Genomic DNA, 225830 nt, shown 5'->3' with positions numbered 1-225830 from the left:
CGCCGCCCGCCTATGTCGACGCCAGCCGCATCGGACTTAACCGCACACTGATCCCGATGCGGCCCTTGTTCGAGATCCGTGATGAAAACGCCGAGCTGCGCAAGAGGGCAGGGCGCGTGCGTGCGATGAAAGCGAACGCTGCCGTCATCACGTCCGGCATTATCACCTTCGGGCGCGATGCTGCGGGTATGTTCGAAAGCTTGGATACGCATCAGCAAGACGCAGCGTTTGAGGCTTTGACCGGCGAAATCGCGGATCGCCTGAACACGCAGGTCGAGTCCCTTGTGGTGCATCTCGACGAAAGTACGATCCATGCCCATTTCGCCCTGCGGGCGTACACCAACACCGGCGAGGCGGTGAGCGCTGCCACGCAGGCCGGGACCACCGCACACCTGCAAGACATTGCGGCAGAGGTGATGCAGCAGTTCCACCCCGGCATTGAGCGGGGTCATCGCAAGCGCGCACGCTTGGCGGCAGGGGCGAGCTACGCCGAGACCCTACATCGCAGCGTCCGCGAGCTGCATCAGGATCTGCCGGATGAACTGGATGCGCTGCATTGCCAACGCGAGGGCTTGGCCGATGACGTTCAATCCATACGAGCGGAATTGGAAGCGCGCCAATCAGAGCTGGATGCGCTGGAGCAATCCGCCGCGAAAACGCGCAGACACTTGGCGAAACTGGCCGCCAAGGCGGAGCTATCGGAAAAGGAGGCAAAACGGCGGCGCACCTACGCCGTGCGATTGGAGAAAAAAGAAAATGATATTGCTGCCACAAAGGCGGCTTTGGTCGTGCGAACACGCAAGCTACAGGCTGCGCAAGCAGCCGTTGTAGAACGCGGCGAGGCGGTGAAGGAGGCGGAAGCAACGCTGGCACGGAACGAAGCGGCTGTGGCCGAAGCTCAATCGGCGTCAGAGGTCGAAACCGAGCGTTTGATGGCCCTGTCGGGCACGATAAATCAACAGAAGAAGGAAGTGGCAGCGGCAGAGGTGAAGCTGGCGGAACGAGCACGGGAGGTAGAGAGCAGAGAACGGGAAGCCGACACTAGCCTTGCCGTCATCGAGCATGTCGTGGAGGAGCTGGCCGAGGAAACCCTTAAGGTGCAGGAGAACGGAAAGATCGCTTTGAAGGACGCTCAGCCATTGCGCGACGCCCCAAAGCCTCTGCTGAACCGCCTCATGCCTGCAATTTTCAAGATCGTCCGCAAACGGCATGAGGTTGAAGTGAAAGCGCGGTTCGTCGATGATATGATGCGACGTGTCCGCAAGTTCCTTGGCCGTGAAGATTTGCCGCCGGAGGTGGCAGTAGAGGCCGATGATTTGTCCAGAAATTGGACGCCGTGAACGCTTCAAATATGGCGTAATGCGGCCCTGCGGTCTGAAAGTTTGGAGACTGAACCCTGAAATTTTGGTTCGGCGCTTCTAAGTGGCGGCCCGTCAGGCCGGCCATTCGCTACGGTAACAAAACTCGGACTTGGTCGAAGTTACGGGTCGCAAAAAACCAAGGTTCATTACCCAAATGCTGCCTGGGCCTTGCCCGATAGAAAACTCCTTTGAGCGTCTGCGCAATAGCCTTTCAAAGTTTACGTGGTGGCTTTGTTGCGAATGGGGGGGGCAATTCAGCGAGATACAGTTGATCGCCCAGCATACAAGCGCAGAATCCTCTCATCGCGCAAGCGCGTGGGTAGGCAGGTAGGTGTATTGACATTGAAGTCAAATAGATTTATTCACAAATGAATTAATTCATATCAGGATAAGTCCATGCATGGAAGAAAAAGTGAGCGGGGTACGTTAAAACGTAAGCTCATATCTGGGCAGAACATTCACATGCCGGCCCCTCGTCGCATCGGGAAGACGTGGACAATCAACCGGCTCGCAGAAGACATGCGGAAAGAGGACTGGTTGATAGTTGAGGTGGATGTCCAGGGCATGTCAGCTCCGGAAAAGTTCGCGCGCCGCTTGTGCCAAAGAATTCAAGGTCAGTTATCCAAGGCCTCAGGCCTACATGCGGCCTTAAAGAGCCGGCTAGATGCATTGATCGAAGGAAATTGGGGCGACAACCCGATCAACGCGATCGGTAAGGTCGATCCTGTGGCCTTCTTGGACTTGCTATTGGATGCGCTGGAGAAGGACGGCAGGCAATCGGCGATTTTCGTGGACGAGATCGCATATTTCGTTCTCGGCTTCGCAGAGCGAAACAATGACGACGCCAAGGACTTTTTCTACGAGCTAAGGAACCTGCAGGCCAACTACTCGAAGGTTAGATGGCTTTTCACCGGTTCGATCGGCCTGAATGTGGTTGCTGAGCGGTTCGGCCTTGGCGGCGCCTTCGTCGATCTGGACACCTTCATTCTCGAGCCATTCAACGAAATTGAGGCCCGCTCCTTTCTACGCGACCCGGCCACGCAGAATGCGTTCAACCATCCGTTCGTCTCGAGCGACGAAGACCTCGACGTATTGTTTGAAGAACTTGGCTGGCTTGCGCCTTATTATCTTAAGCTGGTCGGGAACGAGGTCCGCCCCTCGGGCGCCGCCCGTGACGGTACGCTCACCGCGACGCGAGACGACCTGCAGGCGGCCATGCAGAAACTGCTCGAGCCAACTCGAAAATCCGAGTTTGCCGTGTGGCGAGAGCATATCGACAAGAACCTGCCAAAGACCGACAGGATCTTGGCCCGGAAGGTGCTGGGCCACTTGTCCGCCAGCACCGACGGAGAGGTGGCAAGTACGCTGCAATCCGCCATGGTGCCGGAAACGCAGAGGGCCGTTCGGGACATTTTGGACATCCTGCAAAGTGACGGGTTAGTGCAGTGCGCCGAAGACCGTTACCGGTTTAGATCCGGCCTGATCCGCCGCTACTGGCAGCAGTACGAGGCGGACAGACAATGATACCGCAGCCAACTCTCTATAACCAGACCATACTGGATGATGAAGAGTTCGTCGCGAATTTCGTGGCGCGCCGCGACACGCTCGAGACGATGTGCCGCCGCTTAAAATCGGTCGGGCGAGAGGATGATGGACAACACCAGATCCTAATTGGTACGCGGGGGATGGGTAAGACGTCCCTGCTGCGCCGCCTAGCGATCGAAATTAAGCGCGATCCGAATTTGTCGGATCGTTTTGTCCCGCTAATGTTCCGCGAAGAGCAGTACAACGTGCTGCGGCTGCGGGATTTCTGGCGCAATTGCGGGGAATCCTTGGCCGAATGGGCAGAAAGCCAAGGGCGCGACGACTTGACAGGGCATCTTGACGACGTGGTCTTTTCAAGCAGTTGGGATAGCAACGACGGCGCAGCAGAGCAGTTCGAGATGGAAATGCAGGCGCTTGGCAAACGGGCCGTTCTGTTGATTGACAATTTGGACCTGATCTTAGATGCTCTCAAAGAGGAAGATCGCTGGACCCTGCGCGCCAGCTTGCAGGCACGGGGCGGGCCAATCCTCGTAGGCGCCGCAACCCAGTCACTGAAGGAAGGCGCGGACCGAGACGCAGCCTTCTACGAATTTTTCCAACCCTGTTACCTCGAACCCCTAGAATTGCAGGAAACCGAGACTTGCATGCGAGGTCTCGCAAACCAGCGCGGCGAGGTAGGGCGCCGTGTCCTCCGTGTGATGCGCACCGATCCCGCACGTCTCCGCGTCCTTCACCGATTGACCGGTGGCAACCCTCGGGTACTAGCGCTGACATATCGCCTTCTCGAGACCGATGACTCTCACAGTGCGATGGCCGATCTCGAACGGTTGCTGGATGAAGTAACGCCCTATTACAAAGCCCGCGTCGAGGAATATCAGACCGCCTTGCAACGGGCAATTATTGACGCAATCGCGCTTCACTGGGACCCGATCACCACCGGACATCTGTCCGACATAACCGGCGTCCCGACCACAACGCTGTCGTCGCAGCTGACCCGGCTGCGCAAAGATGGCCTGATCGAAAGGGTCGAAACCTCAGGGTCCTACGCCGGCCACCAAATTGTCGAACGTTTCCTTAATATCTGGTACCTAATGCGGCACGGCACGCGGCGCACCCGGCAGCGGATGCGCTGGCTCGTCGCGTTTCTGTCGAGTTTCTACTGCAAGGACGAGTTGAAGGAAATCGGCCGTACTGCACGCGCAACGGGCCGTTTCGATCTCTGGACTCGCGACTACGTGCATGCGTTTGAACAGGCGACGCAGATCGCACCAGAGGGCGTGCATCTGGGCCGGAAGTTGGAGAGTCCCAGCCAAGACAAGTCGATTACAGCAGACTATCCGGCTTTGCCCGAAGCCAAAGTGGCGAAGGAAATGGTCAATAAGGCGATCACGCTGGGTCAGGCCGGCGATCCCGCGGCAGAGGTCGAGACGTACGACGCGCTCATCGCCCGCTTCGGTGGCAGCGATGCCCTCCCTGTGCAGGAGCAGGTCGCGCGGGCCATGGTCGATAAGGCGATCACGCTGGGGGAGGCCGGCGATCCCGAGGCAGAGATCGAGAGCTACGACGCGTTCATCGCCCGCTTCGGCGACAGCGACGCCCTGCCATTGCAGGAGCAGGTTGCGCGGGCCATGGTCAATCAGGGGGTCGGCCTGAGCCAGGCCGGCGATCGCGCGGCTGCACTCGAGACCTACGACGCGCTCATCGCCCGCTTCGGTGACAGCGATGCCCTGCCATTGCAGGAGCAGGTCGCGCGGACCATGGTCAATAAGGGGGTCAACCTGGGCGAGGCGGGCAATCACACGGCAGAGATCGAGAGCTACGACACGCTCATCGCCCGCTTTGGCGACAGCGACGCCCTGCCATTGCAGGAGCAGGTCGCGCGGGCCATGGTTAACAAGGGGGTCGGCCTGATCCAGGCCGGCGATCGCGCGGTGGCGCTCGAGACCTACGACGCGCTCATCGCCCGCTTCGGTGGCAGCGATGCCCTCCCTCTGCAGGAGCCGGTCGCGCATGCCATGGTCTATAAGGCGATTACGCTGGGGGAGGCAGGCAATCACGCGGTGGCGCTCGAGACCTACGACGCGCTCATCGCCCGCTTCGGTGACAGCGATGCTCTCCTTCTGCAGGAGCAGGTCGCGCGGGCCATGGTCAATAAGGCGATTACGCTGGGGGAGGCCGGCAATCACGCGGCAGAGATCGAGACCTACGACGCGCTCATCGCCCGCTTCGGTGACAGCGATGCCCTCCTTCTGCAGGAGCCGGTCGCGCTGGCCATGGTCAACAAGGGAGTCGGCCTGAGCCAGGCCGGCGATCGCGCGGTGGCGCTCGAGACCTGCGACGCGCTCATCGCCCGCTTCGGTGACAGCGACGCTCTCCAGCTGCAGGAGCAGGTCGCGCGGGCCATGGTCAATAAGGCGATCACGCTGAGCGAGGTCGGCGATTCTGCTGCCGCGCTCGAGACATATGAAGCGCTCCTCGCCCGCTTCGGTGACAACGACGCCCTCCCGTTGCAGCAGCAGGTCGCTTGTGCAAAGGTCTTTCTGGCCAATCACCTGATCGACACCGGCGCGGAGACGGGCCGCGCTGAAGCCCTATTGAAAAGCGTGCCGGAAGGCCAGAAAGCCTTGGCTTCTGGGAACTTATTCTGGCTGTATGTTACGTCGAGAGCGTTTTCCAAGGCGCGAGAGACGTTGCGCCACCTCGAAGACATACCTCCCGAGGGGCGCGCGTTGATGTATGCAGCGCTTGCCATTCAGGCCGAGAATTTCGGAGATGCCACGGATCATCTGGAAAATGCTCTACAAGGAGGCTTAGTGCAGGAGAATTGGAATTTCACCGATGACCTAGAGCGTTTGCTCCGCCTCGCCATCGCGACTGGAGCCGGCGAGCGTATGGTCGACTGGTTCGATGAGACTCGTCTGGCTGATCGTTATGCCCCGATCCATGCCGCTCTGAAGGCTGCGGTACATGGCGAGGCGCGCTTGCTCGACGTGAATCCCGAAATCCGTCACGCTGCAGGCCTCATCCTGCAACGCTTGCTCCCTGCCTCAAGGCCTCCGAAAGGAAAGTGACAATACTTGGATTTTTGAACACTGCTTGCATGAACACCAAGCACAGCGAGTGCGGGATTTCGCCTCATTGTCGCGCGCTCAGATTTGGGGGGTATTCCGCGGAATGCGCGCTCCCTTCCCAATGCCAAGGTGAGGTGGCTGATGCAGCGAATTAGGGATCCCGCCCAATCGGTAAGGCCTCCATTGATACCTTGCAGCGGATGTCCTCGCGTCACAGCACCCTCGGTAGCGTTTCGATAGCCGCTTGCATCTCCGCAATAGGTGTTTGCTTGCGGTAGGTGCGTTCGTGGACGTCGCGGCCTTCGTGGCCGATGATGTCGCGGACGATCTTGTCGTCGATGCCGTTGTGGTCGAGGGCATTTTGTACGTAGTGGCGATAGCTGTGGAAGCTCAGTCCGCCTCCACTTTCGCCCAGTTGTTTGTTAATGACCCCGCGCATGGTTCGGCCGAGTTTGCGACCCCAGATGCCGGTGCCGGGTTCTTCCTGTTCAGGGAAAAGCGCTTTGTTGCCGCGCTTCTTTATATCTTCGACGTGAGTGAGGAAGCCCAGTTCGATCAGGTGGCTGTGGATCGGGATCACGCGCTTTGAGGCCAGATTTTTGATGCGGCGCAGGTTGTTGTTGGCGATGGACAGGCATGGCACGCCGTCGACCTCCACCACATCCGTGACCATCAAACCGGCGATCTCCGCACGCCGCGCGCCGGTGTAGGCGGCGATCAGCGGTGCCCAATAGCTGCCGTTGCGGCGCACGGACGGGCGGCTCCACGTTTTGTGTTCGGAGATTTTTTGCAGATCGGCGTGGGTCAGGGCCTCGCGACGATCACGGTCCCGTACAGTGTCCTTGCGGCGCAGCTTTGCGGGGTTCAGCTTGTCATCGACCGGAATGCCTTCGTCGGATGCCCACGACACGATCTGCGCGAGATGTTCGAGATGGCGGTTAATGGTGCCAACGCTCAGGCCGGCCTTTTCAGGGGGCAGGGCGGCTGCGCGGGCCATGATCTCGTCACGGGTAGCGATGGCATCACGCGGGCTTTTGCCCCAGCTTTTCGGGAGTTTGTGGAGGTCCGAGCGGAAGGCCGAGGCATGGCTCTGCCGGATCTTGCGGACATCCGAAACGCCGGTCAGCGTGGTAAACAGCGCGACAAAACTAACGTATTGGCGCAGGGTCTTCTCCTCGACACCTTCGCCGCGCTTCAGTGCGTTCATGCGCTCTACCACGGCTGTTAGAGCCGGGTCAGGGAAGGCGTCTTCCTCGGGCTCCGGTTTCGGTTCGGGTTTAGCAGCGGGCAGGGTGGGCGCAGAATTGCCATTGGCATGCGGGCCGTCGTCAGGGGGGATGAAGTTGTAAGAGCCGGTGTTCGCCATGGCCCAAGCATCCGCCTTGGCCTGAATGTAGAGATTCATCATGGCGAAAATCTCACGTGTGGTTTCCGGATCGTGGTCGGTGTCCTCCCTGAACTGGCGCTCGATCGTCAGCCTGTGACCCTCGTTATCGAGAGCGCGCAGTTGCAGTTCAATACAGTTCTGGAGACGCTGGGGCATGTCCGGCGAAATGTTAGCGTGGACGCCATGCCGAGCGATATGCGCCCAGGCCGCCTGAAAGATGGCGTTGGCGACCAAATCATCTTCGGGATCTCGAGAAGAGGTGATGCGCAGGTTCTCGAGGTGGGCCAACTTGTGCTGCTCGCGCTCGATGATTGCCGACATCCACCGGCGTGCGGTTTCTTCGGGGATGATGTTGTGGACGGCGTGGCTCATAATGGTGTCGCTCTCGGAACTTAGCTTTCGTCCGAGTATAGCCGCGATTTTCGGATCTGTCGTGCGAAGCGAAAGCTTTAGATCAAAGAAACCAACACCTTGGCGCCGCATCCTGCGCCGCCAGTGGTACTGTTGCCCGCGTTTGAAGATATGAGCCTGCTTCTGCATCGTCAGCCGTCCTCTTGGACGCGAGCTAACACAGCTGGCTAGGTTCCGTATGGAACACCCGTATGCCACAGACTGAGGCGCCAAATTGGCTTTCTCAGTGAATTCAAAGGCTTGCGGTGAATATGGCTCCGGCGGTAGGGATCGAACCTACGACCAATTGATTAACAGTCAACTGCTCTACCGCTGAGCTACGCCGGAACGGTGCGCGGTGTATAGCCACAGCTGTCAGGGGCGTCTAGAGGGAAATCCACGAAAATCTGCAAAAATCACGCTACCGTAGAAAAGCGCGCGTCGGGGGAAATCGGACCATCCGGACGGGCAAGGCCGCGCTCCGTCAGGTCGATCAAATGAGCCAGCACATTGCGGGTTGCGGCCGGGATCAGGGCGGCGGGGGTTTGGGTGTAAACCGCTTTGGCGATTTCCTCGGCCGTGGCCGGTGCTTTGGCGAGACACTGCAAAACCGACGCCTCACGACCCATGCGGTGGTCAAGAAGTTCTTGGAGACGTGCGTCTGGATCGCTGATCGGGGCGCCATGACCGGGGAGAAACTGGCTCCAGCGATTTGACTGGAGCTGGCGCAGACTGTCCATAAAGGCGGTGAGATCACCATCCGGCGGGGACACGAGCGAGGTGGCCCATCCCATGACCAGATCTCCGCTGAGCAGAACGTCCCCGAGCGAGAATGCCAGATGATTGGCCATGTGGCCGGGCGTGTAATGGGCGGTGATGCGCAGACCGCCAAGGTCGATTTGCTCTGCATGTGTCAGGCAGATGTCGGGGGTGAACGCTGCATCCACCCCTTCGCCGCCGCCCAGTCTGTCCATCGCCGCCAGAGTTTGCATCAGGGGGCTGCGCCCCGCCAGAGCGTCGCCATAGGCATAGATGGGCGCGCCCGTGCGGGCGGATAACCTTGGGGCGAGGGCGGAGTGATCCACATGGGCGTGGGTTACAAGTATGTGCGTGATCCGGCCACCGTTTGAAATCGCGGCCTCGATGGCGTCCAGATGGGACGCCATATCGGGGCCGGGGTCCACAACCGCGATCTGATCGGTGCCCAGCAGATAGGTATTGGTGCCGCGGAACGTCATGGGCGAGGGGTTTGGCGCCACGATGCGGCGCACGGCCGGTGCCACCTCGACCACCGCGCCGTGTTGCGGCTGGAACTCCGGCTGCGGGTCTTGCATGATGATGTCCTTGGATGGCTAAGCGTGGGCAGTATGGTCAAAATCGACATGTCTTTTCAATGGCTCAAACGGTATATGCCGCGCAGCCTGTATGGCCGGGCGGCGCTGATCCTTGTGCTGCCGGTGATCACCTTGCAGCTTGTCGTGTCTGTGGTTTTTATCCAGCGCCATTTCGAAGGGGTGACAGAACAGCTGTCGACAGAGACCGCGCGGGCTATCAATTATGTCCTCGAAGACATGCCGGACCGGACAGCCGAACGCCAGCTTGGCATCGTACCGGAACGGGTGGCGCGCGCGCCAGCGGAGGACAGTCGCCGGTGGTATGACTTTACCGGACTGGTGGTCGTCCGAGAGCTTTATGACCGCGTGCCGGGGCTGGCGGCCATCGGCCTGCCAGACGATCGAAAGGTCATTCTACACGTAGAGCGCGATGACGGGTTCTACAGGGTCGAGGTTGACCGGCGGCGGCTGTCCCCGACAAATGCGCATCAACTCTTTGTAAACATGCTGTTCTTTGGCATGCTGATGACCCTGATTGCGTTTTTGTACCTGCGCAACCAGCTGCGTCCGATCACGCGATTGGCCGCTGCGGCAGAGGCATTTGGCAGGGGGCGCACGGAACGCTACGTGCCATCGGGCGCGACCGAAGTCCGGGCAGCGGGGCATGCGTTTCTGGACATGCGCAACCGGATCGAACGGCATATCGAACAGCGGACCATGATGTTGTCCGGCGTCAGCCACGATCTGCGCACGCCGATCACCCGTATGCGATTGGGGCTATCTCTGCTCGACGATGCCGAGCGTGAACCGCTGGAGCAGGATGTCGAAGAGATGCAGCGGCTGATCGATGCTTTTCTTGAATTTGCGCGTGGGGATGCGCAGACTGCCGCGACCGAGCCGACCGATATCATGGGTCTGATCCGCACCATCGTAGAGGACGCAGAGCGTGCTGGCCAAAAGGTCGAGATTGCAGAATTATCGGGAGAGGGCGAAGTGCCGCTGCGGCCACGCGCGTTGCGGCGCGCGGTAGAAAACCTGATCGGCAATGCCACGCGCTACGGCACCCATTGTCGTGTTTCGGTCGCTTTGACGGCGAAATCCCTGCGCATCCGGATCGAGGATGACGGCCCCGGCATCCCGGCCAAAGACCGCGAAAATGCGCTGAAACCTTTTGTCCGTCTTGATCCTGCGCGCAATCAGGATCGGGGGTCTGGCGTTGGCTTGGGGCTTGCAATCGCGGCTGATATCGCACGCGCGCATGGCGGGATTTTGCGACTGGGCGAAAGCACCGATATGGGTGGGTTGCGGGCAGATATCGTGATTGCGCTTTAAGGATAAATTTAAAGGCATGCCTCTTTTCAGTCATAGGTGTATCAAAATCGCGCCGTGATTGTTGTGGAAACAACCATTAGTGAACGCAACAAGACTGGATTCGTGAATGGCCCTTACTTCTTTTGTGACCGCAGCTTTACTGGGTGGGGCGTCGTTGACAGCCACTGATGGCGCGCCGACCCTGTTTGATCTACCGAGCGTGCCCGGCATGGTTCAGGCGCAAGCTGTGACAAATCAAGCGGAATTCATGACCACGCCAGAGGGATGCACCTATCGCCGCACACAGGCGCCCGGCTATCCGCCGCGTTGGATTTTGATCGTGAACCCGCATCACATCGGCAAGGCACCTGCAACGATGAAATGTCCGGGCATGCTGTAAGCTGCTCATTTCGAACGCTGTGACAGGCCCGCGTTTTACAACGTGGGCCTTTGCATATCGGTCTATCCGAACAAAGCCGCGTCCAGATCATCCAATTCGGTGGCGAATTCCGACGCGGCATGAGCGACAGACTGGCCGCTTTGCGCGATTTCACCCGTCTCAATGCGGCGCGCCACTGTGGCCATCTTGTCCAAGCCCAACATCAGGGCCGCCCCTTTCAGCGAATGTGCCTGTTCGCTGACTTCATCGACGTTGCCGATGTCGTCAGCATGGCGCAGCGCGTCCAGACGTTCGCGCGCATCGCTGACAAATTTGGCCACCAGCTCGATCAGCACGTCATGGGTGAACACATCGGTCAGATGTGCGGCCGTGTCCTGCGAGATGCGCGACAAAAAGGCGTCTGCGGCATTCTGGTGGTTTGCCGCCTCAAGCACCGCGTCCGGTTTCGGGTCATCGGAGACGGGCGCGCGCGCGCCCGTGGGGCGGTTGACCAAAATCTGTTCCAGCGACTCCTTGAGCGTATCGAAGGGGATGGGTTTGGACAGGATTTTGTCCATACCGACAGCGCGGGCGTCTTCCTCGATCGCGTCCATGACATGCGCGGTCAGCGCCACGATCGGCGGTAGGGTGTCTGCCTGCCATTTGTCGCGAATGCGGCGGGTGGCCTCGAGCCCGTCCATCTCTGGCATGGCCACGTCCATCAGCAGTAGATCGTATTTTCCGGGGGCAAATTTCTCGAGCGCGATGCGCCCGTTTTCGGCCAGATCCGCCTGCATCCCCATGCGGTCACAATAGGTGAGCAGCAGCTTTTGGTTGATGATGTTGTCCTCGGCAATCAGAACCCGCCGCCCCGAGAGTTCCACCGCATTTGACGCGCGTGCCACCCGTTCTTCGGCGGTGGCGTGCAGATCAACGGGCCGAATGGGCAGGTCGAACCAGAAAGTCGACCCTTCGCCCGCGGTGCTTTCGACGCCGATTGTGCCGCCAATGCGGTCGATGATGCGTTTGCAAATGGCCAGACCGAGCCCCGTACCCTGCGCCGCAGCGGTCAAAGGATTGGCAATCTGGGTGAAATCCTTGAACAAATCGCCCAGCTTTTCCGGAGCGATGCCCAGCCCGAAATCCTCGACCTCGCACCGCAGGTGCATCTGCCCCGTCTCGTCACGTGCAGTAACGCGGATCACAATCGGCCCATCGGTCGAATAGCGCAGCGCATTGTTCACAAGGTTGGAAATCACCTGACGGATGCGGGTTGCGTCGCCCAGAAACAGCTGCGGGACCTTGTCGTTGAACCGGGTGATGATGCGACGGTTGGCGCTGTGCTCCTGCGATCCGGCAAGGATACGAATGCTTTCAAGCAGCGCGCGGATGTCGACGTTTTCCTCCTCAAAGACAAAAACGCCGGCCTCCATCTTCGAGAAGTCCAGCACATCGTTCACAATCCGGCTAAGCCCGGTGCCTGCGGATTTCGCGTAATTCAGCAGTTCAAGCTTTTCTGCGTCCGTCTCGTCCATCGAGAGCAGATCGATCATGCCCAGAAGGCCGCCCAACGGGGTGCGGATCTCGTGGCTCATGGTGGCTATAAAGCGGCTGCGCGCGGTCGATGCCGCCTCGGCCCGGTCGAGCGCGTGGCGCAGATCGGTGGTGCGGTCGAGGACAGCCTTTTCCAGCCGTGCCGAATGTTCGGCCAACTGCTGGTTGGCGAGGTATAGGTCGCGGCTCTTTTCCTCGAGCAGTCGCTCGGCCTCGGCGCGGGCCTGTCGCTCACGTTCGTACCGGCGGCGCGATACGGGGCTGTCCTGCGGTGCATCCTCGGTCATCAGTTCAGGCGGCCAGTTTGATTGTGAACCTCGTGGCCCCGCTGCCATCATCGGCAGGGGTGCGGGTAATCTCGCCTGTTTGTCCAAAATGCGCAAGCGAGGCCTCGACGATACCATGGCAGAAGGCGTCCAGCGGGCGGGGCGAGCTGTAGATCAGGTCCAGTTGTCCGTCTTGCGGACGCTCGGTGTCAAAGCGGGGCAATTCTGCATCCGGGTACAGTTTTTTCACCTCAACGTGGATTTCGCCATCCACAGATTCCAGCAGGCCAAAAGTATCGGTCTTTTCGGCAAAAAACTCCGGAAAATTAGCGACGAAATAATCCAGCATCCAATGGCCGAATTTGCGCTGAAGCACTTCGGGGCTTAGTCCCGAATGCGCGCTGAAGGCCATCACGATTTTGATCAATTCAGAGCAGGGATAGTTGCCGACGGTTGTATAGGCACCGCCGTTTTCCAAATCGGCACTTTCAAGAACCATATCAACAGTGTCCTCGCCAAAGGCATCTTCGGCCATTTTGACCAGTTCTGTGAAAATCGTGCCCTTCATGTGCGTATCTCGCTTCTCGTTTACTCGTGATCCCGCACAGGCTGTGTAGCGGGTGAACCCTAACATTCGCCAAATCATGCCACCCCAGGGCGCGGCACATAACTGCGGCAGGTGTGTGAATTGAAGGGCATCGGGATGGCGCTATTAACCTTTTAGATAGGAGGTCAGCGCCGAAGGCTTTGCACAATAAAAGCGGGCCCCGACAGGACGACGGGACCCGCTGTCATACCCTGCATCGCCAGACTGGTACGTTGGGGATACTGGTTAACTCGTCTGAACAAAGACGCTGCGATGCAGCGTAGATTACACAGGGATATGAGTGCCGTAGCGTGAGTGGTACTTGGTAAACCCGCGCCGATGGTCAAAAACACAACCGGCGGCGCGGTACAGGACATTTTAACTTGTTACTTACGAGCGGCGCGTCGGGGGGCGGCGCGTCCTCTCGTAAGTAATGTATGACATTCCCGAGGCTGCGGCGGCAGACTGGCAACGGGATGAAAAATGACCCGTTTGGATAGGTGGGGCGGGCGAACGCGTCGGCGCTCGCTTCGGTCGGATTAGTCGATTTTAGGGGCAGGCGCCTCTACCCAAGCGGTGCGGGCCTTGTCCATCGCTTCGACAACTCCGTTAAGATCACGGTCCTCGGCCAGAAGCTCCACCTCGATGAGGGTGGCGCGCAGTCGTTTTTGCCCGAACGCCGCAGCGCTACCTGCCAGCCGGTGTGCCTCTTCCGCGATCTCGTCGAAACGATCGGGCTGCTTTGCCAGACCGTCAAAGAAGGCTGACACCTCAGCAGTGTAGCGGTCCATCAGCGCCTGTACTTGCGGCGGCACATCCGAGGCGGGCGGCCCCGATGGGGCAGGGGTGACGGCAACGGGTTGGCCGGAAGGCGCCGCTGCAGCATTCTTATCTTCACGTCCAAAGCGCCCAATGACGCGGGCCAACCCTTTGGGATCCATCGGTTTGGGCAGCAGGCTGGACATGCCTGCGGCAAGGAAACGATCACGCGCCTCGGGCAGCACGTTGGCAGAGACCGCGACAATGGGCACTGCTTTGTTGGGGCCGTTGCCGCCACGAATCTTATGCGTGGCGGTCAATCCGTCCATCACGGGCATGCGAATATCCATCAAGATCAGGTCGAATTGCTGCGTCTCAGCCAGATCGACAGCCTCTTGACCATTGCAGGCCTCGGTCACGTGGTGGCCCAGATGTTGCAGCATGTTCCGCGCCAGATCCCTGTTGATCTGATTGTCTTCGACCAACAGAATGTTTTGCGGCGGCATGTCTTTTGGCGGCTCTTCGGCGGCTGTGACCTCCGCCGCGGGCGGTTCTGCGAGCTCCACAGGCAGGCTGATCCAGAAGGTGCTGCCCATGCCCAGTTCGCTTTCCAATCCCATCTGACCGCCCAATGCCTCGACAAAGCGGCGCGCGATACCAAGGCCAAGCCCGGTTCCGCCCACGCTTTGCTGGATGGTGCCGCCGTGGCTGATGGTGTGGAAATCCTCGAAAACACGCGCTTGCTGATCCTCCGGGATGCCGACGCCCGTGTCGGCCACGCGGATGTCCAACACGGTTTGACCGGCTTCGTCCCAATGTTCGATCTCGATGGTGATCTCACCGTCGCGGGTGAATTTAATGGCGTTGCCGACGAGGTTCAAAAGCACCTGTTTCAGGCGGGATTCATCGAGGCTGACCCACTCAAGCGCTGGCCCCGCCCAGGTCCAGCTAAGCCAGTTGCCGTGGTTCTGGGCGGCGGTCGATTGACCATCTACAATTTCCTGTAGCAAGGCGCCGATATTGACCACATCCTGCTGCGTGCTGGTTTGCCCGGATTCAAAACGCGCCACGTCGAGGACAGAGTCCACATGATGCATCAGCAAGTCGCCCGAGATGTCCATGTCGCGCACATTCAGCTTTTGGGCGTCGGTGAGTTCTGTCTGTTTGAGCAAGGCCAGATTGCCCAACAGGCCATTCAGAGGCGTGCGGATTTCATGTGTCATCATGGCAAGGAATTCGGCCTTGGCCTTTTCACCTGCCAAGGCGCGGTCGCGTGCGTCGAGAAGTTCGTTCTCGGCCTTCACACGATGGGAAATGTCCCGCATGAAACCGATGATGACATCCTCGCCGCCCGCGCGTGCGGTTTGCAGCGCGACCTCGATCGGGAAAATGTCGCCGTTGCGCCGCTTGGCTTCCAGCCGCACACGGCCTTTGCCGATGATCTTGTGATCGGTGGTTTCGCTCATCCGGCGCATGCCATCATCATGGGCCGCGCGCAGGTGTTCGGGGATCATCACGTCGCTGATCAGGCGCTTGTAAACCTCTTCATAGCGGTACTGGAACATGCGTTCGGCGGCCGTGTTAAAGGTCAGAATGCGCCCTTCGGTATCCGACACGATTACCCCGTCGAGCGAAGTGTCCAGAATGGTGTTCAAACGCGCGTAGGCGTCGGCCAGTTCGGCGCCGCGCCGTTCGATCTGACGGCCATCCATGCGCGACCGCGCCACAGCGGCCAGCAACGCCAAGAGCATCGCAATGGTCAGACCGGCGAGCTTGAGCAACGTCGCCGCGACGTTTTCGCGGCTGGCGTCAGATTGCTGCGAGAAATACGCAAGGCTGGTGGTCGCCGCGTCGCGCAGTTCCAACCGCATCAATGCGGCCTGCGCCTGCAGGTCAGGCAAGGCGGCGGCCAATTCCTCCCGCGGGCCGTCGATGGTGGGGATCATATCATCAAGCTGCTGGCGGATTTGCTCGATCGGTTCACCGTAGGCGGGAATGCGGCGCAGATCCGCATAAAGCGATCCGGTCCCCAGTGTTGTCATCCGGCTGTAGAAGATGTCGAATTCCATCACCACATCGGACAATGGCGCGCCATTTTGCCCGGCGATAATCGCATTCGAGAATTCGAGAAATTCAACCTCTGCTTGGCTGAGAACCCAATGGGTGTTGTCTGAGCTGGCGTGGTTGAGACGGCGGAATTCGCGTACCACGTCTCCGACAAGCAAAATGGCAGCAATCAAAGCGACTGCTGCCAAAGCGGATAGTACGAACTGAATAGGCGCGATGCGCCATCGAGTTTTGGGTGTCCGGATCATTCCTTCACAGTAATACGGTCTAGCTGCCAAATGCTACGGGAATAAATCACCTCGGTGCGATAATCCGGTGTGGAAGCATAAGGATAGATCACCCACAGTGGTCCCTTGTCGCGGCGCGACATGACCTTGCCATCCGCCTCATAGGCGATGATGGGGCCACCTTCGACGGCATCGCTGGTGGGGATTTCGACGCTGTAGTCATTGATGGCGGTCGCATCGAGGTTTTCACCCTCGGCACCAAGGAGATTCAACAGACGGTCCAACCGAACGCCGGTGTAGGTCACGGTATCCGGCGTCCAGATGGTGTCGGTCTCAATCTCGTCGCCGCCGATATGACGCAACATTTCCAGATCAAAGGCAAAGCTGCCGTCGTCCATATTGCTTTCGGCGATCATGCCCGACACCGTCAGGATAACGGGGCCCTCAAGCGGAGGCATGTCGTCGAGGGTTTGGGCGCTGGCGCCGGTCGAGAGTAGCGTCATGGCAACCGCAATGGCGGCGCGCGACAATTTGGAATGAGCGATCTGCATGCGGTATGTCCTTCTTGTTGTGGCCATTGTTGCAGATCCGTTCCTGTTCGACAGGCGGGTTTTGGGATTGAACACATATCCAATCGAGTAGATTGTGCCGAAATCAGACACTCAAAAGGTTAATATATCGCTGAGTGTCTGATTTTTGTCATCTTACTTGCCGGTCTCCGACTGGAACAACAAAACCACACAGGACTGTCCGATGGAATCGTCTGTGCGGTCCAATCGATAGGCCGTCACCTCGAGGCGCTCTCCTTCGTATTCACCGGTCACGCTTTGCGGTTGCGGGGTTTGCAGGGTCTGATCCACGAGCTCGCCAAGGTCGACAAAGGGCAAGCGTGGCCCGACGACCTTCAAGCTGCGGCCAATGTCGTGAAGCTCCAACTGGAACGCCTCGCCGATCCGGGTGGAGAAACGGGTGATCCGCTTGTCCTGATCGAGGAAGATCACGCCAAGTTCCAGCACATTGAGCAAGAAATCGGTCTCTGAATGTATAGAGGACAGCAAACGGATCTTGTGTTCATGTTCAGCGGACAGCGAAACAAGTTCTTCGTTTACCGCATGGAGTTCCTCATTCGATGCCTGAAGTTCCTCGTTCGAGGCCTGCAATTCTTCGTTCGATGCCTGAAGTTCCTCGTTTGAGGCCTGAAGTTCCTCCCCCGCGGCCTCGAGACGTTCGGTGACGTGTTGCAGCGTTTCTTCGGTCAGCTTCAGATCACGTTCCAGATCATAGATCCGCCGCGTCAGGGCATCTGCATCGTCGGGACTGAGGCTGGATGCGTCGGGGGCGCTATCGGCTTTGCTTTCCTCACGCTCGCTGTCATCCAGTCGGACTTTCAACAGCATAAGCCGAGGTTTGGAGGTCTGGTCGAGCACCTCCAACGTCACCGTGCAGTGCTGGTATCGCCCGTTGCCCAGATCAACATCCACGGTGCGCGACAGGCTGTCCAACTCGCCCGAACGCAGTTTTTCGATGCCCACGTTGATGACAAAATGCAGATCGGGATGGACGACACCTTCGACCGTCCAGTCCGCCATGTTGTTCATCGTATCAACAAGGATAGAGGCGGTCCCAAACCAGCTAAGCACGTCACCATCCGATGTGATCAGGATCGATGACGGCGCGTAGTGTTTCAGCAGCACATCATAGGAGCGGATCAGCGTTTCGCGTGTCCGCTGTGTGGCGAAGTCATTGACGGCAGGGCTGTGCCGGTTGCCGGGCAGGGTGTTTACCACATCCTGGAACGGGCGTTGGACGCGCCGCGCCACAGTGGGTGCGAGGATCTTGGAATTCAGGCCGCGATCTTCGGTGTTCTTGCGGAACAGACGCCACCGCCCGTCGAGGACGACAAAGTCATCCCCCAAACGGCCAAGGCTTTCAGACGGCCCGAGAAACAGGATGCCGTTGCGGCGCAAGCCGAACAAAAACATCGAAAGAACACGGGCTTGGGCCTCGTCCTTGAGATAGATCAGCATGTTGCGACACGACACGAGGTCAAGGTCAAGAAACGGCGGATCGCTCAGGGCGTTATGCACCGAAAAGATGATGCGCTGACGCAGGTCGTGGGTGACAGTAAAGCCGTTCGGCCCCTCCTGAAAATACCGTTTACGCTTGGCCGGGGGCACCTTTTGCATGGCCTCGGCGGAAAATACCCCGGCAGAGGCCACGTCGAGCGAGTGGCGGTGAACATCCGTGGCTAGAATGCGGAAATCCGGCGGGTGACCCGCCTGCGACATGGCCTCGCTGATCTCCATGGCGATGGTGTAGGCTTCCTCGCCAGAGGCACAGCCCGGCACCCAGATGCGCAAGGGCCGCTCACCGGTGTAGCTTTCGGCAAGCGGGTTGATCGCGCGCGCACGCAGGGCGGCAATCGCCTCCGGGTCGCGGTAGAAATAGGTCACCCCGATCAGCAGATCACGGTAAAGCTCATCCACGGCGTCGGTGTTGTTCTGGATCAGCGCCGCGTAATCCGCCAGCGTCTCCAGCCCGCGCAGATGCTGGCGTCGTGCGATCCGGCGTTCGACATTGTCGGATTTATAGGGCGAGAAATCGATCTGATGCTGATTTTCCAAAACCTGCAGGATCTGTCGCTTTTCGTCGCCGGCCATGTCGCTGTTGTGCACCACGGCACTGCGACCGTGCATCAGGTAATTCTCGATCGCGGCCATCATCTGTCCTGCGGGCAGGATCGCGTCGGCGGCGCCGGTGGTGATCAAGGTGCTCGGCATCGAGGGGAAGGCTGCCTCGGACGGGGTTTGCGCCAGAACCAGACCACCGGCTGCATGAATGCGCTGCGCCCCGATTGTGCCGTCGCTGCCGGACCCCGACAGGATAACCGCGCCGGTGCGCCCCATGGGACGACTGGTTAATGACGAGAAAAATCCGTCAATCGGGAGATGTGGCAGCCCGTCTTCGGTGTTGTAGGCACGGGTCCGGAACGTATCCCCGACCAGCTCCACCGCCGTATTGGGACGGTTGAGGAAGATAGTGTTCGGCTCCAGCGCGACACCATCGTCGATATGACGGATTTTCAGCCGCGTTTTCCGCCCCAGAATTTCGTCCATCATGGATCGGTAGTCGGGCGAAAGGTGCTGGATTACGACGTAACACCAGCCGTTTGCCTCATCAGCGGAGGAGAAGAACGCCTCCAAGGGATCAAGCCCGCCCGCTGATGCCCCGACCGCGATCAGGGGGATTGCCGCGCCCGCCATTTGACCTTCGGTTTCGGTCTGGTCTTTTTGGCCCGTCATTGCTTGTCCTTTGCCACTTGTCTTGGCAACGGTTCTACATCAAGTTGTATATATCACAATATAAAAGGGGTTAATTGTGGCGCGGATCCTTCTGGCCGACGACGACAAGGACTATGGGCGGGCATTCTCTGTCAGCGTGGCCTCTTTGGGCCATGACGTGACTGTGGCGACAAACGGCGCCGATGCGATCGAGAAGGTGGAACAGGCCGTCGATCCCTTTGACATCCTTTTTGTCGACGTGATGATGCCAGCCGGTGGGGCGGCGACGGTGTTGCACAGCCAACCCGTGGTCGCGTCAAAATCCAAAGTGGTGATTATCACAGGCCGGGCCGAACTTTATGATTCCCCCTTGTTCCAGACCGGATTTTCCCGTGCGGATGCGCGTGTCCGCAAAAGCATATCGCTTGGGGAGCTGGAGCAATTGATTTCAGACCTCTTGAGGTGATTGCCTTGCGCGCACATGAGGCTCGGCCCTTGGCGGCGGACCCGCGCGCAGTGGCCTCGATACTAAGCTCGATTGCGATCACATTGGCACTGGCGGTGCTGGTGGGCGGTTGGGGCTTGGGCTTTGACGGGTTGCGGCGTATCGTCGACGGCTGGCCCGCGATGGTGCCGTCAACCGCAGGCAAGATCATCGTTCTGGGCGGGGCGCAGCTGGTCTTTCTTTCCGAGCGTAGCCCATTCTGGCTGAGGCGCGCGGCATTTGTCGCTTTGCTGGCGGCTATCGGATTGGCGTTGGTCCAAGCGATTGATGTGACGTGGCTCGGACCGGCGATCGATCCAAGCGAAGACCGCCGATCCCTTGCCAGCGTCATGGCCACCTTCGTCGTGGGGGGCGGCACGCTTGCCATGCGCGGCCGAGGGGACAAAGCTGCGCTGTGGCAGGCGGTGTTAGCCCTGATTGGCGCGGGCTGTTCCGCCTTGGCGGTTTTCGGTTTTTTGTTCGATGCCGCAGCACTTTACGGCTTTCCGTTTCTATCCGGTTTGGCCTTGCACTCGGCCTTGGCCTTCCTTGCATTGTCTTTGGCGTTATTCTTCGCGCGCGATCCCTTCGGGTTTGTCGCTTTGCTACTGTCCGGGGGCGGCGTTGGACGCGTGGCGCGCGGGCTCATTCCTGCGGCTGTGATCGCCCCGGCTGTGCTGGTCTGGCTGACGGGGCGAATGGTCGATCTGCAAGTGGTGCCGACGGGCGTCGCACGGGCGGTGTTCACGCTGCTTGTCGTTATTTTTGCCTGTCTGAGCGTGTTTATCTCTGTGCGCAGCGCAAAGCGCGAGAGGGATGTGCAAATCTCGGTCGCCAATCAGTTGCAGTCCATTCTGGACGGTCTGGACGTGGCCGCGTTCATTATCGACGAACGGAAGATCGTGCGTAGCGGCAACCGCAAGGCCAATGAACTGAGCGACGGCGCCCCGGATCGTTGGCTGCGTGACACGGCATTCTTTGATGTGGTGTCGCGGCGTTTGCTTGTTGGACCGGATCACCCGATAAGAGCAATCCGTCGCGAAGGGCGCCCGACCTTGCATGTGGGGTGGATGGATCCGTCTGGATTTGAACAGGCGCTCCGTTTGTCGTCCTACCCGATGCAAAATCCGCGCGGGACCTTGATCACCGTTACCGATGAGACACCGATGATGCAGCTGCGCACGCGGCTTGCCCAGATCGACCGGATTGAATCCGTGCGCCAGATTGCCGGTGGTGTGGCCCATGAGATGGGCAACTTCCTGGGCGCAATCCGGCTGTCAACCGACGTGGCCGCGCGTGCAGAGGTCTCCGATGCGGTGCGCGACGAGCTGGACGCCATTGCGCGGGCCTGTGCCAGAGGCACTGAATTGACCACAAAGATGCTGGACCTGACCCGTGAAGTGCATGGCGAACCCGTGCTGATAAACGCGGCGCAAACATTGCAGGATGTGGCAGGGCTGGCGCGGACCGCTTTGCCGCCGGGCATTAACGTGATTGTCGACGCGCAACCGCCTGAAGTGGCCTTGTGGGTGGATGCCGGCGGGCTGGAGGCCGCGGTGTTGAACCTTGTGCTCAACGCGGGGCAGGCGTTTGCGTCCGCCGATATTGCGGACGGGACCATAACGTTGTCCCTGCGCGCAGATGCCGGCGAAGTGGTGATCTCGGTCGAAGATGACGGGCCGGGCATGGACGCAATGGTTATGAACAAAGCCCGGATGCCGTTCTTTACCACGCGCGGGGCGTCCGGTGGCACGGGCCTTGGACTTGCGATGGTGGATACTTTTGCGACCCGTTCGGGGGCGCAGTTCAAGCTGAGTTCCGAACCCGGGCAGGGCGCACAGGCAAAGCTGGTTTTCCCAACGGCGCAACCGGCCGCGATAGAGCAGGTTGACCTGTCGAATTGTCGTGTCATTTTGGCGGAAACCGATCCGGTAGAGCAAATGCAGCTTGCAGAGAAGCTGACGCTTTGCGACGCGGATCTGGTGGTGGTCGATGATGTTGCTGCATTGCAAACCGCGTTAAGGGCACAGACTGCGGATCTGATTTTGATCTGTGATGATCTGGCCGAGGCAGCAGCAACCGCCGGGCTTGAACTGGCGCACTCCGGGCAAACCGCCCCGATCATCCAGATGGTGGACCAAGTGGTGCGCCGGTCGGGCCATCGCGCAGACATGCCGGGCTTGGCGGTCAATAAACCGGTCACCATGGACGCGTTGCTGCGCGCGCTATCCATTTTGATGCCACGGGATGGCTGCTAGGGATCAGCTTGAGAGCGCGGCCCATTGTTTTGGGGACAGGCGCGCGGCTTGGGCGCCGGGAAGGGGGCGGCTGTAGTAGTACCCTTGGCCAAAAGTGCAGCCGATATCGCGCAAAAATACATGTGCGTCAGCGCAATCCACCCCTTCGGCCACGATATCAAAGCCCAGATCGCGGCTCATCCGAACCAACCCTTCGACGATCTTGGCCCGGCGGGACGTTGGGTCAAGGCTCATGACAAACGATCTGTCAATCTTCAGGATGTCCACGGGCCAATCGATCAGATGTGACATGGCACCATATCCGGTGCCAAAATCATCCAGCGCGACACGCCCGCCTCTTGACCGGATTTCTGTCAACGTCCTGAAACTTTGATCATTGGCAGAGGACAGCATGACGCTTTCGGTGACCTCCAGCGTGATGGACGACCAGTCGAGGCCAACTTCGGCCATGATGATTTCCAGATCGAACACGAACTCGTGGTTCAGCACTTCGAACGGGGTCAGATTGATCGCGATGCTTTGCGGTGTTTTCCGCGTCTTTCGTCCAAGCCATGACAGCGCCTCTGCACTGATCTGTTCGGTCAGGCGAGGCGCCAATGTCGGATCGGCGAAGATGCCATTAAACTTCTGCGGCGGGAGAACCCCACGGTCAGGGTCCTCCCAACGGGCCAAGGCCTCGAACCCGTGGATTTCACCATCGGACAGACGGACGATGGGTTGGTAGTAGGGGGTGATCTCACGCTTTTCCAATGCGCGCATAAATCTGTTTTGCAACAGGCGGAACGAATGGCTGTCGTGATCGCGTGCCAGAAAAACTGTTGGTGCGCTGGAGTTGGAGGTTTTGCCACTATAGAGCGCCGCGTCCGCCATATCGAACAGGCGGTCGAATTGTTTGGACTGCAGCGGCCCCAAAGCCGCGCCAAGGCTTACATGTCCAAGGTTCATCCGCCCCATCCGTGCACTGGTCCGCTGCACATCAATCACAAAGCGGGCCATTTCCATGTCGGCCATCTCGCGCAGCTGTGTTTCGTTTAACCGGTTTTTCGGCCCGAGCGGCAATAGAACGGCGAACTCATCCCCGCCAAGACGGCCGCGTGCGGTGGCGCGCCCAAAACTGCGTTTGATCGTGGCAGCGATTTGTTTGAGGTAACGGTCTCCGAAGGAATGGCCGTATAGGTCGTTAATGGCTTTGAACTGGTCGATGTCGATCAGGATCAGGGCGAAATCCTCCGCATCCGCATCGATCATCGCCTCGACCTTTTGTCGAAAGGTGGTGCGATTGTCCAAGCGGGTCAATTGATCCAGCTCGGACATGCGGCGAAACCGATCCGCGCGGCGCGTCTCGGATATCACATCCATCTCTGCACGCATTGTCGCCGCCACAAGGTTCAAATGCTCTGCCAAGAGCTGGGCCAGATTTGCCGCGATTTCTTCCGATTTTGTTGCATCGAAGGACTTCGCAAAGGCCATGATGATCGTGCCGCAACGGTCGCCTGCGTCGTTAAGCACATCTTGTTCAACCATCGTGTATTGGTGCAGCTGAAAACACACCACATCTTGACCCGTGGGATGGGGGGCAGGGGTGCGCGCCATGTTCTGGACCTGTGTCATCACTTTACGCAGGTGGGCGTCTGCGGGATCGGTGAAAAACACGTGTTCAATCCGGCCCATGGCATCGTCAAGACCGACCGTTACCGCCAGCGCGCCTGCGTGGCCCGCCATTTGGCACAAGATGTCAATTTGATCGACGACGGTTTGTTCGTGCTTGCCTGTGGGGTGGAGGATTTCCCTCGCCTCGTTTTTGTCCATTACGTGCATTCCTGTCTCACACGGCGTCCAAAGCCGTCAATTCGCGCAGAAATCGGCCTGCATTTTTACCTTTGTGTGGGACAGAAATTAATAATCTACTTACGGAGGTTTCCTGCGCCGACGGCAATTGCCATTTTGGCAGGGCTCTTGGGCAGATCGGACCGGGCGTATGGTCGCCCGATCCGTGAGGATTGCTTCAGTCAGCCAAAGACCCAGATGCCAAGCGCCAGCACCAAGATTGCCACCGCAATCATTCCAATAATGCGCGTGGCAGACAGGCCGGAATAGCGCTCCGCAGGCGTGGGTTTTTCCATGTGCTCGGAGTTGGCGACGGGATCGATCTGCGCGACCTCGGCCGCGCCCAGCCGCGCGCCGCCCGCTTCTGCATCGGTGCCCAAAGGGGCTGCGGCAGGATCGGAGAAGGCTACCTTCTCGCCGGTCGCGCCACTGTCGATGCTATGGCGTAGGCGGGTGGGCGCGGCCTCAGGTGCACGATTTTCGGGAGTTTTAGCCTCATCCGTCATCATGTGCACCTTGATCAGCGGCGGTTTTGTCAGCTTTGACCGCACCACGCGCGCCCATCGGCATGGGTGTTCCTGTGGTCGTGTCTACGCGGGTCTGCGCCTCGGCTTCGGCGTTGATCTCTGCGCCTGTCAAAACCAGTAGCGCCGAAATCCAAAGCCACATCAGCAAGATAACCACGCCTGCAATGGCGCCAAAGGTCTCTTGGTAGCTGGCAAAGTTTTTGACGTAGACGGAGAACGCGGCAGAGGCGCCAACCCATAGCAATGTGGCCACAATGGCGCCGGGCGTCAGCCAGCGCCACTGGGCCGGTTGGCGTGCGGGCGCGAAGCGATACAGAACCCCAAGCCCGAACATGGTTAACACCAGCAACGCCGCCCAACGCGCAACCGCGATCAATGCCTCAATCGTAACGCCGAGGGTCAGGATCTGCAGGATCGATGGCAAAACAACCGTCGCGGCCAGACCTGCGATCATGCCACAGACCAAGAACACGGTCAGACCGATCTTTAACGCGTAGCTGTGCAGAAAGCCTCGGTCATCTTCCTCATCGTAGGCGACGTTGATCCCTTCGATCAGACTGCCCACACCAGAGGATGCCGAGTAGATCGCCAATGCAATGCTGATCAGCAGAGCTAACCCCAACCCGCCTTCGCTGCTGCCGGTCACGGATTCCGCCTGTGTGATGATGATGTCGGCAGCGGCTTCGGGGACAAACTGGGTCAGCGTGGACATTTGCGCGGACATTTCGGCGGGATCAAACAGCAGGCCAGCGATGGCCATCAAAGCGGTGATCCCGGGGAAAATCGCAAGCAAGCCATAGAACGCGACGCCCGCGGCAATCAGTGTCAGGTGATCCTTGGACACCTCGGTCTTGACCCGCTTAAGGATGGCAAACCACCCGCGCCATGGAATATGGCGCGGGCGTTCGGCCTGATGGCCTATTTGGTCAGCGGCGCTCACGAGGGCTGCCCCAGCTTTTGCTTTTCGGCTTCATCGCGGCTGGCTGCGGCCACGCGCGAAATACCGTCTTTCACCTCGTTCGCGGCGTGTTCCACCGCAGAGGTTTCGCCGGGCGCGGACCCATCGATTTTGGCGCGTTCTTCCTCCAGCACCTCTTGGGCTGTGGCAGCGGCACGGTCGGCGACTTTGACGGCCTTTTGACGCTCGATCTCGAACATGTCGCGGGCCTGATCGTAGTAGCGGTCAGATTGGCGGCCGATCAGATCGTCTTCCTGTTTGGTACGCGGCAGGGCGCTTGCCAGAATGGCACCGGCGGCCAGAGCCAGACCACCCACGACCAAGGGGTTCTCGGTGTAGAACTCTTCGGCGCGGTCGCGGCCGTCCCGTGCGGTCCGCGCGGTGGCACGGCGGGCTTTGACTGCGGCCCAGCGGGCGGCAACGACGCGTTCGCGCGCTTCCTCGGTCAGGCTTTCCGTGCCTCGGGACAGGCGGCGGCGGATGCGGCGGGCCTTAGCCGCTGCGCTGTCGCGGGTGCTGCGCAGGCTATCTGCTGCGGAGTTCGCCGCATTCGTGGCCCCATCGCGTGCAGCGTTTGCATGGCGCTGCGCGGCGGTTCGGGCGTTTTCCGCCCCGGTCGCGATGCCATCGCGGGTCGAGCGGACACCATCGTGCAGGGACGCGGACGCGTTGCTGACAGTCTCACCGGCGCGTTGGCGCGCCTGCATCAGGCGCTCACGAACTGCGGGCGATGCGTCCTCGTCCGAGTCCGCATCGTCGATCTCGATATCGACCCAATACATGTCGTCATCGGCGTAGATCCAATCGTCGCCGTAGGCGCCATCGGTTAACACGCCGTCGCCTGCATGATCGGCCAGCGAGCCGTAAGGGTCCGTCGCAACCGGCGCACGATCAGAGGGCAGCGGGGCAGGGCGCCGGTGGCGGAACAGCGGATCGGCGCTTTCGCGGCTGGGCGTCACGGATTGCACGGCGCGTTTGTCCTCGTCCCAGGACCGCCCGCTCATCAGCCATGCAAGACCCACGCCAGTGACGGCCAGCGCCACAGGGTTGCGTTTGACGGACTGGGTAATAGCCTCACCAATGTCAGAGCCATGATCGCCCAGACCACGGGTCAACTCGCGGAAAATACGCTCCGGCGAGATGCGGTCCTGCAGCTCGTCCACAGTGCGGTTCAGCTTTGCGCGGTCGCGCTCAATGTCGCGTTCGATTTGATCGGGGGTGCGGCTGTCAGACATGGTCTTTGCCTCCTGTGAGGGTGCGCGTGTCGCGCTTGATGTTCTCGGCCGTGCGGGTCGGCGCAAGGCTGGACAGTTTCAGATCACTAGTGCCTTTGGACACAAGGATCGCCGCAATCACGCCCAAAACGACGCCGAGGATCAGCGCGGCCCAGCCAGCGTCAAGGCCGGCTTCTGTCAGACCGGATACGACGGCTGCGGACAGCACGTTGAGGGCCGTCAAAGCAATGACGACGGCCGCGACCAACATGCCCAAGGCGGCTGCAGCGCGACGCAGGTTCTGGTCCACTTCGGCGCGGGCGAGGTCGACTTCGCCACGCACAAGGGTTGAGATCTGTTTGATCGCGTCGGAAAACAGCGATCCGGTGCTTTCGGTGCGGGTCTGGTCGGTCATTTGATCGCTCCCGATGTGGCAACCGCAGGGGTGGCGGGGGTCAGGGTCCGGCCTTCGTCCACAGCGGGTGTGGCCGTCCCTGCCGGTGTGGCGGGTGCCACGGGATTGGGACGGAGGATCTCGGCTTCCATTTCGTCATCCTCTGCCGGGCTGCCGAATGTCTCGGCCAAGTCGACGGAGCGGTGCCGGTTGCGCTCGGATGCGCGCAGCATCCGCGTCCCGGCAAAGCCCAGCAGGGCCGCGCCACCGAGGAACGCCAGCGGGTTGCGGCGTGCAAAGGATGTCAGGTCGTTGGCCATCTCGCCAAAGTCCTTGTCGCGGATGGTATCTGATACATCCGCCAGCGCGTCGGCCATCTGGCCAAAGGTACGTTCTTGCGGCGAGCCGTCACGCAGCTCCCCTGCAGCGCGGCGCAAAGCGGATTCCATATTGGAAATTTCGTCTGCTGCGCCTGATTTTGCGGCATCGCCGTGGCGTCGAGCCTCGGCGGCCGCGCGGTTTTTGAGTTGCTCAGCGCTTTCGCGCGCTTCATCGGCTAGGTTTTGGGCGGCATCGGATGCGGTTTCACGGCTGTCACGTGACCCGTCCGCGCGTGTGTGTACGTCGGTCATCTGCTCTTCCTAAGATTGTGTGAGTGGCCGTTAGGCGACGAAGTTCAGCAGGGCTACAACGATCACGAAGAGCCCGACCAGATATATGATACTGTGCATTTCAACCTCCTCCGCGGGGGCTTGTCTCTTCCCGCAGTGCGTGTACCGAAATGACGCGTGAGCCGGACAGAAGTTCCCGTGGGGCTGGTGAAATTTGAATGTTGACGGTTTCCGTTTGAGGGCTAAAGCCTGTCCGCCGGCAGGTCGATGTCACCCTGTGAACGTTGTGTGAATTGTCTGCGGGCGGCGTTGACAGGGTTGGGAGGGGCGTGCTGTAGTTTCGGCATTTAATGACCCGTTACTAAATTTAGGATCGCATTTTGTCGTCCTTTCAGCATTCTCAAAGCCGCGCATTGCGGACTGATTTTCAGCACGTGTTCATCCCCTTGACGCCGGATGTGACGCAGGGCTTTCGGTGGACGGCTTTCGATGGCTACACATTTGCCGAAGCCTACCGCACGGCCCCTGTTGTCGCGGCGGAGATCCACCAGATCGGGGCCTGTGGGCCGATCGTGTTCGAGGCGACCGATACGGTCCCACAGCCTGCGGTTTTGTTGACCTTGGGGGCCGCGTCGCTGATCCGCGCGGGGCAATGGACCGGAACATACGTTCCATGCAGCCTGCGGATGCATCCCTTCGGGGCCACGTCGAATTCTGAAGCGGTTCTGTATGATCCCGACAGCCTATGTTTGTCCAACCCCGACGGTATGCGGGCGGTGGATCAAACCGGGGCAGTGACGGAAGATTTCCGGCGTATCAAATCCTTTGTCGGGGCCTTCCACCGCTTCGCGCGTCATACTGAGCGGGCCTGCCGCATGCTGGCCAAAGCTGAGCTGTTTATACCCGCCCGCGACCTGTCAGCTTTGGATCATGAGGCCTGCGAGGGGCTGTTTGTGATTGATCGGGCGCGGCTGGCCAAACTGCCGCAGACGTGGCTGGCGCCGCTTCACAGCACCGGCGCGCTCGAGATTGCCTATGCGCATCTGACGTCGCTTGGGACCTTGGCGAACCTGCGCCGTACGTTTGTGCGCCGCGATGGCCAAGCGGAGGCCGACAAGGGGCAAGGCGCCGCTGCGGATAATTTCCTGTCCGCCATGGGTGCGGCCTACGGCTCGGAAGCAGAAACTGATTTGTTATTGGATCTGTCATGAGGCGGCTCGGGGTGCTCTTGCCGTTGGGCCTTTTGATCGCGGGATGCGAGACGATACCGGTTCCGGTCGGGGCACCCGCGCCGCGACCGGCCGTGGCAGAGCCTGTTGTGGCAACCTCGACGCCCCGACCCGTGCCAAAAACCGCAGGGTCGCTTGCAGGAACCGCATTTGGTGCCTCCGTCCGAAACGCGGTTCTGGCCCATCCCCGGCTGGGACAGGCGGCCGCGCAAGTCGGGTCGGCTTTGGCAGATTTGGAGGCTGCAAAGGGCGCGTTCCGGCCCGCTTTGTCCACGGGGATTGATTTCAGGTCCGAAGTGTCTGGCCGGGACGGGGACCGCCGCGATGCGGTTGACCCCTATGTGCGTGTCAGCCAGCTGATCTACGACGGCGGGGTGTCGCGGCATCAAAAAGCCGCAGCCACTGCAGATGTGGCACGGGCCGAAGATGACCGTATTGCCACGGCCGCCAGCGTGGCTATGGCCGCTGTGGAGGCACAGGTGAACCTCGCCTCCGCCTATCAGGAACTCGCGTTGCGGCGTGAAAACTTGACCACGCACAAATCATTCCTGTCGCAGATGCAAGAGCGTCGGGACGTGGGGGCCGGATCTGAATCCGACTACATGACCGCGCGGTCTCGGTTCGCCGACGCGCAGACAGCCCTTGTGGATGCCGAGGCCGAAGTGGAACGCAACCGGGCGCTTTATGCCGAGGCTTTTGGCATCGCAGCCAGTGGTTCCACGGTCTTTCCTCCGCAGGCACCCGATCTGTTAACCAACCAGTCGCAGGCACTGTCACAAAGCCCACGGTTGCGTACCTTGGACGCGCAGATTGCCGCGTCACAGGCACGGCTTGCCGTCGCACGGGCAGGGCGCATTCCCCGGATCGAGGCAGGGGGCACCGCCTTGCCCGGTGATGATGGCGGCGCTGATGTCGTGTTTGATCTGTCGGTCGAATACCAGTTCGACACCCGCCGCCAAAGCGCCGCAGGCATCCAGCGCGCTGAGGCCGACGTGAACGGGTTGATGGCTGAAAAGGACTTGCTGTTGCGTGATATCACCCGCGCGTTGGAATTCCTCGCCTCGGACCGGATTGCCGGGCAAAAACGGCTCTCCGTCGCGCAAACCGCCGTGTCGGCCAACCGCCTGAATGTGGCAGCCGCGCGGGATGAATTCCTGATCGGACGTTCGACATTGCTCGACGTGCTCGACAAGCAGCGCGATTACATCAACGCGCAGCAACGTGTCATCGCAGCGCGGGCCGATCAAATTCTGGTTGGCTATCAGGCGCTTGCCCTGACCGGGGATATCGTCCCCGTCTTTGGCATCGCCACTGGCGAAGGAGACAGGCTATGAAAACTGCCCCTTTTGGCCCCAAGATTTCCGCTGTTCCTCCAGCAGACGACACGGACACACAACGCGGGCTGACCGCAATGGAACGCTGTGTCTTGCATACCTGTAGCGAGCTGGATCAGCCGATCACCCATGCCACGCTTTATGCGTCTGTGTCCGACGAAAGCGGCAACCTTTCCGTGCCTGATGTCCTGCATCTGGCAGAGGGCGCAGGGTTGGTGGCCGCTTTCGGAAAACGCAAACTGGCCAAGTTTGACAATGCGCTGACGCCGGCGATTTTGATGCTTGAGGAGGGGCGTGCGGTGGTCTTGCACGAGATCTCCGCCGAGAGTTGTGTGATCTACGACCCTGAAGTCAGCGACGAACACGCAGACGCACAACTGACCACGCTGCCACGCAACAAGCTTCAGGACGCATATGCTGGCTATGCGATCCTGATGCGTCGGCAATTCAGCGAGGACATCGGCCAGCGAAATGCACAGCGCGGTCACTGGTTCTGGGCGCCATTGCTGGCGAACCGCTGGTCCTATGCGCAGGTCGTTTTGGCCGCCGCACTGACCAGCATATTGGGTCTGGCCACGTCGATCTTTACCATGGTGGTCTATGACCGGATTTTGCCTAACGAGGCGACGGAGTCCTTGATCGCGCTGACGCTCGGTATGGCGGTTGCCTTGATTTTCGATTTCGGGCTGAAAACGCTCCGCGCGAGTTTCATTGATCGCAGCGGGGAACGTGCGGATCTGCTGATGGGACGCCGCATATTCGATCAATTGCTGGATTTGCAGATGGCCGAACGGAAAGGGACAACCGGCGCAATGGCCAATACCCTGCGCGAATTTGAAACACTGCGAGAGTTTTTCAATTCCGCGTCAATCGTCGCAACTGTGGATCTTCCTTTTATCGTTCTCTTTATTTTTGTGATTCACCTGATTGGTGGGCCATTGGCGCTTATTCCCATAATTGCCGTGCCAGTGGTTTTGGTCGTGGGAATGGCTGTTCAGCCATTCCTTGCCAAATTGGCGCAGTCGAGCGCGGGGGATGGGCAGTCCAAACAATCCGTATTGACCGAAACATTGATGGGGCTAGAGACAATCAAAGCTTCTGGCGCTGCGCGATATATGCGCGCAAGGTGGGAGGATGCCATTTCCCGGCAATCGCGCCACGGTGGGCAAAGCCGCGCGATCACGCAATTCGCGATGAATGCCACGGCATTCACGCAGCAATTGGCCCAGGTTATGATTGTCTTTTACGGTGTATTCCTGATCTCCGAGGGAGTGACCTCGATGGGGGCGCTAATTGCCAGTGTCATTTTGACGGGCCGCTGTTTAGGACCGCTGGCTCAATTGGCCCAAACACTAACGCGCATCAATCAGGCGCGGACGTCTTATCGCAACTTGGACGCGATGATGAAGGCCGGAAACGAGCGTGCATCAGATCGCAAATTTGTCTCGCGCCCCACGCTTCAGGGGCGGATCACCTTTGATGATGTGCGGTTCACCTATCCCGACCAACTTGTCGAAACATTGAAAGGTGTGAGCTTTACCATCCAACCCGGTGAAAAGGTTGCCATTCTCGGGCGCATCGGGTCCGGAAAAAGCACGGTCGGCCGCATGCTTTTGGGATTGTACCAACCGTCTCATGGCGCTGTCCGGGTCGATGACGTGGACATCCGGCAGATCGATCCCGGGGATTTGCGGCGCAATATCGGGTCCGTTCTGCAAGATGTCTGGCTGTTCACCGGCTCGCTGCGCGACAACATCGCCATCGGCGGTGTGCGCCCAACGGACGCGGCGATCCTGCGGGCCGCCCGCATTGCGGGGGTCGAGGAATTCGCATCCCGCCATCCCGAAGGCTACGATATGGTGCTGGGCGAAAAGGGCGAAGGCTTGTCTGGCGGGCAACGTCAGGCGATCACATTGGCGCGTGCCTTGGTCGGTGCCCCGCCGGTTTTGTTGTTCGACGAGCCGACGAGCGCGATGGATGTGCAAAAAGAGGCCGAGGTCATTCGCAACCTCCGCGACACGCAGGCCGATCAGACCATGATCGTGATAACGCACCGGACGTCTTTGCTGGATCTTGTGGACCGTGTGATCGTCATCGCGGATGGCAAGGTGCAGGCGGATGGACCGAAATCGATCCTCAAGCGCGGAGCAGCAGCAGGGCCCGATAACGTACAGCCGGTTTCGGTTGCAGGAGCGCGGAAATGAGCCAGGATTTCGACCAGTTCATAAAGCAAAGCAGGGCTTCAAGCCCGCTCCGTAATTCACTGCTTTTGTTTGGGATAATCGCGTTTATGGGTGCGGCGTCCGTATGGGCCGCAATGACCGAGATCGATGATGTGACGCGGGCCGACGGGCGCGTCGTGCCGTCAGGTGATGTACAGTTGATCGAGGCCTCGGAAAACGGTGTTCTCGAACGGCTTTATGTCAGCGAGGGGCAAATCGTCGAGGCAGGTGATCCGCTGATGGAATTGGATGGGGTGCAGCTGACCTCGCAATTCGATCAGGAACAGCAGCGGGCCTATGGGTTGATGGCGCGCATTCAACGGCTGGAGGCAGAAATCAACGGGGCTGAGCTGGTCTTTGACGAGGACTTGGTCGTGCGTGCGCCGGAAGTCGTGAAGTCAGAGGCCTCCCTTTTCACGGGTCGACTGGACGCCTTAGCAACGGAGATCAAGATACTGGAAAACCAGCGTTTGCAGCGCGAGCAGGAGCATCAGGAAGAGCTTACCAGTTTGCATACCGCCGTGACCACGCTGGAAATTCTGGATGAAGAACGCGCACTGATGGAGCCTCTGGTGACGCGGGGGATCGAGCCGCAGACCACCTTGCTGACTCTTAGGCGCAACCAGGCGGATTGGCTTGGGCGCAAGTATCGGTCCGAGGCGGTGATCGCCCGGCATGATTCAGTCATAGCCGAGATTGATGCGCGCATCGCGGCGGAACGCAGGCGCTACCGGTCGCAGGCTTTGACCGAGCTTGCGATTTCCACGGCTGAACTGGAGGCGTTGAAGCCAGCCCTTCCGGCCCTCCAGCAGCGTGCGCAACGGGCGCTGATCCGGGCCCCTGTGCGCGGCGTCGTGAATCGCATTCACAGGACAACCTTGGGCAGTATGGCGCAGTCCGGTGAGGAGTTGATCGAGATCGTGCCTTTGGACGATTCTTTGTTGGTCGAGGCTTATATTCAGCCCCAGAACATTGCATTTCTTTATCCCGGACAGCCAGTCAAGGTTAAGCTGACCGCTTATGATTTCGCGCGCTACGGCAGCTTGGATGGTGAATTGGTCCGCATTGGGGCAAACACCGTTCAGCGTAACGAACGTAGTGACGAGGAAGTCTTTATCGCCGAGATTCGCACGAGGGGCACAATTACAGATGCCAATGGCGAGGATGTCCAGATTATGCCCGGAATGGTGGCGCAAGTTGATATTCTAGCAGACCGAAAAACGGTTTTGGATTACATAACAAGGCCTTTAGTGAAGGTCAAAAACGAAGCATTCCGTGAATAAATTAATGAATACGTAACGAACTAAAGTTTTTTCTTGTCTTGGTTCGGATTGGCTTGCTAGGCCTGAGATATTCAAATTCATAGCCAGTATTCCGGCTAGTGCACGTCGTCGCCTCGAAAGTGACGTATTTTAATGACCGAAGGGTTGAAAAGATGAATTTCATGCCGCACAGCGCATCTATAAATGTCTCCCGTGAAAAGCAGCGTCTTCAGCGTATTTTCAGACTGATACATGAAACATCGGCGCGCAGGATTATGACCGCTGCGGGTGGTTTGATCCTTTTGCCCGCATTGGCACAGGCCCAAGATGGGGGAGAGCTTCCCGCGCCGCAGATTGCAGCAACTGAAGTCCAAGAGAACGGTACTGTAAAAGTGACCCTTGAAAACGGGCAAACTTTTGTTGTCGCCGCGGCTGAAGCGACCATTGGGGAAGACGGAGTTATCGTCTTGTCCGATGCTGCACTTCAGGAAATAGCAGCAGCCTCGGCAGCTATGTCGGGCGACGCTTTTGCGGCAGCGGGCATCGGGGAAATGGGCGCCGCTGCAGGTGCCGGTTTGCTGGCGCTCGCGGCCCTTGCAGGTGGCGGCGGCAGCGGCGGCGGTGGAGGTACCAGCAGTGGAGGTACCAGCAGTGGAGGGGGCAGCAGCGGTGGAGGCTCTTCGTCTTCGGCTATGGTCACCCGCACCCTCAAGGTGATCGACGCACCTCTGGAAAACGCCTTGGTCTTTTATGACAGCGACCGCGACGGGCAAGCTAATCAATCAGAGTATCTGGGCCTGACCGGCGCGAATGGCGAACTGGACATCGAATATACGCCTGTGACCGGCGGTTCCTTTATCATGGTGCCGGCCCCGATCGCGCAATCGGTGGCGGATGGTTACGGCTGGTCGGATGCGTTTACCGAACAGTTCGATGGGGTGGTCACGCGCGACACCGTCACGGACAATATTTTTGATCAGGTGCTGAGCGCGTCTGACAGCGGGGCAGACGGCAAAGATGTCGTTGTGTCGCCCGTCAGCAACCTGCTGGCCGCCGGTGTGTCCGAAGAGGTAATGCGTGAATTCCTTGGCCTGCCCGAGGACATCGATCTGGAAAGTTTCGACTTTAGCGCCTCGCTTGCCTCTGACGATCCAGCCATTCAACAGGCCGCACAGATCATGTCGACGGCTGCTGTGGCGCTGAACAGTGTGATCAAGGCAGCCGTTACGGCGGCTTCGGCTTCAGGTACGCTGACGCCGGAGCAGTTGCAGCAGGTGGCCGTGAAAGCGGCGCAGGATACCGCGACGGTCATTGCCTCTCTCCCGGCAGGCACCTCTGCCGCGGATGCCGCGCTGATCGCCACATCGGTGGCGACAGCCGGCGCGCTCAACCCCGACGTGGATACCGGCGCAATGGTGGAGCAGATTGCGGACTTTATTGAGGCTGCTGATGATGCGGGGGCTGCGGAAGCCGCTGTAGCGAATGCGCTCGACGATCTAAGGGCCTCCGGTGCCCTGAGCAGCGAACAATCCAATGTAATCATCGCCACCGCGGACGCTGTTGGTCAGTCGACGCAGCAAGTGGCTGAAATCTTCGCGGACCTCGACATTGAAGAGGGACAAAGCATTCGTGACGCTTTGGACGCCGCCGGTCTGGACGAGGCCACCGACAATGGTCTGGCGGCCGTGCAGGACGCGGTCAACGAACAGCTTCTGGGCATTCGTTTGGCGGAGGACAGCAACAGCGCGGTCGAAGGCCAGTCGGCCTTTATCGAAGGCAATGTGCTGGCGAATGATTTCTACACGGACGGGACAGACCTGCCCGGCGAGACCGTCTTGTTGTCGGTCAATGGCTCGGCCGTGCCGACGCCCGAATTTGACACCGAGGTGAGCAAGGATTTCTCGCTCTCGACCAGTTCCTCCTACCGCTATTCCTGGTACCGCGACGAAAGCGGCGCATGGCGCTACACCCGCGTTGGTGCGCAGACGGAAAGCGCCGAGAACCTGATGCAGGCGATCAATTTCAACGGTGAGATGCCCTCGGGCTACGCCAGCGATGATTTCTATCAGGACCTGTACGATTACTATTCCGATATTTACCAGCGGTACTACGGAAACCGGTTCACCGACGAAGAGATCGACTACTACGCTGATCGGTCGGCGACATATGTGGCCCGCTACTACGAGGGGCGCGACTACGATCCGGTTGACGGCTCGATGGTGCATCAGACCGTCACCGTGGACGCGGGCACCGTCCTGACGTTCGACTATAATTTTGCCAGCTACGATTATCTGCCCTACGGCGATTATGCCTTTTTGGCTGTGCAGCAGGTGGATGAGTTCGGGAATCCGATTGGCGCGGGAGAAATCCTGACCGGTCTGGACAACAACGGCCTGCCCGCTTTGGGGGATATCGAGGGCAAGGACGGCCTGTTCCAGGGGATTTGCGTCTGGCGGAACGTCGACGGCAGCTTTAGCTACGAGTTCACCGAAGCTGGCACCTACAACATCGGCATCGGGACGGTCGATGTCGGTCGCAACGGGGCCAAGGCGCAGCTTGAGGTGTCCGATTTCGCGATGCTGAACGGTGGCACGGATGTCACCCCCGACGGGTTCGAAGAGGACTTCGAAGCAGTGGGCAACGTCACCGCCGACGCCTTTGCCCAGACCAGCGAAACCGCCTTGTTCATCCAAGGCTACTACGGCACGCTTATCATCTCGGGCGAGGGCGATTACGTCTATCAGGTTGGCGGCATCAACGCCGAGCCGATCCCGGATGGCGAAATGGTCACCGACGATTTCACATACTCGGTGCAGTTGCCTGACGGCAGCGTGGCCTCGCAGAACCTGTCGATTGAAATCACAGGGACCGAATTTGGCGACATCAACCAGTCCTCGGTCACAATTTTTGCCGAGGATGTGCTGATCGAGGATGAGGGCGCGCTGGAGGTGTCCGGCTATGTCGAGGGTGTTCCAGAGGCCGCCGAGGTGGTCGTCATCGTGACGGGTGCAGGTGCCTCACCCGTCACCGAAACCTTTGCTGTCACAGACGGCGAGTTTTCAGGCACCTTAAATGTCGATGGGTTTGACGATGGCGATTTGAACGTCGAGGTTCGCGTAGACGGTGGTTTGGCCACCACAGGCGAAATCACCGTTGCCAAAGATACGGTCGTGAACTCCGGCCCGGTGACAGTGGAGATCATCGAGGAGGTTGACGGCATCGCCACGTTCTCTGTCGACGGCTTGTCGGGGGATGAGACTTTGCGCATCGCCTTTAACGATGAGATCGAGACGGTCTTTGTTGGGGTCGTGCAGGATGGTGACAACTTCACCGCTGATCTGAGCGGCTTGGACTCAGGCGGCGTGACCACCACGCTGTATATCACCGATGACAATGGCAACGTGGCTGTGGTCGACGGTCCAAGCATCTTCCGCCCGGAGCTTTCGCTGGAAATTCCGGTGATTAACTCGGAGAATGTGGACGATGTGACCCTGTCTGGATCCATTGACGTTCCTTACGACAACTGGCCGGTCACGGTTCGGGTTGAGGACATTGAGGGGACGGTTCTGGAATTCACACAAACCGTCGACTTCGGCAGCGAGTTCCTGTTCGAAGGTCTTGATTTCAGTGTCTTTGCCGATGGTCAGTTGACTGCGACGACCTCAGTCATTCTAGGCGGGGTCGAATATTCGCTGGAAACACAGTCTTATCTTGGCGTCGCCTTTGACCCGCCTGTGGTCACTGTGCTCAACGGCGAAGATGCGCCCGCTTTCGACATCGACGGCGGCGAGCTGACCCTGAGCATCACGGAGCTTGAGCCCGGGGCAACCGGGACGGTGACGCTCACCGATGGCGACGGCAATAGTGTCGAGGTTCCGGTGGACGCTGCGGGCAACGTTTTCGCCGATATCAGCGGTTTCACACCGGGGGATGAGCTAAGCATCAGCTTTGAATTCACCGATGCGGATGGGAACACCGTTGCGGGCACGGCTGACGGCGTGACGGTGCCGGTGGCGGTCAACCTTGGGACCAATACTTTCTACGGTGATCTTCAGGATGCGATCGACGCGGCAGAGCCAGAGGCGCAACTTGAGCTTGCCAAGGGGCCTATCGACGGTGATGTTCTCATCGACAAACCGCTGACCCTGCTGGGCTATCAGGCGGGCACCCCTGTGGGCGGCATTGGCTCGGGCCGTGGCGCCGACATCGGGGCGGAGTCGCTGGATGAAAGCGTCTGGGCCACGGAGGAGACCGTGCTGAACGGCACAGTCACTATCGCGGCCGAGCAAGTCACCATCGACGGTATGGTCTTTGGCAGCGACACTGCGCCGCTGGTCTGGGACGAAAGCCTGATTGATGAGACCACCCCCGGTGCTCTGGATGAATTCGTGCTGCAGAACTCGATCCTTGTGGGCTATGACGCCAGCGGTGCGCTCACCTTCAACGCAGGCAGTGGCAGTCCCAAAGGCACCTACAATGGGGAGCCAGTGGCGGATGGTTGGAACATTTCCGGCAATATCATCGGGGGCCTTTATCCCGATGGCAGTTTCAACGGTGCTCTGAACCTCAGCGGTCTGCAAGGCGCGACAATCGCGGAGAACATCCTGTGGCGGCCGACCGGGGCCCATATGTACGTCAGTTCGCTGCGCGAAACCGACATCAGCGACAACTACTTCTATCACGGTCTACACGCCGGTGGTGCGGACTTTGACGGAATGGCGGAGTTCTTTGCCGATGGAGATGGCTACGGGTATGGGGGCTCCGGCTACGGCTATGGCGGCGAGGGCGCAGATGGCGATACCGTTTACTTTGGCCGCAATTACTGGCTGGAACTAAAGGGCGATAACGAAAACGTGGCGATCACCGGCAACGACGGGGATTTTAACTCCGGCGGTATTCAGCTGTTCGGCGAGACAGAGGGCTACGTCTTCAACAACATCACGATTTCCGGCAACACCTTCGAGGATTTCGTCAACGCCGATCCGTCAGGCATTCTTGGCGAAGGGCGCGCGCAGTCCGGCTTCCAAGGCGCGATCCTTGTATCGGTCGAGGAAGGGTCAAGCGCGGACGGCATCACGATCGCGGACAACCTGATCGAAATCGCCTATGACCAGATCTTCTCGGAGCGTGACAACCCTGTGGGCATTGCGGTGCAGGGCAATGTCGGCAACGTTGATATCGAGGACAACGATATCTCTTGGGTGACCAGCTCTTCGGCGGAAATCCTGGCGATGCTCGACGATCTCGACGCGCCTGGCTCGACCTATGACGGCCCGGTCGGAGGGATTATCCTTGCGAGCGGATTGTCCGGTCAGGTGAATGTCACCGGTAATGATATTACCGAGACGCTGGATGCCGGAACCACAGCCTTCGGCCTGTATGTCCTGCATTCCGAAGAGGGCGGTTATTTCGGCGTGTTCGAGGCCGGTCTCAATGAGGCTGGGAACTCCTATGATATCACAGGCAACAACGTGGCCGAGGTGTTCCTCGACGGGTTCGGCACGGAATTCGATTGGTATGCCACCAACTTCGAGTCCGAACTGATTTACTTCTCCCCAGGGGACGAGCAACTGTTCTACGTGGTGCCCGGTACCAATTTGGCGGATACGATCAACACTGTCCCGTCCCAGACAACGCTGATCCTGCCGCTGAGTGAAGACGATGACATCACCTTGCCTGACGATGCGGAAACCATCGTGCTGGTTGACGCGGTGCCGGACATCAATGGCAGCGATATCGTGCGCAACTTCACTCCCGGTGACTCCGAAGTGATCGACGATGCGGACGAGATTGTCATCGTGGGTCTGGACACCTCTGATCTGCGCGGGAATGGGGAGGTGCTGCAGTTCGTCACCAGCGGCGATACAGTGAACGACGACGCTGGCATGCTGATCTTCACCAATGAAACCACGGACGTCGAAGCCGCAATCGAGGGGCTGGTCGGCCTCAATGATGGCGATGCATTCTATGTGGTGGTTGATCAGGGCGCCGATGCGGACCCGACCATGCACCATGTGGAGATGAACGGGACAGACGCCGAGGTCTCGGCGGCGATGATCGAGCTTGCAGGCATCAGTCTGGGCGATCTTGAGGCGGATAACTTCGCGCCGTTCTCGCCCGAAGTTTGATCACCTGCCTGATCTTTGGGGGCGCAGGGCTTTCCTTGCGCCCCACATTGCGGAGAATTTAATGTCAAAACCGAAGCCATATTTGGCTGCGTCTGGCGCTTTGGCTATGGCCAGTGCGCTTGCCGCGCCAGTTCAGGCGCAAGACGCCATTACTGCCGATGAGTACCTGAATTATTTGCATTCGCTTAAATCTGTCGTTGCGCCCAAAGAGAGCCGCAGTGCCGCGACCGTGGGCATACCCAGCGGATTTACCATTCCGGCGAATGTTGGTTTTGCCGCTGTTGCTTTTAGCGACAAACGCGAACGGGGAGACAAAAATGACACAGATGCCTCTGCCGCTTTGGGCTTCGGCTTTGGCGATGCGGTGTCGGGTGTTGGTGTCGACCTGATCATCGGCCTCAGCAGCGTGGGCAAGGGGCAGGGCGGCGGGTTCGACGCCGCGGATTTTGGCGACTCCGGCTCGCTCAACGTCAAAGTATCGCGTCAGTTTGCCTCGCCGATCCAATCGGGGCAAGTGGCCAGCCTGTCGTTAGGGGTGGGCCGTGCCGTCACGTGGGGCGACGCCGAGGACACCGATCCCAGCTATATTCTCGCCATGTCGAGCGGCTTTACCTATGGCACCAAACCCGGTGCGCTGCCGGGCATGGTGACGATTGGATATGGCACCGACATCGGCACGTTCGAGGATATGGATGGCCTGATTTTCGGCCTTGGTGTGGGGCTCACGGATTGGCTGTCGACGGGCGTGTCGTGGTACGGGGACGAGGCGATTGCCGGGCTGACCACCAAAACCCGATTGACCCGCAATCTCGATATGCAGATGGGGCTAAGCTACAGCGATGTGGCGCATCAAAACAGTGATGGTCGCTGGGTGCTGAGCTTTGCCCTGATTGACAAGAAACTGTTCTAAGGAGCGTGCTATGAAATCCTGTCTGGCTTTCGTTGTCATTGTGTCTGCCTCGGCTGCGGCGGCAGGGCAAATTTCCGTGGTGAACCCGCCGAACATTGTGACACCCGCGCCTGTCATTCCGGTGGCGCCACCTGTGCCGACAGTATCGACACCCTCGGTATCGGCTCCGTCAGTTTCTACACCTACGGTTTCCGCGCCATCCGTCGTCACGCCGACCGTATCAACGGATGTTGTGCTGCCTGGTTTTGGCAACTTTGCCCCAGATGCAGGCACCGGGGGCGGCTTATCAGGCGCGCGTCGTGGCACGTTGCCCACCGCAGTGATGAGCTTTCCGGTTGAACGCATGACCATTCCGCAAATGCAGCAGGCGCTGATCTCGATTTCTCAGTTGCTGGCGTCGGGGCGTTTGCGCCCCGCGCAGGCCGCGGTGCTGCAACAGCAAGCGGATCGCATGGTGCAAGCGCTGAACGCGGGCGGCTGAGGCTTTCGCTTTTTCGGGCAGGTTGCCGGGTGGTCCTGTGTTATACCGGATGTGATTGATTGCGCGCCGCGTCATAAAGCTGCTCTTTGAAGGCATCGACCGCCGGAGCAGGGGATTTGCCGTCGCGCCACGCAATATGCAACGCGCGCCTCACCACCGGGGCCACCAGCGGGCGCACGGTTAAGGCGGGGTCGTTTTCTTCCGGCCACGCGAGGGCAGGGAGCGGGGCCAGCCCGATGCCTTCGCGCACCATGGACAACAGCGTAGCGGGGCTTTCGGCCTCATAAGCGGTGCGGTCAGCGAAAATGCCTGCGGGCAGCCCGTGTTCCATTTCCAGACGAATGCCGGTGCGCGCGGCCATCATTACGACGCCGGCCTGACCGGCCTCGCGCCAGGTGACGCGGTCCCGCGCGGCCAGTCTGTGATCGCGGCGCATGACCAAGGCGAAGCTGTCAGACATCAAAGGCTTTGATACCAGATCCGACAGATCCGGCGGCTCATTGGCAATGGCAAGATCGACCTCCCCCTTGCGCACCAGATCCATGCACCGGCCGCGAGGTTCTTCGTGGACACGAATGCTGATTTTTGGATGTCTGGCACGAAACCGGCTGATGACCTTTGGGATCAAACGGATCGCAACAGATGGCAGGCAGGCAATCCTGACCTGACCACGTTCGATCGTCTGCCACGCGCGCATGTCTGCGATCTGGCGGTCGAACTCCGCCAAAATCCGTCGCGCACCGGGCAGGAACTCCTCTCCCAGAGTGCTCAGGACAACCCGACGGGTTGTGCGATCGATTAGCCGAACGCCTAAATTTGTCTCAAGCTGCTGAATGAGTAGGCTGACCGTCGATTGCGCCATGCCGCAGGCCCGCGCCGCATGAGAGAAGTTCAGCGTGTCCGCCACCGCGACAAACACCTGTAAATGTTTGATATCCACATCATTGATCGTCATAGTCGATATATATATCGAATTGCATCGAATTGACAATCAAACCCTTGAGCGGGTCGATGGCCCCATAAGCGCACCCGGCCGACTAAACGGCAGCGCAAGTTCAGGGGGCTAACACATGCTCAACAGACGTTCTTTTATCGCATCCGGTCTTGCCGCAGGGACGGTGTTTGGCGCGACGCGACCGGGCTTTGCCGCCGGTGAGGTCATCGTGTCCGAGGCCATTCGCACCGCGATGTACGCGCCGCTTTATGTGGCCGCAAATCTGGGCCTGTTCCAGAAACACGGGCTTTCTGCGTCGATCCAGACAGCCGGGGGCATCGCCTTGCCGGTTCCGATGTTGCTGTCAGGGCGCAGCCTTGTGGGGGTGACCAGCCCGGGCATGTCGGTCAACGCTGTGCGCGAAGGCGCATCGCTCAAGAATATCGCAAAGATCGTCGGCGGCGTGTCCATGTGGGCGATTGCAAAGCCGGGGTCCGGTATTTCCAGTATCGCTGACCTGCAAGGCAAAACCATTGCCACGCTGAAATTCCCGTCCTCCACCATTCAGGTGCCGACATTTGCCATCAAACAAGCGTTGGGCATGACACCGGAAGAGGCAGGCATTACCTTTCTTGAATTGCCACCGGGGGCGCAGGCCACCGCCGTCAAGGACGGTCGCGCGGATGTGGCGACGGCTTTTGAATGGGACGTGTCCGTCGGCGCGCGCGATTTCGGGCTGGAGCCCGTGTTGTCGCTGGCGGATGTGATCGGGCCGACCTCTTTCACCACCGCGATGACGACAGAGGACGCCATCGAAAGCCACCCCGAAGAGCTGCAGGCCTTTTGCAACGCCATTGCCGAAGCCATGACCGCCATGCACGCCGATCATACGCTGTTGGCCGCGACAGGGGCGGCGTTCTTTCCGCAGGTCGACCAGGACATCATTGAAAGCGCGGCTGCGAATTTCTTTGCCTCCGGCGTTGCAATCCCGACCACGCCCGTAATCACGCAAGAGGAATTCGACAGTGCTATGGCGCTTGAACTCGGCGGCGGGTCGATTTCTGAGGCTCTGCCGTTCGACACAATGGTGGACAATCGCTTCGCCGATGTGGCCGCCAAAACCTATGGGGTCTGATATGAAAGACGCGCAATCAAAACAGGTGGTGGGGGATCAATCGGCCCCCATCCTCAACGCACGGCCCGAAATGCTGGGGCTCGACCCGCAAAAGACAGCCATTGTCGTCGTGGATATGCAAAACGGATATGCCAGCAAGGGCGGGTATGTGGATCTGCGCGGCTTTGATGTGTCAGGCACGCGGTCGGTTATTCAGAATATCGCCGATACTGTCGATCTGGCCCATGATCTGGGCATGCCGGTGGTGTTTCTACAGAACGGATGGGATCCGGAGCTTAAAGAGGCCGGTGGGCCAAGGTCGCCCAATTGGTACAAATCCAACGCGTTGAAACTGATGCGGGAGAAGCCGGAACTAAAGGGGACGCTGCTGGCCAAGGGCGGCTGGGACTATGCGCTCGTTGATGAGCTGACGCCGGGCCCTGACGATATCGTTCTGCCCAAAACGCGGTACTCCGGCTTTTGGAACACGCAACTGAATGCCATTTTGCGCGCACGCGGCATCGAAAACGTCGTTTTCTGTGGGATCGCCACGAATGTCTGCGTCGAAACCAGCATCCGCGACGCGTTCCACAACGAGTTCTTTGCGGTGCTGTTGGAGGACGCCTGTCACCAGCTGGGTGACGACATGATCCGCGCCGCAAGCATCTACAATATCGAAACATTCTTTGGCTGGGTCGCGCGCTGCAGCGATTTCGCCGACTACGCCGCCATGTGCAAAAAGGAAGCCTCCGCATGAATGACCGTGTTCTGATCCCCGCTGGTACTGCCGCACCCTTGGGTCCGTTTTCGCCCGGAATGGTCGCTGACAACGTAGTCTACACCGCCGGTATCCTGCCCTTTGATGACAACAATGACGTGGTGCACCCCGGTGACGCGGCGGCCCAGACCCGCCATGTGTTCGAGACCATCCGCGCCATTCTGGCAGAGGCGGGCGCAGGGTTCGAGGACGTGGTGTTCAACCATGTTTTCGTGGCTGACTTTGCCGATTACGCCGCAATCAATGCGGTATATGCCGAGTATTTTCCGGGCACAAAGCCCGCGCGCTATTGCGTGCAGGTCGGTTTGGTAAAGCCCGAGGCAAAGGTCGAGATCGCGACCATCGCACATAAGCGGGCAGCGACATGAGCCTTGTAGAACCGGCACAGGCGCAACCGGCGGCGCGGGGCCGCCGCGCCACGCGCGTGCAATCCACCGGCCCCAAATGGCAGGACGCGACGCCATCAACGCGACAAGTGCTGTTCTGGCAGGTCGGTCTTTTGTTCGGCCTGCTGGCGCTCTGGGAACTCGCGGTCTCCCTCGGCTGGATCGAGGTCTACATCTACGGACGCCCCAGCGGCATCTTTGCGAAGGCCGTGGATTTGATCGGCTCTGGCGCGCTGCTTCGCGACAGTGCGCTGACCGCGTTCGAGGCGGTCAGCGGTTTTATCATCGGCACCGTTTCCGGATCTGTTCTGGGGCTGGCGCTTTGGCTGACGCCGATGGGCGCTGCGGTGATGAAACCCTATATGATCGCACTGAACGGCCTGCCAAAGATCGCCTTGGCGCCGCTGGTCATCATTTGGTTCGGCATCGGTCTGGGGTCGAAAATCGCTTTGGCCACTTTGATCACCTTTATTGTGGCGATGATTGCGGCGCAGCAGGGCACCCGCGAGGTCGATCAGGATCTGGTCAAACTGATGCGCTCGCTTGGCGCATCCCGGTTCAAAACCTGGCGGACGGTCATCGTTCCGGGCTCCCTGCCGTGGATCGTGTCTGCGTTCCGCCTGAACGTTGGGTTTGCGCTGATCGGGGCGGTCGTCGGCGAATACATCGCCTCCAACAGCGGGCTTGGCTATATGATTTCCTACGCCGGAACGCTGTATGACCTGAACGCTGTCTGGCTTGGCATCGCTGCGCTGATGGTGGTCGCACTGCTGATGTATGCGGCCATCGATTGGTGCGAAAATCGCCTGATCAAACGCTAGGAGGCGCGGCTATGCCATTCGCATACAACGAAAATGTCGCGCTCTACTACCAAGAGCAGGGGGAGGGCGAGCCACTTGTCCTGTCCAGCGGATTGGGCGGCGTGCGCAGCTATTGGGCGCCGCAAATACAGGAACTGAGCCGCCGCTTTCGCGTCATCACCTACGATCACGCGGGCAGCGGACAAAGCACGCGCTCTGTCGGTCCGCGGTCCATTGATGCCTTTGCCAAAGACATCGAGGCGGTCATCACAGCCTCGGGCGCGCAAAGCGCCCACATCATGGGACATGCCGTGGGAGGCATGATGGGGCTGCAGCTTGCAATGACCGTCCCGGATCGGGTGCGCAGCCTGATTGTGGTAAACGGTTGGGGCGCGCCTGATCCGCATATCCGCCGGTGTTTTTCTGTCCGACGCAATCTGTTGGTTCACAGTGGGCGCGCGGCCTATGTCGAGGCGCAGCCGTTGTTCCTGTATCCGGCGCCGTGGATTTCAGCCAGCGATGCCCAACTGCGCGCGGCTGCCCGACATGCGCCGGAGCATATGCCGGATACCGAGGACCTTCTGGACCGCATCGATCGCTTTGAGGCGTTTGATCCAGCGGATCAGGCGCTGGCGAACGTGAGCTGTCCCGTGATGTGCCTGTCGACGCGTGATGACATGCTTGTCCCGTGGCAGGCGGGCGAGGCGCTGTCCAATCGTTTGCCAAAGGCTTCGTTTGTTCTTTTGCCGCATGGGGGACATGCCTCCAGCCAGACGGACGCGCCCGCTTTTGCCGAGGCTGTCCGGTCTTTTTATCACACGCAGGCGACCTGCGAACAGGAGTATTCGCTATGACTGCAATCTTGACGGCGGAACATGTCGGCATGGTCTTCGACACGCCCGATGGCGGAACGGTCGAGGCGATCCGCGATGTGTCGTTCGAGCTTTACCCGGGCGAGATCGTGGCCCTGATCGGTCCGTCCGGCTGCGGCAAGACGACATTGTTCAACATCATCAGCGGCCTGCTGACCCCAAGCCGGGGCAGCTTCACCGTGAATGGCGCGGATCATGGGCCGTCGGTTGGCTATATGTTGCAGAAGGATCTGCTGCTGCCGTGGCGCAGCGTGATCGACAACGTGGTGCTTGGGCTGGAGGTCCGCGGCATAGCGCCATCTCAATCCTATCCCATCGCCAAACGTCTGATCGCCGCTTATGGGCTGGCCGGGTTTGAAGACTCGAAACCGGCAACCCTGTCCGGCGGTATGCGCCAACGGGTTGCGATCATGCGGACCTTGGCCTTTGATCCGGCTGTTGTCCTGCTGGACGAGCCGTTCTCGGCGTTGGATTTTCAGACGCGTACGCTGTTGCAGACGGACGTGGCAAAGATTATCGCTGAAAGTCAGAAAAGCGCCGTGCTGATCACGCATGATATCGGCGAGGCGATTACCATGGCGGATCGGGTAATTGTCCTGTCGCAACGGCCATCGACAGTGCTGCGTGAACTGGTCGTCGATATCCCACGCGATGCCCGTGATGCGGTCGCCCTGCGGTCTGACAAGCGTTTCAACGAGCTGTTTATCGAGATTTGGAACGACGTTCAGCACAAAGTCGCGGCCTGAACCAAAACAGCGGCCCTCGCGCAGAGGGCCGCTGTTCTTTTGTAGACTGGTCGCCTGGACATAGGCGAATGCCGATCAGCCGGCGCGACGCTCGTCAAAGCTCAGCGCAATAAACTCGGGCATGTGATCACCCATACCAAGCACGCTCGGGCCACTGCGACGATCGCTGGACCGGCTGCTTTCGCTGCGCTTGGTCTCCGGTTTGCTGGTGCTTTTGCCGCTGGTCGACTTGGTCGAAGATGTCTTTTGTTCGCTGGATGTCTTCGTGCTGGAGCTCGAAGAGCTGCGGCTGCTGCTGGAAGACGTCCGGCTGCGGCTGCGTGTGGATTTGGCGGGCTTGTCCTCGTCCGTTGCGGCAACGGGTTTTGCGGATTTCACCGGATTCTCCAGACGGGGGATTTCCTTCTGGATCAGCTTTTCCACACCGTCGAAGTTCTTATCATCGCGGGGCACGACAATGGTAAATGCCTTACCCGACCGGCCGGCGCGGCCCGTGCGGCCAATGCGATGAACGTAATCCTCGGCATGTCCCGGCACGTCAAAGTTGAACACGTGGCTCACGGCGGGGATGTCCAGACCTCGCGCAGCCACGTCCGAGGCGACGAGGATCTTGATCTTGCTGTCCCGGAACCCTTCCAAGGTGCGGGTCCGGTGCGACTGGTCGAGGTCGCCGTGAATGGGCTCGGCGTTGTAGCCGTATTTCTTCAGCGATTTGGCCACGATATCCACATCGACCTTACGGTTGCAGAAGATAATGGCACGGTCGCATGTGTCGCCTTCAGCATCGATCAGAGCGCGCAGCACGTTGCGCTTTTCAGTGCCTTCACGATCTTTGCGCGACGGGGTGAAAACCACCGCAGCCTGCGCGATATTCTCGGATGCGGTTGCTTGACGTGCAACTTCCACGCGCGCGGGCGCGGACAGGAACGTATTGGTGATCCGTTCGATTTCCGGCGCCATCGTGGCCGAGAAAAACAGCGTTTGACGAGTGAATGGCGTCAACGAAAAGATGCGTTCGATATCGGGAATAAATCCCATGTCGAGCATCCGGTCCGCCTCATCAACGACCATAATTTCGATGCCGGTCAGCAGCAGCTTTCCACGTTCGAAATGGTCCAGAAGACGACCTGGTGTCGCGATCAGGACATCCACGCCTTTGTCGATCAGCATGTCCTGTTCTTTGAACGACACCCCCCCGATCAGTAGCGCCTTCGTCAGCTTCACATATTTGGAATAGGCGTCGAAGTTTTCGGCCACTTGTGCGGCCAATTCGCGTGTGGGGCACAGTACGAGCGAGCGCGGCATGCGCGCACGTGCGCGGCCGCGGGCCAGCTTTGTGATCATCGGCAGGGTGAAAGACGCGGTTTTGCCTGTGCCTGTCTGCGCGATCCCAAGAACGTCTTTGCCTTCCAAAGCCGAAGGAATCGCGCCCGCCTGAATTGGGGTCGGCGACTCGTATCCCGCCTCTTCGACGGCTTTCAGAACTTTAGGGCTCAGGTTCAGATCAGAGAATTTTGTCATGTATGTCCGTATGGTTGCGGACACTGTGCATGGCCCGCGCGTATGTCAGGGAACGGCCCAATCGGCCCGACCTCATGTCGTAAACATCCCCTGCGCGCTCCATAGTCAAAAACGCATGAAAGGTCAATAATGCTGGCAGTTTAGGGCCGGAGGCGGCGCAATTGGCCGGGCTTTGGTCAATCTGGGAAGTGTTTGCGCCGGATGGTATCGAGGTCCATGTTATAGCAACGCAAAAGGCCGTGACGCTCCAAGCGCGCGCAAAGTTGGTCATTTGCGGTGCAGACTTCGTCATAAAAGGAACGAAGCGTGTCTTCGCCACCGTCTTGTTCTAGCATTTTGAATAGATCGTGATGGGAAAGCGCATTTTTGCGCGCGACCTGAGGAGATAGCTCCTCCCGATACGAGCCTTTTGTCAGTCTGTAGCGATAAGATTTGATGAAATGCTCCCAAGTGCCCGCATGGAAGTGCGCGAGCTCGATATCCGCCAATTCTATCTGGCCGGGGTTTTGGTCTCCGTCCACGATAATATTGTGTATCTTTATCTGCAGGTCTTCTACACCCGTTCGAAAGAACAGTTTGCCGGCCACATGGCTGAGGAACCCGCCTGAAAGGTGTTCGCCGTACGTTGGAAAGCAATCTTGAGCGGCTGATTGACGTGCTTTTCGGTCCAGGTGAAACGCCTTGAATGTTTTCGTGACGGATTGCGCAGGATGGTACAGGGCTTCGATAGGGCGAACACGTGAACAAAGTGATGTATTCGACAATTTATCTAATGCGTTCTCGATTGATTGCGCGGGTATCAAAAACTCATCGACGTCGATGTGGCACAGCCAGTCGACTTCAGGGCTGCGTTGATAGCAATCACTCGCATTTACGCATTGGCGGACCTGATGCTTGTTTGGCCTGCGCTTTTTTCGGCTCCAGTAGTCGGCGTCCGTTCTGGTGACACGTACCTTAGGGTGCGATTTTAGTATCTGATAGGTATTATCGTCCGGGGCGTCCAAATATAAGTAAATACGGTGTGCACCTTTCTCCAGATGCCACGCTGCGAATGTTTGGATCTCGTCCAAAGGCGCTTTGACGGTTGTGACCGTGCCCCATTTCGTCATTTCAATGCACCGAAAGTGCTTTTGACTTTTCTGTCCAGTTCCAGATCATGTTCAACAAGCATGTTGAACTGGGAGAGCTTTTGCCGAAGCTCCGGAGTGTCTGCACAAACCTCATCGAAAAACGCTCTGAGCGCTGTGTCATCCTCTTCGGCCAAAAGAAAATCAAATAGTCCCGCTTGTCCAAGCTCCGGTCTTTTGCTGCCACGATTGCGATAGGAGCCATGGGTTCTGCGGAACTCCAGATGCTGACAGAAATGGTCCCATGACGGCGTGTGGAAATGCCCCAACAGCATATCATGTATAGGATATCTGTTTGTAGGCACTTCACCTTCATACTTCAAAGTATGAATTCCCAAGCGCGTATTTGGTGTTCCGGTACGGGCAAATGGCTTCCCCGCTGTGTGGGAAAGAAACCCGCCGTAAAGGTGAAGCCCAAAGGTCGGATATATATCCTGTAACTCAGATTTCTTCACACCTGCATAGCGATGTGTAAGCTTGAAGCGCGTTGGGTGAGACGTATTCGATGCCAAAGCTTCAGCCGGAGACACGCGCCCGAATACAGCGCTTTGTGGCATGTCGAACAGGATCTCAGACACCGGCTTGTCAGGTATCAGGAACTCATCAATATCTATATGGCCAAGCCAGTCGAGATCGTCCCGTGATTCTTTCAGGCATCGTGTCGCATTGAATGCCTGCCTCAATTGATGCGCATTTGGCCGGTCTTTGCCAGCGCCGCGCCAATACACGGCGTCGCAAGTTATAAACCGCAGCCGCGGGTGGGAAAGGCGTTGAGCAACTTCTGGCGCCGGCGCGTCGAGATAGATCGTCAGGCTATTGGCGCCCAATTCCAAATGATGTGCCGCAAATTTCGCAATGGTTTCCACCGGAGCATTCGTTGTCGTGACCAAGCCCCAGCGTAGAGTGTTTGGCGCAGTCGGTTGCGTGGCTATGTTCACGGGTGCCGCTCTGGCACTTTCTACCTCTTTGTCCACGTCGTCAATTTTTGCGCGTTTCGCGGCTTTTTCTGCACGCATCTGCGCAAGGCGGGCGAATAATGCACGTTTATCGGACCATAATTCGGTCAGTAGGTGATGAGCGAGTGGCGCAATGACTGCGTCGGTCGCGGCTTCCTGCCAAAGGCGCGCAAAAGTGTTGACGTCCAACCCGCCACCGACAAGCGAATATGGGTTCATATCCAACGGCAGGTCCGCCTTCTGCCGTGTATCCACGGAATAGGCTTCAGTAGACGGATAGCCAGAGTATAGGCGTTCCGTTTCATACAGTTTCATAGCGCCGAATAGGGTCGAAAGCGCAAGTCCGGTACTTCTTTGCGTTGGGTTCAGGCCATGGTCACCAAATGTTGTGATCGCCGACACCAGCCACCGTGCATCAAGCTGTTCGAGCAAGTGGTCAGCATGCTCATCCCAAATCCGATGAAAGAGATAGGCGGCTTGCTCGGGTACGTGCCTCTTTCTGAGGTGTGCAATGAGCAAGCCGTGCAGGCTGCAGAGTTCGCTTTTTCCGGCAAGTTCCTGACGGATCGCATGCGCTTTGCGGTGATAATTGGACCGAAACGGGGGGGAATATGTCGGATCCAGGTCTGGGTCGGCCACATTCTGCACAGTTAGCGGTGCTAGCGGAGCATTGGCCTCTGGAAGCCCCTCACCGGGAGCTGTCGTGAAAGCATCGCGGCGTGCTTCGTATTGAGCAAGAAGTTCAGCGATTTTCGGGGGCGGTGTTTTCATGGAGTTCAGTTTGCCGATGCCAGCCAAAGTGACAAGACCAGTCGTTGCGATGCCATGGCATATCCTAGGTCTGTGGCATGCAAACATGTGACTGCAGGGCCGAGATATCTGGTCAATTTTTAGAAAACAGCGTAATCGGGCGGCGACGAAGACTGGAGACCCCCATGGCACTGACATCATTTTCGCTCAATGCGCGCGACGGTCGGGCGCGGACCGGCGTGATTTCCACGCCGCGCGGCGAGATCCGGACGCCCGCCTTTATGCCTGTGGGGACCGCTGCGACGGTGAAGGGCATGCTCCCAGAGAACGTGCGTGCGACCGGCGCGGACATCCTCTTAGGCAATACATATCACTTGATGCTGCGGCCGGGGGCAGAGAGGATCGCCAAGCTTGGTGGGTTGCACAAATTTATGAACTGGGATCGCCCGATCTTAACGGATTCCGGTGGCTTTCAGGTCATGAGTCTGTCGGACCTTCGTAAGCTTACTGAAAAAGGGGTTACCTTCCGCAGTCACGTCGACGGCAGCAAACATGAATTGACGCCGGAACGGTCAATGGAGATCCAAAAGCACCTAGGTTCCGACATCGTGATGGCCTTCGATGAATGTCCGGCTTTGCCTGCAGATCGCGCGCGGCTCGAAAGTTCGATGCAGATGTCTATGCGGTGGGCGGCGCGCTCACGCGAGGCGTTTGGCGACCGTCCGGGGCACATGCTGTTTGGGATTCAGCAAGGCGGGCTTGAGGAAGATTTGCGTGCTGAATCTGCCAAGGCGCTGATAAATATCGGCTTTGACGGTTACGCGGTGGGAGGTCTGGCCGTCGGGGAAGGGCAAGAAGCGATGTTCGCATGCCTCGATTTCGCACCGGAACAGCTGCCAGTGGACAAGCCGCGTTACCTGATGGGCGTCGGCAAACCGGCGGACATCGTTGGTGCGGTGGCGCGGGGCATCGACATGATGGATTGTGTTCTGCCGTCGCGCTCTGGGCGAACTGGACAGGCCTGGACACGCCGTGGTCAGGTGAACCTCAGAAACGCACGCCATGCGGATGATCCAAGACCGTTGGACGAGAATTGTAGCTGCCCGTGCTGTCGGGGTTACTCTCGTGCGTACTTGCACCACGTGGTTCGGGCAAAGGAAATGATCGCCGGCACGCTTCTGACATGGCACAATCTGCATTATTATCAGGAGTTGATGTCTGGTATGCGTGAGGCAATCGCCGAACAGAGGTTCGCCGCGTTCCAAAAGTCATTCGAGTTGGAATTTGCGTCTGGAGATATAGAGCCGCTTTAGTCGGGCAGTGCGTTTACTCGAGCACGCCGATTTTAGCCAGAATACCCGCAGTCTGTGCACAGTGGGTAGGGTGTATATGCACCGAAGGGCGCGGAACGGTTTGCGTTAGGGATTGTTGATGTCAGGCTTCGCTCGACGAAGCCGATGTCACGATACCTGAAAGGCAACCTTAACATGCCCGAACTGTTTGATCCGATCACCGTGGGCGCCATCTCCCTGCGAAACCGCGTGGTTATGGCGCCACTCACCAGAAACCGCGCAAAGCAATATGACGCGCCGATGGACATGCACATCGACTATTATCGTCAACGCGCGGGGGCGGGCCTCATCATCACGGAGGCCACCCAGATCTCGCCGGAGGGTAAAGGATACGCGTGGACGCCCGGAATCCATTCCGCTGTGCAGATTGACCAGTGGCGGAAGGTGACGGAGGCGGTCCATCAGGTGGGTGGCAAAATAGTCCTGCAATTATGGCATGTTGGTCGCGTGTCTCATCGCTCTCTCCAGCCAAACGAGCAGGCACCGGTTGCCCCGTCCGCGATTGCCGCCGAAGGGGTAAAAACCTTCGATGGCACGCAAATGGTCGATGTGTCGACGCCGCGCGCCTTGGACAAAGACGAGATTCCAAGGATTGTCGAAGATTTTCGCCAAGCCACAAAGAATGCGCGTGCTGCTGGTTTTGACGGGGTCGAAATCCACGCAGCAAACGGCTACCTTATTGACCAATTCCTAAAGGACGGCACGAACAAACGCACCGATGACTATGGCGGCAGTTTCGAATGCCGTGGGCGGTTCCTTAATGAAATTGTCGATGCGGTAACAAGGGCTTGGCAAGCGGATCGTGTCGGCGTGCGCATTTCTCCGTTTTCGGGCGCAAATGGCGCGGAGGACAGCGATCCTGCGGAACTTGCTGAATATGTGGTGCGCAGTCTGAGCGGACGCGGGTTGGCCTATCTTCACATCGTCGAAGGACAGACCGGAGGCCCGCGTGATCTGCCCGAAAACGTCGATCTTCGTGCACTAAAAGCCCTGTTTGATGGGGCATGGATGGGCAACAACAATTATGACCGCGAGTTGGCGATGGCTCGGGTCGCGGAGGGAGATGTGGATCTGGTGGCTTTCGGGCGTCCCTACATCGCCAATCCGGATCTGGCTGAGCGTTTGAAGCGTGATAAGCCATTGGCAGATGGGGATCCGGATACGTACTATGGCGGCGGACGCGCCGGGTATACCGATTATCCGGCGTTCGACGCGTAACCTTAGTTAAAAAACCTATGCCATCGCGGAGTGTTAACCACGGCACCCGCGACGGCGCCGCAGCCGGTGCGCTGGCCGCGACCTAGGCGCTGCAACGGGTTCAACGGCGCTTGCGCCCGCGGTCCGGTGAGGTCATTCTAAATCGAAACGATATTGGAGGGGATAACCTCAAGACTTGCTTGAAATATGAGCGAGCTTCCCCAAATATAGTCATCCCTCCGGGGACGACCCAAGCTGCCGCAAAGCGGGGCAGGGCCGTCCTGCCAAGAACAGGAAACGCGAGCATGAAACAGCCTCTTAACCCGTCTTACCCAGTGCTGCCGCTGCGCGATATTGTGGTCTTTCCGCATATGATCGTGCCGCTCTTTGTGGGCCGTGAAAAATCGGTTCGCGCTCTGGAAGAGGTGATGAACGACGACAAGCAGATATTGCTGGCCAGTCAGATCGACCCGTCTGTGGATGACCCCGATCAAGAGGGGATCTACCGCGCAGGTGTGCTGGCTAACGTGTTGCAATTGCTGAAACTTCCCGATGGTACGGTCAAGGTTCTGGTCGAAGGCCAGAGCCGCGTGCGCATCACGAACTACATCGAGAACGAGAAATTTTTCGAAGCAAGCGCGGAATACCTGACCGAGATGGAAGGCGATCCTGCCACGGTCGAAGCGTTAACCCATACGGTTGCCGAGGAATTCGAGCGCTACACCAAGGTTAAAAAGAACATCCCCGAAGAGGCCATGGCCGCCGTCTCCGAGGCGACGGAACCCGCGCAGCTCGCAGATCTTGTTGCGGGCCACTTGGGCGTCGAAGTCGAACAAAAGCAGGAACTTCTGGAAACGCTGTCTGTGGCGGAGCGGTTGGAGAAGGTCTATGGCCTGATGCAGGGCGAAATGTCCGTGTTGCAGGTCGAGAAAAAGATCAAAACCCGTGTTAAATCCCAGATGGAGAAGACGCAGCGTGAATATTATCTGAATGAGCAGATGAAGGCCATTCAGAAGGAGCTTGGCGACGGCGAAGAGGGCGAAGGCGAGATCGCCGAGCTCGAAGAGCGGATTAACAACACCAAGCTGTCGAAAGAGGCGCGCGAAAAGGCGGATGCCGAGCTTAAGAAGCTCAAGAACATGTCGCCGATGTCAGCGGAAGCCACCGTGGTGCGCAACTACCTCGACTGGATGCTGTCGATTCCGTGGGGTACAAAATCGCGCGTTAAGAAAGACCTTAACCGCGCGCAGGATATCCTCGACGCGGACCACTACTCCTTGGATAAGGTTAAGGAGCGCATTGTCGAATACCTTGCGGTTCAGGCGCGCAGCCAGAAATTGAAAGGGCCGATCCTCTGCCTTGTCGGACCTCCCGGGGTTGGTAAGACGTCGCTGGGCAAATCAATCGCCAAATCGACTGGTCGTGAATTCATTCGCATCAGCCTTGGCGGGGTGCGCGATGAATCCGAGATCCGCGGCCACCGCCGGACTTACATCGGCTCCATGCCTGGCAAAATCATTCAGGCGCTGAAGAAGGCGAAAACCACAAACCCGCTGATCTTGTTGGATGAAATCGACAAGATGGGGCAGGATTTCCGTGGTGATCCCGCTTCTGCAATGTTGGAGGTGCTTGATCCGGAACAAAACGGGACGTTCGTCGACCACTACCTTGAGGTGGAGTACGATTTGTCGAACGTCATGTTTGTGACGACGTCGAACAGCTACAACATGCCGGGTCCGCTTCTGGACCGGATGGAGATCATTTCCCTGTCCGGCTACACCGAAGATGAGAAGCTCGAGATCGCCAAGCGGCACCTCTTGGATAAAGTGGTAAAGAACCACGGCCTTAAGAAAGGTGAATTCGAAGTTTCGGACGAAGCGCTGACGGATGTGGTGCGTTATTACACCCGCGAGGCCGGTGTGCGGAATCTTGAACGCGAGATCGCCAAGATTGCCCGTAAGGCAGTCACGAAAATTGTTAAGAAAGAGACCAACGAAGTTTCTGTGAATTCCGACAATTTGAATGACTTCTTGGGCGTGCGAAAGCACCGCTATGGATTGGCCGAAGACGAACACCAGATCGGCGTGGTCACCGGGCTTGCCTGGACCTCCGTCGGTGGGGACCTGCTGCATATCGAGGCGTTGAAACTGCCGGGGAAAGGTCGGATGAAAACGACCGGTAAACTTGGCGATGTGATGAAGGAATCGATTGATGCGGCGTCGTCCTACGTACGCTCGATCTCGCCCGAAATCGGTGTGAAACCGCCAAAATTCGATAAGCTCGATATCCACGTTCACGTGCCGGATGGTGCGACACCCAAGGATGGTCCCTCGGCCGGTCTTGCCATGGTAACCTCGATTGTATCGGTGTTGACGCAAATCCCGGTGCGTAAGGATGTAGCAATGACGGGCGAAGTTTCCTTACGCGGGAACGCCATGCCGATTGGTGGTTTGAAGGAAAAACTGCTGGCCGCATTGCGCGGTGGGATCAAAACCGTTTTCATTCCCGAAGAAAACGAGAAAGATTTGGCGGATATTCCGGACAACGTCAAAGAGGGGCTGCAGATCATTCCCGTGAAGCATGTCTCTGAAGTTCTGGCGCAGGCGTTGGTGTCCAAGCCGGAGCCGATCGAATGGGACGAGGCGGCGGAAGAGGCTGCGGCCGCGGCTGCGGCGAAATCCTCCGAAGAGGCGCGGGCGGGATCTGTTGCGCATTAAGCGCGCACTTACTCCACAGTTTGCATAAATATAAATTACCCCCGGTGGCATCAGCTGCCGGGGGTTTTGCATGTGGCAGCCTAATCATGTGATCATGCTGCCAATAATCTAAGTGCGCTGACCTGTTCCCCATTGCTTCCGCTAATTTAGGTAAGCTCTGTTCAGGTTTTGGTCTTCCTTTGACCGGTTAGCCTATTCAGCTGCCGTCATGCCAGCGAGGCTTGTGTGTGGGTGGTGATTGTTGAAGTCATTGCGCCAAGCCGAGATGAGTGCTCTGGCATGGTCGTCCATTGAAGGCGCCATTGGTTCGAGCCCAATGGACGACGGTTGGCGAACAGGTGCTCGTTAAGGCACTCGTCGCGCTGGCGGCCATTGAAGCTCTCGACGAAGCCGTGTCTCGCATGGGCTTTCCTGGCGCGATGTAATGCCACTCGACCTTGCGGTCCTTCTGCCATTTCAGAATGGCGTTCGAGGTCAGTTCTGTGCCGTTGTCGCTGACCCCCAAGCAAGGGTAGCCGCGCATCTCAGCAATGCGATCCAGTTCCCGTACAACCCGATCTCCCGATAGTGACGTATCGACCACCGCAGCTAAGCACTCGCGGCTGAGGTCATCGATCACGTTGAGAATGCGGAACCTGCGGCCACATGACAGACTGTCGGACACAAAGTCGAGCGACCACCGTTGGTTTGGCCCCTGCGGGATCGCCCCTATCGGCAGATTGCTTTGCAATCGCCTGCCGGGCAATGATCGGTGCTCGAGTGCCCACTGCACGCTTGCGACCATTCCGTTAAAGTTACGTTAACCTTTCTTCGGGTAGATCCGATACAGCGCTCCGCCCCACAAACGATCCCCCGGATCGTCTGCTTTACGGGCTTCGATCCAGTTAACCTTCCAGCCTTCGCGTTTGAGCAGGATGTGCAGCCGTCGATAGCCAAACCGCCTTCGTTTAGATGACAGCTCTTTCAACCGATCCCTCAGCTCGGTATCCGCTGGCCGCTTTGACACACGTCGGTAGACGCGCGGATCGATCCCGGCCAAAACACAGGCCCACTTCTGATTATATCGCTTCTCTTTCATGGCCCAGCCTGATGCTCATTCATTATCTCGATAATCTGTTCGTCGCTGAAACGGCTTCTCTTGATCGTCTGTCACCTTGTTGGAGAACAGGCTAACTCAAAACACCGGACTGTTCAGGGGAGCAGGTCGGTGCCTTAATCGAACACCGCCAGACGTGCACTTGTCGTCTGTGATGTTATGACGTTACGTTTCGGTGGGGCGATGTACGGAAATGCGTGCTTGCAATTAGAATGACTTACTTCAAAGACTGGCTTCAAGGGTAAGGCTATGAAAAGTATCGGATTTTTGCCGATATTGGCGAGTGGCGCATTTCCTGCTTTGGCGCAGGAGCCTCGTCAGCTAGATGCCCGCGTGCACGGTGAACCTGTGATACAAATCGCTGTCGAGAATGATCAGGTGGAGATTTTGATCATGGCGCCGGGAATGGACGTTGTGGGTTTCAAACATCCGCTGGAGCAACAGGAGGATCGGCAGGCGGTTGCCGCTGCTTTGAGAATGCTTGAAACGTCCGAAACTGTTTTCAAAATGCCCGAAGCCGCTGGCTGTAGCGTTCAATCTGCCGAAGCGGAGCTGCATTTGGGCGGGGCTACGCCAGACCATGAAGCTCACGACCACGATGACCACGGACATGAAGATCACGATGACCACGGCCATGGTGGGCATGACGAACATGAAGCCGGGCATAATGGCTTTCATGCGGATTATCCCCGGATTTTTCGGTGGCCAAGGGAGAGCGTGTTTTGTTGCTTGGCGCAAGCGGGTCGGGCAAATCTTCACTGCTTTCAATCATCTGCGGTATTGCGCATCCGCAAAGCGGACAGGTTTGCATCAACGGCTCGGATATATCTCGATTGCGCCCGTCGCAGCGGGACCGCTTCAGAGCCGAGCAAATCGGCGTTATTTTCCAGCAATTCAACCTCCTGCCCGACGCGAGCGTCGCTGACAACATCCTGTTGCCGCTGCGTTTCGCGCCGCAACGGCGCAAGCGTGCGGGTGGGCGTACCGCGGCAGATAGCTTGTGCAGGGCACTGCATCTGCCTGACAACATAAGCCAAGTGACCGCAAGCCGGTAGAGCGTCGGGCAACAGCAGCGGGTTGCTGTAGCGCGGGCCTTGATCGGCAGCCCACCCTTGATTGTGGCGGATGAACCGAGGTCTGCGTTGGGTGCGCCGGGCAGAAAGGGTTTGTTGACACACTTTTAGAGCAAGCCCGCATGTCTGAAGCAACCGTCCTGATGGTCAGCCATGACGTACGGCTCTCAGTTCGGTCCGACCGTTTCGTTCGGTTGGCAGAGATTGTCACTACCTCGCGGGGGGCCGCATGGTTGTGCGATCGGCTTTTCAGTCACTTATGGCCCGGGCACTAACCGTCGGAATGCCCGTTCTGGCCATTGCCTTGTCTGTCGGCCTTTTTCTGGGCGTCGAAAAACCGGGGACAGCCACCGGCAATTTCGCGTCATGGGAACGACGCAGGCATTCTTTGATCATTACCGGTGTCGGGGTGGGCGCGCGTTGGAAGTGGCGCATGGGACCGGGCTGGATGATTTATATGATGCGGTGATCGGGGCCCTGGTGGCGCATGCGTTGGGCTATGACGGGGACGCCCCAATCGTGGTGTCGCGTCATTCGCGGATCATGATGAACAACCCTTTCGTGTGGCTGGGATCTTGAGACGCACGGGAACGCCGGTGGATCGGACGGTTATCGTCTCTTTACAGGCCATGGAGGTGATTCACGTTGACTGGCAAAGCGGGGCCAAAGGGCCGAACACCACGCCGGTCAAGGTGATCCGCCAGATGGATTTACAGCCCCAAGCGATCACGGCCGCCTTGGTCGGGGTTGAATCGCGCTTGCAGATCTTTGGCCTGCAACGCGCGATAAACGACTGCTCAGAGGAGCTGTTGTTGGCCATTCTGCCCAGAGTGGCTTTGGCCCAGCTCTGGCAGATCGTCGGTGTGGCAGAAACCGCTTTGGTCGGTGTGTCGTTTATGGTCGTTGTGACCGCCCTGATGGGGATGTTGGCGATGATCTTTGCGTCTTTGAATGAACGCCGGCGTGAGATGGCCATTGGGCGCGCCATGGGGGCCAGCCCGATCACCATTCTTGGCCTACTGGCGTGCGAGGCGGTTTTGGTGGCCGCGATTGGGGCTGTGGTGGGAGTGGTCCTGTTGTACGGCGCGCTCGCACTGGCACGTCCCGCAATCGATGCGCACTTCGGGATTTGGTTGCCAATCAACCCGCCCGCAGGGCCCGAGGCGCTGGCTCTCGCAGGTGTGATCCTTGCCGCTGCCATTGCAAGCCTGCTGCCTGCCTTAGGTGGGCGCCTGCATCCACGTGCCGCCCCCGCCTGCCAACCAGCTTGTTCTGGTCACGACTGACGCGCCTTACGAAAACGATGGCCTGTTCGAGGCGGTCACCGTCGAAGGTCTGTTCAGCACTGCTTCGTTGGCCACAGAGTTGGCGGATGTCGGCTATGCTATGCCATGGCGGCCAATCGCATCACGCGCTTTCGTCCATAAAGGGCGGGGACAATAGAACAGGGCCGCGATGGCATCGCGGCCCTGACGTCATAGAATTGCGGCTCGGATCATCATCGCCACCAGGCTCAGGGCCAGAACGCTCAGCAGCCAAATGGCGATGAACCAGCCCCAGCGTTTTGCGGTCTCGCGTAGAGGCATCAGTGATACCCCTCGGCCGGGTCCATTTTGCCGCGAAACACCCAGTAGGCGTAGGCGGTATATGCCAGAATGATTGGCAGCAGGATCGCCGCGCCCACAAGGGTGAACAAAAGGCTGCTGTCAGGGGCTGCGGCTTCTTGAATGGTCAGGGCGGGCGGCACCATCATCGGATAAAAGCTGATGCCGATGCCCACAAAGCTGACCACAAAGAAACCCAGCGCCGACAGGAACGGCTTCAGGTCGGAATGGTCGCGCAATCCGGTGAAGAAACTCCACGCCAGCGCCAGCATCATGACCGGCACAAGCATCGACCACAGGCTGCCGGGCAGGCTGAACCAACGCTCGAAATAGACCGCGTCCTGAAACGGCGTAAGCAGGCTGACCACGCCAATCAGCGCAAGGGTGGCAACGCCCAATCCCCACGCATAGCGGCGCATCTGGATCTGGATGTCCGCCTCTGTCTTCATCACGATCCATGTGGCCCCAAGCAGGGCATAGCCCAACACGACAGCCACACCGGTCAGCAGGGAAAACGGGGTCAGCCAATCGAACCAGCCGCCTGCGTAGGCGCGGCCTTCGACCTCGATCCCTTGGACCAAGGCACCCAAAGCGATGCCTTGGCACAGGGCTGCGACCAGCGATCCGCCAAAAAATGCCGCATTCCATCCCGTTTTGTTCCCTGTCCGCCATCGGTATTCAAAGGACACGCCACGAAACACCAGTGCCAACAGCATCAGGATGATCGGCATATACAGCGCCGGCATCACGATCGCATAGGCCAGCGGGAACACCGCAAACAGCCCGCCGCCGCCCAGTACCAACCATGTCTCGTTGCCGTCCCAGACCGGCGCGACGGAGTTCATCATCAAATCGCGGTCGTCTTCGGTCTTGGCAAAGGGGAACAGGATACCGATGCCCAGATCGAACCCGTCCAGAACGACATAGACCAGCACCGCAAAGGCGATCAGTCCGGCCCAGATGAATGCAAGATCGAATTCCATATCGTGGTTTCCTTAGTCTTGGCCCGGTGCTTCGGGGTGTTCTTGATGGACAGGCGTGATCCCTGCGGTACGGATGGGGCCGTCGCGCAGACCCAGTTTCGGGCTGGCGGGCGGCTTGCTCATCATCCGCAGGATGTAGATCGTACCGGCGCCAAAGACGGCAAAGTAGACCACAATGAAGGCAATCAGCGAAGCCGCAACTGCAGGCGCGTCCACAGGCGCAAGGCTGTCCGATGTCCGAAGGAGGCCGTACACGGTGAAGGGCTGACGCCCGACCTCGGTGGTGATCCAGCCGGCCAGAACCGCCACAAATCCCATGGGCCCCATCAAAAGGCTGGCGCGGTGCAGCCATGGTTGGTCATACAGGGTGCCACGGTAGCGCGCGAACAGGCTCCAGATCCCCAGACCCAACATCGCAAAGCCCAAGGCGACCATCACACGAAAGCTGAAGAACACGATGGCCACCGGGGGTTCATCCTCGTCGGGAATGGTGTCCAGCCCGTCCAGCGGTGCGTTCAGATCGTGTTTCAGGATCAGGGAGCTGAGCTTGGGTACCTCGATGGCATAATCGACGCGCTTTTCCTCTTGGTTGGGGATGCCGAACAGGATCAGCGGTGCGCCTTCGGGGTGACTGTCAAAATGGCCCTCCATCGCCATGACCTTGGCGGGCTGGTGTTCCAGCGTGTTGATCCCGTGCATGTCACCCGCAAAAATCTGCAAAGGCGTGACAAGCGCGAGCATCCACATGGCCATGGAAAACATGGTGCGTGCCTCGCGGTCGGCGCGGTCGCGCAGCAGGTGCCATGCGCCCACGGCGCCCACGACCAGAGCCGTCGTCAGGAAGGCGGCAAGCACCATATGCACCAGACGGTAGGGGAAGGACGGGTTGAACACGATGGCCCACCAGTCTTCTGGCACAAACTGACCGTTTTCGGCGATGGAAAACCCTGCGGGCGTTTGCATCCAGCTGTTCACGCTCAAGATCCACGTGGCCGACATCAAGGTGCCAAAGGCCACCATAGCGGTCGCAAACATATGAAGCCTGTCTCCCACACGGCTGCGTCCGAACAACATGATCCCCAAGAAACCTGCCTCAAGGAAGAAGGCTGACAGCACCTCATAGGCCATCAAGGGGCCGACCACGGGACCGGCCTTGTCCGAGAACACGGACCAATTGGTGCCGAATTGATAGGACATGACAATGCCCGACACGACGCCCATGCCAAAGGCCACGGCGAAGATCTTTTTCCAGTAATTGAAGAGCTTCAGATAACTTTCATCGCGCGTTCTGAGGTAAAGACCGTTCAGGACCGCCAGATAACTGGCCAATCCGATAGAAAACGCCGGAAAGATGATATGAAACGACACGGTAAAGGCAAATTGCACCCGCGCCAGTGTTTCTGCGGAAAAGCTTTCTAACACCATATGCTCACCCCGTGACCTGTTTGCGTCGCGTTAACACATAGGCGGTTGCGGCCTGCCTTCCATATCAAACGGGTGGCCTGCGCGGCTTTGTCTCGGACCGCGCGCGCTGCGCGTCTTTCCGCAGCCCAGTGTCGCCCGCAACGGTTGGGGGCTTGGCCCGACGACGACGGGCCGCTAGAACGGTGCTCCCGCAGTTCAGGAGAGCCACATTGGACCAGACAGCAGAGCGTATCGCCCGCACCATTGCCACAGAAATCGCGGCCAGTTCCAAGCAGGTCGTATCGGCAATCGAGCTGCTCGACGGCGGCGCGACTGTGCCCTTCATCGCGCGCTACCGCAAAGAGGTGACCGGCGGGTTGGACGACACGCAATTGCGGACCTTGGGGGATCGCCTGACCTACCTGCGCGAGATGGAGGCCCGCCGCGCCACCATTCTCGACACAATCAAAGGGCAGGGCAAACTGAGCGACGATCTGGCCCGACAGATCATGCAGGCCGACACCAAGGCTGCGCTCGAGGACATCTACCTGCCGTATAAGCCGAAACGCCGCACCAAGGCGATGATCGCGCGTGAAAACGGCTTGGCCCCGTTGCTTGACCAGATCCTTGCGCAGCGCGGCAAAGAACCGGCGGCGCTGGCTGAGGCGTTCATTGGCGAGGCGGTGCCCACCCCCCGTGATGCGCTAAACGGCGCGCGTGATATTCTGGCAGAAGGTCTGACAGAGAATGCGCAGCTGTTGGGGGCTTTGCGGGATTTCATGATGCGCGAGGCGCGGATCTCCGCCAAAGTCGTTGAGGGCAAAGAGCAGGCCGGGGCGAAATTTTCGGACTATTTCGACCATAGCGAGGCCTGGGCCACCATTCCGTCCCACCGTGCGCTGGCCATTCTGCGTGCCGCCAAGGAAGAGATAGTGACCATTGAAATCGCGCCGGACCCTGACACGGGCCAACAGCGCGCTGTCGATATGGTCGCCGCCGCAATCGGTGTGCCGGGCCAAGGACCGGGAGACACCTGGCTGCGCGAGGCCGCGGCCTGGACATGGCGGGTGAAACTGTCGCTTTCGATGTATGTGGATCTTCTGTCAGAGCTGCGCCGCCGCGCCCATGAGGAGGCGATTAACGTCTTTGCCCGTAACCTGAAGGATCTATTGCTGGCCGCTCCCGCAGGGAACAAGGCCACCCTCGGATTGGACCCGGGCATTCGCACAGGGGTCAAGGCGGCCGTGGTCGATGCGACCGGCAAGCTGCTGGAAACCGCGACCTTGTATCCGTTCCAGCCCAAAATGGACCTGCGCGGGGCGCAAGCCAAAATCGTCGAGATGGTCGCCCGCCATAAGGTGCAGCTGATCGCCATCGGCAACGGAACCGCCTCGCGAGAAACCGAGCGGATGGTGGCCGACACGCTGAAACTGTTGCAAGGCGACAAGCCCACAAAGGTCGTGGTGTCAGAGGCAGGGGCGTCGGTCTATTCCGCGTCCGAGCTGGCCGCGCGAGAGTTTCCTGATCTCGATGTGTCCTTGCGTGGGGCGGTGTCGATTGCGCGGCGTCTGCAGGACCCGCTGGCCGAACTGGTTAAAATCACCCCCGAATCCATCGGCGTCGGCCAATATCAGCATGATGTGGACCAACGTCGTCTGGCGCAGGCCTTGGCCGGTGTGGTCGAGGATGCGGTGAACGCCGTGGGCGTTGATCTGAACATGGCCTCTGCGCCTTTGCTGGCCCATGTGGCGGGCCTGTCAGAACGGTTGGCCGAAGCGGTGGTCGCCTACCGTGACACCTATGGGGCCTTTGCCACCCGCAAGGCGCTGCTCAAGGTGCCGGGCCTTGGCCCCAAGGCCTATGAGCAATGCGCGGGCTTCCTGCGGATCCGCGACGGCAAGGAGCCGCTCGATGCCTCTTCCGTGCACCCCGAAGCCTATGATGTGGCGCGCCGTATCGTGCAGGCCTGCGGGCGCGACATCCGCGACATCATGGGCCAGCCGGAGGCGCTTAAAGGCGTGCGGGCAGAGCAATTCGTCGATGACAGTTTTGGCCTGCCCACCGTGCGCGATATTTTGGGCGAGCTTGAGAAGCCGGGCCGTGACCCGCGCCCCTCGTTCAAAACAGCAAGCTTTGCGGACGGGGTCGAGGATATCAAGGATCTCAAACCCGGTATGGTACTGGAAGGGACCGTGACAAATGTCGCGGCCTTCGGGGCCTTTGTCGACATTGGCGTGCATCAGGACGGTCTGGTCCACGTCAGCCAGTTGGCGGACCGCTTTGTTAAGGATCCTCATGAGGTGGTTAAGGCGGGCGATGTCGTTAAGGTCACGGTGACAGAGGTGGATGTGCCCCGCAAACGGATCGGTCTGACCATGCGCAAGGATGGCGGTGCCTCGGCCAAGGCCGAGCGGGGCGCGCGGGATACCGGTCCACGTGGCAAGCCCGAGCGGCGCGGTCCCGCGCCGAAAGCTCCGCGTGGCGGCGGCAACAAACCGGCGCAAGGGGGCACCGGCGCGTTGGGCGATGCGTTGATGGCCGCAATGAAAAAACGCTGACATCTACGACTTTGGTCGAATCAATGGGGCGCGTTCCGGTGGGGGCGCGCCCTTTTTTCATGTCTCGCGAACGGCGTCATGCGGGACCCGAGGTATGATGCGCCGCATCGCCGCCATATTGCGGGCAGGTGGGCGTCAGATTGGGGCCGCACCGCATCATACCTTGGTATGACGTGTGTCATCTCCTTGGGGGACAGGGGTTTTTTCAACCCTATGGCCGATAGAGCAGGGGGCGTTTGTCGGGGCATTGTCGATCTTGTTCGCCGGGGGTGAGAGCCCGGCAAGAGAGAGCAAACAGAAACGACCCACCGTGGTCAGCCCACCTTACGAGAGAGACAGACACATGAACTCCATCATCACACATATGAACGCCCTCAAATCCACCACCAAAGGCTTCTGGAAAGACGAAAGCGGCGCGACCGCCATTGAATACGGTCTGTTCGCAGCCCTCGTTGGTGCCGTGATCGTCGGCAGCGTCGCGATCCTTGGTACCGAGACAAACACCGGTTTCACAACGCTGATCGAGGCGATCCAAGGTGAAGAGACTCCGGGCTAATCCAGTCCAGCATAACCCAAACGGGCGCGCCGCAACTTCGGCGCGCCCTCCGTTCTTACCGATTTGCCAGATGGACGCGTTATGTTCCTGAACAAAGTTCCCACAGACACCTCTGTTCCCGTTTTTTGCGCCTATGTGTGCACCGATCAGGGCGCCGCTTTGGCGCGCGATGTATTGGGCGCGCTAGGGGTGGCGGATAGCGCTCTTCGCGGCGGTGGTCTCAGCGGCGCGGCCCGCGTCAGTGGGGACACCCCCGTGGCCATGCGCCTGTTGGCTGAGCTGGGAAATCTGCCACTGGATCAGGCCTGCGAAGCTGTGGCCGACATCCGCGCCAGCGGGGCCGAGGTCATCGTTCTGGGCCAGCTCGACGATCTGCGCACCGCGCGCGCCCTGCGCCGAGCCGGGGCGCTGGATTATTTCGATTACGGTAGTTTGCCCGAGGATATCGCAGACTTATGCCGCTTTACGCCCGATACCGTGCGGGAAACGACCCCCGAACCGGTGGCCTCGGTTTCTGCGCCGGTGACTTCGCCGGTTGTCGGCGTGATCGGCTGTAGCGGTGGTGCGGGGGCGAGCCTTCTGGCGCGCAACTTTGCTTTTGCGGCGAGTAAAACCCACCGCGCGGCCTTGGTGGATGCGGATCTGCGCTTTGGCACACAGGCGCTGGATCTCGATTGCCCCACAACGCCCGGCTTGGCCGAGGCGCTGTCCGCGCCCGAACGCGTAGACCAGACGTTTCTGAAGGCGACGATGCACAGCCTGAACGATGGCCTGTCGCTCTATGCCCATCCGCATGGCGCGACGGAGCCGTCGATTGCCACAATGCCGCGTCTTCTGCCCAAACTGCGCGAGAACTTTGAAGCCGTGGTGGTGGATCTGCCCCGCGAGGCGATCCTTACGCAGCCCGATATTGCCCGCGCGCTGGACGTGGTGATCCTTGTGTTGCCGGCGGGCTATGGCGGGATCAACGTGGCCTCGCGGCTGATCCCGCGCTTGATGCAAGCTGCACCGGATCTGCGTATCCTGCCTGTGCTGTCAGAACTGCGCAAGGATGCAGGGCTGTCGCATAAAGAGATCGCGCAGGCATTGTTGGTTGATATTGCGGGCGTGCTGCCCCGTTGTGATGGCGCGGCTCTTGCTGCGCATCGCGCCGGACGCAGCATTATCGACATGCAGCGGCGCGGCGCGTACGCGCGGTCGGTTCATGCGCTTTGGAAACGCGTGAACGGCCAGGTCGCCCCACGCAACGGCTTGCTGAAGCGGGTGTTCTCATGACGCTTCATGTGGCGCAACCGTCCTTGCAGGCAGCGGTTGGCGACGTTTTACGCGTGGCCCGTCGCCTTGATGGCTCTGGTCTGGACATTCGCGAACAGGCCAACACAGCGATCTCGCTGTGGCTGGACCGGATGGACACGCCTTGGCCGATGGCGTTTCAACGGCAGGTTTTGTCCGAGGTTGTGACCTCTCTGGGTCAGACCAATCGCCCAGAGGAACCCAAGCCTGTCACCGTGACGCCCCCCGCGCCGCAGCCCGTCGCGGCGAAACCAGAACCCGCGCCCGCACCCACCGTTGAGGCCGGAGCGGATCTGATGGGGCTGTCGCGTGATATCATCGCCTCCCTGTCCGAGGATATGGATTTCGCGGAATTGGCTGGCATGCCTCGGGCGCGGCAGGAACGGGCGATCCGAGACGTCATCCACGCCCTAAGCCAGCAGCAAAAGCTGCATATCAACGGCCGTGAGGTCGCAGCCCTCGTTGATACCGTTCTGGCGGATATGATGGGCCTTGGCCCGCTAGAGGCGCTTTTGGCCGATGACACTGTGACCGATATCATGGTGAACGGGGCCAATGATGTCTGGATCGAACGCGGCGGCAAACTGTGCCGCGCGCCCGCGCGGTTTCGGGACAACGCCCATGTTCTGGCCGTGGCCAGCCGGATTGTGGGCGCCGTCGGTCGGCGGATCGACGAAAGCCAACCTCTTGTCGATGCACGCCTGAAAGACGGCAGCCGTGTCAACGTGGCAGTGCCCCCGCTGGCAATCGACGGCCCGTCGATCACCATTCGTAAATTCCCGGCAGAGCCCGTTAAGCTTGATCGTCTGGTCGAGGGCCAAAGCATGAGCGCGCAGATGGCCGCGCTTTTGGGGCTAGCGGCCTATCTGCGGCTCAATATCCTGATTTCCGGCGGCACGGGGTCGGGCAAGACCACCTTGATGAACGCCATGTCCCAGTTCATCCCAGAAGGCGAGCGGATCGTCACTATCGAAGACGCCGCCGAGTTGCGGTTCCAGCAGGGCCATGTGGTGCGGTTCGAGACGCGCCCGCCCAATGTCGAAGGCACCGGCGAAATCACCATGCGCACGCTGGTGAAAAACGCGCTGCGGATGCGGCCTGACCGGATCGTCATCGGCGAAATTCGCGGCGACGAGGTGCTGGATCTCTTGCAGGCGATGAACACCGGCCATGACGGGTCGATGTCGACCCTGCACGCCAACACCCCGCGCGAGGCCTTGGTCCGCGTCGAAAGCATGGCGGCGCTGGCAGGGTTCGACCCCTCCACGGGCATCGTGCGGCGGCAGCTGGCAGAGGCGGTACATCTGGTGGTTCAGGTGCAGCGGATGCGTGATGGCAAGCGGCGTGTAACCTCGATTTCCGAAATTGCGGGGCTTCAGGGGGATGCGGTGACCTTGCAGGAATTGTTCCGCTTCCGCACCGATCCCGACAGCCCCCGGACGGAGGTGCGTGGGCGTTTTGAATGCACCGGCTACCGGCCGAAATTTGCACAGCGTGCGGCGGAATACGGTGTCTCGCATGATCTCGACGCGATCTTGCAGGGCTAGGCCATGTCATTGATCGTGTTGTTTTTTGTGATGGGGTTTTTGGCAACGCTGGCTTTGGCGGTCTGGGCGTTGGTTCTGGCGGACAAGCAACGGCGCGCCCGTCTGGCGCGGATTGCGCGCGCGGTTGGTCGCGATATGTCCGCCGCCGCGCTGGAGGACGCGCCCGAGACAGATCATCCCAAGCGGGACAAGCAACGGCTGCTGGCACGGCTGGAACGTCAGTTCGCGCTGGCGGGGCGAGAGTTCGCACCGCAGCGCGTGATGGGGGGCTTTTCGTTGGCGGTTCTGGCTAGCTACGGTGGCTTTCTACTGCTCGGTGTCAATCCTGTGCTGGGGGCGCTCAGTGCGCTGATCCTGCCTGCGTTTGCGGGATATGTGATGCTTGCCAGGGCGCGGCGTTCCTACCAGACGTTGTTTACCGCCGCGCTGCCCGAAGCTTTGGACATTTTCGCGCGCGGATTGCGGGCGGGGCGTCCCGTCGCCGACAGCCTGTCCATCGTGGTCGACAACAGCGAAGGGGCGGTGCGCCGCGAATTTCTGCGCTGCCGTGACGAGATGCGCCTTGGCACCGGTCTGGCGGAAACCCTTGCGCGGCTGAACACGCGTATGAACACGCCCGAGGTCAGCTTTTTCGCCGTGGCCACCGCGCTTCAGTCCGAGACGGGGGGCAATCTGATCGAAACCATGGACAACCTCGCCGATCAGCTGCGCGATCGCCGCAAGCTGAAACGTAAAGCGCGGGCGCTGACGTCCGAGGCGCGCGCCAGTGCGGTGATCCTTGCGGCGCTGCCCTTCGCGGTGGGCATGATCCTTGTGGCGATCAACGCATCTTATCTTGCGCCGCTCTGGACCGATCCGCGCGGGCAAAAAATGGCGCTGTTTGGGGTGTTCAGCATTTCTGCGGGCATTGCGCTGATGTTGCGAATGGGGAAGCTCGATGTCTGAGGTCATGACAGTAGGCTGGACGCTGGCCCTCGGGATCGGGTTGACCCTGATCTTGTTGTCCGGCGCGTTGTTCGTCGATGCGGAGCGCGCCCGTGGGCGCCGGATGCAGCGTCTGGCGCGCGCCACGGGGCAGGGCGGTGCCATGCTGCCCGCGCAAGCCGAGGATGAAGACACCCCGACACAGCGCGCCTGGGCCCGTGGTTTGCGGATGGCGGGCGAACGCATGGCGGTGATCCTTGGCGGCGAGGCGCGCGAGACCGCCGCAGAGCTGGCCACCGCAGGGTTTCGCGGACGCGATGCCTTGCTTGTTTACGCCTTTGCCAAATCCGTGCTGCCGGTGCTGACCTTGGGGATCGGCGCGCTTTATGTCCATGGCTCAGTGGAGTTCGGCCTGCCGATGCTCTTGCCTGTGGCCGGTGTGATCGGGGCGGCGCTGGCGCTGTCCAAGGGGGTAGACGGCTATGTCGGCCACGTGCGCAAGACGCGGCTGGCCCGCATCCGCCGTGGCTTCCCCGATTTGCTGGAGCTTTTGGTCATCACCTCGGAGGCAGGATTGGGGCCGCAACCGGCCCTGCACCGCGTCGCGCGCGAGATGCGCACCACCCATCGCGAACTGGCCGAAGAGGTTTTGCAAATGGTGTCGGAGATGGCCATGACCAACGACCGTAGGCAGGCCTATGCGCGGCTGACAGCCCGTGTGCCCCTGCCGGAGGTCGGCGTGTTCACGCAGGCGCTGGATCAGTCCGACACCTACGGGACGCCCTTTTCGCGCGCCATGCGCACCCTGATTTCCGAGACACGCAACAGCCGCCTGATCCGGGTCGAAGAACAAGCAGCGCGTCTGCCCGTTCTGATGACCCTGCCGCTGATCATGTGCATCATGCCCGCGGTGTTCATCGTGCTGGTGGGGCCTGCGGGGCTGAGCGTGCTCGACAATATTATGAGCGGAGGCTGACATGGTTCGGTCATGGGTCACACACACGCGCCGGTTCTGGCGTGGAACGGACGGGGCAGTAGCCGTGGAATTCGCGTTGATTGCGCCTTTGCTGATCACGCTGTTGTTCGGCACGATGGTGGCAGGCTACTACATCGGCGTCAGCCATTCGGTGCACCAACTGGCCTCCGGTGCGGCACGGGCCTCTGTCGCGGGGCTCGACAGTACAGAGCGTGAAGCCTTGGCGCAGGCCTATCTGGACGCCGCAAGCAGCCGCTATCCGTTACTGGTGGCCGAGGCTCTGACGCCCGCGATCTCTGTCACCAGTGGCAGCGCGGCCAGCATGACCGTTGATCTGAGCTATGCCATTGAAGGGTCGGTTCTGGAGATCGCAAACGGCTTTCTTAAGCTGGGGATCACCGATATCGAGGGGTCCGCCTATGTCGGGTATTAAGCATGCGCTGCGCCGGTTTGCCGGTGACGAGACCGGCCATGTGGCGGTCATCGTCGGGTTGATGCTGACGGTGCTGATGGGGTTTGTCGCGCTTGGTGTTGATACGGCGATGTTATATCGTACAAAGTCGCGCTTGCAGTCGGTGGCGGACCTGTCTGCCATGACGGCCCTGCGCGACACCGATGCGGCGCAGGACCGCGCCTTGGCTGCAGTGGACGGCAATGGCATGGCGTCGGGGACTTTGGACCTTGTGGAAACCGGGCGCTATCTGCGCAACCCTGCGCTTGCCCCAGAAGACCGGTTTGTCGCGTTAGACGCGGATGCGGCCGGGGTGAACGCGGTGCGGGTTGCACTCGGGAGCACGACACCGCTGCATTTCGCAAAAGTCATAACGGACCGCGACAGCGTGGCGCTGTCTGCGTCAGCGATTGCTGCGCGGTCGGGGGCTGCGAGCTTTGCGCTCGACAGTCATATCCTGCGGCTTGATGCGTTGGTGCTGGAAGATCTGTTAACGACCGGTCTGGGTGTTAACATCGGGCTGTCAGTCGGGGACGAGACGCTGCTGGCCCAGACGGATTTTTCAGCCGCCGCACTGATGGCGGCGCTCTCGGATGTCAGCGGGTTCGACGCCCGCAATCCCGCAGAGATCCTTGACCAAGCGGTGACATTGGCGGAGCTGGGCGCGGCAGTGCAGGGATTGGTGGATGCGGACACCGGCGCGTTGCTGGACCCGTTGCTGGGCTCCACGCGCGAGATCGACGTGGCCGCCGTCGTCGGTGGCATGGACACGTCGCTGGGCCTCTCGGTGACAGAGGCCGCAGCGGACATCGATCTGTCTGCGCTTGATGTGTTGGCTGGCGCTGCGCAAACCGGTCTGGCGGGACAAAGCCTTGGTCTGGATCTGGGCGTCTCGGTGCCGGGAGTTCTGGGCACCACCGTGGCGCTTTCGGCAGGGGAGCCGCCGGTGTCCTCTGGCTGGATCGCCCTTGGGGAAGAGGGTGTGACCCTGCGCCACGCGGCCACGCGTCTGGACGTAGATGTGGATATGGACGCGTCATTGCTGGGCGTTCTGGGGGTTGGCGTCACCGCGCTGAACCTTTCGGTGCCTCTGACGGTCGAACTGGCCGGCGCACAGGCGACGCTGAGCGCGCTGACCTGTGACGCCGACGGGGAAGATACGGTCATGGCGGGCTTCATCACGGGACCCACGCCGCTGCACCCCAACAATGGCACCTCGGTCGCGGCGCTGTATCTGGGTGAGCCGGTGGGACAGGCCGGCGATATAGATCCCGCCGCGCTGGATTACGCCGACCTGCTGGAACTGGAATTGCGGGTGCCGCTGCTGCTGTTGCCGGATCTGGTGGTGCCCTTAACGGTGCAGGCGCGCTCCAGCGTGCAGGTGGGCCAGTCCGAGGTGGAAACCCTGACCTTCACCCAAGGTGACATCGCCAGCGGCGACACGACAAAAACCTTTGGGTCTGAGCAGTTGCTCAGCACAGCGGTGTCATCGCTGCTGGGGGAGAATCTGGAGATACGGGTGAAACCGGGGCAGACGGGTCTGGTGACCGGCACTGTTTCGGCCTTGGTGGCGACGGTGCTGGCGATCCTGCCGGACCGGCTGTTGTCCGGCCTGCTGCTGCCGGTGGACGGTGTGCTGGATGCAGTTCTGGCCGGAACAGGGCTGCACCTCGGGGAGGGGGCGCTGACCCTGACCGGCCATCATTGTGAGCTGGTGCGTCTGGTGCAGTAGGCTGTGGGCGATCAGCCCGACATGGCCAATGTGTTCTGGCTGTCGTCGGTGGGCTTCAACCGTCCCACAAGCGGCAGAATGTTCGACGTGGCACGTTTGGCTTGGCTGTTCTGCGCGTTGCGCGTGGCGGTGACGACCTCGTCGGTGACAAAGGCGATCAACTGATAGCGCGATTCCAGACCGGATTTGGCATAGATGCGGGTGAGCTGTGATTTCACCGTGGCCAGCGCGCAGCCCCGCATGTCTGCGATTTCGTTGTTGGAAAAACCCTTGGCCACAAAAATGGCGACATCCGCTTCGGCACGGCTCAGCCCCCAGTTCTGCGCGTATTCCGCGATCACGCTTTCTTTGGCAATGGGGGTGTCGGTTAGCGCGGTTGCTTTGCGCAGGCGCTTGGCCTTTGCCCCGTGGCGCAAAACGATCTGCCAAACGGCCAGCCCGGCAAGGCCGGTTAGTGCATTAAACGCCAAAAACAGTGCTGTAACGACCGTGGCAGAGGCATCCGGCACGGCGATTGCGACGAACAATGCGGTCTTCAGGGCGGCGATGACTGCAACGGCTGCAGCGGTGATGATCCAGAAACGTGCCACGGGGCGATCCTCGTTAGAAGTTTTGATGCTTCTTAAGAAACAGTTAATTTGTGGCATGAATTGGTAAACAATGGCGCTATTGCGTGCCCAATACAGATATTTGCGCATTGCATATATATTGACAGGTCAACGGACTGCGGGCGGGGCGCTTAACCCAGCATTTTCACGCCGCGATCAAGGCCCGACAGTGTCATAGGCACCATGCGGTCCTCGAATATCTCGCGGATCATGTGGATGCTTTGGGTAAACTGCCAATGCTGTTCGGGCACGGGATTGATCCAGAGGTGATCCGGCCACTGTGCGCGCGCACGTTCCAGCCATAGTTGTCCGGCCTCAGTATTGTAGTGTTCATTCGCGCCGCCGGGATAGGCGATCTCATAGGGGGACATCGATGCATCGCCGACGAATATGCATTTGTAATCAGGCCCGTAGGTGTTCAGCACATCCCATGTCGCGGTCTGTGCATCCCAGCGGCGGGCGTTGTCCTTCCACACGCCTTCATACAGGCAGTTGTGAAAGTAGAAATGTTCGAGATGTTTGAATTCGGCCCGCGCTGCCGAAAACAGCTCTTCGACGACTTTGATATGGGGGTCCATGCTGCCGCCGATGTCAAAGAACAGTAGAACCTTAACCGCATTGTGCCGCTCGGGGCGCGTTTTTACGTCAAGATAGCCGTTGTGCGCGGTGGCGCGGATTGTGCCGTCGAGATCGAGCTCTTCATGCGCACCGTCGCGCGCCCAACGACGCAGGCGTTTTAGCGCGACCTTGATGTTGCGGGTGCTAAGTTCGACACTGTCGTCGAGATTGCGAAATTCGCGTTTGTCCCAGACCTTCACAGCCCGCTGGTGGCGGGATTTGTCCTGACCGATCCGAACACCTTCGGGGTTGTAGCCATAGGCCCCGAAAGGCGAGGTGCCCGCCGTGCCGATCCATTTGTTGCCACCCTGATGACGCCCCTTTTGCTCGGCAAGCCGCTCTTTGAGGGTCTCCATCAGCTTGTCAAAGCCGCCCAAGGCCTCGATCTCGGCCTTTTCCGCATCACTTAGGTGCTTTTCTGCCATCTTGCGCAGCCAGTCGTCGGGCAAGTCGATGGCGTTCATCACGGCATCGGCCGGAATGTCCTCGAGCCCTTTGAAGCTATGGGCAAAGGCGCGATCAAAGCGGTCAAGGTGACGCTCGTCCTTAACCATGGCGCTGCGGGCGAGAAAGTAGAAAGCCTCGATATCATAGGTCGCAAGCCCGGCCTGCATGCCTTCGAGGAAGGTCAGGAACTCCCGAAGGGAGACGGGCACACCGGCGCGGCGCAGCGTATCGAAGAACGGAATGAACATGCGCCAGTGGTAGCGCGAAGGGCAGGGGCGGGGCAATGCCCCGCGCCCGCCATGGGCGTCACGTCATCGCAAAGCGGTGAATGATGATCGTCGCGATCAATCCCACCAATGCAAACGCGATGCAGTAGATTGTGACATACTGCAGAATGTCGAGCACATTGCCCTTGCGGCGGTATGCGGTCAGCCCGCCGATGATGGCGCCTGCCAGCGCCGCAAAAATCACGATCATAGCGCGCCTGATCTCCCTTTGGCCGGGTTAAGCGAACCGACCTCGCGCAGCTTTGCACGCACGGCCCAATCCGCGCCGAACCCGTATCGCGCCCACCCAAGGGAGTCCACCCGAACGCTGCGTGCCTCTGTCGGGCGACCGGCCAGATCAAGCGCCTCGGCCCGTAGCATCATCAAGGTCGCCAGCAGGGCCGCGTTCTCGTGCCGCGCTGCGGTGTCCAGATGGGGCTGCAACAGGTACAACGCATCATCCGCACGCCCCGAACTGATGGCATAGGCCGCAAGTTGCGAGGCAACATAGGCACGGTGCAGGGCCGTGTCCTGACGGGTGCCAAAGTATTGTTGTGACAGAACAAAATGATCTTGAGCGGCAGCGGGGTCGACCGATTGCAGCAACCGGCCCATGGCGTAATGCGAAAACGCGCGGCGGTGATCGGTCCAGCCCATGGCGCTGGCGGTTTTCAGCGCGTTGGTGGCCGCCTGACGGCGTTGCGCAGGGTTGGCACCGGGGCCAAGCGCGGTCTGAATGGCATCAATCCAGACCCTTGGTGTCTTGGCCAGCCGTTGGGGGCGCGACCCTTGGCCACGGGGGTTGATGCGGGCGAAGATCGCCGGAAGACGGTCGGCCACCTGCGTGCGCGTCATGCCGGTGCGGATCGACGGATCGTAGTAGGCCCGCAGGATCATCATGTCATATCCGGTCAGAACCGTATGCACGTTGTCATCGTTAAAGACGCTGTCGGGCAAACGGTACAGATCGTTTAGGGGGCCAAGCGCTTGTGCGAGCTCTTCGTGCAGACAATCGCGCACCTCCTGCGGGGCGGCGTCTGACGGCAGGAAAATCGCCAGCCGTTCGCGCTTTTGCAGCTGCGACCATGCGGTCTGTTTGGTGCGCCGCGCTTTCTTGTATTCCGCAATTGAGGACACATTCGGCACCACGAAACAGGCAGCCGACGGCAAGGCGTCACGAATCTGCGCACGGCTGACAGCCTGAACGGTGATATTGGCATTCGCCGCATTGGTCATGGAGATCTGGATGCCCGCTTCGGTGCGCAGCCGGTGCAGCAGCCGGTTCAGGTCAGGTGCCAGCGAAGCGGGAGGCTGCCCTGTCAGGCGGACGGAGACCGGACCCTCGAAACGGGTGAAGATCGGCAGGGGACGTCCGGATTCCAACTGGAAGGCCAGATCAAGGAAATCCCGCGCCATATCCGTATTCGACGCCACGGGCGCATTGGGACGCGGCGCGGTAAAGCTTTTCATCGGTGGCAGCGAAGACGAGGTCTCTATCGCAGAGGCCGCGCGGGTCGCGGTTTCATTCGAAGGCGCCACCGGCATACAGGCGCCCAGCAACAGATACAGGGGGAGGACGAAACGACGGGCTTTGCTGCGCATCAGGCGGACCTCTGGTACTTGATAAACGGGGTCAACGCGCCAACGCGGTCATACAGACGGCGGGCCACGTCGTTGAACTCCTGAGTGGTCCAGTAGACTTGCGGCGCGCCGTGGTGATCGGCTGCGTCATAGACCGCCTCGATCAGGGCACGCCCCACACCCGTCCCACGCACGGCCGGGTCAGCGTATAGATCCTGCAAGTAGCAGACATCTTCGATTTTCCAGTTGTGGCGGTGGAACATATAGTGGGCAAGGCCAACGACGCGCCCGTCAACCTCGGCCACGAGGGCGCTGAAGTCACGCGGATCATCGCCAAGCAACCGCTCGAACGTAGAGGCATAGACAGCCTCGGAGACGGTGCTTTCGTAGAAGGCCAGATAGGCTTTCCAAAGCTTTCGCCACGACATTTCATCGTCGGCACGCAGGGCGCGCACGACCAGGGTCTTTTTGTGGGACACTTATAAGCCTGCCTGCTCTTGGTTACTCGGATATTCTTTGTATCCGAAGTGATTTTGTCCTCTGTTGGGACAGTATACGGCAAAAGCTGGGTTTGTGCACAGAACCTACAGGAGGGCGCGATAATTTTGCTCCAGAAGTCATTTTTCTGTAATTTACATTACTTAACAATGGGTTAATATGTGCATGCGTGCAACATAGACAGAAGTGGAATCTGGTAGTTGCGCACAATCGCCAGCGGAACTGGGGCGCAATCTTGCATCGCGCAGGTGATATTATATCCGTTTGAATAGGGTGGTGGGGCCGATTTTAGACGGCCCCGACATGAGCTGTTATTTGCAGGGATCATGCCCCCAATTCATAAGTGAATACCGCCAGTCAGAGTTGGCCATATCGTCGTCAGGGCCGCCTTGTGCCAAATGGCGTTTGATATAGCCGGTGACCTTGCCCATCTGTTCCCACTGCGCATCGGACAGATCGCTTTTGTGGGTCTGTTTGATCTTAACGATCTTACGGCCGGATTTATGTCCCGTGGATTCCCCGCCATCGCTGTCGCCGACAGATTGGCTTTCATCGGTGTCTAGCCAGTTCTCCAGCTCCTTGGGGGTCAGGTTCACCAGATCCTGCCATTCATCCCAGATTTGATCGCGGGATTTGCTCATTTTGCTGCTCCTTACGTACAGGGTTTGTGCGTTTCACGATCACAACCAAAGGGCGTGCCAGCCGGTTCCGTTTGGCATCCCCCCGCAAGGAACGCAAAAGCGCGACAGGTGTTGAGCGGCATCAGCGCAAGGAGGCGGGCCGTGTGGGAATGGATGACGAACAACAAAGACGCGATCAACCTTGGCGTGAACGTGGCGATGCTAGTTGTGTGGATCGCCTACCTTCAGGTGTTCTGGATCGGGTTTCGCCGCCAGAACCGCGCCGTGGTGCACATTTCGACAATCCGTGAAAGCGACGGCACCCGCCGGTGTCTGGTCAGCAACATGGGGGCGGATCTTATCTATATTTTAGGGGTGAAAGTCGATGTCTGGTGTGGGGATCGTCGGATGAGCGCGGTGATCCTTGATCGAACCGAAGAAGACGAAGAGGTCCCCGACGGCGATATTCATGCCCGCACACATCAAGGTCCGCTGCGCGGCGGCGAGGTTAAGCAGATCGGACGGCTAACAACCTTGTGTCGACACGCCTTAACGGCAGAGGGCGAGGGTACGTCTCTGGAGAATTGCGAGCGGGTCGAGATCACCGTGGTGGTCGCGGCGCGACAGGCGCATTTGCTAATGGGGGGGCATAAGACCTACGATATCACGCATCCTGAGCAGGGCAGCACGCAATTTGCCCCGGCGCAGGTTCTGACACATCAGTTAACATCGCGCCGGAGACGTAAAGAGTTCACCGAACTCGTGCGCCGGTGATCACCGCTCGCGCCGGGCCATGAAAGCAAGACGTTCAAACAAGTGAACGTCTTGTTCATTCTTAAGCAACGCACCATGTAGCTTTGGCAGCGCATTTGCCCCGTCACGTTTCAGATCCTCGGCGATCAGATCTTCTGCCAAAAGCAGTTTGAGCCAATCCAGAACTTCTGAAGTGGACGGTTTCTTTTTCAGGCCGGGTTGTTCGCGCAGCTCCAGAAACTGGGTCAGGGCCGTGGTCAACAGTTGATCTTTGATGTCGGGAAAATGGACGCGCACGATCTGGCGCAGCGTGTCGGCATCGGGAAATTTAATGTAGTGGAAGAAACAGCGGCGCAGGAACGCGTCGGGCAATTCCTTTTCATTGTTGGACGTAATGATCACAATGGGGCGGGTTTCGGCACGGATGGTTTCACCGGTCTCATAGACATGGAATTCCATCTTATCGAGTTCTTGCAAAAGATCGTTGGGAAACTCGATATCGGCTTTGTCGATCTCATCAATCAGTAAGACTGTTTTCTGACCGGCTTCGAAAGCTTGCCAGAGTTTACCTTTCTTTATGTAATTCTTGACGTCGTGAACCCGTTCATCCCCCAACTGGCTGTCGCGCAAACGGCTGACCGCGTCATATTCGTAAAGACCTTGCTGGGCACGGGTGGTGGATTTTACGTTCCATTCTATCATGGGCACATTAAGTGACGCCGCCACCTGACGCGCCAGTTCTGTCTTGCCGGTGCCGGGCTCTCCTTTGACCAACAAAGGGCGCTGCAAGGTGATTGCTGCGTTAACCGCCATGGTCAGGTCATTGGTCGATACGTAGTTTTCGGTGCCGTCGAAACGCATAGGTGGAACTCCTGCAAGTGATCCTCAAGCCGTAACCGCGCGGCTGAAAGGGTGCAAGATCCGCGTACAGGTGCCGTTGCGACGGATGTGCCTGAAGAGTGTGCTAATGAATTAGGCGGAATTTTAGACATATTTTCCCGTACAGAACAGCATACGGGGACCGGTGGCACTGGCGCAAATCGGCAGTTTGCGCGCAATAAAGGTCCAAAACTGCATGGTTCGCGCGTATCTGGGTGTTTGCTGCACATCGTAGGTATCCTCGGCTATGGCGAAGGATCACAAATCGTTTCACCTTAAGCGGTAACGGCCTGTTTGATGCGCTCTATTGTGTAGTGACAATGCAGTTAGATTTGTTTAAGTCCTGCCCGCAGGGGTGCCAGATATCTAAGGAATTTCAAGATGTCGGATATTGGCGTTGATGAGGGAGCGGACATGAAGGCCGAAACATTTTTACCCGAAGATTATCGTCCCGCCGAGGATGAACCTTTCATGAACGAGCGTCAGACGGAATATTTTCGTCGCAAACTGCTCAATTGGCGGGCTGAGCTGTTGGAAGATAGCCGGGACACCATCGAAACCTTGCAGGAAAGCACGCGAAACATTCCCGATGTGACTGATCGCGCCTCTGAAGAGACCGACCGCGCGTTGGAGCTTCGGACCCGTGACCGTCAGCGCAAACTGGTGTCTAAGATCGATGCAGCGCTTCGCCGTATCGATGAGGGCGAATACGGCTACTGCGATGTCACTGGCGAACCGATTAGCCTGAAGCGCCTGGATGCCCGTCCTATTGCGACCATGAGCTTGGAGGCGCAAGAACGCCACGAGCGCCGGGAAAAAGTGCATCGCGACGACTGATCGTGCAGCAAAGGACCGTTTCAGGTCTTAAGCGAACTTGGATGAGCTAACATAGCGCCGGGCTTTGCCCGGCGTTACGCGTCTGGGGAGGACGCCGGATGGCAAAAGTGATCGTTGTGGGTGCGGGCATCGGGGGGCTCGCAGCCGCACTGTGTCTGCGGATGCGAGGTTTCGATGTCTCGATTATCGAGCAGGCGCCTGAATTGAGGGAAATTGGTGCAGGCCTGCAGATCAGCCCCAACGGCGCGCGGGTACTGGATGCCTTGGGTCTCGGACAGCAACTGCGCGCGGCGAGCGTTTGTGCCCAAGCGGTTCGCCTGCGTGATGGGCTGACAGGCAGCGATGTGGCGACGATACCCGTTGGGGGGGGCGATAACGATGCTTACCGGTTTATTCACCGCGCCGATTTGATCGACCTTCTGGCGCGTCGGGTGACCTCATCTGCGATTAACCTTGTTCTCGGGCAGGCGGTGGTTGGTTTCCAGGACGGGGCGCAACCTTCTGTATCACTGGCCACCGGGGAGCTTTTGCATGGGGATTATATCGTTGCAGCGGATGGGCTTAACTCACGGGCGCGCCCGTATCTGAACGGGACAGAAACTCCCTTTTTTACCGGACAAGTCGCTTGGCGGGCGGTCGTTCCAAACATTATCGGGCATCCGGCCGAGGCGCATGTGCACATGGGCAAGGGGCGCCACTTGGTGACTTACCCTTTGCGTGACGGTAAATTGGTTAACATCGTCGCCGTTGAGGAACGGTCGGAATGGGCTGCGGCCGGTTGGTCTCATACGGACAGTGCGGAAAACCTGCAGCACGCGTTTCGTAGTTTTGCGGAAGACGTCCAGATATTGCTAGGCGCAGTCGAAGTCCCCGGACTATGGGGCCTGTTCCGGCATCCTGTGGCACAGCACTGGCATGGGGAAAAGCTGGCGCTATTGGGGGATGCGGCGCACCCGACCTTGCCGTTTTTGGCGCAGGGCGCGAACATGGCGCTCGAAGACGGCTGGGCGTTGGCGCAGGCGATGGCCGACGACGGACGGTTGGATATTTACCAAGACTGGCGTCGCGATCGCGTGTCACGGGTCGTCGCGGCAGCGAATGGCAACGCATGGAAATACCATCTGCGAAATCCGATTGTGCGGCGGACCGCACATATCGGCTTGCACGCTGTCAGCCGCTTTGCGCCGGAACGCCTCAAGGCGCAGTTCGAGTGGCTTTACGATTATGACGTGACCACACTCGGCAAGCAGAGCTAACAAACTGTTTATCGCACCGGCTTGCGCTGCGCCTTCGTTAAGTTAGGTTACTTCGACCGGGGCGTTGCCTCGTTTGTCCGACGGGAGGGGTGTATGGACAGGTTTGAAGATATTCCTCAACAGGCCTTAGCTTGGCACAATTCCGGCATTGGCGCGGTTCTTGCGACAGTGATCGAGACATGGGGTTCAGCGCCACGCCGGGTTGGCTCGCAATTGGCGATTTCGGGGCGGGGTGAGATTGCAGGCTCTGTTTCCGGCGGCTGCGTGGAAGGCGCGGTAATCGTCGAAGCGCTGGAAGCACTCGAAGATGGCGACTCGCGAGAATTAGAGTTCGGGGTGTCGGACCAAGACGCCTTCGCGGTAGGATTGGCTTGCGGCGGCACGATACGTATTCTCGTGGAACCTGTGGGCGGGGCGCTTCCGGTGGATCTTCTGGACCGTCTCTGCAAGGCCCGCCAAAACCGTACACCGACTGCCTATGTAGCGAATTTGGATAGCGGTGAACGCCGATTGGTCGAAGCCGCGAACGCCGACACGAACCTAGCAGATCGGTTTCGCGCTGACCGGTCCGGTTTTGACGTCGACAGCCGGGTGTTTGTTGGCGTTCACAACCCACCATTGCGCTTGATCGTTGTTGGTGCCGTCCACATCGCGCAGGCTTTGGTGCCAATGGCGCGCATTGCGGGCTACGATCCATTTGTGGTGGACCCGCGCGACACTTTCGCCTCGGCGGAGCGTTTTCCTGACACGCCATTGTTGCACGAATGGCCGGACGAGGCGGTGCAACAGATTGGTTTGGACAGCTGTACCGCACTTGTTTTGCTGACCCATGACCCAAAACTCGATGACCCGGCACTTGAATCTGCGTTGCGGTCGAACGTCTTTTATATCGGTGCCTTAGGCTCCACACGCACGCATGCCAAACGACAGTCGAGGATGGAAGCCGCAGGATTTACGGCTGAGCAGATCGCACGCATTCACGGACCGGTGGGCCTGTCCATTGGCGCGGCTGGGCCTGCTGAAATCGCCATCGCTATCATGGCGGAGATGACGCAGGTTCTGAGGCAGAAAGGATGATCTTTTCGGAGGTCGCTTTGGATGAGGCGGAAGGGTGCATTCTAGCCAATTCCCAGCCGGTTACGACGGGTCGATTGAAGAAGGGTACGCTTTTAGGTTGTAGTGAAATCACACAGCTAAGGGATGCTGGGCTGCAGAGCGTGTTGGCTGCGCGGCTAGAGGTCGGTGATCTGCATGAGGACGCTGCGGCGTTGCAACTCGCGCGCGCTCTGGTTCCCGATGAAGAGCGGTCGGGCTTGCGGATTGGGGATGCAGCGACCGGTCGGGTGAATATATACGCAACCGAGGCGGGTGTTGTCGAAGTGCTCGCAAATCGCATCCACGCGTTGAATGCCGTGCATCCAATGGTCACGGTCGCCACCGTGCCGGAATGGCAACGGGTCAGTTCCCGCAGCTTGGTCGCGACGGTCAAGATTATCTCTTACGCGGTTGCTGACAGCGCATTGGCGGCGGCGTGCCACGCGGGACAGGCAGCTCTGCGGTTGTGTCCGGTTTCAATACGCAATGCCGCGCTGATCCAAACCACGGTCTCGGGCAGCGCCTCCGGCGGCAAAGGGTTCGCTGCTATGGAAGGGCGCTTGGCCCGGTTCAACGTTCCGCTAACCGATGCCGGAACCGTGGACCATAACATTGACGCGTTGTCTGGTGCGATCAGGCAATGCACCGCTGATCTTGTATTGATCCTGACAGGCTCTGCCACGTCTGACATTCTGGATGTCGCGCCTCAGGCATTGCGGAAAGCGGGTGGGGAGGTCACCTATTTCGGTATGCCGGTTGATCCGGGCAACCTTTTGTTTTTCGGGAATATTTCCGGGCGTCCGGTGATTGGCCTTCCCGGCTGTGCCAGATCGCCGGCTATGAATGGTGCGGACTGGGTGCTGGAACGTCTGGTCTGTAATGTCCCGGTGAGCGGCACAGACATCGCGCGCATGGGGGTGGGCGGACTGCTCAAGGAAATCCCCCAACGCGGACGTCTGCGCGAAAGCTAAAGGCCTGACCAAGCATTAAGCATCTTTGTGAAACTCGGTCAGCTCGGGCCGCGTGCCAATGGTGATGTGGTCGATATCCTCCATCGACAACCCGCGAATTAACGACGGGATCATCATTGTAACCAATACAAAGATTGGCAGCCCAACGACAGTGATCACCTGCTGTAGTGCGGACAGGCCGGCTTCGCCAGCCAAGATGATTAACATGGCTGCGACAAGACCTTCTGCGGCGCCCCAAAACACACGCTGATGAACGGGGCCGGGCGTAGGTTTGCCGGTGCACAACATGTCAACGACCAAAGAGGCGGAGTCCGAAGAAGTCGCAAAGAAAATCGCAACGATGATGACTGCGAAACCCTGAACCAGATCCGCGAGCGGGAAGTGTTCGAGAAATGCAAACATGGCAAGCGGAACGCTCTCAGACACGGAGGCGCTGATCTGACCAGCCTCCGAGCCTATCATATTGCGGGCGGCTTGGCCGATGCCATCGAACTGCATTGCCTGCCAGCCAAAGATCGCAAACCAGATCAGGGTAAACAGCGACGGCGCCGCAAGGACGCCGAACACGAACTCACGGATCGTGCGGCCGCGCGAAATCCGCGCCACAAACAGCCCGATGAAGGGCGACCAAGTCACGGTCCACGCCCAGTAAAACACGGTCCATGACCCTTGCCAGCCCCAGGCGTCAGTGTCGGGATTGTTGTTCGCAAGCATGTCATTCCAGAATGCCAGATGCGGTAGATTTTCGAAATACAGACCAAATGTTTCGACGATCCCGCGCAACAGGAACAGGGTGGAGCCGAAAACAAGAACAAAGATCATCAGGGCGACAGCCATGGCAATGTTCAGGTTTGACAGGAATTTTACACCCTTATCCAGCCCCACGACGATCGAAGAGACAGCGACCGCGGTGAGGACAGCAAGGATGATCACCTGAACGGTGGGGCCGTCGCCGGTGCCGAATAATGCATCCAACCCCGCCGCGATCTGGCTGGAGCCGAGACCCAGCGACACCGCGACGCCGAAGAGGGTGCCGAGGATCGACGCGATGTCGATGGCCTTGCCGATGGGCCCGTGAATGCCCTCACGCAGAAGGGGGTAGAAGACCGAACTTACACGGACGGGTAATTCATATCGATTAATGAAGTATGCAAATGCCAGTCCGGGAAGGGTGAAGATGGTCCAAGTGTGAAGGCCAAGATGGTAAATTGCGATAGAGATCGCGTCACGGGCAGCCTCGTGGGAGTAGGGCGTGACGCCGGGGAGCGGAGGATTGCTAAAATGTGAAATGGGTTCTGCCACGCCCCAGAACATCAGAACGGTTCCGATGCCGCCGGCGAACAACATGGTGAACCAGCTTAGGTTGCTATATTCGGGCCGCGATCCTTTGCGTCCCAGTCGGATGTGGCCATGACGCGACGCGGCGACCCAGATCAAAAAGCCGAGCCAGATGTTCACGCCGAGGATAAAGAACCAGCCAAGATTGGTTACGATCCAAGACCGACCTGCCGCAAACGCTGTTCCGATCGGTTCAGGAAATAAAATTAGCGCCAGAACAAATAGCAGGGTGAAGCCGGCAGAGGTGAAAAATATGACTGGGTCGGTTTTCAACCCCAGCCGATCGGCAAGCTGTTGCACGTAAAGTCCCCCGAATTCGGTATGTTTCAAATACAACGCAGGGGTGCACTGGGGTGTTCCTTGCCGAGCCGAAGTTTCCTGAAAATTTATTAGGTTGGCGTGGACTTTCGTTCAGACCCGCCAACGGGGACGTCGCGTGATACTAAATTGCTAGATGCGCAGCACATTCAAGGCAAAAGAAAAGGCCCGCCAAAGTGGCGGGCCGTTCAATTCGTTAATGCGAAGCGGCGATTATTTCACCGGGGCCGGACCGATCATCATAACCATCTGACGGCCTTCCATCTTCGGCATGTTTTCCACTTTGCCGATGTCTTTCACGTCCTCTGCAACGCGTTCAAGCAGCTCACGACCAAGGTTCTGGTGCGCCATTTCGCGTCCACGGAAGCGCAATGTCACTTTGACCTTGTCCCCTTTTTCAAGGAACTTAACCACGTTGCGCATCTTTACATCGTAGTCGTGGTTGTCCGTGCCGGGACGGAACTTGACCTCTTTGACTTCGATGACTTTTTGCTTTTTACGGGCTTCGGATTCACGCTTCTGCTGTTCATACTTGAACTTGCCGAAGTCCATGATCTTGCACACGGGTGGGGTCGCGTTCGGCGAAATCTCGACAAGGTCGAGGCCGGCGCTTTCGGCCAATTCCATGCCACGCTGGGGTGTTACAACGCCCACATTTTCGCCCTCAGCGCCGATCAGGCGGATTTCGGGGGCGCGAATGCGTTCGTTTACACGGGGTCCAGTGTCGCGGGTGGGCGGCGCGTTGTGCGGTCTGCGGGCTATTGGAATGCTCCATCTTGCAGTGAATGTCAGGGCGACAACCTAGACTTGGCCGCGCCTTCTTTCAAGCGGCAATCGCCGTGATACGCAACGAAATAGGCGGTTTTTGCTTGCGCATGCTGCGTCGCGGCGGCACTTGTGTTGCGGGTGCGTGTGTGCCCATCACAATAACGTGTATGTGTTCAACAAAAGATAAACCAAGAGGGGGTATCGCCATGGGTAAGCAAATCGGGGCGGTCATTGCCGCAGCCATTGCCATCGGTGCATATTTTTTTGCCACCAGCGATAAAGGGGAAGAGGCCCGCGAGGCTGTGGCCTCGTCCGTAGACGCTGTGTCCGACAGTGTAAGCGAGGGCACAGCCGCCGTGAAGGAAACCGTCGAAGGCGCGGCTGACGCGGCCGCTGATGCAGCCGAAGCGGTCGGTGAGGCCGCTGCCGAGGCTGTGGAAGCTGCCGAAACCGCAGCAGAAGAAGCTGTGGCTGCTGCCGAGGATGCGGTTGCTGATGCGGTCGAAGCTGCAGAAGGTGTGGCCGGTGTCGCAGCCGAGGCTGCGGGCGCTGCCGCCGAGGAAGCCGCCGCCGCCGCAACACAGGCCGCCGACGCGGCTAAGGATGTCGCAGCAGAAGCCGTCGAAGCCGCGCAATTCGCAGCAGATTCGGCCGTAGAGGCCGGGACAGACACCGCTGCTGCCGCCGCCGAAGCTGCCGCTGATGCCGCAGAAACCGCGACGGATGCTGCGCAAACCGCTGCTGCAGCCGCGTCGGAGGCCGGCTCCGCCGCCGCTGAGGCCGTTGAAAGCGCAACAGAGATGGCCACCGATCTGGCATCTGATGGTGTCGAGGCCGCCGCCGAGGCTGCAGAAGCCGCCGCCGACACGGCGCAGTCTGCCGCAGATACCGCTGCAGAGGCGGCAAGCACTGTAACGGGTGAGGCTGTCGAAGCTGCGGATGCCGCGGCCACCTCGGCCCAGGTTGCCGCTGACACGGCTGCGGATGCCGCTGCCGATGCAACCGCTTCTGCCGCCGAGGCTGCAGAAATGACTGCAACCGAGACAGCTGAGGCTGCAGCCGACACCGCATCGGCCACGGCAGGTGAGGCTGTCGAAGCCGCATCAGAGCTGGCACAGGATGCCGCCGAAACGGCCGAAGTCGCCGCCGACACGGCGCTTGAAACTGCTGACGAAGCTGTCGCCGCAGCAGACGCCGCGAGTGAAGGTGTCGAAGATGCCGCCGTTGATACGGTCTCTGCCGCAGCCGATAGCACCGCTCGGGCTGTCGATGCCGCAGCGGACGCAACAGCCGAAGCAGGCGAAGCCGCAGCCGAGGCCGCAGAAGCCGCGGCCGAAGCGCAAGCCGCTGCAGCCGATGCCGCAGGCACCGTGGCAGGCGAGGTCGCGACCGAAACCGCCGCCGAAGTCAGCCTGACCGATCTTCTGACCGTGGACGGCTTCGACTATGACAAGGCCGTGGAATATGTTGACGGTGCGGATCTGGACCTGAAAACCAAGATCGCGGGCAAGGCGGCTTTGGAAGCGGTCAAGAACAACCCCGACATCAGCCAAGAGGCTTTGGACAAGGTGAAGGACATCCTTGGCCTGAACGCCGAAGCTGCGACGGAATAAAGCATCAAAGGGGCGGCCCGTGGGGTCGCCCTTCGCTAAAGCCTCAGGCCGCAGGGGCAACCTTGCGGCCTTTTCTTTGCCCCGCCGACCAAAAACGCCGCCCCGAAAGGAGCGGCGTTTGACTATTTCGAGATCGAAGAGCCCCTCAGTCGAGGAACGCTTTCTCAACCACGTAATGCTTGGGGTCCGAATTCGCCCCTTCTTCCAGCCCGTACTCCTCGAACATGTCTTTGAGTTCGAGGTTGAATGCCAGATTGCCGCAAATCATCGCGCGGTCTGTTTCGGCGTTCATTCCGTCAACGCCCAGATCGCGGAATGCCTCACCCGAGCGCATCAGGTCCGTGATACGGCCCATTTTGGCGGACTCTTCACGGGTTGTGGTCGGGTAGTATTTGATCTTCTTCCAGAAGCCTTCGCCGATGACCTCGTTCAGCAGCTCATCATCCTTGAGGCCTTCGATCAGCTCACGACCATAGGTGAGCTCGCCTGCTTCGCGGCAGGTGTGCGTGATGATGATCTCGTCGTAATCCTCATAGGTCTGCGGCTCACGCAGCAGCGATGCAAAGGGCGCAAAGCCGGTGCCGGTGGCAAAGAACCAGATGCGTTTGCCGGGCAGCAGCGCGTCATGCACCAACGTGCCCACAGGCTTGGGGCGCATGACGATCTCGTCGCCGACCTTGATGTGCTGAAGCCGCGACGTCAGCGGGCCGTCCTCGACCTTGATCGAGTAGAATTCCATCTCTTCATCCCACGACGGGGAGGCGATGGAATAGGCACGCAGCAACGGCTTTTCGCGACCCGTCTTTTCGTCGGTGGTCATCAGACCGATCATGACGAATTCGCCCGACCGAAAGCGCAGCGACGCGGGGCGGGTGCACCGGAAGGAAAACAGCCGGTCGGTCCAGTGTTTCACCGCGGTTACGGTTTGTGCGTCGGGCACGGCTTTCTTGGCGGGGGCGGGTTTGGTTTCGGTCACGGTTGTCTCGGTCATGTCTCACTCTCGCCGGTGGAGGGTACCGGCACCTCGTCTCTAGCTGGTGTTTGCGGCATAGAAAAGCGCAGCGGTCGGTCGGGCGGATCCGGCGTAGGGCGGTGCTCTGCGCCGCCTTTGGCCGGGCCGGGTGTTAGCCGCGGATGCGCGATTGATAGTCGTGGGCCTGCCAATCGGCCCGAAAGATCCATTGCGCCTCGGGCTGACGGTCGGCCAAGGCCTGATCAATCTCGACCTCGTCAAAGCCGCAGCGGCGCGCCATGGCGTATTGATCCGCCAGCACGTGGCCTTGCGCGCGCAGCCGTCCGGTGAAGCCTTGCAGACGCAGGATTTTCGCCAGACTGAACCCGCGCCCGTCTGCGGATGACGGGAACGCGATGCGGATGTTGGCCGCCATATCAGGGGTCAGGGTCGCGGGATCGGTGTCAGAGGCAAGATCCAGAAATTCGGTGTCGTCTGCGGCGTGAAAGCCGTCGTCTCGGACGATAATGCTCATGTGTCGGTCCTTATTCAGGGCGGGCAGGGTTCAGGGCAGGCGGGTTGAAAACCCGCCCTACGTTGTGTTGCGCACGGGCTTTCCGTCGGGGCCAAAGTGGATGCCGCATTCGACCTTGTCCTGACCGCGCCAGCGGCCGGCCCGAGGGTCTTCGCCGGGGGCGACTTTGGACGTGCAGGGGGCGCAGCCGATCGACGGGTAGCCTTGCGCGACCAGCGGGTGTTTGGGCAGGCGGTTTTCTTCCATATAGGCGCGGACATCGTCCGGTCCCCAATGGGCCAGCGGATTTACCTTGATCCGGCCTGTGGACTCTTCGAGTTCGAAGAAATCCATATTGGCGCGGGTCGCAGACTGATAGCGTTTGCGCCCCGTAATCCACCCGTCAAAGCCGCGCAGCGCATTTTCCAACGGCTGGGTTTTGCGCAGATCGCAGCAGCGGTCCTGATCGGACAGTTTCAGCGCGCCGTAGGGGTCGTGTTTGTCCAAAACGGCCTGATCAGCGCGGATGATGCGTAGATCCTCAAGATGCAGACGCTCTGCAATCTCTTGCTGGTATGTCAGCGTCTCTGCGAACAGCAAACGGGTGTCGATGAACAACACCGGCGTTTTGCGGTCGACCATCGCCACGAGGTGCAGCAGCGCCACGGATTCCGCCCCGAAGGACGAGACCATGGCGATCTTGCCCGCCTCGGGGTCATTGAGCGCCCCCGTCAGCACCGCTGTCGCCGAATGATGGCGATAGCGGGCGTTCAGGGTTGCCACGTGGTCGCGTTTTGCCGCCAAATCAGGGGGCTTGTGCGCGTGTTCAGCAAGGGCTGCCATGGCTCATGCGGCCTTTGTCCGTTTGGAGGATTCGCCGTAAAGCGCGGTTTTGAACGGCTCCATCCCGACGCGGCGGAAGGTTTCGAGGAACGTCTCCTCGGCACCGCTGCGCTGGCCCATGTAGGTTTCCACGATCTTTTCGATGGCGGGAACGATGTCCTCGGCCGAAAAGCCCGGACCGGTGCGTTCGCCCAGCGCAAGCGTTTCGGTGTGATCGCCGCCCAGTGTGATCTGGTAGTTTTCGACGCCAGCGCGGTCCAGCCCGAGGATGCCGATATGGCCCACGTGATGGTGGCCGCAGGCGTTGATGCAGCCAGAGATCTTGATCTTCAGATCGCCGATCTCGTGCTCGAGCTTCAGCTCGTCAAAGCGGGTGGCGATTTCCTGCGCGATCGGGATCGAACGCGCGGTCGCCAAGGCGCAATAGTCCATGCCGGGGCAGGCGATGATGTCCGAGATCAGACCGATGTTCGCCGTGGCCAGACCATGCGCCTGCAGGATTTTGTGCACGGCGGGGAGGTCGGATTTATGCACATGCGGCAGCACGACGTTTTGTTCATGCGAGATGCGCAGCTCGCCGTGGCCGTAGTCACGGGCCAACTGTGCCATGACGCGCATCTGCTCGGCTGTGGCATCGCCGGGGGTTGCGCCATGCGCCTTCAGGCTGATCTGTGCGATGGCGTAGCCCGGGGCCTTGTGCTCGGTCAGGTTGGTATCCACCCAGGCGCGGAACACCGGATCTGCGTCATAAGCCGCATCATATTCGTCGGTCGGCGCATTGCGGAACGCGGGATTGCCGAACTGCGCCGCGATATCGCGGAACAGGTCCATATGCGCGCCGGTAAAGGTCGGGCGGACCAGTTTGTAGCGTTCCTCGACGCGGGCGCGGATGTCATCAATACCGTGTTCGTGCACCGTGATCTTGATGCGCGACTTGTATTTGTTGTCGCGACGCCCGAGCAGGTTCCAGACAGAGACCACGGATTCCAGATAGGCCGGCAGATCTTCGAGCGAGACCCAATCGGCAATCGTTTTGCCGATCATCGGGGTGCGGCCCAGACCGCCCCCTACGACGACCTCGGCGCCAAGAACGCCGTCTTGTTCGTGCAGACGCAAGCCGATGTCATGCGCCTTGATCACGGCGCGGTCGTTTTGCGAGCCTGTCACTGCGATCTTGAACTTGCGCGGCAGGGCTTGGAATTCCGGGTGGTCGGTGGACCACTGGCGGATCATCTCGGCCACGGGACGGGGATCGGCGACCTCGTCCGCGGCGGCACCGGCGAAGTGGTCGGCGGTCACGTTGCGGATGGTGTTGCCCGAGGTCTGGATGGCGTGCATCTCGACCTTGGCCAGATCGTCCAGCATATCGGGAATGTCCGACAGCGTGGGCCAGTTGTACTGGATGTTCTGACGGGTGGTGAAATGGCCATAGCCCTTGTCATAGGTCTCGGCCAGATGGGCAAGCATGTCCATCTGATCGGCCTTCAGCGTGCCGTAAGGAATGGCCACACGCAGCATATAGGCGTGCAGTTGCAGGTAGACGCCGTTCATCAGGCGGAACGGTTTGAACTCGTCCTCGGTGAGCGATCCGTCCACGCGGCGCGCCACCTGCGCGCGGAACTGGCGGTTGCGCTCTGCGACAAAGGCTGCGTCGAAGTCGTTATATGTATACATCTGGCTGGTCTTTCTCTCAGAGGTCGACTTGCTTGCCGTGGGCATAGTTGGACGGGCCGGTGCGACGGAATTCCTCGCGGAAGTGGGTCGGCTGCGGGCCATCGTCCGACGGCGCCATATCGGCGAGATAGGCGCCCACGATTTCGGACTGGCGGGCGGCGGCCTCGACCAGACGGACCTGCGCATGGGCCTCGTCGGTCAGAAGCTCTGCCTTGGACAGGTAGGGGCTCCATTCGTCCTGCGCCGTCAGATAGACGACGTCGCCGGACATCAGGGCATTGGCGGTGATCACTTTGGGCGTGAACTGGCGGGGCATCAGGAGACCTCCTGCTGGCGTTGCGAGAGCGTGGCCTGCGCCACGGGAAGGGCCGCGCGCGGGGCGAGACCGTAAAGGATCAGGGCGGGGCCATCCGGACAACGGTCCAGATCGGCAGATAGCGTGGCAAGCGTGGTTTCAAGGATGTTCTGTTCGGGGCGCGACGCGTTGGAGACGACGCTGACCGCTGTATCGGGTGCTGCCCCGTGCATCAAGAGCCGACCCTGCACAAAGCGCGCGGCCCGTTTGCCCATGTAGATGGCGGCGACCTGACCGGGGGCGGCCAGCGTTTTCCAATCGTGATCGGCGAAGCCTTCGGTGTCATGAGCGGTCAGCAAGCTCACCTGCTGGTTGCGGCCACGTTTGGTCAGGCTTTGACCGATGGCGGCCACGGCGGCAGAGGCTGCGGTGATGCCGGGCACGATCTCGTAAGGGATGTCATGGGCGGCGAGCGTGTCGATTTCCTCGTCAAGGCGGGCAAACAGGGTCGGATCACCGCCCTTGAGCCGCACGATCTGCGCGCCGGTGGCGGCGTGTTCGACCAACAGCGCGTTGATTGTCTCTTGGGGCGTGTGCTTGCCAAAGCCGGTTTTGCCCACGTCGATCATCAGCGCCTCGCGGCGGGCGAGCTCCAGAATGGCGGCAGGGGCCAGACGGTCATACAGGACCACATCCGCCTCGTCCAAGGCGCGACGGGCCTTCAGCGTCAGCAGATCGGGATCACCGGGGCCGGAGCCGACAAAGGAGACAAAGCCGGGTCGCCCCTTGCGCGCCAGATGGTCCTTAAGCAGATCATCCAACGTGTCGCGGACCGCGCCCTCTCCCTGCGGCAGAGCACGGGGCCCCGCGTTGAAATAGTAGTCGCGCCAGAAGTCGCGGCGCGCACGGCCAAAGGGCAGCGCCTCTGCCATCTTGCGGAACCCCTGACCGATGCGGGCAAGGGTGCCGGTGGCCATCGGCAGACGTTCTTCCAGATCGGCCTTGATCGCGCGGGCCAGAACCGGGGCCGCGCCTTCGGTGCCGATGGCGACGGTCACGGGATCGCGGTCAACGATGGCGGGGGTGATGAATTCACTGTCCTCGAGATTGTCCACCACATTCAGCAAAACACCCGCGCCATGGGCCAGCCTGCCGGTGCGCGCATCCATGTGATCGTCCTCATCAGCGGCATAGACCAGTGAGGCGCCGATCAGGTCGCAGGCCTCCAGCGGGCGACGGTGCAGGGAAATGCGTCCCTCATCAGCCCATTGCACCAGCTCGGGCGCGGCCTCGGGGGCAAAGACATGCAGGTTGGCCTCGGTCTTCATCAGCAGGCGCAGTTTTGCCAGCGCCGCGTCGCCGCCGCCGGACAAAACAACCACACGGTCGCTCAGCGCAAGAAAGATCGGAAAGTGGCGCATGTGAAACCCTCTGCTTGTTGCCACTGGATATAGGATATTCTTCCCCTCTCGGGCTATAGGCTGCGCGGAATAAGGAAATTCATTCTTGCTGATCCGTTAATTTGGAGGAATATTCCCCGTTGCGCCTCATAAAGGAACAGTGATGAAAATCGACGCCACGGATCGGAAAATTCTTATGGAATTGCAGCGGGACGCCAGCCAGTCGCTGGATGAGATCGCCAAGGCGGTGGGCTCCTCCAAGACGCCGGTGTGGAACCGGATCCGTAAACTGCGCGAGGCGGGCATCATCGGCCAGCAAACGGTGCTGCTGGATGCCGAGGCGCTGGGGTTCGAGGCCTGTTTCTTTGTGCTGATCCGCACCAGCGAACACGAGGCGGATTGGCAGGCCAAGTTCCTCAAGGCGCTGCGCGACCGCCCCGAGGTGCAAGAGGCGCACAGGCTTGCGGGCGATATCGACTACATCCTGAAGGTGCGTGTCAAAAACGCCCGTGCCTATGACGAATTCTATCAGGCGCTGATTTCAGAGGTGAAGGTGCACAATGTCACCGCGCTGTTGTCGATGGAGGAAATCAAGACCACCGTGGCGCTGCCGCTTTGATCAATATGTGACGGGCAGGGCCTCCAGCCCGTGAAAGTGGTAGAGGTTGGCGTATTGCGGAACACCCCGCAGGGCGAGATCCGGTAGCCGGTCAAACAGGATCGGCAGGGCGATCTGCAATTCCAGCCGCGCCAAGGGGGCACCGACGCAGAAGTGCAGCCCGGCACCAAAGCTGGTGTTCTGCTTGATCGTGCGTGTGCCGTCGAATTGGTTGGGCGCGTGCCAGACATCGGGGTCGCGGTTCGCAGCCCCCAACAGCAAGGCCACCTGATCCCCGCGCTTGAAGCTGTGATTGTATAACGTGACATCTTCGTAGGCGTAGCGCGTGAACATGTGCAAAGGCGGATCGTAGCGCAGGATTTCCTCGACCACCTGCGGGGCGGTGTCATCGGTGATGCGCTGTCCGGTCTCCAGCAGGGTCTTGATCCCGTTGCCCATGGTGTGGACCGTAGCCTCGTGCCCCGCATTCAGCAGCAAGACCACCGTGGCGATAAGCTCTTGGGTCGACAGGCGGTCGCCGGCTTCTTCGGCGGCGATAAGATGCGACAACAGATCATCCGCAGGGGCGCGGCGGCGGTGGTCGATCAGATCGGTGAGAAACGCCGCAAACTCAGCGGCGGCACGGTTGGCGCGGTCCTCGATCTCGCGGTTGCGGCGGGCCTGATACATGGCGACCATGTCGTTCGACCACGCCAGAAGTTGGTCGGCATGGCTGTCAGGCACGCCCAGCAGACGGCAGATCACGATCACCGGCAGCGGCTGACACAGCTGCGGGATCAGATCAGAGCGCCCGTTCGGGAGGGCGTCGATCAGGGCGTGGGTCTGGGCTGTGATCTCCGGCCCCAGTTCCGCCACGCGGCGCGAGGTGAACGCCCGCGTGACCAAGCCGCGCAATCGCGTGTGGCGCGGCGGTTCCAGCTCCAGCATGGAGTGGCCGTCGATGGCGTAGAAGCCCGCCAGATGCGCCGGGGTCGGCTGCGCCAGCTCCGGCGGCACCTCACGACCAAACCGCCGATCCCTGAGCAGGGCGGACACCGCCCGATGCGACACGGCACAAACCCGATCGTAGTCGGACCAATAGGCCAGATCGCCGCCTGCGCGCATGCGGTCATAAAACGGATAGGGGTTCTGGACAAAGACCGGGTCGGTGGGGGATTGGGTGTACGTGATCATCGCGATAGCTGACATGGCCGTGGCGGTGCTGGCAAGAGGCCGATAGGATGCGCGCCATGAAAACGGGTTTGCAAAAACGCTGGGCGGTGCCTGCGTATCTTCTGGCGGTCTTGGCGCTGGCTTGGAGCGTGTGGTCCTATGGCTACGGGCAGGCGGTGGGCCAGTTGGCGGCGCGCGGGCAGGCGGATCTGGCCTTGGCAGCGGACCGTCTGGTCACCGGCTTGCTGAAATACCGCACCGCTGCGGTTTTGCTGGCCGACCATCCCGTGTTGCAGCAACTCCACGAGGCACGCACACGCACATGGCTGCCCGAGGACGGACCGCGCGCCCGTGCCGAAAGCTACCTGCGCACCAGCGCGGACCGCACCGGCGCGGCGCTGGCGCTGTATACCGACCGCGAGGGCCAAACGCTTGCGGTGTCGGGCGAGGGCGCGGTGCCTGCCAATCTGGCAGACCAGCCGTGGTTTCAACGCGCCGCCCGCGGGGCGCTGGGGGCCGATGTGGGCTATGACCCTGACACCGGGGCGCGGCGGTTCTTTTTCGCAACGCCCAGCCTTGGCCCGGACAGTCAGGTTCTTGGCGTGCTGGTCATGGTGGTCGATCTGGAAGACCTCGAAGGCACATGGCGGGGCGCGCGGCCTTCGGTGTTCTTTACCCGCGATGACGGGTCGGTCATTGTCACCAACCGGTCCGAGATGCTGTTGTGGACCTTGGGCGGCGATACTGTGCTGCGGGCGGACGGCTCTGTCGCGCCGCTTCGGATCGGACAGGCGGGCGGCGTCGAGGTCTGGCAACAGGATTGGTCCGATTACGTGCCCGCGCGGGCGGTGCATCTGGTCCAGCCCTTGCCGGTGGTGCGCCTGCAGGCCGAGGCCTTGGTCGACGTGGCCCCCGCGCGCCGGATTGCGGCGTTGCAGGCGGGGTTGGTGGCAGTGCTGTGTCTGGGCTTTGGCGCTGTGATGTGGCTGGCGGGGGCGCGGCGGCGGACCTTGGCGCGGGCCAATGCCTCGCTCGAGGCGCGGGTCCACGCCCGCACAAAGGCGCTGCAAAACGCCAACACGGCCCTGCTGCGCGAGGTGGGGGAACGCCAAGAGGCAGAGGCCGCCTTGCGCCGTGCGCAGGCCGATCTGGTGCAGGCGGGCAAGCTGTCGGCGCTTGGCCAGATGTCCGCAGGCATCAGCCATGAACTCAACCAACCGCTGATGGCCATCCGTCAGTTTGCCGAAAACGGAGAGGCGTTTCTGGACCGCGACCGCCCCGACCGCGCGCGCGAAAACCTGTCCCGCATCACCGCACTGTCGACCCGTGCCGCGCGTATCATCAAGAACCTGCGCGCCTTTGCCCAAGGCGAAAGCGAACCCATGACGCGGGTCGATCTGGCGGCGGTGCTGGATCAGGCCTGCGAGCTGACAGAGGCGCGCTTGGCCGCCGATGGTGTGGTGCTGCGCCGCGACCATCCCACAGGCGTCTATGTCAAAGGGGGCGAGGTCCGGCTGGGGCAGGTGTTCGTGAACCTGATCAACAACGCAGCCGACGCCATGGCGGGACAGCCCGACAAGGTGATCACCCTGCGCGTCACTGAAAGTACGCGGGTCGAGGTGTCGGTGCAGGACACCGGACCGGGCATCGCCGATCCCGAAAAACTGTTCGAGCCGTTCTATTCCACCAAACAGGTGGGCGAGGGGATGGGGCTGGGCCTGTCGATCTCCTACGGGCTGGTGCAAAGCTTTGGCGGCAACATCCGTGGCCGCAACACCGACGGCGGTGCGATTTTCACCGTGGATCTGGACCGCTGGGATACCGCCGCCCCCGATTGATCGCGTGCAAATTGCTGCTCGCGTCGGAAAGCCCTGCGCAGGCGTCGTTTTGTGCCGCACCGTGGTCACGGGTTTCCGATGTGATGCAGTTTGACCGCCAGCGCCGCCTGCGGGCTGTGGAAAACGCGGATGCCTGCAGGATCGGCACATTCCACGGACCTCTCACCGGTGCTAGCGAGACTTTGACGTACAACACAACGCGCAACAGGCGCGGACCACAGCGGAGAACTTGAACTATGTCCCGATATGCCCTGACCGTGGCCTGTCCCAGCACCCGTGGCATCGTCGCCGCCGTTTCGGCCTTTCTGGCAGAGCACGGCTGCAATATCACCGACAGCGCCCAGTATGACGATCAGGGCACGGGCCAGTTTTTCATGCGCGTCAGCTTTGTCGCCGAAACCGGTGCCGCGCTCGCGACGCTGGAGGCGGACATGGCCGAGGTGGGCGCACGGTTCGACATGGATTATGCCTTTCACGACGAAGCGTCTAAGATGAAAGTCGTGATCATGGTGTCGCGCTTTGGGCACTGCCTGAACGATCTGCTCTATCGCGTGCGTATCGGCGCGCTGCCGATCGAGGTGGTGGCCGTGATCTCCAACCACATGGACTATCAAAAGGTGGTGGTGAACGCGGATATTCCCTTTCACTGCATCAAGGTGACCCCTGAAAACAAGCCCGAGGCCGAGGCCGCGATCATGCGGGTGGTCGAAGACGCAGGCGCGGATCTGATTGTGCTGGCGCGCTACATGCAGATCCTGTCCGACGAGATGTGCCAGAAGATGTCGGGGCGCATCATCAACATCCACCACTCGTTCCTGCCGTCTTTCAAGGGGGCGAACCCGTACAAGCAGGCGTTTGAGCGTGGGGTAAAGTTGATCGGGGCGACGTCCCATTACGTGACGGCCGATCTCGACGAGGGGCCGATCATCGAACAGGACATCGTACGCGTGTCCCATGCGCAAAGTGCTGCGGATTACGTGTCCTTGGGCCGTGATGTCGAGGCACAGGTTCTGGCGCGCGCGGTTCACGCCCACGCCCACCGGCGCGTGTTCCTCAACGGGGACAAAACGGTGGTGTTCCCGGCCTCTCCGGGGTCGTACAGCTCTGAACGCATGGGCTGATCGGCCCCGCGCGGTTGAAACCGCCGCCAAACCACGTCACATCTGCCCCTGACACCTGCCGGTGTCAGGGGTTTTCGTCCAAGGGGTGTGACAATGGCCAAACGGGTTTTGTTGGTGGATGATGACGCGGCGGTGCGCGAGGCTTTGTCCCAGACACTGGAATTGCACGATTACACCCCCGAGGCCGTCGGCTCCTTTGTGCAGGCGAAGGATCTGATCTCCTCTGCCTTTGACGGGGTGATCGTGTCCGATATCCGTATGCCCGGGCGCGACGGGTTTCACCTGTTGGACTATACACGGGGCATCGATCCCGACCTGCCGGTGATCTTGCTGACGGGCGAAGGCGATGTGCCCATGGCGGTGCGCGCCATGTCGGACGGCGCTTTCGGATTTCTTGAAAAGCCCTGTTCTCCCCGTGACCTGACGGCGGTTGTCGACCGCGCTCTGTCGATGCGGGCGATGGTTCTGGAAAACCGCCGCATGAAAGAGCAGGCAGAGGCCAGCGACCCCGCCGCGCGGCTGATCTTTGGCCGCTCAGCGCTGGTGGACGCGCTGCGCGCACAGGTCCGCGTCGCGGGACGGGCGGGGACCGAAGCCTTGGTCACAGGCGCGCCGGGCAGCGGCGTGTCCAAGGTGGCCGAAGTGATCCACCTGTCCTCGGTCCAATCGAAAGGGCCGTTTGTGAAACGCGCAGGCGCAGGTCTGGACCGCGCGGGGCTGGATCAGGCGTGGGAGGCCGCACAGGGCGGGGCGCTGTTTCTGGATGAGGTCGGGCAGTTGCCAAATGACACGCAGCTTGCGCTGGCCGATGCCTTGGAGCGTGGCGGCGCGCGTTTGATTGCGGGCAGCACGATGGATTTGACGCAGGCTGTGGCCTCTGGCCGGTTGTCGGCGGATCTGTTCTATCGCCTGCAGGTCTGTCAGGTGCGTATCCCGTCCTTGGCGGAACGGCCCGAGGATATTCCGGTGCTGTTTCGCCATTACGTCGCACAGGCGGCGGAACAGGCGGGGATCACCGCGCCGGACGTCACGCCCGAACATGCGGCGGGGCTGATGGCGCAGAATTGGCCAGGCAACGCGCGGTCGCTGATGTCGGCGGCGATGCGCTTTGTGCTGGGCATGCCCGAAGAGCTGTCGCAGTCCAAGGATCTGGGGCTGGCGGAGCAAATGGCGCAGGTGGAACGGGCGCTGCTGGCGGCGGCGTTGGGACGGCACAACGGGCGCGCCTCCGAGGCGGCCAAGGCGCTAAAGCTGCCGCGCAAGACCATGTATGACAAGCTGGCGAAATACGGGCTGAAGCCGGAAAGTTTCAAACGCGACTGAGCGGGCGATTGTTTAGTCGTGCTCGAAGTGATGCAGCCAACAGGTCTGGATAAACTGCGCCATCCCGTCGGGAATATGTGGCCGTGCCCAGTCGGTGCCGTTGAACGCCTCTAACGCGGCCTGATCCTGCCAAACGGAGATCATGGCATATTCATTTGGTGTGACTGTCGACGGATAGCCAATTGTGACAGAGAGACATCCCGCAGCACGGGCTACGGCGGCGCGGGCTTTGGTGGCAAACAGCGGCTCAAAGGTGCTGCGCAGTTCCGGCGGGATCTGAACTCTGTAAATGCGTGTGATCATCCGCAGGAATGTGCCGTATTTGGCACCCCGACGCCAGAGCGCTGCGCAATTTCCGCAAAGGAAAGCGCGGGCTGTGATTTGAAAATTGCCGTCACGCGCGATTCGGGATGTGATTCTGTGGAAAACGGGTCGAGTTGTGCGAAATATCGCACAACCGACGGGGCGGTCTGTGCGGCTTATCGCACAATGCGGTATAGGGGTTTGTCAGGTTTGCGCGTTTGATCGGGTTAACATTCTGTAAGTATTTGGAAATTTGCAGGCGGGGGATTTTTCTTGCGTGAACCTTGCGCGGCTTCCCGCCTGTGCGTCTTTTACGTCCAGCCGGTGCCTTTGGAGGGGTGCCGGATATGAAACAGACGTATTCCGGGGAGGATACCCATGAAAAAGTTTCTTATGACCGCAGCCGCGGCCGCGATCACCGTGTCTGGCGCAACCGGCGCAATGGCGGCCTGTGACGATGGCGAAATGGTCATCAAGTTCAGCCACGTGACCAATACCGACCGTCACCCTAAAGGCATCGCCGCCACACTGCTGGCAGAGCGCGTGAACGAAGAGATGAACGGCACCGCCTGCATGGAGGTCTTCCCGAACTCCACGCTGTACAACGATGATCAGGTTCTCGAAGCGATGCTGCAGGGCGACGTGCAGATGGCCGCGCCGTCGCTGTCGAAGTTCGAGCAGTTCACCAAAGTGTTCCGCATCTTTGACCTGCCGTTCATGTTCAAGAACATCGATGCAGTGAACGCGTTCCAAGCCTCCGAGACCGGTCAGGCGATGAAGGAATCCATGACCCGTCGCGGTCTGCTGGGCCTGCAGTTCTGGCACAACGGTATGACGCAGATTTCCGCCAACAAGCCGCTGGTGTCGCCCGAGGATGCCGCCGGTCTGAAGTTCCGTGTTCAGCCCTCTGAAGTGCTGAAAGCCAACATCTCGACACTGGGTGCAAGCCCGCAGCCGATGGCGTTCTCGGAAGTGTATGGCGCGCTGCAGACCGGCGTTGTAGACGGGCAGGAAAACACCTGGTCGAACATCTACGGCCAGAAGTTCTTTGAGGTGCAGGACGGCACCACCGAGACCAACCACGGTGTTCTGGACTACCTCGTTGTGACCAACATCGACTGGTGGGAAGGTCTGGACGACGGCGTGCGCGAGCAGCTGGCCACCATCCTGCAGGAAGTCACCGAAGAGCGTAACGCCGCCGTGGGCGAAGTCGACAAGGAAGCGCGTCAGGCGGTTCTGGATGCAGGCGGCGAGATCCGCGAATTGGACGCGGCTCAGCGTCAGGCCTGGGTCGACGCCATGAAGCCGGTCTGGGAACAGTTTGTCGGTGACGTCGGTCAGGAAAACATCGACGCCGCACAGGAAATCAACGCCCAGTTCTGATCTGGACGTAAGATATTGACCGGCGGCGGCAGTTCCGGCTGCCGCCGGTTTTCAATGGGGGCTTTGCCCCCGCCGCGCCCCGGAGGCGCGCCTCCCCCAAGGTATTTGGAGCAAGAAAAAGCAAGGGCGTTCCTATGCGGGGTCCCGGGCTTTTGCGGGGAAGGCGTGATGGCCCGGGGTGCTTTATGCAGGAGGGGGACATGGCGTCTCATACCCAACCCGACTCGATGCTCGGGAAATTGGTGAACGAGCTCGAAGAGACGTTCATCGCAGTCATCCTTGGGGCGATGACCATCATCACCTTTATCAATGTGGTCTTGCGCTACGTGTTCAACACCGGTTTGAGCTGGGGTCTGGAAGCGACATCGTTTCTGTTTGCCTGGCTGGTGCTGTTCGGCGTGAGTTATGCGGTCAAGACCACGGCCAATCTGGGTGTGGATGCGGTGACCAACCTGCTGCAGCCCTCTGTGCGCCGTGTGCTGGCGCTGGTGGCGGGGGCGGTCTGCATTGCCTATGCGGTGCTGCTGATGAAGGGAGCCTGGGATTACTGGGCGAATTTCGCGAACCTGCCGCAGACCACGGGGCGCTGGTTCCCGACCGGTTTCGAGGAGATGTCGCGCACATCCTATCGCAGCTGGTATGAGGTGCTGGACATTCCGATGCCGGAGGTTTTGCGCTTCCTTGAGCCGTTGATGAACGAGGGCGGGACCTACGAGAAAATTCCGCGGTTCATCCCCTATTTCATCTTGCCGTTTGGTGTCGCACTTTTGCTGTTCCGCTTTGTTCAGGCGACGATGCGGGTCTGGCGCGGGTCGGCCAACAGCCTGATCGTTTCCCATGAAGCCGAAGACGCGATCGAAGACGTCGCGCATCTGAACAAGGACTGATCCCATGGACGTGGTACTTCTTTTTGTCATGGTGATCGGCCTGATGCTGGTGGGCGTGCCGATTGCCGTCAGCCTTGGCTTTTCGTCGATCATCTTTCTGCTGGTGTTGTCGGACACGTCGCTGAGCTCTGTTGCGCAGACGTTCTTTCAGGCGATGGCGGGGCATTATACGCTCTTGGCGATCCCGTTCTTTATTCTGGCGTCGTCCTTCATGTCGACGGGGGGCGTGGCGCAGCGGATCATCCGGTTCTCGATCGCTTGCGTCGGACATCTGCCCGGTGGTCTGGCGATTGCGGGTGTCTTTGCCTGCATGTTGTTTGCCGCGCTGTCGGGGTCGTCTCCGGCGACGGTTGTGGCCATCGGGTCCATCGTGATCGCGGGCATGCGTCAGGTTGGCTATTCCAAGGACTTCGCCGCCGGTGTGATCGCCAACGCGGGCACCTTGGGCATCCTGATCCCGCCCTCCATCGTGATGGTGGTCTACGCGTCGGCGACCGATACCTCTGTGGGGCGGATGTTTCTGGCCGGGGTCATTCCCGGGCTGATGGCGGGCACCATGCTGATGACGACGATCTATGTCATTGCGCGCGTGCGCAATCTGCCCAAAGGCGATTGGAAAGGCTGGGGCGAGGTCTGGTCCGCTGGGCGCGAGGCAAGCTGGGGTCTGGGTCTGATCGTGATCATTCTGGGCGGCATTTACGGCGGCATCTTTACACCGACCGAAGCTGCGGCGGTGGCGGCGATTTATGCCTTTGTCATCGCGAACTTCATCTATCGCGACATGGGGCCACTGCGCACCGAAGACGGCCACAACAAGGCGCTGTGGGAAAAGCCCATTGCCTTGGTCACGGCGTTCTTCCACCGCGACACCAAGAACACGCTCTTGGATGCGGGTAAGCTGACCGTCACGCTGATGTTCATCATCGCCAATGCGCTGATCCTGAAGCATGTTTTGACCGACGAGCAGATCCCGCAGCAGATCGCGGGGGCCATGCTGGATGCGGGCTTTGGTCCGGTGATGTTCCTTGTGATCGTCAACGTGATCCTGCTGATCGGTGGCCAGTTCATGGAGCCCTCGGGCCTGCTGGTGATTGTCGCGCCGCTGGTGTTCCCGATTGCCCTGCAGCTTGGGATTGATCCGATCCATCTGGGGATCATCATGGTGGTCAACATGGAAATCGGCATGATCACACCGCCGGTCGGTCTGAACCTGTTCGTCACCTCGGGCGTGGCGGGCATGCCGATGATGCGGGTGGTGAAAGCCGCGCTGCCGTTCCTTGGCGTGCTGTTCATCTTCCTGATCATGGTGACCTATATCCCGCCGATTTCCACTTGGCTGCCTAATGAGGTCATGGGCCCGCAGGTGCGCTGCACTGGCGAGATGCTGCCGTCAGAGCCGCTGGAACGCGCCTTCTGCGAGGCACGCGGGTTTGGCGCCAGCCAGTAACCGCGCCACCAGATCGAGACGCCCCCGAAGAGCTTTCTTCGGGGGCTTTTTTATGGGCGAGGGATCAGCGGCAGACAGAAACCAGATGACCGTTGCGGTAGGTCCGATAGGTGTCGCGGCAGCCATGGCCGTGGTGACGGGCCGGGCGCGCATGACGACGCTGTGGCGCGGGGCGGGCCTGATAGTGGCGCGGGCCAGGCTGGACATAGCGCGGCTGCGCGACTGGCGCGCGGCCCTGTGCCGAATTCTGCAGCGCCAGCGTGCCCAATACACCGAGAACCACACCGCCGACCACATTGCGGTCATCTTGGTTCAGTGCCGCGGCGGGCGTGGCGATGGTGAGGCTTGCGACCGTGGCAGCGGCGACGAGTGCGGTGGTGAGACGTTTGAAAAACATGGGAATACCTTTCCTGAAATGGGCCGGAACGGCCTGCGGGAAAGGTCTGCCAAGGCGCGCTTGGCGTGCAATATCAGGGGCGTGTTATCGGATAACCTGCCGACTTAGGGGTTGCGGCGGACGTGAGTTGCCCGCCGCATGCCATATCAGGATGAGGCGTTCAGCGCATCGATGATTGGAACGAAGTCCGCCGCTTTCAAAGAGGCCCCGCCGACCAGCGCGCCATCGACGTTCGAGGTGGCAAAGATCTCGGCTGCATTGCTGCCTTTGACCGAACCGCCATAGAGCAGCCGGACCGAGCGCCCCACGCCCGCGCCAAAGCGGCGTTCCAGACGGGCGCGGATGAAATCATGGACGTTGCCGATTTCATCCGTGGTGGGCACCTTGCCGGTGCCGATGGCCCAGACGGGTTCATAGGCGACCACAAGGTTGTGTCCCGTGGCGGCGTCGGGGATCGATCCGGCAAGCTGTCCGCCAATGATGTCCAATGTGTTCGACGATTCGTATTGCGCAAGCGTTTCACCCACGCAGACGATGGCCGTGAGCCCGGCCTCCCACGCGCTTTTGCATTTATCGCGCACGGCGGCATCGGTTTCGCCATGATCGGTGCGCCGTTCCGAATGGCCCAGAATCACAAAGCGCGCGCCCGCATCGGCCAGCATCGGAGCAGATACATCGCCGGTGTGTGCGCCGCTTTGCGCGCTGTGGCAATCCTGTCCACCGATCGCAACCTGTCCGTGTCCTGTTGCAGCGGCCAGCAGCGGTGCGGGGGGGCAGATCAGCACCTCTGCCGTGCCTTTGGCAGCAGCGTCGGCCATGGCGTCCAGTTCGGACAGCATGGCGCGTGTGCCATTCATTTTCCAGTTGCCTGCAGCCAGTTTGGTTCGCATCGTTTTGCCCTCATAAGAATTTTGACGCAGTGTCTCTGTCACCGGCCAAAGGTCAACCCCGCTTGCACGCGGGCGGTCGGGCATGGCACATCCCTGATGCCGGACCCCAAAAGAAAGACCGACCCATGATCCCCGACCTTGACGCCGAATTGATCGCGGGCCGTGACCCGCAGACGCTGGCCACTTTGCGCGAAGCGGCCTTTGAGACGGGGTTTTTGCGGGTGACGAACACGGCCATCACACCAGCGCGGATGCGGCTGGTTCTTGCGGCCTACGCTGCGTTTTTCGATTTGCCGGAGGTGGAAAAGCGCGCGGTCGATATGGCCGTGACCGGGGCGAACCGTGGTTGGGGGGCGCCGCATTCGGAACAGGTCGATCCAGAGGCGAACCCCGATTACAAACAGGTCTTTGACAGCGGGTTCGAGGCGCCGCAGACCGGCCTTGCGGTCTATGCGGCCAACCTGTGGCCTGACCGGCCGGAAGGGTTTCGCCAGATTGTCGAGGCCTACTACCGCGATGCCAGCGCCGTTGCCATGTCGCTGCTGAGGGGCATTGCCGAGGGGATCGGGGCCGACAGGTCTTTCTTTGACGATAAATTCGACCGCCCCATGGCCTTGTTGCGTGGCAATGCCTATCCGCCGCGCCCGGATTGGGCGGGGGAAAAGGACTTTGGCATCGCCGCGCACACCGATTACGGCTGTTTGACCCTGCTGGGCACGGACGGTGTGCCGGGGCTGGAGGTGCAGACCCGTGACGGGGCGTGGGTGGCGGTCAACGCACAGCCAGGCACGTTCATTATCAATTTTGGCGAAATGCTGGAGATGTGGACCGAGGGGCAGGTCCGCGCCACGCCGCATCGCGTGCGCGGGACCTCAGAGGCGCGGATTTCCGTGCCGCTGTTCTTTAATCCCAACTATGATGCGAATGTCGCACCCGCCGGATCAGGGCAGGTGATCCGTGCAGGGGACCACCTGCAAAAGCGGTTCAACGAGACCTACAAACATCTGGGTGCGGGCAAGGGCTGACACGCGAAAGGCAAGCCGTCATGGCCTGCCGATGGATCACTTTGCCAGATCGCGTTCGGCGGCCAGCTCGTCGATGTCCTTGAACTTGATCGATTCCCCGCAACCGCAGGAATCGGTCACATTGGGATTGCGGAACTTGAAACCCGATTCCAGCAGCGAGGTCTCGTAGTCGATTTCTGTGCCGAACAGGAACATCTGCGCCATGGGCGCGATCAGCACCCGCGCGCCGTCGCGTTCGACGACCTCGTCATTGCTTTCGGGCGCGTCGACGTAATCCATTGTGTATTCCATGCCCGCACAGCCGCCCTTTTTCAGCCCGATCTTCAGGCCAAAGCGCTGGTCGCGGTCCATCAGCTTGCGGATCTGTTTCACCGCATTGTCGGTGATCGTCACGGGGGATTGGCCGGGAATGGCAAACATGAGGAGCCTCTTATCGCTTCGCCCCTAACCTAAGGGCTGTTGGTCACGATCTCAAGGAGGGGGAGGGTCGCATAGGCGCACAGCAACGCCCATAAAAATGAGGCAAGCGTGCCGACGATGACGTATTCGGCGGTTTTCTGGTCCTCGGAGGCGTCGTTGAAGCGCAGGATCGACTTGGCGGCGATCAGAAAACCGATGGCTGCGGGTTCGCCCACTAGGATCAGAAGAAAGATGAGCGCGCGTTCAAGCTGGCCGATCAGGCGCCCCGCTTCGGGCAGGCCGGTTTGCGGGAAATGCGCTGCAAACCGATTTGTCAGCGCGCCGACCGCATGGCCGCCTGCAAGAACCGCTGCGATGGCGCTTGCTGCCAGCAGATAGATCGCGGGCAGGGGCGCTATTGACGGGAAGAGGGGCTGTGGCAGCTGCGTCTGGGCTGTGGCGGCAATTGCAATCAGCGCGGCAATATGGGCCATCTGGTCGCCAAGGAATGCCGTGAAACCGGCGCTGACATGACGGGGCAGGGCGTATGTCTTGACCGCGTCGATGACGAGATGGGACAAAGCCACAGCCACAGCGATTTGCCAGCCGCCGCCCAGCAGCGCCAAGGTCAGCACGGCGTGAACCAGCACATGCGCCAACAGCACCGCCGGCTTGCGTTTGTGGGTCACCATCGCCTTGGTCTGCAACACAAAATCGCCGATCATATGCGCGGCCAGAAGCGCCGAGAACAGCGCTACCGCATCCGGTGTGATCAAGGGCATGTCGCGGCCTCCCATGCTGTCAGTGCCGCTGTCAGCGCGGGCCAGCGGGCCGCGTTTAATGCTTGATCCACCGCCTGTCGTGACACGCCCAGCGCGTCGGCAATGGCGCTGCGCGGACCTGCATCCGGGTGCAGTGCCTCGGCCACTGTGCGGGCCTGCGCCGGGGTCCAGCCGTCGGCAATGTCAGCGGCGAGGGCAGTCGTGGCATGGGTCGTGCCACCCTCTGCATGGGCCATCAGCGGACCGCGTTCCAGACGGTCCAGAAGGCGGCCAGAGGCGGTGAAACCCGCGCCATGGGCCGCGTTCAGATCCGGCGTGTCGGGCATCGGCTGGTCGTCACGGGCGAGGGCGATCCGTGTCGCGAGATCCCGTCCCGCGCGACGTGTCACGGCGGCAACCATCAAAGCGCAGCGCAGATCCATGACGGGGTCGGGCAGGGCGATTTGCCAGCCATCCCCGCCGCGACGCGCAAACCGGCCGCCAAACAGCTTGGCGACCGATGTGATCTGCGTCATCGTTTCGTCGATCTTGTCCGGAGCCATGGCGGTCGAATCCACGATATCCCCGGTTAAAACGGCATAGGGCATATGCAAGTAATAGTGCTTGCTTTTTTGTGATGCAAGTTATTTTGCTTGCGTCTTTGCGCGGCCACCTTCGGCCACGGTCACAAGCCCTTGCAGTTGGCGTAATATGTGACCGTCGCGGGCCAGTCGGAAAAGATCCCGGTGACGCCGACTTGCTGGGCCAGCACATCGACCACGGTGAAGTAATCCCCGTCGGTGGTGATCGCCTCGTTCACGCTGGAGAAATACCAGCCGCCGCCTTCTGCCAAGGGACCGGAGCGTTCCAAAGACCATGCGATCATGCCCAACCCGGCTTCTTTGGCGTGGCGCGCCAAGGTCGAGGGCACGATCTTCTCATCTTCTACTGTCAGCAACATCCAGATTGGTGGCGCGATGTAGTTCAGCCCCATCTCCTTGAGCTCTGCCATGCTGTGGGGCCAGGTTTCCGGGTCCATAGGGGAATAGCCGTCGATGCGGTATTCATCCATGAGATAGACCGCCTGCGCGCCGTAATCGCCAGCGGTGGAAATCCAGTGTTTCACGATCTCCAGATCAAAGGACTGTGGCCAGACCCGGTTCGGGGCGATGCCTGCTTCGCGATATTCTGCAATAAGCTTATCTGCGTAATCGGTATAGCTGAAGCCTTCGAACGCCATCTCGACAACGGGGGCCTTAAGCTCGGGGGTGAAATCCGCACCGAGGCTGTCGAACAGGGCAATCGATTCAGCATGGGTCAACAGCGTGGCATCCTGCGCAAAGGCTGTGGTGCGCCACGGGGCCACGCCGCCTTGGTAGGCCTCTGCAGTGGTGGCGCTGCGGTCGGCGCTGTCCATCTTGGGCGTCAGTTGGCGGAACTGTTCCAGCGTCAGGTCCGAGGCGCGGCATTCGGCCTGTGCTGGGGTGTCACCGGTCGCAGGCGTAAAAGGCGACACGCAGGTCGACGCCAGATCAGTGGTCAGAATGTTGGTCGTGGTGTGCAGGTCGTCTTGGGCGTGGCGACAGACCAGCTGTTTGTCTTTGGTAAAGGTGACGTCGCATTCCAGAATACCGGCACCCATGGCGGCAGCGGCGCGATTGGCCTCGACCGTGTGTTCGGGGAACATCATCGACGCCCCACGGTGACCGATGGAAAAGGCCGTGCGCTGCGGTGTTTGGTCAAGACATGCCTGCAAGTCTTCCTTCAGCGGGCCGTCCGTCATCTTCGACACCAGATAGGCGGGGCGCACGCCGTAGGTCAGCCCGCCTGTGTCTGCCTGTACCTGCGCCGCACCCAGCAGCAAAGCCGCGCCAGTCATGATCCGTTTCATATCTTATACCTCTGCGGTGATCGGTTAACCGAGAGCTTCACCGCAAAGACGTAACATGGGTAAGACGGACCGGGACACATTCACGCGAGACATAAAAAAACGCGCCCGAAACAGGGCGCGTCGTGATCGCTAAACCGGCGATGTCGTCACATAAAGCCCAGTTCCAGACGGGCCTCGTCCGACATCATGTCCATGCCCCAGGGCGGCTCCCATGTGATGTCCACGTTAACCTGTTTGACACCGGGGATCGGTTCGATCGCTTCCTGCAGCCAGCCGGGCATCTCGCCTGCGACGGGGCAGCCGGGCGCAGTCAGGGTCATGATCAGGCTGACCTCGTTCTGCTCCGTGATGTCGATGGTGTAGACCAGACCCAGATCGTAGATATTCACCGGAATTTCGGGGTCATAAACCGTGCGACAGCCTTCGACCACCGCATCATAAAGCGGGTGATCGGTGCTGGAGGGGGCGATCAGAGGGGCACCTTCGCCATGGGCGGCTGCGTCGGTCATTCAGGTCCTCATCATCTGGTAAGCGCAAATCTGACTGTTGATATAGGGAATGCGCCTGTCGGGGTAAAGGGTGGGTCAGTCGTCAGAGCTTATGCGTTTGCGCACAGGGGCTGGGCGAACCTTGGCCTCGATATGTTCGAACACCTTCTCGGCCACGTTCTTTTTGGTGGCGGTCTCGATTCCCTCGAGCCCGGGAGAAGAGTTGACCTCCAGAACCTTTGGCCCCTGTTCAGAGCGCAGCAGATCCACGCCCGCAATATTGAGGCGAAACGCCTTTGCCGCGCGCAGGGCTGTATCGCGTTCCTCCTTGGAGATACGCACAACAGAAGCATGCCCGCCGCGATGCAGGTTAGAGCGGAAATCGCCCTCGGCGCCGGTGCGCTTCATGGTTGCCACGACTTTGCCGCCGACCACGAGACAGCGAATGTCCTCGCCTGCGGCTTCTTTGACAAAATCCTGCACCAGGAAATTGGCTTTCAGGCCGCGAAAGGCATCAATCACCGACTCGGCGGCCTTCTTTGTCTCCGCCAGTACGACGCCTTTGCCTTGGGTCGATTCGAGCAGTTTGACGATCAGCGGGGCCGTGCCCACCAACCGCATCAGGCTTTGCGTGTCTTTGGGCGAGGCGGCGAAGGCCGTGTTCGGCATGCCGATCTTGTGCCGCGCCATCAACTGATGGGCATAGAGCTTGTCCCGTGATGCGGTGATCCCCTCGGACCCGTTGAGACAGAAGGTGCCGATGGTTTCGAACTGCCGAATGACAGCCGTGCCATAAGAGGTGATCGAGGCCCCGATGCGCGGAATCACCGCGTCGTAGCGGGGCAGGCGTTTGCCATCGTAATGGACCTCGGGGGTCAGCGCGTTGATCTGCATATAGCAGCGTGTGGTATCAATCACCTCGACCGTATGGCCGCGCTGTTCGCCTTCTTCCACCAGACGGCGGGTGGAGTAATTGTCCTCCCGCGACAGAACCGCGATACGCAGCGACCGGTTCGGGGCGGCCTGACGCACCCGCTGGTCTGTATAAACGTCATAGGACAGGCGGGGTTGCTGGAACCGGTCGGTGGCAACGATGGTGATATGATCCTTCAGCGCCTCACGCCCCAGCAACATGCGCGATGCCATGTTCGACCGGTCCGTCAATGTGACCTCGATCCGCCAGCTTTCGTCACCCACACGCAAGGTGGGGGCGATGACATAGCGCATCTCGGATTCGCCGTTCGAGGAGGTCACCTGCCGGCGATCCACGATTCGGGCGGAGCAGGGAATCACAAGATCCTCGCGCCCGGGAACCGGATGCACAGTAAAGCGGACCTTGGGGGCAGAGGCGGGGCCAAAGGTTTCGATATCAAAGGCATGCAGCGCCGATGTCCGCGCGCCGGTGTCCACCTTGGCGCGCAGCGCGGGCAGACCCAGATCGGGCAGGGAGACCCATTCTTCCCAACCGAAACGGATGGTGTCAGTGTTGTCTTCGGGCATATCGGTCATGGGATAACTCGCCTCGGGCGTCGGGCGCGCATCATGGCGCGGCGTAAGTGGTTACGTCCTCCCTATCCGTGATGGCGCGCTTTGTCATTCCCTTCCAGCGAAAGGGAGTGCTCTTCGAGCCATGACTGTACTTCTGCCACGCGCGAGCGGGCGACCGGCACCTGTGTTCCGTCATTTAGCACCAACACATGTTTGCCGCCGGTGCGCTGTAGATCACGCGCCGCGTGGGCCGCGACCCACCACGATCTGTGCGGCTGTATCCCGTCTTTGTTCTCTGTTTGGGCGATGATGTCTGACAGCCGGGCGCGATGTGTCATGGTTTCATCCGATAGCACCACATGTACGTGGTGTTCCTGGGCCTGCATGTGATGCAGTTTTTTTAGCGCGACCGGATTGGCACCGATGAGGATCTGACGTTCGGGAACGACGGCAATCTCTTTGATGTCTTCGGGCTCCGGCGAGTCGTCGGGCTCATCCTCAATGCAATTTGGCATGATGTAGCGCACGTAGATCAGCAGGAATATCTCGCAAACGATGTAGTAAAAGAAATACTGCGGCAGACTGCCAAAGCCGATGGCGCCATCGGTCATGTACCGTACAGCCACCTCGCCCAGCAGGATCGACGGCACCATGCTCAGCAACGTTTTACCGGCATCGGGAAATGCAAAGCGTCCGGTCCGGAGCTGGATAGCGGCCAAGCCTGCCATGACAAAGCCTTGACCAAAGAGAAAAGTCGCCATCGCTAGCGCCCAGATGAAAACCAGCTCTCCGAATGAGATGTTGCCCTGCAGGCCCGGGGCGTCGGTCGCAACCAGCACGAAAAAGATCATCGCGACGTAGATCTGCGTATCGCGATGACACAGCAGGCGCACATACTCATTCAGGCTGACCGAGGACCGCCCGCCGAAACTGTCTACAAAACTGAGCGGGAATGCGAAAATCCGTTGCATTCAAAGCTCCCTGATATTCGTTAACTATTTGTTAACCTTTTAATGTCGCAAAATGTTGCAGTCTGCAAGAAATGCCAGCCGATGTCGTGGTCTCGTCAACTAAAGTATCCAGATTTGGGGGGCGAGGTTAAAAAAATGGGGCGAGGCGAAAAACTGTCCGAAAAGTGCTTGACGGTCTTTGCGGTAATCCATACAAGCCCCCTCACGCCACGACGCAGACGCAACGGTGACACACCAGCGCAAACGCCAAGCGGCGATGGAAACGGCAGAGCGGTTGTAGCTCAGTTGGTTAGAGTACCGGCCTGTCACGCCGGGGGTCGCGGGTTCGAGCCCCGTCAACCGCGCCACTTCCGTTTCTTCGAAAGGCCCCCGCTTCGGCGGGGGCTTTTTCGTCTCTCTCCCTCATGGATGTTGCTTTATGTGCGCCGAGTAGGTGCTTTAACTTTGCCCCGCAGGCATTTGTAATCGCGCAGCAAAATGACTTTACGAAAACTTCAATTTTGGGCTTGCGCCCGTCTGAGCCTATGGGTATTACGCCCCCATAGCGCGGTTGTAGCTCAGTTGGTTAGAGTACCGGCCTGTCACGCCGGGGGTCGCGGGTTCGAGCCCCGTCAACCGCGCCACTTTCACCTCTTCAAGAGAGTGACGATTTGAAATCGGACGCCTGTGGCGGTCCGGTTTTTTCGTTTTGGCGTGGTGGTTTTGAATTCACTTCGACGTCCGCTGGATCTGCAAACGAAAAGGGCGCCCGATGCGGACGCCCTGTTTCACGATCATATCGGTTTGGCGCTCATGCGCCCCAAGTGCGGACGGGGCCGCAATCCATATGAACGAAATTCGAAGAGGAGTAGCGACCCACGCCACCCGCTCGGCAGGCGGAGGCGGCTTTGGCCATTTGGCCCACGGATCGGCTGGACAGGCGCAGGTCCGCAGCTTGGCCACGCAGGTGGCGGGAATTCTTGGCCACACCGGAGGAGCGCGCCCGCAGCATAGCGTTGGTTTTCGGCGAGCGATAACCGGAGATCAACATGTACGGCTCGGAGCAATCCATCAGATTGTGCGCAGCGCACATAAGATCGATGGTGCGCAGATCCATGCTTTTGACGTCATTGGTCCGCCAGTCGCGCATGAAGTAGTTCACTTCCTTCACTGCGTCGGCGAGGTATTCACCCTCGATCCAGTAGATCATGTCGATGCGTTCGCCGGTCCGGCCGGACTGCATCTGAATGCGACGAATGTCGCCCGCGCCGCGCAAAAAGCCGGCTGCGTTGGAGTATGTGGGGGCTGCGACCAGTGCTGTCGCTGCAAATGCTCCGAGTAAACCCCGGCGCGTGATGCCCGTTTTCAGTTCTGCCATAATAAGCGCCTGTCCCGTGGTCGCTGCTACCTGTATGCGCGGATCGTTGCCGCGCTCTGCCATCTATCCCCAGATGTCGGGAACTTTATGGCACGAATCGCGTTATCCTCAAAGGGCGATTTGTCACAAAATTTAGCAATCAAGGGGAACTTGGCGAATTCTCGCGCAAGGTGCTTCAACTGTGACCAGTTTGCGCAGCTGGTGGTTCACTTCATGAACAATCACGCCGAAGTGAACGGAATAGGTGCCTTACGCATCAAATTGAACTATCCCTAGTTTACATGGTTAGGCCATTGTAAGACAACTGAATTTAAGGGTGACGTTAGGATCAGGGGGTGAACCATGGGCCATTACAAGGCTGTGGATTTTATTAAAGTATCGAAGACACGCACAGGTTTGCTGGGCGGCGCATTGATCGGGGCGTTTCTGACGCTTCAGGCAGGTCCGGTCACCGCTGCACCGCTCGATTTCAAAGTGACCGCTTATAAACAAGCCGTGGCCGAGGGGCTCGGTGGCGTCGAAGGTATTGCCAGCTTTTACCGCGCGCGGGATTTCGCCCCCATCTGGACCGGCGATGATGCGGACAGCCAAGCGCGCAGGCTTGCCCTGATCGAAGCTTTCGGGATGGCCGATGTGCATGGCTTGCCCACGCAGCGCTACAACGCGCAGAACCTGATGAACAAGATGGCGGCGGCCCGAACGGATCGGGATCGCGGGCTGCTTGAGGTTGAGCTGAGCGAGACATTTATCAGTTTTGCCAATGATCTGCAGTCGGGCATCATCGACGACCCTGAGCGCGTCGATAACCAGATCAAACGCGAATTGCCGCGCCGCGCGGCCGAGGATCTGCTAACCCGACTGACAAGCGAAGCGCCTGAAACGGTGCTGCGCGGTCTGGTCCCGCAAACGGCGGAGTATTCGCGGCTGATGCGCGCCAAGCTGATGTTGGAGCGTAAGATTCGCCAAGGTGGTTGGGGCCCGCGGGTCAGCGCGTCCAAGCTGGAACCGGGGCAGAGCGGCAATGCTGTGGTGGCTCTGCGCGATCGTCTGGTGTCCATGGGCTATCTGACGCAATCGCTGTCTGGCTCATACGATTCCGCGATGACTGCGGCCGTGCGCCAGTTCCAGGAGGACCACGGGCTGGAGGCGGACGGCGTCGCCGGAAGCTCGACCCTGACAGCGATCAACGTCGCGCCAGAGGAACGTCTGAAATCGATCATCGTCGCTATGGAGCGCGAGCGCTGGATGAACATCGAGGGTGGGCGCGGCAAGCGGCATGTCCTTGTGAACCTGACAGATTTCCACGCCCAGGTTATCGATGATGATAAGGTGACGTTCGAGACGCGCTCGGTCATCGGCCATCAGGATGCGGACCGGCGCACGCCGGAATTCTCCGACAGCATGAGCCATATCGTCATCAACCCGTATTGGTATGTGCCGCGCTCGATCATCGTTGGAGAGTATCTGCCGCTGCTGCGGTCGAACCCCGGCGCTGTGGGCCATATGGACATTATCGATTCCCGTGGCCGCGTGGTCAGCCGAGGCCAGAGCTTTGCCCGCTATTCTGCGCGCAGCTTCCCGTATTCCATGCGTCAACGTCCCGGTCCGCGCAACGCCTTGGGGTCGGTGAAGTTCATGTTCCCCAACAAATACAACATCTACCTGCATGACACCCCCTCGCAGCATTTGTTCGCCCGCGAGGTCCGCGCGTTCAGCCACGGCTGTATCCGTCTCGACGATCCGCATGAGTTCGCCTATGCGCTGCTCGCCTTGCAGGAAAGCGACCCGGAAACCTATTTCCAGAACATTCTGCGGTCGGGTCAAAACACGCGCGTGAACCTTGATGAGGCGGTGCCGGTGCATCTGATCTACCGCACGGCGTTCACTCCGGCCAAAGGCCACGTGAATTACCGCCCCGACATCTACAACCGCGATGCCAAGATCTGGGAGGCGTTGCAGGTCGAAGGTGTCAGCCTGATGACCCAGTGGGATAGCTGAACTTAACAGCACATCTTATATGAAACGCGCGTCCCGATCGGGGCGCGCGTTTTTGAATGCGCGGGCGGGGGCCATGGACATTCTATCCGTTCGCGTCCTAGACCGTCACCCAAGAGCAAGCAGAGGGAACGCATGTCCTATACCGTCGCACAGATTGCCGAAGCCCTTGGTTTGACCGCCGAGGGGGACATATCCCTGACCGTTTCGGGCGTGGCCGAACCGCAATCGGCGGGACCAGATCAGATTGCGCTGGCGATGAAGCCGGAGTTTGCCGCACGGATCGGCGAAGGCCGCGCTCAGGTGGGCATGTTATGGCAGGGTGCTGACTGGCAAGCGATGGGACTACGGGCCGCGCTCAGTGCCGCGCGCCCGCGCTTTGCTCTGGCAGGGGTGGCCGCGATGATGGACGCAGGTCAGGGCTATGGGGCAGGGGTGCACCCCTCGGCGGTCATCGAAGACGGCGCGCAGATCGGCGAGAACGTCAGCATCGGTCCGATGACCGTTGTCATGGCGGGCGCCCGCATTGGCGACGGCAGTGTCATCGGCCCGCAGTGTTTCATCGGATCTGACGTGACATTGGGCGAAGGCGCTTTGTTGCACAGCGGTGTCCGGCTGATGGCGCGGGTCAGGATCGGCGCGCGTTTCATCGCCCATGCGGGCGCTGTGGTGGGGGGCGACGGGTTCTCCTTTGTCACGCCAGAGCCGTCGGGCGTGGAAAAGGCCCGCGCCAGCCTTGGCGAAGAGGGCACCGATGCCGCGCAAAGCTGGAGCCGGATCGCCTCTCTTGGCGCGGTGAACGTCGGGGATGACGTCGAAATCGGCTGCAACACCTGTATCGATCGCGGATCGGTGCGCGACACCCGCGTGGGCAGCGGCGTCAAGATGGATAACCTTGTTCAGATCGGCCACAACGTGATCATCGGGGATGACACGATGGTTTGCGCCGGTGCGGCGATTGCGGGGTCGTCTGTGCTGGGCCGCAATGTCGTGGTCGGGGGCTGTGCGGGCATATCCGACAACCTCAAGATCGGGGACCGTGTGATCCTTGGCGGCGGGACAATGGTTCTGTCCAACGTGCCCGAGGGCCGCGTCATGCTGGGCTATCCCGCGATGAAAATGGACAGCCACGTCGAAAGCTACAAAGGTCTGCGCCGCTTGCCGCGTCTGTTCAGCGACGTGGCGGAGTTGAAAAAGACGGTTTCCAAGCTGGTTGGGAATGACTAAATCTGCGCCAACTGAGGGAGAGTGAGGTCGCAGCCATGAACGTCAAGGACAAGGTGATCGAGATCGTCGCCGAGCAAGCCATGCTTGAGCCATCGGACATCACAATGGACAGCACCCCTGAAAGCGTCGGAATCGACAGTCTGGGCTTGGTCGAGGCGATCTTTGCCATCGAAGAGACCTTTGATATCTCTGTGCCTTTCAACGCGAATGAGCCGGAAGCCTCGGATTTCGACATATCTTCTGTTGCGACCATCGTGGCGGGCATCGAGCAGCTGATTGCCGAGAAAGCCTCGTGAAACGGGTTGTGATCACCGGCGCGGGAACGATCAACGCGCTGGGAATGGACGTGGCCAGCACGCAAGAGGCCATGCGCGAAGGCCGCTGTGGCATCGGCCCGCTGGAATTTCGGGACGTTGACCGGCTGGCGGTCAAAATCGGCGCGCAGGTCAAAGGGTTCGACCCGGAGTCTGTGTTCAATCGCCAGCAACTGTCGCTTTATGACCGCTTTACGCAATTTACCCTGATCGCTGTGCGACAGGCCGTGGCGCAGTCCGGTCTGGAATTTCATGGCGAGATGGCAGATCGCTCCGGTGTGGTTCTGGGCACATCGGGTGGCGGTCTGACGACGCAGGATGAAAATTACCGCGCCGTCTACGAAGAGGGCAAGAACCGCGTGCACCCGTTTGTGGTGCCAAAGCTGATGAACAACGCCGCGACCAGCCATGTGTCGATGGAATTCAACCTGCGCGGCCCTTCCTTTACGGTGGCGACGGCGTGTTCTTCGTCGAACCACGCGATGGGACAGGCCTTTTCGATGATCCGGTCGGGCATGTGTACGGCGATGATCACCGGCGGTTCCGAATCTATGCTGTGCTTTGGCGGGGTAAAGGCCTGGGAAGGTTTGCGGGTGATGTCCAAGGATGCCTGCCGCCCGTTCTCGGCCACCCGCAACGGCATGGTGCAGGGCGAGGGCGCGGGCGCCTTTGTCTTTGAGGAATACGAGCATGCCAAGGCGCGCGGGGCTGAGATCCTCGGCGAGGTCTTGGGGTTTGCGATGACATCGGATGCGGCGGACATTGTGATGCCGTCAAAACAGGGCGCGGCGCGGGCGATTTCCGGTGCGCTGCGCGATGGCGGTATCGACAAGACCCGTGTCGGCTACATCAACGCCCACGGCACCGGCACTGCCGCCAATGACAAAACAGAAAGCGCCGCCGTGGCGGATGTGTTCGGACAGCACGCCAATGATCTGATGATATCCTCGACCAAATCGATGCACGGGCATCTGATCGGGGGCACAGGCGCGGTTGAACTGCTGGCCTGCTTGATGGCGCTCAACGAGGGCGTGATCGCCCCGACCATCGGCTACGAGGAGCCCGATCCGGAATGTGCTCTGGACGTTGTGCCCAACGAGGCGCGCGAGGCAGAGGTTGATGTGGTGCTTTCCAACGCTTTTGCCTTTGGCGGTCTGAACGCGGTTCTGGCGTTGGGGCGGATTTAAATTGATCATTCGGGTCGGCGCTTAGTCCGGCCCGGTCCAGATGTTGCCGTCTGCGCCGTCTCGTCAGAAAGATATCTCTAGGGAACTCCCAGCCAAAGGTTGCGTTGGACAGACAAGGCTAACGCACAGGAGGAAGCCATGGCTTTGAATACCCTAAAAGACGTCTACATCGACCAGCTGCAAGATCTCTACAGCGCGTGTTTGCAGGCAGAGGGCGTGATGGATGCGCTGACAGCTGCCGCAACCGACGCCGAGCTGAAAGATGCGCTGAAATCCGGTAAATCCGGCATCGCAGACGGCAAGGCGCATCTGGAAAAGATTATCCGCGCCCATGACGCCGATCCCGAAGGCGAGCATTGCAAAGGCATGGAAGGTCTGGTTGCCGAAGCACGCGCTCACGGTCTGGAAGAAGAGTTCGGCGACTACGATGCGCGTGATGCCATGATCATCACCCAGTATCAGCGCATGACGCACTACGCGATCGCGGGCTACGGCTGCTGCGCGGCTTTTGCGAATCGTCTGGACCTGACGGAAGAGGCCGCCACTCTGGGCGAAATGCTGGACGCATCCTGGTCCGGCGACCGCCGTTTCTCGGGAATCGCGCAGGGGTCTGTGAACCGCGCTGCCGCTGAATGATCTGCATTTGAATTAAATGCATAGTAAAAGGCCCCCAATCGGGGGCCTTTTTGCGATCAATAACCGCGCCAGATCCAGCCGCCGCCAAAGATACGGCTGGCGCCATCCGAATGGTCGGGATCGTAGAAAACGCAGGCCTGTCCGGGGCTCACACCCTCTTCCGGCGTCAGCAGCTCGACCTCGGCCGTGGTTTCGGACAGCGGGCGCAGAATCGCCTCGCGCGGAGGGCGGGTGGACCGCACCTTGACGGCCAGCGTCCATTCTTTGCGCGACATCAGCGGCTCATCTCCGAGCCAGTTGATCTCACGCACCGGGATGGTCCGTGTGGCCAGCATTTCCTTAGGCCCGACAACCACTTGTTTCTTTTCGACATCCAGTTTGACGACATAAAGCGGCGTGTCCAAACCGCCGATGCCCAAGCCGCGCCGCTGGCCGATCGTGTAGTGGATCACGCCCTTGTGCTCGCCCAGTACACGGCCATCTGCGTGTACGATCTCGCCCGGCTCTGCCGATCCGGGGCGCAGCTTTTCGATCACGGCGGCGTAGTTGCCATCGGGGACAAAGCAGATGTCCTGCGAGTCGGGCTTGTTCGCGACAACCAGACCATATTTGGATGCAAGCTCGCGCGTGGCATCCTTGCTGGGCAAGTGACCAAGGGGAAATCTAAGGAAATCAAGCTGTTCGGGCGTGGTCGAGAACAGGAAATAGCTTTGGTCGCGGTTGGCGTCCGTGGCGCAATGCAACTCGGGGCCGGTGGGCCCATCCTTGCGCTGGATGTAGTGCCCCGTCGCCATGACATCGGCATCCAGATCTTTGGCCGTCTCCAGAAGATCCTTGAATTTCACCCGTTCGTTGCAGCGGATACAGGGCACAGGCGTCGCCCCGCCAAGGTAGCTGTCGGCAAACTCGTCGATCACCGCGTCCTGAAAAATGTTCTCATAATCAAGAACATAATGGGGGAAGCCCATTTCTTCGGCGACCCTGCGGGCGTCGTGAATGTCGATGCCTGCACAGCATGCACCCTTTTTCGCCAATGCGGCACCGTGGTCATAAAGCTGCAGCGTCACACCGATGACATCATAGCCTTCGTCTTTCAGCATCGCCGCCACGACAGAGCTGTCGACGCCGCCGGACATGGCAACGACGACGCGGGTGTCAGATGGCGCTTTGCGCAGGCCCAAGCTGTTGAGGGGCATGTCTTCGGGCATTGATCGATCTCCGTGGAATGCGCGGAATATAGGAAAAATCGAAATACTCTCAAGGGGTGGTTTCAGGCGTCGTTAAGGGCTGGCTGTCTTTATCGTCACGCAGACGATGCCCGGAGATGTGACCGATGTACCTCAAAAAGATTGATGGCCCGCGCGCGGTGAAGCTTCCTGACGGCTCTACGATGACACGCGCGGACTTGCCCCCGCCGGCGACCAGACGATGGGTCGCCTCGCGAAAGGCTGCCGTGGTGAAGGCTGTGCAATATGGGCTAATCAGTCAGGAACAGGCGCGGGAACGCTACGCGTTGAGCGAGGAGGAACTGTTGGAATGGGTCAAGGCGGCGACGGAACACGGCGAAGATGCATTGAAAGTGACCCGTGTTCAGCGGTATCGTCAACCTTAAGTAGCATAGTTGCCTTTGCTCAACTGCGGTAATAGGACGTTAACCTTTTTCAATCACGGTATTGTCAGCTCTTAGACCACCCCCGGAGACCGCAAATGCGTATTTTGCTAGTTGAAGATGACCCTACCACATCCAAAAGCATCGAGCTGATGCTGAGTCATGCGAACCTGAACGTCTATTCGACGGATATGGGGGAGGAAGGTATCGATCTGGCAAAGCTTTACGATTACGATCTGATCCTGCTGGATTTGAACCTGCCCGATATGAACGGGCACGAGGTTCTCCGCCAATTGCGGGTCGCACGGATCGATACGCCGATCCTCATCCTCACCGGCGAGGATGACACCCAGTCGAAAATCAAAGGGTTCGGTTTCGGCGCAGACGATTATATGACCAAGCCCTTCCATCGTGACGAACTGGTGGCCCGCATCCATGCGATCATCCGCCGATCCAAGGGGCATTCCCAATCGGTTATCCGCACGGGCAAGGTCTCCGTTAATCTGGACGCCAAGACCGTTGATGTGGGCGGCAAGTCCGTTCATCTGACGGGCAAGGAATACCAGATGCTCGAGCTGCTCTCTTTGCGGAAGGGAACCACCCTGACCAAAGAGATGTTTCTCAACCACCTCTATGGCGGCATGGATGAACCCGAGCTGAAGATTATCGATGTCTTCATCTGTAAACTTCGCAAAAAGCTGTCCGAAGCCACCGGTGACGATAATTACATCGAAACGGTCTGGGGGCGCGGCTACGTGCTGCGCGACCCTGAACCCACGGAAGATGACAACAAAAAAATGGCTGCGAACGCCTGATCTAATACGGGTCATCCGCTGGACCTTGGCCGTGTGCCGCCCTATCACATCCAAGACGACGGAGCGTCCGAGGGATTGGCATGGAAGACATTGCGGTCGAAGCGTTGACCGAGGATCAAGCGCGCGAGGAGCTTCGCGCGCTGGCCGAAATTTTGGGTCAAGCAAATCAAGCTTACCACCAAGCCGATGCACCTGAACTAAGCGATGCCGACTATGATCGTCTGAAGCAGCGCAATGCCCAGATCGAGGCCCGCTTTCCTGACTTAAAGCGGCAGGACAGCCCAAGCGAGCTTGTCGGCGCGGCCCCGGCCGAAGGTTTTTCAAAAGTGCGCCACGATGTGCGCATGTTGTCGCTGGCAAATGCGTTTGACGACAGTGATATCGCCGATTTCGACGATTCAATCCGCCGCTATCTTGGATTGTCGAGCGAAGATGCCCTGAAGTTCACAGCCGAACCAAAGATTGACGGGCTGTCTCTGAGCATTCGCTATGAAGACGGCATACTTGTTCGGGCAGCAACACGCGGCGACGGGCAGGAGGGAGAGAACGTCACTGCGAATGCGCGCACGATCGGTGATATTCCGCAGAAACTTGAAGGCGCACCTGAGATCCTCGAGGTACGCGGCGAAGTGTACATGGCGCATGCGGACTTCGAAGCCTTGAATGAGCGCCAAGCATCGCGCGGGGGGAAGACCTTCGCAAACCCGCGCAACGCGGCTGCTGGGTCGTTACGGCAGTTGGACAGTCGGATAACGGCTGAACGCCCGCTGCGTTTTTTCGCCTACGCTTGGGGCGCCTTGTCGGAGCCACTGTCCGATACGCAGTCAGGGGCGATCCAGCGGCTGGCGGCTCTTGGGTTTCAAACGAACCCTTTGACGAGGCTGTGCAGCGGTCCCGAAGAGATGCTGTCCCATTACCGGGATATCGAAGCGCAGCGCGCGACTTTGGGCTATGATATCGACGGCGTGGTGTACAAAGTCGATGAGCTTGCTCTGCAAGAACGCCTCGGTTTCCGGTCAACCACGCCGAGATGGGCGATTGCCCATAAATTCCCGGCGGAACTGGCTTGGACCCGTCTTGAAGCCATTGATATTCAAGTCGGCCGTACAGGGGCATTGTCTCCGGTCGCTCGATTGACGCCTGTCACGGTGGGCGGTGTTGTGGTGTCGAACGCGACTTTGCACAACGAAGATTACATCGCGGGCAAAGACAGCGGCGGCGGGATCATTCGCGATGGAAAGGATATTCGCGTTGGCGACTGGGTCCAAGTCTATCGCGCTGGGGACGTTATTCCGAAAATAGCGGATGTGGATCTCGCTAAACGGCCCGAAGATGCGGAAACTTACGTGTTTCCGACCAAATGTCCCGAGTGTGGATCCGACGCGATCCGCGAAGCCGGTGATGCAGTACGCCGTTGCTCCGGCGGATTGATTTGCCCGGCGCAGGCTGTCGAAAAATTGAAGCACTTCGTGGGCCGCTCTGCATTTGATATCGACGGATTGGGGGCAAAGCAGGTTGAACAGTTCTACACCGATGGCTGGATCGCGGAGCCTGCCGATATCTTTTTGCTCAAAGAACGGTACGGGTCCGGCATTCAGCAGTTGAAAAACCGCGAAGGTTGGGGGGAAAAGTCGGCACAGAAGCTCTTTGATGCAATTGACGATCGCCGAACGATCCCCTTGGCGCGTTTGATTTTCGGCCTTGGCATTCGACACGTGGGCGAAAGCGCCTCGGCGCTGTTGGCCCGTCATTATGGGACGTGGGACGCGTTTGACGCGGCGATCAGTGCGGCGCAGCCGTTGACTGGCGATGCTTGGGAGGATCTGCTGTCGGTCGATGGGATCGGCGCGGTCATGGCGGAGTCCCTGGTCTCGGCAATGAACCAGCCGGCAGAGAAAGCCTCGATTGAGCGGTTGGTGTCGCAACTGACCGTTCAGGCGGCTGAGCGTCCGGACACCTCCGGCTCACCTGTGGCTGGTAAAACAGTGGTCTTTACTGGAACTTTGGAACGCATGAGCCGCGCAGAGGCAAAGGCGCGGGCAGAAGCGCTCGGCGCAAAAGTGTCGGGCTCTGTTTCGAAAAAGACCGACATTGTCGTGGCTGGACCGGGCGCGGGGTCCAAGGAGAAGAAGGCGTTAGAGCTTGGCCTAACGGTCCTTAACGAAGATGACTGGCTTGAGTTGATCAACGGATGAGCGGACGTCCAGAGAGTCTTTGGCCGCTGTTTGCGGACGTCAAAGTCCTGGACGGCATAGGGCCCAAAACGGCGCGATCCCTGTCACACGCGGGGATCGAAAGCCCGCGTGATTTACTATACACTCTACCATATAGTGTGACGGATCGGCGTCTTCGAGACACGGTCGCTGGCGCGGATTTTCCCACGATATTAACGGTTTCGGTTGAAATCGGGCGACATATGCCCCCGCGCAGCCGTGGGGGCGCATATCGTATCGAGGTCGACGATAGCGCCATCCGGTTTCAGTTGGTGTTTTTCCGCGGCAATGCCGAGTATCTCAAACGCCTTTTGCCGGTGGGTGAACAACGGATTGTGTCCGGTCGGGTCGAGCTGTTCGACGGCATGCCGCAGATGGTTCACCCCGACCATGTCATCGACAGTGGGGCCGCAAATTCACTGCCTCGATTCGAGCCGATCTATCCGTTGACGGGCGGCGTGACACAGAAGGTGATGACCAAAGCCATTGCCGATGCGCAATCGCGCGTTCCCGAGTTGCCAGAGTGGATTGATCGCGGGCAGAAAGAGGCCGAAAACTGGCCCAATTGGCATGATGCGTTGGTGTCCGTTCACAGCCCCGACAGCTTTGATGCGATAAGTCCCGTCGCACCAGATCGCGCGCGGCTGGCTTATGATGAGCTGATGGCGCATCAGCTCACACTCGGGTTGGCGCGGGCGGCTCGACGCAAACGGGCCGGGATTGTAACCCAAGGGGATGGGCGCCTGCGAAACCGCGTTCTGGCGTCCCTGCCGTACCGCCCGACCAATGCACAAACCCGTGCCATCGAAGAGATCTCCGGCGACCTCGCTTTGCCGGAGAAGATGAACCGTCTGTTGCAGGGGGATGTGGGCGCTGGCAAGACTTTGGTCGCTTTTATGGCACTGCTCACAGCGGTGGAGGCGGGCGGGCAGGGCGTCATGATGGCGCCGACAGAAATTCTGGCTCGTCAGCATTTGGAAGGTCTTCAGTCCCTCGCCGCCAGCGCGGGCGTGGTGCTGGAGCTTTTGACCGGGCGCGACAAAGGGGCGGAACGCCGCGCCAAGCTTGAGGCTCTGGCGCGCGGGGATATTCACATTCTGGTCGGGACGCATGCCGTGTTTCAGGCGGATGTGGTCTTTGACGATTTGCGGTTGGCGATTGTGGATGAGCAGCACCGCTTTGGGGTGCGCCAGCGATTGGAGTTGGGCAAGAAAGGCGCGGGCGCCGATGTTCTGGTCATGACCGCGACACCGATCCCACGCTCTTTGGCATTGGCGCAATACGGCGATATGGACGTGTCGGTGCTGGATGAGAAGCCGCCGGGCCGCAAACCGATCAAAACTGCCCTTTTATCGACCGAAAAGACCCAAGACGTGGTCGATCACCTGAAAAAGGCTGTGGCCGAAGGGCGTCAGGCCTATTGGGTGTGCCCCTTGGTCGAGGAAAGCGAAACCTCTGATCTGATTGCGGCCGAAGCACGGTTTGAGAAGCTGCGCGCAGCGCTTGGCGATCAGGTGGTAGGGCTTGTTCACGGGCAAATGCCCCCATCGGAAAAAGACGCGGCGATGGCCGATTTCGTCGCGGGGAAAACCAGCGTCTTGGTCGCAACCACGGTGATCGAGGTCGGAGTGAACGTGCCCAATGCCACGATCATGGTCATTGAGCGGGCAGAAACCTTTGGTCTGGCCCAGCTCCATCAGTTGCGGGGGCGCGTTGGGCGGGGGGATGCAGCCTCGACCTGTTTGTTGATGTATCAGCCGCCGTTGTCCGAAAACGGCCTGAAACGGTTAACCACGCTGCGAGAGACCGAAGACGGCTTTCGCATTGCAGAGGTCGACCTGGAGATGCGGGGCGCCGGGGATCTGATCGGTGTGGCGCAATCGGGATTACCAAAATTCAGGGTCGCCGATCTGGAACGGCAGGCCGGTCTCATGGCGATTGCTCAGTCGGACGCGCGCCGTCTTCTGGCGGAGGATCCGAAGCTGGAAAGCCCACGCGGGCAGGCGGCGCGCGTGTTGCTGTGGCTTATGCGTCAGGATGAGGCGATCCGATTGATCGGCGTGGGGTAGCGCACTGTTCTTGTTTGTTCTCTTTTTGATCGATGTTCTCATTTAGTTCTTTACAGAGTGGGGTTAATGTGAGAACAAAGAGTTAACAAACGGAACGGAGTGACCCATGCTCGATACTGTCAAAGCAACCTTGAACCGCCAACAAGGCCAATTGTGGCAGGACGCGCTTGGGGCATTGAGCCTCGCAGTTATCCTGTTGGGCGCGCTGCATATTCCCTCTGTTCTGTGAGTTTCGACTTTCTGCCTGCGTGTCAGTAATCCCGCCAGACCGCCTTGTCCCGGCGACTGGTTTGTATCCCCCTCGGTTTCCTGCCTGTGACCGATTGGTTTCTGAACAGCACGCAATTTCCCGCCGCCTCCTGTCCCGGAGTGCGGCGGTTTTTTTTATCGTTTAGGGAGTTTTCAGACGGATTGCGCCGTTTGGGTCTGGTTTATGGCTTCGACAGACGCGTCCAAAGCCAGCATGATAGACGCATGACGGTTTTTATAGGCGCTGGCGGGGCGGAGCACCTCCAGCCCGTCAAACGGTGCAGAGGGGGTGGGACCGTCGTGTTTCAACATCTCATGCAGGGCGTCTCGCGCGGCGAGAATCTGTTCGGGTGTTTGGCCGACGATTGCGCCACCGACGACGGACGCCGCAGCCTGACCTAACGCACAGGCTTTGACGTCCTGTCCGAAGTCCGTGACCACGCCGTCGCGCATGTTCAGATCAACCGTCACAGTAGATCCACACAGCGGCGAACGTTTCTTAACGGTTGCATCCGGCGCGTCGAGCCGGCCTGTGTTGGGAATGTTGGATGCCAACTCCAGTATCCGGCCGGAATATAATTTGATCAGATCGGTTTCTGCCGTCATGCCGTGGGCTTTCGCTTCGGGAAGGTTCCTCTTACATAGGCTTGCAACACTGCCAAGCAAAAGGTTTTTCACCTCATGTCCTTCGATCCCGAAAGTTTGGTCTACGACGACCGCGGCCTGATCCCCTGCATCGCCCAACAGGAAGGCACCGGAGAGGTCCTGATGATGGCGTGGATGAACGCGGAAAGCGTTGCCAAAACGCTTGAGACTCGACGCGTAACCTATTGGTCTCGATCACGGAAGTCGTTCTGGATCAAGGGCGAAACCTCCGGTCACACGCAAGAGCTGGTGGATCTCAGGTTGGACTGCGACCGGGATTGCCTGTTGGCTGTGGTGCGTCAGACGGGCGCAGCCTGCCACACGAACCGCCGGTCGTGCTTTTACACCTCGGTCAGCAGCGGTAACGAAATCGAACTGATGAAGCCAATGGCCGATTAAGCCACGGGAAGCCCGACCATTCGACGAATGTCCGCGGGCGTATGTCCATCGTCACGGTAGGTGGCGATGGCGCGGGCATCGTCGCGTTTCGCCAGTCGTTTACCCATATCATCGCGGATCAGCATATGATGATGATAGCGCGGCGTAGGAAGCCCCAAAAGCTGCTGAAGCAGAACGTGGATGCGTGTGGCCTCGAACAGATCTTGGCCGCGCACGACGTCTGTAACCAGCTGCGCCGCGTCATCCACAACCACCGCAAGGTGGTAAGCCGCGCCCATGTCGCGGCGGGCCAAAACAACGTCTCCGACGTTTTGGATAAGGTGAGATTTCGTGTTGGCAATGATTTGCGGACGAGGGTCCGCATGTATCGCTTCATGAAAGCCCCGTAAATCACTGCTGTTATTTAGAAAAGCGCAGGCTTTTGTCATGTCGAGGCGCAAGGTGACGTCACGCGGTCTAGGCCTGTCGGGCCCCATGAACGCGGGCTTGCAGGTGCCGGGATAGACCAGCCCATCCGGCCCGACAGCCGCCTCTTGCGGTGCGTTTAACGCATCGCGAATGTCCCGTCGGCTGCAGTGACAAGGGTACAGCAAACCCATCTGCCACAGCCGATCCAAAGCGACGTCATAGTCTGCCAGATGCTCGGATTCGCGACGACAGGGCGTTGGCCAGCTCAGCCCAAGCCAGTGGAGATCATCGTAGATCTGGGCCTCCCACGCGGCGCGGCTTCTTGATTGATCAAGATCATCTATCCGCACATGAAAAACGCCCCCGGCTGCCTGCGCCATGTCGAATGCCAACATGGCGGAATAGGCATGGCCCAAGTGGAGAGGGCCGGTTGGGCTGGGGGCAAAACGCGTTATCATACAGGTGGTTGCGTAGTCTTGTTAATCTCGACCATACCGCTGGGCACGCCGATCTGCGTTCGCCTGATAGATCAGGATCCAAGCCAACAAGATAAACATCGGATGGGTCAGCCCGCCGGAAAACAAAATCGCCGGGACCCAGATGATAAACACGGCGATGGAGACAAACACCCGTCCGGTCAGCAAAATGGACAGGGGTGGCAGAAAGAGAGCGAGGACATAGTTCATGCCGGTTCCTTTTGCGCGGCAAGCCAGTCCGTCCAGCATGCCTTTGCCCGATCAGTATAGGCCTTGTAGCGGTCTTTGCGACCCCGACGGCCACCGCGGAGTCCTTCAAGAGGGCGGAACAGGCCGAAATTAACGTTCATGGGCTGGAATGTCTTAGCCTCGGCGCCGCCGGTGATGTGATGGATCAGGGCGCCATGCGCGGTATCCTGGGGCACATCCGCGAGCGGGGCCCGGAGCATTTCATGGGCGGCCATTCGTCCGGCCAGCAGGCCCATGGCCGAGCTTTCCACATACCCTTCGACGCCGGTGACCTGTCCGGCAAACCGAATATGGGGTTTCGATCGCAGACGCATCTGGCTGTCCAACAGCGTCGGGCTGTTGAGGAATGTGTTGCGGTGAATGCCACCCAAACGCGCAAATGAAGCGTCCTCCAGTCCGGGAATCATTTTGAAAACAGATGTTTGTGCGCCGTACTTCATCTTTGTCTGGAAGCCTACGATATTGTACAGCGTGCCAAGCGCGTTGTCGCGGCGCAACTGTACCACGGCGTAGGCCTTTGTTTCGGGGTCGTGCGGATTTGTCAGGCCGACTGGCTTCATCGGCCCGTGCCGCAAAGTTTCACGGCCGCGCTCTGCCATCACTTCGATGGGAAGGCAGCCGTCGAAATATTTCGCCGTCTCACCCTCGTGGAATTCGGTTTTGTCGGCAGCCAGAAGCGCGTCGATGAAGGCCTCGTATTGCGGCTTGGTCATCGGGCAGTTGATATAGGCCTTTTGTTCTTCCTCGGTCTCGCCCTTGTCATATCGCGACTGCTTCCAGGCGACCGACATATCGATGCTGTCCGCGTAAACGATGGGGGCGATAGCATCGAAAAACGCGAGACGGTCCGCGCCGGTTTCGGCTTGGATGGCGCCGCCAAGGCTCTCGGATGTCAGGGGACCTGTGGCGAAGATCCAATGCCCGTCGTCAGGCAGGTCGGTAATCTCTTCGTAAGATACTTTAATGTTCGGGTGGTTAATCAGTTTTGCGGTCACCGCGGCCGAAAACGCATCGCGATCCACGGCCAGCGCCCCTCCGGCGGGAAGGCGGTTGGCGTAAGCCGTGTCCATGATGAGCCCGCCGGCCTGACGCATCTCCCAATGAAGAAGCCCGACGGCGTTCTGTTCGTGATCGTCAGAACGGAAGGAATTGGAGCACACCATCTCGCCCAGATCGCCGGTGCGGTGCGCAAAGGTTTCCACCTTGGGCCGCATTTCGTGCAGAACAACCTGAATGCCAAGGTTTGCGGCCTGCCATGCGGCCTCGGATCCGGCCATTCCGCCGCCAACGATATGAAGTGTCTGTGTCATAGCGCGGATTTAGGCGAAGCGTTGCTGTCTTCCAAGAGGCATTTGTTGATCAGTCTGTGTCCGACCAGTCGGGAGGGCGCTTTTCGAGGAAGGCAGAGACCCCTTCATCTGTGTCCCGCCACAGCATGTTCTCCACCATGACTTTGCCGGTAAAGGCATATGCGTCCTCGGCCGACATGGGCAGTTGTTCATAAAACGCCGATTTTCCGATCTTAACTGCCGCGGACAGCTTTGCGGCGACGGTTTCTGCGAGAGACTGCGTTGCGTTTGCAAGTTCGCTGGCCGGAACGGCGCGGTTGATCAGCCCAAGATCCGCAGCTTCTGCAGCAGTCAGAAAATGCCCTGTGGTCAGCATTTCAAACGCTTTCTTGCACGGAATATTCCGGGTTAACGCCACCATCGGGGTAGAACAGAAAAGTCCAATATTGACGCCGTTTACACCAAAGCGCGTGTTGTCGGCGGCAACGGCCATGTCACAGCTTGCGACCAATTGGCATCCCGCAGCGGTGGCGATTCCGTGGACTTCCGCGATGACAGGTTGTGGAAGCTTTTGCAGGCCGAGCATAACTCGGGAACATCGTGCAAAGAGATCGGCGTAATATGCACGACCTTTGTCCGTTTGGCCTCTGGCGGCCTGCATTTGCTTAAGATCATGCCCTGCACAAAATGCCTTTCCCGCGCCAGATAGGACCACCACCCGAATGGCAGGATCAGCGGCCAATGCGTCAATCTCTGATTGCAGCGCGTCCAGCATCTCATCGGATAGGGCGTTAAGGTTCGCGGGGCTGTTGAGCGTCAGTCGCGCGATGCCTTTTGCATCCTGTCTGATCAAAAGTGCCATCTTGTCCTCACGGTTTGGGCGGGTTTAGCTGTCGTGACAGGAGGAGGAGACCATGCAAATTGTTGTTGGCCAACAGGAAATGGAAAGCTTTTTAGAAGAAGTTTTCCCGCAGGTCAGGGGGATGTTCGCAATTGAACGTATGGCGCCGGGGGAAATCGTGATGCGGTTGCTCAACGATGAGCGTCACTTACGCCCCGGCGGGACGGTCTCCGGGCCCGCGATGTTCAGCCTTGCAGATGTGACCGCCTATGTCGGGGTCATGATGCACATTGGCAAACAGGCCCTGGCCGTCACCTTGCATTGTTCGATCGACTTCATGCGCAAACCTGCCTCAGGCGTGGATATTCTGGCGGAGGGGCGTGTTCTCAAGCTGGGCAAGTCGCTGGCCGTGATCGATGTCATGCTCACCAGTGAAGGCTGCGACGATCCAGTGGCCCATGCGACGTTAACCTATTCCATACCACCTGTCCGGTAATGGGATCAGGTAAAACGCGGGGGGCGTTTTTGCATGTTCGCAAAGACGGCCTCCATCTGGTTCGGCTGCCCGATCACTTCAGCCTGTAAGACGGCCTCCAAACGAAGTGCCTCTGCGCGTTGCGCGGTCCACGCTTCATTCATCAACCGTTTATCACGGCGGATCGCGTCGGGATTTTTCTGCGCGATTTGCAGAGCCAGGGCATGGGCAGCCTCATCAGGCTCTTGCGTGATGCGCGTGACCAATCCCAAGGTCAGTGCCTCGTCGGCCTCGACGATACGACCGGTGAAGATCAACTCTTTGGCCAGATCGGCCCGCATCAATCGGGGCAGGGTGGTCGAAATGCCCATATCCGGGATCAGCCCCCATTTGATTTCCATGACCGACATACGGGTGCAGGCGGAGGCGATGCGAATATCAGCACCCAAAGCGATCTGGAAACCAGCGCCATAGGTCACACCATGCAGGGCCGCGATAACGGGGACATCTATCTCTTGCCAGATCGTGCATGGTTTTTGGAAGAAATTGGACGTTTCGCCCTCAGGCAGGGTCAGAATGCGATCGATCAACGACTTTGGGTCGGGATTGCTTGTGAATAGGGCGGTGTCGATGCCGGAGCAGAAATGATCGCCATTCCCGCGCAAAACCACGGCCCGTACATCCCGATTTTCGGATATCTGCTGGCCTGCTTCTGCGAGCCCTTCGAATACAGATATGTCGACGGCGTTGTTTCGGTGGGGGCGGTTCAGAACAACTTCGGCAATGTGGTCACTGATGGTCAGTTGGACGGTTTGTGTGTCGGTCATGGCGGTCTCCTCTCCCTGATAAGCAAACCACAACAAATCCGGGCAGGCATAGTATGACGTCACGCTATGCGGGAAAATTCAATGACCTGTCCTCGCACCGGTGAAAGAGAGTGCGAAACTGGCTGCTTAAGTGGGGTATTTAAATACCTTAATTGTAAGCAATTGATATTGTTTAATACTTTGCGATATTGGCCTGTTGACTGGGGCGCGATGATGTATATAACCCGCCCATCGAATTTCGAGCCGGGGGAAACCTCGGCTCTTCTCTATCGGACCGGTCGGATTTTTCGGCCACAGATACTGGACTGTAACATGAAAACCTTCTCTGCAACTCCGGCAGACATCGAGAAGAAGTGGATCGTGGTCGACGCCGAGGGCGTCGTGCTGGGTCGTCTCGCCTCGATCATTGCCATGCGTCTGCGCGGCAAGCACAAGCCGTCCTTCACCCCCCACATGGACATGGGCGACAACGTTATCGTTGTTAACGCCGACAAGGTCCAGCTGACGGGCAAGAAGCGCGAAGAAAACTTCTACTGGCACACCGGCCACCCGGGTGGGATCAAATCCCGCACCAAGCAGCAGATCCTTGATGGCGCGCACCCCGAACGGGTCGTGTTCCAAGCGGTCAAGCGTATGCTGCCGGGCAACCGCCTGTCGCGCAAGCAACTGACAAACCTGCGTATTTATGCTTCGGCGGATCACCCGCATGAAGCCCAGAACCCCGAAGTTCTGGACGTGAAATCCAAGAACTCCAAGAACACCCGGGTGTAATCATGGCTGATCAAATCAACTCCCTTGATGACCTCGCAAAGGCCGTGACCGACGATATCGGCGGTGTGCAAGGTGCAGAAGAACTGGCCCCCCGTGAGCCCGTTCGTGACGAGCTGGGCCGCTCCTATGCGACCGGCAAGCGTAAAGACGCTGTCGCACGCGTCTGGATCAAGCCGGGTTCCGGCAAGGTCGTGGTGAACGGCAAGGATCAGGACAAGTATTTCGCGCGTCCCGTTCTGCAGCTCATCCTGCGTCAGCCCTTCCAGGTTGCTGGTGTCGAAGGTGAATTCGACGTTTACGCAACCGTAAAGGGCGGTGGCCTCACCGGTCAGGCCGGCGCGGTCAAGCACGGCATCTCCAAAGCGCTGCAGCTGTACAACCCCGAGCTGCGCGGTGCACTGAAAGCCGCTGGCTTCCTGACGCGCGACTCGCGTGTTGTTGAACGTAAGAAGTTCGGTAAGCGTAAAGCGCGTCGTTCCTTCCAGTTCTCGAAGCGCTAATTCTTGCGAAATCGTTTTATGCGCGCCAACCTTGTTGGCGCGCATTTTCTATAGAAAACGGTGTTCCATTGGCGCCTCGCATTCCCAAAGTCGTGTTTGTTTATGCAAGCGGTAAACTGAATCTCGGAAGCTCCGCGATGCGGACACTTCAAATGAAGCAGATTGGAGATCGCTTTGTGTCGGATCGTATCTCGGCCGACCTATCCGAACTCCCATCACGCAAAGGCGGCATGGCAGCTCAGGAACGATGGGCATTTAACGCGGATTCGGATGCCGTCTACATCCTTTCGAAAAAGGCAGTCCAATCCATTTCGTCACCGGCGCTCGGTATTTTACGATGGAAGTGTCGTGGGGTCTGTTTCGACCATGTGGATGAACCGATCACTACACGTCGTACAAGCGGTGCGGATTTGCATCTGGCGTGTTCATACGGGCAACTCGACGAATTTTCGTCAAACCCGACGATGGCGGATAATAGCCGGTTATTGTTGCATGCTGCCGACGTGCGGATATTCCAAAACACCAGTGCGCAACACGAAGTATTCCGTCCCGTTTACGTCGGCGACGTTCGCAATACTGTTTTGCCGGATCAAAGCATATTCCCGATGGACGTTTTCGAAGCACGGACGACTGAACAGTTTTCTGACGTGCTTGCAGCCCTGCCGACGTATAATTTTCACTACGCGATACGAAAAGATCGTGACTTCGAAGCTGCCTCCAGCAAACCGTTTGTGAAGGGTTTCACCGCTGCAGCGTTGGGGGCAGTTATTCTTACCCAAAAGTCCACCAATGACGCGGCACATTTCCTTGGGGAAGATTACCCCTATTTTTGTTTGGATGATGGAAATCCGACCGAAGTTTGCTTGCGGGCGCGGGACGAATTCATGGGGCCTGTCTGGTCTTTTGCAAAAGACCGTATGAGATCCATGGCAGCTAAAAGCCACCCCGAGGTCATCGCACTTCAGCTCGTAGATATTGTTGCTGAATTACAAGATCGGAGAGTTTGATATGCGTGCCTGTATCATCGTAGAAAACTACCCCTCTCCCGGACAGACATTTGTAAATCGCCATATCGAGCATTTGTTCGGTGGACACACCTCTGTCGTTGCCACCCACAAATGTGAGAACACTACCGGCGAACGCCCTATACTGGGGTTGCAGCAGTTCAGGCAACGGCGATCGGTGGCGAGTAAACTCTATGACCTCAAGCATTATGCACAATACGGGTCGAAAACCATTCCCTACGGTGCTGAAAAGGCAGCGTTGCTGAAATTCTGGAAGGACCACGGCACAGAATTTGTTCTTGCGGAGTTTGGCCCTCAAGGCGTGTCGATTGCGCCTATCGCGGCAGAGGCCGGATTGCCGATGTTCTGTTACTTCCGTGGCTCTGATGCTTCCTCGCGTATTAGGCATGCTCATGTTCAACGCGCGTATCGCAAAATGACACCCCAATTGGATGGCGTTTTTGCAGTTTCTCAATTTCTTTTGGACAACTTAGCCTCTGTTGGCGTTCGACATGAAAACAGTCACGTCATTCCGTCGGGCGTAGATGTCCGTAGGTTTTATCCTGCTGAGAAGACAAGAGGATCGGTTGTATTCATCGGTCGGTTCGTCGAGAAAAAGCACCCACTTCTGACAATAAGAGCTTTCGCAAAAGCTACCCAAAATATTCCCCACGCACATCTTACTATGATTGGGGATGGAGCATTGCTGCCTGCTGCTCAGGACTTTGTTTCGCAGCTTGGAATTCCTAAGAAAGTCCAATTTCTAGGCGCGTTGCCACACGCTCAAGTGCGCTCATATTTGCAAAAGTCAGAAATCTATCTTCAACATTCCGTTACAGCTGCAAACGGAAATACCGAAGGTTTACCTACGGCAATCCAAGAGGCCATGGCATCGGGATGTGTAACGGTATCTACGCGACATGCGGGAATTCCGGAGGCAATCGAAGAGGGTGCGACTGGGTATCTTGTAGACGAGTATGATGAAATGGAGTTTGCTGCGGCTTTGCGTAAAGCTTTGACTTTGCCGCAGGGCGAGATCACTGAAATGGCAAAGCGGGCCCGTTCTGTGGCGGAGGAAAAGTTCGACAATGGGCTTCTTCTAGAGCAGCTGGAAAAAGTAATCACTTCTGCAATCGCAAAGCACTAACACGTTAATCGATCTCTATCAGGCCTAGCCCTCTTAGATATATACCAATTCCGGTCTCTAAAAGGTCTTCGGGCGCGTAGGGGGATTGAGTGCCGGGTGAATTTCGCGCAAACAATTCCACCACACCGTGAGAAAGAGCCCAGATGTGTGCCGAAAACATCGATGCAGGTGGACGCTTTTCCATAGGAATGTGACGCGATAGCCGTTCCGCTGCATTCTCGAGGATGGCGTTGGCGTTTGAAGATGCAAGAGCGAGCTCTGGCGAATAATTGACGGAAATTCCGGACTCAAACATCGCAATGTAGTGGCCCGGAAACTTCTGGGCAAAGTCAAGATATGCACGCCCGCACGCCTCAAAGGCAGCCAAATCAGAAAGGTGGCCATCTTGGGATGCATGTTGCATGACATCAAAGAATATGCCGTATCCTTGCAAGGCAGTCGCAGCGATTAAGTCTTCGCGCCCTGCGAAATGTCGATACACGGCAGCGGGTGTTACACCGGCGTGTTTTGCTGCTTCAGATAAAGAGAAACCAGTCGGTCCCTTAGCTTCAATCAAAACCAATGCAGCCTCGATTAAGGCTTGCCTCAGGTTTCCGTGGTGATAGCCGCGTTTTACCATTTCATCCCGTCTGGCTGAGTACATTTAAGGAGGGCAATGATAGGAGCAGAAATCAAGATATCCAAATATCCGGTCCGCCGGCAATTTTACCATCCGGTTTACTGATAGAGGCGGACTTCTTATCGTCGTAGTCCAGCCGGTTAAGGACATGACGGATCGCTGCCAATCGCGCCCTTTTCTTATCATCTGACCTGACAATGGTCCATGGAGCGGTGGAGGTATGCGTGCGTTTCAAAGTTTCCGCGATCGCTTCAGAGTATTGATCCCACCGCGATAGGCCCTCAACATCAATCTGGCTGAGCTTCCATTGCTTCAGCGGATCCTTTTCCCGTTTTAGAAAACGTTGTAGTTGCTCAGCCCGTCCGACATTAAGCCAAAACTTGAAAAGGTGGATTCCATCTTGGACTAACAAGCTTTCAAAACTTGGAACTTGCGCAAAAAAGTGTTCCCGCTGATCGCCGGTACAGAACCCAAACACGTGTTCTACAACCGCCCGATTATACCAAGAGCGGTCGAAAAAAACGATTTCACCTGCGGCTGGAAGGTGCTCGACGTATCTTTGGAAATACCACTGTGTTGCTTCTCGATCGTTGGGTTTGGGCAAGGCGACGACGCGGGCGCCGCGTGGGTTCAGGTTCATTCTAAAGCGCTTGATCGTACCGCCCTTGCCAGCAGCGTCGCGCCCTTCGAACACTATTGCGATCCGCTGCCCGGTTCGTTTGGCCCAAGCTTGCATTTTTACCAGTTCGACCTGTAGATCTTCTAATTCGTCCTCATAGATTTTGCGAGAAAGCTCGGTTTTGTAAGGATAGCTTTCGTCTAGGATCTCAGACTTTTTTGCCTTATTTAAGGCATTCCTGACGTCTTTCGGCGCATCATTTTCGGCATATTTTGAAATAGCACCATCGAATGGGAGAGCTTCGGGCATGATTTCCGTTCCTTGTTTGCGGTTACTATGACCGCGGCACCAAGGCTTGGCAAACTGGTCATTTACGTTGGTGAACTCGGTCCACCGCTTTAAGAACGGCATCTTCTGAACAATGATGCGGCATATGACCAATACCGTCCAGAAGAGTCACATGCGCATTAGGAAGACGCGCAGCCAATGGGGTCGTGTGTATTTCGGCAGGCACTGTCTGGTCTGCTGTTCCGTGTATGATTTCGATGGGCATGGTGAGCTGGTCGTACAAAGGAACCAAGTGTTGAATTTGGGCGAGCAAACCCGCTCGGTGCATCGCGTTTGCGCGCAGCGCACTGCGACGAATGGTAAGGGCTGCACCGAGGTGGGCGTTGTAGCCCTTGGGCATTGGTTGGGGGGCGAAAACACCGGCAATCGCTTTGTCGATGTATCTGTGAGAGACCCAAGCGCTTTCGAAGGGGATGGCAATATGCGCGAGCAGTGGGTGTGAATTTATTCGGTAAAGCAATGACATCCCACCGTCCCACGGATGTGATGGGCTGGCGGTGAGTACCAGGCCGCCTATGTGATCTGGGTTATGGACGCCCCATGCCAGCGCAACGCTGCCGCCGTAGCTTTGTCCCATCAGGATTGGTTCCACCAAGCCAAGCTTTGCCGAAGCCTTGGCCAGCAGGTGAGCCTGTTCCGTCAGGGTTTCGCCCGCTTTTGAGGTACGCGCGGTGTAACCCATACCCGGGCGGTCAAAAGCGGTCACCCTGTAACGCTCGGCCAACCGATCCATCAGAGAGAATGTCATGTCACGAAGGTTACCAGACATGCCGTGGATTAGGACAACATCCGGACCAGTGCCACGTGTCACATAATGGACGCGGGTTCCATCGACTTCTACGAAGTCACCTTCAGGCGGAAATGCGGCCTTTGCTGCACGTTCGCGGTACGCGGCTTTCAGATGGCTCAAGCCCCAAGCGCCGATGGCGACTATGCCGATAGTGCCCCACATGATGCGCTATAGGACCTCAGGAGCCGATTGCATCGAGATCAAAATGTGTCGTCTGATAGATTTCATTGATCCAATTGCCATACAGCAGATGTGCATGGCTGCGCCAACGGTTCATCGGCGCACGGGTCGGGTCGTCAGAGGGATAATAGTTGGCGGGCACGTTGATCGGCTTGCCCGCTTCCACGTCGCGATCGTATTCCTCTTTCAATGTGCCGCTGTCATATTCGAGATGATTAAAGATATATAGCGCACGATGGGCCGGATCCTCGACCAAAGCAGGCCCGGTTTCATCGCTGTCGATCAAAATCGGCAGGCCTGCCTCGCGGACCTCTTCGCTACGGATCTCGGTCCAGCGCGAAACAGGCATCACCATATCGTCAGAGAACCCGCGCAAATAGGGCGAGCCATTGCTGTGCACCACATGACGCACAGCACCAAAGGCTTTATGATCCAATAGGTGTTTTTTGACGCCGTGGAAGTAATTGATCATCGCCATTCCTCCCCAACATACGCCGAACGTGGAATGCACATGGGTTTGCGTCCACTCAAAGACCCGCGTGAGCTCGTCCCAATAGGTGACCTCGTCAAACGGCAGATGTTCAATAGGGGCGCCGGTAATCACCAGTCCGTCGAACTTTTCGCCGCTCGCCTCGACATCGCTGAACGAGCGATAAAACGCCTCCATATGCTCGGCCGAGGTGTTGCGTGTTTGATGTTCCGACATCCGGATGAGGTGCAAATCGATTTGCAGGGGAGTCGCCCCGATCAAACGCGCAAATTGGTTTTCCGTCTGGATCTTTTTCGGCATCAGGTTCAGCAAGCCGATCCGCAAGGGGCGGATATCCTGCCGGGCGGCTTGCTCTTCGGACATGACCATCACGCCCTCGCGCGTGAGCACGTCAAAGGCGGGGAGATCCGAGGGCAAGCGAATGGGCATATGTCTGTTCCTGTACTACCAACCCGGCGACAAATAAGGCACCGCAGGTCGGGTCACAAGTGTGGTGACCGTCACGTTTCAGGGAACAGGGGCGCGCGGCATCACAGAGACGCCGCAGCGGCTTTATTTCGTCAGGATCAACTTGCCCGCACGTGTGATGCGCAGCGTGTAGATCTGTCCGTTCAGGTCAATTTCGGCCTTCACGCCGTCCGCAATCAGGCTTTTGGCATCGTAGCGCGGAATAGCGTCGGCGCCGATCATTTGGGGGGCGTTGTCGGTCGGGGCGGTCATTGGCATCACTCTACACTCGCGGCAGGAAATACGTGCGTCATGCACGGGTTTTTCCGCGTTTTATATTTGCAGAGTATTTTTGTCAAGTTTACCTGGCCTTAAAATTCAAAGGCCTAGCAGTATCACGCGGGCAACGCCTCGGCGATCACAGCATCAAAGTCATCGGCATCTCCAACCTTGGCCAGATCTTCCGCTTCTATCGTGATTCCCCAATTGTGAGCCATCGCCTCATACAGGGGCTGTCGATGCGCCAGCGCCTGCGCGTAGGTCCAACGGATAAAGGCATCTGGATCCACCTCGGCCTCGGGGCTACCTGTTTGGTCGAGATAGTCTCGCCAAGCACGTGCCAAAAAGTCGGAACGGTAGGCCATAGGTTTCGGGGCGCGGTCGAACCGGCGCACGAGCTCTTCTGTATGGGCGTCAGAGCCGCGAATCCAGACCAGCAGGGAATCCTTTGCCAGCGTGGTCATAATGGGATCATTGCGGTCTTCGGGATCGACCCATTCGCAAATGGACCCACCGGTGTCGCAGACAAAATGCGGATATTGGTAAAGATCCTGTGCGCGGGCGATAAAGTAAGGGGTATCCAACAAGGCTTGCCGTTCGGCGCGTTCGAATTGTGCCTGTCGCCGCTTATATTCCGCCATATCCAATCCGCCCGCGTCAATATTTCCGGGTTTGCCCAGATAGGTCGAGACGGGGCTGAGATTGTCGAAGGTGATATTGGATCCGATATAGATCGAATCCGACATCAACAGCTCACGCAGAAACGGGTTCTTCATTGCCTCGCGCTTAGCATTGTCGGCGATAAACTCGCCCATATAGCGCGTGCCGATCCGGTAATCGATCGAGTAGTGGAACCATTCGCCAGAAGCCCGCAGCGTATTCGACACATGGGTTTTGCCAAGCCCGGACATGGCAAATAGAACAACGCGTTTTGATGGGGCATTGAGCCAATCTTTGGCGGTGGAATAGCGCATGTCCGGTCTCTTTTAAGTCTTGTTGCGCACAGGGTTACGCGGGCGGGCAGGGGGCGTCAAACGGCTTTCACACAGGCATGAAAAAGGGCCGCGCGGTTCAACCGGCGGCCCTGAAACTGCACGTTTGCGCGATATCAGAACTTCATATCGATCTTGAAGCCGACGCCAACCGCGTGGTTGTCGGTGAATTCGGCCACAGCCATATCACCCACCGCAGGCTTTGCATCGCCAAGGATCGAGTAGTTGATCCCACCGGAGATGTTCAGCGGCCCATCTGTCCAGCGACCACCGACCGAGATTCCCTTCAGACCGTTGGTCGGGCCAAGCGGCGACACAAGGTCATCGCCCTCAGGCTCGTAGCTCAGTGTCACGGAGCCTGCCAACTTGTCAGAGAACTGACGCGCCACGCCGAGGGTGTAACGGTTGCTATCATCAATGTTCACCAGATCGCGGCCAAGCCCGGTGGGGACGATGTCCACTGCCGAGAATTCGGTCCAACGCCAAGATGCCGTCAGCAATGTGCCCGGAGCAATGCCCGTTTGCGCTTCGAGGTTGAAGCTCTGGGGTGTCACAAACTCAACAGTCGAGTTCTGCGATCTGCTGAGGGGGGTTCCGGTCAGCAAGCTCTCCGTTGTATCGGCTTTATGCTCAGTCTCGAAATGGTAGGTCCCGGCAATCCGAAGAGCGATGTCAGGGATCTCGTAAGCAGCACCGATCAGATAGTGGGCTTCGGTGCTTTCATCCATGTCAAAGTTGTAGCCACCGGTTGCGGCGAATGCACCCGCGACGCTGGCGACCTGCGCGCCCAAAGCGCCTACGGTCGCTGGGCCGCCGAGTGCAACCACGGAGGCCGAATCCCCCTGAAGTGCGGCTCCAAGCACGCCGGAGTCTACGCCCGCGGCTTCTGCAACACCAGATACGGCCACTGCATCACGGTACGCGGTACCGTTAAGTGCGACCGAAGCGGTGATACGCTGGGCCGACACGCCACCGAACACACTGAAACGATCAGAAACCTTATAACGGGCCACTGCGGTCAGGGCCAAGGAGTCGAGGTCGGCGGAAGTGCCGCCCAGATTAGACGTCAACGGGCTGGTGCCATATTCGACATCCGCGCCATAGGGCTGGTCAATAATTAGCGCGAAGCTCGATTTTTCGTTGATATTGTGCGTGTAGCTAATGCCGACCTGACCGTATGTCTGGCCTACGCTATCGTCATAGGAGCCACCAGAGCCGCCGATGTCCTTACCCGTCACCTGTGGTACGACCACACCGAAGCTCAGCGATGTAGTGCCGCCCGGCGCAAAGACTGCTGCGACGCTTTGACCCGAACGGTCAAGGCCGGCTGCAAATGCAGTGGTGGTGCTCAGAGCCAGCAGAGCTGCCCCGCTTGTCAATGTTTTCATGTGCTTGTCCCTCAACCCCGCCATTGGGGTGTCTCCGCCGTCAGCCTATGCAGTTGCCGGGTTAACGTTCAATTTTGACGGTGCGTCAATTGGTCTTGAATAGGGGCTGCGTTACGTTTTTGTAACAGTTTTAACAGTATCCGAGCGCAAATTCGGGCTGGTCGCGGTCTCTAACCGGATGTTTACGTAATTTGCAGCGAAAATTACGACCGCGCCGATCAGAACGTATGGGTCTAGTGGCTCTTGATACAAGGTGATTCCCACAAGTGCGATAACTGGCAGCCGCGTAAAATCGATGGGCATTACTACGGTCGCAGGCGCCAGACGTAGGGCGCTCGTCAGGCAGAAATGCGCGATAAGGCCAGCGCAGGCGATCACTGTGACCCAAGGCCAGCTTGCCGCCGCCGGCACAGCGATGTTTCCATCAAATCCCGCGCAGACAAGGCCGAATCCGGCCTGCATCACAGTTAACCAGAACAAGATGCAGGTGATGGTCGTGCTGCGTGTCAAAAGGCGGGTGAACACGGCTGACCCTGCAAAGCCGATGGCTGCAATGGCGGCTGCGACCTGCCCAATTTGAAACGTCTCGGGCAAGGGGCGCGTCACGATGAGGATGCCCAAGAACCCGACCACGGCGGCCAGAACGCGATTCTTCGTCAACCGCTCTCCCAGAATGACAAAACCCAGCAGCATCACCCAAAAAGGAGAGGTAAACTCTAGCGCAAACACCTGCGCCAGCGGCAGCACGGTGATTGCGTAGAACCAGAGATTCTGGCCGGTGAAATGGCATAGGTTGCGCACAAGATGCAGCGGCATGTTCTGCGTCGTGATCTGTCCATGGGTGCCTGCCAAGCGCGAGACCATGACAACCAATGCCACCCCGATCAAAGAGCGATAGAGCATGATCTCGAAAGTATCGAGCTCCAGACTGACCTCTCTGCCCGCCACCGCCATCAAAGTGAATGACGCAATAGCCCCGATCATCCAAAGGCAGCCGCGCAGTGTATCGCTCATGTGGTCGTCCTCCCTGCTGCAATATCTGCACAGAGCATCTATCGGATGTCCACAATGGTTCGACGGTGGTCAGATCGCTTTGCGCTGTCGTGCGGTTGGGGGCGCAACCGTTGCGTGACGTGGCGCGGACACCATGGCATCGAGGTCCCACAGATCTTGCACGCTTCGGCGAAGCGGTGGGGGCCGAACAATGGTCTGACGCAGATCTGCCGCGCAGAGGGTCATGGCCAGAGCATTAGGAGCCGCAAAATAAAGCGGTCTCCACGTAGGTGCAAAGCTGCTTTTGAAACGGCTCAGGCCTGCGCTGTTTTCGATCCAGTGCGGCGTATTGGGGTGCGGAACGGCGGCCAAACTGATGTCGCTTATGTCATGGGCCGCGGCGGTTGCGATGACGTGGTGAATCAAGGCATGCATCGTGCCGTGAGGGGCGTCAGGCATGTGGCGGGTGACATCCAGCGACATACTGCCGTCAGACCGCAACCAGCTGGTAAAGGCGATCAACCGGTCACCCTGCCATGCGCCGTAAAGCGGTTTATCACTCAGATATATCGGGCAAAACCGCCCCATGGTCAGCCCACGTTCCGCGCCATGGGCATCCTCCCACCGGCTGTGAATTTCGGTCAGGCGTTCCCAGTCGGGGTCGGTCAACCGTGCGACACGCACGCCGTTTTGTTCGGCCTTGCGAACTTGGCGGCGCAGTTGACGGAATTGCGGCCCGTCCAGGCGATGGGTTGCGGGGTTAATATGCGCCTCCATCGCAAAGGGCAGGACCGTCCAGCCTGCGTCGCGCATGTCCCGCGCATCGCGGGCCTCAATCTTATACAAGCAAGGGATGCGGTTTTCCTCACGGGCGGCACGGCGCAATTCGGGGATCAGTTGCGACAGGCTTCCCTCAAGAGGGCCGAGAAACAATGCAAGACTATGAGGTGTGCGCAGGGCGACTCCCTCCGCCGCGAACCCGCTCAAGGCACTATGGTCGTTCTGGGCAGCAATCCCGAACTCGGGCCGTGGTCCGGTAAGCGTAGCCTCCAATTCGGGCGCAGAGAACGCCGTATGCCTAGGGGCCAGCAGCGCCCACAGAGCGCCAAAAACGCAAGGGACCGCATAGTAGACAAGGCGAAAGGCGATCAAGGCAGCGGCGAGGTCTTCAATAGGCGTTTGCGGCAGCAGCCAGATCAGCGTCATCTCGAACGGTCCGACGCCACCGGGGGTGCCGCCGATCATGCCTGCGCCAAGGGCAAGGGTGAATGCCGCAACCAAAGTCACAAGATCAGGCCCAAAATCGGGCGGCAACAAAAGCTTCAACGCGGTGCCAGCGCAGATGACATCAATGGCCGCAAAAGCCACCAGCGATAGAAATGCGCGTACCGTGGGCAGGCGAACATAGCGTTTGCCCACCCGCACTCGGTGAAACCGGATCAGGGTTAAACAGCCGAGCACCAGCAGACATGGGATGATCAGAAGCGACAGTGCCGGGCGCTCCAGCAGGATCGGGGCGACCGCGCCGACGGCCAAAATGGCCCAAGCGGCGCAGAAAGTGGCCGTAACAAAGGCCGTGACTTGGATAATTTTCGCAGACCCCAAGCCGCCGATCATGCGCCACCGCAGCGCCGCGCCCACGGCCGGACCAAAGCCCGTGGTCTGTGCCACTGTGATGGCCGCCGCGCCTGTGCCGCGTGCAACCGGGGCGGGGACGTTTGTACCGAAATGGCGGTGAGCGATCACGTCGTACTGCGCCACGGCCCAGAAACTGATGCCCACCGCAGCCAATGCCGCCAGCCATGAGGTGACCGGAATGCCAACAAAGGCAGTGGCCGCCGCCGTCCAGTCAATGACCTGTGCCTCGCGCCAGAGCAGCGCCACCAGAAACGTGCCTATCAGCAGTGGCACTACGGGCTTAAGCAGGCGGATCCCGCGTTCTAGAGTGGTTTCACCGGACTGCTCTGCCTTCAGGAGGGTTTTTTGAACCCTACGCGGGCAGTGTTAATGCAATCTTTGACGGTTTTGAAAACTGCGCAGAATTAAAAGCAAAAGCGCGCCGGGTCAGGCGCGCTTTGCAGGATGTCACAGAAAACAGAAGGGGTTAGCTGACTTCCTTCATGATCTGATCCTTCGCCACCGGCACAAGCGAGGCGCGTTTGGCGCGGATCTCGTCCGCCGTTGCCTTGTCGCCCAGATCGCCTGCGACCTTGCGGATCACATCTTCGATGCCGGCTTCTTCGAAATCGGATTTCACAACTTCGATGGCATAGGCATTGGCATCATCGCCGGTCTTGCCCAGCAGCTCTGCCGCCCAAAGGCCCAGCAGCTTGTTGGTGCGCGCTTCGGCTTTGAACTGCATTTCCTGATCATGCGCGTATTTGTTTTCGAACGCATTCTCGCGGTCATCAAAGGTCGTCATCGGTTTGGCTCCCGGATCGAGGTCTTGGTATCGTTGTCAACGGTATGCCGCTCCGCGCGGTCGTGTGCAAGGGTGCGATGGCCCATTCCGGCTGCGCTGATACGATTGCGAAAACCGCGTCGGATTCGCGCGTCGCCCTTAGGCACAGGCTTGCACAGTGCTGTCTTTGGACGTAGAAGGCCAGTAACACCGCGCGTATTTCGCGCGGTTTTTCCCGTTTTTGAAAGGGGCCCCATGGCACGGCGTAAGAAGATTTACGAAGGTAAAGCAAAAATCCTGTATGAAGGCCCGGAACCGGGCACGATTGTCCAGTATTTCAAAGACGATGCCACCGCTTTCAACGCCGAAAAGAAAGACGTGATCGAAGGGAAGGGCGTGCTCAACAATCGCCTGTCCGAATTCTTCATGACCGGTTTGAACGGGGTCGGGGTGCCAACGCACTTCCTTAAGCGGCTGAACATGCGCGAACAACTGGTCCGTGCCTGCGAAATTATCCCGCTCGAGATTATCGTGCGCAACTATGCCGCCGGATCGCTGACCAAACGGTTGGGGATTGAAGAGGGCACAGCCATGCCGCGCCCTATCGTCGAATACTGCTTCAAGGACGACAAACTCGGCGATCCGCTTGTGACCGAGGAGCATATCGCAGCTTTCGGTTGGGCATCGCAGCAGGACATGGACGATATCGTGGCACTGGCCTTGCGGGTAAACGATTACCTGTCTGGCCTGATGTACGGTGTCGGCATCAAGCTGGTCGATTTCAAGATCGAGGTCGGTCGCGTCTACGACGGTGACTTCCAACGCTTGGTTGTGGCCGACGAGATCTCGCCCGACAGCTGCCGCCTGTGGGATCTCGAAACCGGCCAAAAGCTGGACAAAGACGTGTTCCGTCAGGACCTTGGCAACCTTGCCGACGCCTATACCGAGGTTGCGCGCCGCCTTGGCGTCATGCCCAAGAACGCAACGCACAACAGCAAACCCACGCTGATCAACTGATCGTTTCGGACTTTTGAGACTGGGGCCGGGCAGCAATGCGCGGCCCCTTTCACGTGGTACGCCCGGCTTTTCTCTTGCATTCCGTGGCGCAATGCGTTTCCTGCGCGGCAATAACTGATCCCGGAGGTGAACCGATGAAAGTCCGTGTGCATGTAATGCTGAAGAACGGTGTTCTGGACCCGCAAGGCGAGGCCGTGCGGCATGCGCTTGGGGCTTTGGGCTTCGACGGCGTCGGTTCGGTGCGTCAGGGCAAGGTGATCGAACTCGACGTGGCCGAGGGCACGACCGAGGAGACGATTGCGGACATGTGTGAAAAGCTGCTCGCCAACACGGTCATCGAAAGCTACCAGATCGAAATTCTGTGATCTGTTGAGCTACGGCTTGGACGGATTTTTCGTCTAATTCGCCGTATGGCGCCCTACAGAATGCGCCTTCAAAAACGTTCCCTTAATGGTCCGCGTGGCATCAGCCTTCTCAAACTAGGTAGAGAGGGTCGCCATGCGCCGCTTCGGGAACAATTTGAAGTTCACTCTTTCGGCGGGATTCGCCGTCGTTCTGATACTGGTATGCGCGGGCCTGTTTTGGGTGTTCGATACGCAAAGCCGCAAGGCGGCGATCGACAGCGCGCAGGACCGTCAAAGCGCGTCTTTGCGCATTCTGATCGACAAATTCTCGCAGCAATTCCCTGACATTACCTATGAATTGACCGATGATGGCGCGGTGAGCGAGGTGCGCTGGGACGGAATGTCATTGCCTGAGGGACATGAGCTGATCGATGCGGTTGGCCGCATTTCCGGTGAAACGGCGACGTTGTTCCAGTGGGTGCCGGAAGAAGGCGACTTTATCCGGCGGACCACCAATATAATCAAGCCTGATGGTGAGCGTGCGGTGGGCACATGGCTTGGAAAGGCAAACCCCGTTCACGCGATCATGCTGGACCAGCAGACTTTTCGTGGCGAAGCCGTGATCCTGGGCAATCCTTACTACACGATCTACCAGCCTATTCTGGACGCCCAGAACAATGTACTCGGGATCTTCTACGTTGGCGTTGACAAGGGCAGCGTAGAAAGCCAGATCAGCCAACGGGTCCAACTGGCACTCATTGCCTCGACACTTGCTGTCATTGGCGGATTGATTGCGGTCTGGGTCTTGTTGCAGACCTCGCTTCGTCCGATGGCGGCAATCTCGAACCGTCTTCAGAAAATCGCAGAGGGCGCGCTGGACGCGCCGGTACCGCATACCCATCGCAGCGACGCGTTGGGTGTCACTGCCCGGGTTGTAGATGGTTTCAGGCAGACGCTGGCGGAGGCAAAGAGCTCCGAAGAGCAGGCCAAAGCGCAGCGGGCTGTTCAGGATAAGGTGGTAACTGCACTGCGCAAAGGTTTGTCCGCATTGGCTGACCGCGATCTAAGCGCGCGCATGGATGGTACGGATTTCCCGGAGGAATACGAGGTGCTACGTCGCGACTTCGACGCCGGAGTTCAAAGCCTCGCGGATGCACTTCATCAGGCCGGTAATGTGGCGTCTAATGTCCGTATGGCAGCATCCGAAATCGGGTCTACATCGGACGAACTTGCCCGCCGGGTGGAGATGCAGGCCGCAACACTGATGCAATCGGCTGAGGCATTAAATGGGCTGACCAGCACTAGCCGCGATATTAAATCGAACGTCGATCAGGCGGATGCGCTGGCCCGCAAGTCGCGAGAGCTTTCGGACGAAAGCGAGCAGGTGGTGCGCGACGCAATCGGCGCGATCAATCGCATCGAAGAGACGTCGGACAAAATCAATCAGATCATCACGGCAATTGATGATATCGCCTTCCAGACCAACCTTCTTGCGCTGAACGCGGGTGTCGAAGCCGCCCGTGCGGGATCCGCCGGCAAAGGTTTCGCCGTAGTGGCGTCGGAAGTGCGTTCGCTGGCGCAAACGGCGGCCAACTCCGCTCAGGAAATCAAGACGTTGATCACTGCCAGCGGGGAAGAGGTGAGCGAAGGCAGCCGCTTGGTTCAAAAGACCGGCAGTTCCCTGTCCCAAGTGCAAGAGCAGGTCGAAAGCCTTGGCCAATTGATCTCCAACATTGCAGAATCCGTCCGCGTTCAAACCGAAGGCTTGGCCGATATCAACGAAGGCGTCCAGCGGCTTGAGGGCGCGACCCAAGAAAACGCGGCTATTGTCGAAGAGCTGAATGCATCCGGTCAAAGCCTGAATATGGAAGCAGAACGCTTGTCAGACACCATGCGGGTTTTCGAACAAGACAGCGCCGAACCTGTGAAAGGGGGAGCCGTCACCAACTTGACAGACGCCGCCACCACGTGGACAGACGCAGAGCAAAAATCGGCACCGACCGCTGGGGCGAAAAAACCAGAGGCGGAGGTCAAAAAAGCCGTAAACGCGCCAACCCCGATGCCAGAGCCTGCAGCACATGGAGAGCAAACATTGCCTGAAACACAGGCGTCGGACACCGACTGGGGGGAGGAGTTCTGACGGGGACAAGGCGCTTAAGGTAAAAGCGCCCCTGTCTTTTTTAGAAGCCTGTGCTAAAGCAACCTCGCGCGGCGACTCGTCGTGTGATCTGCGAGCGGATGCTTGCTTCAATCAGTGAGGACAGTCGAAATGAAAGCCGCCGTCATTGTATTTCCGGGTTCCAATTGCGACCGTGACATGGCTGTCGCCTTTGAACAAGCGGGCCTGCAGGTCGAGATGGTTTGGCACAAAGATGCTGACCTGCCGGCGGATACCGACATTGTTGGCGTTCCGGGGGGCTTCTCCTTCGGGGATTATTTGCGCTGCGGTGCCATTGCAGCAAATGCCCCGATCGTGAACGCGGTAAAGGCGCATGCGGATCGCGGCGGATACGTTTTGGGCGTCTGCAACGGCTTTCAGGTTCTGACGGAGACAGGCTTGCTTCCCGGGGCATTGCTGCGCAATGCAGGGCTGAAGTACATTTGCCGGACAGTCGGTCTGCGCGTCGAGGGAAGTTCCATCTTTACGGATCCCTATGGCGCGGGCTCCGAGATCAACCTTCCCATCGCCCATCACGACGGGAACTATTTCGCGGATGCTGATACGCTGGACCTGCTTGAAAACGACGGCCGCGTGGCTTTCCGGTATACGGGCAACCCGAACGGATCCGCGCGCGACATCGCGGGTATCCTGTCCGCCAACAAGCGGGTTCTGGGCATGATGCCGCATCCGGAACGGGCGGCAGATCCTGCGCAAGGAAACACCGACGGTGCGCGCCTTTTCGCGCATTTGACGGAGGCCTTGACCACAGCCTGACTTGAGCAGCTGAGCCGCGCGCTTTATCCTGTGCGTTATGGCAATGGCCCAAAACACCTCTGGCTCTCGACGGGCGACACCGATCAGCGGGCGGGCACGCATCGCTTTGATCCTGCTTTTGCTCGGGGCCGTGGGGACGGTTTGGGTCACAAACTGGCTGCTGACGGATCGCTTTACCGAAACCACGCGCAACCGGGCCGAACTGCGCTTGGCGCTATATTCGGGGAACCTGATCTCTGAGCTGCGACGCAATGCAATCGTGCCTGAACTTCTGGCGCGCGACAAAGCCCTGCTAGATGCGCTGAACGCCCAAGACTATGCGCAAAGCTCCCAGCGCCTGATCTCCTTCGTGGATGAGATCGGTGCGGCCAGTTTGATGCTGCTGGATCGCGATGGCCGCTCTGTCGCCGCGACCGACCGCAATCGTCTGGGCGAAAGCCATCGGGCGATGCCGTATTTTGTTGACGCTGTGCGCGCAAACACAACGGTTTTCACGGAAATCGCGCGCGAGGCGGGCGGGTATCGGTTCACCTATTCGCGGCGCATGGAAAGCAACGGCGACACGGTCGGCGTTATCATGGTCGAGGTCGATCTGGCCAAATTCGAGCGCGCCTGGGCCGGGATTTCCGATGCCGTCATGGTGACAAATTCGGACGGGGTCATTGTGCTTGCGACGGAACCGCGTTGGCGCGGCTTGACCCCGGCAGAGGCGCTTGGCCCGCCGGAGGACGGTGCAATCGAACGTCTGATTGCGTCTGCCGCGGATTGGACAGCAACCACCGCAGACGCCTATCTGCGCGGCGAGGCGGTGATGCGCATCGATGGCCGCATTCCGTTTCGCGGCTGGACCCTGTCGACCTTCACGACCTATTCCAGCGTGCGCGAACGGGTGAACGCGGTATTGGCGTTGGAGATCATGGGATTCGCGATTCTGGCGGCGATGGTGTTCTACACACTTTCACGCAAAACGGCGGTGCGGATGGCGCTGTTCCAGCGGGACGCGACAGAGCTTCGGGCGCTCAATGCACGGCTTCAGCGGGAAATCGCCGAGCGCGAGAAGGTGCAAAAGAACCTCGCCGTGGCAGAGCAATCGCTGGCGCAGTCGTCGAAGCTGGCCGCCTTGGGGGAGATGTCCGCCGCCGTGGCCCATGAATTGAACCAGCCCTTGGCGGCGATGAAGACCTATCTGGCGGGGGCGCGTCTGTTATTGAACCGCAATCGCCCCGACGAGGCGCTCAGCGCCTTTCACCGGATCGACGATCTGATTGAGCGTATGGGCGCAATCACGCGGCAGCTTAAAGGCTTTGCCCGCAAGGGGCAGGAAGCCTTTACGCCCTTTGATATGAACGATGCGCTCGCATCGTCGTTGTCCATGATGGAGCCGCAGTTGAAATCGCGTCGGGTGAAGATCACCAAGATCCTGCCGGATGCGCCGGTCCGCGTTATGGGGGACCGGATGCGGATCGAACAGGTGCTGGTGAACCTCTTGCGCAATGCGCTGGACGCCACCAAATCCGTAGATGACCCGCAGGTGGAGATCATCCTTGCGGCTGGCGAAACCGCGACGCTGAGCGTGCGCGACAATGGAGACGGGATCGAAGATCTGGATGCGCTCTTTGAACCCTTTTACACCACCAAGGCTCCGGGCGACGGGGTCGGCCTTGGGTTGGCGATTTCTTCGGGAATCGTCACAGAGCTGGGCGGCCGCCTGACGGCACGCAACGGCGAACGGGGCGGGGCGGTGTTTGAAATGCAATTGCCTGTGTTGAGCACGGCAACGGAAGCAGCGGAGTAAGCACGTTTATGGCGAATGCGATGAAAATTGCCATTGTTGATGATGAACAGGATATGCGGCAGTCGATCAGCCAGTGGCTGGCGCTGTCGGGCTATGACACCGAGACCTTTGCCAGCGCGGAAGAGGCGCTTGGCGCGGTTGGACCGGACTATCCGGGGATTGTGATTTCGGACATCAAGATGCCGGGGATGGATGGGATCCAGCTGTTGAAAAAGCTGATGGGCTCCGATTCCTCACTGCCGGTAATTATGATCACCGGTCATGGTGATGTGCCTATCGCGGTCGAGGCCATGCGCATCGGCGCGTTTGATTTCCTTGAAAAACCGTTCAACCCGGATCGCATGTCGGATCTGGCGAAGAAGGCCACGAACGCACGTCGCCTGACCTTGGACACGCGCCAGTTGCGGCGTGAATTGGCCGAAGGTGGCCAGATCATGAAAAAGCTGATCGGGGCCAGCCCGGCGATGGAGCGTCTTCGAGAGGATATTCTTGATCTCGGCCAAGCGGATGGCCACGTCCTGATCGAAGGGGAAACCGGCACGGGCAAGACGCTGGTGGCGCATGCGTTGCATGCGGTGGGTTCGCGCGCGGGCAAGAAATTCACCCTGATCTCCTGTGGTGCCCATGACGAGGACGCGCTGATGAAGCGCTTGTTCGGGCCGATGCAGCCTGACGACACCCGTCTGCCCGCCTTGGAAGAGGCGCGCGGCGGCACGCTGGTTCTGGAAGATATCGAAGTGCTGTCCGACGCAGCGCAGGCGCGGCTGTTGTCGGTGATCAATGATCAGGGCAATCCCCCCGAGACGCGGATTGTGGCCATTTCCAACCTGCAGGAAGAGGGGCGCACCTGTGAGCAAGCGCTGCGCGCCGATCTGTATTACAGGCTGGCGGCACTGAAGATCACGGTTCCGCCGTTGCGGGCGCGCGGGGAAGACATCCTGACGCTGTTCACGCGGTTGTCGGAAAGCTACGCCGATGAATATGGCTGTGACGCGCCGAAAGTGTCGGCCCAGGAAGCGGCGCAGTTGCTGCAGGCCCCGTGGCCGGGCAACGTGCGTCAGCTGATCAATCTGGCAGAGCGTGCGGTGCTGCAGTCGCGCCGCGGGCAGGGGACCATTGCGTCACTGCTGATGTCGGACCACGATCAGATGCAGCCGGTGATGACCACCGAAGGCAAGCCGCTGAAAGAATACGTCGAAGCCTTTGAGCGCATGCTGATTGATAACACCATGCGGCGTCACAAAGGGTCCATTGCGTCGGTCATGGAAGAGCTGTGCCTGCCGCGCCGGACGCTGAACGAAAAGATGGCGAAATACGGTCTGCAGCGGGCGGACTACTTGTAAGCGGATGGGGGCTTTGCCCCCAAACCCCCAAGGTATTTGAACCAAGAAAAAGCATAGCTGCGGCCCCGCGATATGGGGGCCGTTTTTGTTTACGCTCTGCGGCGGCGGCCCCCGCGGCGGCCGCCGGACGCACCGTCACCGCCTGCGGGTTTGTTGAAGCCGATCCAGGCGGCGCCGCCGTCATCCTGGTTCATCAGGAGGTTCGCGGCGCGGATGGCTTCCATTTCTTTGCCCGGGCGGGATTTGGTGGAGCCCATGCCGAAGAGGCTGACAAAGGTTTCGTCATCCATGCCTTCGGGGAGGATGATGCCTGCGGCCAGAACCTCGGCCTTTTTTTCGGCAATTTTCTTGGCGTTAACCGGAAGGGCAACGGGGTTCATGATGGCGGAGGTCATGCCGGCCCCCATGGCCATGGGCAGGAAGGCGTTGTTGACCCCGTGCCGGTTGGGCAGGCCGAAGGAGATGTTGGACGCGCCGCAGGTGGTGTTGACGCCCAGTTCATCCCGCAGACGGCGGACCAATGTGAACACCTGATGCCCGGCCGTGGCCATGGCACCGATGGGCATGACCAGCGGGTCAACGACGATATCATGGGCGGGAATTCCGAAATCGGCGGCGCGTTCGACGATCTTTTTGGCCACGGCAAAGCGGACATCGGGGTCCTCCGAGATGCCGGTGTCATCGTTGGAGATGGCCACCACGGGCACGTTGTATTTTTTGACCAGCGGCAAAACCAGCTCGAGGCGCTCTTCCTCTCCGGTCACGGAGTTCAGCAGCGGGCGACCTTCGGCGGCGGCCAGACCGTTTTCCAGCGCGCCGGGCACAGAGCTGTCGATGCACAAAGGAATGTCGATGGCATTTTGCACACATTCGACCAGTTGGCGCATGAGTTCCGGTTCGACGAAGTTGTTGTCCGCGTAGCGGGGATCTTCGGCCATTTTGTTGGAAAACACGGCGCCTGAATTGATGTCCAGAACCGTGGCGCCTGCGGCGGCCTGTGCGATGGCGTCGACCTCGACCCGGCTGAAATCACCGCGTTCGAGTTCTTCGTTCAGGATTTTGCGGCCCGTCGGATTGATCCGTTCGCCGATGACGCAGAACGGTTGGTCAAAGCCGATGATGGCGGTTTTTGTTTTGCTTTCGATGACGGTGCGCGTCATGCGTTTGTCTCCCTGAGGTGCGCGCGCACGGACGCGAGCGTTATGTCATTGAAATCGGCGTAGGTGGCTTGGGCGCCGGCAGTGCGCAGGTCTGCATCAGACAGGCTGGACCGGATCCCCACCGTAAATGCGCCAGAGGCCGCCGCCGCGCGCATGCCAGACGGGCTGTCCTCGAATGCGGCGCACATGGCGGGTTTCACGCCGAGTTCTCGCATCGCTTCGAGATAGGGGTCCGGGTGGGGTTTGCCGCGCAGGCACTCCTCGCCCACGATGATCAGGTCGAAGGCATCGCGCAGACCAATGGCGTCGAGCATGGCTTCGGCGTTCAGGCGCGGGGCGTTTGTCACAACCGCCATGTACCAGCCCGCCACCTGCGCCTCGCGGACCAGACGTTCTGCGCCCTGCATAGCCGGATAGGGTCGGGGCAGCCGTTTGCGGAACTCGGCCTCTTTGTCCTCGGAGAGGCGTTGCGGATCACCGGCGTCCGGCATCAGATCGGCAAAGATCTCGGCATTCAGGCGGCCGTGGATCTTTGACAGGTAGACCTCTTCGGTGACCTCGAGGCCCGTGGGGCGCAACATGTCGGCAAACACGTCACGGTGGATGCTGTCGGTGTCCAGCAGCGTGCCGTCGAGATCGAATAGAAGGGCCGGGTGGGTCATCAGGTCTCCGATGCGGGTCTGGCGGCGCTGCCACCATGATCCGAGGCCCACGCCGCATTGGTTTTGATGCCGCCCAGCGGGAAGAAATGCACCTGTTCGATGCCGAAACCGGGATTGGCGGCTTTATGCGCGGCCAGTTCGGTCAGCACCTCGGTGGGTTCATAGGGCAGCAGCAGTTTCGACACATCCATGGCGCGTTTCTGCAGCACCTTCAAGGAGGGACCCACGCCACAGGCGATAGCAAACTTGATCAACGTCTGCAGTTTGGCGGGACCGGCGATGCCGATATGGACGGGCAGGTGGATGCCCTCGGCCTGCAGGCGGTCGACCCAGTCGATGATCGGGCGGGCCTCAAATGCGAATTGGGTGGCCATGGCCATCTTGGCGTCGGTGCGTTCCGAGAAGGATTGCTTCCAGCGAGCGGCCTCCATCACGGCGGTGTCGCTGCCATCAGCATCAATGTCGCGGTTGCCTTCGGGGTGGCCGGCCACATGCAGCCGTGTAAAGCCGGCCTTATCGAAAAGACCGGTTTCCAGAAGCTGCATGGAGCAATGAAAATCGCCCTGAGGCTCTGCCACGCCGCCGGCCAGCAACAGCCCTTGGGTCACGTCGGCTTCGCCTTGGTACATAGCGATCCAGTTTTCCAGTGTCGCCGCATCGCGGATGATCCGCGCGGGGAAATGCGGCATCACATCAAAGCCTTCGCGGTTCAGACGCGCTGCGGTGGTGACCATGTCCTCGATCTGGGTGCCGTCGATATGGGCAATGTAGACGCGGGTGCCTTTGGGCAGATGGTCGCGGAAATCGTCGATCTTGGACGCGGTGCGGGGCATGACCTCGATGGAATAGCCCTGAAGAAAGGCTTCGAGCGCTGCATTGGACGGTTGGGCATCCTCGCGTTTGCGGAAATTGAGCAGTGCCATCAAAGCCTCCCTTAAGGTCATCGTTCGTGTCTAGTCCGCAGTCGCGGCGGACCAGCCGTCGTTGTCGATCAGCTCCTTGATGCGGGCTTGGGTGTATTCCGCATCAAGCTTTGCCGCCGCTTCTTGGGCCGCTTGCATCGGATCGCCGTCCACCGCGCCCGCAGCCACCTTGCGCCATTCGGCGAGATAGTCATCGGTTCCCGCAGCACCGGTTTTCATGGCCGCGCGGTCGATGGCCTGTTCAAACCGTTCCGGCAGTTGAACCTTGGCGCCGCGACGGCCACGGCCCACGATCACCTGAGCGGGAATATCGCGCCAGTAAACGATGGTGAGATCGGTGCTCATGGGTGATTCCTTTGTCCTTGGATAAATTGGTAGCGGGGCACATCGCGCATTCGGGGTCGTTTTTCGACCCCCTTGGCGTCAACTGCGACCTCCACCCCATCCTAAAGGACAGGTCAGTGTGACGCATCTGACAAAATCACGTGGAAAAAGCCCGGATGCTGCCCCGAAACGCGGCCCAATGGGGTCACATTGCGAAGCGACATATTGGTTAACGAAACAGAACAATCCCACCGAGGCCCCTATGACCGTCACCGTACCCCAGCATAAAATCGCCTTTAAGACGTTGCCGGACGCCACGAATGACGCGGTTGCACAGGCGCTGGTTGCACTGGACGAGCCGGTGGTGCACACGGCCCAGCCGCGCCGTTTTCAGCCGGTGTCCTGGGCGCTTCTTGGCGATCACACACGGTTTTGCGTGCTGCGCGATCCGGCCCAGCGGCTGATGGATCTGTATGCGCTGGTGGTGGAGCGGCGCGCAGAGCTGGCGGCCAACTGCAACCTGCCTGACGATGGGCGGTTTCCGGCGAATCCCGATCCCGACTATTTCTTTACCTATCTCGATGCCTATCGCAGCCGCTCGGCTATGGTGAAGCGGGGCGCGATGAGCGCGGCCTTCTTCCTTGGGGAGGATCTGGCGGCGAATTATGACCGCGTGTTCCGTTGCCATGAGTTGCGCCGGATCTCGCGGTTCTTGTCCACGCAGACCGGGCAGGTGGTGCGGCTGAAAGCGCCCAAAGCGCCCGCCTATCGCTTGCAACTGGACGATCTTCTGGACGAGACCATCGATCTGCTGCGTCCCTGGCTGGATCAGGAATATGCATTGGTCGAGGGGTATTTCCGCAATCCGCTGGGCACCAAGGTCTATGCCGTCGGCCAGTGAGCCCCTGCGCGGCGGATAGAATCTAATTGCTCTCGTCATGTGTCTTGCACGCGACGGACGCGAGGCGTATCGTTGGGGGTAAGTTGAAATCGGAAGAGGCGCATCGTCATGGCGCCCAAGCGTCCCAAGGCTGCGGGCGCTTTCCCGAGACCGGTCGAGAGCCCCGCGCCTGTAGACCCTGATCCCAATGCGCTTTACGCCGCGTTGGATCTGGGAACAAACAGTTGCCGCATGTTGATTGCCCAGCCAAAGGGCAGCCAGTTTCATGTGGTCGACAGCTTTTCAAAGTCCGTCCAGTTGGGGCAGGGCCTTGAAATGTCTGGCAGATTAAGCCGTGCCTCGATGGGGCGCACGGTATCGGCCTTGCGCGTCTGCCGCCAAAAGATCGAACGTCATAATGTGCAGCGCATGCGACTGGTCGCGACAGAGGCCTGTCGTCGTGCCAAGAACGCCCGCGACTTTATCCGGCAAGTGCGGCGCGAAACCGGTCTGATGCTGGAGATCATCCAGCCCGAGGAAGAGGCCCGCTTGGCGGTGATTTCCTGCGCGCCGCTTGTGTCGACAAAAACCGAACAATTGCTGGTGGTCGACATCGGCGGCGGGTCGACCGAGCTGGTCTGGATCGACCTGTCCGCGGTCGAGCCGCGCGAACGCCCACGCGCGATCATGCGGCTGCATGCGGGATTTCACCCGCCCGACAGCCCGTTTCCCTCGGCCAAGGTGGTGGACTGGATCTCGGTCCCGCTTGGGGTGGCCACGCTGCGCGACCAGTTTGCCGATGTGCAAGACGATGCGGCGCGCTATGCCTTGATGAGCTGGTTCTTCGAAGAAAACCTCGCCGAATTTGCGCCCTATCAGGATGAACAGGCCCGCGAGGGCTTTCAGATTGTCGGCACGTCGGGAACGGTGACGACGGTGGCGGCATCACATCTGGGGCTGCGCCGCTATGACCGCACCAAGGTGGACGGGCTGCGGATGTCCTCGGATCAGATCGAGGCGGTGATCGCGCGCTATCTGGAGATGGGCCCGGCCGGCCGCAGGCGCGACCCGCGCATAGGGCCTGACCGTCATGCGCTGATTATGAGCGGGTCGGCCATTCTGCAGGCTTTGTTACGCCTGTGGCCGACGGACCGTTTGTCTGTGGCGGATCGGGGGCTGCGCGAGGGCTTGCTTTATGCGCAGATGTCTGCGGATGGTGTTCTGGAAGATGGTCCGCTATAGGACGATGCCGGACGCTTGGGGCGCAGGCTGTGGAATGGGGGCGCTGCCCCCGTCCTGACGGACTCCCCCGAGGTATTTTGAACCAAGGAAAAGAAGGGCGCGGTGCCATGGCAAAGGGGCCTACGAAAAACAGTTCCGGGCGCGGGCAGCGCGATCTGAAGGTTAAGGTGAAGACGGCGCGCGGGCGCAAGCTGTCCTCGACATTGTGGCTGCAGCGGCAGTTGAACGACCCTTATGTGAAGCGCGCACAGGCGGATGGCTATCGCGGTCGGGCGGCGTATAAGATCCTTGAGATTGATGACAAGTACCGGTTTCTGGTGCCCGGCGCGCGGGTTGTCGATCTGGGTTGTGCGCCCGGCGGGTGGTGTCAGGTGGCCAGCAAGCGGATCAACTCATTGGGTGAACGCGCTGGCAAGAAGCAGGGGTATATCCTTGGGGTCGATCTGCAGGAGGTGGAGCCGCTGGCGGGCGTTGAACTGCACCAGCTAGACTTTATGGAAGACGGTGCCAACGACAAGGTGAAGGGCTGGCTCGGCGGGAAGGCCGATGTGGTCATGTCGGACATGGCGGCGGCGTCGTCGGGTCATAAGAAGACCGACCACCTGCGGATTATCGCGCTGTGCGAGGCGGCTGCGGAATTGGCGTTTGATGTGCTTGAAGAGGGCGGCACCTTTGTTGCCAAGGTTCTGGCTGGCGGGGCCGAGGGGACGTTGCAGCAGACGTTGAAGCAGCGTTTCGACAAGGTTGCGAATTTCAAACCGCCCGCGAGCCGTCAGGATTCGTCGGAGAAGTTTGTCGTGGCCACCGGGTTTCGCGGCTAACCCGCGAGGCGGGACCAGAGGCTGCGCCGGGGGCGCGGTACAAATAAAGTGCTCGCCGCGGTCCTTTGCATTTCGCGGATGTCGTCGAGGGAGAGGGCGGAGGGCAGCTCGCTCAGCCGGGTCTGGGCGCTGTCTTCTGTCCGGTCCGGTTCTTGCCGATACAGGGAGAACAGCAGGCTGTGGCTGTTTTGGCGTGAGGACAGGGTGGACACGGGATGCCGCCTTTGTTGTGACTTGGTGTTCGGGTCAGCATCAGAATAGGTGTTTGGCGGCGGGAGTTAATGGTTTGTTAACGCGGATCATGGTTGACCCGCTGTCGTTCATGGTTTGTGTTGCCGGGCGGTGACAGATGAGGCACGGGCATGTGGATAACCTCGGGGATAAGCCTGTGGGCTGCAAAAAGCGCCAAAATCCGGCGCGAATCGGCGGGTGTTTTGGTCTTTGCTTTGGCCGTGTTGAGTGCCTGCACGCCTGAGCCTGTGGCGGTTGTCGACGTCGTGCCTGTGCGAAATCCGACCGCTTTGGTGGCCAGTCAGGCGGACGCGTCGCTTGGGCGGATATCGGGGCGGTGGATTGTGGTCGAAAGCTCGCGCTTTGTCGCTGGTGCGCCTATCGTAATTGGGCAAGGGGCGGTCCAGTTTCCCAAGGGCGCAGCGGTTTCGTTGACCGATATGGGGCGTGGACGGTTCGTGGCAGGGCCTGACGAGGTTTGGGTTCACTGGCTGGACGCCGACGCGCGCACGGCGGCCATTGGGGATCCGCATGGGGGGTGGTTCGCGGTCATCGACCGGACCGGTGCGCCACGCGAAAGGTTGCATGCGGCGCGCGACATTCTGGAATGGTACGGCTATGATTTAGCGCGGCGTCTGTGACGGCGCAGGCCGCGCGTTCGAGAGAGGGGCAAGATGGATAAACGGGCATTTCTGACCGAGCTGTTTGAAACAGCCGTTGCCGCAGCTGATCCCAGAGGCGCGCTGGCGGATGTTTTGCCCGCCCGCCCGACGGGCCGCACGGTTGTGGTTGCTTTGGGTAAGGGGGCCGCGCAATTGGCGGCGGCCTTCGAGGATCTTTGGCAGGCGCCGGTCGAGGGGGTTGTGGTGACCCGTTACGGCTATGCCGCGCCCTGCCGTTATCTGCGCGTTCTGGAGGCGGCGCATCCGGTGCCGGATGCAGCGGGCTTGGCCGCGACCGAGGCCGTGTTCGAGGCGGTGCAGGGGCTAACGGCCGATGATCTGGTTGTGGCTTTGGTCTGTGGCGGCGGGTCGGCTTTGTTGCCCGCGCCGCCCGAAGGGCTCACGCTGGAGGATGAGCAGGCACTGAACCGGGCTTTGCTGGCCTCCGGTGCGCCCATCGGCGTGATGAACGCGATCCGAAAGCACGTGAGCCGGATCAAAGGCGGGCGTCTGGCCGAAGCCTGCGGTCCCGCCAAAGTGGTGACCCTGGTCGTGTCCGATGTGCCGGGGGATGATCCTGCGCAGGTGGCGTCAGGTCCAACCGTGCCGGATGCTGTGCGGCGCGAGGATGCGCTGGCGATGATCCGGGCGCGAGGGATCAGTTTGCCCGACGCGGTGATGGCACATTTGGAACGTGACGCGGCGGCCGCGCCTGATCCGTCCGCCGGGTGCTTTACGGGCAATGAGGTGCGCGTGGTCGCCTCTGCCAGATTGTCGCTGGAAGCCGCGGCGGCACGCAGCGAAGCGCTGGGGGTGCCGGCGGTCATTCTGTCCGATGCGATCGAGGGCGAGGCCACCGTTGTGGGTGGCGTTCATGCGGCCATTGCCCGAGAGGTGGCCCGCCATAATCGGCCGTTCACCGCGCCGGTCGTGATCTTGTCTGGGGGGGAAACCACAGTCACCTTGGGCGACACGCCGGGGCGTGGAGGGCGGAATACTGCATTCCTGTTGGGGCTCGCCCATGAGATCGAAGGCTGCCCGATCACCGTTTTGGCCGCAGATACGGACGGGATCGACGGGACCGAAGACAATGCCGGTGCCTTTGCAGATGGGGACAGTATAGCCAGACTGCGCGCGGAGGGTCATGACCCTGCAGATTTCCTACGCGCGCAAGATCCCTACAGTGCTTTTGACGCAATCGGGGATATCTACACCCCAGGCCCGACCGGAACAAACGTTAATGATTTCCGCGCGATACTGGTCATGCCTTAACCTTTGGCTGAGGTCAGGGCGCTAGTCGTAGTGGTAGCCGAGCTTGGCCTCTAGATCCAAATCGATGTTTTGGCGGAGGAAATCAAGGTCTTCGGCAGGAATGTCGCGCGGTGTGTCTGGCCGTGTCTCGACACTGGCGCGGAATTTGGATCCTAAACGCTTGACCACGGGGCGGTAGTTTTCCTGCGCAGACGGGAGCCCGTATGTATCGTGTAGGCTGCGCAGAAAATCTTGCGGCGCTGCGGTCACAGCCTCCATCCGGCACAGGATCACGGTGCATTTTCGGTTAAGAAACGACAGATGCGCCTGCAGTTTGACTGTGCGCAGCTCAAACAGGTTCTGAAAGACAGCCCCGGTCAGCGGATGACGGTCATGCTGCAGCGGCTGTCCGGTGCCGCCGTGTTCTGCCACCTGCGGGAAGTAGCGTTTGTGATCTGCCACAGTGTCCCACGGGTGGCGAATGAAGGCGCTGTAGTCGAGCGCCTGCATCACAGGGGGCGTATGCCATGGCTTGGCATGCATGGAGCGGGACCAGCTACGGGCATCGCGGACACAGACCACGACCGCCACATCTGCGGGAATCGCCGTCATATGCGGCACCGCATGTTTCCAGCCAAGCGCCTCGATCGGGGTGAGGGCGCTGTTGCGTCCGATCAGCCGTTTGACGAAATTTGTGCCGCTGGAGCGTTCGCCAAACACCTGATAGCGGCGCGGGGGCACCGCAGCCGGTCCGAAATGCCAGCCTGTGTCAACGAAACCGTCGGGGATCATCTGCGCGCCTCATGTCTTTTGGGTCACCATAGGCGGGGCAGTGTCAGAATGCGATTCTCTTTGCACATCGCTTGCGCTAATCTGCGGCGCAAAGGCCACGCCAGTTGGCATGTCGAGGGGACGAGCACCATGCAAACCATTGCCGCCGCACTGACCATGGTGCGCGATGACGCGTTTTTCCTGAAAGCCTGGCTGCGCCATTACGGCGAGATGTTCGGTCGGGAGAACTGCTACATCGTCAATCACGGGCGCGGCGAAGAGGTGGCCCGACTGGCAGAGGGCTGCAATATCATCGGCATCCCCGGCGATCCGCACCCGAATTTCGATATGAAGCGCTGGCGTATGCTGAACAATTTTGTTCAGGGGCTGCGCTGCTATTACAATCATATCGTGGTGGGGGATGTGGATGAACTGGTGGTGGTTGATCCCAGCGACGGCCGCACCCTGTTGGACTATCTGGCCCAGACAAAACCCCGCCGCATCCTGACACCTTTGGGATTGGAGGTGGTGCACCGCATTGATGTGGAACACGACGTGATCACCGATCACATCATCGGGCCGCGCCGTCATGTGCGTCTGGCGCCGCATTACTCCAAGCCCTGCATCGTCAGCCACGGGGCGAAAATCGCGCGTGGGGGGCATTTTACGCAGTACGACCAGCTGCATTCCCCGGACGAGCTGTTTCTGTTTCACCTGAAGTTTTGCGATTTCCGCAACTACTCCGAGGTGATGAATGCCCGCAATGCGGTGACCGACAGCGTCGGCGCAGGCGTGCAGGAGGCCTCTATCGGGCGGCACTGGTTTGCCGAGGCCCGTGGCGAGGATCGCGCCGTCTTTGAGGCGTTTGCCGAGATGGACATGCAGGACGGGTTCGATCTGGGGTGGGTGCGCAAGCGGATGCATCGCAGTTGGGGGCCGCGCGGGGATACGGGGTTCTGGAATTTCAACCGGCCCGAATACAACCAGCAATATGTGCTGCCCGATCGGTTCAACGGTGTGATCTGAAGCGGGTCAGGGTTGCGGCAGATCCAGCGCGCCAAAGGCCTGTGCCGGAATGTCCGTGACCGTGCTATAGGCCTGTTCCAGCGTGGCGCGGCTTTGCGCGTCGAGCTGATCCCATGTTGTCTGCCACAGCTCGGGCGGCAGGTGCCACAGGCCCATTGCCACAGCGACACCCAGAACCACCGCGAGCGATTGCTGGCTGCGGCTGCCGGTCTTTGTCAGGGTGCGCAGGCCGTGGCCAACCACCAGCCCAAGACAGACCCCCGCGCCAACGGCAATCACCAGATCGGTTTGGGTAACAGGCAGCCAATGACCCAAGATGACCCGCAAGCGATCCGGCGCGGCCGCCCAATAAGCCACCAACAGCGTCACGCAGCCCGCAATCATGCCCCAGCGCAGCGGATGTGCAGGGCTGCTGCGATCTGATGACAGACGGCGCATATGCTGCCACTCCAGACGCGCGGCGCGTTTGGCGAAATCTTTTTGGGTGATGTTGCGGACGGGGCGTCTCATGGCTTGCTGGCTAAAGCGAAACTTGGATCATCCCGTGAACAAATGCGGCCAAAGCGCCGCATTCATTGGTTTTATCAGATGTTTCAGGCGAGATGGTTAACCACCCCGCCGGGAAATCTTAACGGATCGCGTCCAGAATGCGTGCCCAGCTGCGGATGCCCTTGTGAAACGATTCGACGTCGTATTTTTCATTCGGGGAATGGATCTGGTCGTCGTCCTTGGCCCAGCCGACCAGCATGGTGTCCATTCCCAGCATGGATTTGAAATAGCCCGCCACGGGGATCGACCCGCCGCAGCCGGTAAAGGCCGCCTCGTGCCCCCATTCCGCGCCCAGCACGCTGCGGGCCTGTTCAAATGCGGGGTGATCCGTGGACATCTGGCTGGCCGGTGAGGCGCCATGGGCGTGGAATTCGGCGCTGACGTCGGCGGGCAATTGCGCCTCGACCCAAGCGCGGAAATTCTCGCGGATCTTGTGGGGGTCTTGCTGGCCCACCAGACGGAAGGACACCTTGGCGCGGGCCTGAGCGGGCAGAACCGTCTTGAACCCGTCACCGGTATAGCCGCCGATCATGCCGTTGATCTCTGCTGTTGGGCGCGACCAGAGCATTTCCAGCGCGGTTCTGTCCTGTTCGCCTGCGGGATGGCACAGCCCGACCTCGCCCAGAAAGGCTTCGTGGTCGAAATTCAGGCCCTCCCACTGTGACTTCATCTCGCGCGACAGTTCGGGGACGCCGTCATAGAAGTCCGGCACCTGAATGTGGCCCTGATCGTCGTGCAGATTGCCCAGAATGCGCGAGAGCACACGGATCGGGTTCTGGCCCGCGCCGCCGAACATGCCGGAATGCAGGTCCTTGTTCGCGCCGGTCAGGACGATCTCCTCGCCGCACAGGCCGCGCAACTGGGTCATGATCGACGGGGTGCGGGATTCGAACAGGCCGGTGTCGCAGATCAGCGCGATATCGGCTTTCAGCTCTTCGGCGTTCTCTTGCAGGAAGGGGATCAGCGAGGGCGATCCGCTTTCTTCCTCGCCCTCGAAGAAGAAGGTGATCTTGCACGGAAAGCTGCCATGTACGTCTTTCCACGCGCGGCAGGCCTCGACAAAGGTCATCAACTGCCCCTTGTCGTCAGAGGCCCCGCGCGCCCGGATCACACGGCCCTTGGCGGTGTCCTCGATGGCGGGGTCAAAGGGATCACGGTCCCACAGCTCCAGCGGATCGACCGGCTGCACATCGTAATGGCCGTAGAACAGAACATGCGGGCCGTCGCCCTCCACATGGCCCACGACCATCGGATGACCGGGGGTGGGGCGCTTTTCGGCCTGAATGCCAAAGGACGCCAGATCGGCCACCAGCCAATCGGCGGCGCGGTCGCAGTCGGCCTTATACGCGGGATCGGTCGAGATCGAGGGAATGCGCAGCAGTTCCATCAGCCGGTCCATGGCCTGCGGCAGATCGGCGTCGATGCGGGAAAGGGTGGCGTCGAGAGACATGTATGCTCCTGTCATGCGTTCGACAGCGAAGCTATCACCTGCGCCCGACGTGTCCAGACCCGTGATGCTTGCACAGGGCGCATGGCGGAATAGCAAAACTCTATGGCTTTGATAGGAATTCCAGTCTGGAATTATTCTAACCGTCTGCTAAATGGATCGCTGAACACAGCAATTCTGCCCCATGGCGCGCATGTCGCCGCAGGGCGGGACCGCAGACCACCCGCACCGTTTCCGATCCGCGACCACGGTGCCCCATAGGAAAAGATGAGTATCGCGCATTTCTTCTAAGCCTTTGATCTAGGTCAAGGCTGCGACGGAACGTCCAAGGCTAGACGGTGGACAGACACTGTGACGGCCATTAGGTATTCACGAACTTAAGTGCGGCACTGGCCGCGTAGGGTGCCGATCCAACGGCGTCCGGGAATTTGTAAGGAGGCGCCGGTGGACTACACCGCGAAACTCGACACCGCCTTGAACCGCCTGCACGAAGAAGGCCGCTATCGCACCTTCATCGACATCGAGCGGAAGAATGGTCAGTTTCCGCACGCGATGTGGAAAAAGGCGGACGGGTCCGAGACGCCGATCACCGTATGGTGTGGGAACGACTACCTTGGCATGGGGCAAAACCCCGTTGTTCTGGACGCGATGCACGAGGCGATTGACGCCACTGGCGCAGGCTCGGGCGGCACGCGTAACATTTCCGGCACCACGGTCTACCACAAGATGCTGGAGGCAGAGCTTGCCGATCTGCACGGCAAAGAGGCGGCGCTGCTGTTCACCTCTGCCTATATCGCCAACGACGCGACGCTCAGCACGCTGCCCAAGCTGTTCCCCGGTCTCATCATCTATTCCGACGAGCTGAACCATGCCTCGATGATCGAAGGCGTGCGGCGCAATGGCGGTGCGAAACGTATCTTCAAGCACAACGATCTGGCCGATCTGCGCGCCAAGCTGGAGGCTGACGATCCCGCCGCGCCCAAGCTGATCGCCTTCGAATCGATTTACTCGATGGACGGCGATTTCGGCCCGATCGAGGCGATCTGCGACCTCGCGGATGAATTTAATGCGCTGACCTACATCGACGAGGTGCACGCGGTCGGCATGTACGGGCCGCGCGGGGCAGGGGTGGCGGAACGCGACCGCCTGATGCACCGGATCGATATCATCAACGGCACGCTGGCCAAGGCCTATGGCGTGATGGGCGGCTATATCGCGGCCTCGGAAAAGATGTGTGATGCGGTGCGCTCTTACGCGCCGGGCTTTATCTTTACCACGTCCCTGCCGCCGGCTGTGGCGGCGGGTGCTGCGGCCTCTGTCGCGCATCTCAAGCGCAACCAGACCCTGCGCGATCAGCATCAGACTCAGGCCAAGATCCTGAAAACACGTCTGAAAGCGATGGGCATGCCGCTGATCGATCATGGCAGCCATATCGTGCCCGTGATCGTTGGCAACCCTGTCCACACCAAGACCCTGTCGGACATGCTGCTCGAAGGCTACGGCATCTATGTCCAGCCCATCAACTTCCCCACAGTGCCCCGTGGCACCGAACGTCTGCGGTTCACACCGTCGCCGGTCCATGGCCCTAAAGAGATGGAGCATCTCATCCGCGCCATGGATGAACTTTGGAGCCATTGCGCGCTGAATCGTGCCGAAATGGCGGGGTAACCTGCGGTACCTCTGTCAAAGCCATTGCTTTGTGGTAACGTTATCCTAATAACCGGGCTGCACGAATCGTGTGGGCCCGGAGGGCAGGCACGTTAAGTTAAGTAAGTCGGGGCAGTCGCGCATGATCGGGCGTAAAACCCAGAACCGGATCGTTGAAGATATTGCTGATCAGCAGGGCTTTGACGGGTTCGATCTGAAGTTGGGAGACGTCATGCGTGGCGAACGGGCCACCTTGGGGAAATCCCTGCTCGACGTCCAACGTGAACTCCGCATCAAGGCGAGCTATATCGCCGCCATCGAAAACTGCGACCCCAATGCCTTTGACACGCCCGGCTTTATCGCGGGGTATGTGCGCTCTTATGCCCGCTATCTTGGCATGGACCCGGACGAGGCCTTTGCCGGCTTCTGTCAGGAAAGCGGCTTTTCCGTCGCGCATGGCATGTCCTCGCAGGCCTCTGTGGTGCGCAAGCCGACCGCCGACGATGTTCTCAAACCCCGTCCGCGTGACACGCTTGCCAATCCGACCTTGCCCTTTGCGCCGGCCTCGGACAGCTTTCTGTCGCAGATCGAACCCCGCGCGGTGGCATCGTCCATGGTGTTGTTGGCGCTGATCGGTGGCATCGGTTACGGCGGCTGGGCTGTCCTGCAAGAGGTGCAGCGCGTTCAGGTCACGCCGGTGGACCAGACGCCCGTGGTGTTGAGCGAGCTTGATCCCCTCGATGCCGCACGTGCGCCCGCGCAACCCGATACCGAGGTGGCGGGCGTCTTTACCCCGCCCACGACGGAGGCCTTTGACCGGCTCTACCGGCCTCAGGCGCTGGACGTGCCTGTGCTGATCGCACGGGACGAACCGATTTCCACGCTCGATCCCGACAGGGGCGGCTTGTATTCCGGTCGCGGCGCGTCGCTTCCGTCGGTGCAGGACAGCGCATTGGCGGCAGCTGCCTTGGCCGATGGTTTGATCAACCGCGCGCAAGGGGCGGATGCCCCTGTCGATGCAATGCCGAAACTGGCGCAATCGGGTGTTTCGGTTCTGGCCGTGCGGCCCGCTTGGGTGCAGGTCAGCGATGCCTCGGGCAAGATCCTGATGTCGCGGGTGATGAACGCGGGCGAGCGTTTTGCCGTTCCCGGCGATGCGCAAGAGCCGCGCATTCAGGTGGGCGAATCCGGTGCGGTGTATTTCAGCGTACAGGGCGAGGTCTACGGCCCCGCCGGTCAACGCGGCGCTGTGACGTCGAACCTGTCCTTGGCGGCCGCGGATCTGACAGACCGCTACGATGTGGCGCAGGTCGCCTCGGATGAGGATCTGGCGACCACATTGGCCGCTTTGACAGGCACCTCTGCCACGCAACTGGCCAGCGTCGCCCCGCAATCCACAGACCCCGCGCCGACAGTCAACGCGCCGCCGCGCGTCACAGCCGATCTGCCGCCGGGGATCACGGTGGTTGCTACGCAGGAAACCTGGGTCGAGGTGACGGCTCCCTCGGGGAAGAAGATCTTTGCCCAGACCCTTCAGCCGGGGCAAAGCTATCAGGTGCCGCAAACCGATCAGCCCGCAACGATCTTTTCCGGCAACGCCGGTGGTGTCTATTTTGCGGTGAACGGCCAGACCTTCGGCCCTTATGGTCAAACCGGCCAGTTCGGGCGCAATCTGGCTCTGTCGGCTGACGCCATCGCGGGGCAGATGCAGGTCGCGGATCTGTCGCAAAACCAGACGCTCGCCCGTGCTGTGGCAGAGCTGTCCATCGCGACGGACACGCCGGAATAACTTCCCGCGACGTCCCTTTCGTCCCGCCAGCCAAAGCCCTATATACGGCGCAGACACTGTTAACAGGAGCGCCCGCATGAGCCTGAACCATGTTCGCCCGTGGCGGAACATCTATCGCCGCAGCTCGCGCAAAATCATGGTGGGATCGGTGCCTGTGGGGGGAGATGCCCCCATTTCGGTCCAGACGATGACCAACACGATCACCACCGATGTGGCCGCCACAATCGCGCAGGTGCAGGCCGCCGCCGAGGCAGGGGCTGACATTGTGCGTGTCTCGGTCCCCGATGAGGATTCGGCCCGCGCGCTCAAGGAAATTGTGCGCGAAAGCCCGGTGCCCATCGTGGCCGACATCCATTTCCACTACAAACGCGGGATCGAAGCGGCGGAGGCCGGTGCGGCCTGTCTGCGCATCAACCCCGGCAACATCGGCAGCCCGGAACGTGTCCGCGAGGTCATCAAGGCCGCCCGCGACCACAATTGTTCGATTCGCATCGGTGTGAACGCGGGTTCGCTGGAAAAGCACCTGCTTGAGAAATACGGCGAACCCTGTCCCGACGCCATGGTCGAAAGCGGCATGGATCATATCAAGATCCTGCAGGACAACGATTTCCACGAATTCAAAATCTCGGTCAAAGCGTCTGACGTGTTCATGGCCGCAGCCGCCTATCAACAACTGGCAGAAGCCACGGATGCGCCGATCCACCTTGGCATCACCGAGGCGGGCGGGCTGGTGTCCGGCACGGTCAAAAGCGCCATCGGTCTGGGCAATCTGTTGTGGATGGGGATTGGTGACACGATCCGCGTCAGCCTGTCTGCCGATCCGGTCGAAGAGGTAAAAATCGGCTACGAGATCCTGAAATCGCTGGGTCTGCGCCATCGCGGGGTGAACATCATTTCGTGCCCTTCCTGCGCGCGGCAGGGCTTTGACGTGATCAAAACGGTCGAGACGTTGGAAAAGCGGCTGGAGCACATCAAGACGCCGATGTCCCTGTCGATCATCGGCTGTGTGGTCAACGGCCCGGGCGAGGCGCTGATGACCGACGTGGGCTTTACCGGCGGTGGCAATGGCGCGGGGATGGTCTATCTGGCGGGCAAGGCCAGCCACAAAATGACCAACGACCAGATGGTCGATCACATCGTCGAAGAGGTGGAAAAACGCGCCTCGCTGATCGACAGTGGCGAGGCGGTGGCCAAGGCCGACGCATAAACCTGTCTGTCTGACGCGCGGGGGGGAAGCCCCTAGCGCGTCAGATACCTGCGCAAAACGATGTCCGGCATATGCCCACGGATCAGCCGGTCGGGCATCACGTATGCGGGCAAGACATCAAATTCCAGCCGGTCAAACACCGCGCGATGCGCCGGGTCATCCATGGGCAGCACGCGCATCTCCACGCCCAACTCCTGACTGAGCGCACGTAGCTCGGACAGCGCCTTGTCGCAGTCGGTACAGTTGTCAGTCACAAAAACCGCGACGGCCGCGTGTTCCGGCCCGAACAAAATCTCGGCCTCGGCCGCAATGCGCGCGCGGTCGTCGAGCTTTTCCGACGCATACAGATCGACCGCAGGCGGCGCGGTCAGGGCGCGCAAGCGTTCCTCGGCAGTGGGGGCGAACTGGGCCAAGGCCGGCGCCGCAGTCAGCAGCGCCGGTAGGATCACGCGGATCACTGTGTGGCACGTCCCTGTGCCACGATCTGCTGCATCGCGGCCAGCGGCGCGTACCCACGCACCATTTCATCGCCAAAGACGAAGGACGGCGTGCCGCTGATCTGCATGGCCTGTGCCAAGGCACGGGTTTCCGCAATCCGGCCAGAGATCTCGTCGCTGTCCATCTCCGCCAGAATGGCGTCACCGTCCAGACCAAGGGTGCCTGCCAGACGTTTCAAAACCGGCTCGCTCGGGGCGCCCTCCAGCGCGATCAGCGCATCATGCACCTGACCATAAGCCTCGTCTCCGGCGACGATCTTGGTGGCGATGGCAAAGCGCGAGGACACCATGGAGGCATCGCCGAGAATCGGGAATTCCTTGACGATCAGGCGGATATTGCCGTCCTGTTCCACCAGCTCCGCCACTTCGGGCGATGCCTTGCGGCAGTAGCCGCAGCGGTAGTCCATGAATTCGACGATCGTAAAGTCGCCGTCAGGATTGCCGCCGACCCATGAATAGCCATCGTCAAGCAATGCCTCGCGGTGGGTGTCCACCAGAGACTGGTCCACGGCCACTTGCTGCTGCGCTTCCATCTCTTCAAGACGGGCGACCGCCTCCATGATGGTCTGGGGGTTTTCCAGAAGATAGCTGCGCACCGCGTCGCCAAAGGCTGCCTGCTGGTCGGGCGTCATCTGGTCAAAGTCAAAGGTATCCTGCGCCGATGCAGAAGACGCGGCCATCAGCGCGGTGGCGGCAACAGCGGCTTTGAGTGTCAGTTTGGGCATGGGGGCTCCGTTCTGGGATAGGTTTCTAATCGTTAACGACGTTTTGCCTGTTTGGCTGCTGATAGCACATCCTGCGCGCGCTGCCACGGGGCGGAGCCGCGCGGCAATTGGCCGACCGCACGGGTGGCGTGGAGTTCCGCATCGCTCATCCGTCCGTTCAAGGCATACCGTTCGGCGGTGGCCAGCGAGGCCATGGCATTGTTGCCCAGCCGCGCATAGGCCACGCCAAGATCGCGCAGCAGGCGGGGGTCGGAAAAATCACGGCCGCGCGCGGCCTCCAGCGCCTGAAGCGCGCCTTTGAAATCGCCCTGCGCCAGACGCGCCCGGCCTAGGCCGCCATGGATCAGTGGCTCGCGCGGGGCCATGTTGGCGGCGGCCTGATAGACCTGCCCGGCGGCGGCGAACTGGCGCGATTCCAGCAGGATCTGGCCTTTGAGCTCGCGCAGGTAGGGGTCTTTGGGACGGGCAGCGATGGCCTGATCGATGGCCTTTAGCGCCTTGGGCAGGTTCGACTGGCGGTGATAGGCCACAGCCTGCCGCATCAGGGCCACGTCCTTGTAAGGCTCTGATCCGATACGGCGCAGGGTCCAAGCGGGCGCGCGTTTAAAGGCGGACAGCTTCCCTTGGGCACGGGCGAACCAGTAATCATGCGTCGGGTTGCGCGGATGGGCGGGCGCACCTGCGACCTGCGCTTGCAACGCCCGCAGACGGTCGCGCGACAGCGGGTGGGTCACCGCGTAGGGGTCCAGCCGGCTTTCGTTGAGGTTCAACTGGCCGGTGAATAGGCTGATGGCGTCCACCGCGCCCTGCGGATCAATCCCTGCGCGGGCCATGTAGCGGACGCCGGAGATGTCGGCGGCGCTTTCCTCGGCGCGGGTGTGGGCGAACAGGCGGCGCTGTGCAGAGGACTGCGAGCCGATGGCAAGCCCGGTGGCAAGGCTCGGGTCCGCACCGGAGGCCCCGGCCGCGGCGGCCAGCAACAGCCCCAACCCGGCCGCAGTGCGGGCCGCGCGGATATTGCCCAGCCGTCGTGTGATATGGCCGTTGGCGATATGCGCCGCCTCATGGGCGATCACCGATTGCAGCGCAGGGGCGTTTTCCAGCTTCAGGATCAATCCCGAATGCAGAAAGATATGCCGCCCGTCCACGACAAAGGCATTGAGCGACGGGTCATCCAGCACCACGATCTTGATCTGCGAGGGGCTCAGCCCTGCGGCGGTCAGGATCGGCGCGGCAAGCTGTCCCAGCGCATATTCCATATCCGCATCGCGCAGAAATGTCGTGGCACGGGCAGGGGCCGCCAGCACGCACAGCGCCATCACAACCGCAAGAAGTCGGGAGAGGATCATTGACGTCACAGGTGTCTCGCTTCTAAGCGTCGGGGATACGACGCGGACAGAGTAGAGAGACAGGCATGAAAAGTTCAAGACGCGGGAACGTCGATCCCTTTATCGTGATGGATGTGATGGAGACCGCCCGCGCCCGCGAAGCCGCCGGTCACCGTGTCGTGCATATGGAAGTGGGCCAGCCGGGCACCGCCGCGCCAGAGGCCGCGCGCCGCGCCGTGCGCGACGCGCTGCAAGGCGATCCGATGGGCTATACCGTGGCCCTTGGCCTGCCCGAGCTGCGGGCGCGGATCGCGCAGCTGTATGGTGAATGGTATAACGTAGACCTTGATCCCGCGCGGGTGGTGGTGACCAACGGATCGTCCGGCGGCTTCGTTCTGGCGTTTTCGGCCTTTTTCGATGCCGGGGACCGTGTGGCGCTTGGGGCGCCCGGCTATCCGTCTTATCGCCAGATCCTGCGGGCGCAGGATTTGCACGCGGTCGAGGTGCAGACCAGCGCGGAAAACCGGTATCAGCCGGTGCCTGCGGATCTGGATGGTGTGGCGTATGACGGCTTGCTTGTGGCCTCTCCGGGCAATCCCACAGGCACCATGCTGGATCGCGGCGCGCTGGGGGCTCTGTATGACGCCGCCGCCGCCAAAGGCGCGAGCTTTCTGTCGGACGAGATCTACCACGGCATCGAATACGATAAAAAGGCGGTCACCGCGCTGGAGATCAGCGATGATGTGGTCGTGATCAATTCCTTCTCCAAGTATTTCTCCATGACCGGCTGGCGCGTGGGTTGGCTGGTCGTGCCGGAGGATCACGTCCGTCAGGTGGAGCGTCTGGCCCAGAATATGTTCATCTGCGCCCCCCATGTCAGCCAGTTGGCGGCATTGGCGGCAATGGACGCGCGCGATGAATGCGAGGCCAATCTGGCCGTCTACCGCCGCAACCGTGATCTGATGATGGCGGGGTTGCCGCTGGCGGGCTTTGACCGCATCGCGCCACCGGACGGGGCGTTCTACGTCTATGCCGATGTCAGCCATCTGACCGACGACAGCGTCGGCTTCGCGCGCGAGATTTTGGAAGAGGCGGGTGTCGCCGTCACACCCGGGCTGGACTTTGATCCGGTGCGGGGGGGCGGGACCTTGCGGTTCTCCTATGCGCGCAGCACCGCCGATATCACCGAGGGGCTTGAACGGCTGGCGCAATTCATGCAGCGGCGGGGACTGGCCAAGGCCTGAATTCACGACTGTCTATCGGCGGGCGGGCTGGTAGACTGGCGAAAACGGTTCGGAATGGTGGGCGATGAGCAGGGTATTTGCATCCTTTTTGATGATCTTTCTGGCGTTGCCGGTGCTGGCACAGCAGTCCTCGGGGCTTGCGCGCTACGAGGGCGGCGGCTTTGTCGATCGCAGGTTTGGCGGCACCGAGCTGCGGCTGGATCTGTCGCAGGGCGTGCCGTGGCGAGTCTTCACCGTGGCAGATCCCTGGCGGGTGGTGGTCGATTTTCGCGAAGTGGACTGGACCGGCGCGGATGCAAGGGCCATGGCCGACAGCGACATGGTCAAGACCGTGCGCATGGGCAGTTTCCGCCCCGGCTGGTCGCGTCTGGTGGCGGAACTCTCGCAGCCGTTGAAGGTGGCCGAGGCCAGTCTTGCCACAGGCTCCGACGGGGCAGGCGCGCAGCTTGTCCTGCGGTTTGCGCAGACCGATGGCGACAGTTTCCGCGCCAGCGCCGGTGTGCCCACCGACCCCGACTGGAAGCGCCCCGAGCCCAAAGCACGCGCCACCGCCCGCAAGCCTGCAGGGGCACCCATGGTCATCGTGCTGGACCCCGGCCATGGCGGTATTGACCCGGGCGCGCAGCGCGGCGGCATCAAGGAAGCCGACTTGATGCTGCAATTCGCCCGCGAGCTGCGCGATATCCTGCTGCGCTCCGGTAATTACGAGGTCGTGCTGACCCGCAATTCCGATAGCTTTATCTCGCTCGAAGGACGGGTGGCCTTGGCACATGAGGTCGGGGCCGATCTGTTCATCTCGCTGCATGCGGACGCGCTGGACGAAGGCGTGGCCCATGGCGCGTCTGTTTACACTCTGGCCGAGGACGCATCAGACGCGGCCTCTGCCGCTTTGGCGGAGCGTCATGACCGTGACGATCTGTTGTCCGGTGTCGATCTCAGCGGCGCGGATGATCGCGTGGCGCAGATCCTTCTGGATATGGCGCGGCTCGACAACACGCCGCGCAGCCAGTCGCTGGCGGGCTATATGGTCGATGGGATTCGCGACAACGTGGGCCATGTCCACAAGGACCCGCAGCGCGAGGCGGCCTTTTCCGTGCTGAAATCGGCAGACATCCCCTCCGTCCTGATCGAGCTGGGGTTCCTGTCGTCGCAGGCGGATTTGCAGAACCTGCGCGATCCTGCGTGGCGCGAGAAAATGGCCGAAGGGATTCGGGACGGGCTGGCGCAATGGCTGGTCGAGGACAAAGCCCTGTCGGGTCTGCGCCGCCAGTAGGATTTTTCCCCGTCAGGGACGTTGCGGAAACCGGCGCTGATCGGCGGGGCTGCGCGCATTGATCCTAAGGATGTGTTTTGACCCAAGGCGATAAAACCGCTAAGCGGACGGGGCAGGCTGTTCCTTCCCCAACACATGAGGGCTGTGCGTGACGCGGTTCATTCTTTCGATATTCGGTGGCATCTTTGCCGTGGCAACGATGGGCACGATGATGATCGCCCTGACCATCGGCGCGGTGTTCTGGATGTATGGCCGCGATTTGCCCAGCCACGAACATCTGGCGCAATACACACCGCCCACAATCAGCCGGATCTATTCGTCCGAGGGGCGCGTGATTGATGAATTCGCGCAGGAACGCCGCCTGTTTACCCCCGCCAACGAGATCCCTGAGCTGGTGAAGAACGCCTTTATCTCGGCGGAGGACAAGAATTTCTACACCCACCAGGGCTATGACCTGCGTGGGATCATGGCGGCGGCGGTGCAGGCCGTGCAGTCGGGCGGGCGCGATGTGCGCGGTGCCTCGACCATCACACAGCAGGTGATGAAGAACTTCTTGCTCTCCGGTGACCGTCGTGCGGAGCGCAAGATCAAGGAAATCATCCTTGCCGCACGGGTGGAGGAAGCGCTGTCCAAGGACAAGATCCTTGAGCTGTACCTCAACGAGATTTTCCTTGGACAGAACAGCTTTGGTGTGACCGCAGCGGCGCAGACCTATTTCAACAAATCCCTGTCAGAGCTTGCCCCGCACGAGGCGGCAATGCTCGCCTCGATGCCCAAGGCGCCGTCGGATTACCATCCGGTCCGCCGCAAGGAGCGCGTGACCGCCCGCCGGAACTTTGTGCTCAAAGAGATGTTCGAGAACGGCTACATCGACCGCGACACCTACGAATCCGAGGTCGCCCTGCCGCTGCGCTCTGTGCAGAACGGCGATTTCGAACCCTACTCGGGCTCGCTGCCGCCGCGTGATTATTTCACCGACGAAATCCGCCGCCAGTTGAGCCGCGATGTGGGGGAGGAACAGTTCTTCTCTGGCGGCTATTCCGTGCGCGCCACGCTGGACCCGGAAATGCAGAACGAAGCCGCCCATGCGCTGCAACGTGCGCTGGAACAATACGACCGTGGCTTGGGCCGCTGGCGTGGCACGGGCAAGACCATCGACACGGCGACCTTGGGCGACGAGACCGCGTGGCGCGACGCGCTGTCAAAGGTCCGCGTGGCCCGCGACGTCGATCTGGTCGCGCCGTGGCACGTGGCCGTGGTGCGCGAAGTGCGCGAGAACTCCCTGCTGATCGGGATCGAGGATATCGCGCTGGACGATCCGCGCGGGATGGAGCTGCCGCGCTCTGACACCAACTGGTTTACCGGCAACCTGTTCGACAATTTCGAGGCAGGTGACGTGATCCACGTGCGCGAAATGGTCGAGGACGGCTCCGGCAACTTCATCCGCTGGTCGCTGCGGCAGGTGCCGCAGGTGCAGGGCGGGTTCATGGCGATGGACGTGAACACGGGCCGCGTGATTGCCATGCAGGGGGGCTTTAGCTACCAGAACTCGGTGTTCAACCGTGCCACGCAGGCGAAACGCCAGCCGGGCTCGTCGTTCAAACCCTTTGTCTACGCGGCGGCGTTGGACAGTGGCTATACCCCCGCCACAATCGTCGTCGACGCCCCGATCGAGATCAACACCCCCCAAGGGGTCTGGCGTCCGAAAAACGCCTCTAACCAGTTTTACGGGCCGACGCCGCTGCGCACGGGTATCGAAAACTCGCGTAACCTGATGACGATCCGATTGGCGCAAGAGGTGGGTATGAACACCGTGGCCGATTATGCGGAACGCTTTGGCGTCTATGACAATATGGGTCGTGTTCTGGCGAACGCGCTTGGCGCGGACGAGACGACCTTGTTCAATATTGTCGCGGCCTACGCGATGTTCGCCAATGGCGGCGAGCGCGTGCAGCCCACGCTGGTTGACCGGGTGCAGGACCGCTACGGCAACACGGTCTACAGCCACGACACGGCGCAGGGCAATGCGCGGGTCTGCGTGGATTGCGCCGATCCCAACCTCCCGCAGGGCCGCAGCCCGCGCATTGTCAACGACCGCGAGCGGGTCATGGACCCTGTCACGGCCTATCAGCTGACGTCGATGATGCGCGGTGTTGTGGAACGCGGCACGGCCTCCAAGACGGTGAAGCTGAACGTGCCCACCGCAGGCAAGACCGGCACCACCAACGATGCAAAGGACGTCTGGTTCGTGGGCTTCACCTCGAACATCGTGGCAGGCTGCTACATCGGCTATGACACGCCGCGCAGCCTTGGGCGCGGGGCGTCGGGCGGTGGTTTCTGCGGCCCCGTCTTCACCCAGTTCATGCGTGAAGCGGTCAAGAAATACGGCGGCGGCGAATTCAAAGTGCCCGAAAGCTGTAATTTCGTGAACATCGACCGGTTCAGCGGTGCGCGTCTGGGAGATGGGGCCTCCGGCCCGAATGTGGTGTCGGAATGTTTCCGCGAGGACGACCTGCTGAACGGGATCTGGGGCATCCAGCTGGACGGTGGCTTTGCGATCTCGGGCAGTTTTGACCTGATCCGGCCCGATGGTGGCGCGGTGGCGAAAGAAGTGACCACCTCCACCGGCAAAAAAGCGGTTGTCGGGCCCAAGGCGGGCTTTGGCACGCTGTCCTCGGGCGGTCTGTACTGAGGCGGGTCCCGGCGCTAAACGGCGTCGGGGGCCTGCGCCAGCAAAAGCTGTAACAGATCCGCCTCTGTATCAAAGGCGAGCGGTCCCTTGCTGCGCAGCGCAATGGAATGGGCGCATTTGACCGCAGCCCAGGCCGCAAGCCGTGGCGCTGGCACCTTGAGCGCTTTGGCATATAGGGTCAGATCATGGCGGATGCGGTCGGGATCGCGCAGCCGGTCCGGGATGCCTTTGGGATTGCGCAGGGCATTTGCCAGCTCGAACGCCGGATCGCCCACCAGCCCCTTGGCGTCAAAGGCGCGCGGCCCGTCTGCGGTGAGGATCACGTTGTCATGGTGCAGATCGCCGTGCAGCGGATGGTGCAGCACCGTGGTGGCCAACAGACGCCGCGCCAGCCCTATGCTGCGCTGCATGTCCTGCGCCAGATCAGCGGGGCAGCTTGGCCCCGTCGTCAGATCCCAAAGTGGCGTCAGCCATTGGTCCAAAGGCGCGAAGGGCGCAACAGGCAGCTTCTGCAGTGTCAGATGCAGCACGCGGGCGGTGCGCGCCAGATGCTCTGCCGCCTCGTCATCGCGGCCCTCGCGCGACATCTGGCCCAAGGTCGGGCCGTCAAGATACTCTATCAACACGGCAGCGTCTGTTCGTGACAGAATACGGGGCAGGGCGGGGCTGGCGGCCGTCTGCATCAGGGTCAGGCCGGTTGCTTCGTTGCCTGCATCGCCACGGCGGTAGATCTTGACCACCGCTCGGCCGCGTCCCCGCCGCACGCGGTAGATATCCGCCACCCCCGTACGGGCCAGCCGCTGCGGGGACATGACGCCAAAGACCGCCAACGCATGTTGCAACCCGTCGCTCACCTGCAATCCCCACCTTGCCCGTGTGTCATACCGCTGGTATCAGGCATGGCCTGAGAACGTAAGGAGTTGGTCATGCGCGCCGAAGCCCAGAACAATGTTGAGAAGATCCAGAAGTCGCTGGAGCTGCTCAAGCAGCGGCTGGGATGGGAGACGGCGCAGCACCGGTTGGAGGAATTCGACGCCCGCATGGAAGACCCCAATCTGTGGGACGATCCGGCGAACGCGCAGAAGCTGACGAAGGATCGTCAGGCCCTGGTGACGGCGATGGACACCTACAGCGCGCTCAAGCAGGAGATGGAAGACAGTGTCGAGCTCATCGAACTAGGCGAGATGGAAGAGGACGAGGAAGTCGTCTCTGACGCCGAAGCGACGCTGAAATCACTGGTCGAGAAAGCCGCCAAGAAAGAGCTGGAGGCCTTGCTGGACGGCGAGACCGACGGCAATGATGCCTTCCTCGAGATCAAATCCGGCGCAGGCGGCACTGAGGCCTGCGATTGGGCCAACATGCTGGCACGGATGTATGTCCGCTGGGCGGAGAAGCGCGGTTTCGAGGTCGAGCTGCAGGAAGAGACCCCCGGCACCGAGGCAGGCATCAAATCCGCCACCTACCAGATCAAGGGCCAGAACGCCTATGGTTGGCTGAAGTCCGAAAGCGGCACGCATCGCCTTGTGCGGATCTCGCCCTTCGGCAAGGGCACGCGCGAGACCTCTTTTGCCGCTGTTGGGGCCTATCCGGTGATCGATGACAATATCGAGATCGAGGTCAACCCGGCGGACATTCGCATCGACACCTACCGGTCGTCAGGTGCGGGTGGTCAGCACGTCAACACCACCGACTCGGCGGTTCGGATCACGCACCATCCCACGGGGATTGTGGTCACCTCCTCCGAGAAGTCCCAGCACCAGAACCGCGATATCGCGATGAAAGCGCTGAAGTCCCGTCTGTATCAGCTGGAGCTGGACCGCCGGAATGCGGAGGTCAACGCACTGCACGAGGCCAAGGGCGACGCAGGCTGGGGCAACCAGATCCGGTCCTACGTTCTGCAGCCCTATCAAATGGTCAAGGATCTGCGCACCAACCATGAAACCGCCGACACATCGGGCGTTCTGGATGGGGATCTTGATCCGTTCATGGAGGCGACGCTGGCCATGCAGGTGTCCGGCAAAAGCCGCGCCGACGCCCGCGCCGAGGATTGATTACGCGCTTGCCTGTGGGCTGACCCCTAGGTGCGCTGTAGTTAAGGGTCGTCCGCAAAGGGCGGCCCTTTTGTCATTCTGGATGGTTCAGGCGAGCGAGGCGTAGAACCCTTGCCAACCGCGTGGTTCGGGATAACGGGCCTGAATGCGGCGACGCAGTTCCGGCGCCTGCGTGCGATACCACTGCGCGAATGTTTCAACCACACGGGCGCCGCGACGAACCTTCCACGTCACGCTGTCGCGTTGGGTCGCGGGGCAGATCAACCACGGCGGCTGCTCTATATCATAGTCCTCTGGGAGGGTCTCGTCGATTTCATCCAATGCGGCGCGAAGACGAGCGAACCCGTCCGGCGTACGCATCAGAGCGGAGACATCTATATGTCGGATATGTCCATCCTCATCCCGGCGGATCGGGGCAGTTTCCATATTCATTACTAGGCTCCTGTACGCATACGTCTATTCAGCAGCATAGGCCGTGAACAATATGTAAACAGATGGAGCTGCGGTTTGGTTCCCTGCTCCTAATTTATTGTAAATGATCACTTTTCGGGCAGTTTGACGCGCCCTGCCTATGACACACGCATTGCGCGAACAGCCGCCTTCTAACCTGTCTTTCAGATGTCCATTTTGTATGCGTTGACGCAACGCTATCCCTTGGGGATAACATTCTTCGATGGATGATCGGACAAGCATAACCGCAGAGACAGCCTTTGGCCCTGCGTCTTTGAGACCCGTTACAATGGCGGATTTCAAATCCGCCCTACGATCCGGTCTGCGTGACATATCGCGCGCGCCCGCTATGGCGCTGCTGCTGGCGTTGCCTTGGGTTCTGGGCGGCTGGTTCATGGCGTGGCTGACCACTGCCACCGGGCAAAGCTACTGGCTGGTGTTTGCCGCGATCGGTTTTCCTTTGCTCGGGCCCTTTGCCGCTGTCGGTTACTACGATATCAGCCGTAGGTTGCAATCGGAATATGCGTTGGACCGGAAAGCCGTGTTTGCGGTGATCCTGCGCCAATCGCGTCGGCAGTTGCCCTCGCTGTGCGCGGTGATCCTTGTCATGTTTTTGTTCTGGTTCTTTCTGTCGCACATGATCTTTGCCCTGTTCATGGGCCTATCGACCATGACCAATGTCAGCAGCAGCTTGCAGGTGTATCTGACCATGAACGGGCTTGCTATGCTGGCGGTGGGCAGCCTGATTGGTGCGGGCTTTGCCTGCGTGCTTTATATGATCTCGGTTCTGGCGCTGCCGATGCTGCTGGACCGTGAGGTGGATTTTGTCACCGCGATGATCGCGTCATTTGGCTTTGTCCAGCGTCAGCCCGTGTTGATGTTGGGCTGGGGGGTCTGTTTGGGAACGGCGACACTGATAGCGCTGCTGCCCATGTTTCTGGGACTGTTGTTTGTGCTGCCCCTGTTCGGCCATGCGTCCTGGCATCTGTATGATCTGCTGGCCCATGACACATCACAGGCCAGCACGGCGGAGGCCGGTGATCAGACGATATCTTCGCCGACCTTCAGCAAGGTGCGGTGATAGGGCATGAGGTCTGATGCCGTGCAGAACCCGGCCGAGCGCGCTGCAGGCAGCACATCCGCCAAGCCCGTGCCGAGGAATTCGTAGATCTGCCGTTCAAACCGCCGGCCTGCCACGTTTTCACGCACCGGGCGCGCCACATACCCGACCCAGTAGTTGTTCTGGAACGTCGGCACGCGGGCGAGATAGTTGAACGTCGTGCTGGCCGCGCCCTTGCGGCTGACCATGACCGCTATGCCGTCTTCCTGTGGGATGGCAGTGCCGCGAAATTCCCGCGTTGCGGGGTCTGTTGGCAGTCCTTGGGCGGCAAGCGCCTCTTTGGCCTCGAAGCCTTTGACAAAGGTGCCGCCGTCGGCGCGGAAGACATAGATGATCCCCTGAACATAAGCGGCATCATCAACAAAGGAGCGGCGGGTGAAGCGGAAGAATCCCGAAGGGAAATCCTCTTCGGCGACGGGCCGCGCGCTGCCTCCAAGGTAATCGGCCACGGCGGCGTTCATCTGCGTCGTGGCGTCGGCATTGATCACCTTGTCCACGGGCTCCAGCAGGATCCGCGCGTCGACGTCGAAATAGGTGCAAATGCGGTGCAGCACATCAGGGCGCGGGAAGCTCTCTCCGGCGAGGTAGCGGTTGTATTGGGTCCGGTTGATGCCCAGCTCGCGGCAGAGCGCCGAAATGGACACGGCCCGTTGCGACAACTGACGCAGGTTGGCCCCAAGCATGCTTCGAAGCTCCGAGGGACTCGGGCGGCGTGGGCGTGTCTGGGGCGGTTCGGCGGTCATAGGCGTTTCCCGTTTTGATGGAAGTTTACCACTGGTCAACGACCTAAGGGAAGATGTGCTGTCCAACTGTGTCACGACCTGTCTCCCTTTCGCGTCAGTACTGATGCTTAACAGGGTCAAACGTTGCAAGTTGCGATACAAAAATCAACCAGCCGACGCCGGAAAAGATATGTTTCGAAGATGTCCTTTGCGTCACTGTTGAATTGAAGCGACGTGAGGTGGACGCAATGCAGCGCGAACAGATGACGGGTGTCGTACTTTGGGCCAACGAGGGACATTCCTCGGCGGTGGTGTGGTGTGACGACCACGGCGACCTTGCCTATTTTTCGAGCGGTGACAGCCTGCACGAGGGCGTCACGCTGGATGCGGGCGATTTGATTGCCTTTGAAGTGGCGCAGGATCGCGACGTGCGCAGGGTGAACAATCCGCGCACCCTGGATCGGGGGCATGCGCCGCAGCTGGCGGCGGATCTCGGACGCAGCCCGGCGCAACGCCGGCGGCCCGGCCCACCGGCAGCACTGGCGGAGGTCATTCCGTTCAGGCAACGCGCTTACGGTTGACGCCGCGACCCGGGCAAGACGAAAGCCTGCCACAGAATGCGGCAGGCTTTTTGGTTTTCGGACGAAACACGACCGGCGTTGATTACCGAACGATGTAGACGATGCGGCGATCCTCGGGGTTCACCACCACCGGAGCATCGTTGACGTAGGCGTAGGAGTAATCGGTGTCAGGCACGGTGTAGATTTCGACGTTCTCCGGAATACCGGCACCCACGACAACTTCACCGTTCAGATACACCGGCTCGACCGGATTCTGCGTGACATAGGTCACGGTCTCGTCCGCGGGGGCAGAGGCACCACCGGCAGCACCAAGGATCGCGCCAGCAGCCACGGCCGCCGGACCGCCGATCAGCAGCGAGGCGGCACCGGCCCCGAGCGCTGCACCTGCGGTGGCGTCGGCTGCGTTGTTATCGACCTCGATGGTTTCGATTTCCATGGTGGAGCGGTTTTCGTAGATCACCGTGGGTTCCGGCATGGAAGTGTTCAGCAAATAGGGGCTGTAGGCCCAGCCCTCGGTGCCGTCAAAGGACACTTTGCACCAGTCAGATGCGGTGCAGCCCTCGACATCGACAACGGCGTCCTGCGGCATGACGGCCACCACGGCAGAGGTGGGGTTGGGGTCCGTGCGCAAGTTCAGCTCGGTTGTGGTCGACGCGGTCACAGCGGCCATCAGCGGTGTGGCAGCAACAGCAGTAAGCGCGGTGGCGAGGGTCAGGTTCTTCAACATCGTCTGTCCTTTCGAGACTGTGAGTGGCGGTCGACACATCGGTCGCCGCTCGTGGCAGTCCAACAAGAACGGATGATAAGTTGTTCCCGAAGCTAGATAAAACCGTCTTTTGGGTTGGCAGATATCTGCCTCTTGCCCTTACGGTATGGGCGGGAATATGCAGGTTCCGCGCCCGAGCCGTCAACTGCGGAAATGTTTCGACAGCTTCAGGCCCTGACCTTGGTAGTTGGATGCGATGTCCTGCCCATAAAGCTGCGCGGGCACCTCGGACATGCGCTCGTAGACCAGTCGCCCGACGGTTTGGCCGTGTTCCAGCACAAAAGGCGCCTCATGACAGCGCACCTCCAACACGCCGCGCGCACCAGAACCACCCGCCGCCGCATGGCCAAACCCGGGATCAAAGAAACCGGCGTAATGCACGCGGAATTCGCCCACCATCGCCAGATAGGGCGCCATCTCGGCCGCATAGCCGGGCGGTATGTGGACCGCCTCTTGGCTCACAAGGATGTAAAACGCGCCGGGGTCAAGGATCAGCCGGCGCTTGTCGCTGCGCAGCTCTTCCCAGAACTCTTGTGGGTCGTATTCGCCGATCCGGTCCAGATCGATCACGCCGGTATGCGGTTTCGCGCGGTAGCCCACCACGCCATCCTGCGTCGGTTGCAGATCGACCGAAAACCCAAGCCCCGCGTCAATGACGGCATCACCGCCGTTAACCAGTTGCACCTCCGCATGCAGCGCGCGCAGGTCCGCGTCGCTCAGCACGGACTGGCCGCGTCGAAAGCGGATCTGGTTCAGGCGCATTCCCGGACGCACCAGAACGGAAAAGCTGCGCGGGCAGATTTCAGCGTAAAGCGGCCCTTTGTACCCTTGGGGAATGCGGTCAAATTCAACGCCACCGTCAGTGATGACCCGCGTCAGCAGATCCAGCCGCCCGGTGGAGCTTTTGGCATTTGCGATGGCGGTGATGTCATCGGGCAGGGCCAGCTCTTCCATCAGCGGGACAAGGTAGACACAGCCCTTTTCCAGAACCGCCCCATGGGACAGATCCACCCGGTGCATTTCAAATTCATCGATACGCGATTGCACACTCCGCGACTGACCCGCCAAAAAGGATGCCCGCACGCGATAGGCCGTGTGCCCCAACCGCAAATCCAGACTGGCCGGTTGCATCTGACCTTCGGCAAAGGCCGTGTCGCTGCGCAATGCACCTTGGGCGATCAAAGTCTCGATTTGCTGGCTGGCCAATACGCCTGTCATGGATGTCCCTCCGTTTGGAAAATCCATAGCAATGACCGCAGGGAAAGGCGAGACACCAGACACACGAAACCCCGGCACAAGGGCCGGGGTTTCGGGGTTGGGATGTGATCCCATGGGGTGTTTTGGTCGGGCTAGCAGGACTCGAACCTGCGACCTTCCGTCCCCCAGACGGACGCGCTACCAGGCTGCGCCATAGCCCGACTTGTCCGGCGCTTTTATCGTATTGGACGGCGCGTGCAACCCCTTTGATGGTGAAAAAATCACCAAGGGCGCAAGTTTTTCCGCCGTCTTTAGGATTGCGGTGGCTGTGCCTGTGCCAATTGCCGCAGCGCGGGCATTTGTGCTTTGATCGCAGAGGCTTGGTCGGCGTTCAGACGGCTGACACGCGCCGCGAGTCCCAATAGACCGGGGGAGACAACGGCAGGGCCTGCGTCCTCTGGCTGGGCGAAATCGGGCAGGCTCAGACCGCTGGCCGCGGCCGCAGGTCCAGCAACGTCGGCTGTTGCTGTCTCTGGCTCCTCTTGCGTCTCTTCAAGCTCTGCCATGTCCTCGGGGGCGTCGGTGTCCTCGGCGGCTGGATCTTCGGCAAATGCCGTATCATCCGCCGGAACCGGTTCTTCGATGGCGTCCGGAATCACTGTCTCTGTCGCCATGTCCGGCACTTCCACCTCTGCCAGATCGTCATCGGCAAAGATATTCTCGCCCGGCTCATCCCCGTCGGGGGTGTCGGACAGATCAAAGGTCAGGGCGTCTGTGTCCGGCGTGTCCGCTGCAGCCGCCGGAGCACCGGTTTCTGGCGCGATTTCGCTGGGGGCTTCCGGTTCCGGAAGGCCATCGTCCGTGGGCAGCGTGGCAATGTCGGGCAGGGGCGCGATCAGCGGTTCTTCGTTTTCCAGAGTGGCGGGTTCGGCAGCGGTGTCAAAGACCGGTGTATCCTCGGCCAATGTGTCCGGCGCATCATCAATCACCGAATCATCTTCGCCCGACAACTCCGTGTCATCAAAGGCGAAAACCGTCTGATCCTCGTCTGCCATTGTCTCGGGGTCCTCGTCGGATGGCGCGTCAGGCGCGGCGCGTTTTTCGGCGTCATCAGGGGCTGTTGCGGGCGCGGACATCTGCGGATCTGACGCGACCGGCGTTGCAGGCTCCCCCATCTCTGTCGCCTCAGGCGTCATTTCCGTGGCGTCCGGTACTGTCGGGGGCACGGGATCTTCGACCGGTGCGTCGGGCGTGACGTCCTGAGGCTCGGGGTCGCGGCGGAAGGCCACGACAGAGCTCTCGGTGCTTTCCTCGGCCTCGATAAAAGGCGCGTCCTCGATCTGATCTTCTGGATCGACAGGCATGGACATGGCACAGACATGGCGCACGCCCTGTTCGCGCAGGATTTTCTGCACGCCTTTGATGGTCATGCCATCATCGTGCAGCAACTTCTTGATTCCGCCCAGCAATTCCATATCGGCAGGTCTATAGTACCGGCGACCGCCGGCCCGTTTCACGGGTTTGACCTGCGTGAATTTGCTTTCCCAGAAACGCAGAACGTGCGCCGGGGTTTCAAGCCATTCCGAGACTTCGGAAATGGTGCGAAACGCGTCGCGCGATTTTGACATACGTCAGGTGCCTCAGGATTTGTTGCCCGCCGCCACACGGTCTTTCATCAGATGAGAGGGGCGAAAGGTCAGCACGCGGCGCGGCTGGATCGGAACCTCTTCGCCGGTTTTCGGATTGCGGCCCACGCGGGCCGCCTTGTCGCGCACCGAGAACGTCCCGAAAGACGAAATCTTGACCTGCTCGCCCTCGACCAGAGCGTCGGACATATGGCCAAGCACCGCCTCTACCAGATCGGCGCTTTCGTTGCGTGACAGACCCACTTCGCGAAAAACAGATTCGCTCAGGTCCATTCGTGTCAGGGTCTTTTCGCCCATAATCAGTCCCTCCCAGCAAGGTTTTTGAAGACTATGCGCGGGGCAAAAGCCAAGTCAATATCAATGGCTTGGCTTTTAAGTGTTTCCTAGCGCTGAATGCCGCAAAGGCGCGCGATTTACCAGCGCAGCAGCACCGACCCCCAGGCCAGACCGCCACCGATCGCCTCTGTGACCACAACATCGCCGGGTTTGATCTGCCCGCGTGCCTTGCCCACCGACAGCGCCAGCGGGATCGAGGCCGCCGATGTGTTGCCGTGATCCTGAACCGTGGTGACCACCCGATCCATCGGCAGGCCCAGCTTCTTGGCGGTGCCGGCGATAATGCGGATATTGGCCTGATGCGGCACGACCCAGTCGATCTGTTCGGCGGTCATCTCTGCCTTGGCAAGCGAGGTATTCGCGGTCGAGGCAAGCTTTTCCACCGCATGGCGAAAGACCTCGCGGCCCTCCATGCGCAAAAAGCCGGTTTGCCCGGTGGAGGTCCCGCCATCCACATACAAGATGTCACGATAGCGCCCGTCGGAATTCAGGTCAGAGGCCAGAATGCCCCGATCTGCATTGGTGCCCGATCCCTCCTGCGCCTCCAGCACAAGCGCACCGGCCCCGTCGCCGAACAGCACGCAGGTGCCCCGGTCGGTCCAGTCCATGATGCGGCTGAAGGTTTCGGCCCCGATGACCAGAACACGCTTTGCCTGACCGGAGACGATCAGCGCATTGGCGTTGGTCAACGCATAGACAAAGCCCGCGCAAACCGCCTGCACGTCAAAGGCAAAGCCTTGCGTCATACCCAGTTTGTCCTGCACCATCGTGGCGGCAGAGGGGAATGTCAGATCCGCGGTTGAGGTCGCCAGAACGATGGCGTCAATGTCATCTGCGACCAGACCCGCATCCGCCAGCGCGGCCTCACAGGCTTTGACGGCCAAGTCTGAGGTCGTCTGCCCAGCGGCGGCGAAATGGCGGCGTTCGATGCCCGACCGGCTGCGAATCCAGTCGTCGGATGTGTCCAGCTTGATGGTCCCGTCGATCACCCCATCAAGGCCATCGGCGAATTCGTGATTCTCCACAATACGGTCGGGGAGATAATGGCCAACTCCGATTACGGTGGCGCGTGTCGTCATGTGTTTAAGTGTCCTTCTGCCCGGCCGCATCCTGCTGTGCCGTAGCGTCAGTTTCAACACCTCAGGTGTCAGTTTTTTCCAAACTTTGTGCCACGCGGGCGGCAAGCCGCTCACCAAAGCCGGACTGCGCCAGCTGGAACGCCAGTTTGACGGCGGCCGAGACGCCGGTGGCATCGGCAGAGCCATGGGATTTAACGACAGTGCCGTTCAACCCGAGGAAAACCCCGCCGTTCACGCGGCGCGGATCGATCCGTTTCTTTAAGCGTGTCAAAGACGTCAGCGCCAAAAGCGAGGCGATCCGTGACAGCGGAGAATAGGCAAAGGCCTCTTTCAGCAGATCGCCGATCAAAGAGGCAGTGCCTTCGCCGGTTTTCAGCGCGACGTTGCCGGTAAAGCCGTCGGTGACGATCACGTCACAGCGGTCGCCCGGAATATCGCCGCCCTCGACGAATCCGACAAAATCGAAATTCGACTGCTCCGCATGGGCTGCGATCAGGTCGTGGGCTTCTTTCAGCTCGGCGCGGCCTTTGTGTTCTTCGGTGCCGACGTTCAGCAGACCGATGCGGGGCCGGTCCAGATCCAGACCGTTGCGCGCGTAGGAGGTGCCCATCAGCGCATATTGCAGCAGATCCTGCGCATCGGCGCGGATGTCTGCGCCCACGTCCAGCATCACGTTGAACCCCTGCGGGTTGCGTGAGGGCCAGAGAATCGCAATGGCGGGGCGGTTCACGCCCGGCAGCTTGCGCAGCCGGATCATCGACAGCGCCATCAGCGCGCCGGTGTTGCCGCAGGAGACGGCCACGGTCGCCTCTTTGTCGCGCACCGAATCCACCGCCGACCACATGGAGGTGTCCTTGCCCGTGCGCAACACCTGCGAGGGCTTGTCCTCCATCGACACGACACCGGTGGCATCGCGCAGGGTGACACGGCCATCCAGCTCGCGGCGTTTTTCCACCAGCGGGCGCAGCTCGGCCTCGGGGCCGTGCAGAATAAAGGCGATGTCGGGATTTTTTTTCGCAGAATCAGCAATGCCGGCAACAACAGTCGCCGGCCCGCGGTCGCCGCCCATGGCGTCGACAGAGATCACGATACGGGAAGCGCCCCCGGCGGTCAGATCCTTCGAAGAGGTCATGCCAAGGGCCCCGCAATCGCGATTATGCTGCGTCGTCTTCCAGATCGATGTCGTCGGCCTGAGCGATAACTTCGCGCTCTGCGTAGTGGCCGCAGGACGGGCAGACGTGGTGCGGGCGCTTCAGCTCGCCGCAGTTGTCGCACTCGTTCGGGTTTGCCGCTGTGAGGGCGTCATGTGCGCGACGGTTGTTGCGGCGCGACTTCGAAACTTTGTTCTGTTGGACAGCCATGTCTCAACCTTTCTCGAATTGCAGGGTCGAAGCCTGCCTGTGTCTCTTTTGGCGTGGCGCGGCGGCGTGGGAAACGTTCCTCTGACCTGTCCGTGCTGCCATGTTCATGAGCGCGCGAAAATACGCATACCGTTGCGAATAGCAAGCGGATTCTCAGCTCGCGTCGCCGCCCTTGTCCATTTTTTCTTTAAGCGCTGCAAGCCCTGCAAACGGCTTTACATCTTCATCGGTCATGGGCGTGACGCCATCGGCTGCAAATTGCGCATCCTCCAGAGCGACGCCGTCCTTGCGCGGGTAGGGCGGCAGGGCCAGCGACAGCTCTTCGATCATCACCGCTTCAAGGTCGATCGTCTCGCCCAGCGGCTCAAGGCTTTCATCCTCGGGCATCTCTGTCTCCGATCCCGCTTCGGGGTCTTCCAGAAAATGCGCAGGCACGAAACGGCGCAAGACATCTGTATCAATGCGCGTGGTCACAGGCTCCAGCGTGACAATACAGGACTGCACCACAGTGGCCCCGAGCTGACCATCCAGCTGCCAACCTTCGCGACCGCGCGGCGTGATCTTGCCGGTGAAGCGCAGCTTGCGGACGCCGGGGATGTCCAGAACCTGCGCAACGGCATCACGCGCGGCGGCGTCGGGCTCGATGGCAAAGGGCGTCTCGCCGCTTTGACGCAGCCCTGCGACACGCAGGCGGTTGGCATTCGGGGCAGGGGTCTGATCGGCAGATGTCATAAGAGGTGAGGTTTCCTGATCTTGCTTGCGTGGATAAACTTCATTAAGCGAAATATGAGCCTGAGCACGCCAAGACAAGAGGGGCCGGAATATGCACGGCAACGCTACACCATTGAAACTATCGCTTGTCGTTGTGGCAATGCTGGGACTGTCCGCCTGCGAGACCCGTTACCGGTCGCACGGATATGTGCCGTCAGATGCGGATTTGCAGCAGATCGTGCCGGGGGTGGACACGCGCGCCACCGTCGAGGACGTGATCGGCGTGCCCAATGCGTCCGGCGTCCTGAATGAGTCCGGCTTTTATTACATCGAATCCGAGGTAAAGCATTTCGCGTGGCAGCGCCCCACGGTTGTGGACCGCGAAATCGTGGCTGTGACCTTTGATCAGGCCGGTGTGGTCGACAATATTGTGACCTACGGTCTGGAGGACGGGCAGGTGGTTCCGCTGACACGGCGGGTGACGCGCACCTCTGACGGCGACATCTCCTTTATTCGCAAACTGTTCGGCAATATCGGCGGCCTGAACGTCGGCCAGCTGTTGGGCGAATGATCCATGGGCGGTGTGGGGTCCAAGCCCCCGACCGCCGACGCAGGCCCGATCCTGCTGAGCCGCGGCGGCTATCGCGCGCGGCTTGCACAGACCGACGATGATATCGCACGGGCTCAAGCGCTGCGGGGGCTGGCATTCGGCAGGCCCGGAGGCGTGGACCGTGACACCCATGACCGCGACTGCCAGCATGTGCTGATCGAACACCGTGATCTTGATGCGCTGCTGTGTTGTTATCGCGCGCGGCTGTCGCGACACGGGGCGGATGTGGGTGCATCTTATGCCGCACAGTTCTATGATCTGGCGCCGCTGGCACAGTTTTCCGCCCCGATGCTGGAGCTTGGCCGATTCTGCCTGCACCCCGACCACCACGCGCCCGACATCCTGCGCATGGCTTGGGGGGCGATGACCCGTCAGGTGGATGCGGCGCAGGTTGGTCTGCTGTTTGGCTGCGCGTCCTTTGCAGGGGCCGATCCCGACCGGCATCGCGGCGCGCTTGGCTATCTCGGCGCGCGGCACATCGGCCCCGACGAGATGCGACCAGCGCAAAAGGCCCCGCATATCTGTGATCTGGGCGCGCTTGCAGGGGGGCGGGACACGCCGCAGGGGCTGCCGCCGCTGTTGCGCACCTATTTGGGCATGGGCGGTTGGGTCAGCGATCACGCGGTCATCGATCACCACATGGACACGCTGCATGTCTTCTGCGCCGTGCCCATTGCGACCATTCCGGCCGCACGCCAGCGGCTGTTACGGGCGCTGGCCGCTGACGATCCTGAGGGCGGACAGCGCAAGGGCGCTTGACTAGTTCCGCGCGGCCACATAGCTCGGCGGCATGGCTGCACCTTTATTACAACTCTCCGATATCTCGCTCACCTTCGGGGGCGATCCTGTGTTTGACGGTCTGTCGATGAACGTCCACCAAGGCGACCGGGTCGCGCTTGTGGGGCGCAACGGATCGGGCAAATCCACCTTGATGAAAGTCATGGCCGGCCTGATCGAGGCCGATCAGGGCGATCGTGTTGTGCCCACTGGCGTCTCTGTGGGCTACATGGAACAGGACCCCGATCTGTCGGGCTTCGAGACACTGGGGGAGTTTGCCTCCAGCGGGCTGGACGCCTCGGAAATGTACCGGGTGGAACGCGCCTCTGAGGGGTTGAAGTTCGACCCCAATCGGCCTGTGTCCACCGCATCGGGCGGCGAGCGCAGGCGTGCGGCACTGGCCAAACTGATGGCCGAAGCGCCCGAGCTGATGCTGCTGGACGAGCCGACCAACCATCTCGACATCGAGGCGATCCAGTGGCTGGAGGACGAGCTGAAATCCACGCGCACCGCCTTTGTGCTGATTTCGCACGACCGCCGTTTCCTTGAGGAGCTGACCCGCGCAACTCTTTGGGTGGATCGTGGACAGGTGCGCAGGCAGGAGCAGGGGTTCAAAGGGTTCGAGGCCTGGCGCGACAAGATCTGGGAAGAAGAGGACACCGCCCGCCACAAGCTTGACCGCAAGATCAAGGCCGAAGCCCGCTGGGCGGTCGAAGGCATCAGCGCGCGGCGCAAGCGCAATCAGGGCCGTGTGCGCCGCCTGCAGGATATGAAAGCCGACCGCGCCGGACAGATCCGCCGTCAGGGAACGGCTGCGATGGATCTGGCCTCGGGGCCGAAGTCAGGCCGCAAGGTGGTCGAGGTCGAAGGCCTGCAGCATGCCTTTGGCGACAAACCCATTGTGCGCAATCTGGACCTCAAGGTGCAGCGCGGCGACCGTGTGGCTTTTGTGGGGCCCAACGGCGTGGGCAAAACCACCCTGATCCGCATTTTGATGGGGGAAATCACGCCCGACGCGGGCACGGTTAAACTGGGCACGAATCTGGTGCCTGCCATCTTTGACCAGACGCGCGCGCAGCTTGATCCGGAAATGACGCTGTGGGACGCGCTGACCACGGACAAGGACATGCGCGTGTCCGGCCAATCCGATCAGGTCATGGTGCGGGGCGAGCCCAAGCACGTGGTGGGCTATCTCAAGGATTTCCTGTTCGACGAACGTCAGGCCCGTGCGCCGGTGCGCGCGCTGTCAGGCGGGGAAAAGGCGCGTCTGCTGCTGGCCCGCATCATGGCCCGCGAATCCAATCTGTTGGTGCTCGACGAACCGACCAACGATCTGGATGTGGAAACTCTGGACCTGTTGCAGGAACTGCTGGACGATTACGACGGCACGGTGCTGCTGATCTCGCACGACCGTGATTTCTTGGACCGTGTGGCCACGACCACCGTCGCCATGGAAGGGCACGGCCAGACGACTGTGTATGCCGGTGGCTGGACCGACTACCAATCGCAAAAGCGCGAAAACAGCGGCGATGCGCAGCCCGCGCAGACGTCGAAGGGCGGGTCCAAGAAAAGCGCCGACAAAGGCGACAAACCCGCCGCCAAGGCCACCGAGACCGGCCTGTCCTTCACCGAAAAGCACCGGCTGGAGGTGCTGCCCGCAGAGATCGACCGCCTGAACGCGGAAATCGCCAAGCTCGAAGAGTTCCTCGCCGCGCCGGATCTGTTCACCAATGAGCCGCTGAAGTTCCAAAAGGCCACCGATGCCTTGGTCGAACGGCACACGGCTTTGTCGGATGCGGAAGAGGAATGGCTGATGCTTCTGGAGAAGGAAGAGGGCTAGCCGCGTTTTGCGGGCGCGCGGTCTTGCGCCCGCAGACCCAACCGGCGCGCGGTGAGCGGCATCTCGACTACGGTGATCAGGATGCGCACCACATGGTGTAGGCTGACCAGCGCGGGGCTGGCGGCCAGCGACAGCGCGACCAGCGACATCTCTGCCACGCCGCCGGGGGCGAAGGCGATAAACAGATGCAGCCAAGCGATGCCGGTCACATGGCTCAGAGCCGCGGCAAACCCCGCCCCGATCAGCAACATGCCCGACACCGACAGCGCGGACAGCCCAACGGAGCGGCGCAGCAGGGCACCCTCCACCCCCTGAAACCGCAGGCCAAGCGAGGTGCCGATAACCACCTGCGCCACGGCGATCAGCCAGACCGGCAAATGCAGGTCCAGAACGCCGGTCACTGTGGCAAAGGCTGCAATCAGCAAAGGGCCGGTTAATTGCGCGGCGGGCAAGCCGATGCGCGTGCCCGCTGACAGGCCCAAGACAGCTGCCGCGGCGATCAACACCAGCGACAATGGCGGAACGGGCGTGTCCTGACCGGGCAGGGCCATGCCCGCCGCGCTGCCCACCGCCTGACCGGTCCAAAGCGACAGCCCAAGCGGCAGCAGGGTGATCACCACCACAATGCGCAAGAATTGCTGTACGGTCAGCCGCTGGATGTCCGCGCCAGCCGCATCCCCCATGGTGATCGATTCCATCAATCCGCCCGGTGTCGCGGCATAAAAGGCCGTCACGCGATCATAGCCCCCGATGCGGCGGAACACGGCCATGTTGAACAAATGCGCCATTGGCACGAAAACGACCAAGGCCCCAAGCGTCAGCGCAAGATCCGGGGCCATGGCCAGCAGATCCGGCGTGACCTGCGTGCCGATCATCACGCCGATCAGAGCCACGAAAAAGATGCGAAAGCGCGTGGGAAATCCGTAGCTTTCGAAATAGCTTGCAGGGGCGAAGCGGGCAAACAGTCCCGTGGCCATCAGCGCGCCCAGCATCCATGGCATGGGCAATCCCGCACGCTGGGCCAACGCGCCGCCTGCGCCCCCAAGGGCCAGCATCAGCGCAGTAAACGAGTGGGACCGGAGGGATGTTGCGTTGACCATAGCTTTGCATACTGCTGCATACGAAAGGCTTCAACAAAAGCTGGCCGCGATCCGTGTGCCGCCCGCGCAACCCCGTTTTTGCGCGGCTTCGGGGGATGCTAATGCGGGCTAAGCCGGTCTTTATCGGGTCGCCGATCTATCGCGGGTCGATCTACGGGCCGACCCATCCGCTGTCGATCCAGCGGGTGCCAGCGGTGATCGACCTCTGTCGAGCCTTGGGTTGGCTGCCGCCAGAGCTGTACCGCACCTCACCGAGGGCGAAACCTACGGCGCTGACCCGTTATCACACACAGGACTATATCGCGGCCTTGCAGCAGGCCGAGGCCACACAAGCCGTCCCGGATCCCACGCGCGCGCGCCACAACCTTGGGACGGCCTCCAACCCTGTATTCCCCGAAGTGTTCCGCCGTCCCGCGACAGCGGCGGGTGGCGGGCTTTTGGCGGCAGAGCTGCTGCGCAATGGCGGCATCGTCTACAACCCCGGTGGGGGCCAGCATCATGCCATGGCCGACCGCGCCGAGGGGTTCTGTTTCATAAATGAACCGGTCCTGACCATCAAACGCCTGTTGGAGACGGGGCTACAGCGGGTGGCCTATGTGGACATAGACGCCCATCACGGCGACGGGGTCGAGGCCGCGTTTGAAGGCAGCGATCAGGTGCGCCTGATCTCGATCCACGAGGCGCGGCGCTGGCCTTTTACCGGATTGCTTGGCGATGACGCAGGCGGGGCCGCGTGGAACCTGCCGGTGGAACGCGGGCTGAACGACACGGAATTTGCCGTGATTCTCGACCGGTTGATCCTGCCCGTGGTCGAGGATTTCCGCCCTGACGCGATCTATCTGCAATGCGGCGCGGATATGCTGGCCGAGGACCCGCTGGCGCGGCTTGCGCTGTCCAACAACAGCCACCGGCGTGCGGTGCGCGCCTTGCGCCAGATGGCCCCGCGTTTGATCGTGTCAGGCGGCGGCGGCTATAACCCGTGGAGCACGGCGCGCTGCTGGTCCGCTGTCTGGGCGGAGATCGCGGGGTTTGACGCGCCCGACCATCTGCCCGCCGGAGCGCGCGAGGTGTTGGCTGGCTTGTCATGGCACCGTAAGGCGCAACCGGCACCGGAGATGTTAACCACGCTTCTGGATGCCCCGCGCGAGGGAGCGATCAGCCCACAGCTGCACGAGGACATCAACCGTCTGCTGGCGCGTATCTGACAGATGTAAGGAAAGGCAGTCTGGAGCGGGTGAAGGGAATCGAACCCTCGTCGTCAGCTTGGGAAGCTGCTGCTCTACCATTGAGCTACACCCGCCGCCTGTTTCCGTCACTTAGGCCAAACGGAAAACGCGGTCAATCGGGGAAATGGACGTGGCCGCCCCCGATTGCGATCACTGGTTGCCGTGACCGGTAAAGCGCGCGGCATCCGCCGCCGCCCGCCGGATCGCGTTCGATTTATGCACGGTTTCCATATATTCCGCCTGCGGGTCGCTGTCATAGACCACACCGCCGCCCGCCTGAATATACAGCTTCTCGTCCTTGACGATGGCCGTGCGCAGGGCGATGCACATGTCCATATCACCGCCCGCGCTGAAATAGCCGACGCCGCCGCCATAGACGCCGCGCTTTTCCGGCTCCAGCTCGTCGATGATTTCCATCGCACGGACTTTGGGCGCACCGGACACTGTGCCTGCGGGCATCCCCGCAAAGAAGGCGGACAGGGCGTCGTGATCATCCGACAGCTCGCCCACCACGTTGGACACGATGTGCATCACGTGGCTGTAGCGTTCGATGATGAATTTCTCGGTCGGGCGCACGGTGCCGATCTTGGACACGCGTCCGGTGTCATTGCGGCCCAGATCCAGCAGCATCAGATGCTCGGCCAGCTCTTTCTCGTCGGCCAGCAGATCGGCCTCCAGCGCCTTGTCCTCTTCGGGGGTGGCGCCGCGTGGACGGGTGCCCGCGATGGGACGGATCGTGACCTCGTTGCCGAAGACCCGCACAAGGATTTCGGGCGAGGCGCCGATCACCTGAAAGCCGCCGAAGTTGAAATAGAACATGAAGGGCGACGGGTTGGTCCGACGCAACGACCGGTACAGCGCAAAGGGCGGCAGCGGGAAATCCTGCGTCCAGCGCTGCGACGGCACCACCTGAAAGATGTCACCCGCCTTGATGTATTCCTTGGCCTTGTTGACCGCGTCTTTGTAGCCGTCGTGGGTGAAGTTGGACACAGGCTCGCCCAGCTCGGCGGCATCGCCGAGATCGCGGCTGGCCTGCGGCATGGTGCGTTCGAGATCACGCACCGCATCCATGACGCGTTCTGCTGCCTGCGCATAGGCCGCCTTGGCCGATTGCCCCTCGCGGACCCAAGCGGGCGACACCACGGTCACCTCTCCCTTGACCCCGTCCAGCACGGCCACCACGGACGGGCGCATCATCACCGCATCGGGCAGACCCAGCGGATCGGGGTTCACGTCCGGCAGGCGTTCCACCAGCCGGATCATGTCATAGCCGAGGTATCCGAACAAACCCGCCGCCGCCTGTGGCAGATCCTGCGGCAGGTCGATTTTCGATTCCGCCAAAAGCCCGCGCAGCGCGGTCAGCGGATCGTCCTGACACGGCTGAAAGGCATCCGGATCAAACCGTGCCTGACGGTTGATCGACGCGCTGTCCCCGTGGCACTTCCAGATCAGGTCGGGCTTCATCCCGATGATGGAAAACCGCCCGCGCACTTCGCCGCCGGTGACCGATTCCAACACAAAGGCATCCTTGGCAGCGCCCGTCAGCTTCAGCATCAGCGACACCGGCGTGTCGAGATCGGCAGCCAAGCGGGTGTAGACAACCTGATTTTCGCCAGCCTCGTAACGGGTGGCAAAGTCATCAAAGGCAGGGGTCAGGGCGGACATTGCGTGATCCGTTCTTATTGGAAGTTGGCGTGGACCGCGTTGATGGCGGTCTGGTCGACGTTGACACCGGCGCGGGACTGGATGTCTTGCGCCAAGGCACGGAACAGATCCTGTGCCACGTCCTGATCGGCCTGCTGGGCGAAAAGCCCGCGCATCTGTTCGGCGGCATCGCCGTCGGTTTCAGCGGGCAGGATGGTGTCGAGCCGCAAAAGGAAGGCCGTGCCATTGCCGCGCAGGACGGTGACCTCGTCGGCCTCCATCTCGAACACGCGCTGCAGCGCACCGGCAGGCACCTGCGCGCCAAAGGCCGTGCGGGTCAGACCCGCCTCGTTGCGCGGCTGCAGGTTCAGCGTCTCGAAGGTCTCGCCATTCTCGAGCTGGGTTTTCAGCGCCTCCGCCTCGGCTGCAAGCGCTTCGGCGCGGGCGTTGGCCTCGAAATCGGTGGCGACACGGTCGCGGACTTCATCAAAGCCATACGGGGCGGCGGGCTGCACCTCGTCGAGGCGCAGGGCAAAGACACCGCCGTCGCCCAGTTCGGTGATCGCGGGGTAATCTTCCTCGGTCACGGTGTCCGCAGCCTCGGCGAAGGCTTCGTAGCCTGCGATGTCCTCGGAGTTGCCGCCGGTCCAGCCGATCTGGCCCAGCTCCATCTCTGTGGTCTCGGCCAGCTCTTCGAGCGTGACACCTGCGGCCAGTTCGCCGTCGTAGTCGTTGGACTGCGTGTCGATCACGCGGCGGGCGCGGTCCAGCGCAAGCGTGTCGCGCAGATCGGGGATCGCGTCCTCAAAGCTGGTTTCCTGCGCCTGCAACACCGCGTTCACACGGTAAAGCGCGGGGCCAAGATCGGACGGGCCGGTGACGGTTTCGCCGGTCTGCGCGGCAAAGACGGTCTCTGCCGCGTCGCCCAGATCGCCACGGGCGACGTCACCCATGTCGGTGTCCGCCAGCTCCAGCCCACGCGAGGTCACGATGTCCTCGAAGCTGGCCTCGCCCGAAGCGATCCGGTCGATGGCATCCTGCGCCGCCTCGGCACTGGGCATCACAAGTCGTTCGACCAGACGGCGCTCGGGCATGTTGAATTCCGCCTCGCGTTCCTCGTAAGCGGCGCGCAATGCGGCCTCGTCCACCTCGACGCTGTCCACGATCATCGCCGGGGTGATCCAAGCGAAAGTGATCTGCTTTGTCTCGGGGCGGGTGTAGCGGTCCAGATTGTCGTCATAGAAGGCGCGCAGATCGTCCTCGGACGGGACGGGCAGGCCGGTGGTCAGACGGTCGGGGGACAGCTCGGCCCAAGTAAAGGCACGGCGCTCTGCGGCATAGGCGATCAGCGTTTCCACATAGGTGTCGGGCAGGCTGACCCCGCCCTGGACGGCGGATTGCAGCAAGGTGGCCGCGCTTTCAGACCGCAGGTCTTCCTCAAACTGCTGCTCTGAAAGCCCTGCGCTGTCCAGCGCCAGACGGTAGGAGTCGCGGCTGAACTGACCGTCGACCCCCTGAAAGCCGGGCACATTGCGCAGCTCTTCGGCAAGGCGTTCGTCGCCCACGGACAGGCCGATGCGGGCGGCCTCATCCTTGAGCGCGGTGGCCAGAACGACCCGCGACAGCACTGCCTCGGGCAGGCCCGCAGCGGAGGCTTGTTGAAAGCTGACCGCTTGGCCGGTCTGCGCCTGCAACGCGTTGATTTCGGTGTTCAGCGTGCGGAAATAATCCTGAACAGGGATATCCGTGTCCCCGACAGAGCCGATGCTGCGCACATGGCCGCCAAAATTGGTCGCGCCAAATCCGCCAAGGCCCAACAGCAACAACCCCAGTAGGATGTAGCCGCCTGTCTTGCCGACACCGCCTGTTTTCTTGCTCATCTTTGCCTCCCGACGCTGGTCCGGCCTTGTCTAGGCTGTGGTCGCGGGGGGTGCAAGTGCTGGCAGGTCCAGCTGTGCAAGACGTGAGACGAAGCTGCGCAGTTGTTCCTCGTTTGCATTGGCAAAGGCCACGCGCAAGCAGCGTTCCCCGCTGGCGTCGCCCGTGGGTGTGAACATGGTCGCGGGCAAGACCAGCACCTGCGCCTGATCCACCAAGAGCGGCGCAAGTTCAGATGCGCCCATGGCAAAGGGATGTTCCACATAGGCGAAATAGGCGCCGCAGCCGCGCAGTCGCCACCCTTCGGCCGCCAAGAGAGCAAAGCCATCCACCAAGGCCGCACGGCGCGACAAGATTTCAGCGCGTTGCCCACGGGTCCAGTCGCGCAGGTTTTCCAGCCCCCAGCAGGCCGCCATCTGCCCGAAGGACGGCGCGCATATCGCCACGGTGTCTTGGAATTTCTCGATATTGTGCAACAGCTTGGGCGCGGTGAAGATGGCGCCCACGCGGTGTCCGGTCAGCCGGTAGGCCTTCGAAAAGGAATAAAGCTGCACCAAAGTGTTCTGCCAGCCGTCACGCTGCAGCAGATCATGCGGCGCGCCCTCGCGGGAATCGAAATCGCGATAGGTTTCATCCACGATCAGCCGCAGGCCGGTCTCTTGGCACAGATCGAACAGAGAGCGCAGCGTCTCCGCCGGGTATTCCACGCCGGTGGGATTGTTGGGTGTTACGATGGCGATGGCCTTGGTGCGGGGCGTGATCAGTTTTCGCGCCTCTTCGGGATCAGGGATCAGATCGTCGCCGCAGGGCAGGGGCACGGCACGCACGCCGGTCATATCCATCCACATCTTGTGGTTGAAGTACCACGGCACCGGCACGATGACCTCATCGCCCTCATGGGTGAGCGCGGCCAGCGTGGCGGCGAAGGCCTGATTGCAGCCTGCGGTGATTCCCACATTCTCCGCGCGGACCGTGGCGCCGTAATGCGCCGACCAATCCTGTGCCAAGGCGTCCCGAAGCTCCGGCAGGCCCAGAACGGGACCGTACAAATGGCTGGCCGGATCGGACAGCATTTCCGCCATGGCGTCGCGCATCTGGGGCGGCGGCGGGTCGGCAGGGGCGGCTTGGGCCAGATTGATCAGCGGACGCTCGGCCGAGAAGGTCTTTCCCTTCAGCCAGCGTTGCGCCTCGGGGATGGGTGGGAAAAAGGTGGCGTCGGTGCGCGTGGTCATATCAGGCCCTCGTCTGTCGGGCGTTCAGGCTATCAGTCGCCCCCGCAGGTGCAAGCGGTGCCGCGCGCAAACACCCACGCGCCCAAGAAAAAACGCGACTCCCGACCGGGAATCGCGCGTTTGAAACCGCAAAGGCGGGCGGTGTCAGTCGTCGGCCCCGTGGTAGGGTTTCACATATTGCAGCGCCATGTCCCACGGAAAGAAAATCCACGTGTCCTGGCTGACCTCGGTGATGTAGCTTTCCACCTGCGGCTTGCCCATTGGTTTGGCGTATACAGTGGCCACATGCGCCTTGGGCATGTGCTTGCGCACCACTTCAAGCGTGCGGCCCGTGTCCACCAGATCATCCACCACAAGCACGCCGGTGCCATCCCCGATCACATCCATGTCGGGGGATTTGATCACCTTGGGTTCGCTTTGCGTCTGGTGGTTGTAGGATTTGACCGAGATCGTATCGACCATGCGGATGTCCAGCTCGCGCGCGACGATCATCGCAGGGGCCATGCCGCCACGGGTGATGGCCACGACCGCGCGCCATTTGCCATCGTCGGGTCCGTGTCCCTGCAAACGCCACGCCAGCGCGCGCGCATCGCGGTGCAGCTGGTCCCAGCTCACATGAAATCCTTTTTCGTGCGGCAGAAGATTATCGGTCATGGGGTCTGGGCCTCTTTGGCAAATAAGCGGATTGCAGCGGGCTATAGCAAACCCGGCCTCAGGGGGGAAGCACCGGCAGGGCAGGGCGTTGGGATAGGTATGAAAAAAGGGACGCAATCGCTTGCGCCCCTCATGTCTCGAACGGTCTGTGTTCAGCCCTTCTGGATGTCGGGGGCGTCCACCGCTTTCATGCCGACCACATGGTAGCCGCTGTCGACGTGGTGGGTCTCGCCCGTCACACCGTTGGACAGATCCGACAGAAGATACAGCGCGGAGCCGCCCACATCGTCGATCGACACGTTGCGGCGCAGCGGCGAGTTGTATTCGTTCCACTTCATGATGTAGCGGAAGTCGCCGATGCCGCTGGCGGCCAGCGTCTTGATCGGACCGGCAGAGATCGCATTGACGCGGATGCCGTCCTTGCCCAGATCCTCGGCCATGTAGCGCACCGATGCCTCCAGCGCAGCCTTGGCCACGCCCATGACGTTGTAATGCGGCATGATGCGTTCGGCCCCGTAGTAAGTCAGCGTCAGGGCGCTGCCGCCGTTCTTCATCATCTTTTCCGCGCGCTGCATCACAGCCGTGAAGGAATAGACAGAGATGTCCATGGTCAGCTGGAAGTTGCCACGGGTGGTGTCCACGTAGCGGCCGCGCAGCTCGTTCTTGTCCGAGAAGCCGATGGCGTGAACCACGAAATCAAGGTTGTCCCAATCCTGCGCGAGGCTGTCGAATAACATATCGATGGAGCCCTCGTCACCCACATCACAGGGCAGAACCAAGCTGGAGCCAAGCTGCTCGGCCAGCGGTACAACGCGTTTTTTCAGCGCCTCGCCCTGATAGGAGAATGCAAGCTCCGCGCCCGCATCGCTCAGCGCCTTTGCGATGCCCCAAGCGATCGACTTGTCGTTGGCCAGTCCCATGATGAGACCACGCTTTCCCGCCATCAACCCGTTTGACATGTCCGACCTTTCCACCAAATCCTTTGTAATCTGTCGTCTAAGGGATCGCTTTGTGGCGAACAAGGGCGCAAACATCGAAACCCTGACTTTGCGTCAGGCGAAAGGCCCGCAGGGGCAAGGACAAAAGGCACAAGACATGAGCGAAAGAGACGGCATCTTTGCAGGCGACGACCCATTCGAGATCGCGCGCCGCTGGCTGGCAGAGGCCGAAAAGACCGAGCCCAACGACCCGAACGCCATCGCCTTGTCCACAGTGGATGCGGAGGGCATGCCCAACGCGCGGATGGTGCTGCTGAAGGGTATCGAAGCGGACGCTTTTGTCTTCTACACCAACTACGGCAGTGTGAAGGCCGCCGAGATCGAACAGTCCGGCAAGGCCGCCTTTGTGATGCATTGGAAATCGCTGCGCCGTCAGATCCGCGTACGTGGGACGGTGACGCGCGAGGAGGGGCCGCAGGCCGATGCCTACTATAAATCGCGCTCGCTCAAAAGCCGTCTGGGGGCCTGGGCCTCGCGTCAAAGCGCGCCTTTGGCGAGTCGTGCAGACTTGATGGCCGAGGTGGCAAAAGTGACAGCTCGACAGGGTCCGAACCCGGATCGCCCACCCTTTTGGGGAGGGTTCCGTATACGTCCGTATGAGATTGAATTCTGGGCTGACGGGCAATTCAGGCTACATGACCGTTTTCGTTGGATAAAAATTGAACCAACTGGAAACTGGGATATAACACGGCTGAACCCCTGATAAGTCACTGTTAACCATAAACCATTTCGCGTTACGTGAAATGTAGCGTTTTGGTTGATTGCGCAAATATTTGCTCACCTGACACAAATTCGGTCAGGTGATTGCTTGCGTCTGCTCCAAAGATTGTTTCAGAACGGTCACGGGGATATGTGAATTTGCGTTGGGATTAGCGTGGAAGAAGAAACGACAGAGGTACGGGTAATCGCCGGTAAGGTGAAATGGTTTGACCCGGTCAAAGGCTTCGGATTTGTCCTCGCTGACGAGGGCGGTCCCGATATTTTGTTGCATGCCAATGTGCTGCGCAACTTTGGTCAAAGCTCCGTGGCAGATGGCTCACGCGTGGAAATCGGTGTGCAACGCACCGATCGCGGCGTGCAAGCCACCGAAGTCATCAAGATTGAGCCACCAGAGAGCAGCGAGGGCGCGCCGCTTGCCGATTTCGAGGATCTTGATCCCGAGGTGATGGCACAGGCGGTTCTGGAACCCGCACGGGTGAAATGGTTCGACAAGGCCAAAGGCTTTGGCTTTGCAAATGTGTTCGGAAAGTCCGATGATGTGTTCATTCATATAGAAGTCCTGCGGCGCTCGGGGCTGGCGGATCTGCAACCGGGCGAGGCGCTCGCGGTGCGGGTTGTCGACGGACGCCGGGGCCGGATGGCAATGGAAGTGAACGCATGGGAAGCTGGTTTGAACCGCTGAACCGATTGAAAGCCAGAATGTGGGGCGCGGCCGGGGCACTGGCCGCGTTTTCTGTGTGTGCCACGCCGGTCTGGGCCGATTGCCGCGAGGATACGGTGTTTCTGCGCGGCGACTTCGGGCAGGCGCGGTTTTCGGTCGATGTGGTGGACACGCCGGATGCGCGCAGCCAGGGGCTGATGTTTGTGGAACAGATGCCCGCCAGCAAAGGCATGCTCTTTGTTTATGAAACAGCGCGGCCCGTGGCCTTCTGGATGAAGAACACATTGATTCCGCTCGATATGATTTTCGCCGATGCGCAGGGCGTGGTGCAGAACGTCCACGCCAATGCGATCCCCGGTGACCTGACCCCGATTCCCGGCGAGGGGGACATCCAGTACGTTCTGGAGATCAACGGCGGCCTTGCCGCGCAGCTTGGGATTGATGCCGGCAGTGAAATGCAGCACCCCGCAATCAAGGACGCGGCCTGGGCCTGCGATTGATCGCAACTTCGGGTGTTTTTTCGCTTTTCATCGCCGGAATAGGTCGGTAAACGACAGCCCAGTCGGGGCGTGGCGCAGCCTGGTAGCGCGTCTGTTTTGGGTACAGAAGGTCGTGAGTTCGAATCTCGCCGCCCCGACCACTTTCTTCCTACAAGTGACGATACGAACCTGATGGCCACTAAATGTAGTGGCTGCCTGTTATAGCAGTCCGCCTATCCATGCAGCCTGTGGACGGTTTCCACCTCCGCCGAGGTGCATTTCCCTTGTCCGTCGCGCGCGGGCCACAGTTTTCGTGTTAATCCCAGTTAACGCAAGGTAAATCCGGCAGCGATTGAATTTCGGGCACGGCAGGTCTCGTCTGTGGATAACTCTGTGCAAAGCCCTGCAAAATCGTGACAAATTTTGACGATGCAGGATTAACAGACTGTGAATGAATCGGGGGCAGACACATCGCGTTGTGGTCCAGCCTCCGGTCAACACAAAATATATGTGCATAAGGTAAAAAATAGGTTTGACCTGAAGCCGGTCTCTTGGCCATTTTGTGCGGGCCGATCAAAGCAACACCACATGTAGTGGGGTCAGGCTAGGAGCAGCAAAACGCAACAATTCGGGCGGAGAGGGACACTCCGGCGAACGCGCCTGTTCGGGCGTGGGTGATGTTTTGCACCCTGATGCAGGGTCGGCATTGGTAAAATTTACTTTGCGATGGGGCAGTCATGAAGATCGAGAGAAAATACACCAAAGCCGGACAGGACGCTTATGCCGGGGTCGAATTTATCACCACGTCATCGGAAATCCGAAACCCTGACGGCACCACGGTCTTCTCTCTCGACAATGTCGAAATCCCCGCAAAATGGAGCCAGGTCGCAAGCGATGTGATCGCGCAGAAATACTTTCGCAAAGCCGGTGTTCCGGTCGAGCTGAAGCGCGTCGCCGAAGACAATGTGCCCGAATTCCTGTGGCGGTCGGTCCCCAAGACCAAAACCACCAAAAAGGTGGGCGAGACCTCGGCGCGTCAGGTGTTCGACCGACTGGCCGGTGCCTGGGCCTATTGGGGCTGGAAGGGCGGCTATTTCTCGACCGAGGAAGACGCGCAGGCCTATTATGATGAGATGCGCTATATGCTGGCGACCCAAGTGGCCGCGCCCAACAGCCCGCAATGGTTCAACACTGGCCTGCATTGGGCCTACGGCATCGATGGTCCCGGTCAGGGGCACCACTATGTCGACCACCAGACCGGCAAGCTGGTGAAATCCACCTCTGCCTATGAACATCCGCAGCCGCATGCCTGCTTTATCCAGTCGGTCAGCGACGATCTGGTCAATGAAGGCGGGATTATGGATCTTTGGGTCCGGGAGGCGCGCCTGTTCAAATACGGCTCCGGCACCGGCACGAACTTTTCCTCGCTGCGCGCCGAGGGGGAATCGCTGTCGGGCGGCGGCAAATCCTCTGGCCTGATGGGTTTTCTCAAGATCGGTGACCGCGCGGCGGGCGCGATCAAATCCGGCGGCACCACGCGCCGTGCGGCCAAGATGGTGATCTGTGATGCGGACCACCCCGACATCGAGGAATTCATCAACTGGAAAGTCAAAGAAGAACAAAAGGTTGCCAGCATCGTTGCGGGCTCCAAGATGCACGAGAAGATGCTGAACGGCATTTTCGATGCGATCCGCAGCTATACCGGTTCGGGCGATGCTTATTCTGCGGCAGACAACAAAACGCTTAAAAAGGCGCTGCGCACAGCCAAGCAGGTGATGATCCCTGAAACCTACATCAAGCGTGTGCTGGATTACGCGCGTCAGGGCTATGCCTCGATCGAATTCCCGACCTACGACACCGACTGGGATTCCGAGGCCTACGCCAGCGTGTCTGGCCAGAACTCCAACAACTCGATCCGCGTGACCGATGCCTTCCTTGAGGCGGTGCGCGAAAACAAACCGTGGGAGCTGATCCGTCGCACCGATGGCAAGGTCGCCAAAACGGTGCAGGCGCGCGAGCTGTGGGAGCAGATCGGTCACGCCGCTTGGGCCTGCGCCGATCCGGGCATCCAGTTCCACGACACAGTGAACGCATGGCACACATGCCCCGAGGACGGTGCCATTCGCGGCTCCAACCCTTGTTCGGAATATATGTTCCTTGACGACACGGCCTGCAACCTTGCGTCGATGAACCTGCTGACCTTCTTGCAGGACGGCAGTTTTGACGCCGAAACCTATATGCATGCGACGCGCCTGTGGACCTTGACCTTGGAAATTGCGGTCCTGATGGCACAGTTCCCGTCCAAGGAAATCGCGCGGCGGTCCTATGACTTCCGCACGCTGGGTCTGGGCTATGCCAACATCGGCGGGCTGCTTATGAACATGGGTCTGGGCTATGACAGCCGCGAGGGGCGCGCCTTGTGTGGTGCGCTGACCGCGATCATGTCCGGTGTGGCCTATGCGACCTCTGCCGAGATCGCAGGCGAGGTGGGGGCCTTTGCCCGCTTTGAGGCGAACCGCTCCCACATGTTGCGCGTCATCCGCAATCACCGCAACGCCGCCCACGGCAAGACCGACGGCTATGAAGAGCTGGCGGTGAAACCTGTGGCGCTCGATCACGCGGGCTGCCCCGATCAGAAGCTGGTCGCGCTGGCACAGGGGGCCTGGGACGAGGCGCTGAAACTCGGCGAACGTCACGGGTATCGCAACGCGCAGGTGTCGGTCATCGCGCCCACAGGCACCATCGGTCTGGTGATGGATTGCGACACGACGGGCATCGAGCCGGACTTTGCGCTGGTGAAGTTCAAAAAGCTCGCCGGTGGCGGTTACTTCAAGATCATCAACCGGTCTGTGCCCGCTGCGCTGGTCAAGCTGGGCTACAGCTCCAGCCAGATCGAGGAGATCATTTCCTACGCGGTCGGCCATCAGACGCTGGGCAATGCGCCGGGGGTCAACCATACCTCTTTGATCGGTCACGGCTTTGGCCCTGCGCAGATCGAAAAGATCGAAGCGGCGCTCGCCACCGCCTTTGACATCCGGTTCGTGTTCAACCAGTGGACGCTGGGCGAGACCTTCTGCACCGAGGTGCTGGGCATCCCGCAGGCCAAGCTGAACGATCCGACCTTCGATCTGCTGCGCCATCTGGGCTACAGCAAAACCGACATCGACGCGGCCAACGACCACGTTTGCGGCACCATGACGCTGGAGGGCGCGCCCTTCCTGAAGGATGAACACCTGTCGGTCTTTGATTGCGCCAACCCCTGCGGCAAGAAGGGCAAGCGCTACCTGTCGGTCGAGGCACACATTCACATGATGGCGGCGGCGCAGTCCTTTATCTCGGGCGCGATTTCCAAGACCATCAACATGGCAAACTCCGCCACCATCGAAGACTGCCAGAACGCCTACGAGCTGTCGTGGTCGCTGGGGATCAAGGCGAACGCGCTGTATCGTGACGGGTCAAAACTGTCGCAGCCGCTGGCCGCGGCACTGGTCGAAGACGACGACGAAGCCGCCGAGATCATGGAATCCGGCGCGCCGCAGGAAAAGGCGCAGGTTCTTGCCGAAAAGATCGTCGAGAAGATCGTGGTCAAGGAGATCGTCAAATCCGAGCGCACCAAGATGCCGGAGCGCCGCAAGGGTTACACCCAAAAGGCCGTGGTCGGCGGGCATAAGGTCTATCTGCGTACGGGTGAATATTCGGACGGCTCTTTGGGCGAGATCTTCATCGATATGCACAAGGAAGGCGCAGGCTTCCGCGCGATGATGAACAACTTTGCCATCGCGGTCTCCGTGGGTCTGCAATACGGTGTGCCGCTCGAAGAGTTCGTCGACGCCTTCACGTTTACCAAGTTTGAACCGGCGGGCATGGTGCAGGGCAACGACAGCATCAAAAACGCGACCTCGATCCTTGACTATATCTTCCGCGAACTGGCGGTCAGCTACCTCGACCGCACCGATCTGGCGCATGTCAAACCGCAAGGGGCGGCCTTCGACGATCTGGGGCGCGGGGCCGAGGAAGGCGTGGCCAACGTACAGGAGTTGTCCGAGACAGCCGCCAACCGGTCCTTGGAAGTGCTCAAGCAGATCTCGTCGACCGGATATCTGCGCAAACGTCTGCCGCAGGAGCTGGTGGTGCTGCAGGGCGGTCACAGCGATCCGGTCTCTGCGCTCAACACGCTGGTGCCGGAAACGGCGGGCACGGGCACAGTGACTGCGGCGACCTCGACCGTGGCGGTGGCGCAGGCGACCCTGTCGATGGACGAACGCACCAAAGCCAAGATGCAAGGCTACGAAGGCGAGGCCTGCGGCGACTGCGGCAACTACACCTTGGTCCGCAATGGCACCTGCATGAAATGCAACACCTGCGGCGGCACCAGCGGCTGTAGCTGATCGGATCGGGGCGGTGTGTTCCGCCGCCCCGCATACGACCCACTGGGGGAGTGTCCCTTGCCCGCGTCCCCGGGCATCGGCGCTTTGGGGTCGGGATGGGACGTCTTTCCATCCGAACACGGGGTCGGTGCGCTGACCCTGAGCGCGGGCAGGGCCGCAGGCAATAAACAAAACGAGCGGTGATATATCAGAGCCCTGTCAGCGAACCTCAGGGGTCCCCATTGCGGGGCCCCTTTTTCATGCGCGTGGGCGCAGCCCTGCCCAAAGCGGGCTTTGACGATGGCGGATCTGCGCGGTGTGTAGCGGTGCGGCCTTGAACCGCCGATCGCATCATCATGAAAAGGCGGGGTTTTGCGCGGATCAGGGCCGGGGGCGGATGGCGCTGGCGCAACGGGATCGGGGGCCCCATGTCTGGTGCACGTCAACAGCACCACTCACGGAGGAAATGACGATGAAGACCATGATCCTGACATCCGCAGCCCTGCTGGGCCTTGGCACCGCAGCTTTTGCCGCAGACGAGTTGCGCTCGGTCTATGATACGGACGAGGACGGCTATGTCACCTTTGCCGAGCTGCAAAACGCCCATCCCGACGTCAGCATGGAGTCCTTCTACGAGGCGGACACAGACGCCGATGGTCTGCTCAACGCCCGCGAGATCGCCGAAGGCAAGACCGAAGGGCTACTGCCGAAAGGCGACGAGAAAGGGTAATGCACCTCGGCATCGGGCGTGGTTTGCGCGCCCGGTGCCGTCTTTAGGATGACCGTCCGATATAGCGGTCCCCGCGGTGGTTCACGGTGATCATCAGATTAAGGATAACCGCGCCCAACAGCGACAGCGCCGCCACATCCCAAGGAAACATCACGAAGGCCAGCACAAAGACAAAGGCGTCAAAAGACAGCTGCGTGTTGCCTGCCGGGATCTTGCGCGTCTCTTGCAGCCACAACGCCACAATGCCGACACCGCCCAATGTCGCGCCGTGCCGGAACAGAACGATCAGCGCGATGCCCGCCAGAACCCCAAACACGATCGCGGCCATCAGCGGGTGCAGCACCGTAATCGTTAGCCCCAATGGCAGGATTTCGGTAAACAGCGACAACAAAGCCACGGCAGCAAAGGTCTTGAGCGTGAATCGCCAGCCCATCTGTCGCCACGCGATAATGTAGAACGGCAGGTTCAGCACAAAAAACACCGCGCCAAAGGACCAGCCGCCCGCGTAGCTTAGCAGCAGTGACAGACCGGCGATCTGTCCGGTGATCAGCCCACCCGCCTTCAGCACCATCACCGCCAAGGCCATGCTCAACGTGCCTACGATCAGACCGACCACATCCTCCCAAAAGGTGTGACGGTCAGGTGGCGGAAGGTGCAAAAGTGTCGGCATGGGCTTTCGATGCCGCATTCCGACATAAAGCGCAAGCATGCAGCGGCCTTTGCTAGCGTGAGTTGCGCGATCTGCGCTAGCGTTGCGCAGCTTGTTGGGGAAGGGACGTGTTCATGGCCGTGGCGGCGTTGACGATGGTGTACCGTGACACTTGGGCCTTGTCGCGGTGGTATGCCCATCACGCGCGCCAGTTCGGAGCGCGCAATCTGTTTGTCGTGGCCCATGGCGAAGACCCCGAGATCGCGCGGATCTGCCCGGAGGCGTCTATCATCACCATTCCGCGTGATGATCTGGCCCATTTCGACCGTCGGCGCGCGCAGATGCTCGACGGGTTTCACGCCGGCTTGTCAAAGGCTTATGATTGGGTCGTGCGCACTGATGCGGATGAATTGATCTGTGTCGACCCCGCGCTGTGGCGCGACGTGCCACAGGCCTTGGCCGCACAAGACGGCCCTGTGGTGACCGCGCTTGGGTTTGATGTGGTGGAACTGCCGGGCGACGCGCCGATGCACGATGCGCCGGTGTTGTCGCAGCGTCGCAATATCGCCTTTTCGGGGCATTACTCCAAGGCGGTCGCGGCAAATCGGGCGGTGGCATTCCATCTGCATGGGGTGCGGGTCGCCCCGCGAAAGCTGGAAAATTACCCCTTTAACATGCCACGCGGACTGTTTCTGGCGCATCTGAAATACGCCAATCGCGCGGTGTTGCAGGCCGGTTCAGCACAGCGCGAGGCCATAGCAAATGGCAGCGCGCCCGGCCTTCCGGGTTCCGGTTGGGCGGATGCCACAGGCGATGCCGCGCGATTCCTCACCGATTTCGAAGCCAAGCCAGAGGTGACTTGGCAAAAGGCAGAGCGCCGCGCCTATGAGGCGCTGTCCCAAAACCCGAGCCGAAATGCCAAGGCATCTGTGGTCAAAACCCACGCGCTTAAAATGAAAATGCGCTGCCTTTTACCGGATCGCTTTGCCGAACAGGGCTAGGCGCGACGGAGTCCGCCGCGCCGCGCCGCAAGACCTTAACCGACCAGCGCCTTGTTCAGGTTTTCGTCAATCTTCTCAAGGAAACCCATGGTCGTCAGCCAACCCTGATCCGGCCCCACCAACAGGGCAAGGTCCTTGGTCATGTAACCGGCTTCGACGGTTTCGATAATCACCCGCTCCAGCGTTTCGGCAAAGGCGCGCAGGGCCACGTTCTCGTCAAGTTTTGCGCGGTGCTTCAACGCGCCGGTCCAAGCGTAGATCGATGCGATCGAGTTGGTCGAGGTCGCTTCGCCCGCCTGATGCTGGCGATAGTGGCGGGTGACGGTGCCATGGGCCGCCTCGGATTCCACAATGCGGCCGTCCGGCGTCATCAGCTGAGAGGCCATCATGCCCAGCGAACCGAACCCTTGCGCCACGGTGTCGGACTGCACGTCGCCATCGTAGTTCTTGCACGCCCAGACGAATTTACCGTTCCACTTCAGGGCACACGCCACCATGTCATCAATCAGCCGGTGTTCGTACCAGATACCTGCGTCTTTAAACCGGTCTGCGAACTCCTCCTCGTAAATCTCTGCAAACAAATCCTTAAATCTGCCGTCGTAGGCTTTAAGAATTGTGTTTTTTGTCGACAGATACACCGGCCAACCCAGGTTCAACCCGTAATTGAACGAGGCGCGGGCAAAGTCGCGGATCGATTCATCTTGGTTGTACATGCCCATGTAAACACCCGCGTCGGGGGCATCATAGACTTCGCGCTCGATCACCTCGCCATTAGCGCCTTCCCATTTCATCGTCAGCTTACCGCCAGAGGGGAAATGGAAATCGGTCGCCTTGTACTGATCGCCAAAGGCATGGCGGCCCACCACGATGGGCGATGTCCAGCCGGGCACCAAACGCGGGACGTTGCGGCAGATGATAGGCTGGCGGAACACCACGCCGCCAAGGATATTGCGGATGGTGCCATTGGGGCTGCGCCACATCTTTTTCAGGCCGAATTCCTCAACGCGTGCCTCATCCGGCGTGATCGTCGCGCATTTGACCGCGACGCCGATTTCCTTTGTCTTTTCAGCGGCATCAATGGTGATCTGGTCGTCGGTGCGATCGCGTTCCTCGATGCCGAGATCATAGTAAAGCAATTCGAGATCCAAGTACGGAAGGATCAGCTTTTCCTTGATAAAGGCCCAAATGATGCGGGTCATTTCGTCGCCGTCCATTTCGACGATGGGATTGTCGACCTTGATCCGGGTCATTGTGCTTTCCTTCCGGTGGGTGAATCACTTGATACGCTTCTATCCCAAGATCCGTTAAACAGAAATGTTGCGGCTATATCTGTATAGGATTTCCTAATGCGGGCCGAAAAACTGCGCGCATTTGTTCGCGCTTTGGTCCTGCGGAATAAAGAATCGGGTAAGGGTTTGGGCGTAATGATCCCGCCCATGAAGATGTTGACCGTTCCCTTTCGTTGTCCGGCTCAAGGTCGGGATGTGGCTTTGCTTATTGTCACGGTAATTCTGACCTTTGGGTTTTCCGTCGCGGTTATGGTCAGCGCCATGCCTGCGCGTGATGAATCACCGGTGCTGCTGTTGGCGAGCCCTTGGGGCACGCCCGCGCTTCAGATCGCTGTGGCGCATGGGGGGCAGTCGCTCGCGCCTTGGGCGTTGCGGGACATGGTTGCACTGGTCCGGTTCGACGGTGCGACACCGGTGGACGCCCTGCGGGACGCTGGGGTCTGGGCGGTTCTGGATGGGCAGGCCGTGGCTGCCTTGTGCGGGGTCGATTAGCATGTACTTCCTTGCCGAACCCGATCATGATCAACGCATTCGCGCCCTGATCCATGGTGTCTCGCTGCTGTTACTGCCCACGGCCCCCTTGGCCAGCCTGATCACCACAGCAGATCCGCGATTGGCTCTGATCGGGGCCGTGGCTTTGGGGCTGCTGACAATTTATTGTCTGCGCAGCCGTCACAGCTTTCTGTCCGAATACATTCTTGCCACAGCGCTGGTTGGGCAGGCGATCTTGCTGGTCGCGGTCTTTGCCGGTCATCCGTGGCAATTGGACATGCATATGGTGTTTTTTGTTCTATTGGCGATAGTGGCACTTTTGGGGCGGACCGGGCCGCTTATTTGGGCCGGAAGCATGATGGTGCTGCACCATGTCGGCCTGACGTTGATGTTTCCGGCGGTGGTTTTTGGTGGTGAGGATCTAGCGATCAACCTGCTGCGCAGTGGTCTACACGCTGGCGTTATTTTGCTGGAAACCACGGTCTTGGTGTGTGCTCTACAAACCCATTCCCAAACGCTGGAGCAAGTCGATCTGGAGGCCCGCCGCGCCGATGACCGTGCCAAACGCGCGGCAGAGGCAGAGGCGGATGCCACAGCTACGCGCGGTCGCACAGCCCTGATCCTGCAAGGTTTCCAAAGAACCTTTGATCAAGTGTCGCGACGGCGTCGGGGTTCTAGACAGGATACAGCGGCGCCCTCCGCACGGGATGACGCCCTTTCCCGTGAATTTGACGAGATGATCGCCAGCCTGCGTGACACGCTTGAGGATACGCGCGGTGTTATCGGCAGTTTTTCGGCCGAGGGGCTCGGATTGCCACAGGCGTTGTCAGAATTGGCACGTCTGACAGACCTGCAGGATAACGTCGTGTCGGAAATGACCGTGGCTGCGCGGGAGATTGCACAGGATTTGGCCATCTGCATGGCCGAGGCTGAGAAATACGCGCCCAGGGAGCGCCGCAAGGTGCCAAGGTGCAACATGCAGGAAAATGCCCGGCAGATTCGCGACATCGCTGAGGTCATTCAGGATATCGCCCTGCTGGCGGATCTTCTGGCGCTGATCACCGAAGCGGAGGCTACGGAAGCACAGAATGCCACGGTGACAGAGGCGGCTGCCGCGGCGCGCACCTTGAGCCGACAAACAGCGGATAGCGCGCTCGATATTCAACATGTGATCGAAGCCGCCAGCCGGTTTGCCATTTCCGCGCCAGAGATGAAGGACAAACTGGATCGGGCGCTGGATGCGATCGGCCAGCAAACCCGCGACGTGCGCAGTTTGACTGTGCCTCTGCGGGACGCATTGGAACAGCGCATGATGCGGGAACAGCAACGCGCGGCCCAAATGCCTGATGTGTTTCTAGAGGGCGAGGCCTTGGACGATTGGTTGCGCAGCGCGTGATCAAACCGATATCGCGCGTTCGCAACCCAGCCGAAGCATGAGCAGCAGCCCGAGGCTCGCGAACACAACGCCACCGATGAGCAGGGGAAACGGCGTGCCATTGAATGCCAGCCCCAGTGGCACTGCCAAAACGACGGCCAGAACAGTGGACACGGCGCTCACCATCGATGCAGCGGTGCCGGCGATATGGCCCATCGGCTCTAGCGCAATGGCATTCAGATTGCCGATTCCCAGACCGGCCTGAAAAAACTGTGCCTGCTGCCACAGCAGCAGCCAAAGCAGCTTGGCCGTGGGCGACTCCACTTGAGCCAGCGCAACGATCACGACCACCGTCGTCGAAATATAGCCGATAAACATGGCCTTCACCAAACGGCGCATCCCCAGTCGCACCACCAGACGAGCATTGAGGTAACTGGACGACGCGGTGATGATAGCCGTCAGTCCGAACCACAAGGGAAAACTCTCACCCCGTCCGAGCCACTGTTCGTAAATGGGCTGGATCGAGGAGATCGTGGCAAACAACCCGCCAAAGCACAGCGATAAAACCGCGATGGACAAGCGGACCTCTCGATGCGCGGCGAGCTCTGCCACCGCATGTTCCAGCGTCGCAAATTGCAGCGGACGGCGCCGCTCGGCGGGCAGCGTTTCCGGCATGCGCAGAATAAACCACCCGCTCGACACCACGCCGAAGACGGTGAAGGCAAGAAAAATCGCATGCCAATCCGCCACGCGCAGGATCTGCGCGCCCATCAGGGGAGCCAAGGCAGGAATTAACGCAAAAACGATCATGATAAACGACATGATCTGCGCCATCGCACGTCCGGCATACAGATCGCGGATCACGGCCATCACCACGACCCTCGGCCCCGACGCGCCCAGACCTTGCACCAGTCTTGTCAGCAGCAGCCACAGCATGCTTTCACTGAAGACCGCCGCCAGCGAGGCCGCGATATACAGCGCGACGCCACCCACAATGACCGGCTTGCGCCCGAATTGATCCGACAGCGGTCCGCTGACAAAGGTGCCAAGCCCCATGCCCAGCACGAAACTGGTGACCACAAGCTGCGCGGCATTGGGGGAGGCTGAGGCCAGATCCTCGGCGATGCGGGGCAGGGCCGGCATCATCGCATCAATGGAAAAGGCCACCAAAGCGGTCAAAATGCCCATCAGCGCGATAAACTCGCGGCGGGGTGGCAAACGGTCAGCGGCGTCAGTCATGGTATCGCTTTCGGATAGTCTGCCACGGACCGGACGGGCGGGCATGTCGCGCGCTTTTTGCGCCGCATGAGCCAGAGGTGCAAGGCGCGCCACCGCACACGCCACGGGTGACTTTGTGCGGCAGCGTCCATCGGGCCAGACGCCAAGCGGCCCGAAGACGGGACTTTGCAACGATCGTCAGGCAGCGGGGTCCGCGCCGGTCCGCAATTCTTGGATCACGCGGGACCACAATTCCGGCGGCTGCGCACCGGGCACCGCATGTTGGCCCGCCACAATGAATGTCGGCACCGACGAAATTCCCATTCCACGGGCCGATGCATCGCGTTCGACAATCTCGCGCCGATCCGCATCGGATTCCATCAGGCGCAGCACCATGCTGGCATCCATGCCCGCGCCGTCGGCGATATCCGCGAGCACCTCGGTATTGCCAATGTCGCGCCCGTCGACAAAATAGGCGCGGAACAGCGCCGAAACCACCGGGGTCTGGCGGCCTTCGACTTCGGCCCAATGGATCAAGCGGTGGGCGTTGACCGTGTTCGGCGTGGTCTTGATCCGGTCAAGGTTCATGGGCAGGCCGGCCTTGTCCGCGTGTTCCTGCACGGGCGCATAGGCCCGAACGGCCCCGGCCTTACCGCCGAATTTGCCTTCAAGGTAGGCGCGGCGGTCCATCCCTTCGGCGGGCATGGCGGGGTTCAGCATGAAGGGCAGCCACCGGATGCGGAAGGGGTGTCCGGGGTTCTGTTCCATCGCGCGGTCAAGATAGGATTTGCCGATATAGCACCACGGGCAGATGGGATCGGAGAAAATGTCAAGTTGGGTCATATCGGTGGTCCTTGGCACAGGTTTGCGCGGCTCTTAGCACTGCTATCGGAAAAACGCGACCTAAAGGATGTGATCACGCAAAGCGGCACGGATCAACTTCCCGTTGGCATTGCGCGGCAGGCTGTCCAGTCGCACCCAGACACGCGGACATTTATAGGCAGCCAGACGGGATCTCGCATGGGTGTCCAGCCTGTCGGTGTCCAGCTCGGCTTCGGCAAGGTAGAAGGCGGCGATCACGCGCACGCCGTCCTTGATCGCGATGTCTGTGACGGCAAGGTCATGGATGCCGGGCGCGTCAGACAGGGCGGCTTCCACCTCCAACGGGGAGACGCGGTAGCCACCAGCGTTCATCATGTCGTCGCTGCGGCCCAGATATCGGATATTGCCCGCCTGATCCATCTCTCCAAGATCGCCGGTCATGTACCGGTTATGGCGGAACTTTTCAGCGGTGGCATCAGGGGCGTTCAGGTATCCCAGCATCAGACCGGGATCGTCGCGATGCACGGCGATCTGGCCGCTTTCGCCAAGCGGGACCGCCATGCCCGCGTCATCGACAATCGCCACCCGTCTTCCCGTCTGCGGACGCCCCAAAGCGCCGGGAGCCGTGGGGCGGTCGGGTGCGCTGGAAATAAAGGTGGAACATTCCGACATGCCATAGGCCTCGAACACCGGGGTGCTTGTGGCCGCCGTCCATTGCCCCCGGATCGCGTCAGAGAGCTTTTCACCTGCTGCCAAGCCGTGCCGCAGTTTGGGCATGGGGGGCAAAGGAAACTTTAACAGTTTTCGGTAAACGCCCGGCGCGGCTGCAAAAAGCGTGACATCGTTGCGCTTCATCAACAGTGGAAGCTGCGCCGGATCGGTGCCATCGGCGGGGATCATCGCCGTGGCTCCGGCGGTCCAGGGATCCATCAATCCGGTCCCGAGGGTGAAGGTCCAGTTAAACGCCCCCGCATGCAGCATGCGGTCGCTGGCGCGCAAATCATACCAATCGCGCATCATCATCTGCCGCGCCCAGATCGCACGATGGGCATGGGCCACGGCGCGCGGATGGCCCGAGGTCCCCGAGGTATAGACCACATAGGCCAGCCGCTCCGGATCGCCCATGTGGTAGTCCACAGGTGGCAGGTCGCGCCAGCCTTGCAGGGTGTCCAGCCCGATGACCGGCACTTCCGTATCCGGACAGGCCACCGCAGGATCATGCAACACGGCAGCGGGGGCCAGATCGTCGAAAATACGCGCCACCTCGGGCACGGTCAGTTGCGCGGAGGTGGGCACCGGCACCACTCCGGCGGCAATCGCCCCCAGATAGGCCACGGGGAAATCCACCGTATTGCCCAGCCGCATCACCACCAGATCACCGGGCACCAGCCCGTGCTGCAGCAGACCCGTCGCCGTGCCGCGCACAGCAGCAATCAGCCGGTCATAGGACCAGCGTTGCGCGCCGGTGGGTTTGACCACCGACAGGGCGATCTTGTCCGGCGTTGCGGCTCCCGCCGCCAACACATGGGCTGCCAGATTGAACGGGGTCGGGCAGGGCGCAAAGCCCCCCTCATCAAAGATCGAGACTGTCATAATGGATGGAGTAAGCCGCAGCCCTGCGGCTTGCAAGCGGCGAGGGCGCGGCCTATAGCACCCTCCATGTCGATCGATCCCAAAGACAACGCCTCTCTCATCCGTATCGCCCGCGAAAGCGGCGAGGACGCGCATGTGGAACCTCTGGATCTGGGGGCGCGTGTGCGCGAGCTGCGCAAGGATCGCGACTGGACGCTTGAACAGGCCGCCAAGAAAGCCGGTCTGGCGCGCTCGACCCTGTCCAAGATCGAAAACGGCCAGATGTCGCCGACCTATGACGCGCTGAAAAAGCTCGCCATCGGGTTGGAGATATCGGTGCCGCAGCTGTTCACCCAGCCGCAGCAGGCGCAGGTTAACGGGCGCATGGCCGTGACCCGCATGGGCGAGGGCAAGCAACAGGCCACCGTGACCTATGAACACGATCTGCTGGCCGAGACGCTGACCCGCAAAAAGATGCTGCCTTATCGGGCCCGCGTGCGCGCCCGCACGATGGAGGAATTCGACGGCTGGGTCCGCCATGATGGCGAGGAATTCCTGTATGTGCTGACCGGCGTGGTGCGGCTGTACACCGAGTTCTACGAACCCATCGAGATGAAGCGTGGCGACAGCGCTTATTACGATGCCACGATGGGCCATAACGTGGTCTCGGTCTCACCCGAGGATGCCAGCATTCTGTGGGTGACCTCACTGGTGTGATCCACGCCCGCTTGACCTTGGCCCGCTTCGGCCAAGGTTGTGTCAGGTTCTGACTGACACGATTGGAAATCCCATGTCCCCCATCCTGACCGCGCTGATTGGCGGCTCTGTCGCCGCACTGGCAACCACCTCCGGTGCGCTGCCCGCCATCATCGGTCGCAGGATGAGCCAAAGCACCTCTGATATGATGTTGGGCTTTGCGGCGGGTGTGATGCTGTCTGCGGCCTATTTCAGCCTGATTCTGCCGGGGATCGACCGGGCCGAAGCGCAGACCGGATCGGTCTGGTGGGCCGCAGCCATTGCGGCGGCGGGGATATCGCTTGGCGCGGGCTTTGTCTGGCTGCTGAATGCGAAAATCCCGCATGAGCATTTCAAATCCGGCCCCGAAGGCGGCGCGGATCAGGCGACTGTGGCGCGGATCTGGCTGTTTGTCATTGCCATCTCGATCCACAACCTGCCCGAAGGGCTGTCCATCGGTGTGGCCTTCGGGGTGGATCGCGCCAATGGCCTGTCTGTTATGACCGGTATCTCCCTGCAGGACATCCCCGAGGGGTTGGCCGTTGCCGTGGCCTTGATGGGTTTGGGCTACTCACGCTGGACGGCCCTAGGGGTGACGGCGCTGACCGGTGCGTTGGAGATCGTGGGTGCGGTATTAGGCGCGGCGGCGGTGTCCGTCTCGGCTACGCTGCTGCCTTGGGGGCTGACATTCGCTGCGGGTGCCATGTTGTTCATCATCAGCCACGAGATCGTTCCCGAAACCCACCGCCACGGTCATCAGGACAAGGCGACGTTTGGCTTTATCCTCGGGCTGGTCGTCATGATGTTTCTCGATGTGACACTGGGCTAGGCCGCAACGTAAAACCCCCGCCGGTTGGGGCGGAGGTTTTATCCATCAACGCAAGGGCCGGTCAGCGCTCCGGCAGCAGACCGCGTGGCGAGAACCGCAAGACCAGCAACAAGATCACCCCCATGGTCAGCAGCCGCATATGCTGCACCGAACCAAGCAAGTGTGCCTTCAGTGCAGAGCCTTCGGGCAGCGCGGCCGTGGCCCAGACCATCAGCACCGGCCCCAGCGTTTCCACCTGAATCCACAAAAACCAGATCAGGATCCCGCCCAGCACCGCACCAAGGTTATTGCCAGAGCCGCCAACAATCACCATCACCCAGATCAGGAAGGTGTAGCGCAGAGGCTGATAGGCCGTCGGCTGCAAAAGCCCGTCCAGCGTGGTCATCATCGCACCCGCAATCCCGCAGATGGCAGACCCCAGAACAAAGACCTGCAAGTGGCGGAAAGTGACATCCTTGCCCATGGCGCGAGCAGACACTTCGTTGTCGCGGATCGCGCGCATCATCCGGCCCCAAGGGCTGTTGAGCGCCATTTGTGCCAGCACCAGCAGGATGATCAGCACGGCTGCAAACAGCCCGACATAGCCGAGCTTCACATAAAGGGTCGAGGCGCTGACCGCATCCAGCCCCCAGTCCGCCGCCTTGGCGACAAAGGCGGGATCATTCTGTAGGTCGATCTCGTAGGGCATTGGGCGGGGCAGGCCATTGACGTTCTTGACGCCACGGGTCAGCCATTCCTCGTTTTTCATCACGGCGATGATGATCTCCGAGATGCCCAGCGTGGCGATGGCCAGATAGTCCGACCGCAGGCCCAGCGCGGTCTTGCCGATCACCCATGCGGCACCGGCGGCCAGCAAGCCACCCACGGGCCAGGCCAGAACCACCGGCAGACCAAGACCGCCAAGGAATCCTGTCGCAGCAGGGTTCACTGCCTCGATGGCGGCCACCGCGTCATCGCGCATCCAGCGATAGATCACGAACCCCACCACCAGAACCGCCAACAGCGCCCAGGCGCGGCGGGTGCGTTGGTAGACTACAACGGCACAGGCCATGACCACCGCGCCAAGGATCAGGGCAAACAGGGCGCGCGGGCCGCCCGCGCTCCATGCTTCGGGAACCGGCGCCACAGAGGTCAGCACAACCGCCACGCCACCCAGTGCGACAAAGCCCATGACGCCCACGTTAAACAGACCGGCGATGCCCCATTGCAGGTTCACCCCCAGCGCCATGATCGCACTGACCAGCCCCATGGCCACCAGTTTGAGCGCGTAATCCCAGCTTTGAAAGACGCCGGTCAGCACAATCAGCACCGCAACCATTCCGAACAGCGCGTAGGTCTTGAATGTCTGGCTCATACGGATTTCCCCTTGAACAGGCCGGTCGGGCGGAACAACAAAACCACCACAAGGATCATGAAGCTGACCGCAAACTTGTATTCCGTGGCCATCAACTGCACGAGGCCTGACGGCGCCAGCGCCTCTGGCAACACATAGCCCAGAACCTTTTTCCACGCGTAGGTGATGCCCACCTCGGAGAACGCGATAACAAAGCCACCGGCAATCGCGCCCAACGGATTGCCCAAGCCCCCCACAATGGCGGCGGCAAAGATCGGCAACAGAAGCTGGAAATAGGTGAACGGCTTGTAGCTTTTGTCGAGGCCATACAGCACACCGGCAATGGTGATCAGACCGGCGACGATGAGCCATGTGACCACCACGACCCGTTCGGGATTGATGCCTGACAGCAGCGCGAGATCCTCGTTGTCGGAATAGGCGCGCATGGATTTGCCGGTGCGCGTCTTGTTGAGAAACCAGAACAAGGCGGCCACCACGATAATGGCGGTGATCACGGTGATCGCCTGTGTGGTCTTGATGCCCAGCCCCTCGGCGAGCCCGGTCGCCCGTTTGAAATCGCCCGCCGAGATGATGAATCGTTGCCCATCGGCAAAGCGGATATCATCGGTGCCAAGGATCAGACGTGTCAGCCCGTTGTAGACAAACATGACCCCGATAGACACCATCACAAAGATGATCGGCTTGGCCTTTTGTCCGCGGTAAAAGCGGTAGACGGCGCGATCGGTGCCCAGAACCAACAGCGCCGTGCCGGCGATCCCGAAGGGAATGGCCAACAAGGCAGTGGGCAACGGCCCCAGACTGATCCCCCAGGACTGGAACAGCCATGTGAACAGGATGGTAAACATGGTGCCAAAGGCCATGGTATCGCCATGGGCAAAATTGGAAAACCGCAGGATGCCATAGATCATGGTCACCCCAAGCGCGCCCAGCGCCAACTGGCTGCCATAGGTCAGCGCCGGCACCAGCACGAAATTCGTCAGCGCGACCAGCGCGTTCACAAAGTCCATTTACGTCTCCTCGCTGCGCGCGGCAGTCTTGTTCCGGATTTTGAGTGTCATGGCAACGGCTCACAAATGCCGGTGTAGGACACCATCGTCGGCCCATCGGCATAATGCACGGTGTAGCGCACAGCCCCCTCGGCGCTCAGCGTCAGCAAATGCATGCCCAGACCCGCGCCGCCAGTCAGCGACAGCCGCCCGTTGGACAAGGTGCCCAGCATGGTCACATCGCCAGCGTCGCCACGCAGCTCAACCAAAGCGGTAAGGTCCACCTCGCTTTCGCCTGTCGCATCCCCCACCAGTATCGCGTGAAACGCTGTCTCCTGACAGCCCTCTGTCTCGTAGCATTCCGCGCCAAAGGCACAGTCCATCAAAATGGGGGCCGCCACCGGCTCCAGTGCAAGGGCCGGAGCCGCCGCAACCACAGCCAGAACCGCCATTGTTTTGACCATCAAACCCATATCAGCCCCCCAGAAAGCTCTTGCGCACTTCGGGGTCCGCCAAAAGCTCGCGCCCCGATCCGGTGTGCGCATTGGCGCCCTGGACCAGAACATACCCTTTGTCAGCGATCTCCAGCGCCTGCCGCGCATTCTGCTCCACCATCAGGATCGAAATCCCTGTGCGGGCCACCTCGATAATCCGGTCAAACAGCTCGTCCATAACGATGGGCGACACGCCTGCAGTGGGCTCATCAAGCATCAGTACACTGGGTTGCGTCATCAGCGCACGGCCCACCGCCACCTGCTGACGTTGCCCACCTGACAATTCGCCCGCAGGCTGGTGGCGCTTCTCCGCCAAAATCGGGAACAGCTCATAGACCTGCGCCATAGTGGCCGCGATGTCATCCTCGCGAATAAAAGCCCCCATCTCGAGGTTCTCTTCCACCGTCATGGAGGTGAAAATATTATTGGTCTGGGGCACAAAGCCCATCCCCGCCTTGACCCGATCCTGCGGCGACAGACCGGTGATATCACGCCCGTCCAGACGGACCGCCCCGGAGCGCACATCCAGCATCCCGAACACGGCCTTCATCGCTGTGGATTTGCCCGCGCCGTTGGGTCCGACGATCACCGCGATCTCGCCGCGATCCACCGCGATGGTGCACCCATGCAGGATATCGGGCCCCTTGCCATAGCCGCCCGTCATCGTATCGCCAATCAGATAGGGCTGCGCGCCCGCGGCCGGTTGTTCTGCAGTGGTGGTCATGCGCAGCCCCCCTGTTTTTTCTTGGTCGAAATACCTCGGGTGAGCCCCGCAGGGGCGAGGGCAGAGCCCTTGGTCCATTCGCCGCTCATCCGACCTGATCCTTGTTTTTCAGACCCGTGCCCAGATAGGCCTCGATGACCTGCTCATTGGCCTTGATCTCGTCGAGCGACCCTTCGGCAAGCTTTTTGCCTTCGGCCATGACAATCACCGGATCACAGATCTTGCCGATGAAATCCATGTCATGCTCGATCACGCAAAAGGTGTAGCCGCGCTCGCGGTTCAGCGCGACGATGGTGTCGGCAATGGTCATCAGCAAGGTTCGGTTCACCCCGGCACCCACCTCGTCGAGAAACACGATCTTGGCGTCGACCATCATGGTGCGGCCAAGCTCCAGCAGCTTCTTCTGGCCGCCGGAAATCGCGCCCGCAGGGTGGTCGGCCAGATGCGAGATCGTCAGGAACTCCAGCACCTCATCGGCCTTGGCGCGCAGGGCGCGTTCCTCGTCGGCGATACGTTTGCGCCCGAACCATGTGTTCCACAGCGTCTCACCAGATTGCGCACCGGGCACCATCATCAGGTTTTCGCGGCAGCTCATGGAGCTGAACTCATGGGCGATCTGGAAGGTCCGCAGCAGCCCCTTGTGGAACAGCTCATGCGGGGGCAGGCCGGTGATGTCCTCGCCATCCATCAACACGCGCCCCGATGTGGGCGGCAGCGCGCCCGCGATCACGTTAAACAGCGTGGTTTTGCCCGCGCCGTTGGGGCCGACAAGGCCGGTGATCGACCCCTTGGCAATCTCCAGCGAGGCACCATCCACCGCCCGAAAGGCGCCGAAATGACGGTGCAGGTTCTCTACCTTGATCAAGGAGCCTCTCCTTTGCGGTCTGCCAATCTATTGGATTAGGGCAGCGCCTTATAGAAAAGCAGCCCGGGGGATCAAGCCCCGGGCTGCGTGATGTCGTCTCTTTCAAGCTTTACTTGAATTCAACGGTTTCTGCTGCACCACCGGTGATGGTGTAGTGACGGTAGGAGCCCGCCGCTTCGCCTTCGCCGATCAGCTCGACACCGGAGGCACCGACGTAGTCGATCTCGCCACCTTCTGCGAGGATTTCCAAGGCTTTGCCAAGCTCGCCGGGCAGGATCGGCTCACCGGGAGCGTTGGCGACGGCCATCAGGTTGGCGGCAACCGCCTCGGACGTTGCTTCACCGCCTGCGGCCATAGCCAGCGCGATCAGCGCCGCCGCGTCATAGGATTCGCGGGTGTAGGAGGACGACGCATCAAAGCCTGCGCCTTCGGTGATCGATGCAAAGGCATCGGCACCTTCGCCTTCAGCCCAGGGAATCGTGCCGTAAGAGCCTTCGAGCGCGTCGGCCAGTTCGGTGAACAGCGTATCGCCGAACATGCCGTCGCCCATGACGTAGGTGTCAAAGGCACCGGTGTCGTAGGACGCCTGGATCATGCCTTTGCCGCCTTGGTCGGTGTAACCCAGAACCACCAGCGCCTCGCCACCGGCCGAGGCCAGCGCGCCGATTTCGGCAGAGTAGTCCGCCTTGCCGTCGTCATGCGGCGAGGACAGGGTTACAGTGCCTTCGAACGCGCTTTCAAACGCATCGGCAAAGCCCTTGCCATAATCGTTGTTGGTGTAGGTTACGGCAACTTCGGTGATGCCTTTTTCGGCCAGGATCTCTGCCAGAACGGCCCCCTGACGGGCGTCAGACGGTGCGGTGCGGAAGAACAGGCCGTTGTCCTCGGCCGTGGACAGCGCGGGCGAGGTGGCGGAGGGCGAGACCATCGGAATGCCGTTGGGCACGGCCACGTTAGACAAAACCGCGCCGGTCACGCCGGAACAGTCTGCGCCCATGATGGCAATCACGCCTTCGGAGGTGATCATGCGTTCTGCCGCAGCCGAGGCCGCCGCCGGATCGACGCAGGTGGAATCCGCGCGCACAGGTGCCAGCGTCACGCCATCAAGGAACGCGCCGGAGTCGTTGATTTCGCTCAGCGCCAGTTCCGCGCTGTCGGCCATCATCGGGGTGATGGATTCGATCGGACCGGTAAAGCCGAGCATCACACCGATTTTTGCCTCGGAGGCGTGGCTTTCGGCGTGGGCTGCGCCCGCAGCCAGAGCTGCCGCAGAGGCCGCGAGAAGAAGGTTTTTCATCTGGTATCTCCCTAGTCGGAACTTTTGTCCTGCGCGGAAGGCTAGTTTCGCTTTTTCCAAAAGGGAAGCCCTGCCGAACGTTCACCGCCCTGTGAAAGCGATGTTATTGGCTTGCTTTGCGGATCGGGCGCTACAGCTTGACCGACAGGAGGTGTGATATGACCCGTTTTCCCTTTGCCGCAGCGCTGGCCTTGATGGCGCAAACCGTGTCGTTGGGCGCGCAGACCGTCCAGACAGAGGCCGGCACCATGCAGATCACTGCCATGGTCGAGGGGTTGGACACCCCGTGGGCCTTTGCGCATCTGCCGGATGGCGGGCTGTTGATCACCGAACGCGAAGGCGGGCTTTTGTCCGTGCGCGATGGGGCGGTGACGCGGGTGGCAGGGCTGCCCGATGATATCGTGGCCGAAGGGCAGGGTGGCCTGCTGGATATCCTGATCCCCGAGGATTTTGCCCGCACGCGCAAGGTCTATCTGACCTATGCCAAACGTCAGGGGCGCGGGGCGGGAACGGCGGTCTTTCGCGCCACGCTGTCACAGGACGGCACAGGCCTGACCAATGGCCAGACGATTTTCAAGATGGCTCCCGGTGATCGCTCCGCGCGCCACTTCGGCTCGCGCATTGTCGAGGGGGCTGACGGTTACCTTTATATCACCATAGGCGAGCGCGGAGACCGCCCCGCGGCGCAGGATCTGGCGCGGCACAACGGGTCCATCATTCGCATTGCCCGTGACGGATCGGTCCCGCCGGACAATCCCTTTGTCGGGCAAAGCGGCGCACAGCCGGAAATCTGGTCTTACGGACACCGCAACCCGCAAGGGGCGGCGGTCGATGCGGATGGCCAGCTCTGGATCAATGAACATGGCGCGCAAGGCGGGGATGAGGTCAACCGGATCGTCAAAGGCGCCAACTACGGCTGGCCGGTGATCTCTTACGGGCGGCATTATTCAGGGGCCAAGATCGGCGAGGGCACAGCCAAGGACGGGATGCAGCAGCCGGAATTCTACTGGGACCCGTCGATCGCGCCGTCGGGCATGGTGTTCTATGACGGGCCAGTGTCGCAATGGCGCGGCGACGCTTTTGTGGGGTCGTTGAAATTCGACTATATCGCGCGGCTGTCCGGCGATCCGCTGCGCGAGGTCGAACAGATCCGCGCCGACCAGACGGGCCGTGTCCGCGATCTGGCCGTGGGGCCAGACGGCGGTTTGTGGTTTTTGTCGATCACGAACGGCACGCTGTACCGGATGTCACCTGCGGACTAGGTCTCGCGCCCCGACGACTGCGCCCCCCGTTCGCGGTAGGGCGTGGTCTCGTAATGCGAGCGGTAGCACTTGGAAAAATGCGACGGCGAGGCAAAGCCGCAGGCCAGCGCCACGTTGATCACGCTCATATCCGTCTGCATCAGCAGGTTGCGCGCCTTTTGCAACCGCAGCTCCATGTAATAACGCTTGGGCGAGCGGTTGAGATAACGCCGGAACAGACGTTCGAGCTGCCTTGTGGACATGCCGACCTCTTGAGCGAGCAGTGCGGGGCTGATCGGCTCTTCGATGTTGGCCTCCATCATCTGGATGACCTGGCTCAGCTTGGGATGGCGCACACCGATGCGGGTGGGCACCGACAGCCGCTGTGTGTCCTGGTCGGTGCGGATCGCGGAATAGATCTGCTGATCAGCCACAGAGGTCGCAAGCTCGTCCCCGTGATCGCGGGCAATCAGTCGTAAAAACAAATCGATAGAGGCCGTTCCTCCGGCAGTGGTCATGCGGTTGCCATCCAGCGTAAACACCGATTTCGTCAACGAAACATCGTCGAAATCCTCGATGAAGCTGTCTTGGTTTTCCCAGTGGATCGTGGCCCGCTTGCCGTCCAGCAGACCGGCGCGCGCCAGAACATAGGCGGCGGTACACAGACCGCCTACAGGAATTCCGCGACGGGCCTCGCGGCGCAGCCAGTTCAGCAGCGGCTTTGTTGTGGCCACTTGAACATTCGCACCGCCGCAGACCACCAGCACGTCGTCGCGGTGCAGCTCAACCAGATCATCATCCAGCTGGAATGCCAGCCCCGACGAACAGCTGACTGTCTCGCCGCCCTCGCCAATGACCTTCCATTCATACAATGTCTTGTTCGACATTCGGTTTGCCAGCCGCAGACAATCCAGCGCGGCGGAAAAGGAAAGCAGCGTAAAGTCTTGCAACAGGACAAAAACAAAGCGCTTGGGTTTGTCGGGGACGGTGTCGATCTCGACAATCTGTCGCTGGTTTGGGGGCAACATGCGGGCCTCACTCATGTCGTCTTTCAGTTCGGTCTTTTCACCGTGGTCGAATAGCTAGGCCGGTCGTGGGTCAAAAGATTTCGACACATGGGCAGACGACATTTGTCACGTCAAGTCATCTTGGACAAAACACGGGTTTTCAGGCTGAGGTGCCTCGCGTATAAGCACTGGGCTGTTAATGATAACGCTAAACCGGAGAAAACAGATGACCGAGTGGCAGAAATCGAACTGGCGCGACCTTCCGCGGGTTCAAATGCCCGAGTATACGGACGAGACCGCACTGCATGCCGTCGAGGCGCAGCTGTCGAAGTATCCGCCGTTGGTCTTTGCCGGTGAAGCACGCAAACTCAAGGAGCAGCTGGCTGCCGCAGGCCGTGGCGAGGCGTTCTTGCTGCAAGGCGGCGACTGCGCCGAAAGCTTTGACCAGTTCAGCGCCGATGCGATCCGCGACACCTTTAAGGTGATGCTGCAGATGGCGATGGTGCTGACCTACGGCGCCAAGGTGCCCGTGGTCAAAGTGGGCCGTATGGCAGGCCAGTTCGCCAAGCCGCGTTCCGCGCCCACCGAAACCGTGAACGGTGTGGAGCTGCCCAGCTACCGTGGTGACATCATCAACGAGCTGGATTTCACCCCCGAGGCCCGCATCCCCGATCCCAAGAAAATGCTGCAGGCTTACACGCAGGCGGCGGCCACGCTGAACCTGCTGCGCGCCTTCTCGACCGGCGGCTACGCAGACGTGCATCAGGTGCACCAGTGGACGCTGGGCTTTACCGAAGGGGAGAAGGCCGCGAAATACCGCGATATGGCGCAGCGCATCACCGATACGCTCGACTTCATCAAGGCGGCAGGCGTGTCCGGCGATCAGGCGCATTCGCTGCAGACGGTGGATTTCTTCACCTCGCATGAATCGCTGCTTCTGGAATACGAAGAGGCGCTGACCCGCATGGATTCGACCTCCGGCAAATGGCTGGCAGGCTCCGGTCATATGGTCTGGATCGGCGACCGCACCCGTCAGCCCGACGGCGCACATGTGGAATTCGCCCGTGGCATCCTGAACCCCGTCGGTTTGAAATGTGGCCCGACCACAACCGCAGAGGACCTCAAGGTGTTGATGTCCAAGCTGAACCCGACCAACGAGGCGGGCAAGCTGACGCTGATCGCGCGGTTCGGTGCCGGCAAGGTGTCCGAACATCTGCCGCGCCTGATCAAGGCGGTTCAGGAAGAGGGTGCGAATGTGACTTGGGTCTGTGACCCGATGCACGGCAACACCATCAAGTCGCCCACCGGCTACAAGACGCGGCCTTTCGACAATGTTCTGCGCGAAGTGCGTGAATTCTTTGGCGTCCACGATGCCGAAGGGTCGATCCCAGGTGGTGTGCATTTCGAGATGACCGGTTTGGACGTGACCGAATGCACCGGCGGCGTGCGCGAAGTCACCGACGAGGATTTGTCGGACCGCTACCACACTGCCTGCGACCCGCGCCTGAACGCGTCGCAGTCGCTGGAACTGGCCTTCCTTGTGGCCGAAGAGCTGTCGACCCGCCGCGAGGCGGCCGCCG

The 225830-nt window shown here is 60.2% G+C and carries 204 protein-coding genes, 6 tRNA genes and 3 pseudogenes (2 of these 213 running past the window's edge); 106 read left to right on the top strand and 107 right to left on the bottom strand.

From position 1 onward, the window contains the following. The 3 genes from ACN5AZ_RS03480 to ACN5AZ_RS03470 all read left to right on the top strand — a co-directional run. Positions 1-1340: the 3' portion of a plasmid recombination protein gene (locus tag ACN5AZ_RS03480; RefSeq protein ID WP_419427445.1), read on the top strand. 160 nt of this gene lie to the left of the window's left edge; 1340 of the gene's 1500 nt are visible here — the last part of the coding sequence; its start codon lies off the left edge, out of view; the stop codon is at positions 1338-1340. Positions 1341-1757: 417 nt separating this feature from the next. Then, the gene (locus ACN5AZ_RS03475) at positions 1758-2885 is read left to right on the top strand and encodes an AAA family ATPase (protein WP_419427444.1); all 1128 of its coding nucleotides are present in this window, start codon (positions 1758-1760) and stop codon (positions 2883-2885) included. Further along, complete coding sequence (locus ACN5AZ_RS03470; RefSeq protein ID WP_419427443.1) at positions 2882-5977, top strand: tetratricopeptide repeat protein; 3096 nt, start codon at positions 2882-2884, stop codon at positions 5975-5977. The genes ACN5AZ_RS03475 and ACN5AZ_RS03470 overlap by 4 nt, the downstream gene beginning before the upstream one ends. Before the next feature lie 211 nt (positions 5978-6188). Here ACN5AZ_RS03470 and ACN5AZ_RS03465 read toward each other — a convergent pair whose 3' ends face one another. The 3 genes from ACN5AZ_RS03465 to ACN5AZ_RS03455 form a co-directional block, all read right to left on the bottom strand. After that, on the bottom strand, positions 6189-7904 hold the full coding sequence (locus ACN5AZ_RS03465) for a tyrosine-type recombinase/integrase (protein WP_419427442.1): 1716 nt from the start codon (positions 7902-7904) through the stop codon (positions 6189-6191). 123 nt (positions 7905-8027) lie between these two features. After that, positions 8028-8102: transfer RNA gene (locus tag ACN5AZ_RS03460), tRNA-Asn, on the bottom strand. A gap of 68 nt (positions 8103-8170) precedes the next feature. Then, positions 8171-9088, bottom strand: coding sequence for an MBL fold metallo-hydrolase (locus tag ACN5AZ_RS03455; protein ID WP_419427441.1), 918 nt, complete (start codon positions 9086-9088; stop codon positions 8171-8173). Positions 9089-9136: 48 nt separating this feature from the next. Between ACN5AZ_RS03455 and ACN5AZ_RS03450 the strand changes: the two genes are divergently transcribed. Further along, positions 9137-10420: an ATP-binding protein gene (locus ACN5AZ_RS03450; RefSeq protein WP_419427440.1), complete on the top strand. Its 1284-nt coding sequence runs from the start codon at positions 9137-9139 to the stop codon at positions 10418-10420. A gap of 106 nt (positions 10421-10526) precedes the next feature. Continuing rightward, positions 10527-10799, top strand: a complete 273-nt coding sequence (locus ACN5AZ_RS03445) for a hypothetical protein (protein ID WP_419427439.1) — start codon at positions 10527-10529, stop codon at positions 10797-10799. Between the two features lie 62 nt (positions 10800-10861). Here ACN5AZ_RS03445 and ACN5AZ_RS03440 read toward each other — a convergent pair whose 3' ends face one another. The 5 genes from ACN5AZ_RS03440 to ACN5AZ_RS03420 all read right to left on the bottom strand — a co-directional run bounded on the left by ACN5AZ_RS03440 (position 10862) and on the right by ACN5AZ_RS03420 (position 19539). Next, positions 10862-12619: an ATP-binding protein gene (locus ACN5AZ_RS03440; RefSeq protein ID WP_419427438.1), complete on the bottom strand. Its 1758-nt coding sequence runs from the start codon at positions 12617-12619 to the stop codon at positions 10862-10864. A 4-nt stretch (positions 12620-12623) separates the two neighbouring features. Then, the gene (locus tag ACN5AZ_RS03435; RefSeq protein ID WP_419427437.1) at positions 12624-13166 is read right to left on the bottom strand and encodes a heme NO-binding domain-containing protein; all 543 of its coding nucleotides are present in this window, start codon (positions 13164-13166) and stop codon (positions 12624-12626) included. 557 nt (positions 13167-13723) lie between these two features. Next, on the bottom strand, positions 13724-16198 hold the full coding sequence (locus ACN5AZ_RS03430; RefSeq protein WP_419427436.1) for an ATP-binding protein: 2475 nt from the start codon (positions 16196-16198) through the stop codon (positions 13724-13726). 56 nt (positions 16199-16254) lie between these two features. Then, positions 16255-16788 (bottom strand): molybdopterin-dependent oxidoreductase, encoded by a 534-nt coding sequence (locus ACN5AZ_RS03425; RefSeq protein ID WP_419427435.1) that lies wholly within the window; start codon positions 16786-16788, stop codon positions 16255-16257. A 153-nt stretch (positions 16789-16941) separates the two neighbouring features. After that, on the bottom strand, positions 16942-19539 hold the full coding sequence (locus ACN5AZ_RS03420) for a CheR family methyltransferase (protein WP_419427434.1): 2598 nt from the start codon (positions 19537-19539) through the stop codon (positions 16942-16944). Positions 19540-19615: 76 nt separating this feature from the next. Here ACN5AZ_RS03420 and ACN5AZ_RS03415 point away from each other — a divergent pair, with 76 nt between their 5' ends. Next, on the top strand, positions 19616-19984 hold the full coding sequence (locus ACN5AZ_RS03415; protein ID WP_419427433.1) for a response regulator: 369 nt from the start codon (positions 19616-19618) through the stop codon (positions 19982-19984). A 5-nt stretch (positions 19985-19989) separates the two neighbouring features. Beyond that, positions 19990-22260 carry a two-component system sensor histidine kinase NtrB gene (locus ACN5AZ_RS03410; RefSeq protein ID WP_419427432.1) on the top strand — a complete coding sequence of 757 codons (2271 nt, stop codon included), beginning with the start codon at positions 19990-19992 and terminating at the stop codon, positions 22258-22260. A gap of 3 nt (positions 22261-22263) precedes the next feature. On the opposite strand, the gene ACN5AZ_RS03405 is transcribed toward ACN5AZ_RS03410, so the two are convergent. From ACN5AZ_RS03405 to ACN5AZ_RS03380, 6 genes are all read right to left on the bottom strand, one after another. After that, positions 22264-23982 (bottom strand): putative bifunctional diguanylate cyclase/phosphodiesterase, encoded by a 1719-nt coding sequence (locus ACN5AZ_RS03405; RefSeq protein ID WP_419427431.1) that lies wholly within the window; start codon positions 23980-23982, stop codon positions 22264-22266. A gap of 287 nt (positions 23983-24269) precedes the next feature. Next, positions 24270-24593 (bottom strand): hypothetical protein, encoded by a 324-nt coding sequence (locus ACN5AZ_RS03400; protein WP_419427430.1) that lies wholly within the window; start codon positions 24591-24593, stop codon positions 24270-24272. Beyond that, positions 24583-25554 (bottom strand): YihY/virulence factor BrkB family protein, encoded by a 972-nt coding sequence (locus ACN5AZ_RS03395; protein WP_419427429.1) that lies wholly within the window; start codon positions 25552-25554, stop codon positions 24583-24585. Before ACN5AZ_RS03395 ends, ACN5AZ_RS03400 begins: the two co-directional genes overlap by 11 nt. Next, a complete protein-coding gene (locus ACN5AZ_RS03390; protein WP_419427428.1) occupies positions 25551-26807 on the bottom strand; it encodes a DUF3618 domain-containing protein in 1257 nt (418 codons plus the stop codon). The genes ACN5AZ_RS03395 and ACN5AZ_RS03390 overlap by 4 nt, the downstream gene beginning before the upstream one ends. After that, positions 26800-27201 (bottom strand): phage holin family protein, encoded by a 402-nt coding sequence (locus ACN5AZ_RS03385; RefSeq protein WP_419427427.1) that lies wholly within the window; start codon positions 27199-27201, stop codon positions 26800-26802. The genes ACN5AZ_RS03390 and ACN5AZ_RS03385 overlap by 8 nt, the downstream gene beginning before the upstream one ends. Further along, positions 27198-27812: a hypothetical protein gene (locus ACN5AZ_RS03380; protein ID WP_419427426.1), complete on the bottom strand. Its 615-nt coding sequence runs from the start codon at positions 27810-27812 to the stop codon at positions 27198-27200. Before ACN5AZ_RS03380 ends, ACN5AZ_RS03385 begins: the two co-directional genes overlap by 4 nt. Before the next feature lie 413 nt (positions 27813-28225). On the opposite strand from ACN5AZ_RS03380, the gene ACN5AZ_RS03375 reads away from it, so the two are divergent. The 7 genes from ACN5AZ_RS03375 (at position 28226) to ACN5AZ_RS03345 (ending at position 41357) form a co-directional block, all read left to right on the top strand. Beyond that, entirely contained in the window at positions 28226-29002 is a 777-nt protein-coding gene (locus ACN5AZ_RS03375; RefSeq protein ID WP_419427425.1) for a SapC family protein, read from the top strand. Continuing rightward, positions 28999-30354: a TolC family protein gene (locus tag ACN5AZ_RS03370; protein ID WP_419427424.1), complete on the top strand. Its 1356-nt coding sequence runs from the start codon at positions 28999-29001 to the stop codon at positions 30352-30354. The genes ACN5AZ_RS03375 and ACN5AZ_RS03370 overlap by 4 nt, the downstream gene beginning before the upstream one ends. Further along, the gene (locus ACN5AZ_RS03365; protein WP_419427423.1) at positions 30351-32558 is read left to right on the top strand and encodes a type I secretion system permease/ATPase; all 2208 of its coding nucleotides are present in this window, start codon (positions 30351-30353) and stop codon (positions 32556-32558) included. The genes ACN5AZ_RS03370 and ACN5AZ_RS03365 overlap by 4 nt, the downstream gene beginning before the upstream one ends. Continuing rightward, complete coding sequence (locus tag ACN5AZ_RS03360) at positions 32555-33859, top strand: HlyD family type I secretion periplasmic adaptor subunit (RefSeq protein ID WP_419427422.1); 1305 nt, start codon at positions 32555-32557, stop codon at positions 33857-33859. The genes ACN5AZ_RS03365 and ACN5AZ_RS03360 overlap by 4 nt, the downstream gene beginning before the upstream one ends. 254 nt (positions 33860-34113) lie before the next feature. Then, complete coding sequence (locus ACN5AZ_RS03355; RefSeq protein WP_419427421.1) at positions 34114-39966, top strand: VCBS domain-containing protein; 5853 nt, start codon at positions 34114-34116, stop codon at positions 39964-39966. 106 nt (positions 39967-40072) lie between these two features. Continuing rightward, positions 40073-40876, top strand: coding sequence for a hypothetical protein (locus ACN5AZ_RS03350; RefSeq protein WP_419427420.1), 804 nt, complete (start codon positions 40073-40075; stop codon positions 40874-40876). Positions 40877-40886: 10 nt separating this feature from the next. After that, entirely contained in the window at positions 40887-41357 is a 471-nt protein-coding gene (locus tag ACN5AZ_RS03345; protein WP_419427419.1) for a hypothetical protein, read from the top strand. A 40-nt stretch (positions 41358-41397) separates the two neighbouring features. On the opposite strand, the gene ACN5AZ_RS03340 is transcribed toward ACN5AZ_RS03345, so the two are convergent. Further along, positions 41398-42312, bottom strand: a complete 915-nt coding sequence (locus ACN5AZ_RS03340; protein WP_419427418.1) for a LysR family transcriptional regulator — start codon at positions 42310-42312, stop codon at positions 41398-41400. 115 nt (positions 42313-42427) lie between these two features. Here ACN5AZ_RS03340 and ACN5AZ_RS03335 point away from each other — a divergent pair, with 115 nt between their 5' ends. The 6 genes from ACN5AZ_RS03335 to ACN5AZ_RS03310 are packed head-to-tail and all read left to right on the top strand — an operon-like array spanning position 42428 to position 46987. Continuing rightward, positions 42428-43426 carry an ABC transporter substrate-binding protein gene (locus ACN5AZ_RS03335; protein WP_419427417.1) on the top strand — a complete coding sequence of 333 codons (999 nt, stop codon included), beginning with the start codon at positions 42428-42430 and terminating at the stop codon, positions 43424-43426. A 1-nt stretch (position 43427) separates the two neighbouring features. Continuing rightward, positions 43428-44162, top strand: a complete 735-nt coding sequence (locus tag ACN5AZ_RS03330) for an isochorismatase family protein (RefSeq protein WP_419427416.1) — start codon at positions 43428-43430, stop codon at positions 44160-44162. Beyond that, positions 44159-44551, top strand: coding sequence for a pyrimidine utilization protein C (rutC, locus tag ACN5AZ_RS03325; protein ID WP_419427415.1), 393 nt, complete (start codon positions 44159-44161; stop codon positions 44549-44551). The genes ACN5AZ_RS03330 and rutC overlap by 4 nt, the downstream gene beginning before the upstream one ends. Further along, positions 44548-45390, top strand: coding sequence for an ABC transporter permease (locus ACN5AZ_RS03320; RefSeq protein ID WP_419427414.1), 843 nt, complete (start codon positions 44548-44550; stop codon positions 45388-45390). The genes rutC and ACN5AZ_RS03320 overlap by 4 nt, the downstream gene beginning before the upstream one ends. A gap of 11 nt (positions 45391-45401) precedes the next feature. Then, a complete protein-coding gene (gene rutD, locus ACN5AZ_RS03315) occupies positions 45402-46223 on the top strand; it encodes a pyrimidine utilization protein D (protein WP_419427413.1) in 822 nt (273 codons plus the stop codon). Continuing rightward, entirely contained in the window at positions 46220-46987 is a 768-nt protein-coding gene (locus ACN5AZ_RS03310) for an ABC transporter ATP-binding protein (RefSeq protein WP_419427412.1), read from the top strand. Before rutD ends, ACN5AZ_RS03310 begins: the two co-directional genes overlap by 4 nt. 75 nt (positions 46988-47062) lie before the next feature. Here the strand turns inward: ACN5AZ_RS03310 and ACN5AZ_RS03305 are convergent, their stop codons facing one another. The 3 genes from ACN5AZ_RS03305 to ACN5AZ_RS03295 all read right to left on the bottom strand — a co-directional run bounded on the left by ACN5AZ_RS03305 (position 47063) and on the right by ACN5AZ_RS03295 (position 51362). Continuing rightward, entirely contained in the window at positions 47063-48508 is a 1446-nt protein-coding gene (locus tag ACN5AZ_RS03305; RefSeq protein ID WP_419427411.1) for a DEAD/DEAH box helicase, read from the bottom strand. 176 nt (positions 48509-48684) lie between these two features. Then, entirely contained in the window at positions 48685-49617 is a 933-nt protein-coding gene (locus ACN5AZ_RS03300) for a glycosyltransferase family 2 protein (protein ID WP_419427410.1), read from the bottom strand. Beyond that, entirely contained in the window at positions 49614-51362 is a 1749-nt protein-coding gene (locus tag ACN5AZ_RS03295) for a glycosyltransferase family 2 protein (RefSeq protein ID WP_419427409.1), read from the bottom strand. Before ACN5AZ_RS03295 ends, ACN5AZ_RS03300 begins: the two co-directional genes overlap by 4 nt. A 164-nt stretch (positions 51363-51526) precedes the next feature. On the opposite strand from ACN5AZ_RS03295, the gene tgt reads away from it, so the two are divergent. The 3 genes from tgt to lon all read left to right on the top strand — a co-directional run bounded on the left by tgt (position 51527) and on the right by lon (position 56607). After that, the gene (gene tgt, locus ACN5AZ_RS03290; RefSeq protein ID WP_419427408.1) at positions 51527-52654 is read left to right on the top strand and encodes a tRNA guanosine(34) transglycosylase Tgt; all 1128 of its coding nucleotides are present in this window, start codon (positions 51527-51529) and stop codon (positions 52652-52654) included. Positions 52655-52828: 174 nt separating this feature from the next. Next, positions 52829-53911 carry an alkene reductase gene (locus ACN5AZ_RS03285; protein WP_419427407.1) on the top strand — a complete coding sequence of 361 codons (1083 nt, stop codon included), beginning with the start codon at positions 52829-52831 and terminating at the stop codon, positions 53909-53911. Positions 53912-54195: 284 nt separating this feature from the next. Further along, positions 54196-56607, top strand: coding sequence for an endopeptidase La (gene lon / locus ACN5AZ_RS03280; RefSeq protein WP_419427406.1), 2412 nt, complete (start codon positions 54196-54198; stop codon positions 56605-56607). Between the two features lie 192 nt (positions 56608-56799). Here the strand turns inward: lon and ACN5AZ_RS03275 are convergent. Beyond that, a pseudogene (locus ACN5AZ_RS03275) lies at positions 56800-57691 on the bottom strand (integrase core domain-containing protein); the annotation flags it as partial. Between the two features lie 261 nt (positions 57692-57952). On the opposite strand from ACN5AZ_RS03275, the pseudogene ACN5AZ_RS03270 reads away from it, so the two are divergent. From ACN5AZ_RS03270 to ACN5AZ_RS03250, 5 genes and pseudogenes are all read left to right on the top strand, one after another. Next, positions 57953-58330 (top strand): annotated as a pseudogene (locus ACN5AZ_RS03270) (ZrgA family zinc uptake protein); the annotation flags it as partial. Between the two features lie 74 nt (positions 58331-58404). Then, positions 58405-58887, top strand: a pseudogene (locus ACN5AZ_RS03265) (ATP-binding cassette domain-containing protein). Positions 58888-59059: 172 nt separating this feature from the next. Then, positions 59060-59245 (top strand): hypothetical protein, encoded by a 186-nt coding sequence (locus ACN5AZ_RS03260; protein WP_419427405.1) that lies wholly within the window; start codon positions 59060-59062, stop codon positions 59243-59245. Positions 59246-59372: 127 nt separating this feature from the next. Beyond that, positions 59373-60062, top strand: coding sequence for an ABC transporter permease (locus ACN5AZ_RS03255; RefSeq protein WP_419427404.1), 690 nt, complete (start codon positions 59373-59375; stop codon positions 60060-60062). Continuing rightward, the gene (locus ACN5AZ_RS03250) at positions 60001-60219 is read left to right on the top strand and encodes a DUF3299 domain-containing protein (protein WP_419427403.1); all 219 of its coding nucleotides are present in this window, start codon (positions 60001-60003) and stop codon (positions 60217-60219) included. Before ACN5AZ_RS03255 ends, ACN5AZ_RS03250 begins: the two co-directional genes overlap by 62 nt. A 32-nt stretch (positions 60220-60251) precedes the next feature. On the opposite strand, the gene ACN5AZ_RS03245 is transcribed toward ACN5AZ_RS03250, so the two are convergent. Genes ACN5AZ_RS03245 through ACN5AZ_RS03235 form a run of 3 tightly spaced genes read right to left on the bottom strand, consistent with a single transcriptional unit; the run spans position 60252 to position 62788 of the window. Continuing rightward, complete coding sequence (locus tag ACN5AZ_RS03245; RefSeq protein ID WP_419427402.1) at positions 60252-60362, bottom strand: DUF2474 family protein; 111 nt, start codon at positions 60360-60362, stop codon at positions 60252-60254. Continuing rightward, the gene (cydB, locus tag ACN5AZ_RS03240) at positions 60362-61363 is read right to left on the bottom strand and encodes a cytochrome d ubiquinol oxidase subunit II (protein ID WP_419427401.1); all 1002 of its coding nucleotides are present in this window, start codon (positions 61361-61363) and stop codon (positions 60362-60364) included. Before cydB ends, ACN5AZ_RS03245 begins: the two co-directional genes overlap by 1 nt. Positions 61364-61375: 12 nt before the next feature. Next, on the bottom strand, positions 61376-62788 hold the full coding sequence (locus ACN5AZ_RS03235) for a cytochrome ubiquinol oxidase subunit I (protein ID WP_419427400.1): 1413 nt from the start codon (positions 62786-62788) through the stop codon (positions 61376-61378). A gap of 209 nt (positions 62789-62997) precedes the next feature. Between ACN5AZ_RS03235 and ACN5AZ_RS03230 the strand changes: the two genes are divergently transcribed. The 8 genes from ACN5AZ_RS03230 to ACN5AZ_RS03195 all read left to right on the top strand — a co-directional run bounded on the left by ACN5AZ_RS03230 (position 62998) and on the right by ACN5AZ_RS03195 (position 72804). After that, positions 62998-65325, top strand: coding sequence for a Tex family protein (locus ACN5AZ_RS03230; protein ID WP_419427399.1), 2328 nt, complete (start codon positions 62998-63000; stop codon positions 65323-65325). A 343-nt stretch (positions 65326-65668) separates the two neighbouring features. Next, positions 65669-65881, top strand: coding sequence for a Flp family type IVb pilin (locus ACN5AZ_RS03225; protein ID WP_419427398.1), 213 nt, complete (start codon positions 65669-65671; stop codon positions 65879-65881). A gap of 81 nt (positions 65882-65962) precedes the next feature. After that, positions 65963-67156, top strand: coding sequence for an AAA family ATPase (locus tag ACN5AZ_RS03220; protein WP_419427397.1), 1194 nt, complete (start codon positions 65963-65965; stop codon positions 67154-67156). Continuing rightward, positions 67153-68721: a CpaF family protein gene (locus ACN5AZ_RS03215; RefSeq protein WP_419427396.1), complete on the top strand. Its 1569-nt coding sequence runs from the start codon at positions 67153-67155 to the stop codon at positions 68719-68721. The genes ACN5AZ_RS03220 and ACN5AZ_RS03215 overlap by 4 nt, the downstream gene beginning before the upstream one ends. Positions 68722-68724: 3 nt before the next feature. Then, positions 68725-69666 carry a type II secretion system F family protein gene (locus ACN5AZ_RS03210; protein WP_419427395.1) on the top strand — a complete coding sequence of 314 codons (942 nt, stop codon included), beginning with the start codon at positions 68725-68727 and terminating at the stop codon, positions 69664-69666. After that, positions 69659-70621, top strand: coding sequence for a type II secretion system F family protein (locus ACN5AZ_RS03205; RefSeq protein ID WP_419427394.1), 963 nt, complete (start codon positions 69659-69661; stop codon positions 70619-70621). Before ACN5AZ_RS03210 ends, ACN5AZ_RS03205 begins: the two co-directional genes overlap by 8 nt. A gap of 1 nt (position 70622) precedes the next feature. Next, on the top strand, positions 70623-71054 hold the full coding sequence (locus ACN5AZ_RS03200) for a TadE/TadG family type IV pilus assembly protein (RefSeq protein ID WP_419427393.1): 432 nt from the start codon (positions 70623-70625) through the stop codon (positions 71052-71054). After that, a complete protein-coding gene (locus tag ACN5AZ_RS03195) occupies positions 71041-72804 on the top strand; it encodes a TadG family pilus assembly protein (protein WP_419427392.1) in 1764 nt (587 codons plus the stop codon). Before ACN5AZ_RS03200 ends, ACN5AZ_RS03195 begins: the two co-directional genes overlap by 14 nt. A gap of 11 nt (positions 72805-72815) precedes the next feature. Here the strand turns inward: ACN5AZ_RS03195 and ACN5AZ_RS03190 are convergent, their stop codons facing one another. From ACN5AZ_RS03190 to ACN5AZ_RS03165, 6 genes are all read right to left on the bottom strand, one after another. Next, entirely contained in the window at positions 72816-73394 is a 579-nt protein-coding gene (locus ACN5AZ_RS03190; RefSeq protein ID WP_419427391.1) for a helix-turn-helix transcriptional regulator, read from the bottom strand. A 149-nt stretch (positions 73395-73543) separates the two neighbouring features. Continuing rightward, positions 73544-74725: a vWA domain-containing protein gene (locus ACN5AZ_RS03185; RefSeq protein ID WP_419427390.1), complete on the bottom strand. Its 1182-nt coding sequence runs from the start codon at positions 74723-74725 to the stop codon at positions 73544-73546. A 58-nt stretch (positions 74726-74783) separates the two neighbouring features. Next, on the bottom strand, positions 74784-74954 hold the full coding sequence (locus tag ACN5AZ_RS03180) for an apolipoprotein acyltransferase (RefSeq protein ID WP_419427389.1): 171 nt from the start codon (positions 74952-74954) through the stop codon (positions 74784-74786). Continuing rightward, a complete protein-coding gene (locus ACN5AZ_RS03175; protein WP_419427388.1) occupies positions 74951-76345 on the bottom strand; it encodes a DUF2927 domain-containing protein in 1395 nt (464 codons plus the stop codon). The genes ACN5AZ_RS03180 and ACN5AZ_RS03175 overlap by 4 nt, the downstream gene beginning before the upstream one ends. Further along, positions 76345-76752, bottom strand: coding sequence for an N-acetyltransferase family protein (locus tag ACN5AZ_RS03170; protein WP_419427468.1), 408 nt, complete (start codon positions 76750-76752; stop codon positions 76345-76347). Before ACN5AZ_RS03170 ends, ACN5AZ_RS03175 begins: the two co-directional genes overlap by 1 nt. A gap of 381 nt (positions 76753-77133) precedes the next feature. Further along, on the bottom strand, positions 77134-77463 hold the full coding sequence (locus tag ACN5AZ_RS03165; RefSeq protein WP_419427387.1) for a DUF3140 domain-containing protein: 330 nt from the start codon (positions 77461-77463) through the stop codon (positions 77134-77136). 141 nt (positions 77464-77604) lie between these two features. Between ACN5AZ_RS03165 and ACN5AZ_RS03160 the strand changes: the two genes are divergently transcribed. Further along, complete coding sequence (locus ACN5AZ_RS03160; protein WP_419427386.1) at positions 77605-78216, top strand: hypothetical protein; 612 nt, start codon at positions 77605-77607, stop codon at positions 78214-78216. Here ACN5AZ_RS03160 and ACN5AZ_RS03155 read toward each other — a convergent pair whose 3' ends face one another. After that, a complete protein-coding gene (locus tag ACN5AZ_RS03155; RefSeq protein WP_419427385.1) occupies positions 78217-79056 on the bottom strand; it encodes an AAA family ATPase in 840 nt (279 codons plus the stop codon). 432 nt (positions 79057-79488) lie between these two features. Here ACN5AZ_RS03155 and dksA point away from each other — a divergent pair, with 432 nt between their 5' ends. The 4 genes from dksA to ACN5AZ_RS03135 all read left to right on the top strand — a co-directional run bounded on the left by dksA (position 79489) and on the right by ACN5AZ_RS03135 (position 83233). Then, on the top strand, positions 79489-79911 hold the full coding sequence (gene dksA, locus ACN5AZ_RS03150) for an RNA polymerase-binding protein DksA (protein ID WP_419427467.1): 423 nt from the start codon (positions 79489-79491) through the stop codon (positions 79909-79911). A gap of 98 nt (positions 79912-80009) precedes the next feature. Beyond that, entirely contained in the window at positions 80010-81167 is a 1158-nt protein-coding gene (locus tag ACN5AZ_RS03145) for an FAD-dependent monooxygenase (protein ID WP_419427384.1), read from the top strand. Positions 81168-81260: 93 nt separating this feature from the next. After that, a complete protein-coding gene (locus ACN5AZ_RS03140) occupies positions 81261-82244 on the top strand; it encodes an XdhC family protein (protein WP_419427383.1) in 984 nt (327 codons plus the stop codon). Then, a complete protein-coding gene (locus ACN5AZ_RS03135; RefSeq protein WP_419427382.1) occupies positions 82241-83233 on the top strand; it encodes a molybdopterin-binding protein in 993 nt (330 codons plus the stop codon). Before ACN5AZ_RS03140 ends, ACN5AZ_RS03135 begins: the two co-directional genes overlap by 4 nt. Positions 83234-83248: 15 nt before the next feature. On the opposite strand, the gene ACN5AZ_RS03130 is transcribed toward ACN5AZ_RS03135, so the two are convergent. Continuing rightward, on the bottom strand, positions 83249-84871 hold the full coding sequence (locus ACN5AZ_RS03130) for a BCCT family transporter (RefSeq protein WP_419427466.1): 1623 nt from the start codon (positions 84869-84871) through the stop codon (positions 83249-83251). A gap of 231 nt (positions 84872-85102) precedes the next feature. Continuing rightward, on the bottom strand, positions 85103-85651 hold the full coding sequence (infC, locus tag ACN5AZ_RS03125) for a translation initiation factor IF-3 (RefSeq protein ID WP_419427465.1): 549 nt from the start codon (positions 85649-85651) through the stop codon (positions 85103-85105). 212 nt (positions 85652-85863) lie between these two features. Here infC and ACN5AZ_RS03120 point away from each other — a divergent pair, with 212 nt between their 5' ends. After that, entirely contained in the window at positions 85864-87270 is a 1407-nt protein-coding gene (locus tag ACN5AZ_RS03120) for a hypothetical protein (RefSeq protein WP_419427381.1), read from the top strand. A 145-nt stretch (positions 87271-87415) separates the two neighbouring features. Here the strand turns inward: ACN5AZ_RS03120 and ACN5AZ_RS03115 are convergent, their stop codons facing one another. From ACN5AZ_RS03115 to cysG, 6 genes are all read right to left on the bottom strand, one after another. Then, a complete protein-coding gene (locus tag ACN5AZ_RS03115) occupies positions 87416-88261 on the bottom strand; it encodes a ferredoxin--NADP reductase (RefSeq protein ID WP_419427380.1) in 846 nt (281 codons plus the stop codon). Positions 88262-88394: 133 nt separating this feature from the next. Further along, a complete protein-coding gene (locus ACN5AZ_RS03110; protein ID WP_419427379.1) occupies positions 88395-88757 on the bottom strand; it encodes a DUF934 domain-containing protein in 363 nt (120 codons plus the stop codon). A 57-nt stretch (positions 88758-88814) separates the two neighbouring features. Continuing rightward, positions 88815-89579: a phosphoadenylyl-sulfate reductase gene (locus ACN5AZ_RS03105; RefSeq protein ID WP_419427378.1), complete on the bottom strand. Its 765-nt coding sequence runs from the start codon at positions 89577-89579 to the stop codon at positions 88815-88817. Positions 89580-89582: 3 nt separating this feature from the next. Beyond that, positions 89583-91253: a nitrite/sulfite reductase gene (locus ACN5AZ_RS03100; protein WP_419427377.1), complete on the bottom strand. Its 1671-nt coding sequence runs from the start codon at positions 91251-91253 to the stop codon at positions 89583-89585. Between the two features lie 16 nt (positions 91254-91269). After that, on the bottom strand, positions 91270-91569 hold the full coding sequence (locus ACN5AZ_RS03095; RefSeq protein ID WP_419427376.1) for a DUF2849 domain-containing protein: 300 nt from the start codon (positions 91567-91569) through the stop codon (positions 91270-91272). Then, positions 91569-92969: a siroheme synthase CysG gene (gene cysG, locus ACN5AZ_RS03090; protein ID WP_419427375.1), complete on the bottom strand. Its 1401-nt coding sequence runs from the start codon at positions 92967-92969 to the stop codon at positions 91569-91571. The genes ACN5AZ_RS03095 and cysG overlap by 1 nt, the downstream gene beginning before the upstream one ends. Positions 92970-93111: 142 nt before the next feature. Between cysG and ACN5AZ_RS03085 the strand changes: the two genes are divergently transcribed. Further along, the gene (locus tag ACN5AZ_RS03085) at positions 93112-93567 is read left to right on the top strand and encodes an Lrp/AsnC family transcriptional regulator (RefSeq protein ID WP_419427374.1); all 456 of its coding nucleotides are present in this window, start codon (positions 93112-93114) and stop codon (positions 93565-93567) included. On the opposite strand, the gene ACN5AZ_RS03080 is transcribed toward ACN5AZ_RS03085, so the two are convergent. Beyond that, positions 93568-94740 (bottom strand): cytochrome P450, encoded by a 1173-nt coding sequence (locus ACN5AZ_RS03080; RefSeq protein ID WP_419427373.1) that lies wholly within the window; start codon positions 94738-94740, stop codon positions 93568-93570. Positions 94741-94796: 56 nt separating this feature from the next. Between ACN5AZ_RS03080 and ACN5AZ_RS03075 the strand changes: the two genes are divergently transcribed. The 3 genes from ACN5AZ_RS03075 (at position 94797) to ACN5AZ_RS03065 (ending at position 99001) form a co-directional block, all read left to right on the top strand. Continuing rightward, positions 94797-96557, top strand: a complete 1761-nt coding sequence (locus tag ACN5AZ_RS03075; RefSeq protein WP_419427372.1) for a sensor histidine kinase — start codon at positions 94797-94799, stop codon at positions 96555-96557. Positions 96558-96793: 236 nt separating this feature from the next. Continuing rightward, complete coding sequence (purU, locus tag ACN5AZ_RS03070; protein ID WP_419427371.1) at positions 96794-97678, top strand: formyltetrahydrofolate deformylase; 885 nt, start codon at positions 96794-96796, stop codon at positions 97676-97678. A gap of 93 nt (positions 97679-97771) precedes the next feature. Next, positions 97772-99001: a sigma-54-dependent transcriptional regulator gene (locus tag ACN5AZ_RS03065; RefSeq protein ID WP_419427370.1), complete on the top strand. Its 1230-nt coding sequence runs from the start codon at positions 97772-97774 to the stop codon at positions 98999-99001. A 12-nt stretch (positions 99002-99013) separates the two neighbouring features. Here the strand turns inward: ACN5AZ_RS03065 and ACN5AZ_RS03060 are convergent, their stop codons facing one another. Next, positions 99014-99304, bottom strand: a complete 291-nt coding sequence (locus tag ACN5AZ_RS03060) for an antibiotic biosynthesis monooxygenase family protein (protein ID WP_419427369.1) — start codon at positions 99302-99304, stop codon at positions 99014-99016. A 378-nt stretch (positions 99305-99682) separates the two neighbouring features. Between ACN5AZ_RS03060 and ACN5AZ_RS03055 the strand changes: the two genes are divergently transcribed. The 3 genes from ACN5AZ_RS03055 (at position 99683) to ACN5AZ_RS03045 (ending at position 103021) form a co-directional block, all read left to right on the top strand. Beyond that, positions 99683-100687, top strand: a complete 1005-nt coding sequence (locus ACN5AZ_RS03055) for a DctP family TRAP transporter solute-binding subunit (RefSeq protein ID WP_419427368.1) — start codon at positions 99683-99685, stop codon at positions 100685-100687. A 200-nt stretch (positions 100688-100887) separates the two neighbouring features. Then, entirely contained in the window at positions 100888-101574 is a 687-nt protein-coding gene (locus ACN5AZ_RS03050; protein WP_419427367.1) for a TRAP transporter small permease, read from the top strand. A gap of 4 nt (positions 101575-101578) precedes the next feature. Continuing rightward, entirely contained in the window at positions 101579-103021 is a 1443-nt protein-coding gene (locus ACN5AZ_RS03045) for a TRAP transporter large permease (protein WP_419427366.1), read from the top strand. Between the two features lie 64 nt (positions 103022-103085). Here the strand turns inward: ACN5AZ_RS03045 and ACN5AZ_RS03040 are convergent, their stop codons facing one another. Beyond that, positions 103086-103418: a hypothetical protein gene (locus tag ACN5AZ_RS03040; protein ID WP_419427365.1), complete on the bottom strand. Its 333-nt coding sequence runs from the start codon at positions 103416-103418 to the stop codon at positions 103086-103088. 146 nt (positions 103419-103564) lie between these two features. Next, positions 103565-104308, bottom strand: coding sequence for a triose-phosphate isomerase (tpiA, locus tag ACN5AZ_RS03035; RefSeq protein ID WP_419427364.1), 744 nt, complete (start codon positions 104306-104308; stop codon positions 103565-103567). A gap of 125 nt (positions 104309-104433) precedes the next feature. Between tpiA and ACN5AZ_RS03030 the strand changes: the two genes are divergently transcribed. Next, the gene (locus ACN5AZ_RS03030) at positions 104434-105333 is read left to right on the top strand and encodes an isopenicillin N synthase family dioxygenase (RefSeq protein WP_419427363.1); all 900 of its coding nucleotides are present in this window, start codon (positions 104434-104436) and stop codon (positions 105331-105333) included. Positions 105334-105369: 36 nt separating this feature from the next. Here the strand turns inward: ACN5AZ_RS03030 and ACN5AZ_RS03025 are convergent, their stop codons facing one another. From ACN5AZ_RS03025 to ACN5AZ_RS02995, 7 genes are all read right to left on the bottom strand, one after another. Next, positions 105370-105753, bottom strand: a complete 384-nt coding sequence (locus ACN5AZ_RS03025) for a HesB/IscA family protein (RefSeq protein WP_419427362.1) — start codon at positions 105751-105753, stop codon at positions 105370-105372. Between the two features lie 29 nt (positions 105754-105782). Continuing rightward, on the bottom strand, positions 105783-106514 hold the full coding sequence (locus ACN5AZ_RS03020) for a DUF3307 domain-containing protein (RefSeq protein WP_419427361.1): 732 nt from the start codon (positions 106512-106514) through the stop codon (positions 105783-105785). Beyond that, positions 106505-107101: a MarR family transcriptional regulator gene (locus ACN5AZ_RS03015; protein ID WP_419427360.1), complete on the bottom strand. Its 597-nt coding sequence runs from the start codon at positions 107099-107101 to the stop codon at positions 106505-106507. The genes ACN5AZ_RS03020 and ACN5AZ_RS03015 overlap by 10 nt, the downstream gene beginning before the upstream one ends. A gap of 77 nt (positions 107102-107178) precedes the next feature. Further along, a complete protein-coding gene (locus ACN5AZ_RS03010; protein WP_419427359.1) occupies positions 107179-108384 on the bottom strand; it encodes a glycerophosphodiester phosphodiesterase family protein in 1206 nt (401 codons plus the stop codon). A gap of 146 nt (positions 108385-108530) precedes the next feature. Next, entirely contained in the window at positions 108531-108893 is a 363-nt protein-coding gene (locus tag ACN5AZ_RS03005; RefSeq protein ID WP_419427358.1) for an SUF system Fe-S cluster assembly protein, read from the bottom strand. 75 nt (positions 108894-108968) lie between these two features. Next, positions 108969-110381 carry a 30S ribosomal protein S6--L-glutamate ligase gene (gene rimK / locus ACN5AZ_RS03000; RefSeq protein ID WP_419427357.1) on the bottom strand — a complete coding sequence of 471 codons (1413 nt, stop codon included), beginning with the start codon at positions 110379-110381 and terminating at the stop codon, positions 108969-108971. A 62-nt stretch (positions 110382-110443) separates the two neighbouring features. Continuing rightward, a complete protein-coding gene (locus ACN5AZ_RS02995; RefSeq protein ID WP_419427356.1) occupies positions 110444-111331 on the bottom strand; it encodes a LytTR family DNA-binding domain-containing protein in 888 nt (295 codons plus the stop codon). 270 nt (positions 111332-111601) lie between these two features. Here ACN5AZ_RS02995 and ACN5AZ_RS02990 point away from each other — a divergent pair. Beyond that, a tRNA-Asp gene (locus ACN5AZ_RS02990) sits at positions 111602-111678 on the top strand. Between the two features lie 199 nt (positions 111679-111877). Continuing rightward, positions 111878-111954, top strand: a tRNA-Asp gene (locus tag ACN5AZ_RS02985). A 167-nt stretch (positions 111955-112121) separates the two neighbouring features. On the opposite strand, the gene ACN5AZ_RS02980 is transcribed toward ACN5AZ_RS02985, so the two are convergent. After that, a complete protein-coding gene (locus ACN5AZ_RS02980; protein WP_419427355.1) occupies positions 112122-112688 on the bottom strand; it encodes a YcbK family protein in 567 nt (188 codons plus the stop codon). Between the two features lie 342 nt (positions 112689-113030). Here ACN5AZ_RS02980 and ACN5AZ_RS02975 point away from each other — a divergent pair, with 342 nt between their 5' ends. From ACN5AZ_RS02975 to ACN5AZ_RS02955, 5 genes are all read left to right on the top strand, one after another. Further along, the gene (locus ACN5AZ_RS02975) at positions 113031-114686 is read left to right on the top strand and encodes a L,D-transpeptidase family protein (protein WP_419427354.1); all 1656 of its coding nucleotides are present in this window, start codon (positions 113031-113033) and stop codon (positions 114684-114686) included. Positions 114687-114818: 132 nt separating this feature from the next. Then, the gene (gene lpxD / locus ACN5AZ_RS02970; protein WP_419427353.1) at positions 114819-115910 is read left to right on the top strand and encodes a UDP-3-O-(3-hydroxymyristoyl)glucosamine N-acyltransferase; all 1092 of its coding nucleotides are present in this window, start codon (positions 114819-114821) and stop codon (positions 115908-115910) included. Positions 115911-115945: 35 nt separating this feature from the next. Continuing rightward, positions 115946-116206, top strand: coding sequence for an acyl carrier protein (locus tag ACN5AZ_RS02965; RefSeq protein WP_419427352.1), 261 nt, complete (start codon positions 115946-115948; stop codon positions 116204-116206). Beyond that, positions 116203-117411, top strand: coding sequence for a beta-ketoacyl-[acyl-carrier-protein] synthase family protein (locus tag ACN5AZ_RS02960; protein WP_419427351.1), 1209 nt, complete (start codon positions 116203-116205; stop codon positions 117409-117411). Before ACN5AZ_RS02965 ends, ACN5AZ_RS02960 begins: the two co-directional genes overlap by 4 nt. Before the next feature lie 138 nt (positions 117412-117549). After that, on the top strand, positions 117550-118047 hold the full coding sequence (locus ACN5AZ_RS02955) for a ferritin-like domain-containing protein (protein WP_419427350.1): 498 nt from the start codon (positions 117550-117552) through the stop codon (positions 118045-118047). Positions 118048-118103: 56 nt separating this feature from the next. Here the strand turns inward: ACN5AZ_RS02955 and mnmA are convergent, their stop codons facing one another. Continuing rightward, positions 118104-119255: a tRNA 2-thiouridine(34) synthase MnmA gene (mnmA, locus tag ACN5AZ_RS02950; RefSeq protein WP_419427349.1), complete on the bottom strand. Its 1152-nt coding sequence runs from the start codon at positions 119253-119255 to the stop codon at positions 118104-118106. A 125-nt stretch (positions 119256-119380) separates the two neighbouring features. Between mnmA and ACN5AZ_RS02945 the strand changes: the two genes are divergently transcribed. From ACN5AZ_RS02945 to ACN5AZ_RS02925, 5 genes are all read left to right on the top strand, one after another. Then, positions 119381-119659 carry a DUF1153 domain-containing protein gene (locus ACN5AZ_RS02945; RefSeq protein WP_419427348.1) on the top strand — a complete coding sequence of 93 codons (279 nt, stop codon included), beginning with the start codon at positions 119381-119383 and terminating at the stop codon, positions 119657-119659. Positions 119660-119754: 95 nt separating this feature from the next. Beyond that, a complete protein-coding gene (ctrA, locus tag ACN5AZ_RS02940) occupies positions 119755-120471 on the top strand; it encodes a response regulator transcription factor CtrA (protein WP_419427347.1) in 717 nt (238 codons plus the stop codon). An 80-nt stretch (positions 120472-120551) separates the two neighbouring features. Beyond that, positions 120552-122666 (top strand): NAD-dependent DNA ligase LigA, encoded by a 2115-nt coding sequence (gene ligA, locus ACN5AZ_RS02935; RefSeq protein WP_419427346.1) that lies wholly within the window; start codon positions 120552-120554, stop codon positions 122664-122666. Next, positions 122663-124753: an ATP-dependent DNA helicase RecG gene (gene recG, locus ACN5AZ_RS02930; RefSeq protein WP_419427345.1), complete on the top strand. Its 2091-nt coding sequence runs from the start codon at positions 122663-122665 to the stop codon at positions 124751-124753. The genes ligA and recG overlap by 4 nt, the downstream gene beginning before the upstream one ends. A 106-nt stretch (positions 124754-124859) precedes the next feature. Continuing rightward, positions 124860-124982 carry a hypothetical protein gene (locus ACN5AZ_RS02925; protein WP_419427344.1) on the top strand — a complete coding sequence of 41 codons (123 nt, stop codon included), beginning with the start codon at positions 124860-124862 and terminating at the stop codon, positions 124980-124982. A 173-nt stretch (positions 124983-125155) separates the two neighbouring features. On the opposite strand, the gene ACN5AZ_RS02920 is transcribed toward ACN5AZ_RS02925, so the two are convergent. Further along, positions 125156-125608 (bottom strand): iron-sulfur cluster assembly scaffold protein, encoded by a 453-nt coding sequence (locus ACN5AZ_RS02920; protein ID WP_419427343.1) that lies wholly within the window; start codon positions 125606-125608, stop codon positions 125156-125158. Positions 125609-125683: 75 nt separating this feature from the next. On the opposite strand from ACN5AZ_RS02920, the gene hisI reads away from it, so the two are divergent. Further along, positions 125684-126046 carry a phosphoribosyl-AMP cyclohydrolase gene (hisI, locus tag ACN5AZ_RS02915; RefSeq protein ID WP_419427342.1) on the top strand — a complete coding sequence of 121 codons (363 nt, stop codon included), beginning with the start codon at positions 125684-125686 and terminating at the stop codon, positions 126044-126046. Here the strand turns inward: hisI and gluQRS are convergent. The 4 genes from gluQRS to ACN5AZ_RS02895 are packed head-to-tail and all read right to left on the bottom strand — an operon-like array spanning position 126043 to position 129330. Continuing rightward, complete coding sequence (gluQRS, locus tag ACN5AZ_RS02910; protein ID WP_419427341.1) at positions 126043-126912, bottom strand: tRNA glutamyl-Q(34) synthetase GluQRS; 870 nt, start codon at positions 126910-126912, stop codon at positions 126043-126045. The two genes, hisI and gluQRS, sit on opposite strands and share 4 nt — an antisense overlap. 21 nt (positions 126913-126933) lie before the next feature. Next, entirely contained in the window at positions 126934-127140 is a 207-nt protein-coding gene (locus tag ACN5AZ_RS02905) for a hypothetical protein (RefSeq protein WP_419427340.1), read from the bottom strand. Continuing rightward, the gene (trmFO, locus tag ACN5AZ_RS02900; protein WP_419427339.1) at positions 127137-128489 is read right to left on the bottom strand and encodes a methylenetetrahydrofolate--tRNA-(uracil(54)-C(5))-methyltransferase (FADH(2)-oxidizing) TrmFO; all 1353 of its coding nucleotides are present in this window, start codon (positions 128487-128489) and stop codon (positions 127137-127139) included. The genes ACN5AZ_RS02905 and trmFO overlap by 4 nt, the downstream gene beginning before the upstream one ends. 49 nt (positions 128490-128538) lie before the next feature. Further along, a complete protein-coding gene (locus tag ACN5AZ_RS02895; protein WP_419427338.1) occupies positions 128539-129330 on the bottom strand; it encodes an enoyl-CoA hydratase in 792 nt (263 codons plus the stop codon). A 52-nt stretch (positions 129331-129382) separates the two neighbouring features. Between ACN5AZ_RS02895 and ACN5AZ_RS02890 the strand changes: the two genes are divergently transcribed. Beyond that, positions 129383-129805, top strand: a complete 423-nt coding sequence (locus tag ACN5AZ_RS02890; RefSeq protein WP_419427337.1) for a PaaI family thioesterase — start codon at positions 129383-129385, stop codon at positions 129803-129805. Between the two features lie 5 nt (positions 129806-129810). Here ACN5AZ_RS02890 and ACN5AZ_RS02885 read toward each other — a convergent pair whose 3' ends face one another. Next, entirely contained in the window at positions 129811-130611 is an 801-nt protein-coding gene (locus tag ACN5AZ_RS02885; protein ID WP_419427336.1) for a crotonase/enoyl-CoA hydratase family protein, read from the bottom strand. A 312-nt stretch (positions 130612-130923) separates the two neighbouring features. Here ACN5AZ_RS02885 and rplM point away from each other — a divergent pair, with 312 nt between their 5' ends. The 4 genes from rplM to ACN5AZ_RS02865 all read left to right on the top strand — a co-directional run bounded on the left by rplM (position 130924) and on the right by ACN5AZ_RS02865 (position 134033). Further along, entirely contained in the window at positions 130924-131382 is a 459-nt protein-coding gene (gene rplM / locus ACN5AZ_RS02880; protein ID WP_419427335.1) for a 50S ribosomal protein L13, read from the top strand. A 2-nt stretch (positions 131383-131384) separates the two neighbouring features. Next, positions 131385-131882 (top strand): 30S ribosomal protein S9, encoded by a 498-nt coding sequence (gene rpsI, locus ACN5AZ_RS02875; RefSeq protein WP_419427334.1) that lies wholly within the window; start codon positions 131385-131387, stop codon positions 131880-131882. 152 nt (positions 131883-132034) lie between these two features. After that, the gene (locus ACN5AZ_RS02870) at positions 132035-132889 is read left to right on the top strand and encodes a hypothetical protein (RefSeq protein ID WP_419427333.1); all 855 of its coding nucleotides are present in this window, start codon (positions 132035-132037) and stop codon (positions 132887-132889) included. Further along, positions 132861-134033 (top strand): glycosyltransferase, encoded by a 1173-nt coding sequence (locus ACN5AZ_RS02865; protein WP_419427332.1) that lies wholly within the window; start codon positions 132861-132863, stop codon positions 134031-134033. Before ACN5AZ_RS02870 ends, ACN5AZ_RS02865 begins: the two co-directional genes overlap by 29 nt. 4 nt (positions 134034-134037) lie before the next feature. Here ACN5AZ_RS02865 and ACN5AZ_RS02860 read toward each other — a convergent pair whose 3' ends face one another. From ACN5AZ_RS02860 to ACN5AZ_RS02815, 10 genes are all read right to left on the bottom strand, one after another. After that, a complete protein-coding gene (locus ACN5AZ_RS02860; protein ID WP_419427331.1) occupies positions 134038-134652 on the bottom strand; it encodes a TetR/AcrR family transcriptional regulator in 615 nt (204 codons plus the stop codon). A gap of 52 nt (positions 134653-134704) precedes the next feature. After that, a complete protein-coding gene (gene ppk2 / locus ACN5AZ_RS02855) occupies positions 134705-135580 on the bottom strand; it encodes a polyphosphate kinase 2 (RefSeq protein WP_419427330.1) in 876 nt (291 codons plus the stop codon). Between the two features lie 58 nt (positions 135581-135638). Beyond that, the gene (locus tag ACN5AZ_RS02850; RefSeq protein WP_419427329.1) at positions 135639-136571 is read right to left on the bottom strand and encodes an alpha/beta fold hydrolase; all 933 of its coding nucleotides are present in this window, start codon (positions 136569-136571) and stop codon (positions 135639-135641) included. A gap of 16 nt (positions 136572-136587) precedes the next feature. Then, positions 136588-137508, bottom strand: a complete 921-nt coding sequence (locus tag ACN5AZ_RS02845) for a homoserine O-succinyltransferase (RefSeq protein WP_419427328.1) — start codon at positions 137506-137508, stop codon at positions 136588-136590. Positions 137509-137631: 123 nt separating this feature from the next. Continuing rightward, positions 137632-137799 carry a hemin uptake protein HemP gene (gene hemP, locus ACN5AZ_RS02840; protein ID WP_419427327.1) on the bottom strand — a complete coding sequence of 56 codons (168 nt, stop codon included), beginning with the start codon at positions 137797-137799 and terminating at the stop codon, positions 137632-137634. Between the two features lie 122 nt (positions 137800-137921). Further along, positions 137922-138779: an ATPase gene (locus ACN5AZ_RS02835; protein ID WP_419427326.1), complete on the bottom strand. Its 858-nt coding sequence runs from the start codon at positions 138777-138779 to the stop codon at positions 137922-137924. 134 nt (positions 138780-138913) lie between these two features. Next, positions 138914-140185 (bottom strand): OmpP1/FadL family transporter, encoded by a 1272-nt coding sequence (locus ACN5AZ_RS02830; RefSeq protein WP_419427325.1) that lies wholly within the window; start codon positions 140183-140185, stop codon positions 138914-138916. Positions 140186-140296: 111 nt separating this feature from the next. Beyond that, positions 140297-141199, bottom strand: a complete 903-nt coding sequence (locus tag ACN5AZ_RS02825) for a DMT family transporter (protein ID WP_419427324.1) — start codon at positions 141197-141199, stop codon at positions 140297-140299. Between the two features lie 69 nt (positions 141200-141268). Next, the gene (locus ACN5AZ_RS02820) at positions 141269-143089 is read right to left on the bottom strand and encodes a phosphatidylglycerol lysyltransferase domain-containing protein (protein ID WP_419427323.1); all 1821 of its coding nucleotides are present in this window, start codon (positions 143087-143089) and stop codon (positions 141269-141271) included. Between the two features lie 193 nt (positions 143090-143282). Beyond that, positions 143283-143600, bottom strand: coding sequence for a DUF1476 domain-containing protein (locus ACN5AZ_RS02815; protein ID WP_419427322.1), 318 nt, complete (start codon positions 143598-143600; stop codon positions 143283-143285). A 234-nt stretch (positions 143601-143834) separates the two neighbouring features. On the opposite strand from ACN5AZ_RS02815, the gene purC reads away from it, so the two are divergent. The 6 genes from purC to ACN5AZ_RS02785 all read left to right on the top strand — a co-directional run bounded on the left by purC (position 143835) and on the right by ACN5AZ_RS02785 (position 151013). After that, entirely contained in the window at positions 143835-144596 is a 762-nt protein-coding gene (purC, locus tag ACN5AZ_RS02810) for a phosphoribosylaminoimidazolesuccinocarboxamide synthase (RefSeq protein WP_419427321.1), read from the top strand. A 134-nt stretch (positions 144597-144730) separates the two neighbouring features. Continuing rightward, a complete protein-coding gene (gene purS, locus ACN5AZ_RS02805) occupies positions 144731-144961 on the top strand; it encodes a phosphoribosylformylglycinamidine synthase subunit PurS (RefSeq protein WP_419427320.1) in 231 nt (76 codons plus the stop codon). 133 nt (positions 144962-145094) lie between these two features. Then, positions 145095-147080 (top strand): methyl-accepting chemotaxis protein, encoded by a 1986-nt coding sequence (locus tag ACN5AZ_RS02800; protein WP_419427319.1) that lies wholly within the window; start codon positions 145095-145097, stop codon positions 147078-147080. A 129-nt stretch (positions 147081-147209) separates the two neighbouring features. Beyond that, positions 147210-147875 carry a phosphoribosylformylglycinamidine synthase subunit PurQ gene (purQ, locus tag ACN5AZ_RS02795; protein ID WP_419427318.1) on the top strand — a complete coding sequence of 222 codons (666 nt, stop codon included), beginning with the start codon at positions 147210-147212 and terminating at the stop codon, positions 147873-147875. Between the two features lie 37 nt (positions 147876-147912). After that, entirely contained in the window at positions 147913-149670 is a 1758-nt protein-coding gene (locus tag ACN5AZ_RS02790) for a sensor histidine kinase (RefSeq protein WP_419427317.1), read from the top strand. Positions 149671-149678: 8 nt separating this feature from the next. Further along, on the top strand, positions 149679-151013 hold the full coding sequence (locus ACN5AZ_RS02785; protein WP_419427316.1) for a sigma-54-dependent transcriptional regulator: 1335 nt from the start codon (positions 149679-149681) through the stop codon (positions 151011-151013). Positions 151014-151102: 89 nt separating this feature from the next. Here ACN5AZ_RS02785 and ACN5AZ_RS02780 read toward each other — a convergent pair whose 3' ends face one another. From ACN5AZ_RS02780 to ACN5AZ_RS02765, 4 genes are read right to left on the bottom strand one after another with little or no spacing between them, the layout of a single operon-like run. Next, positions 151103-152173, bottom strand: a complete 1071-nt coding sequence (locus ACN5AZ_RS02780) for a dihydropteroate synthase (RefSeq protein ID WP_419427315.1) — start codon at positions 152171-152173, stop codon at positions 151103-151105. Further along, positions 152170-152835, bottom strand: a complete 666-nt coding sequence (locus tag ACN5AZ_RS02775) for an HAD family hydrolase (RefSeq protein ID WP_419427314.1) — start codon at positions 152833-152835, stop codon at positions 152170-152172. Before ACN5AZ_RS02775 ends, ACN5AZ_RS02780 begins: the two co-directional genes overlap by 4 nt. Beyond that, complete coding sequence (locus ACN5AZ_RS02770; protein ID WP_419427313.1) at positions 152835-153758, bottom strand: methylenetetrahydrofolate reductase; 924 nt, start codon at positions 153756-153758, stop codon at positions 152835-152837. Before ACN5AZ_RS02770 ends, ACN5AZ_RS02775 begins: the two co-directional genes overlap by 1 nt. Before the next feature lie 30 nt (positions 153759-153788). Beyond that, entirely contained in the window at positions 153789-154103 is a 315-nt protein-coding gene (locus ACN5AZ_RS02765) for a virulence factor (protein WP_419427312.1), read from the bottom strand. A 241-nt stretch (positions 154104-154344) separates the two neighbouring features. Between ACN5AZ_RS02765 and ACN5AZ_RS02760 the strand changes: the two genes are divergently transcribed. The 5 genes from ACN5AZ_RS02760 to ACN5AZ_RS02740 all read left to right on the top strand — a co-directional run bounded on the left by ACN5AZ_RS02760 (position 154345) and on the right by ACN5AZ_RS02740 (position 159190). Further along, a complete protein-coding gene (locus tag ACN5AZ_RS02760; RefSeq protein WP_419427311.1) occupies positions 154345-154983 on the top strand; it encodes a hypothetical protein in 639 nt (212 codons plus the stop codon). A 108-nt stretch (positions 154984-155091) separates the two neighbouring features. Further along, positions 155092-156204 (top strand): Ppx/GppA phosphatase family protein, encoded by a 1113-nt coding sequence (locus tag ACN5AZ_RS02755; RefSeq protein ID WP_419427310.1) that lies wholly within the window; start codon positions 155092-155094, stop codon positions 156202-156204. 107 nt (positions 156205-156311) lie between these two features. Then, positions 156312-157025 (top strand): RlmE family RNA methyltransferase, encoded by a 714-nt coding sequence (locus ACN5AZ_RS02750; protein ID WP_419427309.1) that lies wholly within the window; start codon positions 156312-156314, stop codon positions 157023-157025. Between the two features lie 362 nt (positions 157026-157387). Further along, a complete protein-coding gene (locus ACN5AZ_RS02745) occupies positions 157388-157897 on the top strand; it encodes a lipocalin (protein WP_419427308.1) in 510 nt (169 codons plus the stop codon). Positions 157898-157930: 33 nt separating this feature from the next. Next, entirely contained in the window at positions 157931-159190 is a 1260-nt protein-coding gene (locus ACN5AZ_RS02740) for a glycerate kinase type-2 family protein (protein WP_419427307.1), read from the top strand. A 21-nt stretch (positions 159191-159211) separates the two neighbouring features. Here ACN5AZ_RS02740 and ACN5AZ_RS02735 read toward each other — a convergent pair whose 3' ends face one another. Next, the gene (locus ACN5AZ_RS02735; RefSeq protein ID WP_419427306.1) at positions 159212-159961 is read right to left on the bottom strand and encodes a hypothetical protein; all 750 of its coding nucleotides are present in this window, start codon (positions 159959-159961) and stop codon (positions 159212-159214) included. Positions 159962-160090: 129 nt separating this feature from the next. Between ACN5AZ_RS02735 and ACN5AZ_RS02730 the strand changes: the two genes are divergently transcribed. Continuing rightward, the gene (locus ACN5AZ_RS02730; protein ID WP_419427305.1) at positions 160091-160966 is read left to right on the top strand and encodes a glycosyltransferase family 2 protein; all 876 of its coding nucleotides are present in this window, start codon (positions 160091-160093) and stop codon (positions 160964-160966) included. Positions 160967-160972: 6 nt separating this feature from the next. Here ACN5AZ_RS02730 and ACN5AZ_RS02725 read toward each other — a convergent pair whose 3' ends face one another. Continuing rightward, positions 160973-161476 carry a hypothetical protein gene (locus ACN5AZ_RS02725; RefSeq protein ID WP_419427304.1) on the bottom strand — a complete coding sequence of 168 codons (504 nt, stop codon included), beginning with the start codon at positions 161474-161476 and terminating at the stop codon, positions 160973-160975. A 118-nt stretch (positions 161477-161594) separates the two neighbouring features. Then, positions 161595-162965, bottom strand: coding sequence for a M20/M25/M40 family metallo-hydrolase (locus tag ACN5AZ_RS02720; RefSeq protein WP_419427303.1), 1371 nt, complete (start codon positions 162963-162965; stop codon positions 161595-161597). Positions 162966-163406: 441 nt separating this feature from the next. Between ACN5AZ_RS02720 and hemA the strand changes: the two genes are divergently transcribed. The 3 genes from hemA (at position 163407) to ispG (ending at position 167605) form a co-directional block, all read left to right on the top strand. Beyond that, positions 163407-164630, top strand: coding sequence for a 5-aminolevulinate synthase (gene hemA / locus ACN5AZ_RS02715; protein ID WP_419427302.1), 1224 nt, complete (start codon positions 163407-163409; stop codon positions 164628-164630). 121 nt (positions 164631-164751) lie between these two features. Next, the gene (locus tag ACN5AZ_RS02710; RefSeq protein WP_419427301.1) at positions 164752-166398 is read left to right on the top strand and encodes a helix-turn-helix domain-containing protein; all 1647 of its coding nucleotides are present in this window, start codon (positions 164752-164754) and stop codon (positions 166396-166398) included. Between the two features lie 76 nt (positions 166399-166474). Further along, a complete protein-coding gene (ispG, locus tag ACN5AZ_RS02705; RefSeq protein WP_419427300.1) occupies positions 166475-167605 on the top strand; it encodes a flavodoxin-dependent (E)-4-hydroxy-3-methylbut-2-enyl-diphosphate synthase in 1131 nt (376 codons plus the stop codon). Positions 167606-167637: 32 nt separating this feature from the next. Here the strand turns inward: ispG and ACN5AZ_RS02700 are convergent, their stop codons facing one another. The 3 genes from ACN5AZ_RS02700 to ACN5AZ_RS02690 are packed head-to-tail and all read right to left on the bottom strand — an operon-like array spanning position 167638 to position 170176. Further along, positions 167638-168063 (bottom strand): disulfide bond formation protein DsbA, encoded by a 426-nt coding sequence (locus ACN5AZ_RS02700; RefSeq protein WP_419427299.1) that lies wholly within the window; start codon positions 168061-168063, stop codon positions 167638-167640. Further along, complete coding sequence (locus tag ACN5AZ_RS02695; protein ID WP_419427298.1) at positions 168060-168827, bottom strand: DsbA family protein; 768 nt, start codon at positions 168825-168827, stop codon at positions 168060-168062. Before ACN5AZ_RS02695 ends, ACN5AZ_RS02700 begins: the two co-directional genes overlap by 4 nt. Before the next feature lie 32 nt (positions 168828-168859). Next, on the bottom strand, positions 168860-170176 hold the full coding sequence (locus tag ACN5AZ_RS02690; RefSeq protein WP_419427297.1) for a M48 family metalloprotease: 1317 nt from the start codon (positions 170174-170176) through the stop codon (positions 168860-168862). Positions 170177-170241: 65 nt separating this feature from the next. Here ACN5AZ_RS02690 and ACN5AZ_RS02685 point away from each other — a divergent pair, with 65 nt between their 5' ends. The 3 genes from ACN5AZ_RS02685 (at position 170242) to ACN5AZ_RS02675 (ending at position 175364) form a co-directional block, all read left to right on the top strand. Beyond that, positions 170242-171399 (top strand): pyridoxal phosphate-dependent aminotransferase, encoded by a 1158-nt coding sequence (locus ACN5AZ_RS02685; protein WP_419427296.1) that lies wholly within the window; start codon positions 170242-170244, stop codon positions 171397-171399. A 64-nt stretch (positions 171400-171463) separates the two neighbouring features. After that, positions 171464-172672 carry an N-acetylmuramoyl-L-alanine amidase gene (locus ACN5AZ_RS02680; protein ID WP_419427295.1) on the top strand — a complete coding sequence of 403 codons (1209 nt, stop codon included), beginning with the start codon at positions 171464-171466 and terminating at the stop codon, positions 172670-172672. 148 nt (positions 172673-172820) lie between these two features. Further along, positions 172821-175364 (top strand): penicillin-binding protein 1A, encoded by a 2544-nt coding sequence (locus tag ACN5AZ_RS02675; RefSeq protein WP_419427294.1) that lies wholly within the window; start codon positions 172821-172823, stop codon positions 175362-175364. A gap of 14 nt (positions 175365-175378) precedes the next feature. Here the strand turns inward: ACN5AZ_RS02675 and ACN5AZ_RS02670 are convergent, their stop codons facing one another. Next, positions 175379-176218 carry an aminoglycoside phosphotransferase family protein gene (locus tag ACN5AZ_RS02670; RefSeq protein ID WP_419427293.1) on the bottom strand — a complete coding sequence of 280 codons (840 nt, stop codon included), beginning with the start codon at positions 176216-176218 and terminating at the stop codon, positions 175379-175381. Positions 176219-176290: 72 nt separating this feature from the next. On the opposite strand from ACN5AZ_RS02670, the gene prfB reads away from it, so the two are divergent. Next, positions 176291-177415 (top strand): peptide chain release factor 2, encoded by a 1125-nt coding sequence (gene prfB, locus ACN5AZ_RS02665; RefSeq protein WP_419427292.1) that lies wholly within the window; start codon positions 176291-176293, stop codon positions 177413-177415. 87 nt (positions 177416-177502) lie between these two features. Here the strand turns inward: prfB and ACN5AZ_RS02660 are convergent, their stop codons facing one another. Continuing rightward, complete coding sequence (locus ACN5AZ_RS02660; RefSeq protein WP_419427291.1) at positions 177503-177847, bottom strand: hypothetical protein; 345 nt, start codon at positions 177845-177847, stop codon at positions 177503-177505. A gap of 307 nt (positions 177848-178154) precedes the next feature. Here ACN5AZ_RS02660 and ACN5AZ_RS02655 point away from each other — a divergent pair, with 307 nt between their 5' ends. Beyond that, positions 178155-178946, top strand: a complete 792-nt coding sequence (locus ACN5AZ_RS02655) for a DUF2189 domain-containing protein (protein ID WP_419427290.1) — start codon at positions 178155-178157, stop codon at positions 178944-178946. Here the strand turns inward: ACN5AZ_RS02655 and ACN5AZ_RS02650 are convergent. Next, positions 178907-179668, bottom strand: a complete 762-nt coding sequence (locus ACN5AZ_RS02650) for a helix-turn-helix domain-containing protein (RefSeq protein WP_419427289.1) — start codon at positions 179666-179668, stop codon at positions 178907-178909. The genes ACN5AZ_RS02655 and ACN5AZ_RS02650 overlap by 40 nt on opposite strands. A gap of 287 nt (positions 179669-179955) precedes the next feature. Between ACN5AZ_RS02650 and ACN5AZ_RS02645 the strand changes: the two genes are divergently transcribed. Further along, positions 179956-180288 (top strand): hypothetical protein, encoded by a 333-nt coding sequence (locus ACN5AZ_RS02645; RefSeq protein WP_419427288.1) that lies wholly within the window; start codon positions 179956-179958, stop codon positions 180286-180288. 82 nt (positions 180289-180370) lie between these two features. Here ACN5AZ_RS02645 and ACN5AZ_RS02640 read toward each other — a convergent pair whose 3' ends face one another. The 9 genes from ACN5AZ_RS02640 to ACN5AZ_RS02600 form a co-directional block, all read right to left on the bottom strand. Further along, positions 180371-181015 carry a DUF1236 domain-containing protein gene (locus ACN5AZ_RS02640; protein ID WP_419427287.1) on the bottom strand — a complete coding sequence of 215 codons (645 nt, stop codon included), beginning with the start codon at positions 181013-181015 and terminating at the stop codon, positions 180371-180373. Positions 181016-181195: 180 nt separating this feature from the next. Then, positions 181196-182272, bottom strand: a complete 1077-nt coding sequence (locus ACN5AZ_RS02635; protein WP_419427286.1) for a 2'-deoxycytidine 5'-triphosphate deaminase — start codon at positions 182270-182272, stop codon at positions 181196-181198. Positions 182273-182395: 123 nt separating this feature from the next. After that, positions 182396-182472, bottom strand: a tRNA-Pro gene (locus tag ACN5AZ_RS02630). 90 nt (positions 182473-182562) lie between these two features. After that, positions 182563-183879 (bottom strand): MerR family transcriptional regulator, encoded by a 1317-nt coding sequence (locus ACN5AZ_RS02625; RefSeq protein ID WP_419427285.1) that lies wholly within the window; start codon positions 183877-183879, stop codon positions 182563-182565. A gap of 12 nt (positions 183880-183891) precedes the next feature. Further along, on the bottom strand, positions 183892-184194 hold the full coding sequence (gene ihfA / locus ACN5AZ_RS02620) for an integration host factor subunit alpha (protein WP_419427284.1): 303 nt from the start codon (positions 184192-184194) through the stop codon (positions 183892-183894). A 116-nt stretch (positions 184195-184310) separates the two neighbouring features. Continuing rightward, complete coding sequence (locus ACN5AZ_RS02615) at positions 184311-185312, bottom strand: beta-ketoacyl-ACP synthase III (RefSeq protein WP_419427283.1); 1002 nt, start codon at positions 185310-185312, stop codon at positions 184311-184313. A gap of 61 nt (positions 185313-185373) precedes the next feature. Continuing rightward, positions 185374-186444, bottom strand: coding sequence for a phosphate acyltransferase PlsX (gene plsX / locus ACN5AZ_RS02610; protein WP_419427282.1), 1071 nt, complete (start codon positions 186442-186444; stop codon positions 185374-185376). A gap of 22 nt (positions 186445-186466) precedes the next feature. Then, on the bottom strand, positions 186467-186673 hold the full coding sequence (gene rpmF / locus ACN5AZ_RS02605) for a 50S ribosomal protein L32 (protein ID WP_419427281.1): 207 nt from the start codon (positions 186671-186673) through the stop codon (positions 186467-186469). Between the two features lie 153 nt (positions 186674-186826). After that, entirely contained in the window at positions 186827-187405 is a 579-nt protein-coding gene (locus ACN5AZ_RS02600) for a YceD family protein (RefSeq protein ID WP_419427280.1), read from the bottom strand. A gap of 91 nt (positions 187406-187496) precedes the next feature. On the opposite strand from ACN5AZ_RS02600, the gene ACN5AZ_RS02595 reads away from it, so the two are divergent. From ACN5AZ_RS02595 to ACN5AZ_RS02585, 3 genes are read left to right on the top strand one after another with little or no spacing between them, the layout of a single operon-like run. Further along, positions 187497-187955, top strand: a complete 459-nt coding sequence (locus ACN5AZ_RS02595; protein ID WP_419427279.1) for an outer membrane protein assembly factor BamE — start codon at positions 187497-187499, stop codon at positions 187953-187955. A gap of 3 nt (positions 187956-187958) precedes the next feature. Then, positions 187959-188753, top strand: coding sequence for a GNAT family N-acetyltransferase (locus tag ACN5AZ_RS02590; RefSeq protein ID WP_419427278.1), 795 nt, complete (start codon positions 187959-187961; stop codon positions 188751-188753). Positions 188754-188784: 31 nt separating this feature from the next. Continuing rightward, entirely contained in the window at positions 188785-190611 is a 1827-nt protein-coding gene (locus tag ACN5AZ_RS02585; RefSeq protein WP_419427277.1) for an ABC-F family ATP-binding cassette domain-containing protein, read from the top strand. On the opposite strand, the gene ACN5AZ_RS02580 is transcribed toward ACN5AZ_RS02585, so the two are convergent. Next, positions 190608-191711 (bottom strand): AbrB family transcriptional regulator, encoded by a 1104-nt coding sequence (locus tag ACN5AZ_RS02580; RefSeq protein WP_419427276.1) that lies wholly within the window; start codon positions 191709-191711, stop codon positions 190608-190610. The genes ACN5AZ_RS02585 and ACN5AZ_RS02580 overlap by 4 nt on opposite strands. A gap of 95 nt (positions 191712-191806) precedes the next feature. Here ACN5AZ_RS02580 and ACN5AZ_RS02575 point away from each other — a divergent pair, with 95 nt between their 5' ends. Continuing rightward, entirely contained in the window at positions 191807-192916 is a 1110-nt protein-coding gene (locus ACN5AZ_RS02575) for an acetoin utilization protein AcuC (RefSeq protein ID WP_419427275.1), read from the top strand. A gap of 21 nt (positions 192917-192937) precedes the next feature. Here ACN5AZ_RS02575 and ACN5AZ_RS02570 read toward each other — a convergent pair. The 6 genes from ACN5AZ_RS02570 to fabI form a co-directional block, all read right to left on the bottom strand. Then, a tRNA-Gly gene (locus ACN5AZ_RS02570) sits at positions 192938-193011 on the bottom strand. A gap of 76 nt (positions 193012-193087) precedes the next feature. Next, the gene (gene trpE / locus ACN5AZ_RS02565) at positions 193088-194602 is read right to left on the bottom strand and encodes an anthranilate synthase component I (protein WP_419427274.1); all 1515 of its coding nucleotides are present in this window, start codon (positions 194600-194602) and stop codon (positions 193088-193090) included. A 14-nt stretch (positions 194603-194616) separates the two neighbouring features. Beyond that, a complete protein-coding gene (locus tag ACN5AZ_RS02560; RefSeq protein WP_419427273.1) occupies positions 194617-196461 on the bottom strand; it encodes a peptidyl-prolyl cis-trans isomerase in 1845 nt (614 codons plus the stop codon). 30 nt (positions 196462-196491) lie between these two features. Next, the gene (locus ACN5AZ_RS02555; RefSeq protein ID WP_419427272.1) at positions 196492-197691 is read right to left on the bottom strand and encodes an aminotransferase; all 1200 of its coding nucleotides are present in this window, start codon (positions 197689-197691) and stop codon (positions 196492-196494) included. A gap of 144 nt (positions 197692-197835) precedes the next feature. Then, positions 197836-198345, bottom strand: coding sequence for a xanthine phosphoribosyltransferase (gene gpt / locus ACN5AZ_RS02550; protein WP_419427271.1), 510 nt, complete (start codon positions 198343-198345; stop codon positions 197836-197838). Between the two features lie 152 nt (positions 198346-198497). Further along, on the bottom strand, positions 198498-199304 hold the full coding sequence (gene fabI / locus ACN5AZ_RS02545) for an enoyl-ACP reductase FabI (protein WP_419427270.1): 807 nt from the start codon (positions 199302-199304) through the stop codon (positions 198498-198500). Between the two features lie 136 nt (positions 199305-199440). On the opposite strand from fabI, the gene pdxH reads away from it, so the two are divergent. The 6 genes from pdxH (at position 199441) to ACN5AZ_RS02515 (ending at position 206300) form a co-directional block, all read left to right on the top strand. After that, the gene (gene pdxH / locus ACN5AZ_RS02540) at positions 199441-200046 is read left to right on the top strand and encodes a pyridoxamine 5'-phosphate oxidase (protein ID WP_419427464.1); all 606 of its coding nucleotides are present in this window, start codon (positions 199441-199443) and stop codon (positions 200044-200046) included. A gap of 171 nt (positions 200047-200217) precedes the next feature. Beyond that, on the top strand, positions 200218-200745 hold the full coding sequence (locus tag ACN5AZ_RS02535) for a cold-shock protein (protein ID WP_419427269.1): 528 nt from the start codon (positions 200218-200220) through the stop codon (positions 200743-200745). 17 nt (positions 200746-200762) lie between these two features. After that, positions 200763-201224 (top strand): DUF192 domain-containing protein, encoded by a 462-nt coding sequence (locus ACN5AZ_RS02530; protein WP_419427268.1) that lies wholly within the window; start codon positions 200763-200765, stop codon positions 201222-201224. Between the two features lie 63 nt (positions 201225-201287). Beyond that, positions 201288-201364: transfer RNA gene (locus ACN5AZ_RS02525), tRNA-Pro, on the top strand. 576 nt (positions 201365-201940) lie between these two features. After that, positions 201941-205591, top strand: coding sequence for a vitamin B12-dependent ribonucleotide reductase (locus ACN5AZ_RS02520; protein ID WP_419427267.1), 3651 nt, complete (start codon positions 201941-201943; stop codon positions 205589-205591). 451 nt (positions 205592-206042) lie between these two features. Next, positions 206043-206300, top strand: a complete 258-nt coding sequence (locus ACN5AZ_RS02515; RefSeq protein WP_419427266.1) for a hypothetical protein — start codon at positions 206043-206045, stop codon at positions 206298-206300. A 43-nt stretch (positions 206301-206343) separates the two neighbouring features. Here the strand turns inward: ACN5AZ_RS02515 and ACN5AZ_RS02510 are convergent, their stop codons facing one another. Further along, positions 206344-206970, bottom strand: coding sequence for a YitT family protein (locus tag ACN5AZ_RS02510; protein WP_419427265.1), 627 nt, complete (start codon positions 206968-206970; stop codon positions 206344-206346). A 113-nt stretch (positions 206971-207083) separates the two neighbouring features. On the opposite strand from ACN5AZ_RS02510, the gene ACN5AZ_RS02505 reads away from it, so the two are divergent. After that, on the top strand, positions 207084-207950 hold the full coding sequence (locus ACN5AZ_RS02505; protein WP_419427264.1) for a glycosyltransferase family 2 protein: 867 nt from the start codon (positions 207084-207086) through the stop codon (positions 207948-207950). A gap of 35 nt (positions 207951-207985) precedes the next feature. Here the strand turns inward: ACN5AZ_RS02505 and ACN5AZ_RS02500 are convergent, their stop codons facing one another. Further along, entirely contained in the window at positions 207986-209200 is a 1215-nt protein-coding gene (locus ACN5AZ_RS02500) for an NADP-dependent isocitrate dehydrogenase (RefSeq protein WP_419427263.1), read from the bottom strand. Positions 209201-209434: 234 nt separating this feature from the next. On the opposite strand from ACN5AZ_RS02500, the gene ACN5AZ_RS02495 reads away from it, so the two are divergent. Together ACN5AZ_RS02495 and ACN5AZ_RS02490 are read left to right on the top strand one after the other, a co-directional pair. After that, positions 209435-209731, top strand: coding sequence for a hypothetical protein (locus ACN5AZ_RS02495; RefSeq protein WP_419427262.1), 297 nt, complete (start codon positions 209435-209437; stop codon positions 209729-209731). Between the two features lies 1 nt (position 209732). Continuing rightward, a complete protein-coding gene (locus tag ACN5AZ_RS02490; RefSeq protein ID WP_419427261.1) occupies positions 209733-211127 on the top strand; it encodes a hypothetical protein in 1395 nt (464 codons plus the stop codon). Here ACN5AZ_RS02490 and ACN5AZ_RS02485 read toward each other — a convergent pair whose 3' ends face one another. From ACN5AZ_RS02485 to ACN5AZ_RS02475, 3 genes are all read right to left on the bottom strand, one after another. Next, positions 211128-212345: a multidrug effflux MFS transporter gene (locus ACN5AZ_RS02485; protein WP_419427260.1), complete on the bottom strand. Its 1218-nt coding sequence runs from the start codon at positions 212343-212345 to the stop codon at positions 211128-211130. It abuts the gene before it with no gap. Between the two features lie 177 nt (positions 212346-212522). After that, positions 212523-213167, bottom strand: a complete 645-nt coding sequence (locus tag ACN5AZ_RS02480) for a DsbA family oxidoreductase (RefSeq protein ID WP_419427259.1) — start codon at positions 213165-213167, stop codon at positions 212523-212525. 60 nt (positions 213168-213227) lie between these two features. Further along, positions 213228-214739 (bottom strand): class I adenylate-forming enzyme family protein, encoded by a 1512-nt coding sequence (locus tag ACN5AZ_RS02475; RefSeq protein WP_419427258.1) that lies wholly within the window; start codon positions 214737-214739, stop codon positions 213228-213230. A gap of 66 nt (positions 214740-214805) precedes the next feature. Here ACN5AZ_RS02475 and ACN5AZ_RS02470 point away from each other — a divergent pair, with 66 nt between their 5' ends. Both ACN5AZ_RS02470 and ACN5AZ_RS02465 read left to right on the top strand, forming a co-directional pair. Next, positions 214806-215435, top strand: coding sequence for a helix-turn-helix domain-containing protein (locus tag ACN5AZ_RS02470; protein ID WP_419427257.1), 630 nt, complete (start codon positions 214806-214808; stop codon positions 215433-215435). Positions 215436-215508: 73 nt separating this feature from the next. Then, on the top strand, positions 215509-216282 hold the full coding sequence (locus ACN5AZ_RS02465) for a ZIP family metal transporter (RefSeq protein WP_419427256.1): 774 nt from the start codon (positions 215509-215511) through the stop codon (positions 216280-216282). 61 nt (positions 216283-216343) lie between these two features. On the opposite strand, the gene ACN5AZ_RS02460 is transcribed toward ACN5AZ_RS02465, so the two are convergent. From ACN5AZ_RS02460 to ACN5AZ_RS02435, 6 genes are all read right to left on the bottom strand, one after another. Further along, on the bottom strand, positions 216344-217636 hold the full coding sequence (locus tag ACN5AZ_RS02460; protein WP_419427255.1) for a branched-chain amino acid ABC transporter permease: 1293 nt from the start codon (positions 217634-217636) through the stop codon (positions 216344-216346). After that, on the bottom strand, positions 217633-218643 hold the full coding sequence (locus ACN5AZ_RS02455; RefSeq protein ID WP_419427254.1) for a branched-chain amino acid ABC transporter permease: 1011 nt from the start codon (positions 218641-218643) through the stop codon (positions 217633-217635). Before ACN5AZ_RS02455 ends, ACN5AZ_RS02460 begins: the two co-directional genes overlap by 4 nt. 47 nt (positions 218644-218690) lie before the next feature. Continuing rightward, on the bottom strand, positions 218691-219095 hold the full coding sequence (locus ACN5AZ_RS02450; RefSeq protein WP_419427253.1) for a hypothetical protein: 405 nt from the start codon (positions 219093-219095) through the stop codon (positions 218691-218693). A gap of 1 nt (position 219096) precedes the next feature. Continuing rightward, entirely contained in the window at positions 219097-219840 is a 744-nt protein-coding gene (locus ACN5AZ_RS02445) for an ABC transporter ATP-binding protein (protein ID WP_419427252.1), read from the bottom strand. A gap of 85 nt (positions 219841-219925) precedes the next feature. Further along, positions 219926-220705, bottom strand: coding sequence for an ABC transporter ATP-binding protein (locus ACN5AZ_RS02440; RefSeq protein ID WP_419427251.1), 780 nt, complete (start codon positions 220703-220705; stop codon positions 219926-219928). Between the two features lie 109 nt (positions 220706-220814). Next, positions 220815-222002 (bottom strand): ABC transporter substrate-binding protein, encoded by a 1188-nt coding sequence (locus ACN5AZ_RS02435; RefSeq protein ID WP_419427250.1) that lies wholly within the window; start codon positions 222000-222002, stop codon positions 220815-220817. Between the two features lie 158 nt (positions 222003-222160). Here ACN5AZ_RS02435 and ACN5AZ_RS02430 point away from each other — a divergent pair, with 158 nt between their 5' ends. Further along, positions 222161-223264 (top strand): PQQ-dependent sugar dehydrogenase, encoded by a 1104-nt coding sequence (locus ACN5AZ_RS02430; RefSeq protein WP_419427249.1) that lies wholly within the window; start codon positions 222161-222163, stop codon positions 223262-223264. On the opposite strand, the gene ACN5AZ_RS02425 is transcribed toward ACN5AZ_RS02430, so the two are convergent. Beyond that, positions 223261-224286, bottom strand: a complete 1026-nt coding sequence (locus ACN5AZ_RS02425) for a GlxA family transcriptional regulator (RefSeq protein WP_419427248.1) — start codon at positions 224284-224286, stop codon at positions 223261-223263. The genes ACN5AZ_RS02430 and ACN5AZ_RS02425 overlap by 4 nt on opposite strands. A gap of 190 nt (positions 224287-224476) precedes the next feature. Between ACN5AZ_RS02425 and ACN5AZ_RS02420 the strand changes: the two genes are divergently transcribed. After that, positions 224477-225830 carry the 5' portion of a class II 3-deoxy-7-phosphoheptulonate synthase gene (locus ACN5AZ_RS02420; RefSeq protein WP_419427247.1) on the top strand. It continues 17 nt past the right edge of the window, so 1354 of the gene's 1371 nt are visible here — the first part of the coding sequence; it begins with the start codon at positions 224477-224479; its stop codon lies off the right edge, out of view.

Source organism: Sagittula sp. SSi028 (assembly GCF_048553715.1).
In the GTDB taxonomy this organism is placed as follows: domain Bacteria; phylum Pseudomonadota; class Alphaproteobacteria; order Rhodobacterales; family Rhodobacteraceae; genus Sagittula.
The sequence above is the reverse complement of the archived record's forward strand: the minus strand, read 5'-3'. Positions and strand labels throughout refer to the sequence as shown.

Excerpts from the sequence above, each read along its gene's own strand:
- ACN5AZ_RS03475 (WP_419427444.1), top strand. The coding sequence starts at position 1,758 with ATGCATGGAAGAAAAAGTGAGCGGGGTACGTTAAAACGTAAGCTCATA.
- ACN5AZ_RS03470 (WP_419427443.1), top strand. The coding sequence starts at position 2,882 with ATGATACCGCAGCCAACTCTCTATAACCAGACCATACTGGATGATGAA.
- ACN5AZ_RS03465 (WP_419427442.1), bottom strand. The coding sequence starts at position 7,904 with ATGCAGAAGCAGGCTCATATCTTCAAACGCGGGCAACAGTACCACTGG.
- ACN5AZ_RS03455 (WP_419427441.1), bottom strand. The coding sequence starts at position 9,088 with ATGCAAGACCCGCAGCCGGAGTTCCAGCCGCAACACGGCGCGGTGGTC.
- ACN5AZ_RS03450 (WP_419427440.1), top strand. The coding sequence starts at position 9,137 with ATGTCTTTTCAATGGCTCAAACGGTATATGCCGCGCAGCCTGTATGGC.
- ACN5AZ_RS03445 (WP_419427439.1), top strand. The coding sequence starts at position 10,527 with ATGGCCCTTACTTCTTTTGTGACCGCAGCTTTACTGGGTGGGGCGTCG.
- ACN5AZ_RS03440 (WP_419427438.1), bottom strand. The coding sequence starts at position 12,619 with ATGACCGAGGATGCACCGCAGGACAGCCCCGTATCGCGCCGCCGGTAC.
- ACN5AZ_RS03435 (WP_419427437.1), bottom strand. The coding sequence starts at position 13,166 with ATGAAGGGCACGATTTTCACAGAACTGGTCAAAATGGCCGAAGATGCC.
- ACN5AZ_RS03425 (WP_419427435.1), bottom strand. The coding sequence starts at position 16,788 with ATGCAGATCGCTCATTCCAAATTGTCGCGCGCCGCCATTGCGGTTGCC.
- ACN5AZ_RS03420 (WP_419427434.1), bottom strand. The coding sequence starts at position 19,539 with ATGACGGGCCAAAAAGACCAGACCGAAACCGAAGGTCAAATGGCGGGC.
- ACN5AZ_RS03405 (WP_419427431.1), bottom strand. The coding sequence starts at position 23,982 with ATGGCGGGCCACGCAGGCGCGCTGGCGGTAACGGTCGGTCTTGACGAT.
- ACN5AZ_RS03400 (WP_419427430.1), bottom strand. The coding sequence starts at position 24,593 with ATGACGGATGAGGCTAAAACTCCCGAAAATCGTGCACCTGAGGCCGCG.
- ACN5AZ_RS03390 (WP_419427428.1), bottom strand. The coding sequence starts at position 26,807 with ATGTCTGACAGCCGCACCCCCGATCAAATCGAACGCGACATTGAGCGC.
- ACN5AZ_RS03385 (WP_419427427.1), bottom strand. The coding sequence starts at position 27,201 with ATGACCGACCAGACCCGCACCGAAAGCACCGGATCGCTGTTTTCCGAC.
- ACN5AZ_RS03380 (WP_419427426.1), bottom strand. The coding sequence starts at position 27,812 with ATGACCGACGTACACACACGCGCGGACGGGTCACGTGACAGCCGTGAA.
- ACN5AZ_RS03370 (WP_419427424.1), top strand. The coding sequence starts at position 28,999 with ATGAGGCGGCTCGGGGTGCTCTTGCCGTTGGGCCTTTTGATCGCGGGA.
- ACN5AZ_RS03365 (WP_419427423.1), top strand. The coding sequence starts at position 30,351 with ATGAAAACTGCCCCTTTTGGCCCCAAGATTTCCGCTGTTCCTCCAGCA.
- ACN5AZ_RS03360 (WP_419427422.1), top strand. The coding sequence starts at position 32,555 with ATGAGCCAGGATTTCGACCAGTTCATAAAGCAAAGCAGGGCTTCAAGC.
- ACN5AZ_RS03355 (WP_419427421.1), top strand. The coding sequence starts at position 34,114 with ATGACCGCTGCGGGTGGTTTGATCCTTTTGCCCGCATTGGCACAGGCC.
- ACN5AZ_RS03350 (WP_419427420.1), top strand. The coding sequence starts at position 40,073 with ATGGCCAGTGCGCTTGCCGCGCCAGTTCAGGCGCAAGACGCCATTACT.
- ACN5AZ_RS03345 (WP_419427419.1), top strand. The coding sequence starts at position 40,887 with ATGAAATCCTGTCTGGCTTTCGTTGTCATTGTGTCTGCCTCGGCTGCG.
- ACN5AZ_RS03340 (WP_419427418.1), bottom strand. The coding sequence starts at position 42,312 with ATGACGATCAATGATGTGGATATCAAACATTTACAGGTGTTTGTCGCG.
- ACN5AZ_RS03335 (WP_419427417.1), top strand. The coding sequence starts at position 42,428 with ATGCTCAACAGACGTTCTTTTATCGCATCCGGTCTTGCCGCAGGGACG.
- ACN5AZ_RS03330 (WP_419427416.1), top strand. The coding sequence starts at position 43,428 with ATGAAAGACGCGCAATCAAAACAGGTGGTGGGGGATCAATCGGCCCCC.
- rutC (WP_419427415.1), top strand. The coding sequence starts at position 44,159 with ATGAATGACCGTGTTCTGATCCCCGCTGGTACTGCCGCACCCTTGGGT.
- ACN5AZ_RS03320 (WP_419427414.1), top strand. The coding sequence starts at position 44,548 with ATGAGCCTTGTAGAACCGGCACAGGCGCAACCGGCGGCGCGGGGCCGC.
- rutD (WP_419427413.1), top strand. The coding sequence starts at position 45,402 with ATGCCATTCGCATACAACGAAAATGTCGCGCTCTACTACCAAGAGCAG.
- ACN5AZ_RS03310 (WP_419427412.1), top strand. The coding sequence starts at position 46,220 with ATGACTGCAATCTTGACGGCGGAACATGTCGGCATGGTCTTCGACACG.
- ACN5AZ_RS03305 (WP_419427411.1), bottom strand. The coding sequence starts at position 48,508 with ATGACAAAATTCTCTGATCTGAACCTGAGCCCTAAAGTTCTGAAAGCC.
- ACN5AZ_RS03300 (WP_419427410.1), bottom strand. The coding sequence starts at position 49,617 with ATGACGAAATGGGGCACGGTCACAACCGTCAAAGCGCCTTTGGACGAG.
- ACN5AZ_RS03295 (WP_419427409.1), bottom strand. The coding sequence starts at position 51,362 with ATGAAAACACCGCCCCCGAAAATCGCTGAACTTCTTGCTCAATACGAA.
- tgt (WP_419427408.1), top strand. The coding sequence starts at position 51,527 with ATGGCACTGACATCATTTTCGCTCAATGCGCGCGACGGTCGGGCGCGG.
- ACN5AZ_RS03285 (WP_419427407.1), top strand. The coding sequence starts at position 52,829 with ATGCCCGAACTGTTTGATCCGATCACCGTGGGCGCCATCTCCCTGCGA.
- lon (WP_419427406.1), top strand. The coding sequence starts at position 54,196 with ATGAAACAGCCTCTTAACCCGTCTTACCCAGTGCTGCCGCTGCGCGAT.
- ACN5AZ_RS03260 (WP_419427405.1), top strand. The coding sequence starts at position 59,060 with ATGCCCGTTCTGGCCATTGCCTTGTCTGTCGGCCTTTTTCTGGGCGTC.
- ACN5AZ_RS03245 (WP_419427402.1), bottom strand. The coding sequence starts at position 60,362 with ATGCCTCTACGCGAGACCGCAAAACGCTGGGGCTGGTTCATCGCCATT.
- cydB (WP_419427401.1), bottom strand. The coding sequence starts at position 61,363 with ATGGAATTCGATCTTGCATTCATCTGGGCCGGACTGATCGCCTTTGCG.
- ACN5AZ_RS03235 (WP_419427400.1), bottom strand. The coding sequence starts at position 62,788 with ATGGTGTTAGAAAGCTTTTCCGCAGAAACACTGGCGCGGGTGCAATTT.
- ACN5AZ_RS03225 (WP_419427398.1), top strand. The coding sequence starts at position 65,669 with ATGAACTCCATCATCACACATATGAACGCCCTCAAATCCACCACCAAA.
- ACN5AZ_RS03220 (WP_419427397.1), top strand. The coding sequence starts at position 65,963 with ATGTTCCTGAACAAAGTTCCCACAGACACCTCTGTTCCCGTTTTTTGC.
- ACN5AZ_RS03215 (WP_419427396.1), top strand. The coding sequence starts at position 67,153 with ATGACGCTTCATGTGGCGCAACCGTCCTTGCAGGCAGCGGTTGGCGAC.
- ACN5AZ_RS03210 (WP_419427395.1), top strand. The coding sequence starts at position 68,725 with ATGTCATTGATCGTGTTGTTTTTTGTGATGGGGTTTTTGGCAACGCTG.
- ACN5AZ_RS03205 (WP_419427394.1), top strand. The coding sequence starts at position 69,659 with ATGTCTGAGGTCATGACAGTAGGCTGGACGCTGGCCCTCGGGATCGGG.
- ACN5AZ_RS03200 (WP_419427393.1), top strand. The coding sequence starts at position 70,623 with ATGGTTCGGTCATGGGTCACACACACGCGCCGGTTCTGGCGTGGAACG.
- ACN5AZ_RS03195 (WP_419427392.1), top strand. The coding sequence starts at position 71,041 with ATGTCGGGTATTAAGCATGCGCTGCGCCGGTTTGCCGGTGACGAGACC.
- ACN5AZ_RS03185 (WP_419427390.1), bottom strand. The coding sequence starts at position 74,725 with ATGTTCATTCCGTTCTTCGATACGCTGCGCCGCGCCGGTGTGCCCGTC.
- ACN5AZ_RS03180 (WP_419427389.1), bottom strand. The coding sequence starts at position 74,954 with ATGATCGTGATTTTTGCGGCGCTGGCAGGCGCCATCATCGGCGGGCTG.
- ACN5AZ_RS03175 (WP_419427388.1), bottom strand. The coding sequence starts at position 76,345 with ATGCGCAGCAAAGCCCGTCGTTTCGTCCTCCCCCTGTATCTGTTGCTG.
- ACN5AZ_RS03170 (WP_419427468.1), bottom strand. The coding sequence starts at position 76,752 with ATGTCGTGGCGAAAGCTTTGGAAAGCCTATCTGGCCTTCTACGAAAGC.
- ACN5AZ_RS03165 (WP_419427387.1), bottom strand. The coding sequence starts at position 77,463 with ATGAGCAAATCCCGCGATCAAATCTGGGATGAATGGCAGGATCTGGTG.
- ACN5AZ_RS03155 (WP_419427385.1), bottom strand. The coding sequence starts at position 79,056 with ATGCGTTTCGACGGCACCGAAAACTACGTATCGACCAATGACCTGACC.
- dksA (WP_419427467.1), top strand. The coding sequence starts at position 79,489 with ATGAAGGCCGAAACATTTTTACCCGAAGATTATCGTCCCGCCGAGGAT.
- ACN5AZ_RS03145 (WP_419427384.1), top strand. The coding sequence starts at position 80,010 with ATGGCAAAAGTGATCGTTGTGGGTGCGGGCATCGGGGGGCTCGCAGCC.
- ACN5AZ_RS03140 (WP_419427383.1), top strand. The coding sequence starts at position 81,261 with ATGGACAGGTTTGAAGATATTCCTCAACAGGCCTTAGCTTGGCACAAT.
- ACN5AZ_RS03135 (WP_419427382.1), top strand. The coding sequence starts at position 82,241 with ATGATCTTTTCGGAGGTCGCTTTGGATGAGGCGGAAGGGTGCATTCTA.
- ACN5AZ_RS03120 (WP_419427381.1), top strand. The coding sequence starts at position 85,864 with ATGGGTAAGCAAATCGGGGCGGTCATTGCCGCAGCCATTGCCATCGGT.
- ACN5AZ_RS03115 (WP_419427380.1), bottom strand. The coding sequence starts at position 88,261 with ATGACCGAGACAACCGTGACCGAAACCAAACCCGCCCCCGCCAAGAAA.
- ACN5AZ_RS03110 (WP_419427379.1), bottom strand. The coding sequence starts at position 88,757 with ATGAGCATTATCGTCCGAGACGACGGCTTTCACGCCGCAGACGACACC.
- ACN5AZ_RS03105 (WP_419427378.1), bottom strand. The coding sequence starts at position 89,579 with ATGGCAGCCCTTGCTGAACACGCGCACAAGCCCCCTGATTTGGCGGCA.
- ACN5AZ_RS03100 (WP_419427377.1), bottom strand. The coding sequence starts at position 91,253 with ATGTATACATATAACGACTTCGACGCAGCCTTTGTCGCAGAGCGCAAC.
- ACN5AZ_RS03095 (WP_419427376.1), bottom strand. The coding sequence starts at position 91,569 with ATGCCCCGCCAGTTCACGCCCAAAGTGATCACCGCCAATGCCCTGATG.
- cysG (WP_419427375.1), bottom strand. The coding sequence starts at position 92,969 with ATGCGCCACTTTCCGATCTTTCTTGCGCTGAGCGACCGTGTGGTTGTT.
- ACN5AZ_RS03085 (WP_419427374.1), top strand. The coding sequence starts at position 93,112 with ATGAAAATCGACGCCACGGATCGGAAAATTCTTATGGAATTGCAGCGG.
- ACN5AZ_RS03080 (WP_419427373.1), bottom strand. The coding sequence starts at position 94,740 with ATGATCACGTACACCCAATCCCCCACCGACCCGGTCTTTGTCCAGAAC.
- ACN5AZ_RS03075 (WP_419427372.1), top strand. The coding sequence starts at position 94,797 with ATGAAAACGGGTTTGCAAAAACGCTGGGCGGTGCCTGCGTATCTTCTG.
- purU (WP_419427371.1), top strand. The coding sequence starts at position 96,794 with ATGTCCCGATATGCCCTGACCGTGGCCTGTCCCAGCACCCGTGGCATC.
- ACN5AZ_RS03065 (WP_419427370.1), top strand. The coding sequence starts at position 97,772 with ATGGCCAAACGGGTTTTGTTGGTGGATGATGACGCGGCGGTGCGCGAG.
- ACN5AZ_RS03060 (WP_419427369.1), bottom strand. The coding sequence starts at position 99,304 with ATGATCACACGCATTTACAGAGTTCAGATCCCGCCGGAACTGCGCAGC.
- ACN5AZ_RS03055 (WP_419427368.1), top strand. The coding sequence starts at position 99,683 with ATGAAAAAGTTTCTTATGACCGCAGCCGCGGCCGCGATCACCGTGTCT.
- ACN5AZ_RS03050 (WP_419427367.1), top strand. The coding sequence starts at position 100,888 with ATGGCGTCTCATACCCAACCCGACTCGATGCTCGGGAAATTGGTGAAC.
- ACN5AZ_RS03045 (WP_419427366.1), top strand. The coding sequence starts at position 101,579 with ATGGACGTGGTACTTCTTTTTGTCATGGTGATCGGCCTGATGCTGGTG.
- ACN5AZ_RS03040 (WP_419427365.1), bottom strand. The coding sequence starts at position 103,418 with ATGTTTTTCAAACGTCTCACCACCGCACTCGTCGCCGCTGCCACGGTC.
- tpiA (WP_419427364.1), bottom strand. The coding sequence starts at position 104,308 with ATGCGAACCAAACTGGCTGCAGGCAACTGGAAAATGAATGGCACACGC.
- ACN5AZ_RS03030 (WP_419427363.1), top strand. The coding sequence starts at position 104,434 with ATGATCCCCGACCTTGACGCCGAATTGATCGCGGGCCGTGACCCGCAG.
- ACN5AZ_RS03025 (WP_419427362.1), bottom strand. The coding sequence starts at position 105,753 with ATGTTTGCCATTCCCGGCCAATCCCCCGTGACGATCACCGACAATGCG.
- ACN5AZ_RS03020 (WP_419427361.1), bottom strand. The coding sequence starts at position 106,514 with ATGCCCTTGATCACACCGGATGCGGTAGCGCTGTTCTCGGCGCTTCTG.
- ACN5AZ_RS03015 (WP_419427360.1), bottom strand. The coding sequence starts at position 107,101 with ATGCCCTATGCCGTTTTAACCGGGGATATCGTGGATTCGACCGCCATG.
- ACN5AZ_RS03010 (WP_419427359.1), bottom strand. The coding sequence starts at position 108,384 with ATGAAACGGATCATGACTGGCGCGGCTTTGCTGCTGGGTGCGGCGCAG.
- ACN5AZ_RS03005 (WP_419427358.1), bottom strand. The coding sequence starts at position 108,893 with ATGACCGACGCAGCCGCCCATGGCGAAGGTGCCCCTCTGATCGCCCCC.
- rimK (WP_419427357.1), bottom strand. The coding sequence starts at position 110,381 with ATGACCGATATGCCCGAAGACAACACTGACACCATCCGTTTCGGTTGG.
- ACN5AZ_RS02995 (WP_419427356.1), bottom strand. The coding sequence starts at position 111,331 with ATGCAACGGATTTTCGCATTCCCGCTCAGTTTTGTAGACAGTTTCGGC.
- ACN5AZ_RS02980 (WP_419427355.1), bottom strand. The coding sequence starts at position 112,688 with ATGGCAGAACTGAAAACGGGCATCACGCGCCGGGGTTTACTCGGAGCA.
- ACN5AZ_RS02975 (WP_419427354.1), top strand. The coding sequence starts at position 113,031 with ATGGGCCATTACAAGGCTGTGGATTTTATTAAAGTATCGAAGACACGC.
- lpxD (WP_419427353.1), top strand. The coding sequence starts at position 114,819 with ATGTCCTATACCGTCGCACAGATTGCCGAAGCCCTTGGTTTGACCGCC.
- ACN5AZ_RS02965 (WP_419427352.1), top strand. The coding sequence starts at position 115,946 with ATGAACGTCAAGGACAAGGTGATCGAGATCGTCGCCGAGCAAGCCATG.
- ACN5AZ_RS02955 (WP_419427350.1), top strand. The coding sequence starts at position 117,550 with ATGGCTTTGAATACCCTAAAAGACGTCTACATCGACCAGCTGCAAGAT.
- mnmA (WP_419427349.1), bottom strand. The coding sequence starts at position 119,255 with ATGCCCGAAGACATGCCCCTCAACAGCTTGGGCCTGCGCAAAGCGCCA.
- ACN5AZ_RS02945 (WP_419427348.1), top strand. The coding sequence starts at position 119,381 with ATGTACCTCAAAAAGATTGATGGCCCGCGCGCGGTGAAGCTTCCTGAC.
- ctrA (WP_419427347.1), top strand. The coding sequence starts at position 119,755 with ATGCGTATTTTGCTAGTTGAAGATGACCCTACCACATCCAAAAGCATC.
- ligA (WP_419427346.1), top strand. The coding sequence starts at position 120,552 with ATGGAAGACATTGCGGTCGAAGCGTTGACCGAGGATCAAGCGCGCGAG.
- recG (WP_419427345.1), top strand. The coding sequence starts at position 122,663 with ATGAGCGGACGTCCAGAGAGTCTTTGGCCGCTGTTTGCGGACGTCAAA.
- ACN5AZ_RS02925 (WP_419427344.1), top strand. The coding sequence starts at position 124,860 with ATGCTCGATACTGTCAAAGCAACCTTGAACCGCCAACAAGGCCAATTG.
- ACN5AZ_RS02920 (WP_419427343.1), bottom strand. The coding sequence starts at position 125,608 with ATGACGGCAGAAACCGATCTGATCAAATTATATTCCGGCCGGATACTG.
- hisI (WP_419427342.1), top strand. The coding sequence starts at position 125,684 with ATGTCCTTCGATCCCGAAAGTTTGGTCTACGACGACCGCGGCCTGATC.
- gluQRS (WP_419427341.1), bottom strand. The coding sequence starts at position 126,912 with ATGATAACGCGTTTTGCCCCCAGCCCAACCGGCCCTCTCCACTTGGGC.
- ACN5AZ_RS02905 (WP_419427340.1), bottom strand. The coding sequence starts at position 127,140 with ATGAACTATGTCCTCGCTCTCTTTCTGCCACCCCTGTCCATTTTGCTG.
- trmFO (WP_419427339.1), bottom strand. The coding sequence starts at position 128,489 with ATGACACAGACACTTCATATCGTTGGCGGCGGAATGGCCGGATCCGAG.
- ACN5AZ_RS02895 (WP_419427338.1), bottom strand. The coding sequence starts at position 129,330 with ATGGCACTTTTGATCAGACAGGATGCAAAAGGCATCGCGCGACTGACG.
- ACN5AZ_RS02890 (WP_419427337.1), top strand. The coding sequence starts at position 129,383 with ATGCAAATTGTTGTTGGCCAACAGGAAATGGAAAGCTTTTTAGAAGAA.
- ACN5AZ_RS02885 (WP_419427336.1), bottom strand. The coding sequence starts at position 130,611 with ATGACCGACACACAAACCGTCCAACTGACCATCAGTGACCACATTGCC.
- rplM (WP_419427335.1), top strand. The coding sequence starts at position 130,924 with ATGAAAACCTTCTCTGCAACTCCGGCAGACATCGAGAAGAAGTGGATC.
- rpsI (WP_419427334.1), top strand. The coding sequence starts at position 131,385 with ATGGCTGATCAAATCAACTCCCTTGATGACCTCGCAAAGGCCGTGACC.
- ACN5AZ_RS02870 (WP_419427333.1), top strand. The coding sequence starts at position 132,035 with ATGAAGCAGATTGGAGATCGCTTTGTGTCGGATCGTATCTCGGCCGAC.
- ACN5AZ_RS02860 (WP_419427331.1), bottom strand. The coding sequence starts at position 134,652 with ATGGTAAAACGCGGCTATCACCACGGAAACCTGAGGCAAGCCTTAATC.
- ppk2 (WP_419427330.1), bottom strand. The coding sequence starts at position 135,580 with ATGCCCGAAGCTCTCCCATTCGATGGTGCTATTTCAAAATATGCCGAA.
- ACN5AZ_RS02850 (WP_419427329.1), bottom strand. The coding sequence starts at position 136,571 with ATGTGGGGCACTATCGGCATAGTCGCCATCGGCGCTTGGGGCTTGAGC.
- ACN5AZ_RS02845 (WP_419427328.1), bottom strand. The coding sequence starts at position 137,508 with ATGCCCATTCGCTTGCCCTCGGATCTCCCCGCCTTTGACGTGCTCACG.
- hemP (WP_419427327.1), bottom strand. The coding sequence starts at position 137,799 with ATGACCGCCCCGACCGACAACGCCCCCCAAATGATCGGCGCCGACGCT.
- ACN5AZ_RS02835 (WP_419427326.1), bottom strand. The coding sequence starts at position 138,779 with ATGCGCTATTCCACCGCCAAAGATTGGCTCAATGCCCCATCAAAACGC.
- ACN5AZ_RS02830 (WP_419427325.1), bottom strand. The coding sequence starts at position 140,185 with ATGAAAACATTGACAAGCGGGGCAGCTCTGCTGGCTCTGAGCACCACC.
- ACN5AZ_RS02825 (WP_419427324.1), bottom strand. The coding sequence starts at position 141,199 with ATGAGCGATACACTGCGCGGCTGCCTTTGGATGATCGGGGCTATTGCG.
- ACN5AZ_RS02815 (WP_419427322.1), bottom strand. The coding sequence starts at position 143,600 with ATGACGACCTTTGATGACCGCGAGAATGCGTTCGAAAACAAATACGCG.
- purC (WP_419427321.1), top strand. The coding sequence starts at position 143,835 with ATGGCACGGCGTAAGAAGATTTACGAAGGTAAAGCAAAAATCCTGTAT.
- purS (WP_419427320.1), top strand. The coding sequence starts at position 144,731 with ATGAAAGTCCGTGTGCATGTAATGCTGAAGAACGGTGTTCTGGACCCG.
- ACN5AZ_RS02800 (WP_419427319.1), top strand. The coding sequence starts at position 145,095 with ATGCGCCGCTTCGGGAACAATTTGAAGTTCACTCTTTCGGCGGGATTC.
- purQ (WP_419427318.1), top strand. The coding sequence starts at position 147,210 with ATGAAAGCCGCCGTCATTGTATTTCCGGGTTCCAATTGCGACCGTGAC.
- ACN5AZ_RS02790 (WP_419427317.1), top strand. The coding sequence starts at position 147,913 with ATGGCAATGGCCCAAAACACCTCTGGCTCTCGACGGGCGACACCGATC.
- ACN5AZ_RS02785 (WP_419427316.1), top strand. The coding sequence starts at position 149,679 with ATGGCGAATGCGATGAAAATTGCCATTGTTGATGATGAACAGGATATG.
- ACN5AZ_RS02780 (WP_419427315.1), bottom strand. The coding sequence starts at position 152,173 with ATGACGCGCACCGTCATCGAAAGCAAAACAAAAACCGCCATCATCGGC.
- ACN5AZ_RS02775 (WP_419427314.1), bottom strand. The coding sequence starts at position 152,835 with ATGACCCACCCGGCCCTTCTATTCGATCTCGACGGCACGCTGCTGGAC.
- ACN5AZ_RS02770 (WP_419427313.1), bottom strand. The coding sequence starts at position 153,758 with ATGGCACTGCTCAATTTCCGCAAACGCGAGGATGCCCAACCGTCCAAT.
- ACN5AZ_RS02765 (WP_419427312.1), bottom strand. The coding sequence starts at position 154,103 with ATGAGCACCGATCTCACCATCGTTTACTGGCGCGATATTCCCGCTCAG.
- ACN5AZ_RS02760 (WP_419427311.1), top strand. The coding sequence starts at position 154,345 with ATGACCGTCACCGTACCCCAGCATAAAATCGCCTTTAAGACGTTGCCG.
- ACN5AZ_RS02755 (WP_419427310.1), top strand. The coding sequence starts at position 155,092 with ATGGCGCCCAAGCGTCCCAAGGCTGCGGGCGCTTTCCCGAGACCGGTC.
- ACN5AZ_RS02750 (WP_419427309.1), top strand. The coding sequence starts at position 156,312 with ATGGCAAAGGGGCCTACGAAAAACAGTTCCGGGCGCGGGCAGCGCGAT.
- ACN5AZ_RS02745 (WP_419427308.1), top strand. The coding sequence starts at position 157,388 with ATGTGGATAACCTCGGGGATAAGCCTGTGGGCTGCAAAAAGCGCCAAA.
- ACN5AZ_RS02740 (WP_419427307.1), top strand. The coding sequence starts at position 157,931 with ATGGATAAACGGGCATTTCTGACCGAGCTGTTTGAAACAGCCGTTGCC.
- ACN5AZ_RS02735 (WP_419427306.1), bottom strand. The coding sequence starts at position 159,961 with ATGATCCCCGACGGTTTCGTTGACACAGGCTGGCATTTCGGACCGGCT.
- ACN5AZ_RS02730 (WP_419427305.1), top strand. The coding sequence starts at position 160,091 with ATGCAAACCATTGCCGCCGCACTGACCATGGTGCGCGATGACGCGTTT.
- ACN5AZ_RS02725 (WP_419427304.1), bottom strand. The coding sequence starts at position 161,476 with ATGAGACGCCCCGTCCGCAACATCACCCAAAAAGATTTCGCCAAACGC.
- ACN5AZ_RS02720 (WP_419427303.1), bottom strand. The coding sequence starts at position 162,965 with ATGTCTCTCGACGCCACCCTTTCCCGCATCGACGCCGATCTGCCGCAG.
- ACN5AZ_RS02710 (WP_419427301.1), top strand. The coding sequence starts at position 164,752 with ATGATCGGGCGTAAAACCCAGAACCGGATCGTTGAAGATATTGCTGAT.
- ispG (WP_419427300.1), top strand. The coding sequence starts at position 166,475 with ATGAGCCTGAACCATGTTCGCCCGTGGCGGAACATCTATCGCCGCAGC.
- ACN5AZ_RS02695 (WP_419427298.1), bottom strand. The coding sequence starts at position 168,827 with ATGCCCAAACTGACACTCAAAGCCGCTGTTGCCGCCACCGCGCTGATG.
- ACN5AZ_RS02690 (WP_419427297.1), bottom strand. The coding sequence starts at position 170,176 with ATGATCCTCTCCCGACTTCTTGCGGTTGTGATGGCGCTGTGCGTGCTG.
- ACN5AZ_RS02685 (WP_419427296.1), top strand. The coding sequence starts at position 170,242 with ATGAAAAGTTCAAGACGCGGGAACGTCGATCCCTTTATCGTGATGGAT.
- ACN5AZ_RS02680 (WP_419427295.1), top strand. The coding sequence starts at position 171,464 with ATGAGCAGGGTATTTGCATCCTTTTTGATGATCTTTCTGGCGTTGCCG.
- prfB (WP_419427292.1), top strand. The coding sequence starts at position 176,291 with ATGCGCGCCGAAGCCCAGAACAATGTTGAGAAGATCCAGAAGTCGCTG.
- ACN5AZ_RS02660 (WP_419427291.1), bottom strand. The coding sequence starts at position 177,847 with ATGAATATGGAAACTGCCCCGATCCGCCGGGATGAGGATGGACATATC.
- ACN5AZ_RS02655 (WP_419427290.1), top strand. The coding sequence starts at position 178,155 with ATGGCGGATTTCAAATCCGCCCTACGATCCGGTCTGCGTGACATATCG.
- ACN5AZ_RS02650 (WP_419427289.1), bottom strand. The coding sequence starts at position 179,668 with ATGCTTGGGGCCAACCTGCGTCAGTTGTCGCAACGGGCCGTGTCCATT.
- ACN5AZ_RS02645 (WP_419427288.1), top strand. The coding sequence starts at position 179,956 with ATGCAGCGCGAACAGATGACGGGTGTCGTACTTTGGGCCAACGAGGGA.
- ACN5AZ_RS02640 (WP_419427287.1), bottom strand. The coding sequence starts at position 181,015 with ATGTTGAAGAACCTGACCCTCGCCACCGCGCTTACTGCTGTTGCTGCC.
- ACN5AZ_RS02635 (WP_419427286.1), bottom strand. The coding sequence starts at position 182,272 with ATGACAGGCGTATTGGCCAGCCAGCAAATCGAGACTTTGATCGCCCAA.
- ACN5AZ_RS02625 (WP_419427285.1), bottom strand. The coding sequence starts at position 183,879 with ATGTCAAAATCGCGCGACGCGTTTCGCACCATTTCCGAAGTCTCGGAA.
- ihfA (WP_419427284.1), bottom strand. The coding sequence starts at position 184,194 with ATGGGCGAAAAGACCCTGACACGAATGGACCTGAGCGAATCTGTTTTT.
- ACN5AZ_RS02615 (WP_419427283.1), bottom strand. The coding sequence starts at position 185,312 with ATGACGACACGCGCCACCGTAATCGGAGTTGGCCATTATCTCCCCGAC.
- plsX (WP_419427282.1), bottom strand. The coding sequence starts at position 186,444 with ATGACCTCTTCGAAGGATCTGACCGCCGGGGGCGCTTCCCGTATCGTG.
- rpmF (WP_419427281.1), bottom strand. The coding sequence starts at position 186,673 with ATGGCTGTCCAACAGAACAAAGTTTCGAAGTCGCGCCGCAACAACCGT.
- ACN5AZ_RS02600 (WP_419427280.1), bottom strand. The coding sequence starts at position 187,405 with ATGACATCTGCCGATCAGACCCCTGCCCCGAATGCCAACCGCCTGCGT.
- ACN5AZ_RS02595 (WP_419427279.1), top strand. The coding sequence starts at position 187,497 with ATGCACGGCAACGCTACACCATTGAAACTATCGCTTGTCGTTGTGGCA.
- ACN5AZ_RS02590 (WP_419427278.1), top strand. The coding sequence starts at position 187,959 with ATGGGCGGTGTGGGGTCCAAGCCCCCGACCGCCGACGCAGGCCCGATC.
- ACN5AZ_RS02585 (WP_419427277.1), top strand. The coding sequence starts at position 188,785 with ATGGCTGCACCTTTATTACAACTCTCCGATATCTCGCTCACCTTCGGG.
- ACN5AZ_RS02580 (WP_419427276.1), bottom strand. The coding sequence starts at position 191,711 with ATGGTCAACGCAACATCCCTCCGGTCCCACTCGTTTACTGCGCTGATG.
- ACN5AZ_RS02575 (WP_419427275.1), top strand. The coding sequence starts at position 191,807 with ATGCTAATGCGGGCTAAGCCGGTCTTTATCGGGTCGCCGATCTATCGC.
- trpE (WP_419427274.1), bottom strand. The coding sequence starts at position 194,602 with ATGTCCGCCCTGACCCCTGCCTTTGATGACTTTGCCACCCGTTACGAG.
- ACN5AZ_RS02560 (WP_419427273.1), bottom strand. The coding sequence starts at position 196,461 with ATGAGCAAGAAAACAGGCGGTGTCGGCAAGACAGGCGGCTACATCCTA.
- ACN5AZ_RS02555 (WP_419427272.1), bottom strand. The coding sequence starts at position 197,691 with ATGACCACGCGCACCGACGCCACCTTTTTCCCACCCATCCCCGAGGCG.
- gpt (WP_419427271.1), bottom strand. The coding sequence starts at position 198,345 with ATGACCGATAATCTTCTGCCGCACGAAAAAGGATTTCATGTGAGCTGG.
- fabI (WP_419427270.1), bottom strand. The coding sequence starts at position 199,304 with ATGTCAAACGGGTTGATGGCGGGAAAGCGTGGTCTCATCATGGGACTG.
- pdxH (WP_419427464.1), top strand. The coding sequence starts at position 199,441 with ATGAGCGAAAGAGACGGCATCTTTGCAGGCGACGACCCATTCGAGATC.
- ACN5AZ_RS02530 (WP_419427268.1), top strand. The coding sequence starts at position 200,763 with ATGTGGGGCGCGGCCGGGGCACTGGCCGCGTTTTCTGTGTGTGCCACG.
- ACN5AZ_RS02520 (WP_419427267.1), top strand. The coding sequence starts at position 201,941 with ATGAAGATCGAGAGAAAATACACCAAAGCCGGACAGGACGCTTATGCC.
- ACN5AZ_RS02515 (WP_419427266.1), top strand. The coding sequence starts at position 206,043 with ATGAAGACCATGATCCTGACATCCGCAGCCCTGCTGGGCCTTGGCACC.
- ACN5AZ_RS02510 (WP_419427265.1), bottom strand. The coding sequence starts at position 206,970 with ATGCCGACACTTTTGCACCTTCCGCCACCTGACCGTCACACCTTTTGG.
- ACN5AZ_RS02505 (WP_419427264.1), top strand. The coding sequence starts at position 207,084 with ATGGCCGTGGCGGCGTTGACGATGGTGTACCGTGACACTTGGGCCTTG.
- ACN5AZ_RS02500 (WP_419427263.1), bottom strand. The coding sequence starts at position 209,200 with ATGACCCGGATCAAGGTCGACAATCCCATCGTCGAAATGGACGGCGAC.
- ACN5AZ_RS02490 (WP_419427261.1), top strand. The coding sequence starts at position 209,733 with ATGTACTTCCTTGCCGAACCCGATCATGATCAACGCATTCGCGCCCTG.
- ACN5AZ_RS02485 (WP_419427260.1), bottom strand. The coding sequence starts at position 212,345 with ATGACTGACGCCGCTGACCGTTTGCCACCCCGCCGCGAGTTTATCGCG.
- ACN5AZ_RS02480 (WP_419427259.1), bottom strand. The coding sequence starts at position 213,167 with ATGACCCAACTTGACATTTTCTCCGATCCCATCTGCCCGTGGTGCTAT.
- ACN5AZ_RS02475 (WP_419427258.1), bottom strand. The coding sequence starts at position 214,739 with ATGACAGTCTCGATCTTTGATGAGGGGGGCTTTGCGCCCTGCCCGACC.
- ACN5AZ_RS02470 (WP_419427257.1), top strand. The coding sequence starts at position 214,806 with ATGTCGATCGATCCCAAAGACAACGCCTCTCTCATCCGTATCGCCCGC.
- ACN5AZ_RS02465 (WP_419427256.1), top strand. The coding sequence starts at position 215,509 with ATGTCCCCCATCCTGACCGCGCTGATTGGCGGCTCTGTCGCCGCACTG.
- ACN5AZ_RS02460 (WP_419427255.1), bottom strand. The coding sequence starts at position 217,636 with ATGAGCCAGACATTCAAGACCTACGCGCTGTTCGGAATGGTTGCGGTG.
- ACN5AZ_RS02455 (WP_419427254.1), bottom strand. The coding sequence starts at position 218,643 with ATGGACTTTGTGAACGCGCTGGTCGCGCTGACGAATTTCGTGCTGGTG.
- ACN5AZ_RS02450 (WP_419427253.1), bottom strand. The coding sequence starts at position 219,095 with ATGGGTTTGATGGTCAAAACAATGGCGGTTCTGGCTGTGGTTGCGGCG.
- ACN5AZ_RS02445 (WP_419427252.1), bottom strand. The coding sequence starts at position 219,840 with ATGACCACCACTGCAGAACAACCGGCCGCGGGCGCGCAGCCCTATCTG.
- ACN5AZ_RS02435 (WP_419427250.1), bottom strand. The coding sequence starts at position 222,002 with ATGAAAAACCTTCTTCTCGCGGCCTCTGCGGCAGCTCTGGCTGCGGGC.
- ACN5AZ_RS02430 (WP_419427249.1), top strand. The coding sequence starts at position 222,161 with ATGACCCGTTTTCCCTTTGCCGCAGCGCTGGCCTTGATGGCGCAAACC.
- ACN5AZ_RS02425 (WP_419427248.1), bottom strand. The coding sequence starts at position 224,286 with ATGAGTGAGGCCCGCATGTTGCCCCCAAACCAGCGACAGATTGTCGAG.